The sequence below is a fragment of the Bradyrhizobium sp. USDA 376 genome (assembly GCF_054063675.1).
In genome coordinates this window covers 5321425-5552110 of sequence record NZ_JBSSGN010000001.1, presented here as the reverse complement: position 1 = coordinate 5552110, position 230686 = coordinate 5321425, and the positions used below count along the sequence as shown (strand labels likewise).

The window sequence follows — 230686 nt, the reverse complement described above, 5'->3', positions numbered from 1 at the left end:
GAGCTCTCGATGCCCTTGAATATCTCCGCAACATAGACATCGCGCGAGAAGCCGCCCGGAAGCGTGCGCGATTCCGAAACCGCGATGTTCGGGTCGACGCAGGCAAGATCGAAGCGCAGCGTCACCTTGCCGCTCTCCACGATCTCGTAGATCCGCAGCACCGCCGGCTCGTCCGGATGTGCCGCCATGGCCACTCCGGCCTGGCTCCGGCGCAAGGTCTTGCTGTCGGCGTCGACGAACACGGGGGCCAGAGCGAATGACGCGAGGATGCGCGGTCCCTGCCGTGCTTCGACAAGGATGTCGGCCGCGCCTTCCGCGGCGCCCTCCACGACGAAGCGCAGCGACTCCGCCCTCTGATCCCGCGGCAGGTCGATCTCGGCGCTGGTGTCTCCGACGACCCGGCAATTCTTGCGCGCGATGACCTCGACGACGATCGCGCGTCCCGTATCGACGTTGACCGGCGCATCCGATGCGGCCGAGGCCGGGCTCTCCGCGGCCTGGATATTCTGTCGGGAAACCGTGACGAACAGCGGGACCGGCTTCTTCGGCGGCGGATGAGACTCGATCTCCGCCGCAAAATAGCAGGCCGCGGTCCGTGAACCGGGCGACGTCGATGCCGCGGGCGGCGCGCGCTCTGCGGCAGGCGCCTCCTGTGGCGCGGGGGGCCTCGCCGAAGGAGCGGAGCGCGATCGTGTCCGTCGCATTGTGAGCGTGTCCGACATGGAGCCGGATCCGGGGCTTTCCCGTTCGCGCGCAGCCAGATTAGATTCAAGCGGACTTTCGACGATGGACGCCACGCCCCGTCTTGATCGCCGCGGCGGCGGCTGCTGCAGGTCGATTTGGACCGGGACTTTCTCGGGACGAGATGCACCAAGACCCAGCCACTCGCTCAATTTCGAAGGGACGATATCCGTCGCAAAATACGTGGTGTGAAACACGTCGTCCGTATCGCCGAAAGCAAACGTCGCATCCTTCGCAAGGCGCGGGCCCCGGGTCCCGAACGACGTCATCGACGCCGTGTCCACCACCAGATCATTGTCGAGCTGGAACAGGCGATTTGTCACGCGATCGGCAATGAACTCGGCGAACTCCTTCGTCACGCCCTTGTCGGGTGCGATCTGCGCGACGAAATTCGACGTGATCGCATGATAGGCTGCGAGCCCGTCGAGAGGACCGGCCGCTCCGTTCAACTCCGTGACGAGATCGCTCGTCGGCCGCATCGCGGCAAGTCCGGGCACCCGGCCCTCATCGATGGCGACTTCGGAAAACGCCTGGACGAAACGGCCGACGGTCTTGATCCCCTGCGACACGATGGGACTCAGCGCAGCGCCTCCTGCGAGGAACGAGACCGCGCGGACGCCGGCCATGATTCCGTTGGTGTAGAGGTCGATCATCGCCGCCCAGTTCTCGGGCTCGGCCAGATGCGTTCCGGCATTGGTGCAGCCGACGAAGATCGCCTTGCCGAGCCGGATGTCCGGCCGCTTGTCCGCAAGCAGATTTTCGACCACACGATAGACAAGCCCGCCGCGGCTGTGGATGACGGCGTCGATCGAGGAATTCTCGGGGATGCCGAGCGCCTGCAGCCCGGCAACAAGAGCGGCCGCATTCTCTCGAGGTGTTACGGTCAGCGTCTTGTGATCGAAGCCGAGCACGGCGTCGTAATACACGCTGGCCTTCGACAGGAACGTCTTTCCGCTGTCGGAGGAGGCAAGCTGCGCGAAGCCGCTCGCCGTCGACGAGAACGTGCCATGCACCATCAGCAGGATCTTCAGCGGACGGTCCTGCGGCAATCGAGACCGCGCCGATCGCGCCGGTGTCCATGCCGCCGGATCGAGCCCGGCCACCACCACGATGCCCTCTTCCCGGTCTTCCTCGATATAGTCGGTCGCCACGTCGATCGCCGTTCTGGCGGCAAACTTCAGCACGTAGGCACGGACCGGATCGATCAGCTTGTCGGACACCCAGTCGAGAACGGGACCGCGCTTGCCGCTTGCGGGGGCGACGCCGCGCGCCGAGCCCCTCGTCCCGGCCGTGAGCGGAAATACCAGAACCCGTGCACCTCGACGCTGCCCTGACGGCTGGCCCGCCGCTTGCGGATAGGTCCAGGCATAGACGCCACCTGCGCCCTCGATCAGGACCATCGCCCTTTCGGACGGGCCGACTTCGACCTCGATCTGCGTCGGCGTCGATGCATCCCGTCGCAGCGCGCGCGTTCCCGGGCGCGTCGGTACCATCTCGACTTCGGCCGCGATGGTGAAGTCGGAGGCCGACAACGCCGCCTTAAGCTGATCGGCGCCACTGATCTGGCTGGCAGTGCCCCGGCGAAATCCGCGGCGGACAGGACCGTCCTGAACGATCCTGATTTCGACGTCGTCGGGACTACGAACCACGATCCCGTTCGCTACTTCCAGTTCAGCCATGACTTCGCCCCTGTCCAGACGGTTTGCTTCGTCGCGTCCTCATGTGCCGCACGGCCCTTGCGGGCCCGGCGTGCAATCAAGACCTGAGCTGCGTGCTCGGCTGAGGCGCCGGCGCTGCCCATTCGAGCCGATTTCCATCAAGCGCCGACGATTTCCGGATCAGCTTGTTGGCCTCGATGTAGGCTTCCGCGGTCGACGGCACGAGATAACCCATGACGAAGCCGAGCACACCGAAAAGAGCGACGATGAACCCGTATTGCAGCCAGGAGATATACGGCATGCTCAGACCGAAATATCTGCTCACCGATGTGAAGCCGATGAGAAGGCAGAGCATGGCAGACGCCATGACCACCGCATGGGTCGCGCCGTCCCTCAGTCTTGCCTCGTGATAGTCCAGTCGGTCGGCCCTCAGCCGCACGTCGAGAAGAATGCTCAGGACCACCGTATTGACCAGGAAGATCAGGGACAGCAGCGAGCTCGCCGCAAGCGGATGACCGCTCGCCAGCCAGCCGGGCGCGATCGGGATCGCGCTGTAGGTGATCCAGAGCACGGCGTTGCCGAGCAAATAGGATAGCGCGCCGAAGACGATGTAGGAGCGCCAGGGCAAGGCATATAGCGAGGGACGCGCGAAATTCGTCGAGGCCTTCGGATAGATCGCAAAGAAGATCGAGATCGTGAGGGCCACCGCATGTGCGGCCGAGGAGAGGCCTCCGGTCAGCGAGTCGACCTCGTAATTCCTCGACAGGTTCATGGTGAACAGCGGTGCGACCGAGACAACGAAGTCGAGCACGAAGATGATCACCAGGGGCGCAAACGGCAACGGCTGGGGAAGAATGGTCTGGTACCCGAAGCTGGAGATCAGCTCCATCCGGGAATCGCGCCTGTCGACCACCGACAACGTCGCCTCGGCCAATCGGCGCTGGTACGCGACGCGCAGATCCTCGCATTCCTCGGAGATGAAGTCGGAAATCTCGTACACCAGCTCCTCCGCGTCCAGGGCCGATACCGTGATGTCGTCCGTCAGCAGGAGGGCACGGGCCGACCGTCGCAGCATGCGCCGATACTGCCTTTCCATCTCGTCGAAGGCGGCTTTCCGGGCGCGGAAGAATCTCTTGAACCGCTTGTTGTTGCGCAGCTCGACGAAACTGGTGTGGAGGGAAGCGACCTGCTTGATCATGGTCGCAGCGCCGGGTGCGAGCACCTGGTCGTCGTCATTGAGCGCTTTCTCGATCAGCCCGGCGGGAACGCCGTACCCTTCGAGCTCGCGCTGCAACTCCGGCCTTGCCCGCTCCGTCACCTTGATGGGTGACCGCGCGATGGCGACGATGACGGTCTCCACGGCCTGCGGGTAGCGCGCCAATGTCTGCATCATGCGCCGCAGGAAATCGATCACCCAGCCGAGCACCGGCAAATGGGGCGCCAGCACCATGAAGGCGAACGTCGCAGGTATCGCAACGAGCAGTCCGACGCCGCGCGACATCAGGATCGCGACGAAGAAATAGAACACCACCGCGACCGTGACGTAGGCGAAGACCGCGAAATAATAACGATCGCGCATCACGGCAAAGCGGATGTCCGCGGTATCGAAAGGAGCGTGGAAGTCGATCGCGCTGACGACGCAGATCGCCATCGCACCGAGGCCGAGAGCTACGATCGACGGGTCAAGGCCATGCATGGATGAAAACTCACTCCGATCCGGCCCGGTCCACGAAAATTTCCCCGTCGAGGCCGCGCATGTACAGGACCGGCGAAATCCATTCGGCGAATTGCCGCGCCTTCAATTCGGCCCGGGTATGCGCCAGCGCGGCCTGGATCGAAACGTTTTCCGCCAGATAGGTGTAGAACGTATCGGCGAAGGCGAGCCCCATATTGTCGCTGATCTCGAACTGCATGGCGATCACGGCGGGCACGCCGCCCTGAATGAGCTCGGCGGCGGTGCTCGAGAACAGAGAGCCCGGCTCGCCCTGCGCGCCGCTGCAGGAGTTCAGGACGACGAGACTCGGCGTTTGACCGGGCTGGGTCAGGAATTCTTTCAGCGAGTCGGCATAAAGCCTTCTCCCCTTCGGCCCGCCCTCCTCCTGGACCACGATAAAGCCCATCTGCCGCTCGGGATCATGGCCGCCGTGCCCGATGAAGTGAAACAAGTCCCACCGCTTGCCTTCGTCTCCCCTCAGGAAGCGGCGGTTGAGATCCCGAGCCTTCGCCGAGGGGATCCACGACAGTTTCAGCCTCTTGCCGTCGTTCAGCTCGCTCAACGCGTTCTTGATCGCGACCTGCTCGGCATCGACCTCGATCTCGTCCAGCGGCAATCCGTTCAGGACCTTGACCCGCGCCGCCATGCCCAACATCCGTATCGGCCTTGCCGCGGACACCCGGCGCTCTTCGCCATAGTCGTCAACGGCCCGCATGAATGGCGTGCTTTGCGACGTCGTCACATAGAAGCGGTTCTTCTTGTCGTACATCGTCTCCCACGGCACGTAGGCGAGCGTGGGATCGGTGACCCGCAGACGGATCAGGAACGGCTGATCGTCCTTTCGCGCCGCCTGGGAACATTCCTGATAGAGCTCGAGGATCTTGCGCTGAAAGATGAACTCGAAGAGTTGCGATCCGATCTCCTGCACGATCCGCTCGTCCGACCCCTTGGTCAGACCTCCGGCAGCGTCACGCAAAGCGGGTCTCGCTTCATCACCGCCACCTGTCGCGGACGCGTTCGCATTGCGCGCGGCAGCGCACTGGAGAATTGCTTCCTGCAACGGCCTCAGATTCTGGCGGAAGCTCGGCTTGAGCTTTTCGACTTCAATCTCGCGGCTCGATGAATTGTAGTCCGCGACGATGCGGCAATGACTTTCGCCACTATCTTCAATGGTCAAGTTGAAAACGACTTTCGCCACGACGCAACCCTCAGCCGCGCAACAGCCGGCGCAAAAAACTCACGCCTACTTCAAGTCTATACCGGACAGAAAAGCGCGCAACGGGCGAATCGAGCCGGCGCTGTTCTCCGCATCCCGCGGTGCCGGCATCCTGCCGGTCTGTTTTCCGTCCAGGACGCTCACCTTCCATGATGGGCGCCCGATTGTAATCCAATCGAATGATCGTCAAAACGACGCGGAACCGGCGTTCGGGCCTGCCGCTCGCGGCTTGCGCGCCAGCCGCGGCTGGCGCACCGCGTTGCGGCCATCGGCGCAGAGCGGAAGCTTGCCGGATCCTGAGCTTTTCTAGAGCCAATTCTCCGGGGCGAATGTGAGGCGCTTCACACCTCCCGGTTTATTGATCCCTTATGCCGCTGGAAGCTCTACGCCCGTCAGTTCGCCCAGCCTGGCGATGAGCGTGTCCTGGAATGTGGCGTCGGTCGCCTCACCGGCCGGCTGCTCCTGCCGGAGGTGATGCCAGTAGCGGCCGCTGACCATCGCGGCCGGCTCCTCGCTGACGGCGAGCCAGGACTGCGTACGCTGTCCGGTGTCGAGGTCAACGGGGGCACCCGCGCCGCCCATTCTGGTGCGCACCCAGCCGGGATCGACCGCATTGCAGAGGACGTGCGGCCAGCGCCGTCCCAGGGCGTAAGCCAGCGCGACCGCATGCAGCTTGCTCTCGGCATAGGCCTTCCCCGCATCCCAGCTTCGCTTGGTCCAGTCGATGTCGCGCAATGAGCCCTCGCCGCCGCGATGCAGGCCGCTGCTGAGATAGACCAGCCGCTTCGGCCGCGCGATCAGGGCCGTCAGCAGGTACGGCGCCAGCGTGTTGATCGCCAGCGTGCCGGCATGGCCCTCCGCGGTCGCGCCGCGGCTGCGCTCGGTGTAGACGCCGGCATTATGGATGATCGCGTCCATGCGTCCGATCGCGTTGACCTGGTCCGCGATGCCCTTGGTCTCGACGGCGCTCCTGAGGTCGCCGACCACGATCCCCGCGGCATGCGAGGCGAAGTCCGCAACCGCCGCGGCGCGCTCGGCCGATCGCGCGTGCAGCACCACGCGGTATCCCTGATCGAGCAGCGATTGCGCCGCCGCCCGGCCGAGACCATCCGTGCTGCCGGTGATGAAGACGATCGCCATGCACTGCTCCCTCGGTCTTCGCAGAACGCAAGTCCGATGTAGCGGCTCTGCGCGCTATCCCCTGCGATATTGTTCGTCGCCGACCTTCTCCATCCAGTCAACGGTTTTGCCGCCGAGGGACTCCTGGATGGCGATGTGGGTCATCGCCGTCGTCGGCGAGGCCCCGTGCCAGTGCTTCAGTCCGGGCGGAAACCACACGACGTCGCCGGGCCGGATCTCCTCGACCGGGCCGCCCTCCCGCTGCACCCAGCCGAGCCCGGCGGTGACGATCAGGGTCTGGCCGAGCGGGTGCGTATGCCAGGCGGTTCGGGCACCGGGCTCGAACGTAACCTGACCGGCGCCGACGCGCGCGGGATCGGGCGCCTGGAACAGCGGATCGATGCGCACCGTTCCGGTGAACCAGTCGGCCGGGCCCTTCTGTGAGGGGCGCGATCCGTTCCGTTTGATGTCGATGTCCATGTGGGCTTCCTTCTGTGCTTCGGCCGCAAGCGTCCGGCGAACTCCGATCGCAGCGGCGGCGGCGCCGATCAGCGCGCCCCTGCGTGTGACATGAGGCATGGCCCGGTTTTCCTTCAGTGCGGACGCTTCTCGATGACGTCCTTGACGACCGGCGCTGCTGAGAACGCATTTGGCCAGCCGGCATAGAAGGCGAGATGCCCGAGCACCTCGCCGGCCTCCTCACGCGTCAACCCGTTATCCATCGCCCGGTTCAAATGATATGTGATCTGCGCGACCTGGCCGGTTGCGATCAGTGCACTCACGGTGACGAGGCTGCGATCGCGCGGCGCCAGCGCCGGCCGCAGCCAGAGATCCCGGAACAGCACGTCGCTCGAATATTGCACGAGGCTCGGCGTAATCTGTCCGAACTGCTCGCCGACCCGGCTCGCGCGCTGCTTCTCCGCGGCTTCGTCGAGCGCAAGCTGCGGCCCCGACGCCGGCGGAAGCTGGTCGGCGCCGATGTTGCGGCTCCTGAACGCGTCCCTCGCCGCCGGGATCGCCCCCATCGCATTCGCCCAGCCGGTGTAGAAGGCCAGATGCGTGATGATCTCGGAGATCTCGGACGGCTTCACGCCGCTGTCGAGTGCGAGACCGAGATAGGTCGGCAGCTCGACTGTCTGGTTGCGGGCGATGAGAGCCGCGACGGTGACGATGCTGCGGTCCCGAACCGAGAGGCCCGGCCGCTTCCAGAGATCGTCCTTGAGAACCTTCTGCGCAAAGCTTTCGAGCGCGGGCGCGACGGCGCGGATGTCTTCGGGCTTCGACATGAGATTGGCTCCTTGTAGCTCGCTGGCGGCCACGTCGCCGGCAAACAGGCAGAACGAAAACAGCGTGACTGCGAGCAGCTTCATCGCGAGGATCCTTCCAATGTTGCGGGATGCACGATCAGCCACCAGGCGACGAGCGCGGCGCAGAGCACGGTCATGGCGCTGACGAGAAACACGGTGTTGAGCCGCGCGCCGGTCGCGATCAGTCCGAGCGCAGGGCTTGCGAGCCCTTGCGCAAGGTCCAGGAAGGCGGTGTAGGCGCCCATGGCGAGGCCGCGGCTCTGCGCTGGAACGCGGCGCACGGCTTCGACGCCGAAACCGGGATACACCAACGAGAAGCCGAAGCCGGTCAGTGCCGCGCCGGCGAGCGCCATTTCGGGCCGGGCAGCGAGCCAGATCAGCGCCTGCCCGACGGCTTCGATCAGCGCGCAGACCAGCGCGACCCTTGCGCCGCCGACTGCGTCGGCCACATGACTGAAGAACACCCGTGCCAGGATGAACGCGACAGCGTAGGCGCTGTAGGCGAGCCAGCCGTTCGCCCATCCACGGTTCGCAAACAGCAAGGCGACGAACGTCGTCACCGCACCGAAACCGACGCTGCCGAGGGCCGAGCCGAAACCCGGCACCCACACCGAGCCGACGACCTGAACGAACGAGAGGCGCACCTGGTGCATCGGCGCAACCGCGGGAAGCGGCGCGACGAGCAGCAGCGTCAGCAGCGGCGCCACCGCTGTCGCGATTGCGATCGCGGCAAATCCATAGGCAGCGTAGAGCGCCGAGCCCGCCGGCGCGCCGATCGCAAAGGCCGCGAACATCGCTGATCCCACCCAGGCGATGACCTTGCCCGTGCTGCGGCCGTCGGCAAGCGCAAGCCCCCAGCTCACGGCAGCGGTGATGACGAAGCTCTCGGCCGCGCCCAACAGCCCGCGTCCGAGCAGGAGTATCGCGACCGAGATCAGCGGCGCCTGGGTCACACCCAGCGAAGCCAGATACAGCAGTCCGGACACCGCGGCCGCAAACAGGCCGATAACCACACCGCGCTTCGCTCCGCGTTCATCCGAAAAGTGACCCGCCCATGGCCGCGACACCAGCGAGGCTGCGAACTGACTGCCGGCGACGAGGCCGACCACGAAGGTGCCGAGGCCCAGTCCATCATGGACGTGAAGCGGAAGCACGGGCATCGCAACGCCGATGACGAGAAAGGCCACGAAGACCACGCCCATGATCGGCAGCAAGGCTGCAGCCCCGCGAAGGCGCGCGACCTGCTCCTGCATCGTTGTTGCCGACATGCCTCTCGCGGCTCCTGCTTGGTTGGATGGCCAAGCCGAACCTAGAGCTTCCGCGCTCCCCTGATTAGGTGATAGATTTCGAATGCAGTCATTAGCTGGGCTAATTAATGAACCGGGACGACGCCGGCGATCTCCTCGCCTTCCTCGCGGTGGCGCGCGAACGCAGCTTCACGCGCGCAGCGGCAAGGCTCGGCATGACGCAGTCCGCGCTCAGCCAGATCATCCGGAATCTGGAGGAGCGCCTCGGCATGCGGCTGCTCAACCGGACGACGCGGAGCGTGACGCCGACGCAGGCCGGGGAGCGCCTGTTTGCAAGCATCGCTCCCAAGTTCAGCGAGATGGACGCCGACCTCGCCGCACTCGGCGAGCTCAGGGAGAAGCCGGCCGGAACGGTGCGGCTGACCGCGACCGAATATGCGGCATCCGAAATCGTGCTGCCCGCGCTGGCAAAGCTGCTTCCGAAATACCCCGATATCCATGTCGAGATCATCATCGACTACGGTCTCACCAACATCGTGGCACAGCAGGTCGACGCGGGCATTCGCCCCGGCGAGCTCGTCGCCAAGGACATGATCGCGGTGCGCGTCAGTCCCGACCTTCGCATGGCCGTGGTCGGCTCGCCCGCCTACTTTGCCGCGCGCAAGCGCCCCAGGGTTCCGCAGGATCTGACGCATCACAACTGCCTCAACCTGCGTTTGCCGACCCATGGCGGCAGCCTCTATGCGTGGGAGTTCGAGAAAGGCGGCCGCGAACTGAATGTACGCGTCGACGGACAGCTCGTCTTCAACAGCGCCGGCCTTCTGCTGGACGGAGCGCTCAAGGGCCTGGGCCTTGCCTACCTCACGGAGGGACATGTGCAGCCCTACCTGTCCAGCGGCAAGCTGGTCAGGGTACTATCGGACTGGTGCCCGCCGTTCTCGGGCTATCATCTGTACTATCCGAGCCGCCGCCAACCCTCGCCGGCCTTTTCGCTCCTGGTCGAGGCGCTCAGGTACCGCGGGAAATAGCAGGTGCTTGCATGCCCTTCGCCAAGAGGCCTTACGGGCCTCCTGCAACTGACCTCTCTAGCTCCGCCCCTCGAAATAGGCGCAAAGCAGGGCCGTGTCTTTCTGGGCGATGGCTTTCCGAAAGAACTGGCACCTGAAATGCCGGTCCTTCCCCTCTCCCCTCTCGATCAGGAACACGCATTCAGTACAAACGTCGGCATGATGGCGACGCTTGCCGACATCGAGCCCGGCCAAGGCGCGGCGAAGCGTATCGCGCAGCTGAGATCGATCGATGACATCAAGTGCCACAAGGCGATCTCGCAAAGCGTTCATCGGATCATGCTCGAGGAATCTCTCGCCAGCTCCCGTGAGACAGAGCGCAATCGAGCGCTTGTCCTCTGCAACTGGCTTGCGGACCATCAATCCCTTGCTCTGCAGCGCGGCGGCGATCTGCGATGCGGCGCTGCGGGTCGTGCCCAGAAAGCCGGCAAGAGCGCTCGGCGTCCGCGAAAACCTGTTGGCGCGGGCGAGATAGCGCAAGGCCATCCATTCCCGATCGCTCAGACCCGAAAGACTGCCGTCAAAAAGCCAACTGTCGGCCGATCGTACCAGGAGCTGTAAAATCTCAATTGCCATTGTCACTGATAAGTCCCCAGGCAACGGCCGTCTTGGCATCTCGATCCGGGATCGAGAGCCGCCGTATTCGATGAAGGTTGAATTCCCGTCGGGACTTGTTGGGTCCGGTAATACCGTCCCGTGAAGCCGGAACGGCGGTGATGATACCGCCGCGACTTCAGCCCGATTGCCGATTTCCGTTAGCCTGATCGTTCCACGAAAGGAACACCGAAAAAATACGTACCGCGCACGTCGAGATGGTGAGTATCAAGTCCCGCGCGCCCAAATAGCTTCGGAGCCCCTTTGGCGCCACACGAATTGAGAGCCATGCGTCTTCCGCAAGGAAGCTGACGGGTTGCGCTTGAAAGCCGTCGCAGTCTCCAAGTTGATTTGATGTGGCGCTTCCGAAATGCCGCTCTGAGTTGAGCCAGCTCTTCACTCGTCGCTTCCCGCTCCGCGTCGGTCCGATCTGTGAGCACGTCCACGTAAACGATCGGCTGATCGAACTGGCTCGCCGTGAAGTCGTATCGCTCGCCTTCGATCCGATTATAGAAATGGTCGCCGGCCGGCAGCGGCGTCTTCAGCAAGTCACCGCCAAAGAGCGCGTGGATCAGCAGTGACGTGACGTTGCATTGCCCCGCCGCCGGATTGTCCGCCGTCCATTGGCTGGCCGTCGACAGCGACCATGCCTTGCTCAGCGCGCGTTGAACCTCATCGGGATCGAAGCTCATCGTCGCTCCAAATGATCGACGTCGCGCGCCAATTCGGATTTTGCGATTATCGCTTTATGCCACTGTTTTGCCCGACGAGTCAAACGTGTACGGCTATGCCCAGCTCCGTCCACCCGTCATTGCGAGCGTAGCGAAGCAATCCAGAGTCCCTCCGCGGAGAGATTCTGGATTGCTTCGCTGCGCTCGCAATGACGATGGTCGAGGCAGATGCGCCATGATTGCTCTGTCCCGCTGATTTGCTCCGACCCGTCAAACTGTTGGCAGCATCCCCAGGGCAACGTGCCCTCACCCCGCCTCTACTGTGCATGGGGTTGTTTTCGACATTCTTTGTTTCGCACCCCAAATGCGCCGCAACAAAGAAAAAGCCCGGCCTCTGCTGGAGGCCGGGCTTTCCAGTCTTGCGACTCTTTCGAAAGATCAGCCGCGGGTGCGCGCGCGGATCATGAAGGTGTCGTAGGTGTATTCGGCGACCTGCCACCACAGATATTCGTCGGAGCGGTAGGCCTGCATGGCGTCGATCGACTTCTTGAAGTCGGCGTTCTTGCCCGAGATCTCCGCCCACAATTCATTGGTCGCCTTGAGGCAGGCTTCCAGCACCTCGTTGGTGAACGGACGCAGCTGGGTGCCGCCGGCAACCAGTCGCTTCAGCGCCGCCGGGTTCTGCATGTCGTAGCGCGCGGCCATCCAGCTGTTGGCGTTGGCCATCGCATTGGTGAGGATCGCCTGGTAGTTCTTCGGCAGCGCATTCCACTTGTCGAGGTTGGTGAAGGCGTGCACCATCGGGCCGCCTTCCCAGAAGCCCGGATAGTAGTAGTACTTGGCGACCTTGGCGAAGCCGAGCTTCTCGTCATCGTAGGGGCCGACCCATTCGGCGCCGTCGATGGTGCCCTTCTCCAGCGCCGGATAGATGTCGCCGCCGGCGAGCTGCTGCGGCACCACGCCGACCTTCTGCAGCACCTGGCCGGCGATGCCGCCGATACGCATCTTCAGGCCGGAGAGATCGGCAACGGTCTTGATCTCCTTGCGGAACCAGCCGCCCATCTGGGCGCCGGTGTTGCCACAGGCGAAGCCGATCACGTTCGACTTCTTGAAGAACTCGTTGCCGAGCTCCATGCCGCCGCCCTGGTACCACCAGGAGTTCTGCTGGCGCGCATTGAGGCCGAACGGCACCGAGGCGTAGATCGCAAAGGTCGGGTCCTTGCCGACATAGTAGTACGAGACGGTGTGGCACATCTCGACCGTGCCGTTCGAGGTCGCGTCGAGCGCCTGGAGGCCGGGCACGATTTCGCCGGCGGCGAACACCTGGATCTGGAACTTGTTGTCGGTCATTTCGGCGACGTACTTCGCCACCTGCTCGCCGGCGCCATAGATGGTGTCGAGCGACTTCGGGAAGCTCGACGTCAGGCGCCACTTGATCTCGGGCGAGGACTGCGCGATCGCCGGCGAGGCCACTGCGGTCGCCGCCGCGCCTGCTGCCGACACTTTGAGAAAATCACGACGCTTCATCTTCAGGTCTCTCCTTGCTGGGGCGTTTCCCCTTAACTTCTCTTTTGCCGCCGCTCATTCCGGCGACGCGTTCCGGCCGCGTCGAACCGAAGGGGCTTGACTGCCGTGGGCCTTTAACACGGAAGGGGCGCTTTCGGAACGCGACAATGGCATGACGGGGCTCTACGAAAGTCGCATGTCCCGACGGACTGGCCTCTCCGCGTCAGGCCACGGCGATGACGCCCTTGAGCTGGTCACGGACCTGTCCCGCAATGGCGCGGTAGATCGCCGCATGGTGACCGTCCGGCTCGCTGTCGACGACGGGATTGCCGGCGTCGGACGTGGCGCGAATCGCCATGTGCAAGGGGATCTCGCCGAGGAACGGTACTCCAAGCTTCTCGGCCTCGTGCCGCGCCCCGCCATGGCCGAAGATGTCGGATTTCGTGCCACAATGCGGGCACTGGAAATAGCTCATGTTCTCGACGATGCCGAGCACGGGCACGTTGACCTTCCTGAACATCGCAAGCCCCCGCCGGGCGTCGATCAGGGACAGGTCCTGCGGCGTCGAGACGATCACGGCGCCCTTCAGCGGCACGTTCTGCGCCAGCGTGAGCTGGGCATCGCCGGTGCCGGGCGGCATGTCGACCACGAGCACGTCGAGCTGGCCCCATGCAACGTCGCGCAGCATCTGCGTCACCGCCGACATCACCATCGGCCCGCGCCAGATCATCGCGGTCTCCTCTTCCACCAGGAAGCCGATGGACATGATGGCAAGGCCGAAGCGCCGGAGCGGAATCATCTTGCGCTCGCCATCCAGCTCCGGCTTGTCGCGCAAACCGGTCAGCCGCGGGACCGAGGGGCCGTAGATGTCGGCATCAAGCAGCCCGACCTTGAGGCCGAGGTCGCGCAACCCCAGCGCAAGGTTGAGCGCGGTGGTCGACTTGCCGACGCCGCCCTTGCCCGAGGCGACCGCGATGACGGCGGCGACGCCCGGAATCTCCGACTGCCGCGCCATGGGCGACCCGCCACCCTGCGGTGGCTTGTGGGCATGGATCGGCTGCACGCCCGGCGCGCCGCGGCTCGGCGTTGGTGGCGGAGGCGGCGCGGAGCCGGGCTTGCGTTCGGCGGTCAGCGCCACCATCACGGTGGTGACGCCCGGAAGGCTGCGCACCGCGGCCTCGGCCTCGGCCCGGATGGGCTCCCAGGCCCGCGCCTCGGCGGCATCGACATTGATCGAGAAGAACACCTTGCCGTCGGTGGCGCTGATCGGGCTCAGCACATTGGCATTGATGAGCGCAACCCCGCGCGGCGACTTGATCCGGGCGAGGCTGTCGAGAACCTGTTGCTGCGTCACGCTCAAAGCGCATCTCCCAAACGGGGCATGATCCGGTCAGATCATGCCCAAGGCTTCAGGATGCCCCATTAGAGCGGAAACGACCAAAAGGCTACTGCCTGCCGATATCGTCAGCCATCTCGGCAGGCGCGGCGCCCTGCTCCAGAGCCGCCTCGTAGTTCAGCTCGATCATGACCCCGTTGGGGTCGTGGACGAAGATCTGCCAGAGGTCGCCGCCGGGCACCTGGCGGGAGTCGAACGTCATCCCTTTGGACGTCAGCCGCTGCTTCATGCCGTCAAATCCGCGGCTGACGAAGGCGACATGGTGGACAACGCCGGAATCCGGCTTTTGTGGCTCCGAGGTCGAAGAAATATCGACGAGGTGCACCACCGGCTTGCCCTCGCTGTACATCCAGGCGCCCGGGAAGGCGAAATTCGGCCGGGGGCCTTTTTCCAGACCCAGCACGTCCTCGTAGAAGCGGACGGTCTCGGCCAGATTCCGGGTCCTTATATTGAAATGATCGAGGACGCCAACGCTCACGCCGCCCAAGCCCGATGCCATGTTTCGCTCCCTTGTTTTGAAGTTCTTGAGGTCCGCCATCCTAGCACAGGAGGGCGCCAAACGAAGCCGTTGCCCTCCGCCCTTAAGGGTTTATGGTGCGCCCGATCCGCTCCAGGGCGGAACCCCGAAGATGCCGCCTGGGCGTCCCCCGCCCGGCTACAACCGTAAAACCCAAACTACGGACAAGGTACCACACATGGCTAAAGTCGCTTTCCTCGGTCTCGGCGTGATGGGCTTCCCCATGGCCGGACACCTCGTGAAAAAAGGGGGCCATGAGGTCACCGTCTACAACCGCACCGCGGCCAAGGCGAAGGAATGGGCGGACAAGTTCGGCGGCAAGACGGCGGCGACCCCGAAGGCTGCCGCCGAGGGCCAGGATTTCGTGATGTGCTGCGTCGGCAACGACAATGACCTGCGCTCGGTCACGATCGGCGCCGATGGCGCGTTTGCCGGCATGAAGAAGGGCGCAACCTTCGTCGACCACACCACCGCCTCCGCCGAGGTCGCGCGCGAACTGGACGCGGCCGCCACCAAGGCCGGATTCAAGTTCATCGACGCGCCGGTTTCCGGCGGCCAGGCCGGCGCCGAGAACGGCGCGCTGACCGTGATGTGCGGCGGTGCGCAGGATGCCTATGCCGGCGCCGAGCCGATCATCACCGGCGCCTATGCGCGGATGTGCAAGCTGCTCGGACCCGCCGGAAGCGGCCAGCTGACCAAGATGGTCAACCAGATCTGCATCGCCGGCCTCGTGCAGGGCCTCTCCGAGGGTATTCACTTCGCTCAAAAGAGTGGCCTCGACGTCGCCGCCGTGATCGAGACCATCTCCAAGGGCGCCGCGCAGTCCTGGCAGATGGAGAACCGCTACAAGACCATGAACGACGGCAAGTACGATTTCGGCTTCGCGGTCGAATGGATGCGCAAGGACCTCTCGATCTCGCTCGCCGAAGCCCGCCGCAACGGCGCCAATCTACCTGTCACCGCGCTGGTCGATCAATTCTACGCCGAGGTCGAGAAGATGGGCGGCAAGCGCTGGGATACGTCGAGCCTGCTCGCCCGCCTCAATCGCTGATACCTGACGATCTGAAACGACCTTGCTGATCGCGATCGCCGCCATCTTCGTCCTTGCCTATGCGGCGATCGCGCTCGAGCACCCGCTTGGCGTCAACAAGAGCGCCACAGCGCTGCTCGGCGCGGGGCTGTTGTGGACCATCTACGCAGTCGCAACCGACGACCACGCGCTGATCGGCCGCCAGCTCGACGAGTCCGTCGCCTCCACCGCACAGATCGTCTTCTTCCTGATCGGCGCCATGACGATCGTCGAGGTGATCGACGCCCATGACGGCTTCGAGGTCATCACCTCCTTGATCCGCACCACGAACCAGGTCATCCTGATCTGGCTGATCGGCTTCGTCACGTTCTTCCTCAGCGCGATCCTGGACAATCTGACGACCACCATCGTCATGATCTCGCTGATCCAGAAGCTGATCGCCCGCCGCGACGACCGCCTGTTATTTGCCGCCCTCATCGTCATTGCCGCCAATGCCGGCGGCGCCTGGACCGTGATCGGCGACGTCACCACGACCATGCTGTGGATCGGCGGGCAGATCTCGCCGCTGAAGATCATGAGCGCGGTGTTCCTGCCCTCGCTGCTCAATCTGCTGGTGCCGCTCGCCTTCATCAGCTTCTCGCTCAGGGGCAAGATCATCGCACCGCCGCCGAAGGACAACGGGCTCCTCGCCGTCGATCGGTTCGAGCGCAACCTGATGTTCTTTCTCGGGCTCGGCACGCTGATCGCGGTGCCGGCGTTCAAGGCGGTCACGCATCTGGCGCCCTTCATGGGCATCCTGTTCGGGCTCGGCGTGCTCTGGCTGGTCGGCGAGATCGTGCATCGCCACAAGGAGGAGCACGTGCGCCAGCCTCTCACGCTGGTGCACGCGCTGACCCGGATCGACATGAGCTCGATCGTGTTCTTCGTCGGCATCCTGCTCGCGGTCGCCTGCCTCGAGCATGCCGGCCTGCTGTCGATGCTGGCCAAATGGCTCGATGCCACGATCGGCCGCCAGGACGTCATCGTCGTCGTGCTCGGACTGCTCAGCGCCGTCATCGACAACGTGCCGCTGGTCGCCGCGACCATGGGCATGTACGACCTCGCGCATTATCCGCCGGACAGCTTCATCTGGGAGTTCATCGCCTATTGCGCCGGCACCGGCGGCTCGATCCTGATCATCGGCTCGGCCGCGGGCGTTGCGGCCATGGGGCTCGAGCGGCTCGAGTTCCTCTGGTACGCCCGCCGCATCGCGCCTGCCGCGCTCGCGGGCTATCTGGCGGGGGCTGCGGTCTACGTCGCCCAGCAGGCGGCACTGCATTGACGGCGCGGACCGGGTCCAAAATTAACGCCGGGTTAACGTAATTCTTTAGCTCCTTAAGTCACCTCTTAAGGATTTCTTGCCAGAGATAGAGAATGCAGAAGGCCCGCGCCCGGCGCGGGCAGGAATCGTTGTTGTTCGATGAGTAACCCCGCTGAAAAGCCTGAGGTTGTGCAGCTTCCGGCCGAGCCGGTCAGCGCTCCATCGGCGAGCAGCCGAAGGGCTGCGGCGCAGCGGGTGCGCGAGGCCCGCGATAAGTTAACGTCGACCAGCGGAACCCGGCCGGCCTTCGACGCAGAGATGCTGCGCCAATATGCGCAGACGCGGTTATCGGCCTCCTACGTCGTGATGCTGCTGGTTGTCGCCACCGGCGTGCTGTTCGGGCTATGGATGCAGCCGATCCCGGCCGCGCTCTGGACCGCCGGCATGCTCTGCATCCACGGTGCGATGGTCCGCAGCTGCCGGCGTTTCCTGACTGAGCCCGCCTCACCCGCGGCGACGCGCGCCTGGCGGACCCGTTTCGTCGTGCTCGACCTGCTCTATGGCCTGTGCTGGATGGCGATCCTGATCCATCCCGTGCTCGACATGGTCACGGAAACGCTGATGATGTTCCTGATGCTGCTTGTGATCGCAGTATCGAGCATGCTGGCTGCGAACTTGCCGATCGCCGCGCTTGCCGCCACCGCGCCGGTCGCGGTCGCGATGGCGCTGAGCTTCGTGATGATCGGCTCGCTGGACAATTACATCCTGGCCGCGCTTGCGATTGCCGCAGAAGGCTATTTCGTGCTGCTGGCGCACCGCCTGCACTCCTCGACCTTCGCGACGCTCGAGGCGCGCGCCGAGAAGGACGCGCTGATCGGCGAGCTCGAACAGGCGAAGGCGATCTCGGACGAGGCGCGCCACCGCGCCGAATCCGCCAACGTCGCCAAGTCGCGCTTCCTCGCGCAGATGAGCCACGAGCTGCGCACGCCGCTGAACGCCATCCTCGGCTTCTCCGAGGTGATGAAGAGCGAGATCTTCGGCGCGCATGCGGTGCCGGTCTACAAGGAATATTCCGCCGACATCCATAATTCCGGCGTGCACCTGCTCAACCTCATCAACGAGATCCTCGATCTGTCGCGCATCGAGGCCGGCCGCTACGAGCTCAACGAGGAAGCGGTATCGCTGGTCGGCATCGTCGCCGACTGCCATCATTTGATGAAGCTGCGCGCCTCCAGCCGCGGCATCACCATCCACGAGGTGTTCGAGCAGGCGATGCCGCGGCTCTGGGCCGACGAGCGCGCGATCCGCCAGGTCGTGCTCAACCTGCTCTCCAACTCGATCAAGTTCACCCCGCAAGGCGGCGAGATCTGGCTCAAGGCCGGCTGGACCGCGTCGGGCGGACAATATCTGTCGGTGAAGGATACCGGCTCCGGCATCCCCGAGGACGAGATCCCGGTCGTGCTCGCCTCGTTCGGCCAGGGCTCCAATTCGATCAAGTCGGCCGAACAGGGCGCCGGCCTCGGCCTGCCGATCGCCAAGAACCTGATCGACCTGCATGGCGGCACGTTCACGTTGAAATCGAAGCTGCGCATCGGCACCGAGGTGATCGTCACCTTCCCGCCGGAGCGGGTGATGAGCGCGCTGGCGCCGCTGTCGGACGATTCTCCGCCGCTGCAGCCTGAAGGTTCCGCCCTACCCGACGAGAAGCGCCGGCCGCGCCACAAGCCGATCATGAGCGCGGGCACGGGCTCTTAACCAGATGCTTGCAGACATGCCCGACAATCCTCCACTATGTCCGAATGAGCAAAGAAACGCCGTGCGTCGCCGTCTGCATGATCGATCCCAAGACCAAGCTGTGCTTCGGCTGCGGCCGCACCTTGCCGGAGATCGCGCGCTGGCACGCCATGGAGAGCGCGGAACGGCTCTCGCTCATGGCGCTGTTGCCGGCCCGCATGGCGGACGCCGGTTTGCAGCCGATCGCGGGATCGCCGAAACGCACCTGATCGGCCTGCGCGGTTGCGGAGGTGCGCAATGATCCGCTTCCTCCTCGTGCTCGTCATGCTCGCCGGCACAGCGGGGGCCGTCGTCGCCTATGGCGACCCTGATCAGATCGCGCGCGCGAGCCATAAGGTCTCGCACATCTTCCGCGGACAGACCGCCGCCCCGCCCCCCGCCGTGCAGATCCCGCGCGGCCAGGGCGGCGAATTCGCGCTGCGCGCGAAGATCAACGGCGTCGCCGCGCCAATGGTGATCGACACCGGCGCGACCTCCGTGGTGTTGACCTGGGAAACGGCGAAAGCGATCGGGCTGCCGCTCGAAATGCTCGAACATAACGTCGATCTGGAGACCGCGGGCGGCCACACCAAGGCGGCCCGGCTCACGCTCGATCGTCTCGCCGTCGGTCACCTCGTCGAAAAATCGGTGCCGGCTCTCGTCGTGCAGCGCGGCCAGATGAAGACCAATCTGCTCGGCATGAGCTTCCTCGACCGCCTGGAGAGCTGGGGCGTTCGCGCCGACAAGCTGATGCTCACGGGCTATCCCGAGCTGCAGAGCAGCCACCGCCGCTCGCGCACGGCGGTCGACTAAATCCTTCCATCCCAACCACGATCTTGGGCGGCCCGCCCGAATGCGCAGAGGTGTGGCATTTCCGCTATTTACAAACCGTCCGGTCGGTTTATAATTATCGCATTCCCGGATCGGGGTTGGACAAGCGCTGCTTCCCGCCGGAAGCGGCCAAGTGGGAGATTTGAGTCATGACTGCCAGAGCCGCCTTGCGTCGCCTGATGCGCGCCCTGCCCTTTGCCGCGACGATCGCCGCAGGCAGTGCCGGCGCTGCCGACCTGTCGCCGCGCTATGCTGCCCCCTCCGCCGCCTACACAGCACCGCAGCCGGTCTATTCGTGGACGGGTCTCTATGCGGGCCTCAACGCCGGCTACGCCGAGAGCGGCGACGATGCCTTCAACAACCTCGTCGGCGTGAGCGGCGGCAAGGTCAAGGGCGCCTTCGGCGGCGTGCAGATCGGCTACAACTATCAGCTCTCGCCGATGTTCGTGGTCGGCATCGAGAACGACTTCGAGGGTGGCGACATCAAGAACCATGACGCCCTCAACAGCGCAGCCGTCAGCATCCCCTGGTACATGACCGGCCGCGCCCGCGCCGGCATCGCGACGATGGATTCACGGCTGTTGTTGTTCGGGACCGCGGGTCTCGCCGCGGGCGAATTGAAGGACGGCCCGATCAACAAGATGAAGATGGGCTGGACCGCGGGCGGCGGCGTCGAGTGGGCGTTCCTGCCGAAATGGTCGGCCAAGGCCGAGTATCTCTACACCGAGTTCAAGCACGACGATCTGCCGGATTGGAATTCCGCGAAATTCCACACGTTCCGCGTCGGCGTGAACTATCATTTCGACCTGTTCCGCTGATTGCGGATCGAGGGAGGGGGCCGGATCCTGCGATCGGCCCCTTCTTCATGATAGGCGCGGCTAGGCAGCTACCTCCGCCGGCACGCGCACACCGACGCGCGCGATCGCATCACGCAACACGTCGAGACCTGCGCCCGGCTTCACGCCCTGCTCGGCGAGATGCCGGCGGAACGCACGTGCGCCGGGAACGGCGTGGAAAGCGCCGACGAAATGCCGCGTGATGGCGTGCATCCGCGTGCCGCGCGCGAGCTGTGCCTCGATATAGGGTATCATCGCCTCGAATGCGTCCTGCATGGTCGCATGCGGCGCTGCCTCGCCGAAGATCTCGGCATCGACAGACAGTAGCCGCCACGGCTCCTGATAAGCGGCCCGACCGAGCATCACACCATCGACGTGTTCGAGATGAGCTTTCGCCTCGTCGATGCCCGGGATGCCGCCATTGATAATGACGGGCACATCAGGCATGGCGCGCTTGAGACGATAGACGCGATCGTAATCAAGCGGCGGAATATCGCGGTTCTCCTTCGGCGACAAACCGTTGAGCCAGGCCTTTCGCGCGTGCACGATCAACGCGTCGCAGCCCGCGGCTACCACCGCGCGCGCAAGCGTATCGAGTGCCACTTCCGGATCCTGATCATCGATGCCGATGCGGCATTTCACCGTGACGGGCACGGCAACCGCCCGCTTCATTGCATCGACGCACCGCGCCACGAGTTCCGGCTCTGCCATCAGGCAGGCGCCGAAGCGGCCATCCTTCACGCGGTCGGACGGACAACCGACATTGAGATTGATCTCGTCATAGCCGAAATCCTCGCCGATCCGCGCCGCCAGCGCGAGCTCGCGCGGATCCGAGCCGCCGAGCTGAAGCGCCACCGGGTGTTCGATCGCATCGAAGCCGAGCAACCGCTGCCGGTCGCCATGAATGATGGCGCCCGTTGTCAGCATCTCCGTATAGAGCAGCGCCCGTCGGGTGAGGTGACGGTGGAACACCCGGCAATGCCGGTCGGTCCAATCCATCATGGGTGCGACAGACATGGTCCAAGGCTCGAAATCGTTTGGCTTTTTGCCAATACCTGCGGGAATAGCGGCGCTCATACGTTGTAACCTGATATACCGAATTGTTGCATTTTGCAGCCATTTGCACTATCCAATACAACAATTGTTGTTATGGGAGGGGCATGTTGTAGATGGGGACCATTATCCAGCGAAAACGCAGGGACGGCAAACCATCTTACCTTTGCCAGATCGCCCGCAAGCATGGCGATAAGACTGTCCGTGAGAACCGGACCTTCAGGGATCATAAAACGGCGCAGGCGTGGATCCGACAACGCGAAGCGGAGCTCGATAACCCCAAGGCTTTTAAGGCTGCGACGCAGGGGGCCAAAACACTGGCTGATGCCATCGACCGCTATATCAAGGAACACGGCGGCGAGATCGGCGACACAAAGGCGGCCTGTCTCGCTGCGATCCGTCGCCACTCGATCTCGGCCATGGCGTGCCGTGAGGTTGAGAGCAAGGACGTCGTCGCATTTGCCGGCACGATCAGCACAGTCACCGGTCTCAAGAATCCAGGTCCGTCGACGATAAACAATTATCTATCCCATCTGGCTAGCGTCTTTGCCGTCGCCAAGAAGGGTTGGGGATGGCCGCTCGATCCGGAGGCAATGTCCGACGCGCTATTCGTCCTGCGCAAGCAAAAGATCATAGCGAAATCGAATAAGCGTGAGCGACGCCCCACCCTCGATGAGTTGGGAGGCCTTCTCGATCACTTCGAGGAGCGCCAGCAACGCGCGCCGCATTCGGCTCCTATGGTCGACATCGTCCTTTTCGCTCTGTTCTCGACCCGGCGGATGGAAGAGATCACGCGGATTCGATGGACTGACCACGAGGCGGCGACCGATAAGCACCCAGCCCGCGTTCTCGTCCGAGACATGAAGAATCCCGGCGCCAAGCTCGGAAACGATATCTGGTGCGAACTGCCACCGGAGGCCGAGGCGGTCATAAAGCGTCAACCGCGGAACAACGAGTGCATTTTCCCTTACAGCACCGACGCGATTGGCGCGGCCTTCACGCGGGCCTGTAAGCTGCTAGGGATCGACGATCTGCATTTCCACGACCTTCGGCATGAAGGCGTTTCCCGGCTCTTCGAGGCTGGTTGGAACATTCCGCACGTCGCCCTCGTCTCCGGACATCGGTCCTGGGCCTCGTTGCAGCGGTACGGACACATCCGGCAGCGCGACGACAAGTTCGCCGGCTGGAAGTGGAGGCCAGCGCCGTGACAATTGACCTTCATCCCGACGACGAAGACTTGCTTGGCAAGTTGCGGGCAATCCCGCCCGGCGATCGAGAAGCCGTGTTGGTGCACATTCTCAGCAGCACTGACTGGAAGCCCGATAGGATTTGGGAGACGGTGCATGAATGGCTGGTCCTGTCCATACGCCGCGAACATTCTCCGGGTGATCCGCAACTCGCCATGCAGTTGGGCGAAGTAACCGAGCGGTTAAGGTGGGTTGCGCATCGGGCACCAGTTACCGGCACGACACCAGAGACACTGGCGCTAGAGCGTCAAAAGGCACGGCGCGCATTGCTTGAAGACAGGGCCGGAAAGCGGAGCGATGACAATACGTATCGACGCGACACAGCAGAGGAGTGGCGGACGATTGCCCGCGAGCACGCATCCAAGCGGAAGAAACACAGCCATGCTGGCAAGCGCATCGAAGATTCCATCAACGATGAACTGGAGAAACGAGGCTTCGAACGCATGGCGGACTCGACAATCCGCAAGGCAATAAGGGGCGTGAAGCGTCCAAGCTAAGAAAGTTGTTCCGGCACGAACGGGCGGAACAAACGCACTCGCTAATACCCCTTGCAACGCGACGCATGGTGCGCGCTGGTTTAGCAAGGGGAAAGAAAACGTGCTTCTCACCTCAAACGAAGTCGCCGCGCGGCTCCGCAAGTCCGTCTCGTGGTTAAACCACGCAAGACAGACGGGCACCGGCCCGCGCTATCTGAAAATCGGTCATCAGGTCCGCTATCGCCCCGAGGACGTTGACGCCTGGCTCGATCAGCAGGCGCGCAGCAGGGTCTGGGAATTTGACGCGGAGGCCGTCGCCTAAATGACCTCCAAAAAGCAGAAGGCCGGCGCCGGGGCGGGCGTCGACCTTCCGGTAATTGATCAGGCGTCGGGCTCGATCGAACCGGAAAATATCACAGCCGCCCTTCAAGTCAATAAGATCGCCCGATCATACTTGATCGGCTACGCGCTCGCCTCCGCCATCGCGCAACTAGCGTTTGGGGTGGCGCGATGACCCTGAACTTAGAGAGCGATATCCGCGAACAGATGCGCATGGTCGACCCGGCGCAGTGGTCGACCCTGCAGACCGAGATCTGCGCGGCCATCGCGAGTGCGAAGTTCTACGCCTTCGTTGCGGAAGCCGAGCGCGTAGCCGAGTTGGTTCGGTTCGGTCTCATGTCGCGCGCCGCCGCCGCGGATCATCTGCACACTGCCGCGATCTACAATGAGCTCTATTTCGAGCACGGCATCGAAACGATTCAAACGGTGATGGTCGCCGCCATGGCCAGCGGGGGGCGCGACGATGCTTGATCCTGACCGAATATCGAATCCCGAGTTAGACGCGCTTGCCCTAGCTATCGATCGTAAACAGGTCTCGGCAATCAATTACGACGACTTCCTCCGCCGAGATTTTCCCCCGCGGGAAAACTTGCTCGCGCCATGGCTACCGAAGGCAGGGCTCGCGATGGTGCATGCACCGCGCGGCATCGGCAAAACCCATTTCGGACACAACGTCGCATGGGCTGTAGCGGCTGGCGGCGCGTTCCTACGGTGGACAACCCCGTCCGGCGCCCTCCGCGTGCTATTGCTTGATGGCGAGATGCCTGGAGCACTGTTGCAACAGAGATTGCGCAAGGTGATTGAGGCGAGCGGGCTCGAGCCTCCGATGCCTGACTATTTACGCATCGCCGCGGCCGATCTTCGACGGGATCCGAATCAGGAAAAAGACGAATGACCGTGGTTGCATCTCTCTCAAAACTCTTGCCGTCGTCGCTCATCTGCCCGGGCGTCGAATCGATCGTCGCCGCCGTCGCGAAGCCTATAGCCCTGCACGATGCCGAGCGCGCGTTGGCGGAACGTGTCGCGTTCGAAGCGTCACTGACCAAGCGGCTCGGTGAGATCGAGGAACGGCTCAATTTCAGGTCGCCGCTCCCCCGTATGGTCCTTTCGAAAACCGAACAGGATGAACTTGAGGCCGAGCGAATTGTTCTTAACCGGAAAGTCTTGAACGCGCGCACCGAGGCGGGCGAACTCCGTCGCCAAGTCGCAGGGCTTATGCAGGAGCACGCTCGGTCTGTAGCGGCTTCACTTGCTCCGTTCCGCCGTAGCGCGGCCGAGCAACTCCTGGACGCTGTCAGCCTAGCCGAGCAGGCACTCGCCGATATCGACAAATCAAACAAGGCGCTGACCTCGGTCGGAATTGCACCACCCGCAGCGTTCGCCCTGCCACTCGCGGCGGCGCTGAAAGCGTTGGCGGAAAAGGTGATCATGGAGTCCCGCAATGGTTCGTAAATATATCATCGACGGCGTGCCGATGACCGCGGAGGAGGTCGGCGCGATCAAGGATCCCACCGAGTCGCAAAAGCAACAATTCATCAAGCAATCCGGAATCTCGGATGAGAAGCTGTGGGAGATTGGCGCGATGATGGAGGCTATCGCCCCCGCGTTCAGGGACTACGTTGTCAGGGCGGTGACTCCTCTGGTCGATCGCCTCATTGAGGTTGAGAAAAAGACCCTCGAAATTCAAGAGCGACCGCTCGTGCCTTGGGCGGGCACTTGGACCGCTGATAAGGAATTCACGCGCCATTCGTTTTGTAGTGACCGCGGCTCAATGTGGTACGCCCTGATCGATTCCAAAGGCGTTCGCCCCGGATCTGGCGATGGCGTTTGGAGGCTTTGCGTGAAGGCCGGGCGAGACGGAAAGGACGCAACCCGGTGACCAAGATCAACAACATCGATGCGATCATGTCGAAAGCGCGTTCTGAAGTCTCCGGCATCATCGCTCAATCGGAGGAAAAGTTCATCGTCGATACGGTCGAAAGGGGCGCGCTGACGGTCGATGAAGCTCAGGCCGTTTTGCAGGATAATCGCGAGGCGGTGCAGGACGCTTTCGAGGAAATCATGACGAGGCTTCGCGAGTGGATCGATCGCGGCGCGACCGATCTACACTAAGTGGAACACTGAATGAACACGGTCGCTGAAGTGAATACAGAGCTCTGCCGATATCGCGATGCGGCGCTGACATCGAACAAGCGCACCGGCAGGCCTCTGGCGACTAGCGTGACGTTGGAAATCAGTTAGGCCCCGCATGGCAGAAGCTCGAAGTCCTGAGGCTATGGCATTCCGGCGGCTGTACTTCACTCCCCGTTGGCGCGCCATTCGTTTGGCACAACTGAAGGCCGAGCCTTGGTGCGCGTTCTGCCTTCAGGCCGGCGAGCGCACGAGAGCGACCATTTGCGACCACGTCGTTCGTCACCGCGGCGATGAAGTCCTGTTCTGGTCGGGGCCATTTCAGAGCTTGTGCAAACCTCATCATGATAGCGCGAAGCAGAAGGCGGAGCGCCGAGGCTTCAGCGGTGCTGTGGACGAATCTGGCTGGCCCGAAGATCCGTTGCACCCCGCGAATAGCGGGCGAATGGCCCCCGGGGCGGGGAGGGTATGAAACCAGGATAGCGGGACCAAAACACCGCACGGGGGCACTTGTACGCACAGTCGCGAAACTGAAAGGACTTTAGTTGGTGAAAGGTAGAAGGCCGACGCCGACACACTTAAAGCTTGTGAAGGGTAATCCCGGCAGGCGACCGGTCAACGGACGTGAACCGAAAGCCCCGCGATCCCGCCCTTCGGCACCGGCACATATGTCTGACCGTGCGCGCGAAACTTGGGGGTACGTGACCGGCCTTCTCGATCGAATGGGCGTCCTGACCGAGGTCGATGGCGTCGCGCTAGAAATGCTTTGCGAGGCCTACGCGGATTATCTAGCCGCACGCGCTGAGCTCAAAGCTTTCGGATCCGAATACTACGCCACTGAGACTGCAGCCGGGGACAAAATGCATCGCGTCCACCCCGCCGTTGCCCAACGGAATGACGCGGACCGGAGAATACGTGCCTGGTTGGCTGAATTCGGTATGACGCCAAGTGCCCGAGCAAGAGTGAAAACGGATGGACAAACCGAAGAAGATCCGGCGGCCTCCTACTTCGAGGCCTGACCCGGCAACGGCCTATGCAATGGCCGTCACCGCCGGCAAGATCGTGGCCGGGCCGCATGTTCGCGCAGCATGCAAGCGGCACCTGAACGATCTTGAGACCGGTCCGGAACGTGGCCTAGTTTGGGACGTCGCCGCAGTAAAGCGCGTTATCGGCTTCTTCCGCGACGTTCTCACGGTGGAGGTGGAGGAGACGGCGGACGATGGCGCCGTGACCAGCCGTGCTGTGCCGTTCATCCTGCAACCGTGGCAATGCTTCATCGTCGGCTCGCTTTTCGGATGGAAGAGCAAGGACGGTCTGCGCCGCTTCCGCCGCGCCTATATCGAGGCGGGCAAAGGGTCAGGCAAGTCGCCGCTCGCCGCGGGGATCGGACATTTCATGATGATGGCGCTGGGCAAGTTACGTGCCGAGGTCTATTCGGCGGCGACAGACCGGGACCAGGCTGCGATTCTCTTTCGCGACGCGGTCGCTATGTGGCAACGCTCGCCGCAGCTCAACAAACGCCTATTGCCGTCCGGCATCAACCCGGTGTGGCAGCTTACCGATACGGCCCGCTCGTCATTTTTCAAACCTATCAGCTCAGACAAGCGCGGCAAATCGGGCATTCGGCCTTTCTGCGCGCTCGTGGACGAGATCCACGAGCATCCCGATAACGAAGTCATTGAAATGCTGCGGGCCGGCACCAAAGGCAACAGGGATGCGCTGATCCTCGAGATCACCAACTCGGGCTTTGATCGCAAGTCGGTGTGCTTCAGCGAGCACGAATACTCAATCCGTGTGGCACACGGCGAAGCGGAGAATGACGCCTGGTTCGCCTATGTGTGCGCGTTGGACGAGGGTGACGATCCGTTTGAGGACGAGGAATGCTGGCCAAAGGCAAATCCGACCCTTGGCGTCACCATCCAGCCCCAGTTCATCCGCGAGCAGGTCAACGAAGCAAGAGGCATGCCGTCGAAAGAAAGCATTGTACGCAGGCTGCACTTCTGTCAGTGGACTGACAGTGCCACGGCAGCCTTTTCGCGCGCCGCGCTGGAGGTTGTCTTCGGCGAGGTCGACGCGGATGCACTCACGGAGCGAGGCTATCCCTGCTTCGGAGGCCTCGATCTCTCTCGGGCGAATGACCTGACAGCGTTCACCTTGACCTGGCTGCTCGACAAGACGGTGGACAAGTGGCGCTTCGCCTCTCGGACATGGTTTTGGACTCCGAAGGACACTCTGCACGAACGCGCCAAGGCCGATCGCGCGCCGTATCCGCTCTGGGTCGAGAAAGGATTCATGGAGGCGGTGCCTGGCCGACGCATTGGCTATGGCTGGGTCGCAGATGCGCTCGGCACGATCTGCGCGAAGTATCAGCCCGTCTCCATCGGTTGTGACCAGTATGGGCTCGAGAACCTACGCGAGCAAATGTCTGAGCGCGGACTTTCTCTTCCGTGTGTTGTTCATCCGCAGGGATTTCAAAAACGCGTCATCTCGGAGACCAAGGGAAAAATCGAGACGGGCGCCGAGGAGGTCTATCTGTGGATGCCTCACAGCATCAATCAGCTGGAGGCCGCGATCATCGAGGAGCGCATCGTCATCGACAAGAACCCCGCTATGACCATGTGCCTCGCAGGGGTCATCTATGAATCCAACCGGACCGGGCACCGCATGTTTGCCAAGGATAAGGCCACTAACCGCATTGACGGCGCCGTCAGTCTCGCCATGTCGATCGGCATCGCGACCTGCAGCGGTGGCGAGAAGAAGCCCAAAAAGTACCAAATGATTTTCATATAGGAGTTGCCGTGGAGCAGAAATTCGACATTGAAGAGACGATCAAAGCATACCAGCGAACGTATGCGCGGTGTCAGTTCGTCGATCCTGACTACGCACGACACTGCCTGACGATGATCGAGTTATTGAAGATGGATCAAATGGAAAGTCACCACTTTAGGAAGATCGCCGGGAGCTCATATCGGATGAGCTAGCTGCGTCACTTGATCCGGCTCTCCGCGTTCCCGACGGCAATGAGAGCTTGGCCGATCTTCTCCTGCACGGCTTCAAGTGCGACGCGCGCGGCCAACAACGATGTTTGAGCCTTCCAAAGCTCGTAGGGCGATGGATATGGAAATGGCGGTGGTAATTCTTCCGCAGGCGCGGTGTGCACTTCTGGCGAGCGCTGTCCCGTGTTGATTTCAGCCACCCGACCACTATTGACCAGAAAGCAAGCCGCAATGTCGCTCTGTTCGTCACCGCGAATCAACATCCCCTTGATCAGGGGTACCATCCAATCCTCCAAAGGCTTTGGCATCCTCTACTCTCCTGCCTGTCGGCCAGCAGGTCAACGCGATTAGCCGGGCGGTGGGTATGGGTCATCGCCATAGGTCCACTCGGTCCTAATTTTGTTGTCCTCTCCTTGAACCAGAACCTGAGCATCGCGTCCTACCTGCCCCTGTATGTGGGCTGCGTGGACTGCGACAAGGATTGCCTCTTTCTGAGTATCGTAGGGGCCGCCGAACTGCTCGCCATCGAGCACAACACTCCACAGGCCCTTATCTTTATGGAGGAGCGTGACGAAGTATTTGATACGAGCCATAGAGTTTCCCTCCGGCATCGCCACTATGATCGAGACGTTGAAGCGGCCCGAATCTTTGCAAACCTGACGCGGTGGCATCAACTACCGGATCTGGTGGCTTCCGCCGGTGGGGGCATCATCCGAGCGCCGGCGGGGGACGGCCTACGGCCCGCTTGCGATAGACGGGAAGGAATAAAGCTCCTCGAACTTGCCATCGACGATGATCCCAGCGGACCATTGAGAGAACTGCACACATTCGTATTCAGCTATTTGATCAATCGCGCCGTTCTCAACATTGAACGTGCTGTACTGGGATCGTTGCTCATAGCGGCCCCGAATGAATCGCTGAGTGCCAACGCAGATTAGCCCAGCGCCAGTGACCGCGGCCGTGAAGCTCGACAGCTTTAGCCGCAGAACGGCATCAGGAAAGTGGATGAATGTTTGATGCATCAAGCCGCCGACTTGGATCCAGGGGATGTCCCGGGTTCTGTTGAATTTCTGAAGAGGTCGGCGTTGCCCACCTTGAGCCGGTAGGCTCGGGGTGCTGATTCCACAAAGGAGAGCAACGCCATGACGAGAGATATCACACCGGCTGGTGCGCCGGCGACCGGGGCTGTGGACGAAGCGTTTGCAGAAGTGCGGGCGAGCTTCGATCGGTTCTGCCTTGCGGCAGGGATCGAGGCGCTCGGCACGATGATGGAGGCGGATGTCACGGCGGCCTGCGGGCCGCGCCACGGTCGCAACGCGGCGCGGCGGGCGCACCGTTGGGGCCGAACGCAGGGACGGATCGGCTTCCACGGCGGCAAGATCGAGGTCGAGCGCCCGCGGGTCCGGGGCGTGGACGGCCGCGAGGTCACGATCCCGAGCTGGGAAACGGCGGCGCAAGAGGACTGGCTCGGTCGCTGGGCGATGAACCTGATGCTGATCAATGTGTCGACGCGCCGGTTCGGCCGCGCTGTCCGGCTGCCCGAGGGTGACGTGCCGGCACCGCCCGGATCGGGGGTTTCGAAGTCGGCGGCCTCGCGGAGGTTTGTAGCACTGTCGGCGGCGCGGCTGGCGCCTTTGCGAGCTTTCCTCTGTAATCGTCACCATTTGGCACCACAAAGTGGAACGACCCGCTTTGAATGTCGCCGCCAACTAGCCTCCCGATTTAGGACACTAAGCGCCTGTTGCCTTCTGCTCGCCCTGAGCCGATAGTCCCTCGGACAGATTTGTTAAGCGCTCAATATTCTCGTCTGCTTTACAGGCAGCGAAGAGGACGTCCCAACTGTCGGGAGGATTCCCGTCATCCAACATCCTCTTAAAGACGGCATAGGCATCGCTTTTCGCCCCGCGCGTCCGCAAGGTTTGTTCGTCGTTGACCCACGAAAAAATAATTACCTTAAGCCCGTTCTTCTGCATGTAGCGGAAGAAGAGCCGAAATCTTCCGTTTCCGAATTTCGCCCGAAACCAATGCGTGTAAGTATCTCCAAGGGTTTTGCCTTGCCGATATACATCCCGCGTTGGGTCCTGGGGAATTTGCTCAAACGCAATGCGGGCCAGGGCCGCAAGTAATTTAGCGTTGGCCTTGGTTTTGTACGCCGCAGGATTCTTTTCCTTGTCGCGTTCAACGGCAGAAATCAGCCGCTGAAGTTGATCAAGAAAAAGAGGATGGGCATACAGTGCCCATCCATTGATGGTAAGGGGCGGCGTCAGAGGTCGACCTCGCCCTCGATTGCATCGTCAGGATCAATCTTGATATCACCAACGAGCGCTTCAATGTGCTTAGCCAAGTCTGGCGGGAGCCCACGGACGTGTCCGGGGTTCCGTTGAATATCGCGTGCCAAAAAGCCTAAGAAGGCGGTGATGGCAGGATCGTCCCCCGCATCGTCAGCCCGACGCAAGGTTACGCCGCTGTCCGCAACTTCATAAGCAATCTTGTCGCCTTCGCTCAGCCCCAGCGCTTGGCGTACAGGCTTTGGCACCGTTGTTTGCCCCTTGGACGTAAGGGAGCTGAATTCAACGAAGCCGACGATGTCTCCGTATCTCATGGCTACCTTTCCTTCCGGCACACTCAAAAGTAAGGATTTTTCCTTACTCCGTCAATGTCCTTAAGAAGGAAAGGTTTCAGAGGGATTAAGGTCTGTGCGCCTAATCACGCCCACCCACAAAGTTCCGCTTCACCTCGGGCCGGCTTGTTCGGTTCTGGCGGCAGCACCGCGTCAATCAGGCCACCGAGTCGCCCCCCTTGCGCACCGACGACTACAAAGAATTTGTCGGCTGTATCGCCATCGTCGAACTCGAAACCAGCCCAATGCAGGACTGATCCAGGTTCTATGGCGTCGTCGCTCATGCAATTCCTTTGAGAAGCTCCCTTCGATCTTCCAATTCATCCCGTGAAATAGTTGGGGAATCCTTTAGCAGAGCCTCTCCGTTCAAAATCAGATCGGGCGAAATTAGTTTCCCCGATCCTTGCCCCTTATCGCCATAGGTAGTTCGCCACGGCTCTCCTTTGCGGTGGGAAAACTCGCTCATATCTTCGGCTTTTAGATCACGAAAGAACTCGGCAACCGTCTCGATAATCTGTAGCTCTCGTTTTGAGAAATACTGCTTGTCGAATTTGCTCTTAGCCTTCAGGTCGCGGCGCAGCAGCGCATCATTTATATCGTCTTTGATCTTGTGAATCGCGACTGCCGATTTAAGGTCGGCATCTCCCCCACGTTTGATTTCATCAAACAGTTTCGTGGGTACAGGCCCTTTTGGAAGGGCTCGATAATCAAGATTGAAGATCGTTCTGCCAGTTTGGCGGAAGTGCTCAAAGTCAGCGAAATTCAGGAGCTTGAAAAGCTTTAGGGTGTGACAATGATTTGTCGCACCTAAAAAATAGATGATCGCATTGAGTAGCTTTTCCCGGTCTCGCGATACAAACATGGGTTCTGATCAGGCGGGAGGGAAGATAAGCGTGACTATCATTGCATTGGTCGGGCTCCCGCGCCTGTAATTTCGACGCAACACGTAAAAATTTGTTCCATGAACAAATGGTGAACAAATGATCTGCGTCAAGTTAGAGCGAGACGAGCAGGTGAGAATTTTCTCTCAAGTTGAGAGAAAATCGGTTGGACGGCCGGAAGGTGGGGTTCGCTCGGTTTACGCGGCTGCCTCTGGCCCCCAGGGCGGTCGGCCGGAAGGAGGTGTCTGCGCTGCATCGCGCGAGCTCGGAATTCGGGAGATAGGTCGAGCCAAATTGACGCGGTCACGTTTGTTCCCCTTTGCGGCCCGTTAATGTTTGACTAGTATTTTCCCGTTGAGGCGCGGTTGAGGCGCGGCAAAAAGCGTTCCTGGGGCATGGGAACGCCGGTTGGCCCCGGCTGTTACTCCACCCCCGGTTGACTTTTCCTTGCGAATAGCGGCTCTATATAGGGGTTGTTAATGCCTGCCACCGTCCATCACACTGAGATTGACATGACCATCCCCGCTTTTTGGGCGCGATTTCTCGTGTTCGTGAGCTTGGCAAAAGCTGCCATAGCTGGTGCAGGCGTGGCCGTTGCCGTCCTTGGTGCTCTCGACATTGCTTTCGCGGCGACCGCTCGGGAATTTCTGGATCAGGTAAGGCCCCATTTCCTCGATTTCGCGGCTATTGGCGGCGGCCTACTTGGGGTGGTGGTACGGACCGTGCTCGCCCGATGAGGTCGTGTGCTCGATATCGTCCTTGCAGTGGTATTGCTGCCGTCTAACTCAAGTGAATTGGCCGCTTACTACCTTTTCTGGATATCGCTTTATTTGATCGTCAACGTCATTTGGGACGTTAAGACGAAACGCACGCCTGCTTTTCACTTGGACCGCTTCAAGGAAAAGGGCGATGTTCTTTTCAGTGCATCTAGCTTTTGCTCAAGCCTCTTGATCCTAGTCGGGTTGTTGAGCCCGACGGTAAGACAGCTCGGCAAGGACACAATTGTTCCTCTCGCCCTTGCCGGGTTCTCTGGACTGATCAGAGCGGTGCCGGCGATTTGTCCGTACAAATCGACCGACCCGCTCAAAGAGGACTAGTTCTTCCCGCCCTGAATTACCGTGAACTTCCGTCCCCCCATGCCGAGGCGTTCATTCGCTTTCGGGCGGATCCGGCGCGATGTTGTCGTCCGCGCAAAAAAAGAGGCCCGGAAACAAACCTCCGAGCCCCTGAACATCAGTTAGCGATTTTCTCGCTATGATGCGAAAGCATCGCTTTGAGCATGTCGCTCAAGTAGCTCTGGCCATCAGGGAATTCCCAAAAGCCAATGCGGCGTTTGTATTCTGACCAAACCTCGCTGAACGATCCGAGGTCTCCCTCGTAACTTTCGGCGAAGGCGTCTAGTCGACGGTGGATTTCCGAGCCTTGTAGTGCACGGACTTCCCCCGCTAGCTTTTCCAGCAGTTCGGCGGCTTCAAGGTTGCGCCGATCGTCTGGATATTCTCTGGCCTTCTGTCTCCGCCATTCGGCGGAATACCCAAGGTCCTGCGCTTCTAGTTCTAGATCAAACATTAGAACGCTCCTGGCTGTTTTAATCACACAGTGGAGCGCCGCATGCTGTGTTTGGCCCTTGCGGGCAGATCAAGTCTGGCAGCGCAGGGCTAGGATTGTCACAACCAGCAGGCGGTCGCAAGAGGACGCGCGCGAAAGCCGCCCCAGAGGGGCTTGGCAAAATCTCCGATTGGGAAGTTGCCGGCCAGTTCGCTCATTTTTTCCCCTTCGGGCCGATCTTCTGCAGATCCTCAGCCATGTCATCCATAGCGCGAAGGGCCCTTTCCGGACTCGAGCCTGCGCCCTGTCGCCGCTGCGGCTTAGACAGGCCGATCTCGACCAACCGGCGGACGGCTTCGGAGCGAGTTGGCTTGTCGGGCTGTTGTGCCGCCCATGCATCAAGGTCTGCCATGAACTCATCGGAAAGCCGAAACGTGCGCGCAGGGTCCCTACCCGTTGCGGGGCGACCTGCGCCGGGTCTCTTTCCGCCGACAGTTTTTGGTATTGCCTTTTTCACAATTTGGTAATACCCTATTCAGGCTTGAAAAACAAGCGGCTCACCAGCGGTGTCGTTACCACCTCTGACGAGCCTGACCTCGATCACTGAAAGGGCTTTCAAAAATGACCGAAGCTGATCGCGTGTTTAACACGCCACACACAAACACGTCTGCAATTCGTAAGGAATTCGCAAGCCTTGCTGAAGCTGAAGCCTTCCTTCAGTCCGAGGGCTTCCACTTGGTCCCGGATTCCTGCAACTGGACCAACGCTGCGGGCGACGATGCCGGCGTGTACGCGGTCGACGGCCGCTATGGCGCGGTGAAGGCTTGGCGCGTTGAGATCAAGCGGAGTAGCGGCGGCGCTGTTGAATCCGAGGACGCGCCGTCGCGGCGCCGCTTCTTGTCCCAAGCCGCTGGCGTGGCCGCTGGTGGCGCCGTTATGGCACTGGCGGCAATTCCGGCCACGGTAGGCGAAGCGGCATCTGCCGCCTCTGTGGCCTCGCCTGGGGCCGACAGCGAGCTCCTGAGGCTCGAGGAGGAGATCTTGCAGGCCTGGGAGGCGTGCCACGCCAACGATGACGAGCTCTACGGGGCGTGCGGGCTCGATGAGCTTCGGAGGGCGGAATACGACCGGCTCCTGGCGCAAGAAAAGGAGCGCGGCAGCTACATCAGTGCCCGGGAGCGCTGGGACGTCGTTTACCAGAATCCTGAGGTCCGGCGGCTCGATCAGCTCGTGGTTTTAAGCGAACAGCACTTCGAAAGGATGGCTGGGCTTGTGGAGCAAATGTGGGGTATTCCGGCCAAGACGGAGGCCGGCCGCTCCGCGAAGGTTCAGGTTCTTCTGACCTGTGTCATGGATTGGCGCGACCCCGACGAGGCCATGGACTGGCGCCCCCTTATGGCGCGCCGCTTGCTGACTGATCTCGTGACGGGGGTGAGCCGATGACCCGCCCCATCGACACCTACGGCGTTCAGGAGGTCTTCTGCGAGGCGCTGGCGCGCGTTGAGCGCATTGGGCCGAACCGGCGGCTGGTGTTCGTGATCACCGTGCCCAATAGCGACGGCACCAAAGAGCAGGTTGCGGTGGTCAAACTCGCACTGTCGGCTAACGCAGCATTCCATGCCGCCCAAGCAATTCTCAACGATGGCGGAGAGCCGTTGGCTGCGCTTGAAAACGTATCGACTGCTTGGGCGAACTGACATTCAGTCGCCCCCAGATCATGCCCGTCGGCTTCCTTCGGCCGGCGGGCTTCTTTTTGGCACCGCGATTGGCACCCAACATGAAAGGCTTGGAGGCTTTAGGGACTATCGAGGACGGGACCGTGACAGTACAACTTTCCTTACAACACGCCCTTTCCCACCGGAAAAGTCAAGCGTTGTCCGTCCAGTCCATCATCGGGGCCGTGGCGACTCTTCGATCTAAGCCATTCATTTTTCTGAGATATTTCGCACCTGATCGATCCGATATGCAATTGGACCGATTGAGAAATCCGGTTTGACGAGGCTTCTGTTACCGAGCTCTTCTAAGGCCATATATGCCCGAATTGGAAGGGGAAACCACATATTCGGATTTTCAGTGCACACGTCACGGACGAGAGCAAGGCGTGCACAGGCTGGGGCCAGAAATTTCCCCCGCATTCGGATCCCAGGCCGAACGATTATACTCACTTTGCGACCTGAGTATAAGTTGCGCTCTTGCTACGGAATGGAAAGGCCTCGCACGACATCTCGTCACCGATCTCGTCGGAACGAGCATCCGTATCGAAGCCCATATCACTCGCTTGCTCCGTCTCACCAAACCTTCTTCCGCAGACTGCAGCGTGCAATTCGACGGTTGAAAAATTCATTCTTCGCCGCTATTCGCAGAAATGACGCAAGATCGGCATGTCGCCGCAATTTTTACAGCAACACGTGTGGATCGAGATACTTGATCAGAGTTCCGCCGGCACCATCTGCTCCAACTTCGAAAGCGCCCGCTGAGTACTGTCCCAGGAGAGCGATATGAGCTGTGTGCGTACCATCGCTTATGCTGAGCATTCCCCCGTCGCCCGCTGCATTTGCGGCATAACTGGCCGTCGTTCCTGCACCTGACAGAATATCGGCCAGGTCGAGTTGATCGTCCGCGTTTAGACCGGCGATGGCCCCCGTGAAATTGATGGAATGATCGAGCTTCAGGGTTCCGATCGCATCAAAGTCAAACTTTACGTCCGCTGATGCCATGCCGCCCAGTTCGAGTGTTGCTGTGCCACTAATCTGCGCCGCGCCTCCCATAACATCGTGGTTGGCAATGATGTTGCCGCCATTGGCCCAGAGCAGACCGAAGTTGGAAACCGCGCTGTCGATCACCAAACCGCCGAGGCCGGTCGCCTCCAAGGTACCGGAATTGATGACCGCGTTCGCTCCGGTATCGATCTCCAGCGAATTGATCCCAGTCGCGATGATGGTGCTTTGGTTGACCAGCGTCATGGTGCCCGCGCCGAGCTGACCGGCGCCGGAAATCGTATTGTCGACGTTGGTCAGCGTCACGTCGGAAACCGCACCGCTGATGACATTTCCGACGTTGTCGGACAACAGCACTTGACCGCCGCCCTCAAGCGATATGCCGTGTTCGATGAGCCGCAGGTCGGTCTCATTGCCGGTCGAACTCAGCGAAATTGTTCCTGTATTCTGGATGATGCCGGACAACGGCAGGATTGCGCCATCGCTGATGGTCATCGTGACGGCGTTGTCGACCACGGGTGTCTGATCGAATACGAAGTCGTCGGCCGAGAGCGAGCCGGCGTCGATGCCGTCCAATGTGATTGTTTGACCATCACCCAGCGTAATCACGGCATTTCCGACCGCGTCATTCGCCGCATGCGCCTGGATGTCGGTGAACGCCGTGAACCCGGCGTAGCCGATCAGGTCAATCTTGTCGTGGATCAGATCGAAACTGTAGACGACATCGTGTCCGATTGGCTGCGAGAACACGAGCAGATCGTTGCCGCTCGAGGCGGTGAGATTATCATCGCCGGAGATGGCAAAGATCGGATTGCCTGGTGCGTAGGCTTCGACGTTGTCGAGAACGGTCGCTCTTCCCGTGCTGCCGTCGGCATTCATCCAGGTCTCAACGACGTTAAGCACGAGTGCACCGGAATAAGACAGCGGCGTCGTCACAGTCAGCGAACCGACGTCATTGGTCACCAACGTCCACGAACCGTCGGAATTGTTTGTTCCTCCGCTGATGGTCCAATCGGACGGAACTCCAGCTATGGTGATCGACACCTCGCCATGGTTTCCGGTGGGATCAGTCAAGCCCAAGTTGATGGGCTCGCCCGCGATGCCTGCCGGCGCCTTGTGCGTCTGCGAGGAAGAATTCCCCGCAGTATCGGTTATCGTCACCGTTATGGAGTCGTTTTGAAGGTTCGCTCCATTGTCGATGCTGTTGAACGTCCAGGTGGTGCCATTCTTGGTGATCGAACTCCACGTCAGGTCCCGGTTTTGCGTGTTGTCAAAGATCCTGAAGGTGGCATTTGGATCGTCGACCCCCGTTACGACAATGCGCTTGTTCGAACCGCCCGATGTAACGTACGCCCAACTCGAGAATGTTGGTTCCTGCCGGTCGATGGAGACGGTGTCAGATCCCGCGCTGCCGAGATTTCCAGCCGCGTCGGTATAGCTCCCCGCAGTCACCGACACCGATCCCGTTGCAGCGACGCCGTCCGTTGCCGTGAAGGTGGCGTGATAGTGCGTGGCATCGTCCTGGGTCAGGCCGCTGATCGTGCCGTTGGTCGCCGCGATATCGGCGGCCGTGAAGCTCGCGCCCGGTGCCTCGCTGAAGGTGAAGGTCACGTTCGAGCTTGGCGTACCGTCGCTCAGCGACGTGGCCACGATATCGACCGCAACCGTCGGATTGAGCCGATCGATAGTGACCGTATCCGTTCCCGCGCCGCCGAGATTGCCGGCGGGGTCGGTATAGCCCCCCGCAGTCACCGACACCGATCCGGCCGCAGAGACGCCGTCCGTTGCCGTGAAGGTGGCATGATAGTGCGTGGCGTCGTCCTGCGTCAGGCCGCTGATCGTGCCGTTGGTCGCCGTGATGTCGGCGGCCGTGAAGCTGGCGCCCGGCGCCTCGCTGAAGGTGAAGGTCACGTTCGAGCTCGGCGTGCCATCGCTCAGCGACGTGGCCGCGATATCGACCGCAACGGTCGGGTTGAGCCGATCGATAATGACCGTATCCGTCGCCGCGCCGCCTGGATTGCCGGCGGCATCGGTATAGCCCCCCGCAGTCACCGACACCGATCCGGTCGCAGAGACGCCGTCCGTTGCCGTGAAGGTGGCATGATAGTGCGTGGCGTCGTCCTGCGTCAGGCCGCTGATCGTGCCGTTGGTCGCCGTGATGTCGGCGGCCGTGAAGCTGGCGCCTGGAGCCTCGCTGAAGATGAAGGTCACGTTCGAGCTCGGCGTGCCATCGCTCAACGATGTGGCGACGATATCGAGCGCAACGGTCGGCGGCGTAGCGTCGATGACTTGCGCAGTGGCCGACCCGGTGCCGACCACCAGATTCTCGAAGTTTCCACCTTCGGTCCCCGTGATCGTCGCGGTCAAACTCGACGAGTTGGGGGTGCTGACGATCAGTGTGCCCGTGGTCTGGCCGTTGGCGATCGTGATGTCGCCCTGGTCGGTATGGACCGTGGTGATGCCTTCCGAGGCGTTCGACAGCGTCGCCGTGAACGTGATGGTTGGATCGTGGTCGGTCACGTCCGATGTGGAGAGGTTCACCGTGGCATCGGTGATGGTGTCGTTGACCTGGGCCGTCGCCGTGCCGGTGCCGACCACCAGGCTCTCGAAGTTGCCGCCCGAGGTGCCCGTGATCGTCGCGGTCAGACTCGTGGCGTCGTTGTAGACGTCATCGCCATTGCCCGAGGCGATCACCAGCGTTCCGGTGGTCTGGCCGTCGGCAATCGTGATGTCGCCCTGGTCGGTATGGACGGTGGTGACGCCTTCCGAGGCGTTCGACAGCGTCGCGGTGAACGTATAGTTGGCGACGGCGCCTTCGAACACCGTCGAGGCACTGAGATTCACCGTGGCGTCGGTGATGGTGTCGTTGACCTGGGCCGTCGCCGACCCGGTGCCGACCACCAGGTTCTCGAAGTTGCCGCCCGAGGTGCCGGTGATCGTCGCGGTCAGCGATGATGCATCCTGATAGACGTCCTCGCTATTGCCCGAAGTGATCACCAGCGTCCCGGTGGTCTGGCCGTCGGCAATGGTGATGTCGCCCTGGTCGGTATGGACCGTGGTGACGCCTTCCGAGGCGTTCGACAGCGTCGCCGTGAACGTGTAGTTGGCGACCGCGCCTTCGAACACCGTCGAGGCACTGAGATTCACCGTGGCGTCGGTGATGGTGTCGTTGACCTGGGCCGTCGCCGACCCGGTGCCGACCACCAGGTTCTCGAAGTTGCCGCCTGAGGTGCCCGTGATGTTGGCTGTCAGACTCGTGGTGTCGTTGTAGACATCCTCGCCGTTGTTGGCGTTGATCGCCAGCGTCCCAGTGGTCTGGCCATCCGCGATCGTGATGTCGCCCTGGTCGGTATGCACCGTGGTGACGCCTTCCGAGGCGTTCGACAGCGTCGCGGTGAACACGTACTGCGCCGACGCCCCCTCGTCCTGGGTCGAGGCGCTGAGATTCACCGTCGCATCGGTGGTGGTGTCATTGACCTGGGCCGTCGCCGAGCCGGTGCCGACCACCAGGTTCTCGAAGTTGCCGCCTGACCTCCCCGTGATCGTAGCCGTCAGGCTGCTGGCGTCGTTGTAGACGTCCTCGCCGTTGCCTGAGGCGAGCACCAGCGTCCCAGTGGTCTGGCCGTCCGCAATCGTGATGTCGCCCTGGTCGGTATGGACCGTGGTGACGCCTTCCGAGGCGTTCGACAGCGTCGCCGTGAACACGTACTGCGCCGACGCCCCCTCGTCCTGGGTCGAGGCGCTGAGATTCACCGTGGCATCGGTGATGGTGTCGTTGACCTGGGCCGTCGCGGAGCCGGTGCCGACCACCAGGTTCTCGAAATTGCCGCCTGACGTCCCGGTGATCGTAGCCGTCAGGCTGCTGGCGTCGTTGTAGACGTCCTCGCCGTTGCCCGAGGCAATCACCAGCGTCCCGGTGGTCTGGCCGTTGGCAATCGTGATGTCGCCCTGGTCGGTATGGACCGTGGTGATGCCTTCCGAAGCGTTCGACAGCGTCGCCGTGAACACGTACTGCGCCGACGCCCCCTCGTCCTGCGTCGAGGCACTGAGATTGACCGTGGCGTCGGTGATGGTGTCGTTGACCTGCGCCGTCGCCGACCCGGTGCCGACCACCAGATTCTCGAAATTGCCGCCTGAGGTGCCCGTGATGTTGGCGGTCAGCGACGAAGCATCCTGATAGACGTCTTCGGCGTTGCCCGAAGCGAGCACCAGCGTTCCGGTGGTCTGGCCGTCGACAATCGTGATGTCGCCCTGGTCGGTGTGCACCGTGGTGATGCCTTCCGAAGCGTTCGACAGCGTCGCCGTGAACACGTACTGCGCCGACGCCCCCTCGTCCTGGGTCGAGGCGGTGAGGTTGACCGTCGCGTCGGTGATGGTGTCATTGACCTGCGCCGTCGCCGAGCCGGTGCCGACCACCAGGTTCTCGAAGTTGCCGCCCGACGTTCCCGTGATCGTCGCGGTCAGATTCGTGGCGTCGTTGTAGACGTCCTCAGCGTTGCCCGAAGCGATCACCAGCGTCCCGGTGGTCTGGCCGTTCGCGATCGTGATGTCGCCCTGGTCGGTATGGACCGTGGTGACGCCTTCCGAGGCGTTCGACAGCGTCGCCGTGAACACGTACTGCGCCGACGCCCCCTCATCCTGCGTCGAGGCGGTGAGGTTGACCGTCGCGTCGGTGATGGTGTCGTTGACCTGCGCCGTCGCCGAGCCGGTGCCGACCACCAGATTCTCGAAGTTGCCGCCTGAGGTACCGGTAATTGTCGCGGTCAGATTCGTGGCGTCGTTGTAGACGTCCTCAGCATTGCCCGAGGCGATCACCAGCGTTCCGGTGGCCTGGCCGTTCGCGATCGTGATGTCGCCCTGGTCGGTATGGACCGTCGTCACCCCCTCCGAGGCGTTCGACAGCGTTGCCGTGAACACGTAGTTTGCTGCCGCGCCCTCCAGCTGCGTCGACGCGCTCAGATTGACGGTGGCATCAGTGATGGTGTCGTTGACCTGGGCCGTCGCCGTGCTGGTGCCGACCACCAGGTTCTCGAAGTTGCCGCCCGAGGTACCCGTGATTGTCGCGGTCAGACTCGTGGCGTCGTTGTAGACGTCATCGCCGTTGTTGGCGTTGATCGCCAGCGTACCGACCGTCTGGCCGTTGGCGATCGTGATGTCGCCCTGGTCGGTGTGGACCGTGGTGATGCCTTCCGAAGCGTTCGACAGCGTCGCCGTGAACACGTACTGCGCCGACGCCCCCTCGTCCTGCGTCGAGGCGGTGAGGTTGACCGTGGCGTCGGTGATGGTGTCGTTGACCTGGGCCGTCGCCGAGCCGATGCCGACCACCAGATTCTCGAAATTGCCGCCTGAGGTGCCGGTAATTGTCGCGGTCAGATTCGTGGCGTCGTTGTAGACGTCCTCAGCATTGCCCGCAGCAATCGTCAGCGTGCCCGTGGTCTGGCCGTCGGCGATCGTGATCACGCCCTTGTCGGTCGTGATCGTCGTCGCGCCCTGCGAGGCATTCGATAGCGTCGCCGTGAACACGTAGTTCGCTGCCGCGCCCTCCAGCTGCGTCGACGCGCTCAGATTGACGGTGGCATCAGTGATGGTGTCGTCGACCTGCGCCGTCGCCGCCCCGGTGCCGACCACCAAATGCTCGAAGTTGCCGCCTGAGGTGCCCGTGATGTTGGCGGTCAGCGACGAAGCATCCTGATAGACGTCCTCGCCGTTGCCCGAGGCGAGCACCAGCGTCCCGGTGGTCTGGCCGTTCGCAATCGTGATTACGCCCTTGTCGGTCGTGATCGTGGTCGTCCCCTGGGAGGCATTCGACAGCGTCGCAGTGAACACGTAGTTGGCAGCAGCACCCTCCAGCTGCGTCAACGCGCTCAGATTGACCGTGGTATCGGTGATGGTGTCGTTGACATGCGCCATCGCTGTCGCCGTGCCGACCACCAGGTTCTCTAGACTGCCGGCCGACGTCCCGGTGATTGTCGCGGTCAGCGATGAAGCATCCTTGTAGACGTCCTCGCCGTTCCCCGCGGCAATCGTCAGCGTGCCAGTCGTCTGCCCGTCTGCAATCGTGATCACGCCCTTGTCGGTCGTGATCGTGGTCACTCCCTGGGACGCATGATCCAAGGTGGCTGTGAACACATAGCTCGACGTCGGCCCTTCAAGCTGGGTGGCCGCACTCAGATCGACCCTTGTCGTGCCTTCGGCATTAAGCACTACAATCTGCTCGATGCCTGTAATCTTGAGATCGAGCGTCTTGAAGGTATAGGTTGAGCTGTCGGCCTGTCGGGTTTGCGTGTTGATGTGCTGCGGAAGCCAGACATTCCTGACATACGCAATCTCTGCCGAGATGGCGGCGTCGTTCAACTGGGTTGGACTCAGCCATATCTGCAGAGTGTCAATATCCGGCGCAGACCCGACTTTGCCGAGCTGCACCGCGCCATTACCCCCGTCATAGGAGTCATAGCCTTGGAAAGCATTGCCTGCGACCACGGTCTGACTGGAAACCGTACCGAGGACCGTCTGATCTGTTCCTGACCAAACAGTCCCGCCGCTCAATGAAAAGCCAGCACTCGTGATGGAGTAGGTCCCGCCCAGGACGTACTGGTTCTCAAAACCCTTGTAGATCAGGGTATCTGTCCCCGATCCGCCAAGAACGGTGTCAAAGCCGCTGCCACCATTAAGGATGTCATCTCCGGAACCACCATTGAGACGATCATTGCCTGCGCCGCCGGAGAGCACGTCGTCGCCGGAGCCGCCGACTAAATTGTCGCTGCCGGAAGTGCCTGTAAGGATGGTGGTGCCACTGGCGCTTGCCATTGATGATGCTCCAAAATGTCGTGGTACAAAATTCGCGCGTGGGTATGAATTCAGATATTTTATGAACTAGATGCCGTAACGGTTTCGAACTTTGCAGGCCTCGATTGACAGGGTGGCAATGAGTACGCGCCGTCGCAGCGCACCTCAAATAAAGCCTGCCGTGCAATCACCGGCAGTGCTTCCGCCCCCGGCGCAATATTTGTCCAAGACGGACTCGAAACTGGCCGGCCGATCGGAAGCGATCGGCGGCCCTCCAGCTCGCCTCTAAAGAAACAAGAATTTGGGAATCCCAGAGGGCGCGATTCAAACTCGGCCTTCCGAATGAAGCTAACGCGACCCAATACACACTCCTCAAACTCTGCGGACACAGAGCAGGTGTGACTGCAGTCGAAAATCAATTCACCGTGCCATTAACGCTCGTTCAAGGAAATGAGGCGAGCGTCTTGGCGACAAGCAATCGCAGCTTCTGCGCTGTGCCAGTCTGCCTTGCTATGAAAGACTCCGAACGCACTAACCTGTCCACTTCCGGTGCGGCCCTGCATTCCGCACGCGTTGAAAACTCTCTTGCTCTTAAAGTCATTAGCTTTGTGGAAGTCTCTGCCTGCGGTCACGCGTAGGCCCGGCTGAACCTCCCAACGTAAAAATTGGTTTAAACATGCCGAAAATTTGCGCATCCGTCCAGAGCCGGGGAGGATGCGCGTTCTTAACTATTAATGCCCCAGCCTTAACTATTAATGCCACAACGCCAATGGGTTACCTTGGTCGCGTGAATAGCGCCGAATCCCGGGAAACTACGGTGGTCCTTTCTGACCTCTGTTTCCGCCAGAAGCAGCTTGAGAGATTTCGCCATCGCTCAACCTCTGGCACACGGCGTCGGTTCAAGACGGGATTCCATGCTGAATTGAACAACGCCTATTCGCAGGGCTTGAAGCGATCCAATTCACTCGAATGGCGTCTTGCAAGGCCGACCGCGGGCGGTCCGACCGGCGCCCAGTTGTTCGACGACCAGCGCAACGCCAACTTGAACGAGAATATGATGGCGGACGGCGAGATGATGAACTTGCAGATGCAGCGCTGACCGGGAGAGATCAAGACATAGCTGAAAGTTTGCGCGCAGCCGATATTGCTTCCCACGAGCGATCCGGACCGGCAGGGCGGTTCGATTCCGTGCCAAGTGGTCCGAGATGGCATGGGTTACGCAGATGGTCAACGGCAACGGGGGCGTCCACTGCGTCCTTGCAAAATCCCGCTGCCCTAATCACGCCCTCGTTAGAATTGGACGCCGCGCGTCAATGCGCCATCGACAACGAGGTTCGCCCCAGTGATGAAGCTTGCCGCGCGGCTCGCCAGGAACACCACCGCGTTGGCCATCTCCTGCGGCGTGCCCATCCGTCCCGTCGGATTGAGCGCCAGCGCGGTCTTGTAGAGTTCTGGGTTGTTGTCCTTAATCATGTTCCAGACGCCCCCCTCGAAATAGGTATTGCCCGGCGAGACCGAATTGGCGCGGATGCCCTTTCCCGCAAGCTGATTGGCGAGCCCTTGAGTGTAGTGGATGATCGCCGCCTTGAAGGTGCCGTAGGGACCGGCGGCGAAATCGACCTCGCGCCCGGAGACGCTGGAGATGGTGACGATCGCGCCGGCCTTGCTCTTCTCCAGATAAGGCATGGCTGCATTCACCAGCCGCACCGTGCCCATCATGTCGGTCGAGAACTCCTTCTGCCAGCTTTCGTCATCCTGTCCGATCGCGAGCGCGCTGACATTGGCGACGACGACGTCGACGCCGCCAAGCTTTGCCGCCATATCGCCAACCCAGGCGTTCAGGACGGCCGCGTCGGCGACGTCCACCGCACCGCCATAGGCTGCGACGCCCTTGGCCTTGAGCGCAGCGACCGTACTTTCGACCTCGGCCAGATTGCGCGAGCACACACCGACATCGGCGCCCTCGGCGGCAAATGTCTCGGCGATCGCGCGGCCGATTCCCTTGGTGCTTCCGGTGACGAGAACCTTGGCGCCCTTAAGTCCCAAATCCATGGTCGGCTTCCTTTTCTTGGTTCAGTAGTTCTTCGCAGCCACTTTGACCAATCCGCGATAGCTGTGCGGCATGCGCATCGACACCAGATCCTTTCGGCGCACCACATTGGTCGGATAGACGCTGTCGAGATTGGTGGTGTCGACCAAAGCGGTAGCAAGCCCTGTGCCGCCGGCCGCGATCGCCTCCCGTCGCGGAAACGCGAACGTGTCAGGCCCGAATACGCCGCTCAGCCCGGGATAGCCACGCTTGGGATCGACCACATTGGCGAAGGCGACGAACAGATTGTTTTCGCCCGCGCGAACGCGGAGATGATGCCAGTGATGCGGATCCGGGCCGGTCGGAATCGGCTTCGGCTGTTCGACCTCCGTGCCGGCATGCGACGAACTGAAGCGTCCCTTGATCGCGGCAGGACAGGCGATGAGATCGCAACCGCGCAGCGCGAGCACCCGGCCCGCCTCCGGAAACGAGGCGTCGTGACCGATCAACAGCCCGATGCGGCCGAGCGGCGTGTCGACGACGGTCCAGCCTTCTCCGGCCGTCGCCCAGCTTCGCTCGTCAGCGGTGAGATGCGTCTTGCGATAGACCGAGATGTCCCCATCCGGCGTGACAAGGCAGGCGCTGTTGTAGAGCGTGTCGCCGGCGCGCTCCGCAAGGCCGCAGACGAGATAGAGACCCAGCTCCTCGGCGAGTTCCTCGAGGCGATCGGTTGCCGGGCCAGGTATTGGCTGCGCCGTTCTTGCGGGATTGCCGAGACCGGTCACCGCGAGTTCCGGGAACACGACGAGATCAGCACCTTCCGCGCTGGCCTTGCGCGCGAATGCCGCGATCTCCGTGAGATTCTGGTCGACGTCATCGCGAGGTGAAAATTGCGCGACACTGACTTGCGATGTCTTTCCGGCCGGCCACGGCTCGTGACCATAAAGACCGAAGAAATCGTGCGGGTTCCAGCTGAACGTGTCGGTCAAGAGCTCCGGATAGAGCTCCGGCCGGCGCTGCGCGAAAACGGCTTCGCCAAGCACGCGGCGCGCCCGCGCGGCGTCGAGATCGATTTCCGAGAGCAGCACGCCGTCGCCCTTGTCGAGCACGGCGATCACCTGCCCGTCCGGCGCGATCACGCAGCTTCCGCCGCTGAACTGCACGGTGCGCTCGAGCCCCCATCGATTGCTCTCGATGACGTAGCAGCCGTTCTCGAAGGCGCGGCTGATCCAGTAAGGCGCCGGCGTGCGCTCCGCCAGCCAGTTCGAGATGTGGCAGATGATGTCGGCGCCGCCGAGCGCCATCAGCCGTGCCGTCTCCACGAAGTGGATGTCCATGCAGATCAGCATCGCGATGCGCCCGATCGGCGTCTCGAACACCTGGTTATGCAGGTCTCCCGCCGCCGCCCATTTCGGCTCGGAGATATAGGGATGCGTCTTGCGGTGACGGCCGACGATGCCGTCAGGCCCGATCAGGACGGCTGCGTTGAAATAGATGTTGTCCTCGTCGACCTCGGGCATGCCGACGACGATGTAGCAGCCATGTTTGCGCGCCAGCGCCGCGAAACGATTTGTTGTCGGTCCCGGGATGGTCTCGACGAACGGCGCGACCTCGGCGCGATCGAACCAGCAATAGCCCGTCGTTCCCATCTCCGGCGTGACGATGAGCTTTGCGCCCGCCACCGCCGCCTGCTCGCAGAGCTCGAGCAGGCGCGCGATGTTGCGCTCCTTCTCGAACATGGTCGGCTCGAACTGGACGGCGGCGACCTTGTGAAGGGTGGACATTCCGATCGGCCTCAAGCGAGATAGGACTTCTTGATGGAGGCGCCCAACGTGTATTTGGGATCGACCATGTTGCCGAGCCTGACACGGCCAGACTGGGTCAGCAGCATGTAGGCATCGATCTCGTCGAAACCGTAATCGGCCGCCATCCAGCGGCACAGCTCGCGATAGGCAATGCGGGCCGCATCCTCCATCGGCCGGGCCGAACCGATGGTCATGATGAAGTCCTTCGTTTCCAGCCGCGGCCAGGCGATGGTCCAGTTCTTGATGAGGTCGACCTGCACCGTGGTCACGGTCGGATGCTCGATGGCGACGCCGCAGAGCTCGCCATCGCCCTGCGCGGCGTGGCAGTCACCGAGATAGAGCAGCGCGCCCTTGGTGTTGACCGGCAGGTAGATGACGGCGCCGACGCCGATATCGGGCAGATCCATGTTGCCGCCGTAATAGTCGGGGACCAGCGAGGAGATCGCCTCGATCTCCGGCGAGGTGCCGATGGTGCCGATGAAGGGCTCATAAGGCAGCGTGATCTTGTCGTTCCATTTGGTGCCGGTCTTGGCGTCGATCTCGAGCTTCTTGACCCGCTCCGGCAGCGCCGGGTTGAGCAGCGCGGTCTGCCCGGTCGAGACCAGCCCGCCGAAGTCAGGCATCACCACGGTGGTGCCGCAGGGCTGCGGCCCTCGCGGCACGATACTCTCGATGTAGACCGCAAGTGTGTCGCCCTTCTCGGCGCCGTTGACGTGGATCGGCCCGTTCTGCGGATTGAGGAACGGGAAGTTGAGAATCTTCGATGGGCTGTCGGTCTCCTTCTTGATGGCGCCCTCGAACGCGTCATGGGTCTCGGCGGCGACCACCGCACCGGGATCGACGGTCAGCACCGGCTTCACATAGGGGCCGTAGACATAGTGGTACTTGCCCTGCTCGCTCTCCGTGATGGTGTATTTCGTGCCGCGCTCGCCTTTGGCGACACCCTTGCGGGCCATGATGGAGTCTTTCTGCCAGGACATTTGCTTTTCTCCTTCTGTCGTAGGCGTCAGTCTTCAAACCGCGAGATGTCGGCGCATCTCGGCCTCGTCGTCGAGCGCCGCGCGATCGAGATTGGCGACGATGCGGCCCTTGTCCATGACGTAGCAGCGCTGCGCCATGGCGCGGATCATGTCGAGATTCTGCTCGACCAGGATGATGGTCACCCCGGTCCTGCGATTGAGCTCGACCATGTTGCGCGCGATGTCCTGGACGATGTTGGGCTGGATGCCCTCCGAGGGCTCGTCGAGCAGGATCAGATTGGGATCGGCGATCAGCACGCGTCCGATCGCGAGCTGCTGCTGCTGGCCGCCGGACATGGTGCCGGCGCGCTGGCGCCAGCGCTCTTCGAGGATCGGAAAGGCTTCGACGATCTTGCGCCGGCCGGCTTCGGGAACGCCGCCGCCCTTGATCGCAGCGCCAACAGCGACGTTCTCGCCGACAGTCAGGCGCGGAAACACGTCACGCCCTTGCGGCACATAGCCCATGCCGAGGCGCGCCCGCTTGTGCGCGGGCAGCGATTCCACCGCCTCGCCGCGATAGACGATCGAGCCGCCCATCGCCGGCACGAGCCCGATCAGGCTCTTCATCAGCGTCGACTTGCCGACGCCGTTACGTCCGATCACGGCGACGATCTCGCCTTCCCGCACCTCGATCTCGAGGCCCTGGAGCACCGGCTTGCCGCCATAGCCGGCGCGCAAGCCCAGAGTCGAAAGGATCACTTCCTTGCGCGGCATATCAAGCATGAGCCTGCCCCAGATAGATCGCCGCCACACGCTCGTCGGCAACGATCTCGTCGATCGAGCCCTGCGCGAAGACCTGGCCGAGATGCAGCACGGTGACGCGGTGCGCGACCTGCCGGACGAACGCCATGTCGTGCTCGATCGCCAGCACCGTCATGCCGTCGGCATTGAGCCGCTGCACCATCTTGCCGGTCATGTGGGTTTCCTCCGGCGACATGCCGGCGGTGGGCTCGTCCAGCAGCAGAAGGCGCGGCTTCAGGCTGATCGCCATGCCGATCTCGAGCCATTGCTTCTGGCCATGGCTGAGATTGCCGGCGATCTGCGTCTGCTCGGATTCGAGGCCAAGGAAGGCCAGCAGCCGGCCGATCTCCGCGTCGAGCTCCGCGCCGCGATGCCGGCTCTGCAGGGCGATCTCCAGATTCTGGCGGACGGACAACCCCTTGAATACGCCAGGCACCTGGAACTTGACCGAGAGCCCGCGGTGAATCCGCGCGAAGGATTTCAGCGCCGTGATGTTTTCCCCGGCGAACAGGATGTCGCCGCTGCCCGGATGATGCTCGCCCAGGATCAGGCGGAACAGCGTGCTCTTGCCGGCACCGTTCGGCCCGATCAGGCAATGGATCTCACCGGCCCGCAGTGTGAGATCCACGGAATTGGTGACGTGCAGGCCACCGAAATGCTTGTTCAGCTTGCGCAGCTCGAGCAGCGACATTAGCCGGTCCTCTGCGTGAGGCGGGTGGCGATGCGACCGAGCCAGTTCATCACCCCGAGCACGAGACCGTTGGGCGCGATCAGGACTGTGAGCACGAGCAGCACGCCCATGAAGACCAGCGCGTACTGGCTGCCGTAGATCGTAAGCGCCTGGAACGCGGCGAGCACCACCAGCGTGCCGATCACCGTCGACGTGAGGTCACTGCGGCCGCCGACCGCGACCCAGATCAGCGGCAGCGCAGCCGCCGTCATGCCCATGCTGGACGGCGTGATGTACTGCCCCCACACCGTGTAGAGCACGCCGGAGAGTCCTGCGAGCGCGGCGCCGATGACGAAGGTGATGAGCTGGTACTTGCGCACGTCATAGCCCAGCATCTCGGCCCTTTCAGGGTTCTCGCGGATGGCGACGATGACGTTGCCGAACGACGAGTTCATCAGAATGCGCAAGGCCAGATAAACAAAGACCAGAAGGCCGAGCACGAGGTAGTAGAGGCCGACATCGGCGAACAGCACGATCGGCTCACCCGGCCACGGGATGGTGAGCGGCGGCATCGCACTCATACCGTTAAAGCCGTTGAGCCGTGCACTACCGATGTGCCATTCCGGCCCAGCAGTCTGCGCCATGAAGCGCTCCAGCATCAGCGTCACCGCGAGCGTGACGATGCCGAGGAAGACGCCGGCGATGCGGCCGAAGAACATAAAATAGCCGAGCAGCACCGCGAACAGCGCGGCGATCGCCACCGCGATCACCAATGCCAGCAACGTGAAGCCGTAGGCCGCGCCGAAATTGATGGTGAGGACGCCGTAGCCATAGCCTGCGATCCCGAAGAAGGCGGTCTGGCCAAAGGAGAGCGAGCCGCCATAGCCCCAGATCAGGCAGAGGCTGAGCGCGATGAAGACCCAGACGAAGAAGTACACCGTGTTGCCGACGGTGTACCCGTCGCTGAACAGCGGATAGGCCAGCGCGACGGCGAGCACGAGCGCGAACAGGCCCCAGAAGGCCGGACCGCGGCCGACGGTCTGCGGGCCTTCGAGACGGCGAAACAGCGAGAGGAAACCGGTCACGACGCCATCACTCCGTCAGGTGCGCTCGCGCAGCACGAAGCCGGAGATGCCTTTCGGCAGAACCCGGACCACGATGATGACGGCAACCAAGAGGCCGATCTGGCCGAACAGCTGCCCCTGCCACGACGTCATCACCGATTTCACCACCGCGAGCACGCCGCCCGCGGGCGCCGTGCCGAGGAAGACGTCGGCGCCGCCGATCACCACGGTGACGAAGGCCTCCATGATGAAGGTCGCGCCCATGGTCGGCACCAGCGTCATGGTCGGCGCATAGAGACCGCCAGCAAGGCCGGCTAGCCCTGCCCCGCAGGCGAAGGTGAGGCTGTAGATCAGGCGCGTGTCGACACCGAGCGCGGCCGCCATATGCGGGACCTGGATGGTGGCACGGGCCAGCACGCCGAAACGCGTCCAGTTGAACAGCGCGTAGAGCGCAGCGAGCACGCCGAGCGCGGCGCAGAACAGCACGATGCGATAGATGGAATAGGAGTAGTCACCGACCTGAAAGCTGCCGAAGGGCGTGCCGACACCGGCCATGGTCGAGCCGACCATGATCAGCGTGCCCTGCGTCGCGATCAGGCTGAGCCCCCAGGTGGCGACGATGGTGTCGAGCGGACGGTCGTAGAGATGGCGGATCACCGCAAGCTCCACGACGACACCGACCAGCGCCGACACGAGGGTGCCGGCCAGTATTCCTAGCGGCAGCGGCAGGCCGGCATGCACGGTCGCAGCGGTGACGTAGGCGCCGCACATGATGAATTCGCCATGGGCGAGATTGATCACGCCCATCATGCCGAAGATCACCGCGAGCCCGCAGGCCGAGAGCACCAGGAATGCGAAGGCGTCGCCGAATTGATAGAGCGCCGAGAAGACGTGGGTCGCGATGTCCATGAATCAACCAGGATGTAGGAGGATGCGGCAGCGCCGCCGCAGATGTCCGTGACCGCTCCGGCGGGCGGCAACGCCAGAGGCGTGCCGCAAGCGCCGGAGCGGTCAGCCGCCGGGTCAGGGTTTCGGCGGCGGATTCGACGGCGTGTACTGGGCCATCGGATCCTTCTTGGTGAGGTCGCAGCCGGCTTCACCGAGCCAGTAGGGCTTGATGTCCTCCCAGGTCTTCGGGAACGAGATCGAATGATCGGCGCCGACCTTGGCGAGATAGATCGTGTGCGACATGTGCTGGCTCTTCGGGTCGATGCAGACCTTGCCCTCCGGCGCGTCCATGCAGACGTCGCCCATCGCGATCACCTTGCGGATCTCCTCGCGCTTGGTCGATTTCGCGCGCTCCACCATTTGCTTGTAGAGGTAGACCGCGAGATAGGAATTCTCGGCCTCCTGATTCACATAAGGCTCGCTCGGGAATTTTGCCTTGAACTTGGCATAGAACTCCTTGCTCTTCGGCGAGTCGATCTCCTCGATGTAGTTGGTGGTGACGTACATGTCCTTCAGGCTCGGCGGCTTGAAGCGCTTGTGCTCGTAGCCCTGCCCGACGTTGACCGAAGAGGCCATCGGCAGGTTGACGTTGGCCGAGGCGGCCTGCTCGTAATAGGAGGCCTGCGCGGTGCCGACCAGCAGCGTGACCACGAAATCGGGCTTGGCCTTCTGGATGTTCTGGATGCTCTGGGAGAACTGCGAGACGCCGAGCGGGATGAACTCCTCGCCAGCCATCTTGCCGCCGTTCTCCTTGACGATCTTGCGGACCCATTCCGCCGAGATCTGGCCGAAATTGTAGTCGGCGGCGAGCGTGTAGACGTTCTTGCCGTACTTCTCCATCATGTAGGGAATGAGCGTGGAGAATTGCTGCTCGGGCACTGCGCCTGTCACGATCATGTGGCCGTCGCAGACGCCGCCTTCATACTGGTTGTTGTAGAAGGCGAAGCCATTGAACTGGTCGACGATCGGGCGGTATGCCTCGCGCGAGGCCGAGGAGAAGCCCGCGAACACGACGTCGACCTTGTCGCGCTGGAGCACGCGCCGCATGAATTCCTGGTAGCGCGTATTGTCGGACTGGGTGTCGTAGGCCACGAGCTCCAGCGGCCGGCCCATGATGCCGCCGGCCTTGTTGATCTCGTCGGCGGCGAGCTGGATGGCGTGGACCTTGCCGATCGTCGCCGCGGCGAAATCGCCGGACTGATCCTCCAGCACGCCGAGCTTGATCGGGTTTTCCGCTGCGAGCGCCTGATGTAATCCGAAGACAAGCGTCCCCGTGAGGGCTGCGGCGCGCAGCCCCCGCAATACAGACTTGGTCATTTGGCTTCTCCTAGATGGCCTGCTTGTTGCCGCCTTGCAGCATGATGCCGGTCGTGCGGCCGGACGTGTCGGGCGGCTTCGCCCGCCTGCTCAGAAACTCCTCACAATAGAGTTCCATGTTCTGCCGCGCGCGCATGCTGTCGCGGCGGAGCTGGGAATAGGCGCCCTCCTCGTCGAGACTGTCCTGCTGCATCAGCAGGATGACGGCCCGGATCACTGCGCGGCGGCCGCGGCGGCGTTCCTCGAGGCCCTGCAGGCGCTCGTACATCTCGGCGCGCAGCAGGAACTGGTTGATGCCCATGAACAGAGATGTGTAGACCGCGCCGCCATGCACCGGCTTGCGCAGGAACGAGGTCGCGCCGAGATTGACCAGCGCCTTGAGTCGGCTCGGCGCCTCGACGCCGACGAGGCCGATCACGGGTACCGGCGGCAACCGCGAGGCCGGGTTGATCTCGATCGCAACCGCGCCTTCGAGATCGCCGTCGACGAACAGGATGTCGCGATCGGCCTGGAGGCTCGCAGTGTCGATCTGGGCGCGACCGTCGATGATTTCAGGATATTCGGTCGAGACGCCGAGCTTGGCCAGCGTGGTTTCGAGCGCGCTCTCCCATCCCCCTCGCCGTGTGACGACGATGGCGCGGCCGCCCTTGAAGTTCTGCAGCAGTCGAGAGCTCATGATTGCACCACTTTCAAAAGCGGAGAGCGCATTGCGCTGGCAAAGCGCGGCGACGACTGGACGAGATAGGGATCGGGCGCGATCGGCTCGCGGGATTCCAGCAGCACCTCGAATTGCCCGTTGGCGGCCGAGCGACCGATGCGCGGGGTAAGCCAGGCATGAAAGGTCTGCCGGTCGATGCGCACCTCCCCTTGCGGCGCGCGCAGCCGCTGATCGGCCACGCCGGCGCGCACGGTGCGGGCGTCATCGGTGCCGGCCTGCGACAAGGCCGCGGCGAGCAGCTTGACGGCGATGTAAGAGGCTTCGGCATCGGCCGAGGACACCGGTCCATCCGGAAAGGAGCGCGTATAGGCGCCGATGAAGGCGGCATTTTCGGGCGAGTTCAGTGACGAGAAATAGACGCTCGAGGACAGGTGTCCATCGACCGCATCAGGACCGATCTCCGGCAGTTCCGGTTCCGACAGCGTGCAGCTCGCAACCGGGATTTCCACAGCCTGGTCGATGCCCCGCGCGCGGCAGGCTACGCGGAACGCGCGGAAGAACGCGTAGGCACTGGTGCCGATCAAATTGTTGAAGACGAAATCGGGACGCTGGTCGATGATCGCCGCGATGACCTGGTCGACCTCGGTGTCGCCGACCGAGAGATAGCGCTCGGCAAGCACGGTGCCGCCGCGCGCCGTCAACGCCTCGCGGAAGATGCGATTGTTCTCCCAGGCCCAGATGTAGTTGGAGCCGACGCAGAAGGCGCGGCCGCCGACGCGTGAGGCGAGATAGTCGACCAGCGGAAGGACGTGCTGATTGGGCGCGGCGCCGGTGTAGATGACGTTATCGGAGCTCTCGAACCCTTCGTAGTGCGAGGGATACCAGAGCAGGCCGTCGAACTTCTCAAAGCAGGGAATGACCTCCTTGCGGCTCGACGAGGTGTAGCAGCCGACAACCTGACGGATGCCCGAATTGAGCAGTTCAAGGCTGAGTGAGCGATAGCGCGCGAGGTCGCCGGACGGATTGACGACGACAGGCTCCAGCTCGATGTCGGAGCTGCTCGCATTGACCTCCTGGAACGCCAGCAATGCACCATTAAGGATCGAACGCGCGACGACGCTGTAGGATCCAGTCGTCGAGAACATCACTCCTATTCGATACAGCTTCCGCGTCATCACTCGATCCAAAAACAAAAAAAGCGCCCGCCGGCTGTCAAGCCGAGGGCGCCCTCGCCGCCAACCAAACACGCTGGGAAAGCGTGGCGTTGGAAATGATTGAACTCGTCGCGTTGATGGGCCGTGTTGCCCTACGCTCGCCCGATACGGTCGTTGAGATCGAATATGATGTCAAGCGCGTTGTTGCAGCGAGGATTGCCGCAATTCGTGCCGGCGTGTAGCAAAACTGTGCAAGGCGGTTCACGACCGCGGAACGGACCTACCAAGCCGGCCGGCACGGCTGCGGGTCAAAACACTGCCCGTACAGAGTGGTAGGCGCGGCCAAGATAGATCAGGTTCTCCGTCGAACCAGCCTGCAGCGCAACAACGCGACAAAACAACACATCATGCGTGCCGACGGTCGTGACATTAACGATCCGGCAGTCGAAGGCAACCGCGCAGCCGGCGAGAACGGGCGCCCCCGTTTCGAGCGTCGACCATGTCGCCGCCGCGAACCGCTCCGCGGCAGGCACCTTGCCGCCAAACAGCCGCGACAGCGGCTCCTGCTGAGCCGACAGCACATTGACGCAGACGACATTGTTGCCGGTCACGCTTGCAAACGCCGAGGACGCGCGGTTCATGCACACCAGAAGCGTCGGCGGATCGTCGGTGACGCTGCAGACGGCTGACGCAGTAAACCCCGCGCGACCTGCGGGCCCATCGGTGGTGACGATACTGACTGCGGCGCCGAGGCGCGCCATCGCATCGCGATAGTCCGGCGGGGCGACGTCGTGCATCAACTCCTCACGCCTCGATCGCCGGCGCTAAGGCGATGTCGCGCATCACCTGTGCCAGCACGGAGGCGCCGGCGGCAACATGATCGGGCTCGGCCCATTCGTGTTCGACATGGCTCACGCCGTCGCGGCACGGGATGAAGATCATCGCGGTGGGGCAGATTTTTGCGAGGTGACGGGCATCGTGACCGGCCGCGGAGAGGATCGCCATGGCGGAATGCCCCTGCTCTCGTGCCGCCTCCGCGATGCTTGCCCGCAGACGCGGATCGAAGGCGTTCGAAGGAGCATCAACGAGCGGCGTCACCGTGACCGTACACGGCGAGGCTTGCTCTTGGCAAAGAGCTGTGATGCGCGCGCCCGCGGCATCGAGCACCGCATTGTCAGGGTGGCGCAGATCGATGCTAAAACTGACGCGCGACGGGACCACCGAAGGCGCGTTGGGCACAACGGCGACCCGGGCAATCGTGAACTTGATGTCGGCATCGATGGCGCCGATCTCGGCATAGAGCCCCGACGCCATCCGGGCAAAGGCCGCGAGCGCATCCCGCCTCTCCTGCTGCGCGAGCGTACCGGCGTGACCTTCCGCGCCCTCGATCACCACCTGAAACGTCTTCTTGCCCTGAATTCCGGTAACGACGCCGATGGTGCAGGCGGCCGCTTCCAGCAATGGTCCCTGCTCGATGTGCAACTCGATATAGGCTTCGGCCGCAAAGCCGAGCGGCCTGCGCGGCATATCAGGAAAAGCCTGATGCAGGCGATCGAGCGCCTCGCCGACGCTGATGCCGTCTGCATCGCGTGCGGCGCGAATCGCGTCGATGTCGCGCTCGCCGGTAAAGGCCTCCGAGCCCATCATGCCGGGGGCGAAGCGCGAACCTTCCTCGTTCATCCAGGCGACGACGATGATGTCGCGCGCGGGCTTGTCGCCTTGCTCGGCCAGTGAGACCACCGCCTCCAACGCCGCCATGACACCGGCCGCGCCGTCGAACTTGCCGCCGGTCGGCTGGCTATCGAGATGACTGCCAACGAGAACCGGCGGCGCTGCGCGATCGCGGCCGGCCAGCGTCAGGAACAGGTTTCCCGCCGCATCCGTCGACGGCGTCAAGCCCGCTTCGTGCGCCCAGCCGATCACGCGTCGCCACGCCGCGATCTCGCCGTCGCTCAATGCCTGACGGTTGACCCCGCCGGCCGGCGTCGCGCCGATCTCGGCGAGCGACATCAAGCGGGTCCAGAGCCGGTCGGAGTTGATCAGAAGCAGGCTCGTCATCGACTACTTCGTTCGCATGATCTGGCCCGGCAGCGCGCGGGGATCGCGCGGCAGCCAGCGTCCCGCCTCCACCTGGGCGATGAACTCGGCGAGCTGCACATTGAACGCCGCCGGCTCTTCGAGATTGAGCGTGTGGCCGGTCTTGGGGAAGACCGAGAGGCCGCAGGCCGGAATGGTCTTCTTCAGGAAGATGCCGGGCTGGAGACAATGATCGTCCTCGTCGCCAACGATAACCAGCGTTGGCACCATCATCTTCTTCAGGCCGTCTTCGAGATCGTAGAAGGACGGTCGACGTGCCTGGACGCCGCGCATGGTGTTGGCGGCACCGCGATCGGAATGGGTGGCGAGGCGATCGGCGAATTCCTGCCAGCCGCGCGGATCCTTGTTCTGAAACTGGACGCGGCTCGCGCCGAGCGCGTAGATCTTCGAAAATTCCTTCGCGCCCTGCTTCTCGAAATTGTCGGCGACTTCGAGCGAGACTCCGCGGAAATACTCCTCGAACTCCTTCTCGCAGCCGTAACCGGCCCCCGCCACCGTGAGCGACAGCGCGCGCTCCGGAGTGCGCAGGCCGAAATGCACCGTGCAGAAGCCGCCCATGGAGAGGCCGACGATGTGCGCCTTTTCGATCTTCAGCGCATCGAGCACGGCGACCGCATCATCAGCGGCGATCGCCTGCGAATAGGCCTCCACGCTGTCGGGCACGTCCGACGGCGGATAGCCGCGCGCGGCGTAGCTGACGCAGCGGTGACGCCGGCTGAAATAGCGCAGTTGCGGCTCCCAGCTGTCGTGATTGCCGCCGAACTCGTGGATGAAGAGGATCGGCGTGCCCTCACCCGCCTCTTCCACATGAAGCTTCACGCCGTCCTTCGCTGTGATCATCGTCATCGGCATCGTCCCTAGAATTGCGGCGGCAGGTCGTTGAGCGTACGCGCCTGCGCAACCATGTCCGGCAGCAGCATGCAGAGTTTTTCGACCCACGCCTGCGGCACCGAGGTGCTGATCTTCACAAACCGGTCGCCGAAGCGCTGGGTGTGATAGGTGCCCTGGCGGATCATGATGCCCTGCCGGCGATAGCACTCGACCAGCGCTTCGGGACGGATCCCCGCCGCAATGGTCTCCAGCACCAGGAAGTTGCCGTGCGAGGGCATGATCGGCAGCGCCAATCCGTCGATCGCGGCCGACGCCTCCTGGATCATCGCCTTGTTGGCGCGGTCGGTGCTGCGGACCTTCTTCATCCATTCGGCCTTGACCGATAACCCCGCCTGCGCCGCGCGCTGGGCGATGACGCTGGCGCCGAGCACACTCGTGGACGTCTGCGCCAGCTCCTCGAACAGATCAGGCGCTGCGACGAGCGCACCGATCCGCAAGCCCGCAAGCCCGAGCCATTTCGAAAAGCTGGTCGAGACCACCGAGCCTTTCGGGGCCACGTGGAGCGCCGGCGTGTGGCCATCGGCAAAATCGCGGTAGGTGCAGTCATGCACCAGCAGCGCGCCGCAATCGCGCGCGATCGCAGCAAAGCTCTCGATTTCTTCTCGGGTGTAGCGAATGCCGAGCGGATTATTGGGATCGACGAGATAAATGATCGCCGTACGCTCATCGACATTCGCCTTCAACGCCTCGGGCGTCAGGCGGTAATTGCAGGCGGGATCGTAGATCGGAATCTCGATCACCTCGGCGCCCTGCTGGCGCGCGAACAGGCACGGCCACTTCCAGGTCGGGTCCGTCGTGACCAGCGTGGTGCCGGGCTTGCAGCGCGCGCGGCAGATCATCGCCAGCGCGTTGACGCCGCCCTCGGTCACCAGCGCCTCCGCGCCGGGCGTGCCGAGATCGGCGACAATCGCGGCGCGCAGCGCCTCGAAGCCAAGCGGCGGCGCATAGGCATTGAACTCGCCGGCCTCGATCGAGCGCAGCATCGCCTCACGCACGGCGGGATGGCTCTCGATATGGTTGGTGTTCTGGCCGAGCCAATAGAGCCCCGGCGTCGCCGAGAGCTCGTCGAAATAGCGGTTGCGGACCAGCGCTGCGGATTGAAACCCCGACATCGACGCCTCAGATCACGGAGCCGCGTGCGGCAATGCCGCCGTCGATCGTCACCACGGTGCCGGTGATGTAGCCGGACCGCGGCGAGGACAGGAAGGCGACGAGATCGGCGACCTCCTCCGACGTCGCGGGCCGCTTGCCCGGATATTTGTCGAACAGCTCCTCCCAGCGGCTCTCGTCGCCGAGCATGTCGATCGCCTTGCGCTTCATGATCTTGAGCATGCGGTCGGTGGCAACCGGACCCGGATTGACGGCGACGACGCGAACGCCGTGATCGAGGCTGCGGCCGCCGAGCGCCTTTGTGAAGGACATCAGCGCCGCATTGCCGGTCGAGCCTGCGATGTAGCTCGCGTCCCAGTTCTCGCCGGAATTGCCGATGATGTTGATGATGACGCCGTCCTTGCCCTTCATGTGCGGATAATAGAGACGCGACAGCGTGATGTAGCCGAACACCTTGAGATCGAAGCCGCGGCGCCACGCGGCATCGTCGAGAATTTCCAAAGAGCCTGCCGGGATGTCGCCGGCGTTGTTGATGAGGATGTCGACGTCGCCGACCTCGGCCGCGAGCTTTTCCATCGCAGCCGTGCTCGACAAATCGAGCGCATGGATGGTGATCTTCACGCCATGGCGGGCTTCGAGCTGCTTCTTGGCCTCGAGCATCGCCTCGCCGTTGCGGGCGGCGAGATGCAGATGACACCCCTCCGCGGCGAAGAGCTCGGCCACCGCAAGTCCAATTCCTTTCGACGCGCCGGTGATCAAGGCGGTCTTGTTCGTCAGCTTCAGGTCCACTCCGGGTCTCCAGGATGCAAGCTAGATATACAAGGTCTAGCAATTTGCATACCAAGAGGCCGGGGCGGTCATTCGAAGGCGGCGAGGAAGTCCAGCAGGTTGTCGCCGAGCAGGTTGACGTGGTCCCGCATGGCGCTGTGCGCCCGCTCGGGATCATGAGCCAGGATCGCCTGCATGATCGCCTCGTGCTCGCGGACGGTATCTGCGATCCGGTTCGGCATGCGCGTCACCCGACGGCGATAGGCGGCCACCTGATTGCGCAGCTTGCGGGTCTGGTCGGCGAGGAAAGTGTTGCGCGAGGCCTCGTAGATCGCTTCGTGGAATTCCTGGTTGATGTCATAGAAGACGTCGATGTCGCCGGTTTCGCCTGCTGCAACAAGCCTCTGGTGTATCTCGCCAATTTCCGCACCCCAGGCCTGAGACACGCGCCTTGCGGCAAGCCGCGCGCAGAGCCCTTCGAGCTCTGCCATAACCTGAAACATCTCGATCAGCGCCTGCGCCTTGATGCTGCGGACCGTCGCCCCCTGCCGGCCGCGCAGCTCGACCAGATTGTTGGCTGCCATCAAACGGAACGCCTCCCGCACTGGCGTGCGCGAGACGCCGAAACGCTGGGCGATCTCCTGCTCGTCGAGCCGGCTTCCCGGCTCCAAATGGCCGGCTGCGATCGCGCCCTCGAGCCTCTGGCGCAAGCTTTCGGCGAGCGTCATGCCTGGACTCGCGGTGAGGGTTTCGTGCCCATTTTTGACGCGCTTGCCTGCGCTATGTGCACCAATACTCGCCATTATGTTTCTCCAATCCCAATATACGTATACATATTGGCGCTCCTATTACGACGAATAGCCGGTTTTCTCCGGGAGATGCGGGTGTCGCCGAGATATTCGCCGTCGTTCTCGCAAGTCTTATGCCTGATTTGCCGGAAAATCGCACTGGCACACGAGTTGCTACGGGATTTTGACGCGGCTCCGCTTTCGTATGCGAATGGCCGCTGCCATTATACAAGGATATCCCGGTGCAGGCTGCCCGCCTCCCCCATCCCGGCCTGGTCACCGATGCCCCGCAGGCTCAGCCCAAGCCGCTGCTTGAACTTCGCGCGATCAGCAAGACATTCGGTGCTGTCGCGGCGCTATCAGGGCTTCAGGCGAGCATCGCCCCCGGCGAGTTCGTCACCGTTGTCGGCCCCAGCGGCTGCGGCAAGAGCACCCTCTTCAACATCGTCGCCGGGCTGGAAGAACCCGATGCCGGCGGCATCCTGCGCTTCGAGGACAAGAGCTGCCATGCTGCCGATCTGCTCGGCCGTGTCTCCTTCATGCCGCAGCGCGACCTGCTGTTTCCCTGGCGCAACGTCGTGGACAACGCCATCCTCGCGCTCGAGGTCGAGGGCATGCCGCGCGAGCACGCGCGCGCCAAGGCGCTGAAGATGCTGCCCGAGTTCGGCCTCGCCGGCTTCGAGAAGCAATATCCCAATCAATTGTCCGGCGGCATGCGCCAGCGCGTCGCCCTGATGCGGACCTTCCTGTTCGAGCGCGACCTGATGCTGCTGGACGAGCCGTTCGGCGCGCTCGACGCGCTGACGCGGGCGATGATGCAGCGCTGGCTGCTCGACGTCTGGCAGAAATACCGCCGCACCATTCTCTTCATCACCCATGACGTCGACGAGGCGATCTTCCTCGGCGATCGCGTGCTGGTCATGACCGCCCGTCCCGGCTCGGTGAAGCTCGAACAGGTCGTCGATCTCCCGCGCCCGCGCCGGCCGGAGATCGTCACCTCCCCCGAATTCGTCCGCCTCAAGCGTACCCTGCTCGATGCGATCGAGGAGGAAAGCATGAAATCGTTCCAATCCTCCATCGCGCAGGAGAAGCCGCAGTGAACGCGATGTCGGCGAGAGATGCGAACGGGATCGATCCGGCCGAGTGGGACGCCCGCGTCAAGCTCGCGGCCTGCTATCGCATGGTCGCCAAGCTCGGCATGGACGATCTGATCTACAATCACATCTCCCTGCGCGTGCCCGGCCACGAGGATCAGTTCCTGATCAATCCCTACGGGCTGCTGTTCGACGAGATCACGGCGTCGAGCCTCGTCAAGATCGACACCAGGGGAAACAAGCTCGACGACACGCCTCATGCGTTCAACGTCGCGGCCTTCGTCATCCATGCCGCGATCCACACCTCGAACCACGACGCGGCGTGCGTGCTGCACACCCATTCCGACGCGAGCGTCGCTGTGTCCGGGCAGGAAAAAGGCCTGCTGCCGCTCAGCCAGTTCGCGATGCGCTTCTACGACCGTCAGGCCTTCCACGATTACGAGGGCGTTGCGATCGACCTCGACGAGCAGGTCCGCCTGGTGCGCGATCTCGGTCCGCACAAGGTGGTGCTGATGCGCAATCACGGCATCCTCACCGTCGGCCGGACGCCGGGCGAAGCCTTCATGCTGCTCTATTATTTCGAACGCGCCGCGCGGATCCAGCTGCAGATGCAGGCGGCGGCCGCTGCCGGCGCCAGGCTGGTGATGCCCCCGCACGAAATCTGCGAGAAGGCCGCCCGACAGTTCTGGGAATTGCAGGGCGACATCCTCGTGCCCGGCGAACGCGAATGGCCGGCGCTGATGCGCCAGCTCGACCGCACCGATCCATCCTATCGCAATTGATTTTCACCGTCTGGAGTATGACCATGTTGAGCCGTCGTCACGCCTTCTCCGTCCTCTTCGCCATTGCACTGGCGACCGGCTCGCTTGTGACGGCTGCGCCCGCCGCCGAATTGCAGAAGGCGAGCCTGCGCCTGAAATGGCTGCCGCAGGCGCAGTTCGCCGGCTTCTACGTCGCAGCGGCCAAGGACTACTACAAGGCCGAGGGCATCGACCTCACCATCAATCCCGGTTGACCCAATCTGCTGACCGAGAACCTTGTCGCGACCGGCGCCGACACGTTCGGTCTGTCCGGCGGTACCGACAGCGTGTTCGCGGCCCGCGACAAGGGACTGCCGATCGTCTGCATCGGCGTGTCGCACCAGATCACGCCCTTCATCTTCGTCACCCGCAAGGACGGGCCGGTGAAAACAATCCAGGATTTCAAGGGCAAGACTGTCACCACCTGGTTCACAGGCGCCAACCATGTGCTGAACGGCATGCTCGCCAAGGAAGGCATCAAGCCGGATGAGTTGAAGATCCAGCCGCAGCAGGTTTCAGTGACGCCGTTCGTGGACGGCAGCGTCGATGTCATCACCGCGACCTATTACAACGAGTTCTACACCATTCAGTCCCGCATGCCGAAGGACAGCCTGAAGACCTTCGTCGCCGAGGATTACGGCATCACCTTCCCGCGCGACACGCTGATCGTGGCCGAGGCGACCGCCAAGGAGAAGCCGGAGCTGGTCAAGGCGTTCCTGCGCGCTTCGCTGAAGGGCTGGAAGGACGCGTTCTCCGATCCCAAGGGCGCCGTCGATACGGTGATGGCCGCGGCCCCGACGCTCGACCGCGCGCAGCAGGAATTCATGCTGACCGAAGTCAAACGCCTGATGACCGCTGGCGCTGCGGCGAAGAACGGCATGTTCTGGATTGATGCCGACGCGGTCAAGACCGCCCACGACTTCTTCCTGAAGTATGGCGTGATCTCCAAGCCGGTCGATCTCGCCGCGGCCTATGATGCCAGCTTTATCCAGAGCGTCCCGGCGGCGGACCGGCTGCCGTGAGCAGCCCTGCGGCGACATCGCTCGGTGACGGCCGCGCGGCTGCGCGGCCAGTCACGATGCCGGATTCGCTGCGCAAGCTGGTCCGGCTGCTGCTCGGCCTCGCCATCGCGGCGGTGATCTGGGAAGGCGCGGTGCTGCTATTCGGCATCCGTCCCTATTACCTGCCACGCCTCAGCACGATCCTGATGACGATGGCGGCGACACCGCGGGCTTATGTCGACGGCTTCCTGCGCACGCTCGCCGAGACGCTGATCGGCTTCGCCTCCGGCGGCGCGTTCGGCGTGCTCATGGGCGTCGTGTTCTTCCGCATCCGCGCGCTGCGCGAGATGATCTTTCCGATCTTCGTGGTGTCGCAGACCATTCCGGTGATCGCTTTCGGCGCGCTGGTCGTGCTGTGGTTCGGCAACACCCTGCTCGCCAAGGCGATGATCGCCTTCTACCTGACCTTCTTTCCGGTGACGGTGAACACGCTGCTGGGCCTCGAGACGGTCGATCCCAAGCAGGTCGCGTTGATGCGCAGCTTCGGCGCCTCCAACCGCCAGCTGCTGCTGCGCCTGCAGATGCCGACCGCGCTGCCGCAGATCTTCGTGGCGCTGCGGCTCGCCGCATCGTTGAGCCTCGTCGGTGCCATCGTCGGCGAATGGTTTGGCGACACCACCGGGCTCGGCGTGCTGCTGCTCCAGGCCATGTTCACCGAGAATGTGGTCGCGATCTGGGGTGCCCTGCTCGCCGCCGCCCTGCTCGGCACGGGCTTCTATGCCGTGGTTGCCGCGATCGAGCGACGCCTCGTGTTCTGGAGCGCCGAGCAATGAGCCGCGCGCTGGCCTCGCCCTCGCTCGCCGTCCAGCGCGGTATTCTCGGCGTTGTCCTGCTGATCGCGTGCTGGGAAGGCACTGCGCGCGGACTGCATCTGCCGGCCTATGTGCTCCCCGCCGTCAGCGAAATCCTCGTCGGCCTCTGGTCCAAGCGCACAATCCTCATTGACGCCGCCGGCTACACGTTGCTGGAAGCGCTGGCGGGCTATGGTCTCGGCTGCCTGATCGGCATCGGCCTTGCCATTGCGATCGCATTGGTGCCGCCGCTCCGCAGCGCGATCCTGCCGCTCGCAACTGCCATCAATTCGGTGCCCGTGGTCGGCTATTCGCCGCTGATCCTGCTCTGGTTCGGCATCGGCGTCAGCTCGAAGATCGTGATGGTGGCGATGGCGGTGAGCTTCACCATCCTGCTATCGATGCTGGCCGGGCTCGACCGTGTCGATCGCCGCGCCATCGACCTGATGCGAAGCTTCGGCGCAAGCCGCTTTAGCGTGCTGTGGCGCCTTCGCCTGCCGACCGCGCTGCCACTGTTGCTCGCCGGCATGCGCGTTTCCACGGTGCGCAGCGTCATCGTGGCGATCGTCACCGAAATGCTCGGCGCGCACGGCGGGCTCGGCTGGGTGATCTACCAGGCCGTGCTCCAGATCGACTTCGTCCAGGTCTGGTCGGCGATCTTCGTCGCCTCTGCCGCGAGCCTCGCCTTCTTCGGCCTGATCGGCTTCCTCGAGCGAAAAATCCTGTTCTGGACATGATGCCATGAAACGACAGATGCATCTCGGCCTGTTCATCCTCGGCACCGGCAGCCACGTCGCCGGCTGGCGCTATCCCGGCGCGGTCGACAGCTTCCAGGACTTCGCGGCGATCCAGGAGATCGGACGCACCGCCGAGCGCGGCAAGTTCGACCTGATCTTCATGGGCGACAATCTTTATGCTGATGCCGCCGCCCATCCCTCCTACACGCTGCGGCTGGAGCCGCTGACGATGCTGGCAGCGCTGTCGACGTCGACCAGCCATATCGGCCTCGGCGCCACCGTCTCCACCACCTACAGCGACCCGTTTTCGGTCGCGCGCGTCTTCGCCTCGCTCGATCACATCTCCGGGGGACGCGCGGCGTGGAACGCGGTGACGACCGCCAATCCGGCGACGGCGGCGAATTTCGGGACCACCCATCCCGACCACGCCCGCCGCTACGAGATGGCCGGCGAATTCCTCGATGTAGTCAAGGGCCTGTGGGACGGCTGGGCCGACGACGCCATCGTCGCGGACCGCGCCCGTGGCCTCTACATCGATCCGGCGAAACTTCGCCCGATCGACCATGACGGCGCATTCTTCAAGGTGAAGGGCCCGCTCAACATCGGCCGCACCCCGCAAGGCCAGCCCGTTGTGCTGCAGGCCGGCGGCTCCGAGGCCGGCCAGGCGCTCGCCGCGCGCACCGCCGACATCGTGTTCTCGGTGGTGCAGGACATCGAGGAAGCCAAGGCCGGCTACGCCTCGCTGAAGACGCGGCTGCCGGCATTCGGGCGCAGGCCGGAGGATGTCACCGTGCTGCCGGGCGTGATGCCCGTGGTCGGCCGCACCGACAAGGAGGCGTTCGAGAAGCTCAACACACTCCAGAGCTTTGTCAGCGGCAGCAACGCGCTCGCGATCCTCTCCGACCGTTTCGGCCGCGACATGTCGGCCTACGATCTCGACGGACCGATCCCCGACATCGCGCCGTCGGACAGCTATCACAGCTTCGCCAGCGTCATGCTCGCCAAGGGCCGCCGCGAGAACATGACGCTGCGCGACCTCTACAATCTCACCGCCGCCGCCCGCGGCCACTGGGTGCTGTGCGGCTCGGCCGAACGCATCGCCGACACGCTCCAGCTCTGGTTCGAGGGGCACGCCGCCGACGGATTCAATGTCATGCCGCCCTACTTTCACGAAGGCTTTGGGGATTTCGTCCAGCTCGTGGTCCCTCTTCTTCAGGAACGCGGTCTGTTCCGCTCTGAGTATGAAGGCACAACATTACGCGATCACCTCGGCCTGCACAGGCCCACGAATGCATTCTTCGAGGCCTAGAATTCGATGCAGATCGCAGACGTGGCGTACCAAGGTTGCGTAGAATCCATTACCGCGACCTGCTCGCGCTTTCCTTCTTGGGCCAGACGCGCAACTTCTGCGGAGTCAAATCAGTCCGAGACGTCGACCCACACTGGCCTTCAATGGATTTTTCTTGATCTCCCGGTGCACATGTTGTGCACACACCCGCCTCTAACCGATTGAAGAAATTAAACTCTTGCTCCAATCCATCATCGGGGCCACGGAGAACTTGAATCTTTGTAATTCAACAGCTTGATCTTGATCTTCAGCTCGCGCAGTCCACGGTACCGCTTCCGAGCTATCCCGCTCAGGTCATTGCCATACATTCATTGCCCAAGCATGCACCACTTTCAACAGAAAGAATTTCGCTTCTTGGCAGGGAGAGCAAGCTGACGCCTGAGGGCGCCGGGAAGAACCTTGGAGAGCCAGCATCGGCGAGAATGATCCGGCAGCTCAATAGGCCGTGAGCTATCGGCTCATATCATCTCCGAGACGCGCGCTATGCGTCTTGCGAGATCGGCCGGCAGTTCCCACCGCTTTTCCGCTGGATCGTCGTAGCGCCCCCTGACGGAGCCCTTTTGTCGATCGAGCGCATTTCGCCGAAGCGCTGGTCCATCTATGGGAGAGCGGCTGGACTTACTCAAAACGTGCGATCGCAAACGAAGTCAGATCGATATGGTTACGCCCACCGGTCAATCGTTCGGCAACCACAGCACCGATTCCGGCGGAGTGCTTGAAACCGTGGCCGGAACATGCCGAGACCACGAAAATGCGATCGTGACGCGGATGGTGATCAATTATGAACCCGCGATCGGGAGTGACGGTGTAGAGACAGGCGGCCGCTTGAGCCACGCGCGGCGTCGCACCTGCCAACCGCCTTTGGACGTGCCTGCGGTACATCTCGGCGGACTCTGCCGGATCGACCTCGCGGTTGATGGCATCAGCGGTGGTCGGCATCTCATACTGTTCGGTCGCGACCTTGATCCGGCGATCGCCCGGCAGCGGTGGAAAGCCATAGAGATAGTCGACGTCGGTCGCGCCATGCATCCAGATGAACGCCGGCGCGTCAGGTCGGTAGACCGCGAGATCGTCGAGTTCGTACCAGTGAAGAACCTGGCGATTGACGGTCAGCAGGCGATCGAACGGCGCTCCCAGCAAGGGCGCCGTCCAGCCACCGGCCGTCACCACAGCCTGCTGTGCCTCAATCGTTCCGCTCGAGGTCTCGACACGGACAATGCTGTGTTGGTCGACTGAAAGAACCTTAACGCCGGTACGGATTTGTGCGCCGAGTTGCGCGGCGCGGCTCAGTTGTGCCGAGATGCAGCGCTCCGGAAAAACATATCCGCCGCCAGGCTCATAGTAAGCCTTCTCGTTTCCTGCGAGGCCCAGGAATTGAGGGAACCTGCATGCAACTTCCGTACCGTCGAGAATTTCGTGCTCGATGCCGAAATCGCGTGCGACCTCGACCGAGCGTGCGACGAAGTCCGGTTTGCCATGGTGCGAGGTCGGTCCCGTGCCGGGCCCCATGACCAGAACGCCGCAATCATGCAGAAGCTTCTCGCCGGTATCCGCCTCGAGCTCACGCCAGATCCGGTGAGAGTTGAGGACGAGTGGAGCATAGACGCCACCCTCACCGACTGCCTGCCGCGTGATACGGGTTTCTCCGTGGCTCGACCCCATACGGTGTGGGGGCACGAAACGATCGACTCCGATCGCATGCACGCCACGCTTAGCCAACTGGTAAAGGATCGCACTGCCCATCGCGCCAAGACCTACGACAACGAAATCTGCTTGCTCGCTCATGGCGTGCTCTCCGGGTTCGAGTCTAAAGTTCTGACCGATGTAGGGGCGTCGCGATCCGCGATCGACGAGCACAAAAGGCTCAAATCAGGCGACCTTTTTCAACCGCTTGAATCGCTCGATCCGGAACGGAGCCGGATCGACGCAAGCCGTCGATCCGGTCACTAGGTCGGCCATCAACGCGCCGGCGCCCGGGCCGATACCAAAACCGTGACCGGAGAAACCTGTCGCGAGATAGAAGCCCGGAATGGCCCCCACCGGCGCTATGACTGGAACGGCATCCGGCGTAACGTCCATCAGGCCGGCCCACATCTTTGTGATCTTGGCATCGCCGAAAACCGGGAAAGCCTCGCGCAAATGGCGAACGCCGCCTCGAACGAACCGCCAGGATGGATCCGGATCGAGAATACGAATCTGTTCGAAAGGGGTAACTTCGTCGCTCCGCCAACTTCGCGCCATCGACAGCTCACGAAAAAACTGACCGCCGATGCGAAGTGTCAGCTCATTCCAGCTCTTGATGAGCGTCGGTGTATAATCGCAGAACAAACGGAAGCTGTCCGGCGTGATCGGCGCAATATTTGCGTTGCGCTGAGCGACAGTGAACCCGCCGTCCAAACGGCGACGGAAAGCGAAGTTGCCCGCACCAACTGCGAAATCCGGAACGCCGTCGACGGAGGACAGGCGGACGACGCTGCCGAGGATCTTCAGGACCGGAAGATCGATGCCCATGTTGCCAGCGAACAAGCGCGACCAGGCTCCCCCCGCCAGAACCACGGAGGAGCAGCGGATCTCACCGCGCTCGGTCACACAGCCGCTCACCCGACCGGCCGATCGCTCGATGGAGCGAACCGCGCAATTGGTGAGGATGTGCGCGCCTTTGGCGGCCGCGGCCCGCGCCATCGCCGGGACTGCGATAAAGGGCTCGGCCTTGCCGTCGCTCGGCGTGTGCAATGCGGCGCGGAACGGCTTCGTCGCTCCGGGAATGAGCGTCTTCAGCCCCTCGCCGCTGACGAGGCGGGAATCGAGACCAAGCGGGGCGGCATGCTTCAGCCACTCCTCATACATCGCAACGTCGGCATCGGTGTCGCAGAGGTAGGCGATGCCCGTCTGCCGAAAGCCCGTTTCGCCGGCGATGCGTGCGTTCATGCCGCGCCAAAGCCGGAGACTCTCGATGGCAAGTGGCAACTCGGCCGGATCGCGGCCCATCTGGCGCACCCAACCCCAGTTTCGCGACGACTGCTCCGCTCCGATCAATCCCTTGTCACACAAGGCCACGCTGACGCCGCGCTCAACCAGCGAAAGCGCGGTCGATACGCCGATGATGCCGCCGCCGATGACGACGACGTCCACCTTCGCCGGCAGTTCCTGCGGCGTGATGACGAGCTCGGGAATTATGCTGGACAAATTGCCCTCCTTCGCGGCGAACGCTTTGTGGGCCGCTCCAATTCAGCGTCCCGGACGATCGAGGAAATCGCGCAGGCGATACCAGCCGGCAAAGAGCGGCACGAACCAGGGCTTGCCCGAATAGAACGGCACGGCCGTGAACTCTTCGCGGTCAAAAGCCGACGGCAGGTTCTGCTCGCCGAGAATCTTGCGCGCCGTCTGGTAGCCGAGATAGGTCATCAGCGCGACGCCATTGCCGTTGCAGCCGGCCGCAAAATCAGTGCCGTCGCGAGCGCCGAGATGGGCGATCTTGTCGACGGTCATCGCCACACGGCCGCTCCAGGCATGGGTGATCTTCACACCCGCGAGCTGCGGCCAGACGGTGAGCATGCGCACATAGAGCCGCTTTGCGGCAAGCTTGTCCGGCATATCGAAGATGCCCGGGCGCGAGCCGAACAGCAGCCGCGTCCCGTCGGGTGACGGCCTTGCGTAGATCAGGTCACGGCGCGTGTCGGACACCATACGCGCCTGCGGAATGAGCTCCGCGAGCATATCTGCCGGCAGCGGTTCGGTGGCAATCTGATAGCTCTTCACCGGAACGATGCGGCTGGCGAGCCCCGGCGTCGCAACGGCATCGGTGTAGCCGTTGGTGGTCGCGACGACGTGGGTGGTCCGGATGCTGCCCCGCGCGGTTGGCACGATCTTCTCGCCACTCGCTCCGTCCAGCACCATCCCTGCACGCGCATGTGAGCGCAGCACGACGCCGGCGGCGCGCGCCCGGTCTCGCAACGCCTTGTGATACTTGCCCGGGTGCAGACCGCCATATTGGTCGATCACCATGCCGCCATGATAGTAATCCGAACCGATCGCAGATTGCTGCTGCGCGCGATCGACAAAACGCACGGTGACGCCGGTCTTTTCCGCCAGCAGCGCCCCGTGCCGTTTCAGCGTTTCGTAGTCGCCCATAGCGTGAGCGCCGAAAAAGCGGCCCGTGAGTGCGAGCCCGGCATCCAGCTTCTCGGTCTCGACCAGCATCTTCAGATAATCGAAGCTCTCGTTGCTTTCGCCGATCAGGCGCGAGAACAGCGCGGGATCGATCCCCTTGATCGCACCGCCAACCACCAGCTTCTGGCCGCTCGACACCATGCCGCCCGACCGCGTCGAGGCGCCCTCCCCGATCCGGTCACCGTCGATGACGACGACTGAGCGGCCGGCACGCGCCAGATGGGTCGCCGCATTCAGTCCGGCATAGCCCGAACCGATGACGACGACATCGGCTCGTTCCGGCAAGGGGTCGAGATCGGTTTCCGGTTCGGCGGCCTCCCACCAATAGGGCGCCTCCTTGAAGTCCTTGGCATAGATATCGTCAAAACGGGGCATGATGAATCGAGCCTTTCCGGCTTATCTTTCTTTGAACGGGGACGGCGTGATCAGAGAACCTGACCGAGGAATTCGCGCGTGCGAGGATCTTGCGGACTGTCGAAAAGTTCTCCAGGTGGCGCACTCTCCACGATCAGACCATGATCGGTGAAGCAGACTCGCTGCGAGACCTCCCGGGCGAACTTCATCTCATGCGTCACGAGGATGCAGGTGAGGCCCTCCTCCACCAGCTCGCGGATAGCGAACAGCACGTCCTTCACCGTCTCGGGATCAAGCGCCGCCGTCACCTCGTCGAACAGGATCACTTCCGGTTGCATCGCGAGCGCGCGGGCGATCGCCACGCGCTGCTGCTGTCCGCCGGAGAGCTGTCCCGGATAGCTGTCCGCCTTCTCGGAGAGCCGCACTTTCTTCAGCAGCTTGCGGGCGCGCTCCTCGACTTCGGCGCGATCGTGTCCGAGCACCTGGATGGGCGCCATCATGATGTTTTGCAGCGCGGTGCGATGCGGGAAGAGGTTGTATTGCTGGAACACCATCGCCACCTGATGGCGCAACGACCGCATCGCCTTATCCGACTTCAATTCGTGCACGCGATGCGTGCCGACGCGAATAAAGCCTTCGTCGATCGGAAACAGGCCGTTGATGCAGCGCAGGATGGTGGACTTTCCCGATCCGGAGGGGCCGATGATGCAGACGGCCTCGCCCTTCTGCACGAACAACGAAATGCCCTTGAGAACCTCGAAGTCGCCGAAGGACTTGCGGACGTTGTCGAGCTCGATCAGCGCTTCGATACGGCTCACAGGCTGTCTCCCTTCACGGCACGTTCCAGCCGGCGCGCGATGGCCGCGATCGGATAGCAATAGGCGATGAACAGGAACAGGATGGTCAGATAGAAATAGACGATCACCCGCTCGTTCTCCATGGCGAGCAGAGTGTTCAGGATCGTCAGGACGTCCTGGATTCCGGTGACCGTGGCGAGCGCGGTCGCGATCATCAAGAGCGCATAGAGATTCATCCAGCCAGGGATCATGCGCCGCATCGCCTGCTGCATGATCACGTGGCGATAGATCTGGAAAGTATTGTAGCCGAGTGAACGTGCCGCCTCCCATTGGCCGCTGTGAACAGATTGGACGGCGCCGCGGATCACCTCGGAAAAATTCGCCGCGGTCGGCAGCGCAAGGCCAATCACGGCTTTCACGAATGGTGGAAACGGAACGATCGTGCCGAAGATTCGCATCTCGAAGGGCAGGAAATAGAGCGTGGCAAAGAGCAGAACGAGCCAGGGTGAATTGCGCAGGAAATTCACCAACAGAAGAGACGGAACTCGGATCAATCCGACCCGCGCAAGCGTCCCAAGCCCCATGATCGTGCCGAGCGCGGTCGCCAGCGCTATGGAAGCGATCGAAAGGAGAATGTTGAGAACGAATCCGCCGGTGACCGGCCAACCGGTTGCTGAGCCGGTCAGAAGCAGGGGAAGCCGCACCAACACGCGGGTCCAGTAAGCCGAGCCGCCCGTCGCGGCATCAACAGCAATCCAGACCACTACGCCAAGGGTGATCAGCAACTGAACGGCGCGCTTCTTGTCATCGTAGTGGAGCACAAACCCCGCCATCAAACCCCCCTTCCGTATCCCGGGAAGGCCATAAAGGCCTCGAGCCTCGCCATCGCGAATGTGAGAATCGACACTAGCGCCACGTAGATGAGGAGCACGAGGATCATCACCTCCAGCGTGCGAAACGTGTCATTGTAGATCTGCCCGGCGTAGTACATCAGCTCCGGCACGGTGATGACGGACGCCTGCGACGTCGTCTTGAAGAGATTGGTCAGGATGTTCGTCAGCCCCGGCAGGCAGATGCGGGTCGCGATGGGTGCCTCGATGCGCCAGAAGCGGGCCCACCGGCCGTACCCGAGTGACCGCGCCGCATCGACGATCGACCGCGGCATGGTTTCGATACCTGAGCGAAACGCTTCGATGGCCAGTGCCCCGCCGAAGAGACTGAGCGAGATCGCAGCACAAGCAAAGGCGCTGAGCAGCGGCACTGATAGCCCGGTCGAAGGATCGGTCACCCTGAGACCGAGGGTCGAGAGCGTGAAATAGGCAAAGAGCATCTGTAGCAGCGGCGGCGTGTTGCGAAACACCTCGACGAACAGCTCGATCAGGGCATCAAGCCAGAATATCCGCAGGGTGAAGCCGAGAGCCCCGAGCATGCCGATGAGTATGGCGGCGCCCGACGAGAGCGCCGCCAGCTTCAGCGTGTTGACGACACCGATGAGCAGCCATCGCTGGTACGCTGGATCCGCGAGCCAGGAATAGTCGAGACCTAACAAGGGCTGCGGCTCCGTGTCCGTCAGTTCTTCTTCGCCGCCGCAGCCTTTGCCCGCGCGGCAATATAGTCGGAGTGCGGCATGCCGAACTCGGTCTCCCACGCGATCAGCTTGCCCTCGGCTTCGGCCTTGTCGATGGCCTTGTCGACGGCTTCGCGGAACTCGGCATCGTCCTTGCGCAGGCCGCCCGCCATCGGCTGGAATTCATAGGGTGCAACGGCAATCTTGTAGCTCGCCCAATCGGGCTCCTTGAGCTTCTGCTGAAGCGTCATATCGTCGAAGACGAAGCCGATGCAACGATTGTCCTTCAGCGCTCGATAGGCTTCCGGCTGCGTCTTGAAGGCGACGAGAGTGATCCCGAACTCCTCAGTCATCTTCTTGTTGTAGTAGGAGCCCTGAATGCCGCAGACCGACTTGCCTTTCAGCTCTTCCCACTTGGAGATCGTCGTCTCCTTGGCCATCAGCACCGATGGACCGGCGGCAGAAACATATTCCGTGGTGAAGTCGATGACCTTGGCGCGCTCGGCCGTCACGCCAAGTGTGGCGAAGATCGCATCGATACGGCCGGCAGTCAGGAAATCAATGCGATTGGCAGCGATGACCGGCACGAGTTCGATCTTGTCCTCGGAGCCGAGAAGCTCCTTGGCAACGTACTTGGCCAGCGAGACCTCAAAGCCGACGACTTCGCCCTTGTCGTTCAAATAGCCGTAGGGCACGTAGTCATTCTTCACGCCTACGATCAGCTTGCCGCGTGCCTTGACGTTATCGAGCGTCCCCGCCACCGCGGCGCCAGCCACGAAGAAGGTCGCGAGCGCGAGGGCAGAAGCGCCCATCATTCTCTTGAAGCCTGCCATCCTGTTCCCCTGGATAAATCAGGGCCTTCGGGCGCTGTTGCCGCAACGCCGCGTTAGCCGTCAACTTTGCTCGAATGCAGAAATCAGGCCGCTCGAAAAATGTGCACCTCTGTTAAGCGACCTAATTTTCATCATTGGAGGCTGATCTTTCTCATTAGACAAGTTGCCAACGGCAGTTTTTTCATAATATGAGATTTTATGTCACCGACCGCCCAGCCATCTTCTAGTGGAGCCCAGCTGCTCGACCGGACTGTCGTCCTGCTGGACCTCGTCGCCGATGGCGGCGTCGACGGCCTGTCGCTGAAGGAATTAGCGGCGCGCTCCGGGTTCAACACCGCCACCTGTCACCGCATCCTCAACACGCTGGTCGGCCGCAAGCTGCTCGCGCGCGACGACAAGAAACGGCGCTACCGGCTGGGTGCGCGCATGGCGATCTACGGCGTGCGCGCGGCCCGCGGCCCCGGAATGATCAGCCGCTGCGAGGTCGCACTGACCCGGCTCAGGCGGCGCACCGGCGACACGACCCATCTCATGGCCCGCTTCAACCACGATTCCGTCTGTCTCGACCGGCGCGACGGCGAATGCATCGTGCCGACGCTGACAGGATCGATCGGCGGCTTCGTGCCCCTCGGCGTCGGCCCCGGCTCGATCGCGATGCTCGCATTCCTCGACGAGGACGAGCAGGACTACATCATCCGCGCCAATCTCGGGCGCTATGCATCCTATCGCAACCTCACGAAGGACAAGGTTCGGCAGTTGATCGCCGACACCCGCCGGCGGGGCTACGCAGTGGATATGGGCGAGCTCATTCCAGGCATCGCCGGCGTGGGCATGCCAATCATGACGCCGGGAGAAAAGCCGGGCGCAGCGCTCAGCTTCACGCTGCTCTGCGCCAAGGTCGGGCCCGGCGTCATCGAACGCTATGGCGCCCTCCTCGAGGAAGAGATCAACGCCATCATTGGTCAGTAAGGCGGATTGGGTACACGCGGCAGCAACTCGGCGAGTCTCGTTCACATAGTGATGATGCGCGGCCGTGGCCCGGTGCTCAGTGTTAGCGAACGCCATGACGACGCCGAACCGTCTCATTTCGATAGCCGTTGCTTACTTCGTGTAAAGACAGGACCTGGGCTTTTGAACTGCAAACGGCCTGCGAAGTAAGCGACCGCCTCGCCGAGGCGCAAGCGGTTTATCCATTTCTGCGCGTGCCGGATCGCACCAGTTTCGCACCAGAAACCGTCTCACCAAGAGGGACGAACGTGGCCGAACATCAGGAAAAATGGTGATAAATCAACAACCTCATCTTTTTTCCTGCCGCTCATACGGTCTGGTTGCAGGTTCGAGTCCTGCCGGTGCGGGAGGCGCTTAGTTGCTTTCACTGCTGGGCAGCGGCTTCATATTTGTGCGGTCATGCCCTCAGGAGTTTATTCCGTGCCGCAAGCTATCTTATCCGCGCAGAGCCGACCTCTACGTTCGCCTGCCGAGTTAGCCTCCATCATCACAACCGCCTATGAGCGCATCGAACGGGACCAGCACCGCAACTGCTGGATCTATGTGCGGCCCATGGAAGAAGCGCTGGCCGAGGCTGATGCCCTTGTGCGGCGAGCTGAGGAAGGTGAAGTCCTGCCGCTCCTTGGCGTGCCATTCGGCGTCAAGGACAATATTGACGTCGAGGACATGCCAACGACGGCAGCCTGCCCGTCATTCGAATATGTGGCTGCGCGATCGGCCAGATGCGTCGAGAGATTAACGGCGGCAGGTGCGATCTGTCTTGGCAAAACCAACCTGGATCAATTCGCAACCGGACTGTCCGGCACCCGCTCCCCCTATGGCGCCTGTTCCAGCGCGGCTAACGATCTGTATGTCTCCGGCGGTTCGAGTTCCGGTTCGGCTGCTGCCGTAGCATCCGGCCATGTTGCCTTCGCTCTCGGCACAGATACCGGCGGCTCGGGCCGGATTCCCGCAGGCTTCAATGGGATCATTGGGGTCAAGCCAACCGTCGGCCTCGTCTCATCCCGGGGCCTTGTGCCGAACTGTCCGACGCTCGATTGTCCCTCGATCTTCTGCAATTCCATTGCCGAAGGTCGAATCCTGCTCGGGTTGATCGAAGGATTCGACGACAGTGATCCTTATAGCCGCCAACGGATTGCCTCGTCGTCCCCATCTCCTCGCAAATTCTGGTTCGGCCAGATCTCTGTCGGTCATCTGAATTCATTCGGCATGCCGGAATGCAATGACCTTTACAGGCAGGCTTGCACGAGGCTTTCGGGACTGGGAGGCCAAGCTAGGCAAATTGACTTCGCGCCTTTCGCCGAAGCCGGTGAAATGCTCTTTTCAGGGCCTTGGATCGCCGAACGTCATGCGGCGATCAGCAAGCTCCTGGACATCGATCATGGAGACCTGCTTGACGTCATCCGCAACGTGCTGGGCGCAGCTGCCCGGTTTTCCGCAATAGATACGTTCGCCGCGCAGCATCGACTCTTGAAGCTGCGACGCCAGATCCAGGCGCTCTTCGAGGAGATCGATGTCCTGGTGGTACCGACCGCGCCACGCCCCTTCACGATCTCGGAGATGATGGAAGATCCCATCACGCTCAACAGCCGCCTCGGTTACTACTCCTATTTTGCCAATCTCGTGGACTTGTGCGCGGTGGCAGTTCCCAACGCAATGCTCGGCAACGGCATGCCGATGGGCATCACTTTGCTGGCGCCTGCGTGGCGTGACCATGCTCTTCTCGACCTTGCCGAGCGATGGCTGCCCGATGCGAAGGCCGGACTGTTCGATCTAAAGGTATATCCGAGGGCCGCGTCCTAGACGACTTCGAGATCGAGAGCGCGCAGATTGAGGATCACAATCAGGCCCCGGTGATAACGGATGACGCCCCTTGCCTGCATGCGGGAAAGCTGCACCGTAACCCATTGGCGAGTTGAGCCGATCAGGTTGGCGAGATCACCATGCGTGAACGGGATCCCGATCACGATCTCACGGCCTTGCTGCGAGCCGTAGATCTTCGAGAGAAAGACCAACAGACGATGCAACCGCTCGGTCACCGAGCGCGTCCCCAGCATTTGCGCCATCGCCGAGTAGCACCGTGCCTTGAAGGCGAGTGCATCCAGCAGCGCGACCGCGATACTGGCCGATTCAAGCGCCAGCGCGCGCAGGGCCGGGCCGGGCAAGAACGTCACCTGGCTCCGCTCCACCGCAACCGAAGACCATACGTGGGCACCAGTACCGAACAGATCCGGGCCGCCGACGAAATTGCCGGCGAACCAGTACGCCAGCGTCACCTCGCGTCCGGAAGGAGCCGCGTAGTAGCTGCGAATACGCCCCTCTTCGATCAGATAAATGCCGTTCTGCAGATCGCCCTGCCGCCAGACATGCTTGCCTGCCGGCAGGACCTCCTCGCGGCCGATGGCGAGGACACGACGCCGGTCAGCCTCACACAGCGGATCCAACAAGCTGGGCAGCGACCCGATCAGAGCATCCGATCCCGCCAGCATGATGCCGGTCGGATTCCTGAGACTTGCCGCTGACATCTGCTCGCTCCCTTGCCGCCGCAAGGAGAACCATTCAAGAGCCATGCCAGACCCGTCGTCAGGCGCCTACGTCTTGATTTCCAATTGCTCGAAGGCCTTGCGGCCTTCCGAGCGGATCAGATCAAGGCAATCCCGCTTGAGGGCGAGATAGGCAGCCTCGGCAACGATGGCGCTGGAGCGCGGTCGCGGCAGGCTCACCTGAATATCCCTGAGGATGCGGCCTGGTCCCGCGCTCATGATCAGCACACGGTCAGAGAGAAGGATCGCTTCATCGATGTCGTGTGTGACGAAGACGATTGTTGCGTTGATCCGCTCGCGGAGCTCGAGCAGATTGTCCTGCATGACCGCCCGGGTCTGCGCATCCAGCGCTCCGAACGGCTCGTCCATCAACAGCACGCGCGGCTGATTGGCGAGGGCACGGGCAATCGCAACCCGCTGCTGCATACCTCCCGATAGCGTGTGCGGATATGCCGACGCAAATTTGGTCAGTCCGATCATCTCGATGAGGTGGTCGGCAATCCGCAGCGCTTCCGCTTTCGGCTTGCCGAGGGCGCGCGGCCCGTGCGCGATGTTCCGGCGCACCGATTTCCACGGAAACAGATGTGGCTGCTGGAAGACCATCCCGATCTCGGGCCGTGGCGCGCGCATTGCTTCGCCGGCTATGAGCACCTGGCCTTCGAACGGCCGCTCGAGGCCGGCCATCGCATTCAGGAGCGTGGACTTGCCGCAACCGGATGGACCGACGATCGAGACGAATTCCCCCTGCGCCACCGCCAGAGATACGCGGTCGACCGCGACGACCTGTCCGCTCGGCGCATCGAAGACGATGCTCAAATCCTCGACCCGGATGATCGCCTGACGCGCCGGGGAAGGCGAGTACGTACCCACGAGCCTGAGTGGCTGGTCTGGGCGAAGCAGGCTCGGGGTCATCGCCACCACACGGCACGTTCGGCAAGAATCGCGAAGGAACGGTCGGCGACGAAGGAAAGCAGTCCGAGAGCCGCCAACCCGCCCATGACCTGACCCGTTTGCAGGTTCTGTTGCGCAATTTCGATACGATAGACGATACCGGCGAACGCTCCCGCCAACTCGGCGGCGACCAGCGTGTAGAAAGAGATACTCACCGCGGTCCGAAGACCGACTGTGATGTAGGGCAGCGCGCCAAGAAGGACGATCTCCCACAGCATCTGCGGCTGCGGCGTGCCTAGCATCTGGGCGGCACGGATAAGTCCGCGGTCGACTTTCTGCACCCCGATGTGGGTCGCGAGCCATACCGTGAAGAACACGCCCCAAACGACCAGGAAAAGCTTGCCTGTCTCCGAGAGGCCAAACCAGAGGATGACGATAGGCACGAAGGCGACGGGAGGAATCGGACGAAGGATGTGAAACAAGGGTGAAAGCAGGCTGGACACCAGCCGGAACTGGCCAGTCAGGACGCCTAGCACGATCCCGCCCGCAGCCCCGATCGCAAATCCCGCGGCCACGCGCGAGAGGCTCGCCACCAGGTCGCCGAAAAACTGTCCGCTGCGGATCCATTCGAGAACGGCGACAGCGACGGTCGATGGCGGCGGAAACAGCACGGCGTTCACGATGCCGGAGCGCGCAACCAGTTCCCACACGCCTGTGAAGGCAGGCACGGAGAGGACGGCGACCAGTACGCTCAGCCGTGCGGTCGCGCTCGCACTGTTGCGTCCCCCGACGCTCACGGGCGCGCCTCCAGTGTGACGCGAGCCGGGTCGAGCGCCTTCAGCGGCGCCGTCACCAGGACTTTCGAGAAATCGGGCATGCTCGCGCCAGGGGGATGGTTGCCGGTCTCGAGCCGCCAGGCGGCATGGGTTTTCAGAGTCGTGAGAATCCTATCGTCGAGGCGCACATGGTAGACATAGTCCGGCCAGATCGCAGCCAATTCATCGCGTTTCATCCCGGTCGCTGCGGCGATGACGTCGATCGCTTCATCCGGATGCGCCTTGAGCCAGCCCTCGGCTTCGACGAGGGACGCCAGGAACTTGCTGACGATCACAGGGTTGGCCGCGAGGTAGGACTGGGTCACGACAATATTGAAGGTCTCCGAATAGAGACCTTTGGTCTCAAGCGGGATCGCGCCTTCGCCAAGAGCCTTCTTCGCATTCGCGACGTGCGGCTCCCAGGTATCGAACGCATCGATACTGCCAGCCGCCATGGCGGGAAGCATCTCCTGAGGTCGCAGGTTGACGAGCGTCACGTCCTTCGACGTCAGGCCCGCCGCTTTCAACAGAACCGAGGTGTAAACTTCGCTGCCGGTTCCGGCCGTAAAGGCAATTCGCTTTCCACGCAGATCAGCCTTCGTCTTGATCCCGGCAGAAGCCGCGGTCATGGTCTTGAGATCCGAATATTCCATCCCCGCCACGAAGGCGATCGGCTGTTGCGCCATCGCGGCCGCCGTGACCGGCGCCTCGGCGGTTGTCGCGATATCCGCTCCTCCCCCAAGCACCGTATCGAGGCACTGCTTCCCGCTGGTGAAATTGGAGACCGAGATGTCGAGCCCCTGCTTGGCGAAAATGCCCTTCGCATTGGCGACGATCGCCAGTCCCGAGATCGGCCCAAGATTCTGGGCGAGCCGCGCCTTCAGCAATTCTTCGGCTGTCGCGCGCTCGGGCGTCGCAAACAGGAAGGACGCAGATAGCACGAACACGGCAGAGCGAAGAGCGGTTGTTGATCGCATGCCAAACCCCTGTGATGCCGGCGACCGGAGTGATCGACCTTGACGATAGGATCGTCTGAAGATGGAAGACCATGAAGCAATTAATCGACAAGGCTCAACGCTGTCCATTTTTTGCGCAAGCAGACCAGCTTCCGACCGTGACTGGGCAATAAAGTCATCAGGCTGCTCACACCTTGGGCGCAGCGTAGCCTGCGGCAACGGCACTCTGCTGGCTTTCGCGAAGCCCTGATCCCGGCTCAATCGGAACCGATTGGACTTTCGATGCCGTTGCGTGCGCGGCGACACCAGGCCCACGTTTGCCGCGTCACTGCGATGTAGCCCGGACCCCGGTAGACGATCTGATCGGCGACGATCCGGTTCAGTTTCGGCAGCGCATGGAACGGAATCGAAGGATAGGCGTGGTGTTCGACATGATAGGGCATATTCCATGCAAACCAGCGCACGAACATGGCGGTATAGGTGGTGCGGGTATTCTGGAAGGCGCTGCGTGTGCGATCGCAACCGGTGTGTTCGGCAAGGAGATATGGACGCAGAAACAATTGACCGACGATCACGGGGACGACCCAGACCCACAACAGGATCATGGTGTGCAGCGCGACCGACGCCAGCAACAGCGCGACGTAGCCTGCCAGATGCAGGCGCGCTTCCATCACGACAATGTGGCGTTTGCTTTCTGGAATCCAGGGCGACGTGGCATTGCCGGTCAACGCATGGCGAAGCATCAGCCCCACCCGGAAGGCAACCTGCCGCAAGCCGCTGTAGACGATCAGCAGTTGCGCGTTCGAGGTCGGGATCGGGACCGACAGCAGTTCCGGATCCCTCTTTGGATCCTGCGTATAGCGATGATGATCCCAGTGGAACAGGCAGTAATATTCGTAAGGCAAGCCGACCGCGAACGAGGAGAGATGACCGAAGGCGAGATTAAGCACGCGGCTGCGAAACGCCGTCTTGTGGGCGGTCTCGTGCACCACCATGAACAGGAACGCGACAAAGTAACCTTGGACGACGACCAGCGGCAACGCCCATACGATTCCGTATCGCGACGAGAGCAGCCAGATCAGCGCGCCGACAACGACGATGACGCCGTAGTGGCTGGCCGCACGGACCAGACCTTGCCAATCGGACCGCACCGACAACTCGCGCAGCATGGCCGGAGTCAGCGGCTTCTCTCCGGTGGCAGTGATGGCATTGCTCATGATCGTAGTCGCCTCTTTCCGGGATCACACACTTGACCGTGCTCCTTCGGACGCTGGAATTTCGTCAAGCACAGACCGATCCTAGGGAGCGACGCAGTAATGCAGAAGCAATTAATTTCGCGGGCGTTGGCCGCCGGGCATCCCGAGATTTGCGGCCCTCGCTTCACCGCATCGGCCTGGCGACGGATCGTCGCCGGGCCGGTCGCAAGTGCGGTTAGGGGCAGTCAGGTCTAACTCCTATTCCGCGGGCTCTTCGTGCGGAATATCGACGTGCGCGGTGTAGGGTACGCTTACATAGGCCGTGATGAGAGTTTCCTGGTCTTCCCGGTGCGTGAATAGTTGAAAAGCTTGGAATCTCACTCCAATCAATCAGAAGCCAATTCTAGCTAGCTCGAACCAAACAGCTGCAACCTGATTAGCCTCGAACAAAGCAGATCCGCCACCAGTTTCAGATCAGCCCCCTGCCACACCCTTTTTGACTGCGATGCTACTTCGCGCGGACTGGACTGTCGAACTCAGATCTTGACCTACGATCCTGCTCGCGTCCTTTTCGCCGCGATCTGCTGGAGCGCCCAGCGCGCGTTCTTGCGCACGTCGGGATCGGGATCGTTGGCGACCAAGGCGAGGTAGGCCTCGCCCTCGGGATCGGCGATCTCGCCGAGCGCGGCGGCCGCCTCCTTTCGCAAATTGGCATGGTCGTGGTTGACGCAATTGCCGATCGGGCGCACCGCGCGCTCGATCTTCATCTTGCCGAGGCTGCGGATCGCCTTAAGCCGCACCTGCCAGAACTCGTCGGCAAGGCAGGTGACCAGTTGATCGGCGGCGAGCGAACCGTTGACGTTGAGGCCGAGCGTCTCCGCCGCCATCTCGCGGACCATCCAGTCGGAATCTTTCAGCGCGCGCGTGATGGTCTCGGCCGCCGGCTTCATCTGCGAGAACGCAAGCGCGCTCACGGCGGCGCGGCGGACATGGGCGTCGGGATCGCCAATCAGCGCGGTTAGCGCGGGGATGGATTCTTCCAGCTTGAGGAACCCGATCACGCCGATCGCCTGCACGCGCACGGCGGCATCGGAATCCTGCAGCGCTTCCAGCGCCGGCTTCAGCGTGTCCTTGCAGCGCAATTCCTTCAGCGCGCGCAGCGCGCCCATGCGGACGAAGGCGTGGGGATGCTTCACCAGCGGCAGGATGATCCCGGCGCAGGCGGGATCCTTGAACTCGGCCATGCTGTCGGCCGCCGCCGCCGCGACGATCCGCCCGGGGTCGACCAGCAGCTTGACCAGCGCGCTCGCCGCCTCCGGCCCGTCGAACTCGCCGAGCGCCATCGCGACCTGCTGGCGCACGCCGGCATCGGGATCGGCGACCATGTTGGCGAGATGCGCCACCGCCGCGGGATCGCCGGAATGGCCGAGCGCAATGATGGCGACGCGACGTTCGGCGGGATCCGCGGCCTGAAGCCGCTCGTCGGCGTCTTCGAGATCGTCGTAGGATTCGAACGGGCTCGACATAATCACCTCAACAGATAGGGAATGTTGACGGTGACGGCGCCGGTCGGGCAATCCGCCTCGCAAGGCATGCAGTACCAGCACTCGTCATAGGCCATGTAGGCCTTGTTCGTCATGTCGCTGATGCGGAGCACGTCGAGCGGGCAGACGTCGACGCAGACGGTGCACCCCTTGTCGGCGATGCATTTGGCGTCGTCGACGACCACCGGAACCGATGTCTGATAGGACGCGAGAGGCATTTGCTGTCTCCTGTTGCTGTGTTCTGGTGGATCAGGCGGAGGCGCGGATGCGCTGCTTGTCGTAGAGGTCCTTCTCGTCGTCCGCGATCGGCACGACGTAAGGTTCGACCGCGCGCTTCTCGCTGGCCATCTTGCCGTCGCGCTTGCACAGCAGCGTGTGGCAGAACCAGTTCTCGTTGTCCTTCTCCGGGAAATCGGTGCGCCAATGATAGAGGCCCCAGCGGCTCTCCTCGCGGTAGAGCGAGGCGTGCGCGGCCATGTCGGCGCAGTCCATGATCGACTGTACCTCGAGGGCGCGGAGCAGCTCGTGCGCGTTGCGCGCGATCATGCGCTCCTGCATGTCCTGGCGCGCCTCGGCCAAGCGCCGCATGCCGAGCTCGTATTTGCGCGTGACCTTCGGCGGCTGGAGATAGTCGTTGACGAGGCGCCGGGTCTTGTACTCGATCTGGTTCGGCGGGATGCCGTCCTCGCGCCTCGTCGGCGCCATCACGCGGTCGCGCTCGATGGCGACGTCGGCCGCGTCGTATTCCGCAAACTCGTGGCTGTCGGCGAACTCCATCGCGTCGATGCCGGCGACCGAGCCGTTGGTGAAGGCGCCGAGCATGTAGTTGTGCGGCACGCTCGCCATGTCGCCGGCCGCGTAGAGGCCGGGCACGGTGGTGCGCGCGTTGTCGTCGACGAACACGCCGGAAGCGCTGTGGCCGGAGCAGAATCCGATCTCGGAGATGTGCATCTCGATGGACTCGCTACGATAGTCGACGCCCCGCCCCTGCTGGAACAGGCCGCGCGTCGGACGCTCCACCTTGTGGAGCGTCGACTCGATCTCGGAGATGGTGTCGGGATGCAGATGCTTGAGCTGGAGGAACACCGGGCCCTTGCCGGACAGCAGCTCGTTGTAGAACTCCAGCATCATCTGGCCGGACCAGTAGTCGCATTCGATGAAGCGCGAGCCTTCGTTGTTCGCCGTATAGGCGCCGAAGGGACCTGCGACATAGGCGCAGGCCGGGCCATTATAGTCCTTGATCAGCGGGTTGATCTGGAAGCATTCGAGGTTCGCGAGCGCGGCACCGGCGTGATAGGCCATGGCGTAACCGTCGCCGGAATTGGCGGCGTTCTCATAGGTGCCGAACATGTAGCCGGAGGTCGGCAGGCCAAGGCGGCCGGCGGCGCCCATGCAGAGGATCACGGCCTTGGCCTTGATCACCAGCATCTCGGCCGTGCGGGTGTTGACGGAAATCGCGCCGGCGATGCGGCCATCGCTCGACTTCAGGAGACGCGTCGCCATGTAGCGGTTGGAGATCAGGACGCGGGCACGGCGGAGCTGGCGATAGAGCGCCTTCTTCACGGTCTCGCCGTTCGGCATCGGCAGCACATAGGTGCCAATGTGGTGCACCTTCTTGACGGCGTAGTCGCCGTTTTCGTTCTTCAGGAAGCGGATGCCGAAGCTGTCGAGCTCCTCGATGATCTCAAAGCAGTTCTGCGCGTATTTATAGACCGCCTTCTGGTCGACGATGCCGTCATTGGCGATGGTGATTTCCTTGGTGTACTGCTCCGGCGTCGCATAGCCGGGGATGACGGCGTTGTTGAGCCCGTCCATGCCCATCGAGATCGCGCCGGAGCGCTTGACATTGGCCTTTTCGAGCAGGACGACATTGGCCTTCGGGTTCTTCAGCTTCGCCTTCAGGGCCGCCATCGGGCCGGCCGTGCCGCCGCCGATCACCAGCACATCGCAGGAAACCTCCGAAAGTCCGTCGACGATCTGATCTAGTGCCATCACTTGCTCCTGGTTCGCCGATCCCCGGCGCCTTTGCATCAGATTTGTTCAGAGGGCGTCCCGGCGATAGCAATTAGTTGTCGCCGCGATGCGATTTGCGCCTCAGCGCTCGACGAAGGCCTTCTCGATGACGAAATGGCCGGGCTGGCTGTGATTGCCCTCAATGAAGCCGCGCGACGAGAACATCGCGTGCAGTTCCTCTAACATCGCCGGGCCGCCGCAGAGCATGATGCGGTCGGTCTCGATATCGAGGCCGTCCTGCCCGATATCGTCGAACAGCTGGTTGGAGGCGATCAGGTCGGTGATGCGGCCGCGGTTGCGGAACGGTTCGCGGGTGACGGTCGGGTAGTAGACGAGCTTGTCGCGGATCAGGGGGCCGAAGAACTCGTGATTGCGCAGGCCCTCGACAAGGTGCTCGCCATAGGCGAGTTCCGAGACCTGGCGGCAGCCATGGGCGAGCACGATGGTCTCGTAGTTCTCATAAACATCAGGGTCCTTGATCAGGCTGGCGAAGGGCGCAAGGCCCGTTCCGGTCGAGAGCAGCAGCAGGCATTTTCCGGGAATGAGGTTGCCGATGATCAGCGTACCTGTCGCCTTGCGACCGACCAGGATGATGTCGCCTTCCCTGATCTTCTGGAGGCGCGAAGTCAGCGGGCCGTCCTGCACCTTGATCGAGAAGAATTCGAGCGCCTCCTCGTGATTGGCGCTCGCCATGCTATAGGCCCGCATCAACGGCTTGCCTTCGACCTCCAGTCCGATCATCGCGAACTGACCGTTCTGGAAGCGGAAGCCGGGATCGCGCGTCGCGGTGAAGCTGAACAGGGATTCGGTCCAGTGGCGAACCGACAAAACCGTTTCCTTCTGAAATGCGCTCATGATCTCTCCTTCGCCATCGATGACGCACAAGGTCCCGGAGAGAGGAGAGTCCGGCAATTCGGAAGTGAAATTCCCGGTCGATTAGTTTCACATTTTGCGGGCGATGATCGAAGAGAAGGCACGCGACCACGGCTGCGCCGGCAATTAGTTGCTATTCGCGCGCGCCCGCGCCGACGTAGAGAGAAGTCGGAGGTTCGTCATGACCATGACCGCATTGGTGGCACCGACCGTCGCCGACTACGAAGCTAGCGCCGATCTGGCGTCGCTCCTCGTTCGCACCACGCAGGACGATGCGTTGAGCGTCCCTGCCGAAACACTCCGCCTCTCCTGCAAATGCGCCCACTGCACCCGCGCCCGTTTCGACGGCCGCTTCCCTGAAGGATTTCCGGGCATCGCCATCACCGAGATCGGCGATCTCGGCTACGGGCTGAACATCTCGTTTTCGGACGGCCATAACCGGGGGATTTATCCGAAGACGTATTTGCTGAGCCTGGCGGGGCGGTAACCTCAGGTGTCGTCCTGGCGAAAGCCAGGACCCATTACCCCAAGCGCCTGCCGTGAAAGCCGGCTGTTGCCAAAGCCTCGCTCAACCACACGGGCTGGTGGTTGATGGGGTGGACGGCCCCCTACGGCATCAGTGTGCCAGAATGAGGTTGTTGCAAATCTCAGACAAGGGAGCCGTCCGTGAGCGAGATTATCCGAATTGGGATCGATACGTCGAAGCATATTTTTCAACTGCATGGGGTGGACGCGGCGGAGCGGCCAGTGCTGCGCAAGCGGCTGACGCGCAAGCAGATGCTGGAGTTTTTTGCCAAGCTGCCGGCGACGCAGGTGGGGATGGAGGCCTGCGGCGCGGCGCATTACTGGGCGCGGGAGCTGGGCAAGCTGGGCCACGAAGTGAAGTTGATGGCGCCACAGCACGTGAAGCCCTATGTCAAGCGCAACAAGAACGACGGGCGCGACGCTGAGGCCCTGTGCGAGGCGATGAGCCGGCCGACGATGCGGTTCGTGCTGGTGAAGAGTGCCGAGCAGCAGGCCGCGTTGATGCTGACGGGCTTGCGCGAGCAGATGATCGCCCGGCGCACCCAGCTTAGCAACATGATCCGCGGCTATGCGGCTGAGTTCGGGATCACGGCGGCCAAGGGGCTCAGCCAGGTCGAGCCGCTGTTGGCGCAGATCGCGCAAGACGAAAGCGTGCCGGAACTGGCGCGCGATCTGTTGGCGCAGCAGGGCCGCCAGTACGCGCAGTTACAGGAGGAACTGAAGACAATCGAAGCCAGGCTGAAGGCCTGGCACCGTGCCAACCCGGACAGCCGGCGCCTTGCAGAGATTCAAGGGATCGGGCCGATCGGTGCGCCTGAGCTGATCATGAAGACGCCGGATCCGCACGCGTTCAGCTCCGCAAGGCATTATGCGGCCTGGATTGGGCTGACTCCGAAAGACCATTCCACTGCCGGCAAAACCCGTCTCGGCAAGATCACCCGTGCTGGAGACGAGCGGCTGCGCAGCGTCCTGGTGGCGGGAGCGACCGCCGTGATCAAGCAGGCCATGTGCGGCCGCGGTCATCCGTCACCTTGGCTGTTGGCCCTGCTCAAGCGCAAGCCGCCCAAGCTCGCAGCCGTGGCGCTCGCCAACAAGAATGCCCGCATCGCCTGGAAGCTGATGGTGACGGGGGAGAGATACGACGGCGCTCGGATGCGGGCTGCATCCGCGGCTGCCGCCTAAGGGAGATCAGCCGATCGGGTTCGCCCGACCGGCCGAGCCGGAGCTGCAAGAGGAGTAGATGGTAGGATCGATCGATCCGAGGTGCGAGACATCCCGTGGGACCCATCGGCCGAACCCAGGTCGCGTGGTTGATTGGAGCTCGCGTCGCGGAAACCATCTTGGCCAGCGGTTCAAATCAACCGCACCAACAGGCCGGACATATGGATGCAAGCGATCCGATCAGACCGCCAAGCCTCTTGTGCCACGGGGGCCGTCCACATATGGGTCCTGGATCAGCGCTCGCTCCGCTCGCTTGTCCAGGACGACGAGCGCCCCATCTGGCACGGACATTGCTCCTCTTTAGAACGATTTGAACGTTCCGGAGGCAGGTGATGTTGCAGGCGGCCAATGCGGTTCGCGGGACTGTTCCCGCAACGGTCCGGCCTGCCGGAAGCTCCTCGCTGCTGCTCACCGAGAACCAGCAGTGGATCGGCGGACCTCCGCCGCTGATGGACAAGCTCACGCCGCGCGAGCACGAATTGGTACTCAAGCAGGGGCGTCGCAAGGTGCTCAACCGCGGCCAGACGCTATTCAGCCAGGGCGGCAAGCATGACGGCATCTGGCTGATCGAGAGCGGCCGCATCCGCGTCTTCTACACCTCGCCGCTGGGCCGCGAGATCACACTCGCCTACTGGCATGTCGGCAATTTCGTCGGCGGGCCCGAAGTGTTCGAAGGCACCGTGCATCAATGGTCCGGCGTTGCATCCAGCAATTGCAGCGTCGTGCACCTGCCCGGAAAAGAACTGCGGTCCCTTGCGGCAGAGATCCCGAACCTCGCAATCGGCCTCATCGAAGGCCTCACCTTCAAGGGCAAATGCTACTCGGCGCTGGCCCAGATGCTGGGAACGCGCTCGATCACGCAGCGCCTCGCGCATCTGCTTTTGCATCTCGTCGAGCTCTACGGCGTCGAGGACGCCGACGGGCGTGTGATTGCAGCTGCCTTCACTCATGCCGACATCGCCCACATGGTCGGCGCCACCAGGCAGTGGGTCACGATCAGCCTGAAGCGCATGCAGGAGAAGGGAATCGTCGTCACCAAGCGCTCCCAGATCGTGGTTTGCCGAACCGACGTTCTGGAGGAGATGCGCGGTCACGCATCCGACTAGACAAATTTGCGGCCAGGGACGGTGCACAGGCAAGCGGCTTTATAGTGCACGACTGCTCAAGGAGTATGCAATCAGCTTTTCCCGGCAACTAATCGACTACGGCGGCCACTCCGGATTTGCCCTGCCGGTGCCCTCACTCAATCATGGCAACCACAGCACATCCAACCGAATGAGGATGAGAATGGTCCGCCATCTTCCCACGCTCTCGATCGCGATGTCGGTGACGTCGCTGGCGCTACTCGTCACGCAGCCGGCTTCGGCAGAGACCATCACGCTCGGCATTGGTACGCAGGACACCACGACCAACACGGTGACCGCGGGTGTCGTCATCCGCCAGTTGCATCTGCTCGAGAAATATCTGCCCAAAGACGGCAAATACGCCAATATCAAGTTCGAGCTGGAATGGCAGAACTTCACGTCCGGGCCGCCCGTCACCAATGCGATGATGGCGAACAAGCTGCAGATCGGCATGATGGGTGACTATCCGCTGATCGTGAACGGCTTCACCTTCGAGAGCAATCCGGAGAGCAAGAGCCGCCTGATCGGCGTCGCCGCCTACAGTCTCTCCGGCTCGGGCAACGGCCTCGTCGTCCACAAGGACTCGCCCTACTACGATCTCGCCGATCTCAAGGGCAAGCTGGTCAGCGTGCCCTTCGGCTCCGCCGCGCATGGCATGGTGCTGAAGGCGATGCAGGATCGTGGCTATGCGGCCGATTTCTTCCAGCTGGTCAGCCAGAGCCCTGAGGTCGGCTCGACCAATCTGCAGGAGAATAAGATCGACGCTCATGCCGACTTCGTGCCCTTCGCCGAACTTCTGCCGTTCCGCGGCTTTGCGCGAAAGATCTTCGACGGCGTCGAGACGAACTTGCCGACCTTCCATGGCATCGTCGTTCGCACCGATTTCGCCGAGAAATATCCGGAGGTCGTCGTCGCCTATTTCAAGGCGGTGATCGCTGCCAACCAGTGGCTGCGTGACGATCCGAAGCTGGCCGCGGAAAAGATCCAGGAATGGACCGGCATCAGCAAGGAAGTGGTCTACATCTTCCTCGGCCCCAGCGGCAACATGACGACTGACCCGACCATCAAGCCCGCGCTGATCGATGCGGCCGCAACCGACGTCAAGGTGCTGCAGAATCTCGGCCGCATGAAGGAGTTCGATCCGAAGAAATGGGTCGATGACAGCTACATCCGCAAGGCCTATGCCGAGATGAAGCTCGATTATGACGCGCAGCTTGCGAGCACCAAGAACTACGAAATCTCGGGCGAAGACGCTTTCTGCAAGAAGCCGATCGCCGATCCGCGCAAGGCCGGCGAGGTCTGGGTCGATGAGGCCGGCATCATGCCCTTCTCGTCCGCCAGCTGTACTCTCGGTGCCTATGCCGACTTCAAGGCCAAGGGCAGGAAGATCAACGTCGCCTACGTCTTCGACACCACGCGCGGCATCAAGCTGTTCGCCGATCAGGCCTTCTTCGCGGTCGGCAATGGCGAGGTCGCACCGTTCCTGCTGAAGAAGGACGCCGAAGCCTATGCCACCAAGATCGGCGGCAAGGTGCTCGGCTTCGAGGACGCGGTGAAGGCGGCCGTCGGCGGAGGCAAGACGTGAGTAGTCCAGCCCTCGTCAGACATCCCGAGGAGGCGGGCCCCGCGCCCGCCGTGACCCCGCCCGCAACACCGCCCTCCTTTGGCACGCTCGCACTGCGCTGGTATCGCCTCAACCAGGGGCGCTTACGTGCCACCGCGATCGGCATTGCCTCCCTGATCGCGTTCCTGCTGGTCTGGCACCTGCTCACGACCTATCGCGTCGTGTTCTTCGTGCGCTTCACCAACGTGCCCTCGCCGCTCGCAGTCTATGCCAGCTTCACCAAGGCGATGCACGATCCCAAATTCCTGATGCATATCCTCTTGAGCTGCCGGCGCATCTTCATCGGCTTCTCGCTGGCGGCGATCGTCGGCGTGCCGCTCGGTCTGATCATGGGCCGCTTCAAGCTGGTGCACGAGATCATCTTCCCGGTCGCGGAAGTGCTGCGGCCGATCCCGGCGATCGCCTGGGTCCCGATGGCGATCATGCTATGGCCGACCAACGAGCAGAGCATCGTCTTCATCACCTTCCTCGGCTCGTTCTTCCCGATCCTGGTCAATACGCTGCACGGCATGTCGCTGGTCGATCCCGTGCTGGTACGCGCCGCGCAATGCCTCGGCGCGCGCGAGCGCTCCATCTTCCGCGAGGTGTATTTCCCGGCGTCGCTGCCGCACATCTTCACCGGCCTTACCGTCGGGATGGGGGTCGCCTGGGTGTCGCTGATCGCCGCCGAGATGATCTCGGGCCAATACGGCATCGGCTATTTCACCTGGGAGGCCTATTCGCTGGTCCAGTATGCCGATATCGCGCTCGGCATGATCGCGATCGGCGTGCTCGGCCTCGGATCGAGCCTGTTGATCCGCGGCGCCGGACAATTGGTGATGCCGTGGAGGTCGACATGAGCGAGATGCTTGCGAACACGTCGAAGGGCCACATCGAGGTCAAGAACTTCTCGCTCGCCTACGAGACCATCGAGGGACCGGTTCAGGCCGTCACCGATACGCAGATCCATGTCAAGCCCGGCGAGTTCGTCTCTATCGTCGGCCCCTCCGGCTGCGGAAAATCGACGCTGCTCAATGCGGTCGCCGGCTTCCTCAAGCCGACCACGGGACTCGTCACCGTCGACGGCGAGCGTGTGAACGGCCCCAGCGCCGAGCGCGGCATGGTGTTCCAGCAATATTCGCTGTTCCCCTGGAAGACGGTGCGGGAGAACGTCGAGTTCGGCCTGAAGATGCGCGGCATGCCGCGCTCGCAGCGCGAGCGTGCCGCCCGCACCCTGCTCGGCCTTGCCGGGCTGGAAGCCTTCGAGAAGCACTACCCGGAAAAACTCTCCGGCGGCATGAAGCAGCGCGTCGGCATCGTCCGGGCGCTCGCGACGGGGCCGAAGGTGCTGCTGCTGGACGAGCCGTTCGGCGCGCTCGATGCACAGACGCGCGTCATCATGCAGCAGATCCTCACTAACATGTGGCAGCGACTGAAGATCTCGGTGCTGTTCGTCACCCACGACATCGACGAGGCGATCTTCCTGTCCGACCGCGTGTACTGCATGACGGCGCGTCCGGGCTCGATCAAGGCCGAGATCCCGATCCCGCTGGAGCGTCCGCGGCAGCAATCGATGATGATGTCCTCGGAGTTTCTGGCGCTGCGCCGCGGGCTGATGTCCCTGATCCGCGAGGAGAGTCTGAAGGCGATGGGCGGCGAGATCAACGATTTTGGCATGCAGGGATTGAACATCGAGCTGCACGGCCATTCGCTGGTCGAGGTACTTTAGGCGAGAACACCCTTAACGAGTCGCTCTTGCGAGGAGATAGAAGCGCATTACAGATGCGCCCAGGAAGGGGGTTCCTTGCGGCCTCACTCCACCTCGAGACTTCAGTCACGTCGGCTTTCATAACCGAATCCGAGGTAGCCGTACTCTGCCCTAGATCACCCTCACCTGGTTCGGGTTGCGGGCGGGGTCACCCCAGAACGCATCGTTCTCGTATTTGCGCCAGAGATCGCCCGGCAGCACGGTCTTGCGCCCCGGAGATTCCACGCGTTTACCAACCTTGTGCAGACCCGGCGTACCGATTCTGCGGTCGAACTCTTCGGCGTCGAACTCGATGTTCTGGAAATCATGCGCAAACGGCTTCTCGCCGATGAACTCGTAGACCGCGGCGATCGCCCGCTCCGGCTGGCTGGTCAGCGTCTCGTAGGTCAGCGCCAGCAGGCAGGCGGACTGCTCACCGCAAAACGCTTCGCGCAGCGCATTCCAGGCAAAGCCGACCATGCCGTTCGGGGCCGCCAAACCTTCCACGCGCGAATACACCGTGCTGCCCGGTTCGAAATTGAAGATGCCCGACGGCTGATACTTGTTCTTGCGAATAAGCCGCTCGACCGAATCCAGGATCCAGGGAATTTGGCGCACGCAGCAGATCACCTTGGCGCGCGGAAACAGCTCGGTGATTAGCGGCAACCGAGCGCACCAATTGCGGTTGGTGTCGAACACCACATGCCCTTTCGGCAGATCGGCGTAGTAGGTCGAGAAGATCGACTTGATGAGGTCCCGGCGCTGCTCGTCGGTGATGAAGATCGCAGTCTCGTTGCTCATGCTCATGCTGCGCAGCATGCCGTCGACCAGCGAGCCGACGGGGCCGGTCATCCCGGCGCGAAATCGCGGGTTCTGCCGCAATATGGCCGACAGCAGCGTCGAGCCCGCGCGCGGAAGTCCAGAGATGAAATGGATATCGCCTTGCATGATCCTGCAAACCTGACCGGAGATTCGTGACTAGACTACCAGAAAATCCCGCTGCTGCAGCAGGTTCGGGCTGATACCGTTCAGCGTGACCGAGTGAAGGGCATCGAGCGCGATGACGGTATCGGCCGGGTTGCCGGCGTTGTGGGGATCGGCCGTGATCGCAGCCAGCGCTGCCGCCGCGTCCGCATAGACGGACTGGCTGAGCTGCAGAACGTCATGCGCCACGTCGAAATTGCCGATGGTCGCCGCGGCTGCCGCCTGGGAATTGAACTGGAACACGTATGTATCGTTCGCACCCGAGGCCGTGAGTGTGGCGTTGGCCCCCTGCACCGTAACCGTGTGCGATCCGTCATTGTTGGTGACGTCCTGCGCGACCACTGCGCCATCGGCACCATAGCTGACAAGAGACTTGGCGTAAGGCGGATTGGCGCCGAGATTGAAGCTCGCGACCGTCTCATTGACCGTCGACGGCGTCAACAGCGTGTTCAGATGCGCATCATCTGTCTGCGTCGTGTTCTGGAATTCGATTTCCAGCGGGCCTGATCCGACGCCCTGCACCAGGATATGGGCTGTGCCGCCAGCGACGGTGACAGCGATGTCGGTGTCGTGGCCGCCATTGACTGATGTCACCGTCACCGCGTTGGGATCGACGCCTTCGTGATGGATGCGGTCGTGCTCGTTGCTACCGGTTGCCCAGGACAAGTCGGTAATCTTGTCGGTCACGCCTGCGGCGAGATCGGTGCCACGGAAGAAGAACACGTCGTCGCCGGTCCCGCCGGTGAGACTATGGGCGCCGGCACCGTAATGGATCACGTCGTTGCCCGAGCGATCCGGTCCCGCAGTGACGGTCGTGGTGTTGGCCGCAGAGTCGAAGACAAAATGGAAATCCGACAGCGTCGCGATATCCTCGCCGGTCACTGCAAGGCTGATCGATCCGGTGGCGCCGCTGAGCACCAGCACGCCGTTGCTGTAGCTCTCACTCGTGGCATGGAAGCCATCAACGACGATCTGGTCACGCGTGCCGAAATGCTCGATCGCGTTGACCGGCGCGTTGGCGGCGCTGAATTCCAGCGCGGCATGGCCCGCCGCCGAGAAGTCGATCGCGCCGGAGCCGGCCGCGCGGTTCGCGGTGAGGTCGAGCGTGCCGTTCTCGATCGTGACGCCGCCGGTGAAGGTGTTCGTTGCCCCCAGCACCAGCGTTCCCTCGCCATCGAGCAGCAGATGTCCCGCGCCGGTCTGGCCGCTGGCATCATGCGAGCCGGTCATGTCGGCGATCACGTCGCTGATCGTGATGGTATGCGTCGCGTCAGGTGCGAAAGTGATGGTCTGGTTGCCCTGCAGGAAGATGCCGCTGCCGAACGCCGAGCCTGCATGGGCGCCGGTCCAGGTCATGGCGGTACCGCCCGTCACGCCGCCGTTCTGCTCGCTGCCGGAGCCGGCGAAGATGAGCGTGCCGCCCTGCTGCACGAAGATCGCGCCGCCGGCGCCGAGACCACCGCCTCCATAGCCCCATGCGCCTCCGGCGCCGCCGCCAAAGCCGCCCGCACCGGCATAGCCGCCACCACCGCCGCCGCCGCCGAAACCACCGGCGCCGCCGCCATGCCGGCCGGCGCCGCCGCCGCCACCGAAGCCGCCGGCGCCGCCATATCCACCGATGAAGGACGGCCAGATAAAACCGCCGCCGCCGCCACCGCCGCCGAAGCCGCCCACACCGCCCGTGGCGATCGTGCTGCTGCCATTGACGGTGCCGACGCCGCCGCCGATGCCACCGCCGCTGCCGGGGCCGCCGTATCCAGGAAGGCCGAAATAGACCGCGCTGGTGTAGAAGCCGGCACCCTGGCCGCCGCCGCCGCCATTGGCTCCGCCGAGATAGGCCGGGTTCGTACCGATAGTCTGTCCACCTCCGGACGTCGCACCAAGTGCGATGCCCGCACCCGCAGGCGTGCCGCTGTAGGACGCCCGCGGAACGCTGGCGCCGGATGCATGAATGCCAATTCCGCCACCGCCCTGGAAACCGCCGGCACCGCCGAGTCCACCGCCGCCGCCGTAAAGCGCAATACCCATGTAACCGATCGCGCCGGTGCTGTTGCCGCCGATTGCCTTGTCGTTGGCGAAATTGACGTTGGACAGCGTCACCGTGCCTGCCGATGCGATGAACAGGCCGCCGCCGAGGCCGGCGCCGCCGCCGCCACCGAAATTGCTGTCGCCGCCCTTCGCGACCGCATTGACGATGCTGAGATCGTCGATCTCGACGCTGCCGGCGTAGACGAACAGACCCGGGAGGCCGTGAGCGTCGAGCACATGGCCATGGCCGGCGATGGTGAGCGAGGCGCCCGGCGGAAGATTGAAGGCCGGCAACTGATCAGCGAGCTGCAGATCACCAACGACGTCGAACGTGTAGTGCGCGCCGGCTTGCGCGCTCGCACCGGAGACGTCGATCGCCGCGATAGCCTTGGCCAGATCGGCCGCCGAGGTGATGGTCCAGGTGTTCGCAACTGGCGTGACCGTGACGTTCGAGCCCGCCGAAGCCGGTCCCGTGATGCCGTCGATGGTCGTCGCAGTCACCGTGATGCTGTGCGCGCCGCCGCTGACCGACTGGAAGTCGCTATAAATGTCGAAATGACCTGATACATCGACCGTGCCGGTGCCGATCACCGTGGTGCCATTGTCGGCATAGAGCTTGATGATGGTGCCGGCCTCGCCGCTGCCCTTCACCTCGACGCGCCCGACCGCGTCGGGCACCGAGAGCACCGACGCGACGACGGGCGCGGCGGGCGCCACGCTGGCGTCGAACGCAGCCGCGGGGCTGGCGTGACCGAGGCTGTCGGTCTGGATGACCGTGACGTGCTGGAGGCCGGGGCCGAGCAGCGCGCCCGCAGCCGGGTCGGTCGTCACATCGAAATGACCGGATGCGTCGACCGCGCCGGTGCCGATCACGGTGTTGCCGAGCATCAGCGTGATCGTGTCGCCCGGCTGACCCGAGCCCTGCAGCTCGATGACGCCGTGATCCGCGGCGACCCCGACCTGGCTGATGCCGGTGACCGGAGCCGGATCGACATACATCGCAAAGCCGGTCGACGGCGCGCTGACGTCGGCGCCGGCCGCATCGGTGGCCGTCAGCGTATGATTGCCGTTCGCGAGCGCCACCGTGGTCGTGATGGTGAAGGTGCCGTCGGCTGCCACGATACCTGTGCCGATCGGGGTTGTGCCGCCATCGGCATAGAGCGTGATGGTCTCGCCGACATGCTGGCCGGTGCCCTTGACGATGAAATCGTGGCTGGCATCGATCTGTGTCGCGACCAGCGGCGCCACCGAGGTGATGACGGGCGCCTTCGGCGTGACGTCGATCGCGACGCCCGCGGAGACGGGGCTCGTCAGATTGCTGCTATTGGTCTCGGTCGCGGTGATGACGTGGTGGCCGCCGGGCGCATCGACGCTGAAATCGAAATGCCCGGTCTGATCGACCACGCCCGAGCCCAGCAAGGTCGTGCCATCGGCATAGACCTTGACGGTCTCTCCCGCCTCGCCGGTGCCTTGAATTTCGATCGTCTGCGGCGACGTCGCGATGACGGCCGAGATCACCGGCGCGGTCGGCAGGACGGTGACGTTGAACGCGGTGGAGAGCGTGCTGGTCAGGCCGTCGGCGTCCGCTGCCGTCGCCCGCAAGGAATGGACGCCCTCGACGAACGTGGCTGTGGTGACGATGTCGAAAACGCCGGCGGCATTGGCGACGCCCGATCCGACCACCGTATTGCCCTCGTAGAGCGTGACGGTGCTCAACGCGAGCGCATTGCCCTTGATCTCGACGGTGCCCCCGTTGACGCTCTGCCCGACGATCGAGGTGATCACGGGCGCCTGCGGATCGACGTGGAACGTGAAGGGGATCGCCTGGTCGCTTATCAGGTTTGCGGAATCCTGCGCCAATGCGAGCAGCGTATAGTTGCCGTGGCCGATCGGCTGGCTCGCCGTGAAATCGAAGTGGCCTGTGGCATCGGACCTGCCGGAGCCGATGTACTGGTCGCCGGACTGGTTGCGGACCCAGATGTTGATCGTGATGTTGGGGTCGGCGCTGCCTGCCACCTCGATCCTGGCACCGTCGAGCGGCTGCCCGACCACCGCGATCACCGGGGCTTTCGGATGGACGTCGAAGGCGAGCACGCCCGACGACGGGCTGACCAGGCCTTGCGCGTTGGTCTCGGTCACACTGAGCGCGTAGTGGCCGTCAGGCAGGTTCGGTGTGACGAAGTCGTAATTGCCGCTGCCGTCGGTTGCCGTGGTGTATGTCAGGGAGCTGCCGCCGGGGCCGCTGAGATACAGCGTGATGGTCTGGTTCGGCTCGCCGCTGCCCTGCAGATGCACGCCGACATTGGTGGCCAGCGCTGTCTGTCCGGGCGCCAGCGCGACCGACGGTGCGCTCGGCAGCACGTCGACGACGAGCGAGGCCGTGATCGGGGCCTGGCCGGCGACCGTCTGCGTTGCCGTGACATGATACTCGCCATCGGCAAGCGCCGAGGTCGAGAACGTGAAACGTCCGGAGCCATCCGGCGTAGCGGTACCGACCTGATTGCCGTCGATGAAGATCTGGACGGTGCTGCCCGGCGCCCCGCTGCCGCTGAGCACGACCTGGTTGCCGTTCAGCGGCTGCCCGACGAGCGTGATCTTCGGCGCGATGATCCCGGTCAGCGCGATGCCGCCGTTATAGGCGGTCACGTTGAACTGGGTGGTCGAGTAATTGAAGCTCGGGTCGAGATGAAGCTGGGCGCTGTGCGTGCCGTCGCTGACCGTGAGTACATTGCCCGCGCCGAGCGTCGCAGTCGCGCCGGCGGCAAAGCCGGCCAGCTTGATCGTGTCGCCGGGAAGGAAGCCGTCGATCTCATTGGTGGGCGTCGCGCCCTGATCGATGATCAGGGTCGCCTGCGCACCCGACTGGAAGGTGATCGCGCCGCTCCCGGCCGCACCGGCTGCGGCCAGCTCGACCGTGCCGTGGTCGGCGAGTCGAACACCGCCGGTCACGGTCTCCGTAACGGCGATCGTGAGCACGCCATAGCCGGCCGCGCCGAAGTAGCCGGCGCCGCTGAAGCCACTCGAAGTGACGGTGTAGGTGGCCGAGCCCGACACGGTCAGGGAGTCGTTGATGAGCGAGGCAGGCAGCGTCAGCGCGCTGCTGCCGGTGATGTCGATGATCGTTGCTGCGATCGCGTCCAGCACGACCGTGCCGGCGCCGTCGATATGGAGCGTGCCGGTCATGTTGCCGGCGATCGAATCGGAAATATGGATCGTCTGCCCGAGCGAGGGAGCCAGCGTGACATTGCTCGATGCGGTGAAGAGGCCCGCGCCGATGCCAGCGCCGTTGGCGCCGGCGTTCCCACCCGCGCCGCCGAGGCCGCCCTGCACCGCGTTGCCGGCAACGGATGTGCTGCCGCCAATGGTCAGCGAGCCGCCGGAGGCGACGAAGATGCCGCCGCCAAGGCCGGCGCCGCCGCCACCGCCGCCGCCGTGCTCCCTGTTGTTGCTGTCAGATCCGGCTCTGCCGCCGGCGCCTGCGCCGTAGCCGCCGGAGCCGCCCGGATATTGAAACTGTAACTGCCAGGGACCATATCCGCCGCCGCCGCCGCCACCTAGGCCGCCGCCGCCGCCGAAGCCGCCGCCCGACGTGTTCCAGTTGCCGCCATCGCCGCCCGTCTTGATTCCGGTCAACCCACCATTGGTGGCGCCGCCACCGCCGCCCCGGGATCCGAAATTGGAGTAAAGCCCTTGGCCAGCGCCGCCATTGCCACCGACGGCCTGATTGCCTAGCACGTTGACGTTGGTCAGCGTCGCCGAGCCGCCACTGCCGATGTAGAACGCGCCGCCCGCGCCGAGGCCACCACCGCCGCCGCCACCAGCCGCCGCCGCGTGGCCGAGATTGGTGATGCCGGCAAATCCGTCCTGACCGCGCTCGACCAGGTGCTGCATGGTGAGGTTTTCAAAGGTGACGACGCCGGACTGAACAGTGAAGCCGCCATAGAGATTGCCGCCGTCGATGATGTGGCCGTTGCCTTCGAAGGTCAGCGTGTCTCCGGCCGCGATCGTCAGGAATGGCAGCACCGCACTCAGGTTCAGGTCCGCGGTGAGATTGATCACGTAGTTGACGGGCAGACCCGAGATCGGATTGCCGTCGATGGTCTGGATCGCGGTGACGAGCTCGGCCGCCGTCGAGACGTTGTAGACCGGCTTGATCGTCAGCGTGCCGGTGCCGGTGTGGGTGATGGCCTGCTGGCCGTGGAATTCGCCCTGCAACAGCACATTGCCCGCCCCCGACACGTTGATGGCGGTGGCCGTGATGTCGTTAAGCACGGTGACATTGCCGGAACCGGAAATGTTGAGGACGCCGGTTCCGATGCCCTGCGTCAGCACGACGATGCCGGACGCGTAGATGTTGAAGGTACCTTGCGTGCCTGCGACGAACTGATCGATCGTGAGAGTTTGTCCGGCGTTTGAGGTCAGGCCGATGGTGCCGCCGTAGTTGAAGAGATCGTTGCCGATGCCCTGGCCCGCGGTCCCGCTGGTGCCCCACAGGCTGCCGCCGGCTGCGCCGCCCGTTGCGCCATTGTTGGAGAAGGTCCAGTCGGTGATGTTCAGCGCACCGCCGGAAGCGACGAAGACCGCGCCACCGAGGCCTGCGCCGCCGCCACCACCGCCGCCGCCGCCTCCGCCACCAGAGGTTCCAGTGCCGCCCATGCCGGCGCCGTAGCCGCCGGCGCCGCCACCGCCGGGCGGAAAGGATGCGACCGGACTGCGTCCGCCGCCGCCACCGCCACCGCCACCGCCGAAACTGCCGCCGCCTCCGTTGGCGGTGAAATGACCACCCGCCCCGCCATAGCCGAATCCCAGCTGGCCCGGGCTCGATGCGCCTCCCGTTGTAACACCCTGGTCGCCATTCGGCACGCTCGGTGCGTAGATGCCGCCCTGACCGCCATTTCCGCCGAACACATGATTGTCGGTGAAAGCGACATCGGTCAGTGTCGCCGAGCTGCCGGCGCCTACGAACAGCGCGCCGCCCGCACCGAGTCCACCACCGCCGCCGCCATACTTCGACGCAGTTCCCGGTGACGACCCGTCACCGCCGTGCCGGACGAAGTCGGCGACGGTCAGGTGATCAATCGTCACGTCGCCGGATCGCAGGACGAAGCCGGAATAGGTGGCGGCGCCGTCGATCTCATGGCCGAGGCCATGGATCGTCAGCGTGTCGCCGCTGGCGAGATTGATGTCGGGCAGCGCGCCGTCCAGCGTGAAGCTCCCGACGATATCGATCTCGTAGTTCTGGTTGGTGGCGGAGAACACGCCGCCGACGCTGATCTCGTTGATCGCGCGGGCGAGCTGCGCCGCGGTCGAGACGTGGTAGATCGGCGCCTCGTTGAGGATGACGTCGGTTCCGCCGGCGCCATCGGACACCAGCAGGAAGCCGTGCGGCGCGAGATTCTGCTGGGCCGGATCGAAATGAATGGTTGCGACCGGCGTGCCGCCGGGCCCGGTCAGCGTCAGCACGTTGTTGACGAAGCTGCCGATGCCGGTTGCGTTGACCGTGGTCAGGTCGATGGTGTCGCCGGCGCCGAAGCCATGCACGACGGCGCCCGGCATCGCGCCCGCGACGGACAGCGTCTGAATCCCCGTGCCGAAATTGATCGATTGAACACCCGACAGCCCACCCTGGAAGGCGGCGACATTGTCGCCGTCGCCGAGATCCAGCGAGCCCGGCAGTGAGACCGACGCGGTGAAGGTGACGGTGATGATCTGGGCGCCGAATGCGAGATCACCGCTGCCGCTGAACGCATTGCCGAACGTGCCGGAATGGGCAATGACGAGGTCACCATTGTCGACGACGGCGCCGCTGCCGAGCGTCCCCTGGCCGCCCAGCGTAAGCTTCGCGCCCGCATCGATCGTGGTGCCGCCGACATAGGAATTGGCGCCGTCGAACTCGACCGTGCCCGGCCCCTTGATCTCGAACGAAACACTACCGCCATTGCCGCCCTGGTCGGCGATCCCATCAGCAATCGTGATCGCATTCCCCGCCGTCGGCGCGAGAACGATCAACTGATTGCCCTGGAAGAAGATGCCACTGCCGAGCCCCTGCCCGGCGCCAGGCATATCGTAGAGCTGATGGGCGGCCTGGATGGCACCCGCAGCGCCTCCGACCGCGGAGCCGCCGGACAGCGAGCCGCTCTCGAGGATCAGCGTACCGCCTTCCTGGACAAAGACGCCACCGCCAGCACCGAGCCCGCCGCCGCCGACATTGCCGATCCTCGACTGGAACGACCCGTCGGCACGATATGCGAGCGCGACGCCGCCATTGCCGGCGCCAAATCCGCCCAGGCCATCGTGACCGCGGAGCCCGCCGCCACCACCGCCGCCGCCGAAGCCGCCATTGCCCCCGGCACTGTTGGCGCCGCCGCCATAGGAGTTATCGCTGTTGTAGCCGCCACCGGCACCGCCGCCGCCGCCGAATCCGCCCTGCGCACCAGTGCTTCCGGCTTTCCAAGTGCCGAGGTAGCCGTTACCGCCGCCGCCGCCACCGCCAAAGCTGCCGGCGGCCGGGGACGATCCGCGATACGACGTCGCTCCTGCGCCGCCTCCGCCCGGAAGATTCGGCAGGCCGAGCCCACCGCCGGCGCCGCCCGCATAGCCCCAGCCGGAAAAGTCATGGTAGTGATTGAGATGGTACACCCCGGTCAAGGAGCCAGGGGCGCCATCGATGCCCATGCCGCCGCCGCCGGCACCGCCTTGAAAATTTCGGCCGGCCGGGTTCACGCCACCGCCGTCGCCGCCATGGGCCGCGTTGTCGATGAAGGTCACGTTGGCGATCGTCGCCGACGCGCCGGCCGCGACGAACAGGCCGCCGCCAAGTCCGGCGCCGCCGCCACCACCGCCGATGCCGCCGTCCCCGCCCTGCGCCAGCGTGTGCGCGATCGTGAGGTTCTGGATTCTCACATTGCCGGCATATTCGAAGAAGCCGCGATGGGCGCCGGCGCCGTCGAGCGTAAAGCCCGCGCCGTCGATCAGCAGCGAGCTGCCGGTGTCGAGGCTGATCGCTGCGAGCTGCGTGGAGGCCGCGAGCGAGGCCAGCGAAATGTCGCTGGCGAAGTGGATCGTATAGGCGACGTTCTTCGCGTAGGACGTGCCGCCCTGGCTGATCGCGGTGAGCGCTGCGCTGAGCTCTGCGGCGGAGCTGACGTTGAAGGTGGTCTGGATGGCGACGACCTTGGTGCCGCCCTGACCATCGCTCGTCACGCCGAACGCGCCAAGCGTCTGCGCCGGATCGAAATGCAGCGTCGCGACGACGGCGCTGCCGGCATCCTTCAATGTCACGACATTGCCGGCATCAACGGAAGCCATGGTCGCCACCACCGACCGGAGGTCGATGACGTCGCCATTGGCAAAGCCCGTGATGGTCTGGGTCGGCACGCCGTGCTCGAACACGGCCGTCCCGCCCGACGTCCCGAAGTTGATCGTGCCGCTGCCCGTGATCGATCCGGCGAAATCGGCGTTGGCGGCGTTGATGGTGACGGTGCCGTTGTTGACGACCGTGCCCTGGAAGATCGCGGACGCGTTGATGTTCAGCGCGCCGTTGTCGGTGACTCCGTTCGCAAAGGTCGTCGCCGCATTGACGTTCAGCGTTCCGCTGTCGGTGACCGTGCTCGCGAATGTCGTGACAGCATTGACGTTGAGCACGCCGCTGTCGGTGACCGCGCCGGCAAAGGTCGTTGCCGCGTTGACGTTGAGGACACCGCCGTCGCTGACCGTGCTGGCAAACGTCGTCGCGGCGTTGACGTTCAGGGTGCCGTTGTCGGTGACCGCGCCCGTTCCCAGCCCGCCGGCCGCCTCGATGTTGAGCGTGGCGCCGGCGTCGACGGTGGTCGTGCCGACATAGCTGTTCGCCGCGGCGAAATGTACGATTCCAGCACCCGAAATCTCGACATTGCCGGTGCCGCCATTGCCATGCTGATCGGCGATGACGTCGGAGATCGTGAGATCATCGCCGGAGGCCGGCGCGAAGGTGACCGTCTGGTTGCCATGGATGAAGATGCCGGAGCCGAGCGCCTGGCCGCCTTGCGCTGCCGTGCCGATCGCACCTGCGGCGCCGCCGGCGACGGTGCCTCCCGACAGCGAGCCACCGCCGACGATGAGATGCCCGCCTTCCTGGACGAAGATATCGCCGCCAGCACCGAGGCCACCGCCACCAACCCCAAGCAGACCGGAGCTGCCATGACCGCATCCGGCGCCGCCGCCATAGCCGCCGGCGCCGCCAAAATATCCGCCGCCGCCGCCACCGCCGAACCCGCCGGCGCCGCCGGTGGTGTGTAATCCGGCCGAGCCGCTCGCCCCGCCGCCACCGCCGCCGCCGAAGCCGCCATTGCCGCCATTCGTGCCCAGCCGCGAGATTTGGGACGTAGCGATGGAGTTCATGTAGCTGTAGAAGCCGCCACCGCCGCCACCGCCGAACCCGCCCGTTGCAGCCGGCGTGTAGTTGCTGAAGCTTCCGCCGGTCCACGCGCCGCCGGCGCCGCCATTCGCAAGCCCAGCTTGGCCGGGAATGTTGAGTCCGACGCCGCCGCCGGCCGTACCGTCGAACGCCGTTGCGACGTAGGTGGAATGGCCTTGCGGCCCTTGTGTCGTGTCGTGCCGGTATTGTCCGGTGTTGGCGCTGGCGGCCGATCCCATGCCGCCGCCGCCGGCGCCCCTGTTCGCGCCACCGTCAAGGCTGCCGCCGTTGCCGCCGACCGCCCTGTCGCCGCTGAAGCTGACGTCGCTGATCGACACCGTCGCGCCCGCCGCCACGAACAGGCCGCCGCCCAATCCGGCGCCACCGCCGCCCCCCTGTCTCCCTCCGGCGCCGCCCTGCGCCAGCGTGTGATTGATGGCGAGATTGTCGATCGCGACATTGCCGCCGTACACGAACAGGCCGCGATAGAGATTGCCGCCATCCAGCGTATGTCCGCCGCCGTGGATGACGAGCGAGCTGCCGCTGGCGAGATTGATCGCCGTCAGGTTGGTACCCAGTGAGGCAACCGAAATGTCGGCCGCGAGCTCGATCGAATAGCTGCTGTTGGCGGCGGCCGCCGAGCCGCCCTGACTGACGGCGAGCAGCGCCGCATTGAGCTCGGCCGCATTGTGGACGGTGTAGACGTTGGCCGGCCTGATCACCGTCCCGGTGCCGGCGCTATCGGTTGCAAACGCGAAGCCGAAGGTGGGGCCGCTGAAGTGCAGGTTGGCAGTGTTGGTGCCGTCGGTCACCGTCAGGATGCCGGTCGCCGCATTGAACGACTGCGAGAACTGCGCGGAGTTGTGGTTGATCCCGACCAGGTCGATGGCGTCGGTGGCGCCGCTGAAGCCGGTAATGGTGCCGGAGAAACTGGCGGGATGATCGATCTTCAGCGTTCCCGACGAACCGCTGAACGTGATCGTCTGCCCGGCGCCGACATTGCCGCCGAACTCGACCGTGCCGTTGTCGTCGACGATCACCGCGCCCGACCCGGTGACGTTGCCGGCCACCAGCAGCGTGCCGCCACCTTCCGCCTTCAGCGTGCCGGAATTGGTGACGCTGCCGGCGAGATCGAGCGTGCCGGCCTTGGCATCGATGATTCCGGTGTTGGTGAGCGCGGTCGAGATCGCCGTGGTGCCGCCGCCGGTCTTTTCATAGCTGCCGGCGACATTGACCGTACCGGTGCCCGCGCTGGAGGAAATGTTGAAAGCCGTGCCGCTGGCGGACGCATCGGTGAAGGTGACGCCGGCGTCGATCTTGAGCACCGCGCCGTTGTTGAGATGCAGCGTATCGCCGGAAAACGCCCCGCTCTGCGCGGAGCCGTGCAGCTCGAGCGTTCGGCCGTCGAGCGTGAACGTCTGGTTGTTGGCATTGAAGAACGTCGCAAGTCCATTGACGACCGTCGTGCCGCTGCCGCTCTCGGTGCCGCCGGTGAACGTCGCCCCGTTGGCGTCGGTCAGCGTGCCGGTGCCGGACAGCGTGCCGCCGGACTGGCTCAGGCTGTGGATGGTCTCAGAGACGCCGCCAAGATCGACATTGCTGGTGATGACGAAGTCGCTGCTGACGGCGACATTGACGGTGATCCCTGCCGTGGTCAGGCTCCCATCGGTCGCGGTGACCGTAAAACTTGCGGAGGAGTTCTGGGTCGCGTCGTTGACGAAGATCACAAGACCCGCCGCAAGCTGGGCCTGGGTGAAGCTTGCGATCGCAACGCCAGGCGCGCTCGACAGCGCCACATAACCGTGAACGGTGCTGCTGACATTGAACGTCAGCTGGCTTGCCGTATTGTCGACATCCGCGACGTTCAGATCGGCTGTGGTGATCGTCGTCGACAGCCCCTGCAGCAGCGCGGCCGAAGCATCGCCGGAGATGACCGGCGCATCGTCGGCGCCGGCAATCGTGACGGTGACGACCTGTGTGCCACCGCCTGACGTGGTGACGGTGAAGGTGTCGGTGAGCGTCGCGCCCGCATTGAGCGCCTGGACCGCGGCGTTGCTATTGTCGAGGGTGTAATTCCACACCCCGCCCGACGTCATGGTGTAGGTACCGAAGCCACCGGTTGTTCTCGTCGCCGTCGTGACCGCGATGAAATTGCCGGCAGCACTATCGACGTCGGAGATCGTGAGCGTGCCGGTCGCAGTCGGCGTTCCGGCCACGCCATTGTTGACGCCGCCCGCCTCGATCACCGAACCGGTCGTCGTTCCCGTCATTGTGGCCGGATCGTCAGTACCCAGGATGTTGATGGTGACAGACGAGGTCGCGCCGTCCGAACTCGCGACGGAGAAAACGTCGGTGTAGGTTTGCCCGCCCACGAACTCGTCATGCGCCGAGCTCGCCACATAGCTCCAGGTGCCATCGGTGGCGAGCGTGAAGGTGCCGTATTGTCCGGCGGTGCCGGCCTGCGCGACGAAGGATGGCGGACTGTCGGGGTCCTGGATCGTCAGCGTGCCGCCAGTCGACAACGGCGCGTTGGTTTCGATCAAGTTTTTCGTCACTGGCGACAGCACAGCGGCGTCGTCGGTGCCGTTGATCGTGATGGTGATGACCTGCGCGCTGCCATCACTTCCCCTCACGGAGAACGTGTCGGTCATCGTCGCGCCGGCGGCGAGCGCCTGCACCGTGGCATTGTTGTTGTCGAGCGTGTAGGTCCACACGCCCGCCGAGGTCACCGTATAGGTGCCGAAGCCGCCGGTGCCGGCGGTCGGCGCAGCGACCGCCACGATGGTCACGGAGGGCGTATCGACGTCGAACAGCGTCAGCGTGCCGGTCGCGGTCGGCGTCCCCGCCAGCGCGTTATTGACGCCGCCCGCCTCGATCACCGAACCGGTCGTCGTTCCCGTCATTGCGGCCGGGTCGTCAGTCCCGAGGATGTTGATGGTGACGGACGAGGTCGTGCCGTCCGAACTCGCGACGGAGAAAATGTCGGTGTAGGTGTGCCCGCCCACGAACTCGTCATGCGCCGAGCTCGCCACATAGCTCCAGGTGCCATCGGTGGCGAGCGTGAAGGTGCCGTACTGTCCGGCGGTGCCGGCCTGCGCGACGAAGGCTTGCGGACTGTCGGGATCCTGGATCGTCAGCGTGCCGCCGGTCGACAGCGGCGCGTCGGTTTCGACCAGGTTTTTCGTCACCGCCGATATGACGGCGGCATCGTCGGTGCCGTTGATAGTGATCGTGACGACCTGCGGCGTGCCGTCGATGGTCGTTACCGTGAACCTATCCGTCAGCGTGCCGCCGGCATTGAGCGCCTGAACCGCGGCATTGTTGTTGTCGAGCGTGTAGGTCCAGACCCCGGCCGACGTCACGGCAAAGGTGCCGTAATGGTGGTCGCTCACCGTGCCCGCGTTGACCGCCGTGAACGTGTCGGCGGGATTGTCGACGTCCGTGTCGGTCAGCGTGCCGGTCGCGCTCGGCGTCCCCGCCAGCGCGTTGTTGAGACCACCCGCTTCGGTCACCGAACCGGTGCTGGTGCCCGAGATCGAAGCCGCGTCATTGCTGCCAAGGATATTGATCGTGACAGACGAGGTCGTGCCGTCCGAGCTCACAACGGAGAAAGTGTCGGTGTAGGTCTGCCCGGCGACGAATTCATCATGGGCCGAACTCGCGACATAGGTCCACGCGCCGTTCGCACCAACCGTGAAGGTGCCGTAGTGCCCGGGCGTGCCCGCCTGCGCCACGAAGGTTTCGGGACTGTCGACGTCGTGGATCGTCAGCGTGCCGTTCGTCGACAGCACTGAATCGGTCTCGCTCAGGTTGACTGAATCGGCCGAGAGCACCGCGGCATCGTTGGCGCCGTTGATGGTGATCGTGACCACCTGCGCGGTGCCGTCGATGGTCGTCACCGTGAACGTGTCGGTCAGCGTCCCGCCGGCATTGAGCGCCTGAACCGCGCCGTTGCTGTTGTCGAGATTGTAGGTCCAGACGCCGCCCGGCGTCATGGTGAAGGTGCCGTAACCGTGGTCACTCGCCGTGGCCGTCCCGACCGCAGTGAAGGTGTTGGCGGGATTGTCGACGTCGGTGTCCGTCAGCGCGCCGGTCGCGCTTGGCGTCCCCGCAACCGCGTTGGCGACGCCGCCCGCTTCGGTCACCGAGCCGGTGCTGGTGCCCGAGACCACGGCCGGATCGTTGACCGGCTGCACGACGATATCGACGGTCGCCACGTTGGAGTCGGCGAGGCCGTCATTGACCTTGTAGGTGAAGCTGTCGGTGCCGTTGTAGTCGGCGACCGGCGCGTAGGTGAACGAGCCGTCGGCATTCAGTGTCAGCGTACCGTGGGCCGGACCGTTGACGAGAATCGAGTGAAGCGCATCGCCATCGAGGTCGCTCGCCCCGGCAAGCGCACCCGTGCCCGGCATCACCAGCGCACGGTCTTCGTCGGTCGTGTAGCTGTGCGCGACGGCCACCGGCGCGTCGTTGGTGCCGTTGATGGTGATCGTGACATATTGCGTGGCGCTGGCCGCGGTGCCGTCGCCGACCACGACCGCATAGGTCAGCGTGAGCGCCTGGCCCTGCTTCAGGAAATCGAGGTCTGCCACGGCCGGCTGGTAGGTCCAGCCGAACGTCGTGACGGAGCCGGTCGACAGGCGACCAGTGGAGTCGATCGCAAAGGCGGCATTGTCGGTGAGCGCCAGCGCGCCGGCCGGCAGATTGAAGGCGTACCCGTCGAGGCTCACCGCGGGCGCGCCGACCACCGAAGCTGTCAGCGTGTCGCCGACGTCGCGGTCGCTGGCCGAGATCGAGCCCGCCAGCGAAATGACCTGCGCATGGGCATCGGCCGCCTCGTTGAGCGCCGCGGTGTCGCCCGTCACTACGGGCACGTCGTTGGTGCCGGCGATGGTGATGGTCAGGCTCTGCTGGTTGCTGGTGATGAGCCCGTCGCTGACTTCGACCGTATAGGTCAGGACCAGGCTCTGCCCTTCCCGCAGGAAATCCAGGTTGGCCGCGGACGCATCATAGGTCCAGCCGATGCCGGCAGTGCCGCCGTTCGAGGTGCCCGCATTGAATGACAGTGCGTTGTTGATCAGCGACGCCGCCCCTGCCGGCAGGGCGAAGGCGTGGCCATCGAGAGTCACGACCGGCGAACCGGCGATCGAAGCCGTCAGCGTATCGCCGATGTCGGGATCGGTCACCGGCAGGGTGCCCGTCAGCGTGATGTGCTGCGCGGCGGCGTCAGCAGCTTCCGTAGTGCCCCCCGATGCAGCGGCCAGCACGGGCGCATCCTCGTCGCCAGTCATCGTGATGGTGACGTTCCGGCTCGCCAGCCCGCCATGACCATCGCTGACGGTCACGGCATAGGTCTCCGTGACGGCCTGCCCGGCTCGCAGGAACTGGACGTCCGCGTTGTCGACGAGATATTGCCACGTCGCCTGGCCGCCGAGACCGTTGACGGTGTCGGCGGCCAGATGCGCGCTCATGGTCCCCAGCGCCAGTCCGCCTGCGCGGGTCGAGCTGACGAAGGTGGCCGAGACGATGTGCGCGTCCGTCAGATCGACGTCCGTGAACGCGATCGTGCCGTCGGCATGAAGCCGCCCCTGGGCATCGAGCGTCGTATCCTCCTGCACCGCACCGGTTGTGTGCGCAGCGCCGATGACCGGCGCATCGTCGACCGCACTGACCGTCAGCTCGCGGGTGGCGACGGCCGTGTCGTGCCCGCCGTGAGCGGTGCCGTCGGGGTCCTGCACCGTCACCGTCAACGTGCGGGTCAACGGCGACGGGTTGTCGCTGGTGTCGGTGTAGAAGACCGCTCGCAACGCGGCCGCAAACTCCGCAACCGACGGCTGCTGGCCGGCCTTCGCCGTCAGCGTCAGCGTGCCGGTGGCCGCATCGAACCTGCCCTCGATCAGCGCGGTGTTCGTAAACGACAGGATGTCTTCGCCCGGCTGATAGTTGCCAGTGATCTGGACCGTCGCCTGCAGCAAAGTGTGGCTGTCCGGATCGGACAGCGTCAGCGCCGGCGCAATCGCGACTGGCGTTTGCTCGAGCGCAGCCAACGGCGCCGATCCGGAATTGAAAGATAGCGAGGGCGGATCATTGACCGGCGGCGCCGGGGTCGATGCATTTCCGGGACCGGCTCCGCCGTTTCCACCTCCGGGCATATGGGGGGCGACGTCCGCACCGGTGCCGACCGGCGGGCCGTGGCCGGAAGCTCCATCAGGCAGAGACGACGGCGCGCTCCCCCCCGTATTGTACGAGACAGGTGGAGGAGACGACGAACCGTGCGTACCGGCACCGCTCGGCGCGTCGCTGCTATGGCGGTCCGCAAGGTTCTTGATCTGCAGAATGTTGTTCAACGCATCCAGCTCGTCTGCCCTATCGGCGTCCGTCTTTACCTGCTCGCTGGTTGCTATCTGAGCTGGACCGGTCGGCTTCAGCTCCAGCTTGCCGCCTTCGCTGCTGATGGTTGCAATGGCATTGCCGTTCCGATCATAGGCGGTCGCCTGATGCTGCCCGTCGTTCTGATGAAAGATGGACAGCGTAACCGATCCATCGTCCGGGGAGATCTCGCCGCCACCGGCCGAGCCTGCAATCCTTGCCGAACCGATCGGCGTTCCAATCCGCATCTCGCCCGACTTGGCAATCTTGCCGGACGCGAAACTGAACGATCCCTGGATGAGATCGACGACTTCCAGATTGGCGCTGCCATGCGGGTCGAATCTGAACTCACTCAGTACGAGGCGCGAACCATGCCCGATCTGGAACGCGCTGCCGTCGTTGAAAACCAGGCCAGCCGCGCCCCCGCTGTCGGTCTGGACCACGTCTCCCTTGAGCAGCACATCGCCGTTGTTGAGCGCCACCACGACGCCGTTGCGCAGGACCGTCACCTGGCCTTCGACCCGTACCGCGTGTCCGATCACCTGCATCGCTGGCGACGGTGCATCCTTGGCAGCGTACTGTCCGGGAGTAACAGGCCCGGCCAACACAGCGACGATTTCGCCGCTTAGCCTGGCACCATCCAGCGACCGCAGCGTGTGCAGGTTTTCCGATTTGAAATAGCCGGCAACAACGTGGCTCTTTCCGTCCGAGCCCATCAGCATCAGGTCGTCGCCGGCGCGCTTCAATTCCGCGTTGAGGAGATGCGTCTCCTGAATCGCGGAGGCAGACGCGTCCGACGCGCCCTCGGCCGAAAGCTCTTGCGAAATAGATAGCGAAAAATGTCGATCACTGCCGACATGCAGCATCATTCATTCCATCTGAAAACGGGTACCGTAAACGAGGCGGAAGATGCCGCCGAAACACATCCGATCGACGCTGTTGCCGCGCTCTTCATCTACCGACCGATGAGAGCAATCCTCCTCACCAATGCCATTCTCATTCAGCGCAGCTCGGAAGCGACGACTCCTCAGCGGGCCCATTGGTACGGTGTCGAGCTGCCGAAGGCTGCGAACCAGCGTTCACACGCGCCAATTTTCACCAATTGTGCTTACCGGCCCTGCGCGCATAAAATCCGAAAATGCGTTTACCTAGATCGCGACATGCTCTCATTCCGCGCACGGAAATCTGCTGCGAAATCAATGTCCGCAGCGATATGAACCGCTGCGGAGTTTTCCGCAGCGGGCCCAACACCTGCGGTAAAGATCGAGACCGGCCGGAAAGGTCGACCACCAAAAATGGTCAGGCGACACCGGATTGATCAATGCTGCCGATCATCGGTCCAACGATGTCGTTGACTTCATCGATGCGACACGAAACAGGCGTCGAAGGCTGCGTCGATGATCGCGAGCTTGACGGCCTGCGCCTTGTGATATTCGCGGCGGAAGCCTTTCGAGACCCAGAGCCGGGACTTGCCGCGCGCTCCAACCCAGCCAACGCTTCCCATGGACTCCGCCTCGGCGAGCTTGCGGCCCAGTTGTGTCCGCGACAATTTCAGCCGCTGCGCCAGAGCGGAGACCGACGTCACGTCGGTCGTGATACGATCGAGGTTGGCGCCCTCTTCCTCACAGCCGACGATCAGGCGATCCATCAACACGCCCCCCTCGTCGACCCAGGTGAACAGCTTGAACGTCGGTTCGGGTTCGCGAACCATGTGAGACCCGAGCAAGCCGTCGGCAATCAGCGGCTGCATGCGCTGAACGACCTCTGGTCGGGCGGCCAATGTCGCCGAACGGCTTCCGCCATCAAGGCCATCCAGCGTTGCGAGATGCAGCAGATGCCATTGATACAGCGCATCAAGCGCTGCAGGTCCCGGCTCCACCGGGCGATGACGCTTGCCTTCGCTTCCCGCAACATGGCGCACGATGCCGTATTTCAACATCTCCTTGACGAACGCAGCCGCAGTGTTCCGGCTTGCGATCTGGTGATGCTCGACAAGATCGAGCACACGTGCGGTCAACACTCCGGAGCCAGGGCCGGCCACAGCAACATCTCGGAAGAACTGCGCTACCGCCGCGTGGGCCATCAGCCAGCGTTGCTGCGTTGCAAACAACGATCCCATCCGCGGATCGGCAGCGTTGAGAAGCAAGAGCGCCCAGGCTTGTCCGCGCACGCGAGATTCAAGCGCGGAGTTCAGAAAAATGTCGTCCGCATTCAATGCCATCGGGTCTCTCTAATCCAAAGTGTGCCGCTGAACGCCGCCGACCGCTCGCTTCACCGGCACCTTGAAGTCGCATCAGCCACCACCGCGTTCAGAATGCAAGGAAACAAGGCCCACGCATTAACTATCGCACCAGGATCAAGAATTCATCGGCGCCGGCCTCTCATCCGCCGGACGCCATAGCTCCGCACGCCGTAGACATGAACAATCGCTGCCGGTAGGGCATGAAGTATGTTGTCATTCCCAATGAGATTCCCCTGAAGGCGCCTGCAATGAATTTCGTGGCATCGACCACTGACGGAACGCGACGCAGGCTCCCGAAACACCTTGAGAGTCTGGAATCTCAATCGATTGAGATCATGCGCGAAGTCGTCGCCGAATTCAGACGCCCGGTCATGCTCTATTCGATTGGCAAGGACTCCAGCGTCATGCTGCATTTGGCGCTCAAGGCGTTCTACCCCGCCAAGCTCCCGTTTCCACTTTTGCACGTTGATACGACATGGAAGTTTCACGAGATGATCGCGTTTCGGGACGAGACCGCGCGGCGCCTCGGCATCGAACTGCTCATCTACATCAACCAGGATGGCCTAGGCCGCGGCATCTCGCCGATAACATCGGGCTCGTCGATTCACACTCAGGTGATGAAGACCCACGCGCTCAAACAGGCGCTCGACCTCTATGGCTTCGATGCGGCTTTTGGCGGCGCTCGCAGGGACGAAGAAAAGAGCCGGGCCAAGGAGCGGATCTTCTCCTTTCGCTCGCGCGGACATGTCTGGGACCCCCGCAACCAGCGCCCAGAATTGTGGAACCTGTACAACACCCGCGTTGGATCGGGCGAAACCGTACGCGTTTTCCCGCTATCGAACTGGACCGAACTGGATGTCTGGCACTACATCCATCTGGAAAACATTCCCGTGGTGCCGCTCTATTTCGCCAAACACCGCTCGGTCGTGGCGCGCGGCGGCTCCTGGATCATGGTCGATGACGAGAGACTGCCCCTCAATGCGGACGAGCAGCCGGAATCGCGACAAGTTCGATTTCGAACGCTGGGTTGCTATCCCCTGACCGGAGCGATTGATTCCAGTGCCACAACGCTGGAAGATATCATCTCGGAAATGAGATCGACGCGGCTCTCGGAGCGGCAGGGTCGCCTGATAGACAGCGACGAACCCGCATCAATGGAGCGAAAGAAGCGCGAAGGCTACTTTTGATGGACAGCCGCGAGTTTCCGGTCGAAGCGCAGAGCAAGGACCTGCTTCGTTTCCTCACCTGTGGATCGGTGGATGACGGAAAGTCCACGCTGATCGGCCGCCTCCTGCATGACTCCAAGCTGATCTTTGAAGATCAACTATCCTCGTTGGCGACGGAGTCGAAGCGCCACGGCACCACCGGAGACGACATCGACCTTGCACTTCTCATGGATGGGCTCGAAGCCGAACGGGAGCAAGGCATCACGATCGACGTTGCACATCGCTTATTCAGCACGTCCCGACGTTCTTTCATTGTCGCCGACACGCCCGGCCACGAGCAGTACACGCGGAATATGGCCACCGGCGCATCGACAGCCGATCTCGCCATTCTCCTGATCGATGCGCGCAAAGGTGTTTTGCCGCAGACCAGACGACACTCCCTGATTTGTTCGCTACTCGGCATACGTCATGTTGTCCTGGCCGTGAACAAGATTGATCTGATCTCCTATCAAAGCGACATTTTCGTTCGCATTGTCGATGAATACAGAACCTTTGCCGAGGAACTCGGCTTTTCCTCGATCGCACCGATTCCAATCTCGGCTCGACATGGCGACAACGTTACGAAGGTGTCGGACAACACGCCCTGGTTTCGCGGGCCAAGCCTGCTCGACTATATCGAAACCATCGATGTGAGTGGCGACACGATCGAAAGTCCGTTCCGCTTTCCGGTGCAATGGGTTAACCGCCCCCATCTTGATTTCAGAGGATACGCCGGCACGGTAGCATCCGGGACAATCAATGCCGGCGATCCCATCGTCGTCGCGAATTCCGGCAGACTCTCAAGGGTGAAGGAACTCTTGACCGCCGAAGGCGCTCAGACCTCCGCCCAGGCCGGTGACGCGATCACGATCACGCTCGCAGACGAACTGGACATCGCCCGCGGCGATCTCCTGATCAGTCCGGATTCTCCTCCCGAAGTATCGGACCAGTTTGCCGCACATGTCATCTGGATGAGCGACCAGCAACTCATGCCTGGCCGCTCCTATCTGGCCCGCATCGGCACCCGGACGACGCCTGTTACGATCACCGGGATCAAGTACAAGATCGACGTCAACACGCGCGAACATCTTGCCGCCCGCACCCTCGGCCTCAACGATATCGCGTTCTGCAACCTGTCGACGGGCACACCCGTCGCGTTCGACCCGTACGGGCAGAACCGCAAGACCGGATCATTTATCGTCATCGACCGCTTGACCAATCATACGCTCGGCGCGGGGATGATCGCGTTTGGCCTGCGGCGTGCCACCAATGTCCACTGGCAGGCCACACTGATAGGAAGGTCAGAGCGCGCTGCGCAGAAGCACCAGAAGCCAGCCATCATATGGTTCACCGGCCTGTCGGGTGCCGGCAAGTCGACGATTGCCAACATCGTTGAGCGCCGGCTTCACGCTGGCGGCCACCACACCATGATGCTGGACGGCGACAATCTGCGCCATGGCCTCAGCCGGGACCTCGGATTCACGGAGGCGGACCGCGTTGAGAATATCCGTCGCGCCGGAGAGACAGCAAAACTCCTGTTGGATGCAGGCCTGATCGTTCTCTGCTCGTTCATTTCTCCATACCGCGCTGAGCGTGACATGGTGCGTCGTCTGGTGCCCAATGGAGAGTTCATCGAGATATTCGTGGACACACCCATCGACGAATGTGCACGGCGTGATCCAAAGGGCCTCTATGCCAAAGCGAAAGCCGGCAAGATCAAGAATTTTACCGGCTTCGATGCCCCGTACGAACCACCGACGACTCCCGAAATACACTTGCAAACGATTGGTCAGCAGCCCGAGGAGCTGGCGGACCAGATCGTGAAGAAATTGGCCGCACTCGGAATTTTATGAGCGAAGCGTCGATGCGGCATCCGAACGGCAAGTTCAGATCACGACATTTGAGCCTTTGCCGATCGTCCAGTCTCAGCTTTCGCAAATGGCCGTTGTTAGATTTTTCTTGATCTCCCGGTGCACACGTCGTGCACACGCCACCCTCTAACTGACTGAAAACCTTGAACTCTCGCTCCAATCCATCATTGGAGCCACAGTGAACTTTCGACCCAAGCTATTCATTTTACTGATATTTTTCGGCTACAGCCGCCCCATCGCGCCGATGGATACCAAGGGCTATCGGCGCGCTCGAGCAGCCACAGCCAGTGCGCCGAATGGCCACCAGACAGGAACACCAGGCCCGCCAGCAAGGTGAGCAACGGCACTGTCCGTCATGATCACCAGATCGAGGTTCGCGACGACAGCTGCCGTATCTGCGAAATCATTCAACTCCGCTGCGAGATCGATGATCGGACGGCGCAGCTCAACGGCGAGCAGCTCCTTCTCAGGAGGCCCCTTCTGTAAACTGTAAAGTTGCACGCCCGGAAAATCTCCGGCACGGGCATCTGCTGCACCGCGAGACCATTTGCGCCGCAACATCCAAAAATGAGACTGGCTGTCAAGCCGGACGAGGCGTCCGCGCATGCACCGCATCCGACTTCGGCTAGCTTCCCCGTAAAGCCGCGGGCCGCTCGAGAGCCACGGGCGTCGCGCCGACACGGTGCGGCAATAAATCAACGACACAGGGAGGAGCACAATGTCGAAATGCAGTATGGGGCTGCTCGCGCTGAGCAGCCTGTTTCTTTCAGGCGCCGCGATCGCTCAGGAAAAGATCAAGGTGGGCGTGACCGCAACGCTCGAAGGCACCTACACGGTGCTCGGCGAGGACGGCATGCGCGGCCACCAGACGGCGCTCAATGTGCTCGGCAAGAAGGTCGGCGACAAGGAACTCGAATTCATCGTCGCTTCGACCGACGCGACGCCGGACTCAGCCGTGCGCGCGGTGCGCAAACTGATCGAGCAGGATAAGGTTCAGATCCTGCTGTCGCCCCTCTCCGGCGACGAAGGTATCGCGGTGAAGAACTTTGCAAAGACCCATCCCGAGCTGACCTTCATCAATGCGGCATCCGGCGCGCAGGAAACGACCTATGTCGACCCTGCCCCGAACTTCTTCCGTTACAACATGGACGGCGCCCAGTGGCAGGTCGGCCTCGGCAAATATGCCTATGACGAAAAGAAGTATCGCAAGATCGCGACCGTCGGCGAGGACTATTCCTTCATCTACACCCAGGTGTTCGGGCTGGTGCTCGAGTTCTGCGGCGCCGGCGGACAGGTCACCAACCGGCAATGGGTGCCGCTCGGCACCAAGGACTTCGCCTCCGTCATCGCCGCCCTGCCCGACGACGTCGATGCAATCTATCTCGGGCTTGGCGGCGCGGATGCCGTCAACTTCCTGAACCAGTATCAGCAGGCCGGCGGCAAGGCGCATCTTATGGGCGGTTCCATCATGATCGACCAGACCATCCTGTCGTCGAAGGGTAACGCCAAGAACGCCCTCATCGGCACCATCGCGGCGAGCGGCCAGGCCGACACCTGGGAAGATCCAGGCTGGCAGAAGTTCGTGAAGGCCTATCAGGACGCCTTCCCGCCCAACAAGCGCTTCCCGAGCCCCTCGCTGCTGGCGACCAACTACTATGATTCAACCATGGCGCTGATCCTCGCGTTACGCCAGGTCAACGGCGATCTCTCCAACAATCAGGCGAAGTTCAGGGAAGCATTGGCGAAGATCGAGCTCGACGCGCCGAACGGCAAGATCAAGCTCGACTCCAACCGCCAGGCGATCGGCACCAACTTCGTCACCGAAGTCGTCGATGACGGCAAGGGCGCGCTGTTCAGCAAGGTCGTGAAGGTGATCCCGAACGTGAACCAGACGCTCGGGTACGATCCGGCCGTGTTCTCGAAGATCGGCCTGCCGAGCCGCACCGTGCCGGAATGTAAGAAGTACTGACGCATCAAATCGGCAAGACGCAGTCGGGGAGCGACTCGCTGACGCGGTCGCTCTCGGCTCTTGCAATCTCGGCGGCGTTGTTGAACGCTGGCTGAAAAGAAGAATATTCGGGAGGGGAAGGCATGAGCCGTGCGCTCGCCGTCTTCCACGGCCGGTTCGGCCGGGCGACGGTTTATCAGTTGAACCGCCCTTTCAATATCCACGCCCATCGCGAAGGTCATCTGATCTTCCATGTCGGCGGCATGCCGGCATGCATCGATGTTTGCGACGGACACTACGATCTCAACGAGTCTTCCGTTGTCGCCGTCAATCCCTGGGAGCCGCACAACTTCCTGCCGACCGATCTCGATGGCGGCGCCATCTTCTTCGTGCTCTACGTCAATGCCGAATGGTTTGCGCCCGATGCCTCGGGCAGCGACCGCTTGCGTTTCGGCCGCACCCAGTTCAAGCGCACGCCGGCGCTCGACAAGCACATCAGGCGAACCGCTGCGCTCGTGTGCGGCGCACCATCACTCTCGAGTCTTGATTGCGAGCTGAGGCGGCTGATCGACATCTGCTACGACGAAAGCTGGCAGCAGGCCGAGATCGCGCGCGATCCGCGCGCAGGCGGCTCCGTCACCGATTTTCGCGTGCGCAAGTGTATCAAGATGATGTCGGAGAGCCCCGGCGCCGAGATCGAGCTCGATACCATTGCGCGCGAATCCGGCCTGTCGCGGCCGCATTTCTACCGACTGTTCCGCGTCCAGACCGGGGTTACGCCAAACCTCTATCTCAACACGCTGATCATGGAACAAGCGCTCGAAGCGCTGGTGGCCAGCGAGACGCCGATTGCCGACATCAGCTTCGATCTCGGCTTCTCTTCGCAGAGCGGTTTCACCCGCTTCTTCGCCGCCAATGTCGGGATGGCCCCGACCGATTATCGTCGCGCGGCCAAGGTTTTGCGCGCCTGACCGCTGCACGAAAAGATACTCACGATCAAACGTCGCCCTCGCCGCCCGGCTAGGATGCGGGCAACGCGACCCCCAGATGATCGCGACCGACGGGAGCGTACGTCCATGGCAAGGCCTGCAGCCGCTGCAAGGCTGTCCGACCTGCATTCAATGAACCATCGCCGCGTCGCCCGGACAAACGGACGGCGCACATGAGCCGTTTCATCGAACGCCATCCCGCCGGAGCGCTGATCACGATCATTGCCATTGCCGTCGTGCTCTGGCTGATCTTCGCGGTCTGGCCGCCGGGTCTCGAAGAGGCCATCGGCCGCAAGCGGGTCTTCCTCAACGCTGTCTTCAACGGCATCACGCTCGGGGGCCTCTACTTCCTTGTCGCCAGCGGTTTCACGCTGATCTTCGGCTTGATGCGCAACGTCAACCTCGCACACGGCTCGCTCTATCTGTTCGGCGGCTATGTTGGCTACGCCATCAGCACATCGACCGGCTCGTGGCTGCTCAGCTTCATCGTCGCCTTTATCCTGACTGCCCTGGTCGGCGTGCTGCTCCAGGTGATCGTGTTTCGGCGCATGGAGGGCCAGGACCTCAGGCAAACCATGGTGACGATCGGGCTGTCGATGGTGTTTGCCGATCTCATGCTGTGGGCCTGCGGCGGCGATTTCTACCAGATCCAGACACCTGCCTGGCTGGTCGGGCCCGTGGACCTGCCCCTGATCACGGCGGTGAAATCCTCGGGCGAGCCGGTCTATCTCAGATATCCGATGGTCCGGCTCGTGATCTTCGCCGCGTCCGTGGTCATCGGCGTCGCGATGTGGCTCGCGCTCAACCGCACCCGGATCGGCATGATCATCCGCGCCGGCGTCGACGATCGCGATATCCTTGCTGCGACCGGTGTGCGCATCCAGCTCGTCTTCGTGCTGGTGTTCGCCTTCGGCGCGGGGCTTGCCGGTATCGCCGGTGTGGTCGGCGGCACTTTCCAGTCATTGTCGCCGGGCGAAGACATCCGCTTCCTGCTGGCTTCCCTCGTCGTCGTGATTGTCGGCGGCATGGGCTCGATCCCAGGCGCAGCACTCGGCGCGCTGATCATCGGCCTCGCCGAGCAGCTCGGCTCGGTCTACATCCCGACCTATGCCATCGTCGTGACCTTCCTGATCATGGTGCTGGTGCTGGCGATCCGGCCGCAAGGCCTGTTGGCGAGGCGCTGAGATGTCGCTCGCCCACGACGCCCGCGTTGCCGTTCGTCCCGCTGCCGGAGCACACCGCCCCGTGCGGACATGGCCGGAAGTCAACAATCCCGCCGCCTGGGTCGTCGCGGCCATTCTCCTGATCATGCCGCTGATCGCCAACGGCTTCTTCCTGATCGAGATCTTCGCGACCACGATGATCCTCGGCATCATGGCGCTGAGCCTGATGTTCCTCGCCGGCTATGGCGGCATGGTCAGCCTGATGCAGCTCACCATCGCGGGGTTCTCGGCTTACATGGTCGCCGTGTTCGGCGTCAGCGCCAACGCCAATATCAGCCTGGGCTGGCCGTGGTGGCTCGCCGTCCCGATGGCGCTGGCACTGGCGACCGCCTTCGGCACGCTCGGCGGCGCGCTCGCGGTACGCACCGAAGGCATCTACACCATCATGATCACGCTCGCGATCGGCGCGGCCTTCTACTATTTCACTAACCAGAACTGGGCGATCTTCAACGGCCATACCGGCATCAACACCGTGGCGACGCCGCACTTCTGGGGCGTCAACTGGCGCGCCGACATTCCCTTCTATTATGTGGTGCTCGCGGTTGCCGCGCTCTGCTATTTCGCGGTCGAATATCTCTCGCGCGCCCCCTTCGGCCTCGCGCTCCAGGGCGTGCGCGACAATCCGCGGCGCATGGCCGCGCTGGGCTTCAACGTCAATGCCCATCGCGTCGCCGCCTATGCCTTCGCGTCCTTCGTGGCCGCGCTCGCCGGCGTCCTCCAGGTCTGGAACTACCGCCAGATCTCGCCGGGCTCGGTCAGCGTCGGGGCCTGCATCGACGTGCTGATCATCGCCGTGGTCGGCGGCATCACCCGCCCGATCGGCCCCTTCATCGGCGCGCTGATCTTCGTGCTGCTACGCACCTTCGCGCTCGACTTCCTGGTCAGGCTCGGGCTCGACGGCAACCGCTTCCGCCTGCTGATCGGGCTCGGTTTCCTTGCCATCGTGTTCTGGTCCTCGGACGGCGTCATCGGCCTGTGGCAGCGCTGGCGCCAGCACCAACGCCGCGACGTCAGCCGCTCCGGCGGAGGGCATCGCCATGGATAGCGTCGCCCAGCGCCTCTCCGCCGTCGGTGCCAGTGCCGCGCTCGAGCTACGCGGCGTGACGCGGCTGTTCGGCGCGCTGGCGGCGCTGACGGACGTCACCATCACGGTGAGGCCGGGCGAGCGGCGCGCTGTGCTCGGCTCGAACGGCGCCGGCAAGACCACGCTGTTCAACTGCATCACCGGCGATTTCCCGCCCTCCTCCGGTACCATCCGCTTCTTCGGCGAGGACGTCACGCACTTCCCGCCCTATGAACGCATCCGCCGCGGGCTGCGCCGGACCTACCAGATCTCGGCGCTGTTCCCCGGCCTCACCGTGCAGGACAACGTCTATCTCGCCTGCCGTGGCGTCTCGCGCGGACGCTTCTCGTTCCTGCGCCCGGGGTTGAACGACGCTCTGATGCATGCGGCGGACAATCTCGTGCAAGCCGTGCATCTGTCCGCCGTGAAGGACCAGCGTGTGGCCGAGCTCGCGCATGGCCAGCAGCGCCAGCTCGAGATCGCGCTCGCGCTGGCCGGCGCCCCGCGCTTCGTCCTGTTCGACGAGCCGGCCGCGGGCCTGTCGCCGACCGAACGGGCCGAGCTGATCGAGATCCTGACCTCACTGCCCGCGCATATCGGCTACATCATCATCGAGCACGACATGGACGTGGCGCTGCGCGTCGTCGAGAGCGTCACGATGATGCACAACGGGCGCGTCTTCAAGGAGGGCCTGCCTCAGGAGATCCAGTCCGATCCCGAGGTGCAGGAGCTCTATCTGGGAGGCGGCCATGAATGAGGCCCGCCGCTCTTCCCCTGCTCTCGAGGTCCGCGGCCTCGACGTCTACTACGGTCACTCGCACGCGCTGCAAGGCGTCGATCTCACGCTGGAGCGCGGCGTATTCTCCGTCGTCGGCCGCAACGGCATGGGCAAGACGACGCTGTGCAAGGCGATCATGGGGCTCGTCGGCGTGAGCGGCGGATCGATCCGCGTGCGCGGCGAGGATGTCACGCGGCGGCCGCCGGCCCAGATCGCGCGGCTCGGCGTCGGCTACGTGCCGCAAGGTCGCCGTCTCTGGCGCTCGCTCAGTGTCGACGAGCATCTGCAGCTTGCCGGCGGCATGCGGCAAGGGGCCTGGACCGTCGAGCGCATCTACGACACCTTCCCGCGCCTCGCCGAACGCAAGGGCCACGGCGGCGGCCAGCTGTCCGGCGGCGAGCAGCAGATGCTGGCGATCTCGCGCGCGCTGCTCACCAATCCGCATCTCCTGATCATGGACGAGCCGACCGAAGGCCTCGCGCCCGTCATCGTCGCGCAGGTCGAGGAGATGCTGCTGCAGCTCGGCGAGGACGGCGACATGTCCGTGCTCGTGATCGAGCAAAACATCGGCGTTGCCACCGCCATCTCGCGCAATGTCGCGATCATGGTCAACGGCCGCGTCAACCGCATCATCGACTCCGGCCGCCTCGCCGCCGACCGCGAGTTGCAGCAGCGCCTGCTCGGCGTCGGGCTTCATGCCGAGCTCGAACCGGATGTTGACATATCCGCCGCGGCTGCCGGCTCGAAACCCGCGCCGACGCCACGCCGCGACGGACCGGTCCGTATCTACATCTCCAATCCGGCGCCGCCGACGAGGTGGTCGCAGCCGGTGCCGATCGCCCGCATCGAGGCAGCAGCCCGCACGCGCTCGACAGACGTCACGCGGCTGGAGGAGGCGACGCGGCGCAGGCGCGAGCCGGTGGCGGCGCAGACCGCGGGCCCGCCTGTCGTGCTTGTCGTCGGCACGCTCGATACAAAGGGCCAGGAGTTGCGCTTCATTCGCGACATCATCGCAGCAACCGGCCTTCGCACGCGGCTGGTCGACGTTTCGACCAGTGGCAAGCATTCGAGCTGCGACGTCTCCGCGCAGGAGATCGCCCTGAACCACGGCCGCGGCGGATCCGCCGTATTCGGCACCGACCGCGGCGTCGCTGTGACCGCGATGGCCGATGCCTTTGCCAACTGGCTGCGGCGACAGGGCAACATCGCCGGCGTGATCTCCGCGGGCGGCTCGGGCGCGGCGTCTCTGGTTGCGCCGGGCATGCGCTCCCTGCCGGTTGGCGTGCCAAAACTGATCATCTCCTCCATCGCCTCCGGTGACGTCGGGCCCTATGTCGGCCCCGCCGACATCACCATGATGTACTCGGTCACCGACGTGCAGGGGCTGAACGCGATCTCGCGTACGGTGCTCACCAACGGCGCCAATGCGATCGCCGGGATGGTCAAGGCGCGGCTCGATGCGCGTGCCGCGACGGCGCGCGAGGCCAGCGGCCTGCCCTCAGTCGGCATCACCATGTTCGGCGTCACCACGCCAGCGGTGCAGAAGATCGCGGCCGGGCTGCGCGACGATTTCGAATGCCTGGTCTTCCACGCCACCGGCGTCGGCGGCCGTTCGATGGAGAAGCTCGTCGAGTCCGGCCAGCTCGCCGGCGTCATCGATCTCACCACGACCGAGATCTGCGACCTGCTGATGGGCGGCGTGTTTCCGGCAACGGAGGACCGCTTCGGCGCGATCATCCGAAGCCGGCTGCCTTATGTCGGCTCGGTCGGCGCGCTCGACATGGTCAATTTCGGCGCGCCCGACACCATTCCCGAGCGCTACCGTGGCCGCAAATGCCACGTCCACAATCCGCAGGTGACGCTGATGCGGACAACAATCGAAGAGAACGAGCGCATGGGCCGCTGGATCGCCGAGCGGCTCAACCAGATGGACGGCCCTGTGCGCTTCCTCCTGCCCGAGGGCGGCGTCTCCGCGCTCGATGCGCGAGGCCAGCCCTTCTGGGATCCGGACGCGGACGCCGCACTGTTCCGCGCGCTGGAGCGCGACGTGCGCCAGACCGGCAATCGCCAACTCATTCGCATCCCCAAGAACATCAACGATCCCGACTTCGCCGTCGCCATCGTCAATGCGTTCCGAACGCTGTTCGGCCGCACCGGCGCGCGGCGGAGACTAGCGAGGTGACCGATGGCCAGATTTGAACGCGCAGCCCTCCTGAAGAAGTTCCGCGACATGGCGAGGCGCGGCGAGCCAATCGTCGGCGGCGGCGCCGGCACCGGCCTGTCGGCAAAATGCGAGGAGGCCGGCGGCGTCGATCTCATCGTCATCTACAATTCCGGCCGCTACCGCATGGCCGGCCGCGGCTCGCTCGCGGGCCTGATGGCTTACGGCGATGCCAACGCCATCGTGCTGGAAATGGCCGGTGAAGTGCTGCCGGTGGTGGGCCAGACGCCCGTCCTTGCCGGCGTCAACGGCACCGATCCGTTCCGCGACATGGACGTCTTCCTCGACCAGCTGAAGGCACTTGGTTTCGCAGGCGTCCAGAATTTTCCGACGGTCGGCCTGATCGACGGTACGTTCCGCGCCAATCTCGAGGAGACCGGCATGTCCTATGCGCTCGAGATCGACATGATCGCCAGGGCGCACGACAAGGACATGCTGACCACGCCCTACGTGTTCAGCGAGAAGGAGGCCGCCGCGATGGCGATAGCCGGCGCCGACATCGTCGTCTGCCACATGGGTCTGACGACCGGCGGCACGATTGGCGCGCAAACCGCATTAAAGCTCAACGACTGCCCCGCGCGGATCGACACCTGGGCCGCAGCTGCGCTCAGCGTCAATCCGGACATCCTGGTGCTGGCCCATGGCGGCCCGATCGCGGATCCCGCCGATGCCGATTTCATCATGAAGAACACCCGTCATTGCCACGGCTTCTACGGCGCCTCCTCGATGGAGCGACTGCCCGTGGAACGGGCGCTGACGGAGCAGGTCCGTCAATTCAAGGCGATCGGCGCGCGGTAACGCCGAAGGTTCGAGGGAGGGAAAGATGTCAGGGATGCTGGTCGGTGAATTGATCCTCTGGCTGATCGTCGCGATCATCGTGATCGTGGTTGGCGTCTATATCGTGAACTGGCTCTACCATCGCTCCTCCAAGGAGACCTCGTTCGTCAGGACGGGCTTCCTCGGCGAGCGCGTGGTGATCAATGGCGGCGCCTTCGTGCTGCCGTTCATCCACGACTACACGCCCGTCAACATGAACGTGCTGCCGATGGGCATCGTGCGTTCGAGGCAGGATGCCGTGATCACCCGCGACCGCATGCGGGTCGACATCGAGGCCGACTTCTATGTCCGCGTGCAGCCGACCCGGGAGGCCGTCTCGATCGCGGCCGCAACGCTCGGCCGCCGCACCATGGAACCGGAGCAGTTGCACGCCCTCCTCGCCGGCAAGTTCATTTCCGCGATCCGCTCGGTCGCCTCCGAAATGACGATGGAGGAAATGCACGAGCGTCGCGGCGACTATGTCGCGCGGGTCAAGACCAATGCGGCGGAGGCCTTGGCGCAGAACGGCCTCGAGCTGGAATCGGTCGCGATCACCGATCTCGACCAGACCGACCTTGAATTCTTCAACCCCTCGAACCGGTTCGACGCCGAAGGCCTGACGCGACTGATGGAAGACATCGAGGCCAAGCGGAAGCTGCGCAACGACATCGAGCAGGACTCGATGATCAAGATCCGCTCCCGCAATCTGGAGGCCGAGCGGCAGGCGCTCGAGATCGAGCGCGAGAGCGAGACCGCACGCCTGGAACAAGAGCGCGACATCGAGATGCGCCGCGCGCTGCAACGCACGGAAGTCGCCCGCGAACGCGCGTTGCGCGAGACCGAGGCCGAACAGGCGCAGATTTCCGCCCGAGAGGCGATCGAGCGCGCCCGTATCTCCAACGACCAGGCGATTGCGGAAGCCCGCATCGCCTCCGAGCGCGAGACCCGCCAGAAGGAAATCGAGCGGACCCGGACTATCGAGGAGAAGGAGCTGCTGGCCCGCGAGGAGATCGAGAAGACCCGGATCGCCAACCAGCGCTCGATCGACACGACCCGCATCGCCTCCGAGCGCGAGGTGCGCCAGCGCGAGATCGAGCGGATGCGCACGGTCGAGGAAGCCGAAATTTCCGCGCGCGAAGCCATCGAGAAGGCCCGGATCCAGCAGGACCGCGTTGTCACCGACGCCCGTATCGCCAACGAAGAGGAGACGCGCCGCCGCGAGATCGAGCGCTCGCGTGCCGTGGACGAAGCCGAGATTGCCGCGCGCGAAGCCACCGAGAAGGCCCGCATCGCCCAGACGCTGATTGTCAATGTCGAGCGCATCTCCTCGGACGAGCGCACCCGCGCGCTGGAAATCCAGCAGGTGCGCACCATCCAGGAGGCCGAGATCGAGGCCCAGCGGGCGGTCGAGGCCGCCCGCATCGCCCGCGAGCGGACGCTGGCCGCAGAGCGCATCGCCGCCGAGCAGAACACCCGGCAGCTGGAGATCGAGCGCAATCAGGCGCTCGACGTCGCAGGCATCGCCGCGCGCGAGACCACGGAGGCCTCGCGCATCGCCCAGGAGGAGCGCGTGCGTTCGCTGGAGATCGCGCGCAACCGCGCCGTCGAGGAAGCCGACATCGCCTCGCGCGAGGCGATCGAAGCGGCCCGCATTGCCCAGGAGAAGGCGGTCGCGGCCGAGCGCATCCAGGCCGAGCGCGACACGCGTTCGCTCGAAATCGAGCGGACCGGCATCCTGGAGGCGGCCGAGCTGAAGCGGCGCGACGCCATCGAACGCCAGCGCATCACGGTCGATCTGGCGCTCGAGGCCGAACGCATCAACTCCTCCAAGAAGCGCGAGGTGCTCAACATCGAGCAGAAGAAGGCCGTCGAGATCGCGGACGAGGACCGCGTCATCGCCCTTTCGACCAAGCGTTCCGAGCGAATCGACGCCGATCGCCAGGTCAAGCAGGCCGAGATCGTCGCGCGCAAGGAAGTCGAGACCACCGACGTCTCGCGTGAGCAGGCGCTTGAGGCGGCCCGTCTCGAGCGACGGCGTGCGATCGAGCAGCTCGAGGTCGCCCGCGTCCAGTCGCTTCAGGAGGCCGAAATCGCGGCGCGGGAGGAGGTCGAGCGCGCCCGCATTGCCTCCGACCGCGGCCTCGACGAGGCCCGCATCGGCCGCGAACGCGAGCTGCGCAAGCTCGAGGTCAACCGCGAGAAGGACGTTGAGACTGTGTTGATGGAGAAGGCGATCGCAATCCATCAGAAGTCGCTGGAGGAGTCGGCCGCGCGTGCCGCCGCCGAGGAAGCCCGGATGCGCGCGACGGAAGCGGCTGAGCGGGTCGTCACCGCGCGCGAGAGCGAGATCGCAAAGCGGCGCAAGACCGTCGAGGTCCTGCTGGCCGAGAAGCAGGCCGAAGAAACCCGGATCGCAGCCGAAGCCGAGCGCGTACGCGCCGCGGTCGAGGCCGAGGCGCAGCGGATGCTCAACGAGGCCGAGAACGTGCTGACCGATCAGGCCCGCTACTCGCTGTTCCGCCGCAAGCTGCTCGACCGCATCGAGGGCATCGTGCGCGAGAGCGTCAAGCCGATGGAGAAGATCGAGGGCATCCGCATCCTCCAGGTCGACGGCCTCAACGGCAATGGACATGGCGGCCGCAGCGCCACCGACGAGGTAATCGACTCCGCCCTCCGCTACCGCGTCCAGGCACCGCTGATCGACTCGATCCTGTCCGACATCGGCGTCGAGGGCGGCAGCCTGGCAAAGATGCCCGGATTGATCCGTGAGGCCCGCGACATGCAGGGCATCAAGGATTCCACGCGCAAGAGCGGTGGTGGCGACAAGCCGGCGGCCTCCCCGCCCGCGGCTGAGGGAGGCGGTGAACCGCCGGCCGAGCGTGGTCCGCGGAAGAAGAGCTGAGGTCTAGATCATGGCCCGCGTCTACGTCTCCACCGTCGTCAACGCCCGCAACGATCGCGTCTGGGCGCGGGTGCGGGATTTCAACGGCCTGCCGAACTGGCACCCGGCCATCGCCGAAAGCCGGATCGAAGGCGGCGAACCCTCCGACAAGATCGGCTGCGTCAGGGACTTTCGCCTGCGCAACGGCGACCGCATCCGCGAGAAGCTGCTCGGCCTCTCCGACTACGACATGTTCTGCACCTACTCGATCCTGGAATCGCCGATGGGGGTCGAGAATTACGTCGCGACCCTGCGGCTCACGCCCGTCACCGACGGCGACCAGACCTTCATGGAGTGGACCGCGGAGTTCGACTGCGCGCCGGAGCGGGAGACCGAGCTCGTCAACAATATCGGCGGCGGCGTGTTCCAGGGCGGCTTCGACGCGCTGAAGCGCGTGTTTGGAGGCTAGCCGTGCCGCATGTCGTCAAGAGCACGATCCTGAACGCACCGACCGACGCGGTGTGGAACGTGCTGCGTGATTTCAACGGACACGATCGCTGGCATCCGGCGGTTGCGACCTCCGCGATCGAACGTGCGCAATCCGCTGACAAGATCGGCTGCGTCAGGCGCTTCAAGCTCAAGGACGGCTCCGAGCTGCGCGAGCAATTGCTGGCGCTGTCCGACCTCGAACAGACCTTCAGCTATTGCCTGCTCGATACGCCGATCCCGATGTTCAACTACGTCGCCCATGTCCGCCTGCTGCCCGTCACCGACGGCGACCGCACCTTCTGGCACTGGGAGTCGCGGTTCACGACCAAACCGGAAGACCGGGAGCGCATCACCCTCATGGTCGCCGAAGACATCTATCAGGCCGGGTTCGAAGCGATCCGCCGGCACATGAAGGAGGCCGCATAACATGGCCGTGACGGTAAAGACCTTCGCGAATGCGAGCGAGGCAGCCGGAGCGCTGTCCTCGGACCGCAGCGCGCGCTATCTCGCGGGCGGTACGCTGGTAATGCGGGCGCTGAACGAGGGTGATGTCTCGATCTCGACCATCGTTCGCGCGCAGGACCAGGCGCTGACCCGCATCGGCACTTCCGGCCCGCGGGTGACGCTGGGCGCCAGCGTCACCTTCGCGCGCGTCCTCGCCGAGCGCGAGCTCGCCTTTCTGCACGCCCCCGCCCGCTTGATCGGTGGTCCTGCCGTGCGCAACATGGGAACGGTCGGCGGCAATCTGTTTGCGCCAACTCCTTACGGCGATTTCACCGTGGCGCTGCTGGCGCTCGATGCCACTGTCGCGGTGCAAGGCGGCTTCGGCGCACGCGATATTCCGATCGAGGAGTTCTTGCAGGCGCGCGACCGACAGGCCGGCACATTGGTACTGTCGGTCTCCTGCACCCGGCCGGCGAGCGCGGAGGCCTTCCGCTATCGCAAGATCGCGCGCATCAAGCCGAAGGGCGGCTCGGTGATCACGCTTGCCGCGTATCTGCCGGTCAGCGGCGGACGGATCGCGGGAGCGCGGATCGCACTGGGCTCGATGGCGCCGACGCAAATCCGCGCCCGCGCCGCCGAGCGCGCGCTCGAGGGCCGCTCGCTGGATGCCGGAACCATCGCGGCTGCCGCATCCGCGGCGACCGAGGGAACATCACCATCCGACAACGCACTCGGCAGCGCCTGGTATCGCCGCGAGATCGTCGGCGTCCATCTGCGCCGTCTGCTGTCGGGACAGGAATAGAGCCCCATGTCTAAGATCCCCTTGCAATTTCGTCACAACGGCCGCGACGTCGCGATCTTCGTCGACGGCGGCACCAATCTGCTGCTAGCGCTACGCGAACTGATCGGCGACATGACGCCAAAATTCGGCTGCGGCCAGGGCGGCTGCGGCACCTGCAGCGTGCTGATCGACGGCGAATTGCACCTCTCCTGCCTGACGCTCGCCGAGACGGTCGCAGGCCGCTCAGTCGAGACGCTCGACGGCATGAAGCAGGGCCCGAACCTGCATCCGCTCCAGCGCGCCTTCGCCGACCATTTTGCGGCCCAGTGCGGCTATTGCACGCCGGGCATGCTGATGGCGGCCAAGGCCCTGCTCGACCGCAACCCCGCGCCGAGCCGCGACGAGGTCGTCGAGGCGATCTCCGGCAACATCTGCCGCTGCACCGGCTACGAGCCGATCATCAATGCCATCCTCGCCGCCGCCAGCGGCCGGGTCAGTGCGTAAGGGAACGCAACCATGCTGGAACTGCGCAAGGACATTTTCGCCGACGAGCGCGACGATAATCTGAAGGAAATCGGCAAGGGCACCCAGCGCCAGGACATGCTCGGTCATGTCACGGGCACGTCCAGCTATTTCAATGACCATAAACTTCAGGGCATGCTGCACCTGAAGGTCGTTCGCTCAACCCAGGCGCATGCAAGGCTGCGTCGTATCGACACCACGGAAGCGGAGCGATCGACCGGCGTCCGCCGCGTCATCCGCGGGGCCGACGTGCCCCGCAACCTCAACACGCTGCTGAGCCTGATCAACTTCGGCAAGGACGACGAGCCTTCGCTGGCGGTCGACAAAGTCCGCTACAAGGGGGAGCCGATTGTTGCCGTCGTCGCCGACAGCGAGCGCGAGGCCTTCGAGGCGATCGCAAAAGTCCGGATCGACTACGAGGCGCTGCCGGCCGTGTTCGACGTCGAGGATGCGCTGAAGCCGGGCGCGCCCGTGGTCAACGAGACCTACCCGAAGAACACGTTCACCTACCACGAGGTCTACGACCACCAGAAGCTGCGCTTCGGCGATGCCGATGCGGCGCTCGCCACCGCCGATCACGTGCTCGAGCAGCGCTACCAGATGTCGCCGATCGAGCACGCGCCGACGGAAACCAACGGCGCAATCGCGGCGCCCGACACCAACGGCCGTTACGTGGTCTACACCTCGACCCAGGCGCTGTTCTTCTCGGTCGACACCTGCGCCAAGATCCTGGACGTGCCCTCCAACACCTTCCACTTCATCGGCGGCACCGTGGGCGGCGGGTTCGGCGGCAAGGTGGACACTCTGACCGAGCCGCTCGCGATCCTCGGCGCCATGCTGACCGGGCGCCCCGTCCGCTACGTGTTTGGCCGCGAGGAGGAGATGCAATACGGCCCGCCCCGCGGCGCCGAACGCATCTACATCAAGGACGGCGTGATGCGCGACGGCCGCATCGTCGCGCGCAAGATCCGCGCCTATTTCGATAGTGGGGCCTATACGCGGCTGTCGAGCTACGCGGCGGTAAAATGCGCCGCGCATCTGCCGGGACCGTATACCATCCCGAACGTCTATGGCGACGTCTATTGCGTCTTCACTAACCGTACGCCCGCTACCGCCATGCGCGGCTTCGGCGTCACCGCCATGGACTTCGCCATCGAGTGCCAGATGGACAAGCTGGCGAACCTCGTCGGCATGGACCCGATGGAGTTCCGCATCCTCAACGCCTATCGCGACGGCGACATGAAGGCGCACCGGCGCGAGGCCAAGAACACCGCGCTGATCGAATGCGTTCAAGTCGCGGCCGAAAAGGCAAAGTGGCCGATCCGCGACGAGTTCAAGCGCGCCTCCTCGCGCAAGGACGGCGGCGGCAGCCGTGCCGTGATCCCGCCCACGCCGACGGATTCGCGCGCGCGGCCGGCGGTGCCGTCGCAGCAGCGCACGAGCTATGACCGGCTTCCGCCCACTGTCACCCGCGAACCGCCGCGCGAGCCGCCGCCACCGGCTCCGCCACCGCCCTCGCCACGGCCAACGGCGCCCTCGCATGGCGCGACCCGCTTCTCGTCCGTGTTCGGAACAAGGAGGCGCTAGATGACCCGGCATCGCGGACGCGGCATGGCGTCGATCAACTATCCCATCGGCATGAATCTCGGCGGCGATCCGAGCCAGGCGCTGGTGCATTCCAACCCCAGCGGCAAGTTCACCGTGGCACTGTCGTCGATCGACCTCGGCCAGGGCATGAAATCGGTGACGCGGCAAATCTGCGCGGAGACGCTGGGCGTGCCGGTCGAGGACGTCTATGTCGACACCGCCGATTCCGACACCGGCCCGCACTGCATGGGCTCGTTCGCCTCCCGCGGCACGCACCGCGTCGGCAACGCCGTGATGGCCGCCGCCCGCGAGGCGCGCGGCGTGATGATGGAAGCGGCGGCCGAGGAGCTCGAGGTCAACGCCGCCGATCTCGAAACCGACGGGCGCGGCAACATCCACGTCAAGGGCGCGCCGCACCGCTCGATCTCGACCAAGGACGTCGCGATCGCCGCGCAATTCAGGCAGGGCAAGACCATATCCGGCCGCGGCATCTTTCTCGTGCCGCTGTCCGACGTCGATCCCGAGACCGGCGAGATGTCGCCGGCAACCTGCTACGCGCACGCCTGCCTCGTCGCCGAGGTCGAGGTTGACGACGAGACCGGCGAGGTTGCGATGGTCCGCATGGACTCCGCCTATGAGCTCGGCCGCGCGCTCAACCCGCGCCTGGTCGAGCAGCAGCTCGTCGGCGGCGCCTGGATGGGCGTCAGCCACGCGCTGTACGAGACGCCCGAGCCTTACTACCCAGACCCGGCTCACGGGCCTCGCGACTTCGTCGAATATCTGATGCCCGGCCCCGGCGACATCTGCCCGCATGACATCGCGGTGCTGGAACGCCCTGCCCCTGATGGTCCGTTCGGGGCCAAGGGCCCCGGCGAGATGTGCGCCAACCCGGTGCTGCCGGCGGTCGCCAACGCGATCTTCAATGCCGTCGGCGTGCGCATCGACGATCTGCCGATCACGCCGGAAAAGGTGCTGCGGGCGATCAAAGCCCAGGGCGGCGCGCGGCCGCAGGCACGGCGCTGAGGGACATGCCGTGGCTGTACGCAGCAACATCGTCGGCATCGACAGCCCGGAGGCGCTGGAGAGGGCGCTGCGGGCGGCCTACTACCTCGCCGACGAAGGGCTTGCGACCGCCGCCTATCTCGGTCTTGCCCTCGGCAAGCCGCTGCTACTGGAAGGCGCGCCCGGCGTCGGAAAGACGGAAGCCGCGAAGGCCATCGCCGCGGTGCTCGGCCGCCAGTTGATCCGCCTGCAATGCTACGAGGGCATCGACTCCTCTGCCGCGCTCTACGAATGGAACTATCCGCGCCAGATGCTCGCGATCCGCCAGGCCGGCGACGACAGCATCGACATCTACGGCGAGACCTTCCTGATCGAACGCCCGATGCTGGCGGCGCTGCGCGCGCCCGATTCCACCGTGCTGCTGATCGACGAGATCGACCGCGCCGACCAGGAATTCGAGGCGTTCCTGCTCGAATTCCTCTCCGACTTCCAGATCTCCATTCCCGAGCGCGGTACGGTTCGCGCGGCCGAGCGGCCGGTCGTTGTGCTCACCTCGAACCGGACGCGCGATCTGCACGAAGCCCTGCGCCGCCGCTGCGTCTATCACTGGATCGACTATCCCACCGCCGAGCGGGAAGCGCGGATCATCATGATGCGCGCGTCCAGCGTCGCCGAAGCCACGGCCCGCGCCGTCGTCGCGGCCGTCGAGAAATTGCGGCGAGAACCGCTCAGCAAGGCGCCCGGCATCGCCGAGGCCGTCGATTGGGCCGAGGCCGCGACACTCCTGAACAAGGGCGGCGCGCGCTGGCCTGACGCCTTCAAGCGCTCGATCGGTGTGGCATTGAAGGACGAGGAGGATCTGCATTTCATCGCGCCTCGGCTCGACGCCATGCTCGCGGAGGCGACCGCATGAGCACCGAACTGCAGCTCCCGCGCGCTGCCCGCATCTTCATCTCGTTCGTCGCGCTGCTGCGCGCCAACGGTTTCGCCGTTGCGCCGGAGCAGACCACCGCCTTTCTCGCCGCGATCGCGTTGCTCGGTCCGCGCGACCTCGACGACATCAGGCAGTCTGCGCTCGCCACCCTCGCGCCGCCGCCCGAGCGCCGCGCCACCTTCAACCGGCTGTTCGACTTTCATTTTCGCGGCAGCGAGGCCATTGAGCGCGACGACGACGGCGAGGACGACGAGACCGTCCGCCTCCAGGAGGAGGGTCGCGGCGACGAAGAGCCCCTGCTCTCCGATGACGCCAACGAGTCCGGCCTGACCGCAACGCGTACCGAAGCGCTGGTCGAGCGCTACTTCGCCCAGCTCTCCATGACCGATGCGCTCCGGCGCCTGACACGCGAGGCCCCGCGGCGCCTGCCACGGCGGCGCGGGCACCGCCGCATGCGGGCACGCCGCGGTCTCTTCGCCGATCTCCGCCGCACTTTGCGCGATAGTGTCCGCAACGACGGCGAGATCCTGCGGCTCGGCCACCTGAAGCGGCGCCAGCGCCCGCGCAAACTCCTCTTGCTGATCGATGTCTCCGGCTCGATGAAGAGCCGCACCGAGGAGAACATGAAGCTTGCACATACACTGGTGCAGGCTGCGCCGAATGTCGAGGTCTTCACCTTCGGCACGCGGCTGACCCGTGTCACCCGCGCGTTGCGGCTGAAGCGGCGCGAGCAGGCACTGAATGCGGCGGCGCATCTGGTCAGCGACTGGGACGGCGGCACCCGCATCGGCGACGCGCTGCAAGCCTTTCTCGCAGTTCCACGGTTCGGCGGATACGCCCGCGGCGCCGCGGTGGTCATCGTGTCCGACGGGCTCGAGCGCGGTGAGCCCGACGCCCTTCGCGATGCGGTCGCGAAATTGTCGCGGCGGGCCTGGCGCCTGAGCTGGCTGACGCCGCTCGCGACAGGTCCCTCGTTCCGCCCGCAAACCGAAGCGCTCGTTGCGATCGAACGCTTCGTCGACGATCTCGTGGACGGCGGATCGAGCGCCTCGATCGTCGCCCATGTACTCGCACTGGGACGAAGGAGAGCTGCGTGAACGATATTGTCGACGGCCATCATCATATCTGGCGGCAGGCCGACCTGCCGTGGCTGACCGGCCCCATGCAGCCGCGCATCTTCGGACCGTACGAGCCGATCCGCCGTGATTATCCGATCGAGGAATATCTCGACGACCTCAAAGGCAGCGGCGTCACGCGCTCCGTCTATGTGCAGACCAATTGGGCACAAGAGCACTTCGAGGAGGAAGCAGCCTGGGTGCAGCGCACGGCTGACGAGCACGGCTGGCCGCACGCCATCGTCGCCTACGCCAATTTCGCGGTCGACGACGTGCGGCCGCAGCTCGACCGCCTCAAGCGTTATCCGCTGCTGCGCGGGGTGCGCATGCAGCTGCATTGGCACGAGAACCCGCTGTACCGCTTCGCGGCCCGTCCGGATCTCTGCGCCGATCCCGTGATCCGCCGCAACGTCGCGCATCTCGCTGATTACGGCTGGAGCTTCGACCTCCAGGTCTTCACGCCGCAGATGCCGGATGCCGCGCAGCTGGCCGAGTCCTGCCCCGACGTGACGTTCATCCTTCAGCATGCCGGCATGCTGGAGGATCTTTCGCCGGCGGGCCGCGCGGCCTGGCGCGCCGGGATGGCCCGGCTCGCGGCCTACCCGAACGTGGTCTCGAAGCTGTCCGGGCTCGGCACCTTCATCCATCGCAACGACCCCGCGCATATCGCCGCCGTGCTTACCGACACGGTCGCGATCTTCGGCGCCGAGCGCTGCCTGTTCGGCTCGAATTTCCCAATCGAGAAGTTGTGGACCAGCTATCGCGAGCTCGTCGACGCCTTTCGCACGGCGGTCGCGCCGTTCAACGCCGAGCAGAAGGACGCAATCTTCCGGACAACTGCGACGCGCGTCTATCGGCTTTGAGACAAGAAACGAGACAGGAGGGAAACGAATGGCGCTGGAGATCAAGATCCTGGACTATGGCGATATCGAACTGGAATCGAGCTTTCTGGTGCTCGGCCGCGACTGCGGCCGCACCCGCCGCGTCCTCACGCTCGGCTTCCTGATCCTCGGCGGCCCCTACCCGGTCGTGGTTGACACCGGCTACCGCTCGAACCAGATCATGGAGACGCTCGGCATGCGGGGGCTTCAATACCACGAGCACATGATCGAGAACCAGCTCGCCCGCCACGGCGTACGCATGGGCGACGTGCGCTTCGTCTGCCACACCCATCTGCATATCGATCACGCCGGCAAGGACGATCTGTTCCCGATGAACACGACCGTCGTCGTCAACCGCCGGGAGCTCGAATATTCCGTCTCCGGCCTGATGCACCCGCAATATCCGGCGCCTGACATCAAGCACCTGATCGACCGCCTGCACACCAAGAGCGCGCTGCGCTTCCTCGACCTCGAAATCACCGGCCCGATCGAACTGATGCCCGGCATCTATTGCGATGCCGCCAACGCCCACACCGAGGGATCGATGAACATCATCGTCCACACCGCCGACGGCATCGCCACCATCTGCGGCGACGTGATCTACGACTTCAACGACCAGATCGTCACGCCCTTCCACGAGATCCACGATTGGGAGCCGCGCACCACCGGCAACCACGGCACCAGCAAGCGCGCGGAGAAGGCCGCGATCAAGAAGCTGCTCAGCAATTCGCGCTATCTGCTCCCCGTCCATGACCGGCCCGCCAAGATCGAAGGAGGCAATGTCGTGGGGCGCCTGCACGACCAGGTTCCTGGCCCGATTGTTCAGTCCCTTCCCCAGCGCAACTGGTTCCCGGCGTGATGTTGTCGAGGATCAACCGATGACGCATGTCACCCTGCGAGGCGAGTTCGAGAACCTGATCGATCCCTATGCGCCGGTCGCACAGATCGGCACCGGCTTCGACTTCACGGAAGGACCGATCTGGCATCCCGTCGATCAATACCTGCTGTTCTCGGACATGCCGGGCGACGTGCGACGGCGCTGGGATGCACGGCGCGGCGTCGTCGAGGTCAAACGTCCGTCGAACAAGTGCAACGGCATGACCTATGACGCCGAGCTCAACCTGATCGTCTGCGAGCACGCGACGTCGTCGCTCGTCCGTGAGCGTCCGGACGGACGGCGTGAGGTGCTGGCTTCGCATTTCGGCGGCCAGGAGCTCAACAGCCCGAACGATGTCTGCGTGCACGCCTCCGGTGCAATCTATTTCTCGGACCCCTGGTATGGACGGATGCCTGTCTATGGCGTCGAGCGACCGCGCCAGCTCGGCTTCCAGGGCGTCTATCGCGTCGTGCCCGGCGGCGAACCGAAGCTCGTGGTCGAGCGCAATCTGTTCGATCAGCCGAACGGGCTGTGCTTCTCGCCAGACGAGAAGCTGCTTTATGTCAACGACACCGTGCAAGCCCTGATCCGCGTTTTCGACGTCAACGACGACGGTTCGCTGTCGAATGCACGCGTATTCGCGAGTGGCGTCAAATCCGAACTCGAGCCCGGCCTGCCCGACGGCATGAAGTGCGATCAGCACGGCAATGTCTGGGTCACTGCTCCCGGCGGCGTCTGGGTCCATTCGCCGCGCGGTGAGCTGCTCGGCAAAGTTCGCGTGCCGGAGCTGGTCGCCAACCTCGCCTGGGGAGGGCCGGATTTCCGCACGCTCTATCTCACTTCGACCCATTCGGTGTACGCAATCCCGACCCGGGTCGGCCCGCGTCATGAGCCCTATATGAGCGGCAGGCGCGCCGGCGGTGGAGCGGGCCCCAGCTCGTCACCGGCCTCGCCTGTTCTCGCCGAGGGCGAGATGCGGCTCGATCCGCAGCGCTGCGCCATGATCATCCAGGATCTTCAGAACGACGTCATCATGGACGGCGGCGCCTTCGCCGAGTCGGGCGCGCCGGGGCATGCGAAACAACAGCATGTCGTGGAGAACGTCCGGCGCCTCGCGGAGGCCGCCCGCGCCCGTGGCGTCGCCATCATCCATGTCTGGTTCGTCGTCGAGCCCGGCGCCCCCGGCGTCACGCTGAATGCACCCTTGTTCGAGGGCCTCGTCGACAGCAAGGCGATGGTGCGCGGAAGCTGGGGCGCGGCGCCTGTCTCCGGCCTCGAGCCACGGCCCGGCGATTTCGTCGTCGAGAAGATGCGGATGAGCGCCTGGGAAGGCACGCGCCTGGAGACGATCCTGAAAGCGACCGGCCGCGACATGATCATCAACACCGGCGCCTGGACCAACATGTCGGTCGAACACACGGCGCGGACCGGCGCCGACAAGGGCTATTTCATGATCGTGCCCGAGGACTGCTGCTCGACCATGAACGCCGACTGGCACAACGCCTCGATCAATTTTGCCATGCAGAACGTCGCGGTCGTAACCAGGGCCGATACCGTCATCAGAGCGCTGGGATGAGCCGTGGCGAAGCTCCTGCATCTTTCTTGCTCGCCACGCGCCGAGTCCGAATCGACCGCCGGCGCGCGCGTCTTCCTTGACCGCTTCCGCCAGGCCCGGCCGGATTGGGACGTCGATGTCGTGGACCTCTGGCGTGAGCGGATGCCGGAGTTCACGGGCCCCATCGTAGAGGCCAAATACGCACGCATGAAAGCTGAGGCATTCACCGAGGCGCAACGCGCAAGCTTCGCCGAGGCCGAGCGAATGGCACTGCGCTTTTCGCTCGCCGAGCGGGTGCTGATCTCAACCCCGATGTGGAACTTTGGGATCCCCTACAAGCTCAAGCAGTGGTTCGACATCATCGTCCAGCCCGGACTGACCTTTCGCTTCGATCCATCGCAGGGCTATTTGCCGCTGCTGACGGATCGGCCGACACTGGTGATCCTCGCCAGCGGCAGCGATTTTGCCACCGGCATGAACCGCGGCCGCATCGACATGGCGACGCCTTACCTGCGGGAAATCCTGCGCTTCATCGGAATCAACGATGTCCGCTTCCAGCTGATCGGTCCGACCACGGGACCGCAGCAGCCGATCGATGCTGCCCGTGAAAGGACCTATCAGCGCCTCGCTGCAATGGCCGCAGTCTTCTAAAGCGGGACTGCGTTGGTTTGGGAGTTCCAAGTCAGTGCGTTTCTGACCAACATGCACGTTGGGCAGACTCTCCAGCGAACCCAATGACAGGCTCAGCGAGGCGATCCGGCTTTTTTCGCGAACGAGCGGGGCCCCTGTGCGCGCGGTCGCGCATATACCATTGAAATAACTTTAGAATTCTGCGGGTGTCGCAGGTCACTGCCTCTTTCGGGTTTGAGGCTGCGCGCGCGACGACATATCGGTTCCACGCCCTGCCCGACCATTGAGAGCGACGAGAGACGCATCAAAATGACAATGCATCATACCGCGCAACCAGAGTAACGAAGTCCGCCATCACTTCATATCAAACTGTTGCAATTGTGTATTATTGCCTCGCTAGAGAGATAACGTGTCGCCGCGGCGAGGCGGTGCCTGGCCTCGATCGACATATTGGCCGAGAGACGCAAGCCGGCTGATAGCCCGCAGAAGAAGCTGTGCCGAGGCTTGTCGGTGCCGACGAACTCACGCTGGCATCGCCAACGAAGCAACCACAGGGATGTTCGCATACCCGCCGGATTGCCCGCCGAGGATGTTACCGACGATGGATATGCTGCCGCACCGAACGCGTATCGAATATAACGGTGAGCGAGACGAAGCGTCGAGTTCAGTGGCGGCCTTGATCGATCAGCTGACCGGACTGGTGCGGCGGCAATATCGAGTCTTTCTTGCCTTGCCCGCAGCGACGTTTGCCGTCGGCGTGCTTTACCTTCTTGTCACCGCCCCGCAATACACCGCCACAGCCACGTTGCTGATCGATAGCAGCACATTGCGGGTCCTGCAGAACCAGCAACAGCCGCAGGGAGACATCCCGCTCGATACGCTTCAGGTCGGATCCCAAGTCGAGATCCTGACGTCCCGAAAGCTCGCGCTTGCCGTCGTCAAGGACCTCAATCTCGCCGACGATCCGGAATTTTCCGGCAGAGGCGGATGGAACCCATTCTCGCACCTCGCCTCGGGTTCGGACGAACGCGAGCAAAGAGCGCTCGACGAGTTTCTCGCCCGTCGCACCATCACGCGCGGCGAGAAGACCTATGCCCTCAACATCTCGTTTACGTCGCGCAGCCCCGCGACGGCCGCGAAGATCGCCAACGCGATCGCCGAAGCCTATATCGACGACCAGCTCGGCGCCAAATACCAGACGATCGCCCGCGCAGGCGTGTGGCTGCAGGACCGGATCAACGAGCTCAAATCCAAGGCGACCTCGGCGGATCGTGCGGTCCTGGAGTTCAAGGAAAAGAACAACATCGTCGACCTCGGTGGCGCGAGTGTGGCCGGCGGCGCCTCGAGCCGGCTCATCGGCGAGCAGCAACTGTTCGAGCTGAACAGCCAGCTTGCAACCGCGCGTGGCGCAACCAGCGAGGCCAAAGCGCGCCTGGACCGGATCGAGCAAGTTCGGACGATGGACGTCAGCGAGGGCGCCGTTGCCGATACCCTGAAGAACGACGTCATCACGCGGCTGCGCAACCAATACCTTGACCTGTCGGCGCGCGAGGCCAACATCTCGGCAAAATATGGCTCGGATCACGCCGCCGCAGCCAATTTGCGCGACCAGATGGAGGAAACGCGCCGAAATATCCGCGCCGAGCTGGGACGGATCGCCGCCAGCTACAAGAGCGATTATGAAATCGCCAAGACGCGCGAGGAGAATCTCGAGCGGTCACTCGCCAATCTGGTCTCGGTGGGACAAACCACCAATCGCGACCGGCTTGGCCTTGCCGAGCTGGAAAGCTCTGCCAGAGTCTATCACACGCTCTTCAACAGCTTCCTGCAGCGTTACATGGAGGCGATCCAGCAGCAGTCGTTTCCAATCACGGATGCGCGTGTGATCAGCCCGGCCGTGGCGCCCTCGCAAAAAAGCAAGCCGGTCACATCATTCGTCCTGGCCATTGCACTCACCATGGGGCTGATCGGCAGCATCGGGATCGCGGCGCTGCGCGAGGCGATCGACGGCGTGTTCCGCACTGTGCGGCAGACCGAGCAGGAATTGGGCGTCCGCTGTCTTTCGGTGATCCCGCTCGTAGCGGGCCACGTCCGCCCTGCACCGGGGCCACGGCCTTCGATCGCCGCAAGTCCTGAACCCGCCGAGGCCAGTCAACCGGGCGCAACGCCTGAACGGCCGCCAGAGAGCCTGACCGTAGATCGTCACTACACGTTCACAGATCCATTGAAGCAACGCGCAGTCGACGATCCCATCTCGGTCTTCACCGAGGCGTTTCGGGCCGTCAAGGTGTCCGCCTGGCTGCAGGCCACCATGCGAGACAGCAAGGTCATCGGCATTACCTCCACGATGCCCAACGAAGGCAAGTCGACGATCGCTTCGAACCTTGCAGTACTGATGGCAGATGCCGGCAGGCGTGTGGTGTTGATCGACGCCGATCTTCGCAACCCGACCCTGGCCCGCTCGCTGACCCCGCGACCGCCAGCCGGATGGCTGGACGTCCTCAGCGGGAAGGTCGAGCTGGCACAAGCCATTGGCCGGGAGCCTACGACCGGATTGGCGCTGCTACCCTTGCTGTTGACGGAGGCCCCCGTGCATTCCGACGAAGTCCTGGCGTCGCAGGGATTTCGGGATCTGCTCGGGAGGCTCCGCCAAAGCTACGACTACGTCATCATCGACCTTCCGCCGATCGCGCCGGTCGTCGACGTCCGGGCCGTCGTCACGGCGATCGATTCATTCGTGTTCGTTGTGGGATGGGGAAGCACCAAGATCAAGGCGGTGCGGCATCATCTACTGGCAGACCCCGAGCTTCACGATCGCCTGCTCGGCGTGGTCCTGAACAAGGCGGACCTGAGAGTTCTGGAAAGGTTTGAGCAGCCAGGCGTTTATCAGAACGGATATTACATGACTGGCGGCTTCAGGAGGTCGTAACGTCCGGGTTAGGCGCCATCCGGATGTCCCCGCCGTGCCTCACGGCGTGAACGCAACTCCTCTTCGTATTTCAGCTTCTCCAGGAGCATGTCAGTCACAAGACGCCGCAACTGGGCGTTCTCGAGCTCGAGCTGCTTGATCTTGTCCGCGGAGCCGGCATCCCCGGGCGCGCTTGAGCGGCCTTCAATCGCCTCGCGTGGAGCCTCAGCCGACGACCTGGAGGACTTGAGCATGTTCTTCCAGCGGTGGTAGGTCATGACGCTGACACCGAGCGCCTTGGAAATCTCGCGCTGGGTCTTGCCCTTGGCCGCAAGTTCGTTGGCTTGAGCCAGCTTGGCCGAAATCTCCTCCGAGGCATGCCTCTTGCCAACCATATGTGTCGTCTCCGGCCCGAATCTTGCCACCTCAGACTTAGTAAGCTTGAATCGTGAACCTTTTCAATAGGCCGGCCGGAAATCCACCCCCCGATACCCTCGTCGGACGAGCTACGCTCGGCAGCGCGTTCATGTTACGGAACGATACAAAATAACAATTCCCGGCGAGCGATTTCAGAACTGCACGAATGTTAATCCAGCTCTGCCGTTCCAAGACACAGAAGCCCCGGGGCGGACGACCGCGTCAATACGCGTTGCGCGAGCGCATCAGCTCGAATGAGGTCCTGAATATGATGGAGATATCGAGCGCCAGGCTCCAATTGTCGATATACCACAGATCGAGCGCGACCCTCCGCTCCATGAGCTCGAGTTGCGGCGTTCCCCCGCGATAGCCGTGAACCTGGGCCCAACCCGTGATCCCCGGCTTCACGTGATGGCGAAATGCGTAGTTCGCGATCATGCTGCCATATTCGTAGTCGTGGACCAGGGCATGCGGACGCGGCCCGACCATCGACATATGGCCCTGCAACACATTGAGCAATTGCGGCAATTCATCAATGCTGGTCTGACGCAGCAGGCGCCCGACGCGGGTCACGCGCGGATCCGCCTTGGTCGCCTGCACCACGGTGCCGCCGTCCTCCTGCACCCGCATGGTGCGCAGCTTGTAGATCACGAAGGGCTTGCCGTTGAAGCCGTGGCGGCGCTGCCGGAAGATCACCGGCCCTTTCGACTCCAGCTTGATCGCGATCGCGGCGACGATCAGCGGAGGCGTCAGGAGCACCAGTGACGTCCCCGCAACGACGATGTCCAGCAGCCGCTTGGTCAGGCGATCGATCGCGGATAGCGGCGCCGGCTGGACCTCCACCATATAGAGCCGCTGCGGCATCGAGGTGTGGTGACGCAGCACCGTCGACACTGCGCGATCGGGTAGCAACCGCACCGGAAGCGGGATTACACGTAACCGCTGGAGCAAGACTTCGATATCCTGCGGACCGGCCCAGGACAACGCCAGCACGATCTCTTCCGCCGAAGCCTCTCTGATGCGCTTCATCAGTGCATCCTCGTGCTGCATCAAACCGGGCGCGCCGGGCTTTGCACCTTCCCCCCTCGGCAAGGTGATGCGATCGACCTCGTCGAGGCCAAACCTGGAGAGCAGATCGGTCTTGGCGAACTGGGCGAGTTCGCCCGGCGTGCCGATCATCACCGCACGCCGGCCGCGGATCGTACCTGCAACGAGCGCCGAGCGAAGGATCCGCTTACCCAGGCGTCGCGCCACCAGAAGGCCGGCGCCGCCGATGGCGAAGAAGCAAACGACCGAGCCGCGCGAGGTATCGCTGCCCGATTTGAACAGGAACAGCACGACCGCGAGGACCAGCACGGCGAGACACCAGCCGGCCCAGACCCGTCCGCCGTCGGGCTCGTCGTCCAGGAGCTGGTTCAGCCGGTAGAGACCGAGGAAATGCGCACCCAGCACATAGGCGAGGCTCGCCACCAGCCCGAGCCCGGCATAGAAGGACGCATCCTCCACCGTTCCGCCAGCCGCGCGCTGATAGACCATGCCGCCGACGGCGCCCGCGGCGACGATGATCGCACAGTCAGCGGCTGCGAACAGGGGCTCAATGACGCTGAATGGGATCGCCAGACGGACGCGCGGTCGGCTTTCGAATGCCGATGTCGATTCACCCGCATTGGTCAGGTCGGTCACAATTCGCTCCCGGGATCAATGTCGGGATCGATATCACTCGCATTGTACCATAATTATGATACTTTTACGGGTAGTTAACCAATGCATCATCGATGCATGACGGCTCATGAACTCTGTCATGCAAACGTCATATGTCCACCGCCTTCAGCGCGACGGTGCCTCCGGCTTCACGTCGGATTTGGCTTCGAGCAATTTCGAGAGCGCGATCTCGTTGACCACAGGCGGCGTCTGTTTCAGCAACTCCGCGACGTAAGCGCGGCGATTGGCTTCGACGCGCTCGGCCCTGATCCGCTGCACCAGGGTATCCCTTACTTCCGCGAGCGGCCGGGTGTGCGCCGCCTCGGTGTCCAGAAGCTTCAGGATGTGCCAGCCGTCCTCGAGCCGGATCGGATCGGCGACGCCGGATTTCGGCAGCCCCGTCACCTGGCTCCGAATTTCGGTCCGCAGGTCCGGCTCGGCCAGCCAGCCGATCTCGCCCTCGCGCTCCGCGGTCGTCACATCATCGGACGAGGCGCGGGCAAGCGCACCGAAATCCGCGCCGGGCTGCTTGACCTTCTTCACGACGTCATCGAGCTTCTTGCGCACCGATTCTTCCGCTGCCTTGTCCGCGTCCTTCGCGAGCGTGACGACGATCTGGGCCACGCGGAACCGCCGGGGAACGAGAAACGCGCTCGCATTGGCCTCGTACACGCTCTTGATGTCGGCCTCGCCCGGATAGTTGTCGGGCGGTATTGTCACTGACTGGAGATAGCTGTCGACGATCAGGCTGTCGCGTGTTCGCGCCAATTGCGCAACGACCGCCGGCTGCTGGTCCCACTTCTTCGCCATCGCCTCCTTGAGCACGAGGCGGTTGGCGAGGATCGCCCGCACAGTCTGGCTGAGCAGGGCCGGATCGCGTGCCATTGCCGCCTGCTGGCGTGCGTCGAGGAGCGCAATCGTCGCGCGGACCTCGTCCGCCGTGACATCGCTGCCGCCGACGCGGGCCACGATCTCCGCGCCCCTCACGGCCGCATTTTCCTCGACAGCCGGAGCCGCCTGAGCCGGCGCCGCGGGAGCGGCCGGTGCAGCGGGGCGCGCGGGAGTTGCCGGGTTGCGGGATTGGGCCATTGCCGCAGTGATCGTGCCGACATGCACCGCCGCAGCGAGGATCGCGACCCCAAGAGCTTTTCCGGTCATGGCTCTGTTCATGGCTTGGCCTTCTGTTCGATGATCTTGTCGCGGAAATCCTGCGCGGCGTTCTGATGTTCGACCCGCTTCAGTCCAAAGACCGGGTCGTGGTCGAGGATCTTCTCGAACGGGCTCATCGCCTCGTACTGGGCAACGACATCGTCGGCGATCTTCACGAGACGGACGTTCTTGGCTTCGCAGGCCTTGCTGCTCGCCTTGAAGGTCGCCGCTTCGCTCTCGAACTTGGTGCGCTCGGCATCCTTGGTCCGCGCAACGCTGGCGGCTTCGCCGTAGGCCGCCTTCCACTTCTCGAGCGAGTCGTCGCGTTCGGCGATGCGCTCGTTGAAATCCTTGACCGCCTGGCGATAGGCCTGCTCCGCTTCCTTGACCTGGGCACGGTAGGCTTCGTTCTGCTTGCGCAGACGCTCGCGTTCCTGCTCGGTCGCCGTGAGCTTGGCCTGCAGCGCGGCGCGCTGGTCCTCGGCGGCGCGCGCCTGCGCTGTGGCGCTGCGAAGCGCCTCGCGCAAGCGGTCGGATTCCTGGTCCGCATGCGCGGGCGCGGACGCCAGCAGCGCCAGTGCGACGAGGGATGAGAGACGCAAGGACCGCATGGTCAGAACCTCGCATTGAGATCGAGCTGGACGATATCGACCGCGTAAGGCAGGCCGCCGATGTTGTTTGCGCTCATCCAGCGCACCGAAGCCCAGATGTTTTCGCCGAGGCCGACATTGCCGCCGATGAAATAGCCCTTGAGATTGGTGCCGCCGAGACCGAAGTCGGAATCGACGAACGCATCCACCATCGCGTCGGACTCGAGATATTTGTAGCCGACGTGTGCGTTCCAGTCCCAGAGATGCTTGATCTCCTTGTTGCCGACGGTCATGCGCGCAAGCCAGCCCTGGTTGCCGCCCTGATAAGGACCAGGCGCACCCGACGCTGTCGGGCCGAGATTGTTGACCGCAGTGGCGGCCACCGCGGCCCGGTTGAAGGCCGTGTTCCAGATGTACTCGCCATCTAGGATGACGTGAATCGGATTGAACTGCGCAAAGTCGAGCTGCGCGCTCGCGACCACCGGCTTGAAGTCGCTCGCCAGGCCGTAATACTGATAGTTCAAGGTGGTGACGGGCGAGGTGAGCGTCGGAATATCGCGCAGCCTCATGTAGGTATTGCCCTTCTGCGCAAACGGCGGCCGCAGCAGATCCGTGTTGCAGGAGTCGCTCGCAGTGGCCACCAGGCATGGGCTGGACAGCTTGCCTTGCACGTTGGTGAAGTCGTAGTAGGCGACCGCCATCGTCAGGCGTGTCTCGGGATCGAATCTCGCAGCGACGCCGCCCTGCGCGCCGAACAGCCACTTGTCCCGGCTCGCCGACTTGATCGGTCCCGACAGATCGGCGGTGTTGAGGCCCGCATTGAGATCGGTGTTGAAGACAGGGAATGCGCCGCCGACGAAGAATGGGGTAACGCCTTCGGTGACTTCGTGCCTCGCCTGGACGGCGAAACCATCGAAGCCGAGATCCTTGTACCAGGCGAGATCGGTGGGCGACCAGAACGGGTTGTCGAACCGTCCCACGGAGGCAACGACGTCCTGAACCGGCTGATACTTCAAGAAGGCGCGGTCGAGCCAGAGCGCGTATTTCGAGAAGTTTCCGCCGTTGGTGCCAAAGGTCTGATTTGTGGACACCGGAGAGCTACTCTCGCCGGTCGCGATCCTCAGACCTGCAGTAAATCCTTCGAACAGATCGACGTCGGCGCCAAGCCGGGCCCGGAAGCGGAAGCGGTTGCGGTCCTGGGTGGTGTTGTAGGTCGGCGGAAAATACGGATTGATCGCGTTGGCATTGTCCTCGAGGAACGGACTGCCCGTGTTGATCGCGTTGAAATTCTGCAACGGGCCATTTCCGGGGGGATAGAAATCTCCCTCATATCGCGCGCGGATGTCGCCGTAGAACCTGATCCGCTGTGCCCATTCCGGATACTTGCCCGGCGAGGCCCAGCCCTCCTTGTGCGCACGATCCATCACCTCGGCCCTGATCTCTTCGCGGAGCTGCTTCCGGACGATCTCCGGCACATAGGTGACGCGCTTGGTGCCGGGGGGCGATGCCGCATCGGCGGCGGTGGTCGCCTTCTTCTCGGCACCTTCCGCCTTGGCCGCGGCATCGCGCGTGGCCTGGCGTGCGACATAGGCCTCGTCATCGGCCTGCTTGACCAGCGTGGCCGCCTGCTCTTCGGTCAGCGTTCCCTGCTTCACGAGAAGATTGATGAGGTTGACCGTCGCATTCGACGATGGCGGCGCGTCGCGCGACACGGTCGGACGCTTGCCCTGCGGCATGCCGTCGTCCTGTGCCGCGGCGGGGGCCGCGCACGCGATCAGCATCAAAGCCGTCGCGGTCAGCTCTCGCGTCTTCATTTCACGCCACATGACGTCACCTCTTCTGCTCTCAACTCACTTACAGTCATCCGATCTCACCCCGCCCGGCTTCGCGCCGTGATGCGGGTGATGATCGGCATCGGCATGTCCCTGGGTGGCGGCTCACGCATGCGCATGCCGCCGATCACCTGATCGCGAATGGTCGCATCGAGTGCGCCGTCGCCGGTTGACGGCGACAGCTGCACGCGGCTGACCTTGCCCGAACTGTCGAGCCACACCCGGATCACCGCCTGCATCGAGGCGTAGCGGGTCTTCTCGTTGGCCTGAAGCGCGGCTTCCATCTGCGACTGCACGATGCTCGCGTACCAGCCGAACCGGCTGTTGCCGCCGCCTCCGCCACCACCGCGGCCCTTGCCCTGCGCCAGACCGCCGCTGCCCGGCCCGTTGCCGAGACCGAGATCCGGCGGCCCCGGCGTCGGATCCGGACCAGAATCCGGCGGCGCGTCCTTGGGAATGTCGACCGGCTTCTCCTCGACGACATCCTTGACCGGCGTCTGCTCCATCACCTTCTGCTCGGGCTGCTCCGGCTGCTGCTCGGGCGGAGGCGGCGGAGGTGGTGGGGGCGGCGGCGGTGGAAGCACCATCGTCACCTGGAGCTCGTTCACCTTGCGCGGTGGATCCTTGTCGCCGCTCATCACCATGACGACGACGCCGACCGTCAATGCAATCACGACCAGCGCCGAGCCGCCGAGCAGCAGATAGCGCCGCCATGCCGGCGTGCCGTCCTCGTCGTTGTCGTCGGGAAGCGCCATCGCCGCGTCTCATCGCGCTGACGGCTTGGTCGCCATGCCGACCTGGGTGAAGTTGAGGCGGCCGAGCAGGTCGAGCACGTCGACAACGTTCTGGTATGGCGTCTGGCTATCGCCGCGCACGACGATCGGAAACTCCGGCGTCAGCGCGCGCTGCTGTACCAGGCGCTGCTCGAGCTCGGGCAGCGTCACGGGAATCGTGTCCAGGAACAGCTTGCCGTCATTGGCAACGGTGATCGCCTTGGTGGTCTGCTGCGCGAGGCTCGGCGCCGCGCTCGCCTTTGGCAGGTTCACCTTCATGCCCTGCACGGTCGCCGTGGTCATGATGATGAAGATCACCAGCAGCACATAAGCGAGATCGAGCATCGGGGTGATGTTGATGTCGTCGTAAGGCTTGCTTTCGGACTGGACTTGCATCGGTTCACTCCGCCGCCTGCTTCACCGGCTCGTCCGGAAGCTCGTAGGATTCCGCGATCCGGGTGATGAACTCGTCGACGAAGACCTGCATCTCGCTCGAGACGTCCTTGATGCGGATCGTGAGGTAGTTGTAGGCAAACAGCGAGGGGATCGCGACGCCGAGGCCCGCGACGGTTGCGACCAGAGCGGCCGCGATGCCGGGCGCGATGGCATTGACGTTGACGTCGCCGCTGGCCGCGATCGCCGCGAAGGTGATCATGACGCCGACGACCGTGCCGAGCAGGCCGAGGAACGGACCGCCGGAGATCGCGATGGTCAGCATCACCATCAACCGGTTGAGACGCTGGCTCTCCCGCACGAAGCCGCTGTCGAGCACGGCGCGGATCGACTGGATTGCCTGCGGCGACAGCCGGCGATAACCGCCGCCCGCGAAACGCCGCCGGATCTCCTGCGCGCCGGCCGCGAACAGGCGGTAGACCGGCGCGGCATGGACCGCCTTGCGCTGCTTCTTGCCGAGCTCGCCGCCGAAGCTCGGATCGTTCTCCTGGCTGTCGAGCTGAAGCAGCCCGCCGATGTCGGTCGAGGTCTCGCGGAAATGCTTGAGGAAGATCGTGCTGCCGGCCGAGACGCGGTTCAGATAGGAGACGCGATCGACCATCACGTACCAGCTGATGAAAGCCATGATCGCGAGCAGGCCGATGACGACCCAGCCGTCGAGCGTCACCGAGCGCAGGATCACGCCGAAATAGCCGCCGCTGAACCAGCCCGCGTTCTCCTCATCGACGCTGAACGCGATCAGCTTGGCCTGGTCGGGCCCCTGCCCGATCGCGCCGAGCTTGATGAAGCCGGCGGGGCGCGCAACCTTGGCGATCTGGAATTCGTCGACGTCACCGGCAAAGCCGGCGGCAGCACCAGCCGGCGCGGCCGGGGCCGGAGCCGCATCGGCGGCAGGGGCGGCCGCATCCGCAGGGGGGGCAACTGCAGATGCGGCACGACCGAGCTGCGCCGTGCCCGTCATGGTGGGCAGGCCGGCGGCGAGCGTCGCGGCCTGATTGCCGTCGACGTAAAGCGTGATCTGGGCGCTCTTCGCCGTGAAGGCGATCTGGTGCCAGGTGCCGGCAGCGACCGCTGCGCCGCCGGCGCTGCGCTGCGCGTTGCCACCATTGGCGACTTCCACGAAGGCAACGCCGTTGTCCAATCCGACCGTGAGTCCGTTCGTGCCTTCGCTGCGCGAATACAGCACGGCGCCCGCTTGCGGTGCGGTCATCTTGACCCAGAGCGACCAGGTGAGCTCACCGTTCTCGGCGACCACCAGCGACGGAGAGCCCGGCAGCAAGAGCGCGGTCTGCCCGTCGAGACGCGCACCCTGGCCGATGATGGCGCCGTCAGCGGCTGGCACCGCGTTTTGCGCGGTGTTCGCCCAGGCCGTGACATCCTGCGCCGGCGTCGAGCGATCGTTGAAATGATAGACCAGCAGCGTATCGGGATCGTAGATGCCCTTGGCATCGACCGCAGCCGGCGCCTTCTGGTTTCCGTAGTAGAGCCAGATGTCGTTCTTGACGCCCGGCTTGAGATCAGGAACGCCGACCCAGACCAGCGCCTCGCCGAGCAGCGAGTCGTATTTCTCGACATGGTGCTTGAGCGGCGTCTTGTCGTCGCCGGCGACGAAGCGAAGATCGCCGCCATCCTCCTTGGCCGCGCCGAAGCGAAAATTGCCGACATGGAGGCGGACCAGCACCGGGCTTGCGCCGATCGCATCGCTGATGCCAGCACCCGACGGGCCGGTATCGATGGTGATCTTCTTGCGCAGCGTCCACTGCTCGTTCCACCACGCCGAGGCCGGGCTCGGCCACAACGCCGCGAGGAACAGCAGAGCGAGCATCACCGGCGCGCTCAGGCGAAACCGGGGATGTGATCCAAAGCGAAGGAGCGACATCTAGAATTCTCCCCAGAGCCGAAAGCCGAACCGTGGATGATTGGCGACCGTCACCTGCTGGTTGGTCAGCGGCACGCCGACGAATACGATGCTGTTGAAGTAGCGGAGTGTCTTCATCCGCATCCCGACGCCGTAGCTCGCGAGGTCGAAATGCGATTGCTGATCGACGAGGGGTTCGTGGATTCGCGCGTGGCCGCCATCGGCGAATGCAAAGAACCGCCAGTCGTCGAACGCGTTGTACTTGATGGGTTCGCCGGTCGGGTTCGGCAGGTTCTGCGCCATGTAGGGCGCAAGGTTCGGGCTTCGCAGCTCGAGCGTCCCTGCCACGCCATAATCGCCGAGCACCTCGGATTCCAGATATCCGCGCACAGAATCCTGCCCGCCAAGGCTGAGCTGTTCGCTGGACACCAGCGGTTGATCGGCGACCTGTCCCTGCAGCTTGGCGTAAAGCTGAAAGCCTTCGGCCAGTTCCTGGGTGTGCGATATGTCGGCATGGAGGTGGGCGAAGCTGGCCGTGGCCTTGTAGCGCTTCACGTCGAACTCTGACGGACTGCTGCCGATGCCGCGCAAACCCGTCGTGATGGCGGCGTTGAGCTGCGTCAGCCGTCCCTCGGCCTGCCAGCTCGCGCCATAGCTCGCGACGAGCGGCGCGTAGGTCACCGGAGAGTCGAACGCATCAGTGCCGAGCCGCAGCGTCTGCTTGAAATCCTTGTAGTCGATGCCAACAGACAGGGTATGGAAGAGCTCGCCCTTGCCAGGCAAGGTCAACACCGCGCGCCCGCCGATCACCTGACCGGGACCGACGACGTTCGCACCACCGACGGTCGCAACCGAGCTGTCCGACTTCAGGCCGTAGACGAGCACGCTGAGCCAGTCGATGTCCGTCCGGGCGAGATACGAGCCGGAGATCACCATCGCGTCCTTCGGATTGAGCGGCGCCCACTGGAAGCTCCACGTCATCGAGTGACCGAGCTGCCATAGATTGTCGTAACGCAGCGACACGCTGGATCGCAGCGCCGTGGTGCTGGGGCTCTGCCGGTTGTTGAGCTCGGCACTGCCGTGAAGCGGCAACGTATCCTCGACGTTCAGATCGACGTCGACGGTCCCGGGCGTGACGCCGGCCCGCAGCGCCGGCGTCACGCGACGGTCCGGCCAGCGGTTGAGCGCAACGATATCCTTCGTCACCGCCTGGAAGTTCGGCAGGCCTCCTTCCTTGAGCGAGGGCGCGCTGCTCTTGATGGTCGCGAGATCGAAATAGCGTGAGCCCTTGACGCGGAGGCGTCCGACGCGATTTTCGGCAACCTTGAGCACGACAAAGCCGCGTTGCGCGTCCTGCTGCGGGACCGAGACACCGACGGTCTGAAGGCCCTTGTCGTGATAGGCCTTCTCGACGGCGGCGCGTGCCTTCTCGACATCCTGCGCGGTCCTGTTGGGGCCGAGAAAGGGGTAGACCGCGGCTTCGATCTCGATCTGCGGCAAACTGTCCGCCCCCTCGACGCGATACTCGTCGATATCGAAGCGCGCCTCGGGGGCCGCCGGCTTGGCGGGCCCCGCATCCTTCGCGACTTCACCCTTCTCCGACGCACCTTTGGCCGGCTTCGCGCTTGCAGGCGCAGCGGCAGCGGGCTTTGCGTTCGGCTTGGCAGTATCGGCCTCGGATTTCGCTGCGGCCGGTTTCGTCGTGGAGATCGCGCAGATGATCAGGCCGCAAAAAGCGAGGCGCGACCGGCAGGCGACATCGGCCCTGCCGTCGCACAACGCGCGCAGCAGCCACGGCGCACGGCGGCGCGCACCGTTATGATACAGACCACGCGAATTCACCTCGGCCTCGATATCATTCTCTCATTGCGCGCCGCTCGCACACGGCTCGCAGTATCCTTCGGACAACCCGAACCGACCGAAACGCACGGTCTGGCGGGCCTTATCCGCTAGACGTTGCACGCAACGTCGCAGCGAAAACTTTTTTCGCGATGCGCTCGCCACCAAATTGATGATTCCGCGCAACATAACTCGACTAACGTGAGGCGACTGTTATTCACGAACAATTCGTCACATTATCGTTGTGCGGCCTAACTACCGTCCCGCCGTCAAATGGGGACTGAGTGAAGTGGGGCGTAGCATGACCATCGACAGCATCAGCAGCTTGCGGACTCTTCTGCTGGCCGAGTATGTCGACTTCGATCGACGGCTAACGCGCCGCCTCGGCTCGCCGGACCTCGCTTCGGAAGCTCTCAACGAAACCTATCTTCGTCTGGAAGGCATGCGCGAGCTCGGCGAGGTGCGCAGCCCGAAGGCCTATCTGTTCCGCATCGCGCTCAACATCGCCGCCGACCGCCGTCGCGCCGAGAAGCGCCGCCTCACCTCCGACGAGGTCGATGCCCTGCTCGACATTCCCGACGACCGGCCGGACGCCGCGCGCGTGATCGAGGATCGATCGGAGGTCAATCTCCTCAGGCACGCGATCGCCGAGCTTCCGGAACGCCGGCGGCGCGTTCTGATGCTCTCGCGCATCGACGGCGTGCCGAACCGCGAGATCGCGGCTCTTCTGGGCGTCACGGTTCGTACCGTCGAGACGGATCTCAAGCAGGCCATCGAACATTGTGCCGAGCGGCTCAAGCGCCCGGCACGCGGCAAATTCGGTTTTCAGCGACCCGCATCGTCTTACGTACACAGATATGTCGATCGGAGCTCCTCGCTCACGACCGGCGTGTGCGGGAAAGCGCTGGACCGTGACGAAGCGAAGCCATCAGATCGATCACTTAGATCCCTTAACCCGTGACGCGCTGTCGTGGGTGATGCACCTCAAGTCGGGCGAGGCCACTCTCGCCGACGCGGAGCAATTGATGGACTGGCGCGCCAGAAGCTCCGCCCACGAAGAAGCGTTTCGTGATGCGGTGAGATGCTGGCGCGCGATCGGCGCCGCACTCGCGGGCAGCCGGTCGGCCCCGGCGCTCCGCCAGCGGCGCAAGTCCAAGAGCAAGCCGCGCGCGTGACGGGCAGGCACGGATGCGAACCTCAACGTGAATCGGGCAGAACCTTCCGCTCGCTCAGGGTTCGCAGGCGCGTATTGAGCGCAGCGAAATTGATGGCGTTACCGACGGACAGACCCCGGTTTTGTCCGCGCGGGCCGCCTGCGGGCCTCCCAAAGACGGGTTGCGGGACCGAGCCGGTAACCGGCACGCCATTCGCCGACAGATGCGCGCGAACACGCATGCAATAATCAACCGACAGGAACGAGAACCGGGTTTCGCCGTGGCCGGCGCGATATTTCATCGTGGCGGTGCATAGATCGCCGCCGGCGCGGCGCCAGGCACCTGCAAGATATTGAGCACCGTAATGAACGTTGACGGCGGGCGCCGCCAGCTCCGCGGGAGTGCCCGTGAAGCCGAGCATCCGCGCGGTCGGCAGCATCACCTGCATCAGCCCGACTTCGCCATCCAATCCGACCGCTGCCGAATTGTACCGGCTCTCCACGGCCATCACTGCATCGAGCAAGGCCGGCGGCAGCCCGACTGCGAGGGCCTCCCGCTCGACAAGACCCCGATATTCCGCGCGGCCGGCGCGCCAGTCCCGACCGAACGTGGCGCTTGTGTGCGGAGCGTAGCTTCCGGAGAGGAAGTTTGCGGGCGGAAGATCGGCGGCCGTCAGCGGCCTTGGCGCGAACGGCTCCAGCTGCAAGGGTTGCGGTCCATCCGGATCGGCCTCGTCGGGCGAAGGGACGGCACTGGCTTCGACCTTGCCAACCTCGTCATCCGATTGCGCGGCGACGCCGCTGCCCGGCAGGATCAGCAGGCACAACGCAGCTGAAAATGCCAGCTGTCGCGCAACGGAGCGGGCATGGCCCGACGGATTTGGCGACACGGACATCAGCGGCGCGGCAGGACGTAGGCGGGCACCGGCGGCCGATAAGGAATCGCCGAACGACCGTAGTTGGAGCCATATTGCTGCCGCACGGCGGCCTCGTTGACGTTGCCAACGCGGATGTCGGGCGATCGCGCATCGATCGGCGGCAGGTTGAGTGAGGGATTGACCTTGTCAACCTCGCGCCTGAGCTTCTGGTTGAGACAGCCAAATGCGCCCTCGCTTCCGATCTGCACGTCGACGCAACGTTCGAAACTGGTGGTCTGTTGGCCGCCACCAATGATCGTCCCCTGGCGCTCCGCGGGCGGCGAGAGGATCGGGCCGGGACCGGGAGATTGGGCTGCGGCAGGCGCTACGATCGTAAGCAGCCCAAGCGCCCCGCCAACATATCCGAACCAAGGCAAAGCGCGGCTCATGGCCTGTTCCCCTGCTCGCCGGCGCGCTCCGGCGACAGATCCGGAGCATATGTTAACATAATTCGATACGGCCGGACTCGAACCCCGATGATGAGTAACATCTGCGGGCGAGCCGTCAAGCCAGGATGCGACCGCCTTCACCACCGCGGCACCTCGCACGCTCACGGCCCGCTGGTGGTGATGGTGGTCGTCGAGGTCGTCGATCCCGGGAAGCGGATGCTGTTGACGAGGGTCGTGCCGCTCTGGGCAGTAACGAGCGTCGTGTTGATGAAGTTCAGGACCTTGGTGACATCGACCTGGGGCGCGTTGGAAGCGTAGAGCACGTCGAACGGGCGCATCGACATCTTGGTGGCGATGAAATATCCGGCCGGATCCTGGAAGTTGACGTTGAACACGATCGGCACGGAATCGCCGTCGAATTTCGAGCAGTCGACGCCGAGCCGCTGCGCCACATCGCGCGGCTCGCGGCGATAGAGGAAGACGGAGGCAGGATCAGCCTGGAGATCGAGCAGGCCTCGCGCCTTCGCGACGGCTTGCGTCAGATTGATACGCCAGGCGTCGAAGTTGAATTCGCCCTGCTGGCCGGTGGCGCCGAACGCGATGAATTTCATCGGATCGCGGTAAAGATAGATGCGGTCACCGGGCTGCACGAAGACGTTGCTATCGGGAAAATAGACGAGGTTGCCGAACGGCACCGTCGCGCGCTTGCCGGCGCGCTCCAGCACGACCCAGGTCTCCCAGCCGGCGCCGCTGATGCCCCCTGCCCGCGTAATCGCATCGGTGATGCGATCCTGAGCGCCGGCCGACGGCATCGGGAAGCGCACCGGCGTGCGGACTTCGCCGAACACGCTGACGAGCGAGGAGCGCTGCTGGCTGGACGTGACCACGACCTGCGGATCGATCGCGCGCTTCCTGATCTGCGCGAGAATGTCGTCCTGGACCTGCACGTTGGTGCGGCCCGCGGCGCGGATCCGACCCGCATAGGGCACCGTGATGTTGCCGTCATTGTCGACGGCCTGATCCGGCAGGTTGACGAAATTGCCGGGACGCACGCCCGCCTCCAGCGGCACGTAGAGTCCGCCGGCGGAGGCCTCGAAGATGGTGACGCTGATGATGTCACCGATGCCGAACTTGATGCTCGAGGGCGGACGCGTGTCGGTGAGGAATCCCGGCAAACCATTGGGCTCGAATTTCTCGAGCATCTGGACCACTTCGGGGTTGAGCTTGACGACCGCGAACGGCAACGCCGTCGTATTCTCGTTCCTGATGTCGAGGCTCGCCGGTCCCGACATCGGAATGAAGCCGCAGCCGCCCAGAAGCGCAGAACCGATCAGACAGCATGCGATCTTCAGAAAACTTCTCAACCGCATGACCGCTCATTCGCACCAAGTTCAGACATGTCTCAACAGGCAACGCGCGAGCGCGCCGGCACGCCTCTCACGCGACGGCGCGGGCTGACGTGCAATTCTTGCTGAATAGACGTCGCTGATGCGGCGGCAGCGAAATCGCGACTTGCGATCCGATGAAGGATGTCGAAGGAGCCAGCCCGAATGGCGGCGACGGGCCGCAAAGGCGGCACACGATGCCATCCGCTGGCGCCTCGTCGGGTCAATTGGCTTAGTTGAGTTCGCCTGCTTGCCGGCCGTCACGGCTCATGGCTGCATGCCGCGCGAACCCGTGGAACGCTCGCGCAAACGCCTGAGGGATGGCGGATCGGTTAGTTCGATGCCAGAAGCTCGCGCAGGCGCGCGATCTCGATCTGCGTCTCTGTCACCATGCGCATCAAGAGCGCGTTCTCGTGTTCGAGATGCCAGATACGACGAAGCCGGCTGCTTTCGTCCTGCTTCAGACCCAAATCGTACACGTTCACGTTCGCCTTTGGCAACGCGGACTCAAGACACTCGAGCTCGGTTGGATTCATCGCACGCATTTCCAAATCCCCAAAAGCGCATTTCAAGAAATAGGCGACCTCCTGCCGTCGCACAACATTGGCCCCCGCCAATAATATTCTTGTAGGTTTGTTTCTTATCGTTGCTGTGACCGATCCTAAACAAAACGTCAGAATTGCGGACTGAAGGTGAATATTAAGTGGCCGGAACGTACTGATGAGACCCAGATCCGGTCGACATACCCGGAATTGGCGAAGCTACTCGGCTGCGATACGGCGATTGCCCGTGCCACAGCCATCTGCAGCGGTCCATGGAGCCGGAATCCGCGACTTTGGCCGGCAAGCTGCGGGCAATGCACGAACGCATGGCCGCGTGCGTCCTCGCTGCGAGACCTCATCCCGTCATTACAAGCTGACATTTTGTCGCTCGCTTCGCGCGGGTCTTGCAGCAGATATCATTGCTTACCGTCGCCGGACGATTGCTTGTCGTCCGAAGAGTTTCCCTGGCCATCGCCGCCATAGCCGATCACTTCGACGATGAAGATCGAAGCCGGCTTGGAGTTGCCTGATGCGGTGGGCGCATCGGCCGATTTGGCCGCCGCGCCCGCGGCGTTCGACCCGGCCGTCAGCGCGCCGATGCTCGGGACGGAAATCGCGGGAATTCCGATGGTGCCTCCCTGCGCCTGGATGTTGCCGGCATTGGCGATCACGGGCGCGATGACGACCACGACGCCCGACCCGCCGATGCCCGCCGTTCCGGCATCGATCACGCCGCGGGGCGCCACCAGGTAGATATTCGCCGCCGTGGCCACCCGCGATGCCCGCAAGGTCTGGATGCCCGAGCCGGTCACGAAGCCGCTGAGGTCGATCGACTGGTAGTCGTTCTGGTCGAACAGCACCTGCAGCGAGGGCGCCGACGAAATGGTCTTGGAGCCGCGACCTGCATCGAGGTCACCATTCGAGCTCCACATCAGGATTTCGCCGCCCTGGCTGGTGAGCACGCGGCTCGCATTCACGCGCACGCTTTGATCGGTGAAGGTGTTGATGGCCCCGCCGCCCAGCGTGAGAATGCCAAGATCAGGCAGTTTCAGGGCGGTATTCGGCTCGGTGGCCAGCGAGCCGACGATGATGTTGCCGCCCGGGCCGAAGATCGAGACGTCGCCGCCGAGCTTGGTCTGTATCGTGCCGTGCAGCAGGTTGAGATCGCCGGTCTTGACGAGCTGGCTCGCGCCGCCCGGACCGCCGTCGAGCGCGTTCTGGGTGTAGCCGAAGCTCGCCGGGAACATGGCGTTCACCATTTGGTATCCGCGCTGCGATTTCGTCTCACCGCTCAGCTGACCGACGCCGGCGGCCTTCAGCTCGGCGAAGAAGACCTGGTCGACGAAGACATGCTGGAGATCGGCCGGCAGCTTCTGGAATGCCGCGAAGATGTCTTCAGGATTGTTCGAGCTCGCAGGCTTGCCGACCCGGGCGAGGAAGCCTTGCAGCTCGCTGATATAGTTGTGGGCGACATTCGCCGCGTTAGCGGGATCGACATAGGAATTGACCACCGCCTGGTAGTCGACGCCGAACTTGGTGCCGAACATCGTGATGATGTCGGCGCCGCGGCTGGTACCGGCGGCTTCCGTCAGCAGCGCGTTGCGGCGCGGGTTGCTCTTGGTACCGAGCAGTGCCTGATTGTAGATGCCGATCGAACCGCCGCCGGTGCTGTTGTCGACGTAGAAATTGCCGACGGCGGTCGGACTGGAGTTTCCGACCGATATGATGCCTTCCTGCACCTTGGCTTCGTCGGCGTTGTTGTGGGCCGCGGGAAGGAACGGACCGATGTCGCCGCCGGCCTGCACCACCAGGAAGCCGGGTCCGGCGACCTGCAGCCCGCCGCCATTGCTGTAACCGGTGTAGGTGATGTTCCGGCCCGCGGCGATCGTGCTGACATCGCTGGTGTGGATGTTCTGCACGATGATGTTGAGATCGATGAGGTCGCGGCCCGCATAGACCTTTGCCGGACGGTTGATCTCAATGCGCTGGTAGACGTTTTCGGTGGAGCTGGAGGTTCTTCTGCCGTAACCGCCCGTTGCGGTAATGTCGCCGGTCGCGGCGTAGATCCGGGCGGTCGTATCGAGCCCCACGGCCACATCGTTCTCATGCGCCAGGATCGCGCGGCTGGAGGGATCGTTATTACCACTGTTCGGGCGGAACGGATCGAACGCAACATCGATCAAAGACGGCCCGGCGGAGATGAACGGACGTGGCGTGCCCGGGAGGAGTGTCGTTGAGGTCGTCGGGTAACCAAAAGTGAGGTCGATGCTGCCCTGCGCCAGCAGATTGAACGTCCCATTCTCGGAAGGGCTCAACACGACGCCTGGCATCGGAACGTTTGAACCGGTCAGTTGGGTCGCCGGATCGCTCCTGATGATCTTGGCAATGCCGGTCGTGATCAAATTGCCATCGAGCGCACGCGCATCGAAGCTTGCAGGATACGCCGATGACGCAGCGCCGAGCACCTTGCTGGTGCCGAGACTGGAGTCGCTAATCGTCGGAGGTGCAACGGTGATGGTCAGATCGCCTGCCTGCGCCACCAGCGAGACTTTGCTGTCTGGACCGTAAGTGTCCATGTAGAGCGGTGTCGCAGGGGGGCTAAGCGTATCGAGGGGATTTGCCCTGCTCGGTTGCTGGGCATGTAGCGCAGCTGGGTTGACCACCCCGGCGATCGTGATTGCGCCATTCGCCGTCATCGCGATCTTTCCGGTATCGACAGCGAGCACCGGAACGTCAGGGAGCAGGAGCTCGCTCGTCTTGTACCGGGAAACCGTACCATTCTGACCGATATCGCCGCCTGCCGTGATGGTGGCAGAACCGGAGCCCTCATAGAACGAGCCGCCCCTGATGTCACCGCCGGCACGCACGACCATGTTGCCGCTGCCGTAGAGATGCGCGACAGGCGTGCTGCCCGCGGCCAGACCACCGCTGACCCGGCCGGTCGTCGGCAACGACACCGAAACATCGATGAGGTCGCGCCCGGCGATCACGCTCGCATTGCCACCGGCGCTGAGGAAGCCCTGCTGGAAGCTGCCGTACTGGATCCACCACGCGCTTTGCGAGGCGATTTGAGTTCCCGCAGGCGCGAAGATACCAGCGCCCAAGGGCGTGAGGTTGGCGTCGGGCGTCACTTCGGCAAGCGACAGCAGCCAGGGTTGATAGTATTGCAGCACCTTGTTGTCGGTGGCGCTATGACCTTTGATGTCCCGCTGCGCGTTGATGACAACATCGCCGCCCATTTCCGGGAACGCTGCCGCGGTCGGCGGACCGTAATAGAGGCCCTCGTTGAGGAAAGTGCTGCTAGCGCTATAGCCCAGGACCCGAGGCTCGAAGAAGCCGTTCACCTTGTCGGTGTCAGGCACGACGCTTCCGTTGGCCAGGTGATAGTTCGGATCCGTCAGCCTAGCCGTGTTGACGCCGGCCGCGTAGATTACGCCGGGCGCGGCCGTATCCTTCAGGATGACGTCTTGCGCCGCCGAGATATCGATGTTGCCCGTACCGGTCCGCACCATGGTCGGAAGGTTGACGGACACCGATGTCCCATTCGTAGCGATCAACGATTGCTTGTAGGTGGCGTGCTTGTCGACGATCACGTCCGCCGCCTTCGTCGGCAGCACGGCTGAGGGGTTGGCGCTTGCGAAGTCGGCACCGGCGGTGAGCCGATAGGACCAGGACGATGGCGAGGTCACCAGCCTGATGACCGGACTGGATGTATTGCAGTCGGCAACGCAGACGCGCAAGGCATGCGGGAACAGATCCGCGTTGGCGAGATCCTCCGTGGTCGGGCTGACGCTATTGGCCGCATCCTTGTAGGGTGCGATCGGGCCGCCCGTATAGTCGCTCAGATAGTAAGTGTAGGGGGCGCCGCCCTTTGCATCGATCGTGCGGGCGGTGGCGCCGAGCTTGCTGATATAGGACGGATCCTGATAGTCGCCGAACTGGAAGAAGCCGTCCGAAATCGAGGCGTTGACGTTGATGTTTCCGGCCGCACGCAAGGTCAGCGCGCCCGCATCGACGCCGCCCCAGGGTGTCGCCAGACGATAGTTGAAGCTGATGTAGCTGGAATTCGGATCGTAATAGGATTTGCCGGCGTAGGAGACCAGCCCGCCGGCCGTTCCCGCCGCCAGATTCCAGTTGCTGCTGACCGTGATGTCGCCCTTGGAATTCACGAGCTCGACGCCTGGCTGCACGTGCACGACGCCTGCCCCGAGGCTCTGCACGAGCGGGTCGAGCCGCGTGAAGAGATTGCTAAAGCCGTAGCTCTGCCCGTTATTGGTCCACCTGCCCTGAGTGATCTGGGAGATCGTATCCCCGAAGAACGCATGGCCCGTGCCGGCACCGCCGGTGAAGCTCGCGACGCCATCCTTACCCTGGTTTGCCGGATCGAATGCGAAGACACCGCTCGAGGTCGCCGGAATGTAGTCCGCCGTATCAGGCACGAACTGGGGCGTGCCATTGATCAGCTTCGTCGTCCCCGACAGGTCCGTCAGTTTCTCGAAATTGACGGTGGCGGTGCCGGAAGAAACAGAGACGAGCGAGGTGCCGTCGAAACCGGTGCTACCGGACGGAAGGGACAGCTGGGCCGAAATGATCTTCAGGGTCGATCGCGGAATGATGTTGAACTGGAGAGCATACGGCACGTCAACTTCATTACCCTGACTCATGACGCCTGCAATTTTTACCGTCGCCACCCTAGTCGTGTAGCCGGTACCAGGATTGGTGATTGTGATCGAAACGGTCCCGCTTGCATCGACTGACGCGAAGCCCTGAGCCCTGACGCCTCCCGGTGTCTGCGGGTCCGGGAAGGTGACCGGAATGTTCGTCTGACCGGGCGTGAGCTGATTAAACTCCGTGATTTGCTTCGGGACGAAGGTTTCAATCCCCATCACGAAATTGACCGTCGCAGCGATGGCGCCGGAGGTGTTGGTCACGAACGCCGGGCTCGGGGCGCTGGCGAACCCGCCGGTGGCCCCGGTAATGCTCGAAATCTTCCAGCCTGAGACGTTCGTCCACGTCCCTTCAGTCGCCGGGATGAGATTCCCGTTCTGGTCAACGCCCTTGTACCAGCCGGCGGTGTCGATCGTTCCGAACCAGCCGAGGCTCGATCCGTCGATGCCGTGCGTGCCCGCCTGGGTGTCGAACGCGACGAAGCCGTTTACCGCGACGGCGCGCGCTCCGACGATGCTGGTCCTGGACCGGTCGTTGACGTTGTTGGTCGCATCGAGGACGGGAAGTTCGTTGTAGGTCTTGTCTCCGTCGGCGTAATAGTTGAGGCCGTTGGGGCCATTGGGGTTCGTGGTATTGCTGAGGGCGACGATCTTGACGTCGTTGTTGCCGTCAAGCGGTGCGCGGAACGTCACCGTGCCGCCGCTCAAGCCACCTTTGGTGCCGCCCGACACGTTGATCTGCGTGCCCAGCTGAAGGAAAATCTTCGACTTGGCAGCCCAGCTGATTCCAACGGTGACGTCGCCACCGCGTTCGTCGGCGTGAGCGGTCGAGGCGTCGATCACGCCGCTGCTCGCGAGCAGGACCGCGTTGGCGCCATAGAGCGAAACCTTGCCGCCGGCCTGACCATTGCCGTCGAGCGAGTAGCCGCCATAGCCGGTGGCGTCGATCCGGCCGCGAATCTTGATCTGGCCGGATTGCCGGCTGGGATCGCTGCTCCAGGACGGATCGTCGGCCGTCAACGTGATGTCGTGAGCCTTGAGCGTGTGGTCTTGCAGCAGCTCGAGGTTTCCGGTGCGGGTGTGAATGTCGATGGCCCCGGTCACCCCGCCGTCAAGCAGCCGGTCGGCCAGCGCGGTCAGATCGGCTTTCCCCTTGATGTCGAGCTTGAACCTGCCGCCGAGGCCCGGGCCGCCGGCACCGCGCAAGGCGCCATTGAGCGTCGCATTGCCGCCGAACGTGGATGCGGGATCGCCGAGCGCGGTCACCTCGATCGTGCCGCCATAGCCGAGCCCGCCCGCCGGCTGCGCGACGTCGATGACGCTGAGTGCATCGGTGTAGACGTTGCCCTTGTCGGATTTGAGCACGACCTTGCCGCCCGACAGATAGGTGTCGACGTCGACCAGGGTCTTCTTGTATCCGCCCGCTGCAAGATAGGCGCGGGGCGCCAGCCACACATCGCCCGCGGTGGCCTCAAGCGCGATGGTGCCGGCCTGCGCCTGGATCATGCTGCCGATCACGACGTCCGCCCCGGTGAGCGACAGCTTGCCGCCGGTCTCGGCACTGTCGGCCGGCCGCGCCAGCGGCGGATCGCGCTGCAGGATATCCGACAGAACGATATGACCACGCGTCGTCACGGCGAACGAGCCGCTGCCCTTCGAGGTCGCGCCTGCGACGAGAACATTCCGTGTCGCGAGGTTGAGGTCGACGGCGTCGTTGCTGCCGCCAAGCGTCAGGCTGCCGGACGCGGCGACGAATACGCGATTGGCTGCGGTCATGAAGACCTCGCCGTAGCCCAGCATGGTCTGCGCGCCGCCGCCGAGGACGATCTCGGACGCATCGAAGCCCAGCTTGTATCCGCCAGTTGCGGGCGCGACGGTCGAACCGCCCGCGGCACCCGTATTGACCAGCGTGATCGAGCTGTCGCTCCCGTTCGCGGAGATTTTGGCGCTGCCTCCGTTGTCGGCCCGCACGATCCTTGCCGCGTCGAGAGTCAACTTGGAAACTGCGCCCGGATTGTAGTCGCCATAGAGCGTGATGTCGCCCGAAAGCGCCTTCAGCGACAATTCCTTCACGTCGGCGAATTGTTGGTTGTACAGAGCAACGCTCTTGTCACCGACGAGCGTGGGTGAGCCGAGGGCGATGGTCCGCGCCGTCACGTTGAGCTGTTGCAGATGAATGTCGCTGCTGTTGCCCACGATCGCATTGGTCGACGCGGTCGCCTGCATGGTCGCGGACTTGGCGGTGACGCTGGCACCGGACTCGATCACCAGGCGCCCGGCATCGGCGGGCAGCAGAAGCGAGCCGTTCACGGCACCGGGCACTTTCGGATCGGTGCTGGACGCGAACTGGATCGAGAGCGACGGCGGAGCCACTCCGCTCGGGCCTGAGACCTTCAGGCTCGAATCGTTGGTAGCGACGAAGAGCGCGCCGAGGCCCTTGGTCTGGTTGGCATAATTGCGCAGCAAATCGCCGACGGTGCCGATGTTGCGATAGACGCTGCCGTCCGGATTGAGCACGAAGCTGCCGTCGGCGTTCTTGACGAAATAGTCGAACTTCGAGATGTCCACCCCGGTGATGACGGTGCCGCTCGGATCGAGCGTTCCGCCCAGCGCTGCTGCGATTTGCTGGGCCGTGGTGGGCGTGCCGTTCGCGGGATCGGCGAAATAATAGCTGCGGCCGGCGCCGGCATGGACGATGCCGGTGGTCTTGATGACGCTGCCGGTCGCGATCCTGACCGTGCCGCTGTCCGGGCCCGGCGCATCGATCTGGTTTTCCACGACGACGGTCTGGCCGTTCACCGTCAGGGTCTGGGGGATCGTCTGAGGCTGCGAGGACGTCGGGACCCCGGCGACGAGTAGGATTTCCGGCGCGCTCAGCGTCTCGCCGTTCGTATCGACCAGCACGGAGCTGGCGGTCGGCGTGATCAGCGTGCCCTTGGTCGTATCGCTGCGCAAGCCACCGATCAGGATGCTCTCGAAGCCGTTGAGCTCGGAGGCATCAAGTCCGACATAGCTGGCAGGCGTCTCGTTGTTGAGATATCCGGCATGGCCGAGAACGGCGAGCTTGGGCGCGCTGATGTCGAGCTCGCCACCGCGTCCGAGATTGCCCTTGTCGTCCTGACCTGGCTGGGTCAGGGCGATGCCCTTGAGCAGGATCGTCTGCTGGGCAAGGACGGCGAGACGGCCGGCGTCCATCGGCAGCCGCGGCACGGTCGTGCCGTTCTTCGCCGCGAGGCTGGTGAAATAGCTGTTGGCGCGGTTGAAGCTGTACTCGCTATATTGCCGCCAGACCGAATTGGTCTGCACCGCGAACATGCTCTGGCCCGACGATTGCTTTCCGGGCATGGTCGACTGCGTGTAGTGACCCCTGACCAGCACGGTGCCATCAGGCAGGGTCGTCGTCGGCCGGTTCACGCCGGTGTTGTCGCCATAATAGACCACGCGCATCGCGCCCGGCAGGGTCGCATAATGCGCGGGATAGAGCGTATAGGTCCCGGCCGGAATGCCGTTGCCGCCGTCAATCGTGATCTGGGTGCCGGCAAGCGGATAAGTATCGCCTGCGGTGACGGTCTTGCCGAGATCGGCGCTGGTCGCAGCCGTCATGTGAATGTCGAACGCCGCCACCGCATCTCCTGACGGCAGCAGAGCGTAGACCGTCTGGCCCAACGGCGTCGTGGTCAGCGTATCGCGCGAACCGCCCTTGCCCTGGATCCATTCCATCGCCTGCAGGTCGCCACCGCCGCGCAGATCGATGGTCGAGCCGTCCTGCCGTTCCACGTTCTTTCCGGCGAGCACGATGCCCTTCGACGACGGCTGCGCCAGCGGATTGGTGCTGGAATTGTAGTACCAGCCGCTGCCGTCCAGCGTGGCGCCATACGGCACGGTCGTATCGGCGAGTGTCACCGAGGTCAGGCTGCCGGGCAGAAGGCTCACCGACTGGGTCACGATCGGCGAGACAGCCGTATCGGTGTTGCCGAGCGCGATCTTGCCGAGCGGCGCGAACAGATTGCCGCCCTGCTCGATCGTCGTCGCATGGACGTTGAGGCCGCCGCCGGCGGACAGCGGCGTGCGCGTCTTGCTTCCGGCCGGCGCCGCGAAGGTCACCTTGCCCGGCGTCTGGATGGTGAAGTTGACGGCGGAGACCGGATAGATCCGCTGCGCGGACAGCAGGAGATCGCCGAACGACGACATCTTGCCCGTGAATGTCGCGGGATCGGAGGGTTGCGTTGCGCCGGCCGGGACGATGCCATTCACGACCTTGGGGGTGCTGAGGCGGATGTCGCCGCCGCTGAGCAGGCTCACCTTGCTGAAGCCCGAGAAGGTGGCGCCCTCGACGTCGATCGTCTTGCCGCCGACGGTCAGCGTGCTGCCGCCCGTTGCGGTCGGAAGACCGCCGCCCGTCAACAGCACATAGGACGCCGAGATATTGGCATCGACCGAACTCGTCGGGGCCTGGATCACGCCGGCGGCGATCTCCAGGCGGTTGGTGACGGTCCAGTCGAGCGGGCCGGTAATACTCAGGAAACTATATGACGGCGCCGAGTAGGCGTTGCCGTAAATCGTGCCGGGCACGTCGTTGAAGAACCGCGCCGCACCGCCCGTTCCGGACGCCGCGTAGAGGTAGACGTTATCGAACTGCGAGAGCTGGTCAGCCGCAACGAGCAGCGACGACGGCGCAGCCCCGGCGCCCTGCTTGAAGGCCGCCACGGCGGCGTTGACGTCCGTCGTGTCCTGCCGCAGCTGGATCACGCCGCCGCCGAGCCGGAGGGTGCCGCCATTGGCGCGCGCATCGACCTGCGTGGTGCCGTCGGCTGCGACATATCGGCCGCCGGCGGCAGCAAAACTGCCGCCCCAGGCAAAGCGCGACACATCCACGTTCACCGTGCCGGCATCGCTCCACGACCACAGCGACGACGTGGCGCCGCGCGCGCCTGCCACCTGGACGAAGCCGGCGGCGCCGGAAATGTCGACCTTGGCGCCGGCATCGGACACGAGATAGTTCAGACTGCTCGGCGCGCCGTAAGCGTAGTTACCGCCGCCGGTTTCGACTGCCGATCCTGCTTCGACCGCGAAGGTGCCTCCGGCGACATAGGTACCGCTGATCGCTGCTTTATTGGTCAGGCCGAACATCGAATTGGCAACGAAGGCGCCGGAGAGGTCGACGACCGCCTTCGCGCCGAGATGCGTCTTGAGCGCATTGATGAAGACGGTGCCGCCGTGATCGACGATGCTGCCGAGCAACTCGACGTTCTGCGCCTGAACCGTTCGCAGCGGATCGGTCGCAGCGAGGTTCCGGTTGGCTTCACTGACCGCGGCGAAGGTGATCTTCGCCTTCGGATCGGTGACGATGCTCGCGCCGGTATCGAGCTTGATGTTGTCGGCCTTCAGCGTGAGATCGACCGGCTTGCGCTGGTCATCCGGAAGCAGCGCCAGCGGCGCGCCCTGCTGGCCAAGCCTGGTGCCGGTCGCGGTGCTTCCGTAATAGGCGAGGCTCGACAGGTTCTGCTGTTGCAGCGACAGGCTGGTCCCGGACGAAACAATGATGTTGGCAGCCGCGCCGGACCAGTTGTCCGAGAGGGACTCGATCGCATAGCTGCCGAAGCCGCCGCCGGTGAGCAGCGATGTGGGAAGCGTGCTCGGCACGCCGCCGATGCGGATCGACGATGTCTCGCCGGACTTCAGCGCGCCGCCGATCCGGATAGTATCGACACCGGCCAGCCTCAGGCTGCCGTTACTCTCGAAGCCGTAGCCGAGCAGTTTGCCGTCAAGCTGCAGCACGGCGGCCGAGCCTTGAGTTGGCGCGTGCGGACCGAGTTGAGGGTCCCACGTAGGCCCCTGATAGAGCGCGAGAGCGATGCTGCCCGCTTTGCCCGCCATCAATCCGGTGGATACGGTCTTGGCCTTGCCTTGCGGCGAGATGTATCCACCGCTCGATACGTCGAGCACGCTGCCCTTGGCCAGCAGGATGCTTCCCGTCGCATCTGCGTAATTGTTGTTTCCTGCCGGCGTACTGTCCTTGTTCGTCGTGATCGAGATTGTGCCGCCGTCGATGAAGGCGGGGCCCGACATGTCGGTGGTCGTGCGACCGGTATCGTTGACGAAGCGACCGCTGACGTCGAGCGTGCCCGCGACGAACACGTTGGCAGCAATCACCGCGCCGGATTGATCGTTCGGCGCTTTGAACAAAGGCACATTGACAAACTTCGTCCGATCCGTCTTGAGATCGATCGATCCCCCTGCCGCGGCCACCGATCCGGCGATGTCGATCGCGCCGCCGGCAAGGACCGAGAAGGTGCCGCCGGCCGCAAGATTGAGCGCGCTGCCGCTCGACACCACGACGTCGTTGGCGGTGATGGCGAGCTGGCTGAGCCCGTAGCCGGACAGCGCATCGGCCGACAAATTCGTCGTGACGGCGCTTTGCGAGGTGTAGTTGGCCGATGCCGCGCCGCCAATCTGGACGCTCGACGGCGTCGTCAGGTCCAGCGTCCCCTGCAGGGGGAGCTGGCCGCTGTTGATCTGGCGTTCGCCCGCCACCGATCCGAAATACATCGTGCCGGTGAGAAGAGGATTGACGGTGCTGACGATGACGCTGCCGGCATCGTACCCCTCGCTATAGCCGGGCGAATAGATCTGCGTTCCCGTCGACCAGGTTTCGGTCACGCCCCAGCGCGAGTGATTGCGCGTGAACTGGCCCGCGATTCCGAGATAGGTCATGTTTGGATCGGCGTTGGCCATGCTGTAGATGCGGCCATCGGCGCCGATCAGGCGGGTGGCGTTCACCATGCCGCTTTCGAACTTGACGCCGCCACCGGCCACGTTGACGATCGAGCCGGCGGTCTGGACGCCGGCTTTGGCGTCGATCAGATCCGTCTTCAGGGTCACGCTGCCGCCGACCGTCATCAATTGATAGATGCTGCGGCCGACATTGCTCAAATAGCCGCTGGCATCCGCCAGCGGCGTGCCCACCCATTTCGTGCCGTCGGCGCGCGTGCCTGAGGCACGGATGTCGATATAGAACGTGCTGCCGTACAGCGTGGCCTCGTAGGGCGAACGCTGCAGCGGCATGTCCGCGTATTCCGCAAGCGGCTTGAAAGCAATGTAGTTGTAGCTCGCAGGCAGCGAGACGTTGGCAAGACCAGCAACATCGACGACCGCGCCGGGCGCAAGGAGAACCGTCTGCGGCGCGCCGGGAGTATTCGTGCCAACGTTCCTTTGCCCCGAGTCGACCGCATCGGCGCCTTGGTTGAACAGGCGCACCAGCGGATTCTGGTAGACACCAGAAGAAGTCTGACCAAGATTGATGGCGCGAAGCGTCACCTGCGCCGACGGCGCAGAGATGAGGCCGCTGGCGCCGACCGCGACCGTGCTCTGGGCGCTCAGCTCGATATAGGCTGGCGTGAATTTCGCCACCGTGCTGCTGCTGCTCGGCCCGCTCGCCAGCGGCTGGCTTCCATCATCGACCGGAAGACTTGAGATCACGCCATTCATGGCGACGCTGGTCGCGCCGCGCAGCAGCACCATGCTGTTGCGGCCGATGCTGGTATCGACCGAGATCACGCCCTGCACGAGATTGCCGGCTGCGTCCTTCAAGGCGCCGCCAGTCGCGTCGGTCGGATTATCGACCGAGATCCTGTCGCCGGTCATGACGACGATGCCTTGCGAAGCATCGATCAGGCCGTCGTGTCGCACGGCGCCGGTCCCGGCCAGATACCTGCCTGTCTGCCCGTAACCGTTGGTGTCTGGATCGGTTGAGTCGTAGTTGGAGTCGAAGTGAGAGACCCGGAACTCGGCACCGCGGAACTTGACGAGAGCGCCAGAAGAATCCTTGCCGAGCACGTTCTCCGGCAGACTCGAGAAGCCGTAGGGAACGAGGTCGATCGAGCGCGCCGCCACCATGGCGACCTCGCCGGTCGGCACGGTGATGGAGCCGGAATTGCTGACATTGGCACCGAACAAATACACCGAGCCTGGCGAGCCCAGCGGGACCTGGTCGGTTGCAATGCCGGCCTTGATCGAGGCGCCACGCTCGACCGTGATGTCACCCGCGACGATTTTGGTCGTCTTGCCGCCGGCCGCATCGTAGATCGAGAACGAATTGAGCTCGGCGATACCGGTGTTGAGGAAGAAGCGGTCGCGCTCGGCCTGGTCGGTGCCGAGCTTTCCGATATCGAGGCTGGAGGCGATCAGCGTGTGCACGTTGACCTGCGAGCCGGCGCCGAAAATGATGCCGTTGCGATTGATGAGGTAGACCGCACCCGGCGCGTTAACCTGGCCGAGAATCCGGGTCGGCGAGCCCGAGGCGGGATCGACCCGGTTCAGCGCGATCCAGTCGGATGCACCTTGCTTGAAGTTGACCGTCGTGTCGGCGCCGACGTTGAACGTCTTCCAGTTGAGGATCGCCTTGGACTGGGTCTGCTGGATATCGACCGTGACCTTCGGGCTGTTGGATTGAACGGTCTCGACCGGCCCATTGGCACCGGTCCAGCTCGAGTCGGTCTGCCAGGTCGTGGTCGTGCGTGTGCAGGATACCCCGCAAGACACGGTGCTCGTCGAGGAGCCGGCGGGATTGAGCTGCATCAGTCCGCCCGCCGTCACCCCGTTGGGAACCGACGACTGAGCCGCCCTCGCCGCCGCGGCTGCGTCCAGCTGCAGATTGCGCGCGGCGTTCAACGCCGCCGCGGCGCGGGCGAGCGATTCCTGGGCTTGCGCCGCGGCGCCGGCGGCCTGCTGCGCGGCGGCGAGGCCTGCCTGCACCGCAGCCGCGGTCGGCGCGACCGTGTTGGCGCCGGGCGTGAGGCTGCGCGCCTCTCCGAGATCGCTGACGGCCATCAGCGCGAGCAGGCTGACGCTCCCGAGCAGGATGTTGTTGAGCGCGCGGCGCATCAGGACGGGGCGAACAAGGGTTTCGCGAGGGGCCACGCTGCACTTCCCAACTGTCAGGATCGTCCTGGCCGGACGATCAAAGCCGCCCGACGGGGGCGGCCAGAAACTCGCGTGGCATTTACCGATCGTTTACTAACATTCTTGTGTCAAACATGTATCAAACACGGATGATATGATGCCGCACGCCGGATTTCGTTGGGTCTGCCGCGCCAGAGGGTCTGCCCACAAAGGGACGGCGATAATTCGCTATGTTATAGAGCGATATAGCGGCCCGCGGCGCGGTTGCGTCCGGCACAATCTCTCGTGACCTGGTGCCGGAGACGCACGGCCGGCAGCCGCGCCTGGCCCTTCGGTCGGGCCTACTGCATCCTGGTCGGGAATGGTCCAGCCTGCTGGAACGGGTTGCCGGCCGCGGGCTGCTGCTGGAATGAGGGCGGTCGCACCACGATCGTCGCGCCGGATGGAGGCGGTCCCATCGGGGCCGCGATAGGCGGGGCTTGGCCGGTCAGGCTCGTCTGGAGCGGCGGAGGATTGCCCGAGGCCGCTGGCATGGTTGCAGCGGCCGGCATCGCAAGCGGCGGCGCGCCGCCGGCTTTCATGTCAGGGGACGGCATTGACAGCACGGCGGTGTCGAGACCGCGCGCAAGCTCTACTTCGCGCGGATTGACGTCCCGCAGAACCCAGCCCTTGTGATTTTCCCCGGCCTTCAGCCGCACCACGCTCTTGGTCGCGGAATCGAGAAAGAGACCCATCTTTTCGCGGCTCCCCGCGACGGTGCCGAGCAACGAGAGCTGCGGCTTCTCGGGCTCGACCGGCTTCGGCGGCGGAAGCGGTGCGGCGACGGGCTGCGGCGCGAGTGCCACCGCCGGCGGACGCCTGGTCGGCGCGAACAACGGCCGCTCGCGCGTCGCCGTCAGCCGGTTGAGCGGCTTGCCCCATAGCGGGTTGCCGGTCGGCTGCGGGTCCGCCGGTGCGGTTGCAGCCGCCGGCGGCGGCATCGTCGTGACCGGGTTTGGCGCCGGAGTGGCCGCAGCTGGCCGCGTGGCGAACAAATCCTCCTGCGGCTCCGCACCGCGCGACTCGACCGCAGATGGCGCATTGACCGCTAGCGCCCCGCCATTGGCGATCACCAGCACAGCAATCAGCGTCAACCCCTGCATCGACATAGCCGCAACCGCCCTCTCCGTACGTCAGCCACCGTGTGATCATGTAACGATCGCATGTCGCACCTGAACGCCGTCCTTGCCAAGGTTCGGGCTAGCGCTAGTAACGTCCATTGTTATTGATTATGTGACTTCAACATGACGATGCGGCGTTTGCCTTCGTCGAAAGCGATCGCCGAACAAGATAAAAATGCACCCGGCAATGCCGGGTGCACAGATCTTGTCGGATCTTTAGCTCAGGCCGAAGCCCGAACGTCAGATCAGTAGGCGCCGACCTTGCCGGTGCAGCCGCCACTGCCGGTGAACTTCGGACCGTAGGTGGCGTCGGTCAGCAGCGCGTAAGCCTCCTGGTTCCATGCGGCCGGGAGCTCGGCAAAGCCGTTCTCGTGCAGGATCGCGAAGGCGTTCGGGCTGCCGTAGACGTAGTTGAGCCAGGTCATCACCCAATTGTAGCCGTTGATGCCGTTCGCGTGCTGCTGGTAGCACTGGTACATCAGCAGCCAGGTGAAGCCGGAGATCGGGTAGGAATCCGGCAGGACCGGGTTCGACACGACGCCCTGGAGGCTCCAGGCCAGCGGGTTGGCGCGGTCAGCAGCGGTGGCAAAGCGAGGAACGGCCGAGCTCATCGCAGTCTTGGCATTCTGATAGCTCGGAGCGTGGAACTGGCCGGTGCCGACGGTGAGATCCCACTCGTGCAGGTTCGCCGTCTTCATGCCGCCGACGCGGACGGGCAGCCAGTAGTCCGACGAGGCATAACCCATGGCGCCGTTGGTCGAGCCCACGAGCGCGACGAGGTTACCGCTGCCCGAAGCGTTGGCGAAGGTGCCGCCGCCGGGATTGGCAACCGTGCCGGAGCACTGGTCGGTCGGGAACTGATCCGGCCAGTTCAGCAGGTTCGCACCAGCCGGCAGCAGCGGCTGCGAGCATGAGCCGGCACGATCCGTCCACGGGAACGCGTAGGAGACGACCGTCGAATTGGTCTCGTTCATCGGGCCGAACTGGTAACGGCACTGATCGACCAGGGCGTTGGAGAACAGGAATGTGGTGCCGCTGCCGTCAGTGCGGTGCACGAAGGTGATGTTGCCGGTGCCGAGCGTGCCGCCGTTGAGCGCGGTGAGGATCGGGTTGTTCCACTTGGTGATGTGGCCCGACACGATGCCGCACAGAGCCTGACGCGACAGGTTGAGACCGCTGCTGCCGCCCGCCGGGGTGGCCGGGAGGATGTTCAGGTTGGCACCGGTGCCGTCCTTGCCGTTGAACCCGATCGCGACGGGGCCGACGAGCGTGGGGATCTGGACGATGTTGCCGAAGGTCGCCTGATTGCCGGCGTTGTTCCAGGCGGTCACGTCAGCAGCGTTGATCACGTCGTCGCTGCCGGCGAACTGCACGCCGTCCCAGTCGGAGACGTTGTTGATGCCGAAGGTGCTGTCGGTATAGGGAACCGTAGTGCCGGGGGGGTTGGTGACGCTGGCCTTGTTGTTGGTGCGGAGCACCGTCTTGCCGTTGCCCGAACCTGTGCCGGCATAGAGGATCACGCCGCCGAAGCCGCTGCCGTTGAAGGCGGCGCAGTTCGCGGCCTTCGCATACGGACCAGGCTTGCCCGAGCTGCCCTGCGCCTGGTTGTACATGCAGTCCATCAGCTGCCGATAGGCAATCTGAGGGAACGTCGCGCCGGCGCCGAACGCCAGTTGTGCTTGCGCGCCATGGGAAGCGATGCCCGCGCAGGCAAACGCAACCGAGCCCACCAAGATATTCTTCAAGTTCCGCATATCGAAAGACCTCCTGATTATTCTACGAACTTCGCGCGTGCCCCAGGGCTGCGCATCGAAGTCGCGCGCAAGCTAGTCGCGATATGTGAGGCTTTCGTTGTCCTTTTGTGACTTATGTTATTTCATCTCACATAGATAACACATCGAGCGCGACGCGCGACGCAATATCCCGCGTGAAATCAGCGCCGTCCGATCAATCGCACGCTCTGCAGATTTATTGTTATCCACATGAGTCACGTGAGATCGGCGCGCCCATCTCATATTAAACGGGTGCGCACGCACTCAATACGATGCTGATGCGGGGGCGCCCCAAGGCGATTTCAGGTGCGCCTCAACCGCGATCAGACGAAGACAAGGGCGGTGGCGTATTGCTGCGCCTCGGCGCGTCACCGACTTGTCTTTTTGATATCATACGGTCGTTACGATCACTTCGTTAAGAAGCTGGCGTCTTAACAAAGGGTGCACCCGCGGCCGCAATGAGCGTCGTCGACAGCGTGTTTCATTCTGCGGCCGCGTCACCCGATCAAGCCAACTCAGTAAGATAAAGGACCTTACGTGATGAAGGTTGTGTCCGCTTCTCGCGCGTCGAATCCGCTCGCCATGGCACGAGCCGCTACGGCTGCCATCCTGCTTGCTGCTGTCCTCGGCACGACGGGACCGACCTTCGCCCAGTCTCCGGCCGCCGACCGCGTCGTCGCCGTCGTCAACGGAACGCAGATCCACGAGAGCGACATCAAGGTCACCGACGAGATGGTCGGCCGCAACCTGAACAGCCAGGACCCGGTCGAAAGACACGATGTCATCCTGAAGATGTACATCGACACGATCCTGCTCTCGAAAGCGGCGAACGATCGAAAAGTCGTCGATGAGGCGGACCTTCAGCGCCGGGTGACCTTTGCGCGCAATCAGGGCCTGATGAACAATCTTCTGTCCATTGTCGGAGAGCAGGCTGTAACGGACGAATCGATCCGCAAAGCCTACGAGGAGGTCGTGGTGAAGGCGGCAAACAACGAGCCGGAGCTGCACCTGCGTCACATCTTCTTCCTGTTCAAGGACGCAAAGGACGACGCTGCGGTAAAGGAAGCCGAGGGAAAGGCCAAGGCGGCCCTCAAGCGAATCAAGGCAGGCGAAGACTTCGCGGCCGTCGCCGCCGACGTGTCCGAAGATCCGATCACCAAGGTCAAGGGCGGCGATTTCGAATGGCGCGGACGGGCCGAAATGGGCGAGGAATACGCCAAGATCGCCTTCACGATGAAGAAGGGAGAGGTGTCGGAGCCGATCAAGACGGCGGTCGGCTGGCACATCATCAAGGTCGAGGATCAGCGCGCGCGCACGCCGATCGCGCTCGACAAGATTCGCGGAAGGGTCGCAGCGATGGTCGCGGCCAACGCCCAGTTCGAATTCGTCGACAAGCTGCGCGCAGAAGCCAAGATCGAACGCTTCGACGTGCAGCAGGCTTCGGACAAAGCGGCGCCGAAGCAAAATTGAGCGGCCGGATGATGTGCCCACATCAACCGCGTCATCGGGCATCATGATGATGGCAGGCATCGAGACATGAGCCTTGCCGTCATCATCCTGACCCACAACGAAGAGTGCCACATCGCGCGCGCCCTCGCCTCGGTTGCCGGAATCGCAACCGAGGTCTTCGTCGTCGACAGCTTCTCGACCGACCGGACCGTCGAGCTGGCGCGGGCACGGGGCGCGACCGTGTTGCAGAACAAGTTCATCAACTACGCCCGGCAATTCCAGTGGGCGCTCGACAATGCGCCGATTTCAGCGGCTTGGGTGATGCGTCTCGATGCGGACGAGGTGATCGAGCCTGATCTCGCCGTCCGGCTTCGCGACGAACTGCCGCGTCTCGGCGACGACATCGTCGGGATCAATCTCAAGCGCAAGCACATCTTCCTCGGTCGCTGGATTCGCCACGGCGGACGTTATCCGCTGTTGCTGCTGCGGATATGGCGGCGCGGTCACGGCCGCATCGAGAACCGCTGGATGGACGAACACATGATCCTGTGGGGCGGCGGAACCATCACGCTCGACGGCGGCTTTTCCGATCACAATCTCAAGGACCTGACTTTCTTCACGGACAAGCACAACAAATATGCGACACGCGAGGCGATCGACATCATCAACCAGCGCCGTCGCTTGTTCCAGCGGGACGTCGACCTCGCGACTGAAGAAGGCTCGCGCCAAGCCGCGATCAAGCGCTGGATCAAGGAAAAGATCTACAACCGCATTCCGTATCAGATCAGCACACCGGCCTACTTCCTTTGGCGCATGACCTTGCAGCTCGGCTTTCTCGACGGCAAAGAGGGGCTCGTCTATCACGCGCTGCAGGGGCTCTGGTACCGGTTCCTGGTGGGCGCCAAAGTGGCTGAATTGGAGGCGGCGATCGCACATATCGAAGATCCCGAGCAGACGCGCGCCGAACTGCGTCGTCTGACCGGGCTCGCGATCGAGGCTTGATCGTCGCGGCCCCTCGCAATCCCAACAACGGCGGCAGACATGACCTGGAAGCGCGCAAAACTCGTCGCCCTGTTTCAACTTTTCTGGTTCGCGAACGCGAGTGCACAGCCGGCGATATTCTGGTTCAACGATCCCGTCGATCCCGACGAGACCGTACTCGTCACCGGCGCAGATCTCAATGAAGTCACATCGGCAACCATTGCCCGCGTCGATGAGCAGGGATCGAGCTCCAAAGCGGAGCGGGAGACGTCCGTCGAAATTCTCCAGGCGAACCCGCTCTCCCTGAAGTTCATCATCCCCAGGGATTTCACACCCGGCATTTACCGATTCACCCTCAATCACGCCGGAGGATCGCTGACCGGCCGGGTCAATCTTCCGACGATCTACTGGACGCAAGGAGACCTGGGTGACGCCGTGTCCCCCGGAGGCACGATCCAACTGTTCGGCCGCAACATCGTCCGGCAGTCGAACCACGCGCAGCTCGAGCTGCGACCCGATGGTGGCGGCGCGCCGGCCAGGGCTATTCTGGCCAAGGGCAATCTGTGGCGCGGCGGGTTTCGGCTTCCTGATCGGTTGGCGTCCGGCCGTTACAAACTGCGCTTGTTCAACGGAAACGGCGGCAGCGGTGAATGGGTCGACGCCGGCAGCATCACCGTCCGGAAGCCCGATCCCGAGCCGACGCAATCATTCGATGTCCGGGCCTATGGCGCGATCGGAGACGGCAAGTTCGACAATACGCGCGCGGTCAGGGCCGCAATCGACGCCGCAAGCCAGGGCGGCGGCGGGACCGTCTACTTTCCGCAAGGCCGCTATTTGATCTCGGACATGCTGGTCATTCCGCCGCATGTCAGCATCCGTGGTGAGCGAACCGACCTCGTCAATCTTCTCTGGCCGGATCTTGCCAGTCCTCCGGTCGCCCTTTTGCAGGGAACGTCCCACTTCTCGATTGAAGACGTGACGATCTATGCCTCCAATCACCTGCATGTCATCTCGGGCGGCTTCGTGTTTCGCGACACGCAAGCACCCGATGCGGGCGACATCGCCATCCGGCGCGTCCGCATCCGCGCCTCCGCCTTCCGCGTGCTGCTGGACGTCGAGACCGCCGTCAAGCGCATGAAGGAATTCCACCAGCTCTTCTCAGAGGGCGCTCCGGATACCATCCGCCTGACTGGAAGCAGGATCGATGTGTCGGATTGCGATGTCCTCGGCTCCGGCAATTCCCTCCGGCTGTTCAAGGCAAGCGACGCCGTTGTTTTCGGCAATATTCTAAACAGCGGGCGGGACGGCAGCTATTACGTTCTCGGGTCGCGCCGGGTCATCTTTGAGAATAACGTCGTGACGGGCGCCGATCTCCAGGCAACGGGCGGGGGCATCACCACCCTGTCAAGAATGGTGACATCGTCGGAAAACATTTTCGCAGGAGGCAATTCGTTCAAGGGAATTTACGGCCTGGATCGCGAAGGACTGACCAGCGACGGCCCGAGCGGCTATTATTTCGGCCATGTCGTGAGCAACTCCCCCGACAATCTGGTTCTGACCGCCCCCTACACCCCTCCCCCGTTCCAGGACTGGATCGGCGCCATGGTGATGGTGGTGAACGGCCGCGGCGCGGGTCAATATGGCCGCATCGTATCGACGGCAGGCTCGGCGCCCGGAATGTCGATTACACTCGACCGGCAATTGCAGGTCGCGCTCGACCGGACGTCGGAAGTCACGATCGTTCAGGCTCATGAGAACTACCTGATCATCGACAATTTCTTCGAAGATACCGGCGTGGCGGCGCAGAGTTTCGGCACCGCGCTCGGTCATGTCATCGCCGAGAATCGCTCGAACAGAACGAGCGGATTCGCCGCGATCGGACAGTTTTACGGCCACTTTCAACCGTGCTGGCGCGTCCAGATACTCAACAACCATATCCTCGAAGGAAACGTCTACCGGGCGGGCCCGGACAGAAATGTCATTTCGAATGAGGCCCTGATCTTCGTCCGCGCCAACCAGGTACCCGCCGCGGCCGGGCGGCCGCCGCTCGTCCAAGCGATTATCGTTCGCGGAAATCGCCTCGACCAGGACGCCCATATCCAGGTCGAAGGCCTCGCCGGCGCTTCGTTCGGCGTTCGTGATGTGATCATCGAGGCGAATACGACAGGCCCGTCTCGCATGGGAATCGTCGTCGATCGCGGCGTCGCCTCATGGCTTGGTCGCCGCAACGTCGAGGGACGGCGCATCGCGCGATAGGCCGCTTCCCGCCTGCCGGCGATCAGCGAGGCGACAACTTTGTCCGCCTTCCGGAGCTGGTTGAGGGAAACAGCGCGAGGCTATCGATCCACCGGCGAGCAGGCGTCTCGATGAAAAGGTACGAGATGCAGGAGACCGCAAAGACGCTCGCATAGCACACGACGCCGATGACGAGCATCAGGCCGGCGCCCGCATGCAGCACCTTGTCGCCGATCCCGTTGATGAGGACCGTGATCAGGATCGAATGCCACATATATATTGAGTATGTGAGCTGCCCGAACGGTGCGAGCCACCTGACCGCCGATCCGACCGAACCTTGCACGTCGGCCGCAATCGCTGATCCCGCCACAACATAGACAAGCACGAGACTCACGATATCGGGCATTCCCGTCGTCATCACAGCCACGGCGATCGGCAGAGATGCGGCCAGGAAGAGCCCAGGCCTGGGGATGCAGCGCAAGTTATCCCGCCAATAGAACAACGATATCCCGATCAGGAACGAGGGCAGCGCCCTGGGAACGGGCGCGAGCAGCTCCCACGCGCCGCCCTCGACCCGATGAACCACCGCGACCACAAGAAGCGCGGCTATGGTCGCGCCAAGAAGGCCCGTCTTCGTCCTGTACCCGACCCACGCAAGCAGCGGGAACAGCATGTACATGACCATTTCGGCGCCGATCGACCATGAAACACCATTGAACGATATGCCGTTGCCACAGCTTACGATCGCATGGAGAAAGACGGCCGTCTGCGCAATGCAGCGCAGGTCGAACGAGGGCATGCGATTGACCGTTTGCCCCAGCGCGGCCGCCGTGCCGATGATCGTGATCGACACGATCAGCGTAAGGAGGTGAAGCGGCACCAGTCGCCCCACTCTTCGCTGCATGAAATTGCCAAAATCGGCGAAACTTCCGATCTTGCCGCAATACACATAGGCAATCACAAAACCAGAGATGACGAAGAACAAATCGACGAAGAGCGACAGGCCCCTCGTCTGCTCGTTCAGCGCATCGCGAAACGCCTTGGGCACAAAATATTCTATCGAATGATACGCTACGATGCCTGCGGAGGCGACGAAACGCAGAAAGTCCAGATTGAGCAGCTCGCCGGACGCCGGGCGCAGCCTGGAAAAGAGTTGCATTCCGGGGCCCCACATTTGCCGCTTCGCCTCAGCCTACGGCCGCTGGGAGCAAGAGATCCTCCTGCTTCCGCAGAAAAGCCTCGTAGGCAAGCCGCAGGCCCTCGCGCAGAGAAGTCCTGGCGCGCCACCCGAGCTGCATCAGGCGGCTGACGTCGAGTAGCTTGCGCGGGGTGCCATCGGGACGGGTCGTATCGAATTCGATCGCGCCATCATATCCGACGGTGATCGCGACCTCGGCGGCGAACTCGGCAATGGTGATGTCTTCGCCGGTCCCGACATTGATCGGCTTGTCGCTCGAATAGCCCTTGATCAGGAAGACGCAGGCGTCGGCGAGGTCGTCGACATACAGAAACTCACGCCGCGGGGCGCCGGTCCCCCACACGACGACGCTCTGCGCCTTCGCCAGCTTGGCTTCATGGAATCGCCGTATCAAGGCGGCGACGACATGACTGTGCTCCGGGTGATAATTGTCTCCGGGACCATACAGATTGGTCGGCATCACGCTGATGAAGTCGACGTTGTATTGTCGGCGATATCCCTCCGCCAGCTTGATCCCCGCGATCTTCGCGATCGCATAAGGCTCGTTGGTCGGCTCCAGCGGCGCCGTGAGCAGCGCTTCTTCGGTGATCGGCTGCGCGGCCAGTCGCGGATAGATGCAGGACGATCCCAGGAACATCAGCTTGTCCGCCCGGTTCACATAGGCTGCGTGCATGACGTTGGTCGCGATGACGAGGTTGTCGTAGATGAACTCACCGCGCAGCGCATTGTTGGCGGCAATGCCGCCGACCTTTGCCGCCGCCACGAACACCACCTGCGGGCGGTGAGCGGCGAACCATCGGTTTACGGCCTCCTGGTTACGCAGATCGAGCTCGGCGCGTCCGGCAGTCAGCAGCCTGACATTCTCCCGAGTGAGCCGCCGCTGCAGCGCGCCGCCGACCATCCCCCGGTGTCCGGCGATAAAGACGCTCTTCCCGTCCAATTCAATGGGCATAGCTGGCAACGGCGGCCTCCCTCTTGGCGATTGCCAGATCGCTTGCAACCATCTCCTTCACGAGCTGGGCAAAGCTCGTCTTCGGCTTCCACCCGAGCTGCTCGCGCGCCTTGCTGGCATCGCCGATGAGCAAGTCGACCTCGGTCGGCCGGAAATAGGCGGGATCGACTCGAACAAGGGTCCTGCCTGATCGCCGGTCGACGCCCGTCTCTTCGATCCCCTCGCCCTTCCACTCGATCTTGCGATCGACTTCAGCGAAGGCCGCCTCGACGAATGTGCGGACTGCATAGGTTTCGCCGGTCGCCAGGACGAAATCGTCGGGCGAGTCGGCCTGCAAGATCATGTGCATTCCGGCGACGTAGTCGCGCGCGTGACCCCAGTCGCGCTTGGCGTCGAGATTTCCGAGATAGAGACATTGTTCGAGGCCGGTCTCGATCCGCGAGACGGCGCGCGTTATCTTTCGGGAAACGAACGTCTCGCCGCGGATCGGGCTTTCATGATTGAACAGAATCCCGTTCGAGGCGAACATGCCATAGGCCTCGCGGTAATTGACCGTGATCCAGTAGCCGTAAAGCTTGGCGACACCATAGGGTGAGCGGGGATAGAACGGCGTGCTCTCCCGCTGCGGCACCTCCTGAACCAACCCGTAGAGCTCGGAGGTCGACGCCTGGTAGAAGCGCGTGTCTCGCTCCATGCCGAGGATGCGGATCGCCTCGAGCAGTCGCAGTACGCCAATGGCATCCGAGTTCGCGGTATATTCGGGCGTCTCGAAACTCACCGCGACATGGCTCTGCGCCGCAAGGTTGTAGATTTCGGTCGGCCTGATTTGCTGAACCAGGCGAATCAAACCGGCCGAGTCGGTCATGTCGCCGTAGTGCATCAGGAAGGGCACGTCGCCCGAGTGAGGATCCTGGTACAGATGGTCGATCCGCGCCGTGTTGAAGGACGACGAGCGTCGCTTGATCCCGTGGACGGTGTAGCCGAGGCCGAGGAGATATTCGGCGAGGTAGGCACCGTCCTGCCCTGTGATGCCGGTCAGAAGCGCAACGCGGCCCTTGGATACTCTATTCAACATGAGGTCAGCCCTAAAACTGGAAGTAGATGAACTCTATCCGGCCCATCACACCGAAAAGCAAAACGTAGTAGCAGAGCCCGACGCCGGCGGCGGTCGGCAGCCTGGGCAACGACGCGAGCGCGACGAGCCGGTCCGGCCGATAGGCGATATGCCAGTCGATGATGAAGAGGACACAGAGCGACACGCACAGCGTGGCGAGTTCGAAACTCGGCAAGCCCAGAACCTTGAACGTGCCGTACGACAGAGGTCCGAAGCTTCCGAAGCTCTGGAACATCGCGACAGCATGGCCAAAGGTCGGCGCGCGAAAGATGATCTCGCCCATGGTGAAGATCGAAACCGCCCAGAAACAGCCGAGCACGGTCGACAATCTCGGTCCGAGCCACTTTTCCGGTTGGATCGCTCGCGACACGTAGCGTTCGACCAGCAGCCAGACGCCGTAATAGAAGCCCCAGGCGATATAGGTCCACGCTGCGCCGTGCCACAGGCCACTCGCCAGCCAGACGATCATGATGTTGCGCGCCGCCTTGACCTCGCCGCCCTTGCTGCCGCCGAGCGGGAAATACAGATAGTCGCGGAACCACGAGATCAGCGAGATATTCCAGCGCCGCCAGAGCTCGCTGATGCTGGTCGAGAAGAACGGCTGACGGAAGTTGATCATCAGATCGAAGCCCATGATCCGGGCGACTCCGCGCGCGATGTCGGAATATCCCGAAAAGTCTCCATAGACCTGGAGAATGAAGGCCAGCGCGGCGATCAGATTGTACGTGCCGGAATAGGCCTGCGGCTCGGCGAATATGCCGTTGACGATCGGCGCCAGGGCGTCCGCGATGCACATCTTTTTGAACAGTCCATAGCCGATCAGCCAGAGCCCGGGCGGAATGTTCTCGAATCGCAGGCTCTGCGCGCGGTGGAATTGCGGCAGCATGTGCGGCGCGCGCTCGATCGGCCCCGCCACGAGCTGGGGGAAGAATGCGACATATTGCGCGTAGGCGATGAAATTTCGCTCGGCCTCGATACGGCGGTTGTAGACGTCGAGCGTGTAGCCGATCGACTGGAACGTGTAGAAGGAAATGCCGACCGGCAGGATGATGCCAAGCGCGTAGTCGGGCAGATGGTGGCCGAGCAGGCCGGACAGTCCGATCACGTTCGCGATCATGAAGTCGAGATACTTTACCGTGCCGAGCACGCCGAGATTGATCGTCAGCGCCGTGATCATCGCGGCCTTGCGCCCGGACTCCGTCCGCGCATTCGCCATCGCCAGCGCGGTCGTGTAGTCGACGATCGTGGTGAGCGCGAGCAACAGCGCGAAGGACGGTCGCCAGCCCATGTAGAACATGTAGCTGCCGATGATCATGATGAACGGCTGCATGCGCGCCGGCAGCGAGAAATACACCGCCAGGAAGGCGGCGAAGAATGCGAAGAACTCGAAGGAATTGAACAGCATCAGTCGACCACTCCGGTGCTCTTCAGGAGCCTCGCGAGATCAGCCGTGTAGGCCAGCGCGCCCTGCAGATTCATGTGGACGGGATCGGCAAACAGCGCGGGCGGATAGTTGTAATAGTCCGGTCCCATGATGCGGATGCGCGGGTGATCCGACAGGGTCGTCAGCCGGGCGTTGTCCGCGGCAGGTGCAGGCGCGAACTCGCCGATCCGGTGCGGCACCGGAATGAAGACGACTTCGAAGCCGTATTTCGTCGCAAGCTGATCGAGACGCGAGCGCACATAGGATTTTTCCGGGAACTTGCGCTGATCGATGCGGTTTGGACGATCCGACGGCAGCGCGTAGTCATCCGGCAGGCGATCATTGGCGTAGTGGCTCTGCGACTTGATGAAGTAGTAGCCGCGCTCTTCGAGCATGTTGTCGTGCTGCTCGCCGACGTCATGAACCGCCTCTGCGAGCCTGTTCCTGTTCATGAATAGGAACATGACGGCATCGCGCGGAAAGGTGCGGAACGGCATCACCGACTTGGCGATCTCGAGATCGTTGCGCAGGAACTCCATGAGGCCCGGCTTGTCGAGCTTCTTATCCCAGGGCAGCGTCAGGAAGACATGCGTCGGAACGTTGCCGGCCTCCAGCGCAGCCTCCAGAATGGGAAGAAACTGCTCTTCGCCGGGAAGGCCGAGATTATAGGACCGGAATTCAGCGCCCATCGCCGCATCGAGCTCGCGCGGCCGCACGGACGTTAGCGCCTTGCTGTGACCGAATACCATGACGCGGTAGCGGTGCTCAGAATCGAACATGTGCCCCCGTACCAGGGTGTCGAACTTCGCATCCGCGATCACGACGGAACCAGGCCGCATGAACGGCAGCAGGATGTAAGCCGTATAGAGCGACAGCCATACCGCCACGAACAGGAGAACGAAGCCGACGACCGGTTTCCACCACTGACCCGCATCGAGTGCGGACCGCTCTCGCTCAACGGTCGGCAGCACCGCGGATGACGATGGGGAGGTATAAGACATAGCGACGCCTCGTTCCTGAACTACCTCGAAAGCAGGGAAGATCAGAACTTCGGCGTCGACGCAGCCCTCACGCATCCGGCAATTCGCTGACCGGCGAATTCGAAACAGCCTGCGCACGATCTCCGAGCGCCGCGATGCGGCCTCGACTTCCGCGTCAGGATCAACTGCGTGTGCAGTCGGGCGGGATTGCGTATGCCTCAGCAAGCCGGGCGTATCGCTTCACCAGCCAAGCCCCCGACTGGATCGGCGGCCCGACACACCTTCGTCCAATCCCTCGAAATTTCAGCCCCGCCATCACCATGTTATACTTGATGTGACGACTAACAGAGCAACATTACAGTTTGACGATGCGCGTGCCAGCAGCTTGGTCGTTCGAGCCACAATCGCCGCCACCCGGTGAATTTCGCATCATTATTATGATACTGTCACACATGAAATGATATCACGCTTCAGCGCAACGGCTCAGAGCTGTGCTGGAGCGTCGATCTTGTAGTTTGCCTGCGCTGGGGCTGTGGGGCTGTTGCAGTCGATCCTACCAGGCAGTGGGAAATGCCGCATGACGTTTCAGTCGGGTCCGCCACGCGGACGCTGAACGGCTTCGCTTGGCCAAGTGGGGACGATCATGCGGATCATGATGATTGGGATAAACTACGCCCCCGATCTTATCGGTGTTGCAAAGTATAATACTGAGTTGTGTGAGAGCCTGGCTGCCGCGGGTCATGACGTCCGCGTGGTGACAGCGCCTCCTTATTATCCCGATTGGAAGATCCCCCCGGGATATCGTTCGGGATGGTACAACCGTCAACGCATCAACGACGTGACCGTCATTCGAGCCCCCATCTACGTGCCGGGCCAACCATCGGGGGCGAAACGACTGCTCCACCACGCATCATTCCTGGTATCGGCCGCAATTCCGGTCGTCTCGACCGCTCTGCGATGGCGTCCGGACGTCGTGTTCGCAGTCGCACCGTCGTTGCTTTCCGCTCCGATCGGGGCAATCGTCGCGAGAATGACGGGTGCGGCGTCCTGGCTCCATGTCCAGGATCTCGAGCTGGATGCCGCGCTCGAGCTCGGGATGCTCGGAAAGACCGGCATGGCACGCAAACTCATGCTCGTCGCAGAGCGGTCGATCCTCGGCATGTTCGATCGCATTTCGACGATCTCGCCGCAAATGATGGACTGTCTGCAGCGCAAAGGGATCGCGCCGGAAAGGCTGGGGAAATTCCGGAACTGGATCGATACGCGCGTCATCGTGCCCGGCTCCAACCAGACCAGGCTTCGCACGGATCTGCGCCTGAAGCCGACCGATATCGTGGCTCTGTACTCCGGTGCGATGTCGAACAAGCAGGGGCTGGAGCTGATCATCGACGCCGCCACCGCGACCGCCAGCAGCCATCCATCACTGCAATACGTCCTTTGCGGAAACGGTCCGGTCAAGCCGGCGCTGACCCGGATGGCGGAGGGCCTGAACAACGTCCACTTCCTCGACCTCCAGCCCAGCGAGCGCTTCTCGGAGCTGCTTAACACCGCAGACATTCATCTGCTGCCGCAAAAGGTTCAGGTCTCAGACCTGATGCTGCCGTCCAAGCTTGCAGGCATGCTGGCGTCGGGACGACCGGTCGTTGCCATGGCGGCTCCAGAGACAGGCATCGCGTTGGAAACGGAGGGCGCCGGTCTCGTCGTCCCCCCCGGCGACGCGCAGGCACTGGCATCCGCAATCGTTGCGCTGGCGACCAATGAGGCCCTGCGGGCTCACCTTGGCGCTGTCGCGCGTGCCCGCGCCGAACAGCGATGGGATCGCGCATCAATCGTGAGTTCGCTCGAGCGCGAGTTCCTCGCATTTCAGCGTCAGCCAACGGTCGGAGGCCCTCGCCCTGCCCAGCCCGCTATACCGGTTCGATCGATCGAACAGGTGACGACCGGCAGCCGCCGCAGGCCGGAGTTCGTCAATCGCATCACTGCAGGTCGCGCGCGCCGTCACACGGGCAGCGTCAGCTTGAGCAAAGAGTAACATTGCAGACGATAGGGAATGATGCCGCAATCGACCGTCACATCCTCCGGATATAGAACTGCTCTCGGAGGGCGCGATTGTCCGGCGTCATCCTGCCCGGCCGACGTCGAAGTGAATAGCTCGCTTCTTTTTCTCCGGACGTACGACGCAGCCAAGAGGTATCCATGACGGAAGCAGCGACCTACAACGCGGGTTTCTACCAGGACCTGCAGGATACCTCTTACGCGTCGGCCGTCAGGGTTCTCTCCGTCGTATTCGACATCCTCGAGATCAAGTCCGTGGTCGATTTCGGCTGCGGCACGGGTGCCTGGCTGCGTGCGGCCCGGGAGCTCGGAAATGTCAGAGCGCTGGGGATCGACGGAGATTGGGTCAAGCCCGACATGTTGGTGTGCCGCGACATGGAGTTCAGAGCCATGGAGCTCGAGCAACCCATCCGGCTGTCCGAAACGTTCGATCTGGCCATGTCATGTGAAGTCGGAGAGCATCTCTCCGAGGCACGGGCAGACGGTTTTGTTGCCGATCTCTGCGCCGCGGCGCCGCGGGTGCTGTTCGGAGCGGCCATCCCCGAACAAGGGGGCTCGTCCCACATCAACGAGCAATGGCAAAGCTATTGGGCAGGGAAATTCATCGCAAACGGCTACACGCCGATCGACGTCGTTCGTCCCCAAGTCGCCGAACACGACGATGTGCTGGGCTGGTACAAGAACAACATCCTCTTATACGTCAGAAACGCCGAGGCCGCGGAGCTTTACGGCAAGCTGCTGCGCGAGAACAAGTACAAGCTGTTTGTGACCGATCTGGTTGTCCCGGACATGTATCGATCCCCGGGGCTGCGAAAGAGCATCGCGGTCGCGGGCGAGATTCCGCGCAAGGTCATCCATTCAGTGAAGTGGCGGCTCAAGATCGGCCGGATGTAGTTGGGCGACCGCGCCAGCCTGGCCTCCAGCCAGTCGCGCCCGCCCCACTCTCCTTGACATAGAGCGTCGATCCGGCACCGCCGTCCGTCCGGGAGAAGAGCGATCCGACCGGCGCAACCACGCTGCCTTCGGGCGTTCCGGTTCCGGAGACCCAGAATGGCCCGGCGGCGCCGCCGATGCGAACGCCACCAGGGACATGAGGATATCTGCTATCCGGATTCCCGTTAAACAAGGGCTTCGTCAGCCATGGGATTCCATCAATATCCTTGAAGATCATCTCCAGCAAAGCTGTAAGCTCGATGCTGGACGAGAATGGCGTCGTTCCGATGATCGTCGGCCTGAACTTCGCGCCGGCGCCTGCACCCGTGATTGGCGATACAGAGGCGTCTGAAGGCGGTGGCGCATCGTACAGACCCGGCACTGCGACCGATACCGCGGTCACAGCGCCACCGGTACCGACGCTGCCCACTCTCAGTTGCGCCTGCGTGCCGCCCGAATGCAGGGTGCCGCCGTTCACCGCCAGCAGATCGTTGGGTTGGTAGCCGGAGCCGCCGCTGGAGACCGTTGCGCCCCCTATCGCCATCGGCGTCACCGATGCCGATAGAATAAGGCGAGCGCCATATCCGGGCGTTTCGGCCTTGACGGCAAGTTCAGCGTCGTGAGTCGTCGCCGCCATCGCGGGCGTCTGATCTTCGGTCGATCCATCATAACGCGCCGAGAACACTCCTGAGGGCACTCCGCCGCCGATGTGAAGGGCCCCGGCGCGCATCAACGATGCGTTGGCCAAGGCGGAATTGACGGCCTTCTTGCGGGCCCAGACAGAGCGGTATTTGAGACTGTTGTTGAACAATTGGACAAACATGAACGGCCCGATCACCGCGGCCATGTTGGGTTCGTCGATGGTGCAGTAACCAATTAACGTGCCGGCGGCATCGAATAGGAAACCATGCGCGCGGGGTGGATCCATGAACACGCGGTAGGTATAGATTTCGTTCGGCGAAAGGCTGTAGAGGTTGCTGATATTCCAGGCTGGAATGTTCGAGGCAACGCCGTTCTTCCAGAACGTAAAGCCGAATTGAGTTGGACCGACCTGGAAATGAAAGTTGTTTTGCGAGAAGCCACCAAGAGCGGGATAGCATGACAAGGTCGGCGTAGGCGCCACCGAGTCATATTGGAACGTGCAACCGATCTCGCCGGGAATCTCGCTCAGCGCCATCTGCGCGTAGGCGGTATCAAGACCGCCTCCAGGTCCGAAATAGAGATACCCGCCCCCCGACAGGGTACGATCTGGATTTCCGGCGACGCTCCACGTGCCGGAGCCTACGACCGGCGGCTTCCCGTTCAAAATCGAAGAGGTCCCGGGAAAGTTGTCGAACACCAGGAAATCGGCCGCGTCGCAGAACGGAGACGTTGGGGGCAGATGCTGTTGCAGCACATGATACTCCATTCGTGGCGCTAGCGCGCTTCGGCGGCTCTCCTGTTACGCGACCTGCTTGACAGCCTCGTGAACGCTACGATTGCCGCAGGCTCACCTCACGATTTGAAGACGTTGTGATTTGCACCGAAGTGCGACCTAAAGCATGATCCGGAAAAGTGCGAAGCGGTTTTCCGGAAAGATCATGCGTAAACAACAAACTAAAGCGCGATGACGATTCATCCAAATCTCATCGCGCTTAGGCTCGGAGCGCAGCGTAAACACTGAGCTGGGCATCGGCATGCGCCGAGAAGGAATAGAGCTTCGCAACCGTCAACGCGTTCGCTTGCATCTCTCGGTATTGCGCCAATGCCAGCTTCGAACATCCGGCGAACGCGCTGGCGAGCGATTCCACCTCTCCCTCGACCACGAATCCCGCCCGCATCGCGCGCACGTCGTCCGCGATGCCGACCCGCTCGCTTACGATCACCGGTATCCCGCGTATCAACGCCTCCGCCGCAGCCATTCCGAAGCACTCGTATTCGGAAGCGAGGACGAGAACATCGATGCTTCGAAAGAACTCCTCTCTCCGGCTCTTCTGCACGAACCCGAGCCACTTCACGCGGTCCTCGGATCCCGACAATGCTCGGATGGACTCCTCATAGTCCTTTGGTCCGCTTCCCGCGACCAGCAGCCCGACATCTGCAGTCCGAACGGCCGCGGACACGATGGTCTCGATCTTCTTCTTGAAATGAAACCGGCCAAGATAGCCGAGCTGTATCCGGCCGGCCGACGCAAATCCCTCGCGGATCGCGGCAGGACTTGCCCCGTTGGTGTCATCGAACACGGGATGCTGAACGACGACGGCGTTGGGATGCCTGAGTGAATCCCGCTGCTCGAGCGCCGACGAAAACACGATACTGTCGATCACCGCGCGATAGTACAATCTCAGCAATCGCTTGATCGCGAGTCGAAGGGTGGATTTCGTCCGTTGCAGCTCCTCGTCTGTGAGAGTCTCGTGCGGCGTGACAACTATCGCGCGCCCCGCCACCTTGGCGATCGAGATCGCGAGAACGCACAGCGGATCCCAGCAGCCATCGACATGCACGATGTCGAACGACGTTATCGAACGAGCGAGGAACGGGATCGCCTCAGAGACGTTCCGGAACGCATGCACCTTGACGCCGCGCTCGATCATACGCTCGTAGTCGGGGAATTTGCTGATGTCCTTGCCGGGCGTCAGCAGCGTCAGGCATTCGATATCGGCTCCTGCGGCGGCGACGGATATCACCGCTGCGCTGAATACGCTGACGGGGCCGCCGGCCTCCGGATTGAGAGTTGAGACGATCCTGAGAATTTTCATCGGAGTTTTGCCGCGTCAGCGCTACCGGCGGGCTGAAACCGCGTCGGCCAGGACATCCTTTCGGTAACGGGATTCCGCCGGCGCGCCGTCGGCGCCCGCCTTGACGAACAGGAAATCCGCCTGGATGGGACCGACGTCCGGCTCGACCGAGGGATTGAACACCCCGCGAAGCGCAAACCCGTGCTCTGCCAGAAAGCCGATGATCTCCCCGGCCAGAGGTTGATGCTCGTACAGGCTTACGAATGAGGCTTCGGTGTAGATGGTGTCGACGAAGGGCAGCACGTCGGCCGCCCCTTTTAGCACGTCCAGTTCGCCGCCCTGAACGTCGAGCTTCATCAGAACGGGGCCAGCCAGGGTCCTGACATCAATGACGTCCTTTAGACGCACGACCGGGACAGTCTGTGACGAAGCCACCGTGACGCCGGCGACACGCTCATGGTCCTTGCTGGGCTTGAAGAGCGAGGACGAGTCGGGCCGCGACGCGACGTAGAAGCTGGCCGTTGCCGGCTCTGCGCCAAGCGCCACCGCGTAATGTTTCACCGGCCCCGCTACGACCGACTTGAAGATCTCAAACTCGGTTTCCAGCGGCTCGAATGCGTGAATTTCGGCCTCGGGGAATCGGGACCTGACCACGAGGGAAAACTGTCCCTTGTTGGCTCCTACGTCGATCACGCTCCGGACATCGATGCATGCGAGGGCCTCGGTATGCTCGATGCCCGGCATGACGCCCTTCGCCAGCGCCGGCCAGAAATCGGGCGTGGATGCCGCACGCAGGTATTTGCCGAGATGGAAGTGTTTGACGCGGTGAATAATGTTACGCCCCTATCATATCTCGATCATTGGTAACTCGCCGGCATGTCGTCCGGGTGACATGAGCGATGTCCGCACGGAACGGACCACGAATCTCCTGGCGCAGCACGGGATCGACCCCGTCCTGCGCGGGCGCAGGGCGCATCACATGCGTTCGAACCGCGATCCCGCAAGGCGACTGAATCGCGAGATATCAATATGCATCAGCACGAATCCCAGACCATGCGATACCAATTCCCCGAGCAGAATGGCATAGAGACCTAGAGGTCCGACGAGAAGGCAACTTGCAGCGATCCCGGCCGCGGCCCCTATGGTCGTTATTCGTGCCACCGCGGCGTATGCGCCGAGCGCGACCATTCCCTGCGCCATCATGGCCGAGAATGCGGTGGTCAATATCGTGGGAGAGAACATCAAGAGGGCGTGGGCCGCGGCGGCAAAGCGGCTCTGCGGCACGATGTAAGACAGCGAGGAGACCAGGATTGCGCCAACCGTGAAGGCAACGGCGCAGGCGAGCGTCGTCTTCTGAGCTTCAGCGATCGTTCGAAAGCTCGGCTCTGTCGTACGGGAGACCTTCTGGACCAGGCCGGGAAAGTCGACGCGGACCACCATCATGACGATCATCGTCACCGCGTTGACGATCTGCTTGACGTAAGTGAGCACAGCCGTCGTCTCGGAGCCGAGATAAACCGCGCTCAACGCGAGTTGGGCACGCCAGCCGATCTGACCCGGCACCAGTTGGAACGACATCGCCGCGCCGTTCTTGAACGTCAGGATCAGACCGGCCGACGTCACTTGCTTGATCCGAGGGGTCCAGCCAAATCGGCTCAGGATCATCCACTGCGCCAGCACCGTCAGGACGTACCCGCCGGAAAAGGCTCCTCCCAGGATCAAACCGGCCGTCTCGGGAGATGCGTTCGGAGCGAGAGCGAGAGCGACCGCGGAGGCGACGTAGGCACACGAGCCTGTCACTCCGCTGATGCCCGACAATTTGAGGCCATCGAGCAAGCCTGTCGCGTTGCCGGCCCATAGCAACAATCCGGGCAGGATGCACAACAGGTAGGATCGGGAAAATCCGTCGGTTGCCACCGTGACGATGTAGGCGGCAGCCACGAGGCCCAGCAGCATCACGACCGACAGTCTGAACACGACAATCTCGCAAAACGACCGCCAGAATTCGTCTGACGACTCCTGGCTGCTCGACAAGCGAGCCATGTCGCGGGCAAGGATCGTGCTCGTGCCGCCGTCGGTGAGAATGATGCCGAAGATCGCAAAGGAATAGTGGGTGCCGAACCAGGAGAGTAGCTCGAACCGCCCGTTCGCCAGCAGCCAGGTCTGAACGGCGAATATCGCGCCCTGACCGGCCGCCATGCCGACGATCAACAGTCCCAGATTCGCGATATGCGGCAAATGGACAATAGCGCGGCGGTTTTGCCCGGTATCCGCAGCACGGAACGGCGCAGCCGCAATCTGCGCGGCCTCCGATCGACCGGTTGCTCTAAGTTCCTCCACCTGCACCAATTCTGATCCGACACCGTCGACAGATGAACTATCGCAGGAATATCATCAACGGATGACAGGATATGATCATTCCGCTATATCAGAGTCACATTCATTGATATCGCACTGGACGTTGTCACAGTTCTGTTCAAATCCGCCCCTAGAAGGGCGTGATTGGACGGACGGCGATGCGTGACGACGGGCAAATTCTGGATCGAGCGCTGTCCTTCAACAAAGGAGACATCGCGGGCGCCGCCAAGCTCGACCGCCGTGTCATCAAGGCCAACCCCGGAAATCTCTTCGTCGAAGCCAAACCGCTCGGCGAAGACCAGATCGCGGACATGATCAGGGATCTTGAGGTCGACATCCTGGTCGACCATATTCGCGTGCCGTCGCGAGCGACCGCTCAGACGGCGGCAGGGCTGGAGACGTCCGCATGAAGCGCTCCTTCGCCCGCAGCTCCGGAATTGCGGCATCGGTCGCATTCTGGGCATGGTGCGCGCTTCTGAGCTATCCGCTGATCGGCGAGAATGTCAATTTCGCCGAGGCCGCAGCTGCATATGCGACCAGCGCCACCCAGATCGTCTATCAGGTGATCGGATTGGCCGCATTTCTCTCGACGATATCCATTGCCTTTCATTCCCGGTTCGTCCCGACCGTCGGCCGGATGAACTATCCGCAGCTCGCCATCCTCCTTGTGATCTGCCTCTCCTTCGGCCTTCAGCTCCACGACAGCGAGCTGGCCACGCTTGCCGGAATCTTCTACACTGCTCTGCTCCTGGTCACGATATTGACGCTGTCCGTTCTCTGGACACTCGATCCCGCTGATTTCGAGCGATGCATGGGTGTCGCGGCCGTGATCCTGTGCTCGTTCGGCATTTTGGCAATCGCAATCCTGGGCTGGCCGAAGGACCGCACTGTCGGAGCCATCCAGCCAAATCTCTTCGCTGCGCCCCTGCTTGCAGCATTCATTTTCTCCCAGTTTCGACCGGGCACCCTTGGCCTTGTCGTGCGGATGCTGTGCCTGGCCATGATCGCATTGGTCAGCTCTCGATTTGCTCTGATCGGGTGCATGACCGCCCTTGTCCTGCACGAGATGACGTTCGACCCGCTGAGCCCGGGGAAACTCCCGGCGCTGATCATTGCCGTCGTTGCCGGCATCGTGTTCTGGCCGCAGATCGTCGAAGTCCTGGCACTCGATGAACCCACCCGAGGTCTTTCCTCGGGCTTCTCGGGACGAGACGAACGCTGGAATCTTGCAATGGCTGCGATTTCCAGCAATCCGCTCGGCATCGGCTTCAAGCGGGCGCTGGGGGACGAGGCGGGTCATAATGGCTATCTGAAACTCCTGCTCGAATTCGGCATCACCGGCGGCGGGCTGATCATCTTCTTTCTCGCATGCAGCCTCGCCGCCGCGGGGATCGAAGCGAGCAAATCCGCAGGCAAAACCCGGCAGCAGCGCCGCTTCGACAGCGCCCGGTTCGGTGGACTCGCCGGCCTGTCGTTCGGCGCGTTTTTCCAACCGCAACTCCTCAGCCTCGGCGACACCTTTGCGATGGCGTTGCTGTTACTGCTGTTCAGGCCCAAGGCGCCTCTGCCCTCCGTTCTCGCGTCGGCCCCAGACCTGGCGCGAAGGCCGATGAGCTATCTTCGCGGTTGATGCCGACGGCAACTGCCATCGATCTTGCGGTTCACTTTGCGCCTTGCCGTTGCGCGGAAACGCCAAGGACCACCCGCAGCTTGCCGTTATCCGCTGCACCGGTGGTAGGTGCCTGGATCACGAGCTCGTCGACGAACAGGATGGGCATGCCGGCCTCGAGGTCATAGAGCAGCATCTGCAGCGAATTGGCCGTGACTTCGAGGTTGAACGTCGCCGCGACGAAGCCGGATTTCGATAGCGGCCCCTGCGTGTCGACCTGCGACGACAACGTGTTGCCGTTGACCCGTTTGGTGGCGCTGAGCACCCGCTGCAGCAGCGTCGCTCCTGCAACTGACACAGTCGGACCTTCCAGGAAGGGCGATCCCATCGGCACGCTGATGTCCGATTTGGCAGCCAATGGCCGAGCCGAATTTCGGGACTCCAGGGCCTGCAGGATATCGGCTGCCGCAGCCGCATCGGTGCGGCTCTGCAGCACCTCGAGCACAGTCTGGATCGTCATGAAGGTAAACAAAGCCACCAGAACGACATAGGCGGCAACCGCGCCGCGCGGGTGCCGGGTGAGCATAGCCTCGAACTTCTGCATGTTGATCATATGCCCGAACCGGATTGCGGCTTGATCCTCACCTCGATGTGGAAGCGCTCGCGCGGCTCATTGGCTGCCCGTGTCGTCGGAGCGAAGAACCCCGCGCTGACGAACTGCCGCGACTGCTCCAGGATCTGGATCAGCGACGGCGCGTCCTGGGTCAGCCCCGTGATCTGAAGCTTATCGCCCTCGATTCGCATCTCGGTCGTGTAAGTGTGGTCGGGCAATATCGCCGACAGTTCCTCCATCACGAGGACGGCCGACGGCACCGTCTGCTTCCGGCGCACCAGCAGGTCGAGAGGCGAACGGCCCGATCCGTCCTGGTTACCTCTTGCGATCGCACGGCGCTCTGCGATGCGGCGCTGGGTTTGCTGCAGCTCCGAATCGTAGGAATCCGTGATGAACCCACCGATGCCTGTCGACAGCATGGCCGACACGCCAGTGGTCGCCAGCACCGCGACCAGCGCGATCCGCAGGCGGCCGGATTTGGCAAGTCCCGCGACACGCCGGTCGTAGACGACGACCCGTTCGGAACTGGAGGCAGGCGAAATCTCGATGCCCGCGGCTCCCAGATCCAAGAAGATCTGCGCAAGCGAAGTCGCGGCGGTGCGGGCCGTTGCAACCACGGTCAGGGCGATATGATCATCAGCGACGCCCTGCGGTGGTGTCCAATGAAACACGACATCGGCTGCATTCCACGGTGTCAGCCGATCGATCTGCGACCGAATGATCCCGTCGAGGAATTCTGCCGCCTTGCCCGGCAGCTCGAGCGGCCGGAAAACGAACCGCGACGGCTGCAGGATGAGGTCGACACTCGCGCCTCGCATCGCCGCGGCCCATTCCGACGGCAACGGCCCGTTCAAACCGCCTTCCGCGAGCTTGATCCGGCAGGGTGGCAGGTCACTATCCTTCCTCGCTTTTGATGCAAGGCGAAGCGTGAAGACATCCGCTTCATCCTCCGAGACCGCAATCCGCCGCGCACCTTGTGCACTCTCGAGCCACGCGCTCACCGTCCGCACAACGGTTTCGATCCAGAGCGAGAGCGCCGCTGTGATTTGAGTGGGAAGGCTCATCGGTTCGCCGACGGCGCTGGCCGTCCTCCCCGGTATGGATCGATCTCATCCTGCCAGGCAAGCACGCGAAACGCCTCCTTCTCTCCAGGACCCGAAATCAGGATGACCGCCTCCGGTGTCCGTTGTCGGCCGTCGGGAAGCGAGATCCGCATCCGGACACGATAAGCCTCGCTTCCGGCCGTTGTCGCTCCAGGTTGCTTCCCGCCGAGGGCGCCGATAACGAACGCGGGATCGTCCCGCGGAAGATCATCGCGCTGCCCCAGGAACGCATCGAGTCTTGCCTGAGTCATGCCCGGCAATGCCGCGAGGACTTCCGGAGGCGCATCCAGGACGTTGACCTCCGCAATGCCGCTATAGACGGTGAGGAAGGGCATCGCACGCTCGACCAGCTCGACGGGCAAGCCAAGCACCAGCCAGAGCTCGTCGGTGCTGTTGAACGGTCCTCGTCGAGGCAGCGTGTTCAATCCGGCGAGGCGATAGAGCTCCTGCTCGTCATCCTGGGTGCCTGGCCTTGGCGCGCTCCTCCACGCGATGACGCGATCGGCGTATTGGTCGGCAGACTCGGCCGGCGCGCCCAGCGAGGCCAACAGGCTCACGATCATGGCGCGCGGCGCCATGTTGAGGTTGATCCGGGCAGCTTCCGACATGTACTCGACCCGTACGAGCGAATTCGCCAGCCTGAAACCAAATCCGCCATGCGTCGGACGACGAACCGTCACGGGCGCCGACAATTGATAAGCTGCAAGCTCGAGACCCGCCGAGCTCAGCAGCTCCCACTGTGTCGCCGCATCGAGCGAAGAGAGAGCAGCGGCAGACCGTGCCATGTAGAGAGAAGCAACTGCGGCAAGGCCTGCAAGCCCCGCGAGCATCCACAATACGGCAACGACGATGAACCCATCGCACGATCCAAATCCGCCCTTGCCGGTCGATGCCGCGCCGCTCATCGCGTTGATCCATTCCCTGGCTGTACCTGAGCGGTTTCAGGCTGGTTGGATGGATCTGGCCGCGGAGCACTCATGTCCACGTGGATCCTTGCCGCCGTGGACGTCACCGTCCCGCGTTCGACGTCCCTGACCTCGAAGCGAACCGACGCAGGGAGCTCACCGATAGGCCATTTGCTCTCCCATTTGCCATCGGGGCCGGCATAACTGAAGGCAACCCGAAACGGCGCGCGCAGCAGCACGACCGGATCGGCGAAGGGAATGGAGTCCAGCAATGGATCGCCGTTCGGAAGCACCGCAAAGGGCGCGCGTGTGCGGACCAGCAGCGGGCCGCGGCTGTCGGTCAGCTCCGCGATCCGCACGATCTCGAGGCCCGGCCGGCCGTTCGGGCCGACCACGGAGCGAACGAACATGACGCCCTTCGCCTCCCCCCGAAACAGCGGGCCCATCAATCGGCCGGACGCCACATAATCGGCCGCCGACAGGTCGGCCACCAGGCGATCGAGCGCGATCGCCACCTGCTCGTTACGCTGCGCCCGGAGGATTCCGCGATTCCAGCTCGGAAGCCACTGCGCGGTCACCGAGGCCAGCGAGCCGATGATCAGTCCCATCAAGGCAAGGCCAACCAGGGCTTCAAACAATGTGAAGCCGCGCTGGGCACGTCGCGTGTGGACATCGGACCGGATCATCCGCCACCGCTCCTCAATTGCAGGCGTACCGTCTCAAGCGACAAGATGGCGCCACTCGGCGACCGCACGCGGAGCTCGACACGCTGCGGAATAAAGCGCGATTCCGGGATCTCCGGAATTTCGCCGACGAACGGCGTCACCCGCATCTGCCAGCGATGACTGGCGACGTTTCCCGCGAGATCCTCCGGCATCGCGACGCCCGCGCGCGGGATCGTTGAGGCGACCAGCCGCGCCGCGTCGGCCAACGCCGCCCGCTGCTCGAGCTTCCATGCGCCGCGTGAATTGGTCGCGGCCAGCGTCCCGATTGCCGCCAACCCGATCATGACGAGTGCGAGTGCCACGAGGGCTTCGATCATCGTGAAGCCGCGCTCACCCTTGCGCTTAGATGACATCTTGCGGGACAATCTCCACGCCTCCCGTCAACCAGTTCACGCGCACCTCGATCGCGCTACCGAACCGCGTCAGCCGGATCGTGCCGCCGCAGGACATCCCGCTCGCAAAAAAGCTGATGGTCGAGAGTGCTGGCCTGCCATTGCAGCGCTGGGGCAGCAATGCATCGAACACCACATCCTGCGGGACCTGCACGATCCATGCGCTTGAACCCGACCTCACGGTCCGCGCCCGTGCGTCGACCACGGCGCTCACCGCACCATAGCGCGACACGGCGGCGTTGCGGTCAGCCTTGAGCAAGGCCGCAACTTCAACCGCGTAGGCCTCGAGTCGTGGTCGCGACGTCGCGGTCGGCATGCGCGGAAGCAGGATGGCCGCAAGCATGGCCACGATCGCCAGCACGCACACCATTTCGAGCAGCGTGAAACCCGCTTCGGCCGCGTCAATTCTGCCCCGACGAGAGATCGGCTGACGTCCCGGTTCCGCCTTCCTGACCATCGGAGCCGAGCGAGCGGATCTCGTAGGGCGTGCGTTCTGCAGGCTGCTTGTAGACATAGGGGTTGCCCCATGGATCGTTGGGAACGGAGCCGCCCTTCAGGTAGGGACCATTCCAGGACGTCACGCCGCTGACTGGACGAACCAGTGCCGCCAACCCTTCCGAGCCGGTCGGAAAACGACCGGCATCCAGGTAAAAGAGGTCGAGCGCGCTACTGAAGCTCTGGAGCTGTATCTTGGCGGCTTTCACGCGCGATTCACTGAGATAGTTGAGCACCCGCGGACCGACCAGCGCCATGATCATGCCGATGATGGTGATGACGACCAGCATCTCGACGAGCGTGAAGCCGTCCTCACCCTGGCGCCGACGACGCCTCGGTCGAGGAACTGGCGCCTTCCCCGAAAAGCCGACCATAACGAACCCTCCCCTTCTCAACCGACGACTTGCGTCACTGACAGCAGTGCCGTCATAACCGACACGATCAGACCGCCAACCACGACACTGATCAGGATGATCGCCGCGGGCCCGATGATGGCAACGACGCGATCGAGCTGCCGCTGCAGCTTCTCCTCGTAAAACTCCGCGACCCGGCCCGATAGCGTCGGCAATTGCCCGGTCTCTTCGCCCAGCCGCAGCATCCGCACTGCGACCGGTGGCAGCACGGCGGAAGCGGCCAGCGCGTCTGCAAGCCTGCCGCCATGGCGGACGCGGTCGGCCATCGCGGCCCAGGCCGAGACATTGCCGGTCGCAGTCATGATGTCGATCAGGATACGAAGCGTTGCCGTCAGCGTCACGCCGCTGCCGAGCAAGATGCCGAGGTTGCGCGAGAACAGCGCGGCGCGATGGAATTCGATCACGGTCGAGATCACGGGCGCCCGCGCGAACTGTGTCACGATGCTGGCGCGAACGGTAGGCCTGCGCCAGGCCAGCCAGCCGCCGATCACAACGACCGCGACGACGGCGCCGACCCCGAAGCCGTGGCCGCGCAGTATGTCAGACAGGGTGAGGAACACCTCGATGACAGGATCTGTCTTCGCGTTGAAGTCGCGCAGCACTGCCGAGAATTGTGGCAACACGAATGTCACGAAGAAGATCAGCACGCCGCCGGCCGCGAGCAGCACGAACGCGGGATATTGCAGGGCGCCGGTGACCTTGCGACGCAAGGCTTCGGCACGCGTGCGCTCGATCCCGATCGTCTCCAGGATGTGGTCCAGCCCGCCCGACATCTCGCCGACCCTGACCAGCGCGATGTACATGGGCGGAAACAATGCCGGCTCGCGCGCGAGCGCCTCGGCGAAGCTTTCCCCGGAGAGGATCGCGGTCTTTATGTTGCTGATCACGGGCCGCAGCCGGCCGACATCCATGTCGTTGGCGAGCAATTCCAGCGCGTCGTTGAGGCGTGCGCCCGCCTTCAGCAGCAGCGCAAGATCGCGGGTGAAGATGGTGACGTCCGCGGGTCCGGGCTTCGACAGCGTCAGCGAGGCCAGCGAGAGCGACCACCCCTTGGCTTCCTCCTCAGGACCGGCATCGATCGCGACCAGCCCGAGATATTCAATGCGCTGGGCCACCTCAGCGAGATTGGCTGCAGTGATCGAACCGGAGACCACCTCTCCCTTCTGCGTCAGTGCGCGATAGCGGAAGTTCGGCATCTCGTCACCGCACGGTGGTCACGCGCAGGATCTCCGCCGCCGAGGTCATACCCGAAAGACATTTGGCGAGGCCATCCTCAATCATCGTCGTCATTCCGTTGCGGATGGCGACCTTGTCGATGGACTCCCAGTCCGACTGCTCCTCGACCAGCGCGCGAACTTCCTCGTTCATCTCCAGCACCTCGAACACGCCGATACGGCCGCGATAACCGACATTGCCGCAGCGTTCGCAGCCGACGGGTTCGAAGATGACATTGCCGACGGACAAGCCGACCGCCGTGTAGCGCGGATCGGCCTCAACGTCGGCGTGGGTCAGCGACCGGCTGCTCTTGCAGCGCTCGCAGAGCTGACGGACCAGGCGCTGCGCGATCACCGCACGCAAGGTCGAGCGCAGCAGGAACGCCTCGACGCCGAGATCGAGCAGGCGCGGCACGGCGGCGGCCGCGGTTTCGGTATGCAGCGTGGTCAGCACAAGGTGGCCGGTGAGCGCGGCGTGCACGGCGACGTGCGCGGTCTCGGAGTCGCGGACCTCGCCGACCATGATGACGTCGGGGTCCTGACGCACGAAGGAGCGCAGTGCCGTCGCGAACGTCAAACCGATCGAGGGTTTGGCCTGGGACTGCGAGACCCCGGGGATCTCGTATTCGACGGGATCCTCGATGGTCAGGATCTTCCGGGTCGGCTCATTGAGCAGCGACAGCACGGTCGCAAGCGTCGTGGTCTTGCCACTGCCGGTCGGGCCGGTGACGATGATCATGCCGTGCGGCAGCGCCAGCATGCGACGGAGCTTGGCCTGATCGCCGGCCAGGAAACCCAGTTTGTCGATGGACAACAGGGCACGGTCGCGCGGTAACAGGCGGATGACGGCGGACTCGCCATATTGCGTCGGCATGATCGCGACGCGCACGTCGATCTCCGACCGTGCAGCCCGCACCCGCGCACCACCGTCCTGCGGCAGCCGGCGCTCGGCGATGTTCAGGCCTGCCAGAATCTTGATGCGCGAGATCACCGCGGCCGGAGGAACGCCGTTCGGCGTCCCGACAGCGCGCAAGAGACCATCGACGCGCATCCGGATCACCAACGCGTTGCGGCCCGGCTCGATGTGGATATCACTGGCGCGCAACTCGACGGCCGTTTCAAACATGTCATTGACGGCGCGGACCACGGGCGCACCGCTGGCGAGGTCGCGCAGATTGTCGATGTCGTCGTCATGCACCGTCGCACTGGTGGCGGCCTCGGTGGTTGCGCTCTCCTCCTCACCGAGACGCTGGTCGAGCACGGTGGCGATATCCTCGAATGACGCGACCCTGATGGCGGGTGTCGCCCCGAGCACGATGGCGGCCGCCTGTATGGACGCGCGGTCGGTTGGGTCGGCGAGAACGAGGACCGGACCAGCCTCGGGCAGCTGACAGGGGAAGACCGCCATCTCGCGCAGGAAGCGCCGCGAGAACTGCTGCACCCTGGATTCCGCAGCGATCATCTCCTGAAACGTCGTCCGCCGCAGCCCGAAGAAGCGCGCGACTTCATCGGCAAACTCGCTGGCCGACAATTCGCTGATTTCCCAGAGCCTGCGTAGGCTGCCTTCACCACCGGCGCCGTTCGGCGCGCCGGGCTTGTGGGACTCCGCCTTCAGCCCGGCTTTCTGACAGAACTGAGCAGCAAACTCGTGCGCACTCGGAAGGGCCATGAACGTGTACCGGGGTCACTCTTGAAGCCGCATCACGGCGAGCGCGCCGTTTACCTTACTTTTTCCATTGGAAATGTGACGATGTGGTCGTCACATCATTGCCCTGGACAAGTAATGATACGCCAAGAGAAACGACATATCACTTGAAATGCTGCAAATTTCGCCGCTTCGCGAACAACGAGGTCCCGATGGATAACAAACGTTCGCAACGCCGTTGCCATACATAAGATTCATAACACACTGCTGTCACACACCACGATTAAGCAAACGTTATCCCCTGAAGCTCGCCCGCTCATCAAGCGGAACGGCAGGCGGCGCGTAAGTGAGGCAGAAAGTGAGCCGAACAGCATTCCGGATCGGCTTGTTCGTCCCGTGCGCATTGATCTGCATGCTGCTCGGATCCTGCAACACCGTGAGCGGCATTGCCGATGCCGACACCAAGGATCCTGATGTCTTCGAGAAGGTTCGCTCGGTCGATCTGCTGCCGCGCTATCCCAACCAGCTGCCGCAGCGCGAGCTCAGCACCGGCCCTCGCGCCAAAACCGCGATCTACGCTGCGGAGCCCAGTGATGATGCCGCGCCGGCCACCTCGTCCCAACAGGCAACGGTGAGCGGCGATCGTTTCGAGCTCAATTTCGACAATTCGCCGATCGCCTCCGTCGCCAAGATCGTACTCGGAGACATCCTCGGCGTCGGCTACGTGATCGACCCCCGTGTCCAGGGCAACATCAGCCTGTCATCGGGCCGGCCAATCCCGAAATCCGATGTCGCCTTCGCACTGGAAAACGCGCTTCGGATCGGCGGTGTCGCATTGGTGCGCGACGATACCGGTTATCGCCTGATGCCGCAGGCCGATGCCGTCGGAACTGGGGCTGCGGACGTCGCCGACCGCATGACGCCGGGCTACGGAATTTCACTCGTGCCGCTGCAATACGCTTCGGCCCAAACCATCCTGAAGCTCGTCGACAGCTTCGCGGTGAAGCCGGGGATGATCCGCGCCGACACAAATCGCAATGTGATCCTGATTCAGGGCAGCGGCAGCGAACGTCGAAATGCGGTCGACCTCGTGCTCAGCTTTGACGCAGACTGGATGAAGGGGCAATCGGCCGGCATCTTCCCGGTGCAGAACAGCAATCCCGGCCCAATCATCGCCGAGCTCGAAAAGATCCTGGACTCCGGCGAAGGCGGCATGTCGCAGAACCTCGTCAAGTTCCAGGCGATCGCCAGAATGAACGCCGTGCTCGCGGTGACGCGAAAGCCGGAGATCCTGCAACGCGTCGGCACCTGGATACGCCGCCTCGATACCACCAATACGGGTCGTTCCGCCGTGCACGTGTACCGCGTGAAGTTCGGCGACGCCCGCCAGATCGCAAAGGTGCTCAACGACGTCTTCGGCGGCGGCAGCACGTCCGGATCGACATCCTCGCCGCTCGATAGCCCGAGCGGACAGGTCGCGCCCGGATCCGGCCTCGCATCGAGCTCGAGCGGCGGCAGCGCGCTCAACCGCCTCTCGGCCGGCCCGAACAATCAATCATCCAGTGGCTTTGGATCAAGTAGCCGAACGGCAAGCGCAGCGACAGCCGATGCCGCTTCCGGAAATCAGTCCGGGTATGGCTCGGCCTCCAATACGCAAGGTGGCGGTCCTTTCGACAATGCGGCAGGTGGCCAGGGCGCAGGACGATCGGGCAGTGGTGGCCCCGGCAACGTGCTGGACGGGGTGCGCATCACTGCCGACAGCGTCAACAACACGCTGCTGATCTACGCCAGTCAGGAGCAATACCGCCTGATCGAGCAGACCATCAAGGAGATCGACCAGCCGCAGTTGCAGGTCTCCATCGACGCGACGATCGCCGAGGTGACGCTGACCGACGACCTGCAATACGGAATCCAGTCATACATCATGAGCCGCGACCTCGGCCTCAAGCCCAATACCGGGTCGTTCGGCTATAACGGCGCGAGCGCGGTCGCTGCCGTGGCCAGCGACGTCGTGCTCAATCGCGCAATTCCGGGCTTCAACTTCCTGGTGGGCTCCGCATCCACGCCGAGGGCGGTTCTCAACGCATTGCATGCGATCACCGATGTGAAGGTGCTGTCGAACCCCTCGGTCGTCGTGATCGACAATCAGATCGCGACCCTGCAGGTCGGCGACGAGATTCCGATCCAGACGGGCAGCGCCACGGTCCTGACCGGAAACAACACAGTTGCCAATACCACCGACTATCGCAGCACCGGCATCATCCTGCGCGTCGTGCCTCGCATCAACGCCAATGGAAATGTCCGGCTCGACATCGAACAGGAGATCAGCAATCCCGTCGGCAGTTCGACGTCAACGTCATCCTCGTCGACCGCGACCAACTCGCTCACGCCGACCGTGTCGACCCGCAAGGTCCGCAGCTCGGTGGCGGTTGCCAGCGGACAAACGGTGCTGCTGGCGGGCCTGATCAGCGACACCCAGAACAAGAACCGGTCGGCGATTCCCGGCCTCGATCAGATTCCCGTCATTGGCGACGTCGTTTTCGGACAGACCGAGAAGACGATCAAGCGTACCGAGCTGATCATGTTTATTCGTCCGCAGATCATCCGCGACGGCGCCGACGCACATTTCGTGGCGGAGGAGTTACGTACGAAGCTGCGCGGCTCGATCAGCGCAGCTGGCCCCAGGCAGTCTGGGCCGGCCAGCTACCGATGAACCGGACGCAACACGATTGCGCGACGTGCGAGTCGGGATTGGAACGGTGACATGATCAAGTCCACGAGCTTCATTGTTGTCGCTGCCGTTCTCGCAGTCGTTGCGGCCACCCCTGCCCGCGCGGACACGCACGCGACGGCAGGGACCGCATTCGCCCGCGGCGACTTCAACGCTGCCGCGCGGCGGCTGCTGCCGCTGGCCGAGCGGGGAAACGCCCGTGCCCAAGCCATGGTCGGCTTCATGTACGCGACGGGGCAAGGCCTTCCACAGGCCTATGATGCAGCGAGCTACTGGTACCGGCGCTCGGCCGAACAGGGCGACACCACGGCGCAATATCTGCTTGGCCTCGCCTATGACAAGGGCCAGGGCGTTCCCCAGGACGAGGTCGCGGCCTACAAGTGGCTGAATCTGGCCGCGGCACGGGCGCCAAAAGGCGTGCGCGAAAACTATGCGCGCCTGCGCAACGCGGTAGCCTCGAAAATGAGCCGGGGCCAGATCGCAGCCGGTCAATGGTATGCACTGCGATGGCCCGAGGACTCCCCGTTCTGACAGCCTCCACTTCGCGCTCACACCGCAAGACACCACTCGGTTACGAGACATAAACCATTTCCGGTCGCGCACGCCGCCTGTGATCGAATGGATCAGTTCAATTTGACCCAATTGCTTAGCAGGATCGCGAGCAGTTTCTGCCACCTTCCCCGCCGTGATCGTGTTGGGGGCAGGCATGACGAAATTCTGCTGGGAGGGGTGGACGGCAACCGCGCGCGTGCGAGCGTGGAACATCGCCGTAACCGGCTTGGCCGCCGTCTGGTTATTGGGCGCCTATCCTGCCCACGCCTTCCTCGCCCGTCCCGCGCTGTTCGCGGCGCTCGGCAGCGCAACAAGAGCGCCGACCGGCTGGATGAAATTCTGTGCGGCGAACGCGGAAGAGTGCCGGCCGGCGCCGGATCAGGGGCGCGACCTCACGCTGACACCTGCCCTGCTCAAGCAATTGTACGAGATCAACAAGTTCGCCAACGATCGCGTGACGTGGACAAGTGACGCCGATCTCTACGGTACAACCGAACGCTGGGCCTATCCGCTCGATCGGGGCGATTGCGAGGACATTGTCCTGCTCAAGCGTCGGCTCCTGGCCAAGGCCGGGTGGCCGGCGGGCGCGCTGCTGATCACGACAGTCGAGGAGCGCGGCGCGGGCAAGGGCCGCCACGCGGTGCTGACTGTCCGTTCCGACCGCGGCGAGATGATACTCGACAACCAGACCCCGGAAATCCTGTTCTGGTACGAAACGAGTTATCGATATATCGCGCGACAGAGCACGACCGATCCCAACATCTGGGTGTCCTTCAGCACCGAACAGGCAAAGCCGCCCGCCGAGCTCCCCGCTCGCTGATCGGGCAAGGCATCGTCCCACAGGATCGAACCTCCAAGGCGGCACACGACCAGGACGGGCCGCCGTTATCGGTCACGCGCCATCCCCGACCCGTCCCGGCACCGCGCACCGGGTGCACGGTTACGCCTACTCACAGTAACATAATTATCATTCACGCCACGACTCTATGTGATATGTAGGAAAATATATCGCATATGCGACGGAATGATTCGTTACCTGCGCTGTCAGACACATTGCGATGCACCCAACTCCTTTTGAGGAAATAATGAGCACTGAAATCGTATCCGGCGGGACTACGACGTTCTCCGCCTCCAGCAGCACCACTTACATTGTTATCACCCGGGGCACGCTCGACATTGCGAGCGGCGGCGCGGTGTCCGGCGCAACCGCCATCGGTCCCGGCAGCGTCATCTGGGTCGAAGCGGGTGGAACGACCACCAATTCTTCGATCGTCGGCGGCACCCAGTACACGATCGGCAACTCCACCGGCACGGTCATCTCCAGCGGCGGCATCGAGCACGTCTATTGGGGCGGTACCGCCACGGGTTCGGTCATCTCGCAGGGCGCTTACCAGGACGTCTGGAACGGCACCGTCAACAATGCGACGCTGATCGGCAATCAGCAGGTCCTCGCCGGCGGCGTGGCCAACGGCACGCTGATCATCCTCGGCGGCCACCAATATGTCGGCAGCGGCGGCACCACCAACGGCACGATCATCACCGCCAACGGTCTGCAATATGTCGATGCCGGCGCTGCTGCGAACGGCACCGCGATCAACAGCGGCGGCTTCCAATATGTGGCGGGCACCGCAACCGATACCACCGTTAACGGCGGCGGCACCCAGGCGGTCGAGGGGACCGCGCAGAACTCGACCGTCGCCAGCGGCGGGACCCAGAACGTGCTGCTCGGCGGCACCGCCAGCGGCACCATCGTCGAGGCGGACGGCTACCAGTCGGTCGCCGGCACGATCGACGGCACCACGTTGACCGGTTACCTGCAGATCCTGGCTGGCGGCTCGTCGACCAACACCGTGATCGCGTCCGGCGGCGCCGCGTTTGTCGGCTCCAACGGTTCGGCGACCAGCACGACGGTCGTTGCGGGCGGTCTGCTTTATGTCGGTGCAGGCGGCCTGGTCACCGACACTGCCATTAACGGCGGCTTCCAGTTTGTCGTCGGAACAGCCAACGGCACCACGGTCAACAGCGGCGAGATGGACGTTGCCGGCGCTGCCAACGACACGAACCTCTCCGGCGGGATCGCGCACGTACTGACCGGCGGCACGCAGAACGGTGTCAATTTTGACGGATCGGCGGCAACACTCCTTCTCGACAATCCCGCTGGCCTGACCGGCACGGTGTCCAACTTCGAGCTCGGCGACACCATCGACTTCCTGAATCTCTCGGTCAATTCCTTCACATTCGACGGCTCGACATTGACGCTGGTGACGAACGGCGGAAATCACAGCTATCAGTTCGCGGGGACCGAAGCCGGCACCACCATGAACGTGGTCAGCGACGGACATGGTGGTACCTCCGTGTCGTTGTCGCTGCTCTCGCAGTTCTCGGCGAGCCTGGTGCCGGATGCCGGCCAAGACGCGATCACGCCCCAGGGCTCCGATCCCCAGAGCACCCCGCTCGTTCACGCCCAGAGCTGAGCTCGCACGACATCGCCGTACCGGGTCACGTCCCGGTACGGCCTCCTGGCTGTCAGAGCCACGCTCCGGCCAGGCCATCGGGCAAAGCCCGCCAGTTTTCATCAGATTACGAACGCAGCAGATCGCGCGGCAACGCGAGTGGCCGGCTTGCCAGGGACGACGATACCTTCATTGCGCATGCCGACACTGAAGACACGTCCGGCGCACGATTGCACAACATCGCCAACACTCGCCTCGGCTGCATTCGGCAGAAACATATCATATCATAATGATAACATTATTTCGGGCAAAATGTCGCACATTGCGCAAGAATATATCATAAAATATCATAAATAGATCGTTTAGAGCCCATGCGGGTTCCGCGCATGCCTCCGCAAAACGAGCTGGCAGCGCGAAAATCCGGTCTTCAGCGCTCACTTCAGCATCACTCGAGGTTATGTTATGACCACCGTCGTAAAAATAGGAACCGAATTCCAGGTCAATAGCCAGACGGCTGGCAGCCAGTGGTATCCCTCCGTCACCGGCCTTTCCAATGGCGGCTTCGTCGTCACCTGGCAGGACGGCCTCGCCGGCTCCACCAGCGGCAGCAGCACGCTCGGCGATGCCAGCGGCTCCGCTGTCCACGCTCAGGTCTATGCGGCCGACGGCAGCAAGGTCGGCGGCGAATTCCTCGTCAACACCCAGGTCACCGGCTCGCAGGCGACCGCGGTCGTGACGGGCCTGTCCAACGGCGGCTTCGTCATCTCCTGGCAGGACCAGAACTCCACCAGCGGCGACATCAAGGCGCAGATCTACGGCGCCAACGGCGCGCCGGTCGGCGGCGAGTTCGTGATCAACTCCGTCACCGCCAACAACCAGAACACCCCGGCCATCACCGGCCTGCCCAATGGCGGCTTCGTCGTCGCCTGGACCAACCAGGGCTCGTCGGCCGCCGACGTCAAGGCGCAGGTCTATGACGCGAACGGCGCCAAGGTCGGCTCCGAATTCCTCGTCAACTCGACCAACCCGAGCTTCGACCAGGAGCGCGCCTCGATCGCCACGCTCAGCAACGGCGACTTCGTCGTCACCTGGAACGACTTCCGCACCGGCAATTGGGAGGTCCGCGGCCAGGTGTTCCACCCGGGCGCTGCCGGCGCGACCAAGGTCGGCGCTGAATTCACCGTCGACCAAGCCTACTACAACAGCCGCATGGTTGCCGGCGTGACCGGTCTTGCCAACGGCAATTTCGTCATCAGCTTCGAAGACACCAGCGGCGAAGTCCGCGCGCAGGTCTTCACCGCTGGCGGCGTCAAGGTTGGCGCGGAATTCCAGGTCAACACCCAGACCAGCGGCAACCAGGGATTTTCGAGCATCACCGCACTGAAGGGCGGCGGCTTCGTCGTGACCTGGTCGGACGAGGGCACCGGCGACGGCAATGGTCCCGCGATCAAGGCGCAGGTCTATGATGCGGCCGGCAGCAAGATCGGCGGCGAGTACGTCGTCAACACGCAGATCGGCAGCAACCAGCTCTATCCGAACGTCGCGGCGCTCGCCAACGGCGGCTTCGTGATCAGCTGGACCGATTTCAGCCAGGCGCTCGGCGACAACTCGGGTTACGGCATCACCGCGCAGATCTTCAACCTGTCGAACGCGCCGACTGCGCCGACCATCGTCTCGGTCACCGATGACGTCTCGCCCAACACGGGCGCGCTCGCCAATGGTGCCAGCACCAACGACACCAACCTGACGGTCCGCATCGCCACCGGCAGCAACTTCGCCGGCGATGTCGTGCAGCTGTTCGACGGCCAGACCGCGATCGGCACTGCCGTGACGCTCTCGCTCGCCGATATCGCGCGCGGCTACGTCGACATTCAGACCGGCGTGCTCGGCAACGCGGCCCACGCCATCACGGCGAAGGTCACCGACACGACCGGCGCCGTTAGCGGTGCTGCCACCGCGATTAACGTGACCGTCGACACGGTTGCGCCAGCTGTCGCGGTGACCGGCGCGGTCGTCGACGGCGGCAACCTGCCCACCTTCACGGTAAGCGGCACCACCGAGGCCGGTCTTCTGGTCTCGGTCTATGACGGCGCGAACCTGATTGGCACCACGACGGCTGGCGCCAACGGCGCCTGGACCCTCGCCGGTGTGACGCTGGTGGAAGGCCCCAACAACCTGACCGCCAAGACTACCGATGCGGCCGGCAATGCCGGCACCTCGACCGTGTTCGCAGCGCCGACCCTCGTCTCGACCGGCACCACCGCGGTCGATGCATCGACGACGACCTCGATGGGCTTCGTCGTCCGCGGTAGTGGCACGCTCGACGTCCTCGCGGGCAGCAACGTCTCCGGCCAGATCACGGTCGGCAACGGCGGTCAGCTGACGGTCGAGTCCGGCGCGACCGTTCAGCACGCCAACATCGGCAACGGCGGCGTTCAGCTGGACTACGGCTCCGCGGTCAATACGACCGTGCAGGCGGGCGGCACGCAGCGCGTCTACTTCGGCGGCACCGCGACCGGCACGACGGTTGCGGCTGGCGGGTACCAGGGCGTGTTGTACGCGACCGTAACCGGCACCCACCTGAGCGGCGATCAGCAGGTGATCCACGGAACGGCCACCGACACCACGATCGAGAACGGCGGCCGGCAGTATATCGGCACGGACGGAATCGCGGACGGAACGCTGATCAAGACCGATGGCTTCCAGTATGTCGACGCCGGTGGCAAGGCCACTGACTCCGTCATCGCCGGCGGCTTCCAGTATGTCGGCCAGAATGGCACGGCCAACAACGCGATCGTGAATGCCGGCGGCACCCAGGACGTGGGCGCCGGTGGCATCGCGACCGGCACCACGTTGAACGGCGGCGTCCAGTTTGTCGCGGGGACCGCCAACGACACCACCGTCGATGCTGGCGGTCAGCTCTTCGTCGGTGCTGGCGGCGTCACGAACGACTCCCACCTTGTCAACGGCTTCGAGTATGTCACCGCCGGCGGCACCGCCGACGGCGTCGACTTTGCCGGCAGCGCGGCGACCCTCCTGCTCGACCAGGCCTCCGGCCTGACCGGCACGGTGTCGAACTTCGAAATCGGCGACACGATCGACCTGCTCAATACGTCGGTCTCCTCGTTCACCTTCGACGGCACGACGCTGACGCTCGCCACGAACTCGGGCACGGTTGCCTATCAGTTCGCGGGCGTGCAGTCCGGCACCGAGCTCAAGGTCGCTGACGACGGACATGGTGGCACCGCGATCTCGCTGTCGCTGCTGGTCCAGCAGTCGGCCAGCATCGTGCCGGACGCCGGCACAGAGACCAGCCTCGTGTCCTCCGACACGACGCAGCAGCAGCCACAGCTCGCCAGCCACGGCTGATCGGCCAACACCATCCGCGCATCGGGGGCAGCCCCGATGCGCCTTGCGACCGCGGCGGGAGGCACCTCCCGCCGCTTTCGCATTCCGCCTCCGCCGTTCACCAAATTCACGAGTTATGTGAGCGGCCTGACATAGTTATCAAACCGTAACATAGCCACGTTAGCTATCGCCCGGCCGGCGGGACGGCTGTCCGTGGGATCGTCCGGACCCGAGATCTTGCGGAAATGTGCTGCCGATGAGCCTGAACGAGACCAATTCACGGGATCCGGCCGCCAAGGAGCTGCCGAAGGAGCCGCCGGTCGTCCAGGCCGTCCCGAAGCCGCCAGCTGATCCCGGCCTGACCGCTCTCGTCATGATGCTCCAGTTCCTCGGCGTACCCGCCGATCCCGAGCAGATCCGCCACCAGTTCGGCGGCGTCGAGATCGGCACCACCGAGATGCTGCGCTGTACCAAGCAATTCAACATCAAGGCGCGCCTGGTCAGGACGAGCTGGGACCGGCTCGACAAGACGCCGCTGCCGACCATCGCCCCCCTTCGCGACGGCGGCTTCCTGATCCTGGGCAAGGCCGGCGACGGCAAGGCGATCGTGCAATATCCGGGCTCACCACGCCCGCAGATGCTGACCAAGGCCCAGTTCGAGGTGATCTGGGACGGCCGCATCGTGCTGATGACCAAGCGCGCCGGTCTTGTCGACCTGTCGCGGCGCTTCGACATCACCTGGTTCATGGGCGCGATCAACCGCTATCGCGGCCTGCTCGGCGAGGTGCTGCTCGCCTCGTTCTTCCTGCAGATCTTCGCGCTGGTCTCGCCGCTGTTCTTCCAGGTGGTGATCGACAAGGTGCTGGTGCATCGCAGCCTCGGCACACTTGATGTGCTGGTCGCCGGCATCGTCGCGATCTCGATCTTCGAGGTCGCGCTCGGCGCGCTGCGCACCTATCTCTTCTCCCACACCACGAACCGCATCGACGTCGAGCTCGGCGCGCGGCTGTTCCACCATCTGCTGGCGCTGCCGCTGTCCTACTTCCAGGCGCGGCGGGTCGGCGACACCGTGGCGCGGGTGCGTGAGCTGGAAAATCTGCGCAATTTCATCACCGGCTCGGCGCTGACGCTGGTGATCGATCTGTTCTTCACCTTCGTCTTCCTCGGTCTGATGGCGTTCTACTCGCCGCTGCTGACCGCGATCGTGCTGGCGTCATTCCCGCTCTATATCGTGATCTCGGCCGGCGCCTCGCCGCTGTTCCGCTATCGTCTCGACGAGAAGTTCAAGCGCGGCGCAGAGAACCAGTCGTTCCTGGTCGAGAGCGTCACCGGCGTCGAAGCCCTCAAGGCGATGGCGGTCGAGCCGCAGATGCAGAAGCGCTGGGAGGAACAGCTCGCCGGCTACGTTGCCTCCAGCTTCCGCGTCGTCAATCTCGGCAATGTCGCAAGCCAGGCGGTGCAGTTCGTCAGCAAGATCAACATGGCGCTGCTACTCTATTTCGGCGCCAAGCTCGTGATCGACGGCAACCTCACCGTCGGCGAGCTCGTCGCCTTCAACATGCTGTCGGGCCGCGTCACCGCGCCGGTGCTGCGCCTCGCCCAGCTCTGGCAGGATTTTCACCAGGCGCGGCTCTCGGTCGAGCGGCTCGGCGACATCCTCAACACAGTGCCCGAGCCGACCTACCGCACGGGACGCGCCGCCCTGCCCGCCATTCGCGGCGACATCGCCTTCGAGCATGTCGGCTTCCGCTACCGCGCCGACGGCCCGCAGATCCTGAGCGACATCAACCTGAAGATCCCGGCCGGCCAGATCGTCGGCATCGTCGGTACCTCCGGTTCCGGCAAGAGCACGCTCGGCAAGCTGATCCAGCGGCTCTATCTGCCCGAGGCCGGCCGCGTGCTGGTCGACGGCAACGATCTCGCCGCGGTCGACCCGACCTGGCTGCGCCGGCAGGTCGGCGTCGTGCTCCAGGAGAACATGCTGTTCAACCGCTCGGTGCGCGACAACATCGCGCTGGCCGATCCCGCGCTGCCGATGGAGCGCATCGTCGCCGCGGCAAAGCTCGCCGGTGCGCACGATTTCATCCTCGAGCTCCAGGACGGCTACGACACGGTGATCGGCGAGCGCGGCAGCACGCTCTCCGGCGGCCAGCGGCAGCGCATCGCGATCGCGCGCGCGCTGACCACCAATCCGCGCGTCCTCATTTTCGACGAAGCCACCTCCGCGCTCGACTATGAGAGCGAGCGCATCATCCAGCAGAACATGCGCGAGATCACCGCGGGCCGCACCGTGCTGATCATCGCCCATCGCCTCTCGACTGTGCGCACCGCCGATCGCATCATCACCATCGAGCGCGGCCGCATCGTCGAGGACGGCTCGCACGACCAGCTCATCCGCAGCGGCGGCCGCTACGCTACGCTGCACCGTGTCCAGGCAGGCATCCATGAAGTCGGCTAAGGCCATGTTGGCGTCGCTGCGCAGGCCGACGCGCACGCGCGACGAGCTGGCGTTCCTGCCCGCGGCGCTCGAGATCGTGGAGACCCCGCCCTCGCCGATCGGCCGCGCCATCTCCGCGTCGATCTCGGCGGTGTTCCTGATCGCGCTGGTGTGGGCGAGCATCGGCACCGTCGACATCATCGCGACAGCGACCGGCAAGATCGTGCCCGACGGCCGCACCAAGGTGATCCAGCCGTTCGAGACCGCCGTCGTGCGCTCGATCCACGTGCAGGATGGCCAGCGCGTCAAGGCCGGCGATCTCCTGATCGAGCTCGATCCCACCATGAGCCAGGCCGAGCTCGGCCATCTCCAGAGCGATCTGCTCGCCAGCGAACTCGACATCGCGCGCCTGCATGCGGCGCTCGCCGGCGGCGATCCCGAAAAATTCATCCCGCCCGCCCGCGCGACGCCCGAGCAGATCCGCACCGCAAGGCGCTTCCTGGCGTCGCAGGCCGCCGAGCAGGCCGCCAAGATCACCACGCTCGAATGGCAGGGCACGCAGAAGAAGGCGGAGCGTTCGACCATCGAGGCGACGATCGGCAAGATCAGCGCGCTGATCCCGATCATGCAGCAGCGCGTCGACGTGCGAAAATATCTGGTCGATCGCGAATTCGGCTCGAAGCTGCAATACCTGACGGAGACGCAGGACCTGGTCGCGCAGCAGCAGGAATTGCTGGTTCAGAAGAGCCACTTTGCCGAGGCCGATGCGGCCGTCGGCGGCATCGAGGAGACGCTGCGGCGCACGGAGGCCGAGTACAATCGCGCCCTGCTCGACGACCTTGCCAAGGCCGAGCAGAAGGCGGCCGGCCTGCGCCAGGACATCATCAAGGCCGAGCAGCGCACCAGCCTCTTGCGCCTCACCGCGCAGGAAGACGGCATCGTCCAGCAGCTCTCCGTGCATTCGGTCGGCGGCGTGGTGACGCCGGCGCAGACGCTGATGGTGGTGGTGCCGACCTCAGGCGGCCTCGAGATCGAGGCGATGATCTCGAACAAGGACATCGGCTTCGTCACCCCCGGCGAGGAAGCCGCGATCAAGGTCGACACCTTCAGCTTCACCCGCTACGGCCTCCGCCAGGGCAAAGTGCTCAGCGTCTCCCAGGACGCCATCGTCAGACAGAAGCCGCCGGAAAAGCCCGGCGACACCCCCGCCGGTACCGACACCGCCTCCAGCGAGCCCAAGGGCCAGGAGCTGGTCTACTCCGCCCGCGTCTCGCTCGACCGCGCCCAAATGGACGTCGACGGACGGATGGTCAACCTCGCGCCCGGCATGGCGGTGACGGTGGAAATCAAGACCGGCTCCCGCCGCATCATTTCCTACGTACTCTCGCCGCTGCTGCGCTACAGCCAGGAGAGCTTACGCGAGCGGTGAGAACGCCCGACGACGACTTGCCGTCGCCACATCCGCGTGCGCTGCTGGACCGAAATCACCGTCCAAGCGCTTTCTTGATGCCGGCCAAACCGATCCGCAGGAATGGGTCCGAATGGATGTAGAAATATTTGACGCCCCGCTCGAGCCAGAACGGTAGTTCGTCAGATGTCACGAGCGTCCCAGCGATCTTGCCCGCGGCGCGGACCTTCTTGACCGCAAGATCGACCTGCTCGGTGACGGCCTGCGGCCGCGGCTGCCCGAAGGGCGGCGCCGGCGGATAGCCCAAGTTCTGCGAGAGGTCGCCGGGCCCGATGAAGAAAACATCGATGCCTTCGACCGCGAGCAGCGCGTCGATATCGTCGATCGCCTTCGGCGTCTCGATCATGGCGATGACAAGCCGCTTCTCGTAGTCGGCGGGACAGGCGTAGCGCACCGCATCGACGATGGCCCGCGCCTGCTCCGCGGTATCGACCATCGGCACCATCAGGCCGTCGGCGCCGGCGTTGAGATAGCGGATCAGCACCGGCCGCTCATGGGAGTGCGGACGAACGATCGCGGCGCCGCCGGCACCTCGGATGGCCTGCGCCGTCACGCGCACGTCCTCGAAGCTCCAGGTGCCGTGCTCGCAGTCGACGAAGATGGCGTCCGCGCCGAGCTCGACCAGCCGGACCGCCAGTCCCGATGAGGCGTGATGCGGCGTGAACATGGTGACCGTCTCGCCCCTGGCAAGACGCTCGCGCAACTTGGCTCCGTTCATGGAATCCTCTTCTCTAGCTTTTCGGCTTGTCGGCAAGACCCGCTGGCGCGCCGACCCAGCGGGCCGTCTCGATATCCGAGGACGTATCGCGCATGAAAGTCGGGCAGATGTGCAGCTCGGGGATCATCGCGCCCTTCTGCAGGCTGGCGCAGAGCAGCACCGCGCGCGCGACGTCGTGCGGATTCAGCATCACGGCACGTTCGCTGTCCAAAGGCGGTCTTGCACGATGGTCCATGATCGGCGTGTCGGTCTCGCCCGGCAGGATCGTCGTCGCTCGGATGCCCTGATTGCGGAACGTGTTGTGCAGGAAGGTCATGAAGTTCTTCACGCCGGCCTTGGCTGCGCCGTAGGCGGCGCCACCGAGCAGGTTCGGATTGACGACCGCGAGCGAAGACACCGTGATGATCGTGCCGTCCTTCCTGGCGATCATGTCGTCGAGCACGGCCTGGGTCAGATTGAACACCGCCGTGAGATTGACGTTGACCGTGGCGTTCCACTCGGCCTCGCTGATGAACCGCGCGTTCAACACCTTGCTGGCACTGCCGGCATTGTTGACGAGAATGTCGATCGATCCGATATGGCCCTTGACCCAGGCAACCGTCTCCAGGATCGCCTCGCGCGAGGCCACGTCGAGCGCGCGTGCGACGGCTTTACCGCCCGCTTTCTCGATCGCTGAGACGACCTCCTGAAGCGGCGCGATCCGGCGCCCCGTCAAGACAACGGTTGCACCTTCCTGGGCCAGCAGGATCGCGGTCTCACGCCCGATCCCCGTGCCTGCCCCCGTGACCAGCGCGATCTTTCCGTCGAGCAGCGCCATGTTTCTCCTATTCGGCGGCGGTCGCCGCCAGGCTCGAGTGTTGATAACCGTAAAACTGCCGCGCAGCCTGCGGTGTAATCAACCCCTCCGCAAGATCGAGCTCGATCGATGCAGCGGAGCGTTCCGACGTCTTGCCCCAGCCGCCACCACCGGGCGTCTCGACTTCCAGGCGGTCCCCGGTCTTCAAGACGACCTTGCCCTTTGGAAATTGCGGTTCGCCGTTCTTATACACCTTGCCCGCGCTGCCGGACTGACCGCCGACCACACCGAAGCAGGGATGACGCACCCGCTCGGAGGCAAGGTAGATGTTCATCGGATTGCGGCCGAGGTTGCGCAGCACGAGGTGCTGGCCGAGACCACCCCGACTCTTACCCGCGCCGCCGGAGTCGGGAATCAGCTCCTTGCATTCGACCAGCGCCGGCACGGCGATCTCGAACATCTCGATGGCGGTGACCCTGCAATTGGACGGGAAGCTCAGCGTGTCGAGGCCGTCGAACTCGGCGCGCGCACCCTGCCCGCCGTGGAAGTTCTGCACCGAACCATATTGCGAGCCGTCATCCCGTCGGCCGACGCAATTGGCGGCCCAGATGGGCGCACCGCCGCTGTCGCCCATGACCTTGTCGGGCACAACGCTCTCCAGCGCCTTGAAGATCAGCGAGGGAATGACGTGCCCGATCAGGTTTCGCGAATTGCCCGCCGTCCATTGCTGCGGATTGAGAATGGAGCCAAGCGGCGCCTCGTCGGTGATCGGGGTGATGCAACCCTCGTTGTTCGGCGTGTCCGGATCGAGCAGACACTTCAGCGCATAGACCGAATGGGCGTAGCGGTAATTGGTGCGGCAATTGATCGAGTGAAGGATCTGGTCGGACGTCCCGGCGTAGTCGACGTGGATGGAATCGTCGCGCACGATGACGGATGCCTTGAGCCTCACGTCGGTGTCATAGCCGTCGAGCAGGACCTCGGCAGAATAGGTGCCGTTCGGCCACTGCCGGATGGCCTTTCGCGTTTGGGCCTCGGAGCGAGTATGGATGGCGTCCGCGAGTTCGTCGATGCTGTCGAGATCGTACTCATCGAGGAATTTCAGGAGCTCGCGGCCCATAACGTTGTTGGCCGCAACCATGGATTCGAGATCGCCCATCACCTCGGTCGGAAGGCGGACGGAGGCCGCGATGATGTCGAGCACATCCTGGTTGGGAACGCCAGCCTTGTGCAGCTTCACGATCGGAAAGCGAATGCCCTCCTCGAAGATGTCGCTGGCTTCCGAATGCAAGGGAGCGCCGCCGATATCCGGCAGATGCGCGATCGAGCCGGCATAGGCCACGACCTTGCCCTTCTTGAAGATCGGCGTGATCATCGTCACGTCGGGAAGATGGCCGGTGCCGATCTCCGGGTCGTTGGTGGCAAGGACGTCGCCCTCCTGCAACGTCTCCGCGGGAAATTTCGGCAGGAAGTATTTCTGCGCGGCGACCGGCAGCGAGGTGATGAAGACCGGGATCGACCAGGTGCACTGCGCGAGCGCGCGGCCGCGGCTGTCGAGCAGCACGGTCACATAGTCGTGGTTCTCGCGCACGATCGGCGAGAACGCGGTCCGGCCGAGCACGATGTCGGCCTGGTCGGCTATGAAGATCAACCTGTTCCACATCACCTGGAGGTTGATCGGATCATTGAAATCGGCGGCGTTCACAGACATCGGCGCGTCCTTAGGCGATATTGATCACGAGATTGCCGTTGATGTCGACGTGAGCGATGCCGCTCGGTCCGACCACTGCAGTGGACTCGCGCTGCTCGACGATGGCCGGCCCCCTGATCTCCTCACCGACTGGCAGCTTGTAGTGATCGTAGACCGGCGTTTCGACGAAGTCGCCGCGCTCGCTGAAATAGACCGAACGGGTCCCCTTCTTTGCCTCGGCAGCATGGCGCGCGTGCGGCTGCGTCACCTGATCCTTCTGACCGCTGGCGCGCAGGCGCCAGGTGATCACCTCGACCGATGAGCCTGCCACGGTCCGGCCGAACAGCTCGCGGTAGAGCTTGAAGAAATTGGCGAGCAGCTGTTCGTGGAACTGCTCGGGCGGCAAACCTCGATCCGGCAGGGCAACGGTAATCTCGTGGCCTTGGCCGACGTGACGCATGTCGACGGTGTAAGTGTTGGTGATGGTCTCCGGTGCGACGCCTGCGGCACGGACGACTTCAGCGCCCTGGGCGGCGAGATCTCCCAGCAGGCGATCCATCGCGGCGAAATCCCAATTGTCGACCTGCATCGGAAAGCTCGCCGACAGATCGACTGCGACCGGCGCGATCAGCAGGCCGATCGCCGAGGTGACGCCGGCGCCGGTCGGGCAGATGATGCGCTTGATGCCGAGCTTGCGCGCGATGCCATAGGCGTGCACCGGACCCGCGCCGCCAAAGGCGACCATCGGCAGGCTGCGCGGATCGACGCCGAGATCGGTCGCATGCACGGCCGCGGCCTTGCTCATGGATTCGTTGACGAGATCGTGGATGCCGAAGGCGCAGCGGGGAACGCTGACGTCGAGCGAGGATGCGAGCTTCGTCATCGCCGCGAGCGCAGCATCCTTCGACACCTTGAACGAGCCTCCGACGAAGGACTCGGTACCCATATAGCCGAGCAGGATATCGGCATCGGTGACGGTCGGCTCGGTGCCGCCGCGCTGATAGGCGGCAGGTCCCGGCATCGCGCCCGCCGAACGCGGACCGACATCGAGCAAGCCGAGCGGGTTCTTCGCCGCGATCGAGCCGCCGCCGGCGCCAATCTCGATCATGCGGATCGACTGGATCTTGAGCGGGAAGCCCGAGCCCTTGCGGAAGCGGTGATAATGCGCGACTTCGAGATCGGTGCCGACCGTCGGTTCACCATTCGGGATCAGGCAAAGCTTTGCCGTGGTGCCCCCCATGTCGAAGGACAGCACACTGCCCTCTCCGGCGATGCGACCGAACTCGGCGGCGGCCACCGCGCCTGCGGCTGGCCCCGACTCGATCAGGCGCACCGGCAGCTCGGCGGCGCGGCTGCTTGGCACGAGGCCGCCGGACGAGGTCATCCAAAGCACCTGGCGGTCGATACCTTTGACGGCGAATTCGCGCTCGAGGTGAGCGACGTGTCCCGACATCTGCGGCCGCGTATAGGCGTTGACGACAGTGGTCGAGGCGCGATCGAACTCGCGCACCTCCGGGCAGACCTCGGAAGACAGCGACACGAAGACATCCGGATCCTCCTCGCGCAGCAGGGCTGCGATGCGCTGCTCGTGGGTCGGATATTTGTAGGCGTGCAGCAGGCAAACGGCGACAGACTTGATTCCCTCCTCGCGCAGCCGGCCAGCGATCCCGCGGACCGTCTCCTCCTCCAGCGCAGTGATGACCTCGCCGTCGGCGGAGATGCGCTCGACCGCGCCGAAGCTGTTCGCGCGCGTCACCAGCGGATCCGGATATTTCAGATTGAGGTCGTAGAGATCGTAGCGCCCTTCATTGCGGATGCGCAGCATGTCCTGGAAGCCAGCGGTCGAGATGAAGCCGGTCTTGACACCCTTGCGCTCCAGCACGGCATTCGTGACCACCGTGGTCGCGCCGAGCACCTGGAGCTTGTCGAGATCGACGACGTCACCGAACTGCGCGAGCAGTTCGGACACACCGCGGACCACGGCTTCGGCGGGATTGTTGGGCGTGCTCAGCACCTTGTGGAGATGCAATTCACCTTTGTCGTCGAGCAGTGCGAAATCGGTGAAAGTTCCCCCGGTATCGAATGCGAGCTTGGCCATCTTTTTCCTCGAAGCGATCGCCGTGCAGGACGAAGGATGTTCGAGCTGCCTGCTGAACCGTGCGATCAAGGCTTGAATCGTGAACGCCGGGTTCGACGATGTCTTCGACCGTAGGAAATGCACCCGCCGCTGGCCAACACAACTCCGGTCTGCCGCCATAGGTTTTGCTTATGGAGCGCTGGACGCGCTCCGCCCTCGATGGCGCGGCAACGAGAGGCGGTGTCTAGACCGCCCGGATGCCTTGCGGATGGCCGCGCATCAGCTTCTCTACGACCGTGAGAAGTACCGATCGTGTCGCCAGTGCCGGCTCCGAGAGCGGCAGATGGTCCGACACGCACAGCGAAACGGTCGCCTCGATCGCGGGACGAACGAGCCGCCGAACCTCGACGCCCTCGAAGCTGGATGCGCTTGCGGCCACCGAAGCCGGCAGGATGGTCGAGCCGAGCCCTTCCGTGACCGCCGCTCCGAGCGCCGAGACGGATTCGATCTCCGAGACGACGTTCGGCGTCACCCGCGCCCGCGCCAGCGATTCATCGATCAATCGCCGCAGGAAATGGCCCTGGCTTGGCAAGAGCAGCTTGACGTCGGCGAGCGCCGACAACGCGAGCGGCTCATCGACCTGCTTCTTGGCTCCCTGCTCCGCCCGGGAGACCAGGTACAATTCCTCCCGAAACAGCGGCTGCAGCTTGACGCCCTTGATCGGACCGGAGCCGTAGATCATGGCCATGTCCATCTTGCCGGTCATGATGAGCTCGCTCAGCACGTGGCCGAAACTGTCGTTGATATGGACGATGATCTGGGGATGCAGCGTGGACATCTCCTTCAGGATCGGCAGCGACAACGTGCTCGATGCCGAATAGGTCGCCAGCCCGATCGACACGCGCCCAGCCAGCGCCCTGGTCGATTGATCGATGTCGATCTGCGCCTGCTCGATCTGCTTCAGCAGCAATTGGGCGTGGCGGTAAAGAATGAGCCCGGCTTCGGTCGGGACGATGCCGTGATTGCTGCGCAGAAGCAGCTTGTGCTTGAAATGACTCTCGAGTGCAGCGATCTGCTGCGACAGCGCGGGCTGAGCCGTCCGCAACAGACCGGCCGCGCGCGACACGCTGCCGGCGTCGACGACTTTGACAAAGCTCTTCAGCTTCCTGAAATCGACGCTCATCTCAGTCGAATGCCAGCCCTGAAAACACAATCTGGATCAGCACTATCCTTTATCTAGCACATTGATTTCAATGAGATTCTTGCTCAATTCGCCGGTTTTCAGAGGCCACCTCAGCGCAGTGCTTTGCAGGCCCTCTCGATGCGGTGGCAGGCTTCCTTGATCGCGTCCATCGAGGTCGCGATCGAGAGGCGGAAATACGGCGAGAGCCCATAGGCGGCACCCTGCACGGCCGCCACGCCGACGCCGTCGAGCAGATAGAGCACGAAATCGAGATCGTTCTCGATCACCTTGCCATCGGGCGTGGTCTTGCCGATCACGCCGGCACAGCCGGGGTAGAGATAGAACGCGCCATCCGGCACCAGACATGACAGGCCCGGAATCGCATTCAGCCGCGCGCAGGCATAGTCGCGCCGCTCCTTGTAGAGCTTGACGCTGTCCCGCACGAATGCCTGCTCGCTCGTCAGTGCATGGGCGGCTGCGGCCTGGCTGATCGACGAGGGGCACGAGGAGATCTGGGATTGCAGCTTGTTGATCGCAGCGATCAGCGGCGCCGGACCCGCCGCGTAGCCGATCCGCCAGCCCGTCATCGCGTAGGTCTTTGACACACCGTTGGCGAGCAGAACGCGCTCCTTCAGCGCGGGTACGGCCGCCGCCAGCGTGGTGGCCGGCTCGTCCCGATACCAGATCTGGTCATAGATGTCGTCGGACAGCACCAGCACGTTGGGATGGCGCAGCAGGACCTCGCCGAGCGCCTGGAGGTCCGCTCGCGAATACGCCGCGCCCGTCGGGTTGGAGGGCGCATTGAGGATCAGCCAGCGGGTTCTGGGCGTGATGGCGGCCTCGAGCGCGTCCGCCGTCAGCTTGAAGCCCTGGTTCTCGGAGCAGCGGACGATGACCGGCTTGCCGTCATTGGCGATGACCATGTCGGGATAGGAGACCCAATAGGGCGCGGGGATAATGACCTCCGCCCCCTCCTCCACGCTCGCCATCAGCGCCAGGAACAGGATCTGCTTGGCGCCGCCGCCGACGCAGATCTCGTTGTCGGCATAGTCGAGGCCGAGGCGGCGCTTGTAATCGGCTATGATCCCTTTGCGCAGGGCGACGGTGCCATTGACCGCGGTGTATTTCGTCTCGCCGCGATCGATCGCCTCATGCGCCGCCGACTTGACGTGATCGGGCGTGTCGAAATCCGGCTCGCCGATCGCCATGTCGATGATGTCGCGTCCCGCCGCCTTGAGCTCGCGAACGCGGGCGGACGCCGCCGTGGTCGGAGAGATCTTGATGCGCGAGACGCGCGCAGCCGGCACGAAAATCGTCACTTTTGGTGGTCCTTCAGGTTTCGAATATGTGGGTGCTCGTTCGCAGCGAACGCCGTGATGGCTAGTGCTCGACCTCGGTTTCGCCGCGCATGCGGCCCGTGAGGAACAATTCGCCCAGCTCGTCGTGGGTGATATCCGCCGGCCTGCCGTCCCAGATCACCTTGCCGAGGCGCAGGATGACCGCGCGCTGCGCGACCTGCATGGCCTTCTTGGTGTTCTGCTCGACGAGCAAGATCGTCTGACCGGTCGCGTTGATACGGAGCAGCTCGTCGAAGACGATGCCGATCGCAGTCGGCGAAAGTCCGACTGACGGCTCATCGACCAGAAGGATCTTCGGCCGCTGCAGGACGGCCATCGCCACTTCCAGCAATTGCTGCTCGCCGCCGGACATGTTTCCGGCGAGTGTATTGCGTCGTGTCTTCAGGATCGGGAACAGGTCGTAGACATAGTCCCGCTCCGCTTTCACCTGACTGTCACGCAACGTATAAGCGGCCATCTGGAGATTTTCGTCGACCGTCATCACAGGAAAGTTGCAGCGCCCCTGCGGCACCCATGAAATGCCTTCGGCCAGGATCGCACGCGACTTGAAGGATGTGATCTCCTTGCCCTGCCAGTTGATGCTGCCGCCCTTGATGGTTGTCATGCCGTAGAGCGTCTTCAGCAGCGTCGACTTGCCGGCGCCGTTCGGTCCCATCAGCGCGACGAACTGCCCCTGCGGGACGTCGAGATCGACGCCGTTGAGGATATCGAGCGAGCCGTAGCCGGCGCGCAATCCCTTGATCGAGAGAGAGGGTTCAGCCACCGAGATAGGCCTCCCGCACCGCCTGGTTCTGGACGATATCGTCGGGCGTGCCTTCAGCAAGCTTGCGGCCCTGGTCGAGCACGACCACGCGCTTGCAGAGGCTCGTCACCACGTCGATGTTATGCTCGATGATGAGGAAGCTGACCCCGAAGGAGGTGTTGGCGAGGCGGATGCTCTCGACCACGCGCTCGATCAGCTTGGGATTGATACCGGCCATCGGCTCGTCGAGCAGGATGAGCTTCGGCTCCGGCATCAGCATCGAGGCGAACTGGATCAGCTTCTGCTGGCCGCCGGACAGCTTGCCCGCCGGCTGGAACCGCACGTCCCAGAGGCCGGCGATCTTGATCAACTCGCGCGCCCGCTCTCGCAGCGCCGCGACGCGGTTGCGGGCCGCAGATCCAATCCCGAACGTCGACAAGATACCGGCAAAGGTGAACATCTGGCCGGCGATGACGAGGTTCTCCTCGATGTCGAGCGCGGAGAACACCACGGTCTTCTGGAACGACCTGAGCATGCGGCCCTCACGGGCGATGTCGTTCAACGACCAGCCCGTGATGTCCTGACCGTCGAGCTTCACCGCGCCGGCACTGGGCTTAGCGAGCCCCGTCACGCAATCGAAGAAGGTCGACTTGCCCGAACCGTTGGGACCGATGAGCCCGCAGATCTCGCCGCGGTCCACGTGCAGATCGACACCATCGACGGCGCGCACGGCACCATAGGACTTGCAGAGGCCGGAGATGTCGAGGATCGGAAGGCCGGTCATTTGCGCCTCTCCAGGAAAGACCAGAAGCGGCCGATGAGCGGTGCGAACCCGCTGGGGAACCAGAACACGAGCCCGAGCAGGAAGAAGCCGTAGGCGATCATGCGCAGCTCCGGCGCGACGCGCAGCGCCTCGGTGAGACCGACGAACAGCAGGCTGCCGAAGATGACGCCCGAAATCGTCCCGGCACCGCCGCCGAGCACGATGATCAGCATCGTGGTCGAGTAGTACATCTGGAAGGTCAGCGGGCTGACGACGGTGAGGTAGTGCGCATAGAGGCTGCCGCCGAGGCCGGCGAAGGCGGCGCTGATCATGAACACCACCAGCTTGTAATACCAGGTGGGGATGCCGACGGACTCAGCCAGCGTCTCATTCTCGCGGATCGCGATCATGTTCCGGCCCGCCGGCGAGCGGACGATGAGGTAGGCGACCAGCGTGGCGATCGCGGCGATGGCGAGGACCAGATAGTAGAAGCCGACCGTCCCGGAGACGGTGAACGAGGCTGGCCCCAGCGCGAAGTAAGGCTTGGGAATCGCCGCCAGCCCCATGTCGCCGCGCGTCAGGCTGATCCAGTTCTTCGCGATGGCCTGCCCGATGATGACGAAGCCCAGCGTGCACATCACGAACGAGGTCGCACGCAGCCTCAGCGCCGGAATGCCGAGCGGCAGCGCGATGGCGCCGGCCATGAGACCCGCCGCCAGGAAGTTCACATAGAAGGGCGTTCCGAAATGCACCGCGAGTAGCGCCGACGTGTAGGCGCCGATGCCGAAAAACGCCGCCTGCGCCAGCGACAGCAGCCCGGTATAGCCGAGCAGCAGGTTGAGACCGTGCGCCGGCAGGAGAAAGATCAGCGCGATGATGATCGCGTGCAGGGGATAATTGCCGAGGAACAGCGGCGCGACACATGCCAGCGCCACGAGCGCGATACCGAAGGGAACGCGGAGGTCGCGTCCCGTCGTCTCGACCGTGAGTTCAGCGGGCGTCATATTCGGCTCTCGGGCGATCTCGCTCACCTGTCATCACCCCCGCATCTAGAAGCGCGCCTGCGCGGAAAAGAGCCCGTGCGGGCGCCACATCAAAACCAGCATCAGGGTCGCAAACCCGACCGTGTCGCGGAATTGCAGACCGACATAAGTGGCGACCAGGCTCTCGGCGATACCGAGGATCATGGCGGCGACAAACGTGCCGCGCACGTTGCCGAGCCCGCCCATGATGATGATCGGCAGCGTCTTGAAGGTGATCAGCTCGCCCATGCCGCCGTAGACGCTCACGTTCACCGGCGCCGTCAGCACGCCCGAGAGCGCGGCAAGGCAGGCACCGACAATGAAGGTCCAGAGTGCGATGTGGCGAACGTCGATGCCGACCACTGCGCAGCACTCGATGTTCTGGGAGACCGCGCGCATGGCCTTGCCCATCCGGCTGTAGGTCACCATCAGTTCGAGCCCGACGAAGGTGACGAGGCCGACGATGATGATCAGGATGCGCTGTTCGGCCAGGGTGAAGCCAAACACGCTCACCGGCTCGATATAGCCGCCGGAGAAGAACTTGTAGCTGCCGCCGAACAGCAGAATGACCGTGTTCTGCAGGATCAGCGCAACACCGAGCGTGGCGAGAACGCCAGCCTCGGCCGGCGCTCCCACGATCCGCTGCATCACGAAGTTACCGACTACGACGGCGATGACCGCCGTCGCAACCACGCCGATCACGACCGCGACCGGATAGGGCAGATCGAAATAGTCGATCGCGAACCAGGCCCCGAAGGTGCCGAGCATGTAGTATTCGCCGTGGGCGAAGTTGATCGCCCGCAAGACGCCGAAGATCATCGTCATGCCGACGGCAACGATCGCGTAGACCGATCCGGAAACGATGCCGTTAACGACCTGCTCGGTGATCGTGTAGAACATGGGGCCACCGTCCGCGGGCTTACTTGGGATAGTCGATCTCGGCCTTGTAGGCGCCCTTGATCACGGGCTTGCCGCCCTCGATCTCGAGGAGGATCATCGGCAGGCGCGCCTGGTTGTGGTCATCGAAGGTGACCTCGCCGACCGCGCTATCATAGTGGATGCCCGAGAGCGCGGCGCGGACTTTCTCGCGATCGATGCTCTTGGCTTGCTCGATCGCCTTGGCGAGCAGATGCACCGTCTCCCAATGCACGTAAGCGTGATTGTTGGGAGCTTCGCGGTATTCGGCGGTGAACTTGTCGACGAAGGCCTTGCTCTTCGGAGAGTCGTACGCCGGAAGCCAGGCCGCAGCCTCGATCGCCCCCTCCATCGCCTTCGGCGCCGCCTTGATGGTGCTCGCCGTATTGAACTCGGCATTGCCGATCAGCGGGATCTTGCCTGCGATCCCGACCTCCATCATCTGGCGCCCCACGATGGGCGAGGAATCGGCATTGCCGTACATGATGATGGCCTGGGCGCCGGAATCGCGGATCTTGGAGAGCACGCTGCGGAAATCCACCTCGCCCTCCTTGTAGTAGTCTTCCGTCAGGATCGCGCTCTTGAAGCGCGGCAGGTATTTCTTGGTGAACTGAATGGCGGCGCGGCCGTAGTCGCTGTCGACCGAGAGCACGGCGTATTTGGTAAAGCCCTTCTTCTCGGCAGCATATTGCAGCACGAGGAGGGCGCGGTTCTCGTCGGTCGGATAGTTGCGGAAGGACCATTTGAAGCCGCCGGCACCCGCCTTGTAGGTGATCATCGGGTTCGACGAGGCAGCATTCAGCAGAAGCACGCCGGCGTCCTCGACGACCGGCTGCATGGCGAGCGTGACCGAGCTCGAGACGTCGCCGATGATGAAGTCGACCTGGTCCTGATCGATCAGACGGCGGGTCGCAGAAACGCCCTCGACCGGCGTACCCTGGCTGTCCCCGGGCATGACGTTGATCTTGCGTCCGCCGACGCCGCCGGCATCATTGATCTCCTTCGCGGCCATCTGGGCGCCGCGCATCGAGAAGGCGCCATACCGGGCGTTCGGGCCGCTCATCGGCGCGACGAGACCGAGCCTCACCGTCCCGTCTTCACTTCGGGCCGCGAAAGCGTTGGACGACATGGTCTGGAGTCCAACCAGAGCGGTTCCGATGCAAAATCCCCGTCGGCTCAACTCGATCGTCATTAGCCCGCTCCGTTGCTGCCACAAAATGATGCGTCCGCGAACTCTGCCACTTCAGTGGTCTTGCCCTTGGAATTTTTTGCTGCGGCCGACGGTAAAAAATAGATTTACGTTTGATGACAGGGGAAGCACGACTGTCCTCTGCCGCCATAGCGAATTCTTATGGCGGCAGCGGTTAGCAGAACTGATGGTTGAGGACGCGCGTCGGGAAAACTCGCGGCAATCGATCCAGGCAATGCGGTTGCCGGGCAGAGACTGCTCCGATTGGGTCAGCGGATTTCATTCACATAGCGATGCTGCGCGGTCGTCGCGCGGTGCTCGCTCAGAAGCGCCAATGCGCCGGTCTGATCGTATGCCTCTTCGTGAATGGCCAGGACGGCGCTCGGTGATCGCAGGCCGAGCAGACGCCGGTCTTTCGCGTCCGCGAGCTCTGCCGACAATTTTTCGCGGACCGCAGCAACGCGGATGCCGTAGACGTCGAGCAGATGAAGGTAGAGAAGCGCCGGCACACGTGCCGCCTCGCGCGGAAAATCGGGCACGCGACGCGCAAGAAGCTTGATCTGCGAATGCATGACCGGAACACCGCCGACTCTCCGGATGCGATCGAGACATAGCAGCGGCTCACCGGCCGGCTCGGAAAAGAGCGCAGCTTCCTCGGCGCCTGCCGGCCGGCTTGCCACGGACAAGACCTCAGGGACGGAGCGCTGCAGGCCACCGTCCTCGCCGTGCAAGCGGAAGTATTGAAAGAAGAAGCGCAGGCTGTGCTGCGGAGCGCGGCCGGTGACGACAGTCCCGGTCTTGCGACGGCGCACCAGCATGCCGTCGGCAGTCAGATCCGCGAGCGCCCGGCGGATGGTGCCAACCGCAACTCCGTACCGTGTTGCAAGCGCAACCTCGCCGGGCAGCACCGTACCCGGAGCTAGGTCTCCAACCAGGATCGCCTCCGCGATCTGCCGCTTGACGTGCTCGTACAGAGGAACCGGCAGGCTCGACGAGCCCGTCACCGCCGCTTTTGCCTGTTTACCGGTCACGTCTGCCTCATTCTTTGGAATTGACAGCAATCGGTTCTCATCGTGTATTTCTTTATAGAATATAGAAATGAGCCGCCGCAAATGGTTTCTCCGCCCACCTGTCCAGGGCAGTCCGGGCTAAGCCTGGGTTTCGCCGAAATCGAACGCGCTGCCGAAGGCGCGATCGACGAGCTTGCGCGGATGGTGGCGGTCGACACCACCTTCCCGCCCGGTGCGGGATATCGAGCGTTTGCCGGATTGATGGAGAGCTTCGTCGCGCCGCTTGGCCTCGAGTGCCAGCGCATCGATGTGCCCGAGCATCTGTGGCGTGTCGCTGGCGGTCCTGCGCAAGGCGCGCGCACCAATCTCATCGCGCGCCGCCGTTCCGGCAGGCCGGTGCTTGGCCTGTATTTTCATGTCGATACCGTGCCGGCTGCGCCGGGCTGGGCCACCGATCCGCTGCACTTGACGCGCGATGGCGACCGTCTGATCGGCCTTGGCGCCGCCGATATGAAGGGCACCATCGCGGCCGTGCTGCTGGCGCTGCGCGCCGCCGACCGAACCGGCCTGCCGCTCGGCTATGATCCGATGCTGCTGTTCTGCACCGACGAGGAAGGCGGGCTCTATCCCGGTGTCCGCTATCTCGCGGACCAGGGCTTGCTCGAAAGTCACATCCTCAACTTCAACGGCGCGGCGGCGCCTCGCATCTGGGCCGGCTGCTTCGGGCTGTTCACGCTTCTGCTGCGGGTCCATGGCCGGACGCTTCATGCGAGCGAAGCGGCAAATGCCGGAAGCGGCGCCAATGCCATCGAGGCCGCGCTGCCGATCCTCAATGCGCTCGTCGCCTTGAAGCCGGACATCGCAAAGCGCATCTCCGCACTGCCCGCCCCGCCCGGCGCGACACGCCCGCTTGCAGCACAGCTCGACATATCGGCCGCTCATGGCGGCCAGTGCGGCGGTCAGATTCCTTCGCAGTTCGATATCCTGATCTGCCGCCGCTACGCGCCGGAGGAGGACTTCCTCGCCGCGCGTCGCGAGATCGAGGATGCGATCCGCAAGGCCGCGCCGCATGCCGAGATCGAGATCGTCCTCACCGGTCACCTGATGCCGACGTCGGATCCGACCGGCCCGCACTGGCCGCGTTGGCAGGGCGCGCTGTCGGCCGGGTTCGGCTACGCACCCGACGAATTCGCCAAATGGGGCGCGACGAGCTGTTCCGACTTCGGCTGGGTGCAAGCGGCCGGCATGCAGGAGATCCTTCTGACGGGCCTTGGCCGGCCGGACAGCCGCATCCACGCACCCGGCGAATTCACCACGCTCACCGACATCGTCGCGCTCGCGAAGTCGGTCCTCGCCTATCTGTCCGCCGAATTCCGTCCCGATCTTTCGCCTGAAGCAACCGCCATTCGCTAACTCGAGGAGCCCATTCCATGCTGTCCGTCACCCGCCGCCTGTTTCTTGCCGGCACGGCCATCAGCCTCGTCACCCTCCCCAGGACCGCCATCGCCGATACCCCCAAGCGCGGCGGCGTGCTGCGGATGTCACTCGACCAGGCGGCGTCGGTGATTCATCCGATGCTGGCGCGGGTCAATCCGGAATATCTCGTCACCGAATTGCTCTACTCCAACCTGACCCGGCTAAAGCCGGACATGACGGTGGAGCCGGACCTCGCCCTTTCCTGGGAGCCGAACGAGACGCGCACGGAGTGGACCTTCAAGCTGCGCCCGGGCGTGACGTTCCATGACGGCTCGCCGCTGACGTCGGAAGATGTCGTCGCCAGCATCAACGCCATCCTCGACCCGAAGACCGCCTCCCCCGGCCGAACCAATGTCGGTCCGATCAAGGAGGTCGCGGCGATCGATCCCTTGACGGTCAAGTTCACGCTGACCGGCGCCTACGCCGACCTGCCGGTGGCCCTGACCTACATCAACGCGCGGATCGTTCCGGCGAAGGTCATCGCGTCCGACCTCGCCAGCCTTTCCACGACCGCAAACGGCACCGGGCCGTTCAAGCTGGTGTCCTACGAGCCCGATCGGAAGATCGTGGTCGAGCGCAACGCGGCCTATTACGACCCGACCCGACCTTACCTCGACCGCGTGGAATTGCTCGTCTATCCCGACCGCACGGCCGAAGCGTCGGCGATGATGTCCGGCGAGATCGACCTGCTTCTGACGACGACGCCCGGCGAATACGAGCGGCTCGTGAAGGCGAGCGGCGTCAAGGCGCTGCGTACGCCCTCCGGCCAATTCCTCAACATCAACCTCGGATGCGACCAGAAGCCGTTCAATGACGTCAGGGTCCGCCAGGCGCTGGCGCTGGCGGTCGATCGCGAGGCGACCGTCGGCTTCGTCGCCGGCGGCTACGGAACGCCGGGCAACGACACGCCGCTCAATTCCGCCTATCACTTCTACAAGAACATCCAGCTGAAGAAGCCTGATGTCGCCAAGGCGAAGCAGCTTCTGGCCGAGGCCGGCTATCCCAACGGCATCGACCTCACGCTGATCGCATCCGACAGGCCCGCGACCCGCAGCCAGCTCGGCGTCGCGGTTCGCGAGATGGCCGCAGCGGCCGGTTTCCGCATCAACGTGCAGACGATGCCGCACGCGACCTATCTCGACCAGGTCTGGAAGAAGGGCAATTTCTACGTCGGCTTCTACAACATGCAGCCGACGGCGGACGCAATCTTCAACCTGCTCTACACGTCCAATGCGACCTGGAACGAGACGCGCTGGAATAACAGCGCGTTCGATGCCGTCATCAATGCAGCCCGCGTCGAGACCGACGAGGCGAAGCGCACCGCGCTCTATGCCAAGGCCCAGGAGATGATGAACGCGGAGGTCCCCACCGTGATCTCGGCGTTCTTCGATCTTCTTGCCGCACAGCGCTCCTATGTCGAGGGCTACACGCTCCATCCGCGCGGTTCGGTATTCCGTCTCGATCTGGTTTCGCTCGGCGCCGGCGCGCCGAAGCGTGGCTGACGCGGAGACGTCGGGTGTCGCTCGCCTGGTTCGCGCGCCGTCTGCTGCTGATGGTCTACACCGTCATCGTGGTCTCGATGCTGGTGTTCGCCATTACGCAGGTCCTGCCGGCCGACGCGGCCCAGTCGCTGCTCGGCGAGAATGCGAGGCCGGAAATGCTGGCTGCGCTCAGGGCAAAGCTTGGGCTTGGCGCTCCGGCCTGGCAGCAATATCTGCGCTGGGCCGGCCACGTCTTCACCGGCGATTTCGGCATCTCGATGCGGACCAGCCAGCCCGTCGGCCCGGAAATGCTAAGCGCATTGTCGCGCTCGCTGCTGCTCGCGGCATCGTCCATCCTGGTCACGCTGGTCGTCGCCGTACCGCTCGGCGTGGTGGCGGCGCTGCGGCAAGGCAGGCTCGCCGACACCGGCGTCAGTCTGATCGCATATCTCGGGGTCTCGTTGCCCGAATTCGTCACCGCAACGCTGCTTGCGCTGCTGCTGGCCGACACGTTGCATTGGCTGCCGGCGACGGGCTACGTCTCGCCGCTGGAAAATTTCGCCGACGGCATCTCTCATTTGGCGCTGCCGGTGCTGACGATCTCGGTGATCCTCATCGCGCATGTCATGCGCATGATGCGCTCCGAGACGCTGGACGTGCTGAAATCGGACTATATCCGCGCAGCGCGCCTGAAGGGCTTGCCGGAACGCAGCGTGCTGTTCCGTCACGCGCTGCGCAACGCGCTGCTGCCGGTGGTGACGATCATCGCGCTCGATGTCGGCTACCTGCTCGGCGGCATCATCGTGATTGAGGAGATCTTCGCCATTCCCGGCATCGGACGGGCCTTGATGGTCGCCATCACCGCGCGCGACCTGCCGTCGATCCAGGCGGGCGCGTTGATCATGGCAGCGACCTACGCCGTCACCAACACGCTTGCCGACATGGCCTATGCCCTTCTCGACCCGCGGATCCGCTATGATTGAGCTGTTCGTCCGCCTGATCCGAAGACCGCAGGGGCTCGTCGGCGTCACACTCCTGGCGCTCATTGCCATTGCATGCCTGTTCGGGCCAGCGCTTGCCCCGTACGCGCCGGAGAAGATCGATTTTCTCGGCCGGTTTCGTCCGCCGGGCTGGCAGAACTGGCTTGGCGCGGACCAATTCGGCCGCGACATCCTGAGCCGCCTGATGGTCGGCGCCCGGTCGACCGTGCCAATGGCCCTCATCGCGACCTTCGTCGGCAGCGCGGCCGGCGCCATCATCGGCGTCGGCTCGGCCTATCTCGGCGGCCGAACCGACGAGACCATCATGCGCACCAACGACGCGGTGATGGCGATCCCCGGCCTTCTGCTGGCGCTGTTGCTGGTCTCGACGCTCGGCAATGGCGCCGGCAATGCCGTCATCGCCATTGCGGTGGCTTTTGCCCCCGGCATGGCACGCGTCACCCGCTCCGTCGCGCTCAACGTGCGCAATCAGGACTACGTCAGGGCGGCCATCGCGCGTGGTGAGGGCGCAGCCTGGATCATCTTCCGCGAAATGCTGCCCAACG

Annotated in this window: 187 protein-coding genes and 2 pseudogenes (2 of these 189 running past the window's edge); 84 read left to right on the top strand and 105 right to left on the bottom strand. The window is 63.5% G+C overall.

Going from position 1 to position 230686, the window contains the following annotated elements; all coding sequences use genetic code 11:
- The 3 genes from ACVJ19_RS25490 to ACVJ19_RS25480 form a co-directional block, all read right to left on the bottom strand.
- Positions 1-2420: the 5' portion of a DUF7379 domain-containing protein gene (locus ACVJ19_RS25490; protein WP_453951862.1), read on the bottom strand. Its footprint begins 937 nt before the window's first position; 2420 of the gene's 3357 nt are visible here — the first part of the coding sequence; the start codon lies at positions 2418-2420; its stop codon lies off the left edge, out of view.
- Positions 2421-2496: 76 nt separating this feature from the next.
- Complete coding sequence (locus ACVJ19_RS25485; protein WP_453951861.1) at positions 2497-4095, bottom strand: hypothetical protein; 1599 nt, start codon at positions 4093-4095, stop codon at positions 2497-2499.
- Between the two features lie 10 nt (positions 4096-4105).
- Positions 4106-5041 carry a CHAT domain-containing protein gene (locus ACVJ19_RS25480; RefSeq protein ID WP_453955204.1) on the bottom strand — a complete coding sequence of 312 codons (936 nt, stop codon included), beginning with the start codon at positions 5039-5041 and terminating at the stop codon, positions 4106-4108.
- A gap of 250 nt (positions 5042-5291) precedes the next feature.
- Here ACVJ19_RS25480 and ACVJ19_RS25475 point away from each other — a divergent pair, with 250 nt between their 5' ends.
- Entirely contained in the window at positions 5292-5639 is a 348-nt protein-coding gene (locus tag ACVJ19_RS25475; RefSeq protein WP_456739536.1) for a hypothetical protein, read from the top strand.
- A 56-nt stretch (positions 5640-5695) separates the two neighbouring features.
- Here the strand turns inward: ACVJ19_RS25475 and ACVJ19_RS25470 are convergent, their stop codons facing one another.
- The 4 genes from ACVJ19_RS25470 to ACVJ19_RS25455 form a co-directional block, all read right to left on the bottom strand.
- On the bottom strand, positions 5696-6469 hold the full coding sequence (locus ACVJ19_RS25470) for an SDR family NAD(P)-dependent oxidoreductase (protein ID WP_453951860.1): 774 nt from the start codon (positions 6467-6469) through the stop codon (positions 5696-5698).
- Positions 6470-6523: 54 nt separating this feature from the next.
- A complete protein-coding gene (locus ACVJ19_RS25465) occupies positions 6524-6922 on the bottom strand; it encodes a (R)-mandelonitrile lyase (protein WP_453955203.1) in 399 nt (132 codons plus the stop codon).
- A gap of 119 nt (positions 6923-7041) precedes the next feature.
- On the bottom strand, positions 7042-7818 hold the full coding sequence (locus ACVJ19_RS25460) for a carboxymuconolactone decarboxylase family protein (protein ID WP_453951859.1): 777 nt from the start codon (positions 7816-7818) through the stop codon (positions 7042-7044).
- A complete protein-coding gene (locus tag ACVJ19_RS25455) occupies positions 7815-9023 on the bottom strand; it encodes an arabinose transporter (protein ID WP_453951858.1) in 1209 nt (402 codons plus the stop codon). Before ACVJ19_RS25455 ends, ACVJ19_RS25460 begins: the two co-directional genes overlap by 4 nt.
- 107 nt (positions 9024-9130) lie before the next feature.
- Here ACVJ19_RS25455 and ACVJ19_RS25450 point away from each other — a divergent pair, with 107 nt between their 5' ends.
- Positions 9131-10030, top strand: a complete 900-nt coding sequence (locus ACVJ19_RS25450; protein ID WP_453951857.1) for a LysR family transcriptional regulator — start codon at positions 9131-9133, stop codon at positions 10028-10030.
- A gap of 57 nt (positions 10031-10087) precedes the next feature.
- Here the strand turns inward: ACVJ19_RS25450 and ACVJ19_RS25445 are convergent, their stop codons facing one another.
- The 5 genes from ACVJ19_RS25445 to ACVJ19_RS25425 form a co-directional block, all read right to left on the bottom strand.
- Complete coding sequence (locus ACVJ19_RS25445) at positions 10088-10645, bottom strand: MarR family winged helix-turn-helix transcriptional regulator (protein ID WP_453951855.1); 558 nt, start codon at positions 10643-10645, stop codon at positions 10088-10090.
- A 179-nt stretch (positions 10646-10824) separates the two neighbouring features.
- Positions 10825-11355 (bottom strand): YunG family protein, encoded by a 531-nt coding sequence (locus ACVJ19_RS25440; protein ID WP_453951854.1) that lies wholly within the window; start codon positions 11353-11355, stop codon positions 10825-10827.
- Between the two features lie 417 nt (positions 11356-11772).
- On the bottom strand, positions 11773-12861 hold the full coding sequence (locus tag ACVJ19_RS25435) for a TRAP transporter substrate-binding protein (RefSeq protein ID WP_453951853.1): 1089 nt from the start codon (positions 12859-12861) through the stop codon (positions 11773-11775).
- 202 nt (positions 12862-13063) lie between these two features.
- Positions 13064-14200, bottom strand: a complete 1137-nt coding sequence (locus ACVJ19_RS25430) for an Mrp/NBP35 family ATP-binding protein (RefSeq protein WP_453951852.1) — start codon at positions 14198-14200, stop codon at positions 13064-13066.
- An 85-nt stretch (positions 14201-14285) separates the two neighbouring features.
- Positions 14286-14735: a VOC family protein gene (locus ACVJ19_RS25425; RefSeq protein WP_453951851.1), complete on the bottom strand. Its 450-nt coding sequence runs from the start codon at positions 14733-14735 to the stop codon at positions 14286-14288.
- Positions 14736-14931: 196 nt separating this feature from the next.
- Here ACVJ19_RS25425 and ACVJ19_RS25420 point away from each other — a divergent pair, with 196 nt between their 5' ends.
- The 6 genes from ACVJ19_RS25420 (at position 14932) to ACVJ19_RS25395 (ending at position 20505) form a co-directional block, all read left to right on the top strand.
- The gene (locus ACVJ19_RS25420) at positions 14932-15804 is read left to right on the top strand and encodes an NAD(P)-dependent oxidoreductase (protein WP_453951850.1); all 873 of its coding nucleotides are present in this window, start codon (positions 14932-14934) and stop codon (positions 15802-15804) included.
- Positions 15805-15826: 22 nt separating this feature from the next.
- Positions 15827-17104: a sodium:proton antiporter NhaD gene (gene nhaD / locus ACVJ19_RS25415; RefSeq protein WP_453951849.1), complete on the top strand. Its 1278-nt coding sequence runs from the start codon at positions 15827-15829 to the stop codon at positions 17102-17104.
- 138 nt (positions 17105-17242) lie between these two features.
- On the top strand, positions 17243-18838 hold the full coding sequence (locus ACVJ19_RS25410; RefSeq protein ID WP_453951848.1) for a sensor histidine kinase: 1596 nt from the start codon (positions 17243-17245) through the stop codon (positions 18836-18838).
- A 44-nt stretch (positions 18839-18882) separates the two neighbouring features.
- Complete coding sequence (locus tag ACVJ19_RS25405; RefSeq protein ID WP_453951847.1) at positions 18883-19086, top strand: DUF1289 domain-containing protein; 204 nt, start codon at positions 18883-18885, stop codon at positions 19084-19086.
- A 28-nt stretch (positions 19087-19114) separates the two neighbouring features.
- Entirely contained in the window at positions 19115-19669 is a 555-nt protein-coding gene (locus ACVJ19_RS25400) for a TIGR02281 family clan AA aspartic protease (RefSeq protein WP_453951846.1), read from the top strand.
- A 167-nt stretch (positions 19670-19836) separates the two neighbouring features.
- Entirely contained in the window at positions 19837-20505 is a 669-nt protein-coding gene (locus ACVJ19_RS25395) for an outer membrane protein (RefSeq protein WP_453951845.1), read from the top strand.
- A gap of 60 nt (positions 20506-20565) precedes the next feature.
- On the opposite strand, the gene dusA is transcribed toward ACVJ19_RS25395, so the two are convergent.
- Positions 20566-21600, bottom strand: a complete 1035-nt coding sequence (gene dusA, locus ACVJ19_RS25390) for a tRNA dihydrouridine(20/20a) synthase DusA (protein ID WP_453951844.1) — start codon at positions 21598-21600, stop codon at positions 20566-20568.
- Between the two features lie 92 nt (positions 21601-21692).
- On the opposite strand from dusA, the gene ACVJ19_RS25385 reads away from it, so the two are divergent.
- The 11 genes from ACVJ19_RS25385 to ACVJ19_RS25335 all read left to right on the top strand — a co-directional run bounded on the left by ACVJ19_RS25385 (position 21693) and on the right by ACVJ19_RS25335 (position 28558).
- On the top strand, positions 21693-22784 hold the full coding sequence (locus ACVJ19_RS25385; RefSeq protein WP_453951843.1) for a tyrosine-type recombinase/integrase: 1092 nt from the start codon (positions 21693-21695) through the stop codon (positions 22782-22784).
- Positions 22781-23320: a hypothetical protein gene (locus ACVJ19_RS25380; RefSeq protein ID WP_453951842.1), complete on the top strand. Its 540-nt coding sequence runs from the start codon at positions 22781-22783 to the stop codon at positions 23318-23320. The genes ACVJ19_RS25385 and ACVJ19_RS25380 overlap by 4 nt, the downstream gene beginning before the upstream one ends.
- A gap of 100 nt (positions 23321-23420) precedes the next feature.
- Positions 23421-23621 (top strand): helix-turn-helix transcriptional regulator, encoded by a 201-nt coding sequence (locus ACVJ19_RS25375; RefSeq protein WP_453951841.1) that lies wholly within the window; start codon positions 23421-23423, stop codon positions 23619-23621.
- A complete protein-coding gene (locus ACVJ19_RS25370; protein ID WP_453951840.1) occupies positions 23622-23813 on the top strand; it encodes a hypothetical protein in 192 nt (63 codons plus the stop codon).
- Positions 23810-24109 (top strand): hypothetical protein, encoded by a 300-nt coding sequence (locus tag ACVJ19_RS25365; protein ID WP_453951839.1) that lies wholly within the window; start codon positions 23810-23812, stop codon positions 24107-24109. The genes ACVJ19_RS25370 and ACVJ19_RS25365 overlap by 4 nt, the downstream gene beginning before the upstream one ends.
- Positions 24102-24533, top strand: a complete 432-nt coding sequence (locus tag ACVJ19_RS25360; RefSeq protein ID WP_453951838.1) for an AAA family ATPase — start codon at positions 24102-24104, stop codon at positions 24531-24533. Before ACVJ19_RS25365 ends, ACVJ19_RS25360 begins: the two co-directional genes overlap by 8 nt.
- Positions 24530-25090 carry a hypothetical protein gene (locus tag ACVJ19_RS25355; RefSeq protein WP_453951837.1) on the top strand — a complete coding sequence of 187 codons (561 nt, stop codon included), beginning with the start codon at positions 24530-24532 and terminating at the stop codon, positions 25088-25090. The genes ACVJ19_RS25360 and ACVJ19_RS25355 overlap by 4 nt, the downstream gene beginning before the upstream one ends.
- Positions 25080-25517 carry a hypothetical protein gene (locus ACVJ19_RS25350; RefSeq protein WP_453951836.1) on the top strand — a complete coding sequence of 146 codons (438 nt, stop codon included), beginning with the start codon at positions 25080-25082 and terminating at the stop codon, positions 25515-25517. Before ACVJ19_RS25355 ends, ACVJ19_RS25350 begins: the two co-directional genes overlap by 11 nt.
- Positions 25514-25750 carry a hypothetical protein gene (locus tag ACVJ19_RS25345; RefSeq protein WP_453951835.1) on the top strand — a complete coding sequence of 79 codons (237 nt, stop codon included), beginning with the start codon at positions 25514-25516 and terminating at the stop codon, positions 25748-25750. Before ACVJ19_RS25350 ends, ACVJ19_RS25345 begins: the two co-directional genes overlap by 4 nt.
- A gap of 686 nt (positions 25751-26436) precedes the next feature.
- Positions 26437-26787 carry a phage terminase small subunit P27 family gene (locus tag ACVJ19_RS25340; RefSeq protein ID WP_453951834.1) on the top strand — a complete coding sequence of 117 codons (351 nt, stop codon included), beginning with the start codon at positions 26437-26439 and terminating at the stop codon, positions 26785-26787.
- Positions 26741-28558 carry a terminase large subunit gene (locus tag ACVJ19_RS25335; RefSeq protein ID WP_456739453.1) on the top strand — a complete coding sequence of 606 codons (1818 nt, stop codon included), beginning with the start codon at positions 26741-26743 and terminating at the stop codon, positions 28556-28558. Before ACVJ19_RS25340 ends, ACVJ19_RS25335 begins: the two co-directional genes overlap by 47 nt.
- Before the next feature lie 196 nt (positions 28559-28754).
- Here the strand turns inward: ACVJ19_RS25335 and ACVJ19_RS25330 are convergent, their stop codons facing one another.
- From ACVJ19_RS25330 to ACVJ19_RS25320, 3 genes are all read right to left on the bottom strand, one after another.
- Positions 28755-29048, bottom strand: coding sequence for a hypothetical protein (locus ACVJ19_RS25330; RefSeq protein WP_453951832.1), 294 nt, complete (start codon positions 29046-29048; stop codon positions 28755-28757).
- A 63-nt stretch (positions 29049-29111) separates the two neighbouring features.
- On the bottom strand, positions 29112-29357 hold the full coding sequence (locus ACVJ19_RS25325; protein WP_453951831.1) for a DUF2188 domain-containing protein: 246 nt from the start codon (positions 29355-29357) through the stop codon (positions 29112-29114).
- A 141-nt stretch (positions 29358-29498) separates the two neighbouring features.
- The gene (locus tag ACVJ19_RS25320) at positions 29499-29786 is read right to left on the bottom strand and encodes a hypothetical protein (RefSeq protein ID WP_453951830.1); all 288 of its coding nucleotides are present in this window, start codon (positions 29784-29786) and stop codon (positions 29499-29501) included.
- A gap of 120 nt (positions 29787-29906) precedes the next feature.
- Here ACVJ19_RS25320 and ACVJ19_RS25315 point away from each other — a divergent pair.
- Positions 29907-30407: pseudogene (locus ACVJ19_RS25315) on the top strand (IS256 family transposase); the annotation flags it as partial.
- Between the two features lie 87 nt (positions 30408-30494).
- Here the strand turns inward: ACVJ19_RS25315 and ACVJ19_RS25310 are convergent.
- The 4 genes from ACVJ19_RS25310 to ACVJ19_RS25295 form a co-directional block, all read right to left on the bottom strand.
- A complete protein-coding gene (locus tag ACVJ19_RS25310) occupies positions 30495-30998 on the bottom strand; it encodes a type II toxin-antitoxin system YhaV family toxin (RefSeq protein WP_453955202.1) in 504 nt (167 codons plus the stop codon).
- A 29-nt stretch (positions 30999-31027) separates the two neighbouring features.
- Positions 31028-31366 carry a type II toxin-antitoxin system PrlF family antitoxin gene (locus ACVJ19_RS25305; RefSeq protein WP_453951829.1) on the bottom strand — a complete coding sequence of 113 codons (339 nt, stop codon included), beginning with the start codon at positions 31364-31366 and terminating at the stop codon, positions 31028-31030.
- Between the two features lie 104 nt (positions 31367-31470).
- Positions 31471-31668 (bottom strand): hypothetical protein, encoded by a 198-nt coding sequence (locus ACVJ19_RS25300; RefSeq protein ID WP_453951827.1) that lies wholly within the window; start codon positions 31666-31668, stop codon positions 31471-31473.
- Entirely contained in the window at positions 31665-32246 is a 582-nt protein-coding gene (locus tag ACVJ19_RS25295; RefSeq protein ID WP_453951826.1) for a Panacea domain-containing protein, read from the bottom strand. The genes ACVJ19_RS25300 and ACVJ19_RS25295 overlap by 4 nt, the downstream gene beginning before the upstream one ends.
- 531 nt (positions 32247-32777) lie before the next feature.
- Here ACVJ19_RS25295 and ACVJ19_RS25290 point away from each other — a divergent pair.
- A complete protein-coding gene (locus ACVJ19_RS25290; protein WP_453951825.1) occupies positions 32778-33002 on the top strand; it encodes a hypothetical protein in 225 nt (74 codons plus the stop codon).
- A 6-nt stretch (positions 33003-33008) separates the two neighbouring features.
- Complete coding sequence (locus tag ACVJ19_RS25285) at positions 33009-33362, top strand: hypothetical protein (protein ID WP_453951824.1); 354 nt, start codon at positions 33009-33011, stop codon at positions 33360-33362.
- A 136-nt stretch (positions 33363-33498) separates the two neighbouring features.
- Here ACVJ19_RS25285 and ACVJ19_RS25280 read toward each other — a convergent pair whose 3' ends face one another.
- Together ACVJ19_RS25280 and ACVJ19_RS25275 are read right to left on the bottom strand one after the other, a co-directional pair.
- Positions 33499-33834: a hypothetical protein gene (locus ACVJ19_RS25280; RefSeq protein WP_453951823.1), complete on the bottom strand. Its 336-nt coding sequence runs from the start codon at positions 33832-33834 to the stop codon at positions 33499-33501.
- Positions 33835-34027: 193 nt separating this feature from the next.
- Positions 34028-34225, bottom strand: coding sequence for a hypothetical protein (locus ACVJ19_RS25275; protein WP_453951822.1), 198 nt, complete (start codon positions 34223-34225; stop codon positions 34028-34030).
- A 209-nt stretch (positions 34226-34434) separates the two neighbouring features.
- Between ACVJ19_RS25275 and ACVJ19_RS25270 the strand changes: the two genes are divergently transcribed.
- Complete coding sequence (locus ACVJ19_RS25270; protein WP_453951821.1) at positions 34435-35256, top strand: hypothetical protein; 822 nt, start codon at positions 34435-34437, stop codon at positions 35254-35256.
- Entirely contained in the window at positions 35253-35510 is a 258-nt protein-coding gene (locus tag ACVJ19_RS25265; RefSeq protein ID WP_453951820.1) for a hypothetical protein, read from the top strand. The genes ACVJ19_RS25270 and ACVJ19_RS25265 overlap by 4 nt, the downstream gene beginning before the upstream one ends.
- A gap of 699 nt (positions 35511-36209) precedes the next feature.
- On the opposite strand, the gene ACVJ19_RS25260 is transcribed toward ACVJ19_RS25265, so the two are convergent.
- Positions 36210-43337, bottom strand: coding sequence for an immunoglobulin-like domain-containing protein (locus ACVJ19_RS25260; protein ID WP_456739452.1), 7128 nt, complete (start codon positions 43335-43337; stop codon positions 36210-36212).
- A 796-nt stretch (positions 43338-44133) separates the two neighbouring features.
- On the opposite strand from ACVJ19_RS25260, the gene ACVJ19_RS25255 reads away from it, so the two are divergent.
- On the top strand, positions 44134-44415 hold the full coding sequence (locus tag ACVJ19_RS25255; RefSeq protein ID WP_453951818.1) for a hypothetical protein: 282 nt from the start codon (positions 44134-44136) through the stop codon (positions 44413-44415).
- A gap of 191 nt (positions 44416-44606) precedes the next feature.
- Here the strand turns inward: ACVJ19_RS25255 and ACVJ19_RS25250 are convergent, their stop codons facing one another.
- The 10 genes from ACVJ19_RS25250 to ACVJ19_RS25205 all read right to left on the bottom strand — a co-directional run bounded on the left by ACVJ19_RS25250 (position 44607) and on the right by ACVJ19_RS25205 (position 54742).
- Complete coding sequence (locus ACVJ19_RS25250) at positions 44607-45368, bottom strand: SDR family NAD(P)-dependent oxidoreductase (protein ID WP_453951817.1); 762 nt, start codon at positions 45366-45368, stop codon at positions 44607-44609.
- 21 nt (positions 45369-45389) lie between these two features.
- A complete protein-coding gene (locus tag ACVJ19_RS25245; protein ID WP_453951816.1) occupies positions 45390-47129 on the bottom strand; it encodes a nitrilase-related carbon-nitrogen hydrolase in 1740 nt (579 codons plus the stop codon).
- An 11-nt stretch (positions 47130-47140) separates the two neighbouring features.
- Entirely contained in the window at positions 47141-48130 is a 990-nt protein-coding gene (locus ACVJ19_RS25240; RefSeq protein ID WP_453951815.1) for an acetamidase/formamidase family protein, read from the bottom strand.
- Between the two features lie 33 nt (positions 48131-48163).
- Positions 48164-48883, bottom strand: coding sequence for an ABC transporter ATP-binding protein (locus ACVJ19_RS25235; protein WP_456739529.1), 720 nt, complete (start codon positions 48881-48883; stop codon positions 48164-48166).
- Between the two features lies 1 nt (position 48884).
- Positions 48885-49601, bottom strand: coding sequence for an ABC transporter ATP-binding protein (locus ACVJ19_RS25230; RefSeq protein ID WP_453951814.1), 717 nt, complete (start codon positions 49599-49601; stop codon positions 48885-48887).
- Entirely contained in the window at positions 49601-50665 is a 1065-nt protein-coding gene (locus ACVJ19_RS25225) for a branched-chain amino acid ABC transporter permease (protein ID WP_453951813.1), read from the bottom strand. The genes ACVJ19_RS25230 and ACVJ19_RS25225 overlap by 1 nt, the downstream gene beginning before the upstream one ends.
- 15 nt (positions 50666-50680) lie before the next feature.
- The gene (locus ACVJ19_RS25220) at positions 50681-51553 is read right to left on the bottom strand and encodes an ABC transporter permease subunit (RefSeq protein ID WP_025035503.1); all 873 of its coding nucleotides are present in this window, start codon (positions 51551-51553) and stop codon (positions 50681-50683) included.
- 114 nt (positions 51554-51667) lie between these two features.
- Entirely contained in the window at positions 51668-52909 is a 1242-nt protein-coding gene (locus ACVJ19_RS25215) for an urea ABC transporter substrate-binding protein (RefSeq protein WP_453951812.1), read from the bottom strand.
- Between the two features lie 10 nt (positions 52910-52919).
- Positions 52920-53585: an ANTAR domain-containing response regulator gene (locus tag ACVJ19_RS25210; RefSeq protein ID WP_453951811.1), complete on the bottom strand. Its 666-nt coding sequence runs from the start codon at positions 53583-53585 to the stop codon at positions 52920-52922.
- Positions 53582-54742, bottom strand: a complete 1161-nt coding sequence (locus ACVJ19_RS25205) for a transporter substrate-binding domain-containing protein (RefSeq protein ID WP_453951810.1) — start codon at positions 54740-54742, stop codon at positions 53582-53584. Before ACVJ19_RS25205 ends, ACVJ19_RS25210 begins: the two co-directional genes overlap by 4 nt.
- Before the next feature lie 95 nt (positions 54743-54837).
- On the opposite strand from ACVJ19_RS25205, the gene ACVJ19_RS25200 reads away from it, so the two are divergent.
- Positions 54838-54963 carry a hypothetical protein gene (locus tag ACVJ19_RS25200; RefSeq protein ID WP_453951809.1) on the top strand — a complete coding sequence of 42 codons (126 nt, stop codon included), beginning with the start codon at positions 54838-54840 and terminating at the stop codon, positions 54961-54963.
- Positions 54964-55029: 66 nt separating this feature from the next.
- Here ACVJ19_RS25200 and ACVJ19_RS25195 read toward each other — a convergent pair whose 3' ends face one another.
- From ACVJ19_RS25195 to ACVJ19_RS25170, 6 genes are all read right to left on the bottom strand, one after another.
- Complete coding sequence (locus tag ACVJ19_RS25195) at positions 55030-55518, bottom strand: flavin reductase (RefSeq protein WP_453951808.1); 489 nt, start codon at positions 55516-55518, stop codon at positions 55030-55032.
- A 7-nt stretch (positions 55519-55525) separates the two neighbouring features.
- Entirely contained in the window at positions 55526-56779 is a 1254-nt protein-coding gene (locus ACVJ19_RS25190; RefSeq protein ID WP_453951807.1) for a Zn-dependent hydrolase, read from the bottom strand.
- Between the two features lie 3 nt (positions 56780-56782).
- Entirely contained in the window at positions 56783-57664 is an 882-nt protein-coding gene (locus ACVJ19_RS25185) for an alpha/beta fold hydrolase (protein WP_453951806.1), read from the bottom strand.
- 11 nt (positions 57665-57675) lie between these two features.
- Positions 57676-58821, bottom strand: a complete 1146-nt coding sequence (locus ACVJ19_RS25180; RefSeq protein WP_453951805.1) for a pyridoxal phosphate-dependent aminotransferase — start codon at positions 58819-58821, stop codon at positions 57676-57678.
- A gap of 7 nt (positions 58822-58828) precedes the next feature.
- A complete protein-coding gene (locus tag ACVJ19_RS25175; protein ID WP_453951804.1) occupies positions 58829-59608 on the bottom strand; it encodes an SDR family oxidoreductase in 780 nt (259 codons plus the stop codon).
- 68 nt (positions 59609-59676) lie between these two features.
- Positions 59677-60315: a GntR family transcriptional regulator gene (locus tag ACVJ19_RS25170; protein WP_453951802.1), complete on the bottom strand. Its 639-nt coding sequence runs from the start codon at positions 60313-60315 to the stop codon at positions 59677-59679.
- Positions 60316-60617: 302 nt separating this feature from the next.
- On the opposite strand from ACVJ19_RS25170, the gene ACVJ19_RS25165 reads away from it, so the two are divergent.
- The 6 genes and pseudogenes from ACVJ19_RS25165 to ACVJ19_RS25140 all read left to right on the top strand — a co-directional run bounded on the left by ACVJ19_RS25165 (position 60618) and on the right by ACVJ19_RS25140 (position 66167).
- Positions 60618-61475 (top strand): ABC transporter ATP-binding protein, encoded by an 858-nt coding sequence (locus ACVJ19_RS25165; protein WP_453951801.1) that lies wholly within the window; start codon positions 60618-60620, stop codon positions 61473-61475.
- A complete protein-coding gene (locus ACVJ19_RS25160; protein WP_453951800.1) occupies positions 61472-62251 on the top strand; it encodes a class II aldolase/adducin family protein in 780 nt (259 codons plus the stop codon). The genes ACVJ19_RS25165 and ACVJ19_RS25160 overlap by 4 nt, the downstream gene beginning before the upstream one ends.
- Positions 62197-63291: pseudogene (locus ACVJ19_RS25155) on the top strand (ABC transporter substrate-binding protein). The gene ACVJ19_RS25160 and the pseudogene ACVJ19_RS25155 overlap by 55 nt, the downstream one beginning before the upstream one ends.
- The gene (locus ACVJ19_RS25150; RefSeq protein WP_453951799.1) at positions 63288-64103 is read left to right on the top strand and encodes an ABC transporter permease; all 816 of its coding nucleotides are present in this window, start codon (positions 63288-63290) and stop codon (positions 64101-64103) included. The pseudogene ACVJ19_RS25155 and the gene ACVJ19_RS25150 overlap by 4 nt, the downstream one beginning before the upstream one ends.
- Entirely contained in the window at positions 64100-64858 is a 759-nt protein-coding gene (locus ACVJ19_RS25145; protein ID WP_453951798.1) for an ABC transporter permease, read from the top strand. The genes ACVJ19_RS25150 and ACVJ19_RS25145 overlap by 4 nt, the downstream gene beginning before the upstream one ends.
- 4 nt (positions 64859-64862) lie before the next feature.
- A complete protein-coding gene (locus ACVJ19_RS25140; RefSeq protein WP_453951797.1) occupies positions 64863-66167 on the top strand; it encodes an LLM class flavin-dependent oxidoreductase in 1305 nt (434 codons plus the stop codon).
- Positions 66168-66824: 657 nt separating this feature from the next.
- Here the strand turns inward: ACVJ19_RS25140 and solA are convergent.
- The 7 genes from solA to ACVJ19_RS25105 form a co-directional block, all read right to left on the bottom strand.
- Positions 66825-67991 (bottom strand): N-methyl-L-tryptophan oxidase, encoded by a 1167-nt coding sequence (gene solA / locus ACVJ19_RS25135; protein WP_453951796.1) that lies wholly within the window; start codon positions 67989-67991, stop codon positions 66825-66827.
- A gap of 84 nt (positions 67992-68075) precedes the next feature.
- Positions 68076-69392 carry an NAD(P)/FAD-dependent oxidoreductase gene (locus ACVJ19_RS25130; RefSeq protein ID WP_453951794.1) on the bottom strand — a complete coding sequence of 439 codons (1317 nt, stop codon included), beginning with the start codon at positions 69390-69392 and terminating at the stop codon, positions 68076-68078.
- A 42-nt stretch (positions 69393-69434) separates the two neighbouring features.
- The gene (locus ACVJ19_RS25125) at positions 69435-70751 is read right to left on the bottom strand and encodes an NAD(P)/FAD-dependent oxidoreductase (RefSeq protein WP_453951793.1); all 1317 of its coding nucleotides are present in this window, start codon (positions 70749-70751) and stop codon (positions 69435-69437) included.
- 50 nt (positions 70752-70801) lie between these two features.
- Positions 70802-71548 carry an amino acid ABC transporter ATP-binding protein gene (locus tag ACVJ19_RS25120; protein WP_453951792.1) on the bottom strand — a complete coding sequence of 249 codons (747 nt, stop codon included), beginning with the start codon at positions 71546-71548 and terminating at the stop codon, positions 70802-70804.
- A complete protein-coding gene (locus tag ACVJ19_RS25115) occupies positions 71545-72360 on the bottom strand; it encodes an amino acid ABC transporter permease (protein ID WP_453951791.1) in 816 nt (271 codons plus the stop codon). Before ACVJ19_RS25115 ends, ACVJ19_RS25120 begins: the two co-directional genes overlap by 4 nt.
- Complete coding sequence (locus tag ACVJ19_RS25110; RefSeq protein ID WP_453951789.1) at positions 72360-73076, bottom strand: amino acid ABC transporter permease; 717 nt, start codon at positions 73074-73076, stop codon at positions 72360-72362. The genes ACVJ19_RS25115 and ACVJ19_RS25110 overlap by 1 nt, the downstream gene beginning before the upstream one ends.
- 20 nt (positions 73077-73096) lie before the next feature.
- Positions 73097-73927: a transporter substrate-binding domain-containing protein gene (locus ACVJ19_RS25105; protein ID WP_453951788.1), complete on the bottom strand. Its 831-nt coding sequence runs from the start codon at positions 73925-73927 to the stop codon at positions 73097-73099.
- 198 nt (positions 73928-74125) lie between these two features.
- On the opposite strand from ACVJ19_RS25105, the gene ACVJ19_RS25100 reads away from it, so the two are divergent.
- Both ACVJ19_RS25100 and atzF read left to right on the top strand, forming a co-directional pair.
- On the top strand, positions 74126-74896 hold the full coding sequence (locus ACVJ19_RS25100; protein WP_453951787.1) for an IclR family transcriptional regulator: 771 nt from the start codon (positions 74126-74128) through the stop codon (positions 74894-74896).
- A 459-nt stretch (positions 74897-75355) separates the two neighbouring features.
- Entirely contained in the window at positions 75356-76738 is a 1383-nt protein-coding gene (gene atzF / locus ACVJ19_RS25095) for an allophanate hydrolase (protein ID WP_453951786.1), read from the top strand.
- Here atzF and ACVJ19_RS25090 read toward each other — a convergent pair.
- The 9 genes from ACVJ19_RS25090 to ACVJ19_RS25050 all read right to left on the bottom strand — a co-directional run bounded on the left by ACVJ19_RS25090 (position 76735) and on the right by ACVJ19_RS25050 (position 85748).
- On the bottom strand, positions 76735-77460 hold the full coding sequence (locus ACVJ19_RS25090) for a Crp/Fnr family transcriptional regulator (RefSeq protein WP_453951785.1): 726 nt from the start codon (positions 77458-77460) through the stop codon (positions 76735-76737). The genes atzF and ACVJ19_RS25090 overlap by 4 nt on opposite strands.
- Before the next feature lie 66 nt (positions 77461-77526).
- Entirely contained in the window at positions 77527-78390 is an 864-nt protein-coding gene (locus ACVJ19_RS25085; RefSeq protein WP_453951784.1) for an ABC transporter ATP-binding protein, read from the bottom strand.
- Positions 78387-79166 carry an ABC transporter permease gene (locus ACVJ19_RS25080; protein ID WP_456739451.1) on the bottom strand — a complete coding sequence of 260 codons (780 nt, stop codon included), beginning with the start codon at positions 79164-79166 and terminating at the stop codon, positions 78387-78389. Before ACVJ19_RS25080 ends, ACVJ19_RS25085 begins: the two co-directional genes overlap by 4 nt.
- The gene (locus tag ACVJ19_RS25075; protein ID WP_453951782.1) at positions 79163-80359 is read right to left on the bottom strand and encodes an ABC transporter substrate-binding protein; all 1197 of its coding nucleotides are present in this window, start codon (positions 80357-80359) and stop codon (positions 79163-79165) included. The genes ACVJ19_RS25080 and ACVJ19_RS25075 overlap by 4 nt, the downstream gene beginning before the upstream one ends.
- Before the next feature lie 38 nt (positions 80360-80397).
- Complete coding sequence (locus ACVJ19_RS25070; RefSeq protein ID WP_453951780.1) at positions 80398-81357, bottom strand: fatty acid desaturase; 960 nt, start codon at positions 81355-81357, stop codon at positions 80398-80400.
- A 527-nt stretch (positions 81358-81884) separates the two neighbouring features.
- The gene (locus tag ACVJ19_RS25065; RefSeq protein WP_453951778.1) at positions 81885-82862 is read right to left on the bottom strand and encodes a HEAT repeat domain-containing protein; all 978 of its coding nucleotides are present in this window, start codon (positions 82860-82862) and stop codon (positions 81885-81887) included.
- A 2-nt stretch (positions 82863-82864) separates the two neighbouring features.
- The gene (locus ACVJ19_RS25060) at positions 82865-83098 is read right to left on the bottom strand and encodes a 4Fe-4S dicluster domain-containing protein (protein WP_007593252.1); all 234 of its coding nucleotides are present in this window, start codon (positions 83096-83098) and stop codon (positions 82865-82867) included.
- A 31-nt stretch (positions 83099-83129) separates the two neighbouring features.
- A complete protein-coding gene (locus ACVJ19_RS25055; RefSeq protein ID WP_453951777.1) occupies positions 83130-84872 on the bottom strand; it encodes a fumarate reductase/succinate dehydrogenase flavoprotein subunit in 1743 nt (580 codons plus the stop codon).
- Between the two features lie 102 nt (positions 84873-84974).
- Complete coding sequence (locus ACVJ19_RS25050) at positions 84975-85748, bottom strand: ferredoxin--NADP reductase (RefSeq protein ID WP_453951776.1); 774 nt, start codon at positions 85746-85748, stop codon at positions 84975-84977.
- 199 nt (positions 85749-85947) lie between these two features.
- Between ACVJ19_RS25050 and ACVJ19_RS25045 the strand changes: the two genes are divergently transcribed.
- From ACVJ19_RS25045 to ACVJ19_RS25020, 6 genes are all read left to right on the top strand, one after another.
- The gene (locus ACVJ19_RS25045) at positions 85948-86253 is read left to right on the top strand and encodes a gamma-butyrobetaine hydroxylase-like domain-containing protein (RefSeq protein ID WP_453951775.1); all 306 of its coding nucleotides are present in this window, start codon (positions 85948-85950) and stop codon (positions 86251-86253) included.
- A gap of 179 nt (positions 86254-86432) precedes the next feature.
- Positions 86433-87473: an IS110 family RNA-guided transposase gene (locus ACVJ19_RS25040; RefSeq protein WP_453948226.1), complete on the top strand. Its 1041-nt coding sequence runs from the start codon at positions 86433-86435 to the stop codon at positions 87471-87473.
- Positions 87474-87844: 371 nt separating this feature from the next.
- A complete protein-coding gene (locus tag ACVJ19_RS25035; protein ID WP_453951773.1) occupies positions 87845-88618 on the top strand; it encodes a Crp/Fnr family transcriptional regulator in 774 nt (257 codons plus the stop codon).
- Positions 88619-88799: 181 nt separating this feature from the next.
- The gene (locus ACVJ19_RS25030) at positions 88800-90221 is read left to right on the top strand and encodes an ABC transporter substrate-binding protein (protein WP_453951772.1); all 1422 of its coding nucleotides are present in this window, start codon (positions 88800-88802) and stop codon (positions 90219-90221) included.
- Positions 90218-91099, top strand: a complete 882-nt coding sequence (locus ACVJ19_RS25025; RefSeq protein ID WP_453951771.1) for an ABC transporter permease — start codon at positions 90218-90220, stop codon at positions 91097-91099. The genes ACVJ19_RS25030 and ACVJ19_RS25025 overlap by 4 nt, the downstream gene beginning before the upstream one ends.
- Positions 91096-91968: an ABC transporter ATP-binding protein gene (locus ACVJ19_RS25020; RefSeq protein WP_453951770.1), complete on the top strand. Its 873-nt coding sequence runs from the start codon at positions 91096-91098 to the stop codon at positions 91966-91968. The genes ACVJ19_RS25025 and ACVJ19_RS25020 overlap by 4 nt, the downstream gene beginning before the upstream one ends.
- Before the next feature lie 150 nt (positions 91969-92118).
- On the opposite strand, the gene ACVJ19_RS25015 is transcribed toward ACVJ19_RS25020, so the two are convergent.
- Together ACVJ19_RS25015 and ACVJ19_RS25010 are read right to left on the bottom strand one after the other, a co-directional pair.
- Positions 92119-92934: a sulfotransferase family protein gene (locus tag ACVJ19_RS25015; RefSeq protein ID WP_453951769.1), complete on the bottom strand. Its 816-nt coding sequence runs from the start codon at positions 92932-92934 to the stop codon at positions 92119-92121.
- 30 nt (positions 92935-92964) lie between these two features.
- Entirely contained in the window at positions 92965-110631 is a 17667-nt protein-coding gene (locus ACVJ19_RS25010; RefSeq protein ID WP_453951768.1) for a VCBS domain-containing protein, read from the bottom strand.
- On the opposite strand from ACVJ19_RS25010, the gene ACVJ19_RS25005 reads away from it, so the two are divergent.
- On the top strand, positions 110602-110979 hold the full coding sequence (locus ACVJ19_RS25005) for a hypothetical protein (protein ID WP_453951767.1): 378 nt from the start codon (positions 110602-110604) through the stop codon (positions 110977-110979). The genes ACVJ19_RS25010 and ACVJ19_RS25005 overlap by 30 nt on opposite strands.
- Positions 110980-111119: 140 nt before the next feature.
- Here ACVJ19_RS25005 and ACVJ19_RS25000 read toward each other — a convergent pair whose 3' ends face one another.
- Positions 111120-111983 (bottom strand): hypothetical protein, encoded by an 864-nt coding sequence (locus ACVJ19_RS25000; protein WP_453951766.1) that lies wholly within the window; start codon positions 111981-111983, stop codon positions 111120-111122.
- A 269-nt stretch (positions 111984-112252) separates the two neighbouring features.
- Here ACVJ19_RS25000 and cysD point away from each other — a divergent pair, with 269 nt between their 5' ends.
- Together cysD and cysN are read left to right on the top strand one after the other, a co-directional pair.
- Positions 112253-113191 (top strand): sulfate adenylyltransferase subunit CysD, encoded by a 939-nt coding sequence (gene cysD / locus ACVJ19_RS24995; protein WP_453955200.1) that lies wholly within the window; start codon positions 112253-112255, stop codon positions 113189-113191.
- Entirely contained in the window at positions 113191-115062 is a 1872-nt protein-coding gene (cysN, locus tag ACVJ19_RS24990) for a sulfate adenylyltransferase subunit CysN (protein WP_453951765.1), read from the top strand. The genes cysD and cysN overlap by 1 nt, the downstream gene beginning before the upstream one ends.
- Positions 115063-115338: 276 nt before the next feature.
- Here the strand turns inward: cysN and ACVJ19_RS24985 are convergent, their stop codons facing one another.
- Positions 115339-115686, bottom strand: a complete 348-nt coding sequence (locus ACVJ19_RS24985) for a hypothetical protein (protein WP_453951764.1) — start codon at positions 115684-115686, stop codon at positions 115339-115341.
- A 112-nt stretch (positions 115687-115798) separates the two neighbouring features.
- Between ACVJ19_RS24985 and ACVJ19_RS24980 the strand changes: the two genes are divergently transcribed.
- The 21 genes from ACVJ19_RS24980 to ACVJ19_RS24880 all read left to right on the top strand — a co-directional run bounded on the left by ACVJ19_RS24980 (position 115799) and on the right by ACVJ19_RS24880 (position 140745).
- Positions 115799-117049: an ABC transporter substrate-binding protein gene (locus ACVJ19_RS24980; protein WP_453951763.1), complete on the top strand. Its 1251-nt coding sequence runs from the start codon at positions 115799-115801 to the stop codon at positions 117047-117049.
- 122 nt (positions 117050-117171) lie between these two features.
- Positions 117172-117999 carry an AraC family transcriptional regulator gene (locus ACVJ19_RS24975; RefSeq protein WP_453951762.1) on the top strand — a complete coding sequence of 276 codons (828 nt, stop codon included), beginning with the start codon at positions 117172-117174 and terminating at the stop codon, positions 117997-117999.
- A gap of 191 nt (positions 118000-118190) precedes the next feature.
- Entirely contained in the window at positions 118191-119201 is a 1011-nt protein-coding gene (locus ACVJ19_RS24970; RefSeq protein WP_453951761.1) for a branched-chain amino acid ABC transporter permease, read from the top strand.
- Between the two features lies 1 nt (position 119202).
- Positions 119203-120285: a branched-chain amino acid ABC transporter permease gene (locus tag ACVJ19_RS24965; protein ID WP_453951760.1), complete on the top strand. Its 1083-nt coding sequence runs from the start codon at positions 119203-119205 to the stop codon at positions 120283-120285.
- A complete protein-coding gene (locus ACVJ19_RS24960) occupies positions 120278-121060 on the top strand; it encodes an ABC transporter ATP-binding protein (RefSeq protein WP_453951759.1) in 783 nt (260 codons plus the stop codon). Before ACVJ19_RS24965 ends, ACVJ19_RS24960 begins: the two co-directional genes overlap by 8 nt.
- Complete coding sequence (locus ACVJ19_RS24955; protein WP_453951758.1) at positions 121053-123263, top strand: Tm-1-like ATP-binding domain-containing protein; 2211 nt, start codon at positions 121053-121055, stop codon at positions 123261-123263. The genes ACVJ19_RS24960 and ACVJ19_RS24955 overlap by 8 nt, the downstream gene beginning before the upstream one ends.
- Positions 123264-123266: 3 nt before the next feature.
- A complete protein-coding gene (locus ACVJ19_RS24950) occupies positions 123267-124100 on the top strand; it encodes a phosphoenolpyruvate hydrolase family protein (protein WP_453951757.1) in 834 nt (277 codons plus the stop codon).
- A 25-nt stretch (positions 124101-124125) separates the two neighbouring features.
- Entirely contained in the window at positions 124126-127020 is a 2895-nt protein-coding gene (locus tag ACVJ19_RS24945) for a flotillin domain-containing protein (RefSeq protein WP_453951756.1), read from the top strand.
- A 10-nt stretch (positions 127021-127030) separates the two neighbouring features.
- Positions 127031-127468, top strand: coding sequence for an SRPBCC family protein (locus ACVJ19_RS24940; RefSeq protein ID WP_011086163.1), 438 nt, complete (start codon positions 127031-127033; stop codon positions 127466-127468).
- Between the two features lie 2 nt (positions 127469-127470).
- On the top strand, positions 127471-127914 hold the full coding sequence (locus ACVJ19_RS24935; protein WP_453951754.1) for an SRPBCC family protein: 444 nt from the start codon (positions 127471-127473) through the stop codon (positions 127912-127914).
- A 1-nt stretch (position 127915) separates the two neighbouring features.
- On the top strand, positions 127916-128734 hold the full coding sequence (locus tag ACVJ19_RS24930) for an FAD binding domain-containing protein (RefSeq protein WP_453951753.1): 819 nt from the start codon (positions 127916-127918) through the stop codon (positions 128732-128734).
- A gap of 6 nt (positions 128735-128740) precedes the next feature.
- Entirely contained in the window at positions 128741-129217 is a 477-nt protein-coding gene (locus ACVJ19_RS24925; protein ID WP_453951752.1) for a (2Fe-2S)-binding protein, read from the top strand.
- Between the two features lie 12 nt (positions 129218-129229).
- The gene (locus tag ACVJ19_RS24920) at positions 129230-130822 is read left to right on the top strand and encodes a xanthine dehydrogenase family protein molybdopterin-binding subunit (protein WP_453951751.1); all 1593 of its coding nucleotides are present in this window, start codon (positions 129230-129232) and stop codon (positions 130820-130822) included.
- Positions 130823-131845 (top strand): xanthine dehydrogenase family protein molybdopterin-binding subunit, encoded by a 1023-nt coding sequence (locus ACVJ19_RS24915; RefSeq protein WP_453951750.1) that lies wholly within the window; start codon positions 130823-130825, stop codon positions 131843-131845. It abuts the gene before it with no gap.
- Between the two features lie 10 nt (positions 131846-131855).
- Entirely contained in the window at positions 131856-132737 is an 882-nt protein-coding gene (locus tag ACVJ19_RS24910; RefSeq protein WP_453951749.1) for an AAA family ATPase, read from the top strand.
- Positions 132734-133855: a vWA domain-containing protein gene (locus ACVJ19_RS24905; RefSeq protein WP_453951748.1), complete on the top strand. Its 1122-nt coding sequence runs from the start codon at positions 132734-132736 to the stop codon at positions 133853-133855. Before ACVJ19_RS24910 ends, ACVJ19_RS24905 begins: the two co-directional genes overlap by 4 nt.
- Complete coding sequence (locus ACVJ19_RS24900; protein WP_453951747.1) at positions 133852-134736, top strand: amidohydrolase family protein; 885 nt, start codon at positions 133852-133854, stop codon at positions 134734-134736. The genes ACVJ19_RS24905 and ACVJ19_RS24900 overlap by 4 nt, the downstream gene beginning before the upstream one ends.
- A 28-nt stretch (positions 134737-134764) precedes the next feature.
- Positions 134765-135613, top strand: a complete 849-nt coding sequence (locus ACVJ19_RS24895) for an MBL fold metallo-hydrolase (RefSeq protein ID WP_453951746.1) — start codon at positions 134765-134767, stop codon at positions 135611-135613.
- 19 nt (positions 135614-135632) lie between these two features.
- Positions 135633-137207 (top strand): isochorismatase family protein, encoded by a 1575-nt coding sequence (locus ACVJ19_RS24890; RefSeq protein WP_453951745.1) that lies wholly within the window; start codon positions 135633-135635, stop codon positions 137205-137207.
- A gap of 3 nt (positions 137208-137210) precedes the next feature.
- On the top strand, positions 137211-137837 hold the full coding sequence (locus ACVJ19_RS24885; RefSeq protein ID WP_453951744.1) for an FMN-dependent NADH-azoreductase: 627 nt from the start codon (positions 137211-137213) through the stop codon (positions 137835-137837).
- Positions 137838-138417: 580 nt separating this feature from the next.
- Complete coding sequence (locus ACVJ19_RS24880) at positions 138418-140745, top strand: polysaccharide biosynthesis tyrosine autokinase (protein WP_453951743.1); 2328 nt, start codon at positions 138418-138420, stop codon at positions 140743-140745.
- 8 nt (positions 140746-140753) lie between these two features.
- Here ACVJ19_RS24880 and ACVJ19_RS24875 read toward each other — a convergent pair whose 3' ends face one another.
- From ACVJ19_RS24875 to ACVJ19_RS24835, 9 genes are all read right to left on the bottom strand, one after another.
- On the bottom strand, positions 140754-141119 hold the full coding sequence (locus tag ACVJ19_RS24875) for a helix-turn-helix domain-containing protein (RefSeq protein WP_453951741.1): 366 nt from the start codon (positions 141117-141119) through the stop codon (positions 140754-140756).
- 244 nt (positions 141120-141363) lie between these two features.
- The gene (locus ACVJ19_RS24870) at positions 141364-142824 is read right to left on the bottom strand and encodes an undecaprenyl-phosphate glucose phosphotransferase (RefSeq protein ID WP_453951739.1); all 1461 of its coding nucleotides are present in this window, start codon (positions 142822-142824) and stop codon (positions 141364-141366) included.
- A gap of 144 nt (positions 142825-142968) precedes the next feature.
- Positions 142969-144000: a peptidylprolyl isomerase gene (locus tag ACVJ19_RS24865; RefSeq protein ID WP_453951738.1), complete on the bottom strand. Its 1032-nt coding sequence runs from the start codon at positions 143998-144000 to the stop codon at positions 142969-142971.
- Positions 144001-144008: 8 nt separating this feature from the next.
- Entirely contained in the window at positions 144009-144602 is a 594-nt protein-coding gene (locus ACVJ19_RS24860; protein WP_453951737.1) for a hypothetical protein, read from the bottom strand.
- 2 nt (positions 144603-144604) lie between these two features.
- Positions 144605-146407, bottom strand: a complete 1803-nt coding sequence (locus ACVJ19_RS24855) for a putative porin (protein WP_453951736.1) — start codon at positions 146405-146407, stop codon at positions 144605-144607.
- A 44-nt stretch (positions 146408-146451) separates the two neighbouring features.
- Entirely contained in the window at positions 146452-147168 is a 717-nt protein-coding gene (locus ACVJ19_RS24850; RefSeq protein ID WP_453951735.1) for an energy transducer TonB family protein, read from the bottom strand.
- Between the two features lie 9 nt (positions 147169-147177).
- Positions 147178-147582 (bottom strand): ExbD/TolR family protein, encoded by a 405-nt coding sequence (locus ACVJ19_RS24845; RefSeq protein ID WP_129274617.1) that lies wholly within the window; start codon positions 147580-147582, stop codon positions 147178-147180.
- 4 nt (positions 147583-147586) lie between these two features.
- Positions 147587-149518, bottom strand: a complete 1932-nt coding sequence (locus tag ACVJ19_RS24840) for a DUF2341 domain-containing protein (protein WP_453951734.1) — start codon at positions 149516-149518, stop codon at positions 147587-147589.
- Positions 149519-151339 carry a ShlB/FhaC/HecB family hemolysin secretion/activation protein gene (locus ACVJ19_RS24835; protein WP_453951733.1) on the bottom strand — a complete coding sequence of 607 codons (1821 nt, stop codon included), beginning with the start codon at positions 151337-151339 and terminating at the stop codon, positions 149519-149521. It abuts the gene before it with no gap.
- A gap of 298 nt (positions 151340-151637) precedes the next feature.
- Between ACVJ19_RS24835 and ACVJ19_RS24830 the strand changes: the two genes are divergently transcribed.
- Both ACVJ19_RS24830 and ACVJ19_RS24825 read left to right on the top strand, forming a co-directional pair.
- Positions 151638-152297: an RNA polymerase sigma factor gene (locus tag ACVJ19_RS24830; RefSeq protein ID WP_453951732.1), complete on the top strand. Its 660-nt coding sequence runs from the start codon at positions 151638-151640 to the stop codon at positions 152295-152297.
- Positions 152194-152511 (top strand): FecR/PupR family sigma factor regulator, encoded by a 318-nt coding sequence (locus tag ACVJ19_RS24825; protein ID WP_453951731.1) that lies wholly within the window; start codon positions 152194-152196, stop codon positions 152509-152511. The genes ACVJ19_RS24830 and ACVJ19_RS24825 overlap by 104 nt, the downstream gene beginning before the upstream one ends.
- Before the next feature lie 22 nt (positions 152512-152533).
- Here the strand turns inward: ACVJ19_RS24825 and ACVJ19_RS24820 are convergent, their stop codons facing one another.
- The 7 genes from ACVJ19_RS24820 to ACVJ19_RS24790 all read right to left on the bottom strand — a co-directional run bounded on the left by ACVJ19_RS24820 (position 152534) and on the right by ACVJ19_RS24790 (position 172204).
- A complete protein-coding gene (locus tag ACVJ19_RS24820; RefSeq protein WP_453951730.1) occupies positions 152534-153385 on the bottom strand; it encodes a lytic transglycosylase domain-containing protein in 852 nt (283 codons plus the stop codon).
- The gene (locus ACVJ19_RS24815; RefSeq protein WP_453951729.1) at positions 153385-153795 is read right to left on the bottom strand and encodes a hypothetical protein; all 411 of its coding nucleotides are present in this window, start codon (positions 153793-153795) and stop codon (positions 153385-153387) included. Before ACVJ19_RS24815 ends, ACVJ19_RS24820 begins: the two co-directional genes overlap by 1 nt.
- Positions 153796-153956: 161 nt before the next feature.
- The gene (locus ACVJ19_RS24810; RefSeq protein WP_453951728.1) at positions 153957-155165 is read right to left on the bottom strand and encodes a polysaccharide biosynthesis/export family protein; all 1209 of its coding nucleotides are present in this window, start codon (positions 155163-155165) and stop codon (positions 153957-153959) included.
- Positions 155166-155512: 347 nt separating this feature from the next.
- The gene (locus tag ACVJ19_RS24805) at positions 155513-155725 is read right to left on the bottom strand and encodes a hypothetical protein (RefSeq protein WP_453951727.1); all 213 of its coding nucleotides are present in this window, start codon (positions 155723-155725) and stop codon (positions 155513-155515) included.
- Positions 155726-156138: 413 nt separating this feature from the next.
- Positions 156139-169308, bottom strand: a complete 13170-nt coding sequence (locus tag ACVJ19_RS24800; protein WP_453951725.1) for a filamentous haemagglutinin family protein — start codon at positions 169306-169308, stop codon at positions 156139-156141.
- A gap of 323 nt (positions 169309-169631) precedes the next feature.
- Positions 169632-170423 carry a hypothetical protein gene (locus ACVJ19_RS24795; RefSeq protein ID WP_453951724.1) on the bottom strand — a complete coding sequence of 264 codons (792 nt, stop codon included), beginning with the start codon at positions 170421-170423 and terminating at the stop codon, positions 169632-169634.
- A 272-nt stretch (positions 170424-170695) separates the two neighbouring features.
- Positions 170696-172204, bottom strand: coding sequence for a substrate-binding domain-containing protein (locus ACVJ19_RS24790; RefSeq protein WP_453951723.1), 1509 nt, complete (start codon positions 172202-172204; stop codon positions 170696-170698).
- 600 nt (positions 172205-172804) lie between these two features.
- Here ACVJ19_RS24790 and ACVJ19_RS24785 point away from each other — a divergent pair.
- From ACVJ19_RS24785 to ACVJ19_RS24775, 3 genes are all read left to right on the top strand, one after another.
- A complete protein-coding gene (locus ACVJ19_RS24785) occupies positions 172805-173692 on the top strand; it encodes a peptidylprolyl isomerase (protein ID WP_453951722.1) in 888 nt (295 codons plus the stop codon).
- Between the two features lie 66 nt (positions 173693-173758).
- A complete protein-coding gene (locus ACVJ19_RS24780) occupies positions 173759-174673 on the top strand; it encodes a glycosyltransferase family 2 protein (RefSeq protein WP_453951720.1) in 915 nt (304 codons plus the stop codon).
- A 39-nt stretch (positions 174674-174712) separates the two neighbouring features.
- Positions 174713-176908 carry a glycosyl hydrolase family 28-related protein gene (locus ACVJ19_RS24775; RefSeq protein WP_453951719.1) on the top strand — a complete coding sequence of 732 codons (2196 nt, stop codon included), beginning with the start codon at positions 174713-174715 and terminating at the stop codon, positions 176906-176908.
- Positions 176909-176930: 22 nt separating this feature from the next.
- Here the strand turns inward: ACVJ19_RS24775 and ACVJ19_RS24770 are convergent, their stop codons facing one another.
- The 5 genes from ACVJ19_RS24770 to ACVJ19_RS24750 are packed head-to-tail and all read right to left on the bottom strand — an operon-like array spanning position 176931 to position 182575.
- Positions 176931-178046 carry an acyltransferase family protein gene (locus ACVJ19_RS24770; RefSeq protein WP_453951718.1) on the bottom strand — a complete coding sequence of 372 codons (1116 nt, stop codon included), beginning with the start codon at positions 178044-178046 and terminating at the stop codon, positions 176931-176933.
- Positions 178047-178074: 28 nt separating this feature from the next.
- Positions 178075-179037 carry a GDP-L-fucose synthase family protein gene (locus ACVJ19_RS24765; protein WP_453951717.1) on the bottom strand — a complete coding sequence of 321 codons (963 nt, stop codon included), beginning with the start codon at positions 179035-179037 and terminating at the stop codon, positions 178075-178077.
- Positions 179027-180112 (bottom strand): GDP-mannose 4,6-dehydratase, encoded by a 1086-nt coding sequence (gene gmd / locus ACVJ19_RS24760; RefSeq protein WP_453951716.1) that lies wholly within the window; start codon positions 180110-180112, stop codon positions 179027-179029. Before gmd ends, ACVJ19_RS24765 begins: the two co-directional genes overlap by 11 nt.
- 10 nt (positions 180113-180122) lie before the next feature.
- A complete protein-coding gene (locus ACVJ19_RS24755; RefSeq protein ID WP_453951715.1) occupies positions 180123-181556 on the bottom strand; it encodes an MBOAT family O-acyltransferase in 1434 nt (477 codons plus the stop codon).
- Positions 181556-182575: a hypothetical protein gene (locus ACVJ19_RS24750; RefSeq protein ID WP_453951714.1), complete on the bottom strand. Its 1020-nt coding sequence runs from the start codon at positions 182573-182575 to the stop codon at positions 181556-181558. The genes ACVJ19_RS24755 and ACVJ19_RS24750 overlap by 1 nt, the downstream gene beginning before the upstream one ends.
- Before the next feature lie 622 nt (positions 182576-183197).
- Between ACVJ19_RS24750 and ACVJ19_RS24745 the strand changes: the two genes are divergently transcribed.
- Positions 183198-184586: a WcaI family glycosyltransferase gene (locus tag ACVJ19_RS24745; RefSeq protein WP_453951713.1), complete on the top strand. Its 1389-nt coding sequence runs from the start codon at positions 183198-183200 to the stop codon at positions 184584-184586.
- 164 nt (positions 184587-184750) lie between these two features.
- Positions 184751-185503, top strand: coding sequence for a class I SAM-dependent methyltransferase (locus ACVJ19_RS24740; RefSeq protein ID WP_453951712.1), 753 nt, complete (start codon positions 184751-184753; stop codon positions 185501-185503).
- Here ACVJ19_RS24740 and ACVJ19_RS24735 read toward each other — a convergent pair.
- The 4 genes from ACVJ19_RS24735 to ACVJ19_RS24720 form a co-directional block, all read right to left on the bottom strand.
- Positions 185484-186938 carry a hypothetical protein gene (locus ACVJ19_RS24735; RefSeq protein ID WP_453951711.1) on the bottom strand — a complete coding sequence of 485 codons (1455 nt, stop codon included), beginning with the start codon at positions 186936-186938 and terminating at the stop codon, positions 185484-185486. The genes ACVJ19_RS24740 and ACVJ19_RS24735 overlap by 20 nt on opposite strands.
- A 238-nt stretch (positions 186939-187176) precedes the next feature.
- Complete coding sequence (locus ACVJ19_RS24730) at positions 187177-188280, bottom strand: glycosyltransferase family 4 protein (RefSeq protein WP_453951710.1); 1104 nt, start codon at positions 188278-188280, stop codon at positions 187177-187179.
- A 21-nt stretch (positions 188281-188301) separates the two neighbouring features.
- The gene (locus tag ACVJ19_RS24725; RefSeq protein WP_453951709.1) at positions 188302-189003 is read right to left on the bottom strand and encodes an FkbM family methyltransferase; all 702 of its coding nucleotides are present in this window, start codon (positions 189001-189003) and stop codon (positions 188302-188304) included.
- Positions 189004-189234: 231 nt separating this feature from the next.
- On the bottom strand, positions 189235-190605 hold the full coding sequence (locus tag ACVJ19_RS24720) for a hypothetical protein (RefSeq protein ID WP_456739450.1): 1371 nt from the start codon (positions 190603-190605) through the stop codon (positions 189235-189237).
- Between the two features lie 170 nt (positions 190606-190775).
- On the opposite strand from ACVJ19_RS24720, the gene ACVJ19_RS24715 reads away from it, so the two are divergent.
- A complete protein-coding gene (locus tag ACVJ19_RS24715) occupies positions 190776-191027 on the top strand; it encodes a hypothetical protein (protein WP_453951706.1) in 252 nt (83 codons plus the stop codon).
- Positions 191024-192247, top strand: coding sequence for an O-antigen ligase family protein (locus tag ACVJ19_RS24710; protein WP_453951705.1), 1224 nt, complete (start codon positions 191024-191026; stop codon positions 192245-192247). Before ACVJ19_RS24715 ends, ACVJ19_RS24710 begins: the two co-directional genes overlap by 4 nt.
- A 31-nt stretch (positions 192248-192278) precedes the next feature.
- Here ACVJ19_RS24710 and gspM read toward each other — a convergent pair whose 3' ends face one another.
- The 9 genes from gspM to ACVJ19_RS24665 all read right to left on the bottom strand — a co-directional run bounded on the left by gspM (position 192279) and on the right by ACVJ19_RS24665 (position 199755).
- Positions 192279-192839 (bottom strand): type II secretion system protein GspM, encoded by a 561-nt coding sequence (gspM, locus tag ACVJ19_RS24705; protein WP_453951704.1) that lies wholly within the window; start codon positions 192837-192839, stop codon positions 192279-192281.
- Positions 192836-193693 carry a PilN domain-containing protein gene (locus tag ACVJ19_RS24700; RefSeq protein WP_456739449.1) on the bottom strand — a complete coding sequence of 286 codons (858 nt, stop codon included), beginning with the start codon at positions 193691-193693 and terminating at the stop codon, positions 192836-192838. Before ACVJ19_RS24700 ends, gspM begins: the two co-directional genes overlap by 4 nt.
- 206 nt (positions 193694-193899) lie before the next feature.
- A complete protein-coding gene (locus ACVJ19_RS24695) occupies positions 193900-194847 on the bottom strand; it encodes a general secretion pathway protein GspK (protein WP_453951701.1) in 948 nt (315 codons plus the stop codon).
- Positions 194844-195533, bottom strand: a complete 690-nt coding sequence (locus ACVJ19_RS24690; protein WP_453951699.1) for a PulJ/GspJ family protein — start codon at positions 195531-195533, stop codon at positions 194844-194846. The genes ACVJ19_RS24695 and ACVJ19_RS24690 overlap by 4 nt, the downstream gene beginning before the upstream one ends.
- Positions 195530-195925, bottom strand: a complete 396-nt coding sequence (locus ACVJ19_RS24685; protein WP_453951698.1) for a type IV pilus modification PilV family protein — start codon at positions 195923-195925, stop codon at positions 195530-195532. The genes ACVJ19_RS24690 and ACVJ19_RS24685 overlap by 4 nt, the downstream gene beginning before the upstream one ends.
- The gene (locus ACVJ19_RS24680; protein ID WP_453951697.1) at positions 195915-196421 is read right to left on the bottom strand and encodes a pilus assembly FimT family protein; all 507 of its coding nucleotides are present in this window, start codon (positions 196419-196421) and stop codon (positions 195915-195917) included. Before ACVJ19_RS24680 ends, ACVJ19_RS24685 begins: the two co-directional genes overlap by 11 nt.
- Positions 196366-196833, bottom strand: a complete 468-nt coding sequence (gene gspG, locus ACVJ19_RS24675) for a type II secretion system major pseudopilin GspG (protein WP_453951696.1) — start codon at positions 196831-196833, stop codon at positions 196366-196368. Before gspG ends, ACVJ19_RS24680 begins: the two co-directional genes overlap by 56 nt.
- Before the next feature lie 17 nt (positions 196834-196850).
- A complete protein-coding gene (locus ACVJ19_RS24670; protein WP_453951695.1) occupies positions 196851-198068 on the bottom strand; it encodes a type II secretion system F family protein in 1218 nt (405 codons plus the stop codon).
- 4 nt (positions 198069-198072) lie between these two features.
- Positions 198073-199755 (bottom strand): GspE/PulE family protein, encoded by a 1683-nt coding sequence (locus ACVJ19_RS24665; RefSeq protein WP_453951694.1) that lies wholly within the window; start codon positions 199753-199755, stop codon positions 198073-198075.
- 334 nt (positions 199756-200089) lie between these two features.
- Between ACVJ19_RS24665 and gspD the strand changes: the two genes are divergently transcribed.
- The 7 genes from gspD (at position 200090) to ACVJ19_RS24630 (ending at position 212681) form a co-directional block, all read left to right on the top strand.
- Positions 200090-202444, top strand: coding sequence for a type II secretion system secretin GspD (gspD, locus tag ACVJ19_RS24660; RefSeq protein ID WP_456739448.1), 2355 nt, complete (start codon positions 200090-200092; stop codon positions 202442-202444).
- A gap of 51 nt (positions 202445-202495) precedes the next feature.
- Positions 202496-202993: a tetratricopeptide repeat protein gene (locus ACVJ19_RS24655; protein ID WP_453951692.1), complete on the top strand. Its 498-nt coding sequence runs from the start codon at positions 202496-202498 to the stop codon at positions 202991-202993.
- A gap of 175 nt (positions 202994-203168) precedes the next feature.
- The gene (locus ACVJ19_RS24650) at positions 203169-203834 is read left to right on the top strand and encodes a transglutaminase-like cysteine peptidase (RefSeq protein WP_453951691.1); all 666 of its coding nucleotides are present in this window, start codon (positions 203169-203171) and stop codon (positions 203832-203834) included.
- Between the two features lie 265 nt (positions 203835-204099).
- Entirely contained in the window at positions 204100-205488 is a 1389-nt protein-coding gene (locus ACVJ19_RS24645) for a hypothetical protein (protein ID WP_453951690.1), read from the top strand.
- 441 nt (positions 205489-205929) lie between these two features.
- Positions 205930-208836, top strand: coding sequence for a beta strand repeat-containing protein (locus ACVJ19_RS24640; RefSeq protein ID WP_453951689.1), 2907 nt, complete (start codon positions 205930-205932; stop codon positions 208834-208836).
- Between the two features lie 235 nt (positions 208837-209071).
- Complete coding sequence (locus ACVJ19_RS24635; RefSeq protein WP_453951688.1) at positions 209072-211273, top strand: type I secretion system permease/ATPase; 2202 nt, start codon at positions 209072-209074, stop codon at positions 211271-211273.
- The gene (locus tag ACVJ19_RS24630; protein ID WP_453951687.1) at positions 211260-212681 is read left to right on the top strand and encodes an HlyD family type I secretion periplasmic adaptor subunit; all 1422 of its coding nucleotides are present in this window, start codon (positions 211260-211262) and stop codon (positions 212679-212681) included. The genes ACVJ19_RS24635 and ACVJ19_RS24630 overlap by 14 nt, the downstream gene beginning before the upstream one ends.
- Positions 212682-212736: 55 nt before the next feature.
- Here ACVJ19_RS24630 and ACVJ19_RS24625 read toward each other — a convergent pair whose 3' ends face one another.
- The 12 genes from ACVJ19_RS24625 to ACVJ19_RS24570 form a co-directional block, all read right to left on the bottom strand.
- Positions 212737-213438, bottom strand: a complete 702-nt coding sequence (locus ACVJ19_RS24625; protein ID WP_453951686.1) for an HpcH/HpaI aldolase family protein — start codon at positions 213436-213438, stop codon at positions 212737-212739.
- Positions 213439-213451: 13 nt separating this feature from the next.
- On the bottom strand, positions 213452-214255 hold the full coding sequence (locus ACVJ19_RS24620) for an SDR family NAD(P)-dependent oxidoreductase (RefSeq protein ID WP_453951685.1): 804 nt from the start codon (positions 214253-214255) through the stop codon (positions 213452-213454).
- A 7-nt stretch (positions 214256-214262) separates the two neighbouring features.
- Complete coding sequence (locus tag ACVJ19_RS24615) at positions 214263-215945, bottom strand: hydantoinase B/oxoprolinase family protein (protein WP_453951684.1); 1683 nt, start codon at positions 215943-215945, stop codon at positions 214263-214265.
- A 10-nt stretch (positions 215946-215955) separates the two neighbouring features.
- Positions 215956-218022, bottom strand: a complete 2067-nt coding sequence (locus ACVJ19_RS24610; RefSeq protein WP_453951683.1) for a hydantoinase/oxoprolinase family protein — start codon at positions 218020-218022, stop codon at positions 215956-215958.
- 223 nt (positions 218023-218245) lie between these two features.
- On the bottom strand, positions 218246-219184 hold the full coding sequence (nac, locus tag ACVJ19_RS24605; protein WP_453951682.1) for a nitrogen assimilation transcriptional regulator NAC: 939 nt from the start codon (positions 219182-219184) through the stop codon (positions 218246-218248).
- A 110-nt stretch (positions 219185-219294) separates the two neighbouring features.
- Positions 219295-220503, bottom strand: coding sequence for an aspartate transaminase (locus ACVJ19_RS24600; RefSeq protein ID WP_453951681.1), 1209 nt, complete (start codon positions 220501-220503; stop codon positions 219295-219297).
- A gap of 61 nt (positions 220504-220564) precedes the next feature.
- Complete coding sequence (locus ACVJ19_RS24595; RefSeq protein ID WP_453951679.1) at positions 220565-221305, bottom strand: branched-chain amino acid ABC transporter ATP-binding protein; 741 nt, start codon at positions 221303-221305, stop codon at positions 220565-220567.
- Complete coding sequence (locus ACVJ19_RS24590; RefSeq protein ID WP_453951678.1) at positions 221298-222068, bottom strand: ABC transporter ATP-binding protein; 771 nt, start codon at positions 222066-222068, stop codon at positions 221298-221300. The genes ACVJ19_RS24595 and ACVJ19_RS24590 overlap by 8 nt, the downstream gene beginning before the upstream one ends.
- Positions 222065-223051, bottom strand: coding sequence for a branched-chain amino acid ABC transporter permease (locus ACVJ19_RS24585; protein ID WP_453951677.1), 987 nt, complete (start codon positions 223049-223051; stop codon positions 222065-222067). Before ACVJ19_RS24585 ends, ACVJ19_RS24590 begins: the two co-directional genes overlap by 4 nt.
- A gap of 45 nt (positions 223052-223096) precedes the next feature.
- Positions 223097-223969 carry a branched-chain amino acid ABC transporter permease gene (locus ACVJ19_RS24580; protein ID WP_453951676.1) on the bottom strand — a complete coding sequence of 291 codons (873 nt, stop codon included), beginning with the start codon at positions 223967-223969 and terminating at the stop codon, positions 223097-223099.
- 19 nt (positions 223970-223988) lie between these two features.
- A complete protein-coding gene (locus ACVJ19_RS24575) occupies positions 223989-225176 on the bottom strand; it encodes an ABC transporter substrate-binding protein (protein ID WP_453951675.1) in 1188 nt (395 codons plus the stop codon).
- A 266-nt stretch (positions 225177-225442) separates the two neighbouring features.
- Positions 225443-226204, bottom strand: coding sequence for a GntR family transcriptional regulator (locus ACVJ19_RS24570; RefSeq protein ID WP_453955199.1), 762 nt, complete (start codon positions 226202-226204; stop codon positions 225443-225445).
- Positions 226205-226285: 81 nt separating this feature from the next.
- Between ACVJ19_RS24570 and ACVJ19_RS24565 the strand changes: the two genes are divergently transcribed.
- The 4 genes in view from ACVJ19_RS24565 to ACVJ19_RS24550 are tightly spaced (at most 17 nt apart) and all read left to right on the top strand, a layout consistent with a single transcriptional unit that may run on beyond the window.
- Positions 226286-227596 (top strand): M20 family metallopeptidase, encoded by a 1311-nt coding sequence (locus tag ACVJ19_RS24565; protein ID WP_453951674.1) that lies wholly within the window; start codon positions 226286-226288, stop codon positions 227594-227596.
- A 17-nt stretch (positions 227597-227613) separates the two neighbouring features.
- On the top strand, positions 227614-229161 hold the full coding sequence (locus ACVJ19_RS24560) for an ABC transporter substrate-binding protein (protein WP_453951673.1): 1548 nt from the start codon (positions 227614-227616) through the stop codon (positions 229159-229161).
- A 14-nt stretch (positions 229162-229175) separates the two neighbouring features.
- On the top strand, positions 229176-230123 hold the full coding sequence (locus tag ACVJ19_RS24555; RefSeq protein ID WP_453951672.1) for an ABC transporter permease: 948 nt from the start codon (positions 229176-229178) through the stop codon (positions 230121-230123).
- Positions 230116-230686, top strand: partial view of an ABC transporter permease gene (locus ACVJ19_RS24550; protein WP_453951671.1) — the 5' portion only. Its footprint extends 260 nt past the window's final position; only the first 571 of its 831 coding nucleotides appear in the window; its start codon is at positions 230116-230118; its stop codon lies beyond the right edge, outside the window. The genes ACVJ19_RS24555 and ACVJ19_RS24550 overlap by 8 nt, the downstream gene beginning before the upstream one ends.

Bases quoted from the DNA above. Each gene is read 5' to 3' on its own strand.
- solA (WP_453951796.1), bottom strand. From the start codon at position 67,991: ATGAGCGAGCAAGCAGATTTCGTTGTCGTAGGTCTTGGCGCGATGGGC.
- ACVJ19_RS24845 (WP_129274617.1), bottom strand. From the start codon at position 147,582: ATGCAAGTCCAGTCCGAAAGCAAGCCTTACGACGACATCAACATCACC.
- ACVJ19_RS25295 (WP_453951826.1), bottom strand. From the start codon at position 32,246: ATGTTTGTATCGCGAGACCGGGAAAAGCTACTCAATGCGATCATCTAT.
- ACVJ19_RS25205 (WP_453951810.1), bottom strand. From the start codon at position 54,742: ATGACGCGGAAGCTGTATCGAATAGGAGTGATGTTCTCGACGACTGGA.
- ACVJ19_RS24860 (WP_453951737.1), bottom strand. From the start codon at position 144,602: ATGCGGTCCTTGCGTCTCTCATCCCTCGTCGCACTGGCGCTGCTGGCG.
- ACVJ19_RS24630 (WP_453951687.1), top strand. From the start codon at position 211,260: ATGAAGTCGGCTAAGGCCATGTTGGCGTCGCTGCGCAGGCCGACGCGC.
- ACVJ19_RS25435 (WP_453951853.1), bottom strand. From the start codon at position 12,861: ATGAAGCGTCGTGATTTTCTCAAAGTGTCGGCAGCAGGCGCGGCGGCG.
- ACVJ19_RS24710 (WP_453951705.1), top strand. From the start codon at position 191,024: ATGAAGCGCTCCTTCGCCCGCAGCTCCGGAATTGCGGCATCGGTCGCA.
- ACVJ19_RS25030 (WP_453951772.1), top strand. From the start codon at position 88,800: ATGGTCCGCCATCTTCCCACGCTCTCGATCGCGATGTCGGTGACGTCG.
- ACVJ19_RS25200 (WP_453951809.1), top strand. From the start codon at position 54,838: ATGATTGAACTCGTCGCGTTGATGGGCCGTGTTGCCCTACGCTCGCCC.
- ACVJ19_RS25235 (WP_456739529.1), bottom strand. From the start codon at position 48,883: ATGCCGCGCAAGGAAGTGATCCTTTCGACTCTGGGCTTGCGCGCCGGC.
- ACVJ19_RS25070 (WP_453951780.1), bottom strand. From the start codon at position 81,357: ATGAGCAATGCCATCACTGCCACCGGAGAGAAGCCGCTGACTCCGGCC.
- ACVJ19_RS24725 (WP_453951709.1), bottom strand. From the start codon at position 189,003: ATGCCGGGCATCGAGCATACCGAGGCCCTCGCATGCATCGATGTCCGG.
- ACVJ19_RS25180 (WP_453951805.1), bottom strand. From the start codon at position 58,821: ATGTCGGGGTTTCAATCCGCAGCGCTGGTCCGCAACCGCTATTTCGAC.
- ACVJ19_RS24925 (WP_453951752.1), top strand. From the start codon at position 128,741: ATGTCTAAGATCCCCTTGCAATTTCGTCACAACGGCCGCGACGTCGCG.
- ACVJ19_RS25100 (WP_453951787.1), top strand. From the start codon at position 74,126: ATGTCACCGACCGCCCAGCCATCTTCTAGTGGAGCCCAGCTGCTCGAC.
- ACVJ19_RS25340 (WP_453951834.1), top strand. From the start codon at position 26,437: ATGTCTGACCGTGCGCGCGAAACTTGGGGGTACGTGACCGGCCTTCTC.
- ACVJ19_RS25220 (WP_025035503.1), bottom strand. From the start codon at position 51,553: ATGGACATCGCGACCCACGTCTTCTCGGCGCTCTATCAATTCGGCGAC.
- ACVJ19_RS24880 (WP_453951743.1), top strand. From the start codon at position 138,418: ATGGATATGCTGCCGCACCGAACGCGTATCGAATATAACGGTGAGCGA.
- ACVJ19_RS25385 (WP_453951843.1), top strand. From the start codon at position 21,693: ATGGGGACCATTATCCAGCGAAAACGCAGGGACGGCAAACCATCTTAC.
- ACVJ19_RS24805 (WP_453951727.1), bottom strand. From the start codon at position 155,725: ATGCGTGCGATGAATCCAACCGAGCTCGAGTGTCTTGAGTCCGCGTTG.
- ACVJ19_RS25320 (WP_453951830.1), bottom strand. From the start codon at position 29,786: ATGCATCAAACATTCATCCACTTTCCTGATGCCGTTCTGCGGCTAAAG.
- ACVJ19_RS24840 (WP_453951734.1), bottom strand. From the start codon at position 149,518: ATGTCGCTCCTTCGCTTTGGATCACATCCCCGGTTTCGCCTGAGCGCG.
- ACVJ19_RS24810 (WP_453951728.1), bottom strand. From the start codon at position 155,165: ATGCGGTTGAGAAGTTTTCTGAAGATCGCATGCTGTCTGATCGGTTCT.
- ACVJ19_RS24905 (WP_453951748.1), top strand. From the start codon at position 132,734: ATGAGCACCGAACTGCAGCTCCCGCGCGCTGCCCGCATCTTCATCTCG.
- ACVJ19_RS25090 (WP_453951785.1), bottom strand. From the start codon at position 77,460: ATGTCAGCGGCAAGTCTCAGGAATCCGACCGGCATCATGCTGGCGGGA.
- ACVJ19_RS24895 (WP_453951746.1), top strand. From the start codon at position 134,765: ATGGCGCTGGAGATCAAGATCCTGGACTATGGCGATATCGAACTGGAA.
- ACVJ19_RS24960 (WP_453951759.1), top strand. From the start codon at position 120,278: ATGGATAGCGTCGCCCAGCGCCTCTCCGCCGTCGGTGCCAGTGCCGCG.
- ACVJ19_RS25325 (WP_453951831.1), bottom strand. From the start codon at position 29,357: ATGGCTCGTATCAAATACTTCGTCACGCTCCTCCATAAAGATAAGGGC.
- ACVJ19_RS25035 (WP_453951773.1), top strand. From the start codon at position 87,845: ATGTTGCAGGCGGCCAATGCGGTTCGCGGGACTGTTCCCGCAACGGTC.
- ACVJ19_RS25485 (WP_453951861.1), bottom strand. From the start codon at position 4,095: ATGCATGGCCTTGACCCGTCGATCGTAGCTCTCGGCCTCGGTGCGATG.
- ACVJ19_RS25425 (WP_453951851.1), bottom strand. From the start codon at position 14,735: ATGGCATCGGGCTTGGGCGGCGTGAGCGTTGGCGTCCTCGATCATTTC.
- ACVJ19_RS25445 (WP_453951855.1), bottom strand. From the start codon at position 10,645: ATGGCAATTGAGATTTTACAGCTCCTGGTACGATCGGCCGACAGTTGG.
- ACVJ19_RS25470 (WP_453951860.1), bottom strand. From the start codon at position 6,469: ATGGCGATCGTCTTCATCACCGGCAGCACGGATGGTCTCGGCCGGGCG.
- ACVJ19_RS24890 (WP_453951745.1), top strand. From the start codon at position 135,633: ATGACGCATGTCACCCTGCGAGGCGAGTTCGAGAACCTGATCGATCCC.
- ACVJ19_RS25060 (WP_007593252.1), bottom strand. From the start codon at position 83,098: ATGCCTCTCGCGTCCTATCAGACATCGGTTCCGGTGGTCGTCGACGAC.
- ACVJ19_RS24975 (WP_453951762.1), top strand. From the start codon at position 117,172: ATGAGCCGTGCGCTCGCCGTCTTCCACGGCCGGTTCGGCCGGGCGACG.
- ACVJ19_RS25365 (WP_453951839.1), top strand. From the start codon at position 23,810: ATGACCCTGAACTTAGAGAGCGATATCCGCGAACAGATGCGCATGGTC.
- ACVJ19_RS25410 (WP_453951848.1), top strand. From the start codon at position 17,243: ATGAGTAACCCCGCTGAAAAGCCTGAGGTTGTGCAGCTTCCGGCCGAG.
- ACVJ19_RS24585 (WP_453951677.1), bottom strand. From the start codon at position 223,051: ATGACGCCCGCTGAACTCACGGTCGAGACGACGGGACGCGACCTCCGC.
- ACVJ19_RS24680 (WP_453951697.1), bottom strand. From the start codon at position 196,421: ATGGTCAGGAAGGCGGAACCGGGACGTCAGCCGATCTCTCGTCGGGGC.
- ACVJ19_RS24950 (WP_453951757.1), top strand. From the start codon at position 123,267: ATGGCCAGATTTGAACGCGCAGCCCTCCTGAAGAAGTTCCGCGACATG.
- ACVJ19_RS24565 (WP_453951674.1), top strand. From the start codon at position 226,286: ATGGTTTCTCCGCCCACCTGTCCAGGGCAGTCCGGGCTAAGCCTGGGT.
- ACVJ19_RS25420 (WP_453951850.1), top strand. From the start codon at position 14,932: ATGGCTAAAGTCGCTTTCCTCGGTCTCGGCGTGATGGGCTTCCCCATG.
- ACVJ19_RS25250 (WP_453951817.1), bottom strand. From the start codon at position 45,368: ATGGATTTGGGACTTAAGGGCGCCAAGGTTCTCGTCACCGGAAGCACC.
- ACVJ19_RS24980 (WP_453951763.1), top strand. From the start codon at position 115,799: ATGTCGAAATGCAGTATGGGGCTGCTCGCGCTGAGCAGCCTGTTTCTT.
- ACVJ19_RS24930 (WP_453951753.1), top strand. From the start codon at position 127,916: ATGGCCGTGACGGTAAAGACCTTCGCGAATGCGAGCGAGGCAGCCGGA.
- ACVJ19_RS24685 (WP_453951698.1), bottom strand. From the start codon at position 195,925: ATGTCATCTAAGCGCAAGGGTGAGCGCGGCTTCACGATGATCGAAGCC.
- ACVJ19_RS25360 (WP_453951838.1), top strand. From the start codon at position 24,102: ATGCTTGATCCTGACCGAATATCGAATCCCGAGTTAGACGCGCTTGCC.
- ACVJ19_RS24825 (WP_453951731.1), top strand. From the start codon at position 152,194: ATGTCGATCGGAGCTCCTCGCTCACGACCGGCGTGTGCGGGAAAGCGC.
- gmd (WP_453951716.1), bottom strand. From the start codon at position 180,112: ATGTTGAATAGAGTATCCAAGGGCCGCGTTGCGCTTCTGACCGGCATC.
- ACVJ19_RS24780 (WP_453951720.1), top strand. From the start codon at position 173,759: ATGAGCCTTGCCGTCATCATCCTGACCCACAACGAAGAGTGCCACATC.
- ACVJ19_RS24695 (WP_453951701.1), bottom strand. From the start codon at position 194,847: ATGAGCGGCGCGGCATCGACCGGCAAGGGCGGATTTGGATCGTGCGAT.
- ACVJ19_RS24765 (WP_453951717.1), bottom strand. From the start codon at position 179,037: ATGCCCATTGAATTGGACGGGAAGAGCGTCTTTATCGCCGGACACCGG.
- ACVJ19_RS25045 (WP_453951775.1), top strand. From the start codon at position 85,948: ATGACCATGACCGCATTGGTGGCACCGACCGTCGCCGACTACGAAGCT.
- ACVJ19_RS25355 (WP_453951837.1), top strand. From the start codon at position 24,530: ATGACCGTGGTTGCATCTCTCTCAAAACTCTTGCCGTCGTCGCTCATC.
- ACVJ19_RS25450 (WP_453951857.1), top strand. From the start codon at position 9,131: ATGAACCGGGACGACGCCGGCGATCTCCTCGCCTTCCTCGCGGTGGCG.
- ACVJ19_RS25300 (WP_453951827.1), bottom strand. From the start codon at position 31,668: ATGAGCGACGACGCCATAGAACCTGGATCAGTCCTGCATTGGGCTGGT.
- ACVJ19_RS25455 (WP_453951858.1), bottom strand. From the start codon at position 9,023: ATGTCGGCAACAACGATGCAGGAGCAGGTCGCGCGCCTTCGCGGGGCT.
- ACVJ19_RS25115 (WP_453951791.1), bottom strand. From the start codon at position 72,360: ATGGCGGGGTTTGTGCTCCACTACGATGACAAGAAGCGCGCCGTTCAG.
- ACVJ19_RS24740 (WP_453951712.1), top strand. From the start codon at position 184,751: ATGACGGAAGCAGCGACCTACAACGCGGGTTTCTACCAGGACCTGCAG.
- gspG (WP_453951696.1), bottom strand. From the start codon at position 196,833: ATGGTCGGCTTTTCGGGGAAGGCGCCAGTTCCTCGACCGAGGCGTCGT.
- ACVJ19_RS24915 (WP_453951750.1), top strand. From the start codon at position 130,823: ATGACCCGGCATCGCGGACGCGGCATGGCGTCGATCAACTATCCCATC.
- ACVJ19_RS24970 (WP_453951761.1), top strand. From the start codon at position 118,191: ATGAGCCGTTTCATCGAACGCCATCCCGCCGGAGCGCTGATCACGATC.
- ACVJ19_RS24645 (WP_453951690.1), top strand. From the start codon at position 204,100: ATGAGCACTGAAATCGTATCCGGCGGGACTACGACGTTCTCCGCCTCC.
- ACVJ19_RS24985 (WP_453951764.1), bottom strand. From the start codon at position 115,686: ATGCGCGGACGCCTCGTCCGGCTTGACAGCCAGTCTCATTTTTGGATG.
- ACVJ19_RS25055 (WP_453951777.1), bottom strand. From the start codon at position 84,872: ATGGCACTAGATCAGATCGTCGACGGACTTTCGGAGGTTTCCTGCGAT.
- ACVJ19_RS25260 (WP_456739452.1), bottom strand. From the start codon at position 43,337: ATGGCAAGCGCCAGTGGCACCACCATCCTTACAGGCACTTCCGGCAGC.
- ACVJ19_RS24655 (WP_453951692.1), top strand. From the start codon at position 202,496: ATGATCAAGTCCACGAGCTTCATTGTTGTCGCTGCCGTTCTCGCAGTC.
- ACVJ19_RS24945 (WP_453951756.1), top strand. From the start codon at position 124,126: ATGTCAGGGATGCTGGTCGGTGAATTGATCCTCTGGCTGATCGTCGCG.
- ACVJ19_RS24965 (WP_453951760.1), top strand. From the start codon at position 119,203: ATGTCGCTCGCCCACGACGCCCGCGTTGCCGTTCGTCCCGCTGCCGGA.
- ACVJ19_RS25230 (WP_453951814.1), bottom strand. From the start codon at position 49,601: ATGTCGCTGCTCGAGCTGCGCAAGCTGAACAAGCATTTCGGTGGCCTG.
- nac (WP_453951682.1), bottom strand. From the start codon at position 219,184: ATGAGCGTCGATTTCAGGAAGCTGAAGAGCTTTGTCAAAGTCGTCGAC.
- ACVJ19_RS25335 (WP_456739453.1), top strand. From the start codon at position 26,741: ATGGACAAACCGAAGAAGATCCGGCGGCCTCCTACTTCGAGGCCTGAC.
- ACVJ19_RS24940 (WP_011086163.1), top strand. From the start codon at position 127,031: ATGGCCCGCGTCTACGTCTCCACCGTCGTCAACGCCCGCAACGATCGC.
- ACVJ19_RS24815 (WP_453951729.1), bottom strand. From the start codon at position 153,795: ATGAGCCGCGCTTTGCCTTGGTTCGGATATGTTGGCGGGGCGCTTGGG.
- ACVJ19_RS24920 (WP_453951751.1), top strand. From the start codon at position 129,230: ATGCTGGAACTGCGCAAGGACATTTTCGCCGACGAGCGCGACGATAAT.
- ACVJ19_RS25185 (WP_453951806.1), bottom strand. From the start codon at position 57,664: ATGACGATGATCACAGCGAAGGACGGCGTGAAGCTTCATGTGGAAGAG.
- ACVJ19_RS24730 (WP_453951710.1), bottom strand. From the start codon at position 188,280: ATGAAAATTCTCAGGATCGTCTCAACTCTCAATCCGGAGGCCGGCGGC.
- ACVJ19_RS24635 (WP_453951688.1), top strand. From the start codon at position 209,072: ATGAGCCTGAACGAGACCAATTCACGGGATCCGGCCGCCAAGGAGCTG.
- ACVJ19_RS25125 (WP_453951793.1), bottom strand. From the start codon at position 70,751: ATGCCCCGTTTTGACGATATCTATGCCAAGGACTTCAAGGAGGCGCCC.
- ACVJ19_RS24875 (WP_453951741.1), bottom strand. From the start codon at position 141,119: ATGGTTGGCAAGAGGCATGCCTCGGAGGAGATTTCGGCCAAGCTGGCT.
- ACVJ19_RS25350 (WP_453951836.1), top strand. From the start codon at position 25,080: ATGGTTCGTAAATATATCATCGACGGCGTGCCGATGACCGCGGAGGAG.
- ACVJ19_RS24580 (WP_453951676.1), bottom strand. From the start codon at position 223,969: ATGTTCTACACGATCACCGAGCAGGTCGTTAACGGCATCGTTTCCGGA.
- ACVJ19_RS25170 (WP_453951802.1), bottom strand. From the start codon at position 60,315: ATGACGCTCGCCGAAAGCTTGCGCCAGAGGCTCGAGGGCGCGATCGCA.
- ACVJ19_RS24650 (WP_453951691.1), top strand. From the start codon at position 203,169: ATGACGAAATTCTGCTGGGAGGGGTGGACGGCAACCGCGCGCGTGCGA.
- ACVJ19_RS24560 (WP_453951673.1), top strand. From the start codon at position 227,614: ATGCTGTCCGTCACCCGCCGCCTGTTTCTTGCCGGCACGGCCATCAGC.
- ACVJ19_RS24855 (WP_453951736.1), bottom strand. From the start codon at position 146,407: ATGTGGCGTGAAATGAAGACGCGAGAGCTGACCGCGACGGCTTTGATG.
- ACVJ19_RS24640 (WP_453951689.1), top strand. From the start codon at position 205,930: ATGACCACCGTCGTAAAAATAGGAACCGAATTCCAGGTCAATAGCCAG.
- ACVJ19_RS25140 (WP_453951797.1), top strand. From the start codon at position 64,863: ATGAAACGACAGATGCATCTCGGCCTGTTCATCCTCGGCACCGGCAGC.
- gspM (WP_453951704.1), bottom strand. From the start codon at position 192,839: ATGATCAACATGCAGAAGTTCGAGGCTATGCTCACCCGGCACCCGCGC.
- ACVJ19_RS25000 (WP_453951766.1), bottom strand. From the start codon at position 111,983: ATGGCATTGAATGCGGACGACATTTTTCTGAACTCCGCGCTTGAATCT.
- ACVJ19_RS25400 (WP_453951846.1), top strand. From the start codon at position 19,115: ATGATCCGCTTCCTCCTCGTGCTCGTCATGCTCGCCGGCACAGCGGGG.
- ACVJ19_RS24690 (WP_453951699.1), bottom strand. From the start codon at position 195,533: ATGATCCGGTCCGATGTCCACACGCGACGTGCCCAGCGCGGCTTCACA.
- ACVJ19_RS24865 (WP_453951738.1), bottom strand. From the start codon at position 144,000: ATGACCGGAAAAGCTCTTGGGGTCGCGATCCTCGCTGCGGCGGTGCAT.
- ACVJ19_RS25460 (WP_453951859.1), bottom strand. From the start codon at position 7,818: ATGAAGCTGCTCGCAGTCACGCTGTTTTCGTTCTGCCTGTTTGCCGGC.
- ACVJ19_RS25190 (WP_453951807.1), bottom strand. From the start codon at position 56,779: ATGACGAGCCTGCTTCTGATCAACTCCGACCGGCTCTGGACCCGCTTG.
- ACVJ19_RS25245 (WP_453951816.1), bottom strand. From the start codon at position 47,129: ATGTCCACCCTTCACAAGGTCGCCGCCGTCCAGTTCGAGCCGACCATG.
- ACVJ19_RS25010 (WP_453951768.1), bottom strand. From the start codon at position 110,631: ATGATGCTGCATGTCGGCAGTGATCGACATTTTTCGCTATCTATTTCG.
- ACVJ19_RS25440 (WP_453951854.1), bottom strand. From the start codon at position 11,355: ATGAGCTTCGATCCCGATGAGGTTCAACGCGCGCTGAGCAAGGCATGG.
- ACVJ19_RS24785 (WP_453951722.1), top strand. From the start codon at position 172,805: ATGGCACGAGCCGCTACGGCTGCCATCCTGCTTGCTGCTGTCCTCGGC.
- ACVJ19_RS25275 (WP_453951822.1), bottom strand. From the start codon at position 34,225: ATGGCAGACCTTGATGCATGGGCGGCACAACAGCCCGACAAGCCAACT.
- ACVJ19_RS24770 (WP_453951718.1), bottom strand. From the start codon at position 178,046: ATGCAACTCTTTTCCAGGCTGCGCCCGGCGTCCGGCGAGCTGCTCAAT.
- ACVJ19_RS24790 (WP_453951723.1), bottom strand. From the start codon at position 172,204: ATGCGGAACTTGAAGAATATCTTGGTGGGCTCGGTTGCGTTTGCCTGC.
- cysD (WP_453955200.1), top strand. From the start codon at position 112,253: ATGAATTTCGTGGCATCGACCACTGACGGAACGCGACGCAGGCTCCCG.
- ACVJ19_RS25265 (WP_453951820.1), top strand. From the start codon at position 35,253: ATGACCCGCCCCATCGACACCTACGGCGTTCAGGAGGTCTTCTGCGAG.
- ACVJ19_RS24575 (WP_453951675.1), bottom strand. From the start codon at position 225,176: ATGACGATCGAGTTGAGCCGACGGGGATTTTGCATCGGAACCGCTCTG.
- ACVJ19_RS25395 (WP_453951845.1), top strand. From the start codon at position 19,837: ATGACTGCCAGAGCCGCCTTGCGTCGCCTGATGCGCGCCCTGCCCTTT.
- ACVJ19_RS25050 (WP_453951776.1), bottom strand. From the start codon at position 85,748: ATGAGCGCATTTCAGAAGGAAACGGTTTTGTCGGTTCGCCACTGGACC.
- cysN (WP_453951765.1), top strand. From the start codon at position 113,191: ATGGACAGCCGCGAGTTTCCGGTCGAAGCGCAGAGCAAGGACCTGCTT.
- ACVJ19_RS25065 (WP_453951778.1), bottom strand. From the start codon at position 82,862: ATGTCGAGCCCGTTCGAATCCTACGACGATCTCGAAGACGCCGACGAG.
- ACVJ19_RS25280 (WP_453951823.1), bottom strand. From the start codon at position 33,834: ATGTTTGATCTAGAACTAGAAGCGCAGGACCTTGGGTATTCCGCCGAA.
- ACVJ19_RS25020 (WP_453951770.1), top strand. From the start codon at position 91,096: ATGAGCGAGATGCTTGCGAACACGTCGAAGGGCCACATCGAGGTCAAG.
- ACVJ19_RS25270 (WP_453951821.1), top strand. From the start codon at position 34,435: ATGACCGAAGCTGATCGCGTGTTTAACACGCCACACACAAACACGTCT.
- ACVJ19_RS24610 (WP_453951683.1), bottom strand. From the start codon at position 218,022: ATGGCCAAGCTCGCATTCGATACCGGGGGAACTTTCACCGATTTCGCA.
- ACVJ19_RS24955 (WP_453951758.1), top strand. From the start codon at position 121,053: ATGAATGAGGCCCGCCGCTCTTCCCCTGCTCTCGAGGTCCGCGGCCTC.
- ACVJ19_RS24625 (WP_453951686.1), bottom strand. From the start codon at position 213,438: ATGAACGGAGCCAAGTTGCGCGAGCGTCTTGCCAGGGGCGAGACGGTC.
- ACVJ19_RS25240 (WP_453951815.1), bottom strand. From the start codon at position 48,130: ATGTCCTGGCAGAAAGACTCCATCATGGCCCGCAAGGGTGTCGCCAAA.
- ACVJ19_RS24715 (WP_453951706.1), top strand. From the start codon at position 190,776: ATGCGTGACGACGGGCAAATTCTGGATCGAGCGCTGTCCTTCAACAAA.
- ACVJ19_RS25195 (WP_453951808.1), bottom strand. From the start codon at position 55,518: ATGCACGACGTCGCCCCGCCGGACTATCGCGATGCGATGGCGCGCCTC.
- dusA (WP_453951844.1), bottom strand. From the start codon at position 21,600: ATGAGCGCCGCTATTCCCGCAGGTATTGGCAAAAAGCCAAACGATTTC.
- ACVJ19_RS25105 (WP_453951788.1), bottom strand. From the start codon at position 73,927: ATGGCAGGCTTCAAGAGAATGATGGGCGCTTCTGCCCTCGCGCTCGCG.
- ACVJ19_RS24670 (WP_453951695.1), bottom strand. From the start codon at position 198,068: ATGCCGAACTTCCGCTATCGCGCACTGACGCAGAAGGGAGAGGTGGTC.
- ACVJ19_RS24820 (WP_453951730.1), bottom strand. From the start codon at position 153,385: ATGTCCGTGTCGCCAAATCCGTCGGGCCATGCCCGCTCCGTTGCGCGA.
- ACVJ19_RS24590 (WP_453951678.1), bottom strand. From the start codon at position 222,068: ATGACCGGCCTTCCGATCCTCGACATCTCCGGCCTCTGCAAGTCCTAT.
- ACVJ19_RS25015 (WP_453951769.1), bottom strand. From the start codon at position 92,934: ATGCAAGGCGATATCCATTTCATCTCTGGACTTCCGCGCGCGGGCTCG.
- ACVJ19_RS25085 (WP_453951784.1), bottom strand. From the start codon at position 78,390: ATGACCCCGAGCCTGCTTCGCCCAGACCAGCCACTCAGGCTCGTGGGT.
- ACVJ19_RS25145 (WP_453951798.1), top strand. From the start codon at position 64,100: ATGAGCCGCGCGCTGGCCTCGCCCTCGCTCGCCGTCCAGCGCGGTATT.
- ACVJ19_RS25210 (WP_453951811.1), bottom strand. From the start codon at position 53,585: ATGAGCTCTCGACTGCTGCAGAACTTCAAGGGCGGCCGCGCCATCGTC.
- ACVJ19_RS24615 (WP_453951684.1), bottom strand. From the start codon at position 215,945: ATGTCTGTGAACGCCGCCGATTTCAATGATCCGATCAACCTCCAGGTG.
- ACVJ19_RS24830 (WP_453951732.1), top strand. From the start codon at position 151,638: ATGACCATCGACAGCATCAGCAGCTTGCGGACTCTTCTGCTGGCCGAG.
- ACVJ19_RS25370 (WP_453951840.1), top strand. From the start codon at position 23,622: ATGACCTCCAAAAAGCAGAAGGCCGGCGCCGGGGCGGGCGTCGACCTT.
- ACVJ19_RS24755 (WP_453951715.1), bottom strand. From the start codon at position 181,556: ATGCTGTTCAATTCCTTCGAGTTCTTCGCATTCTTCGCCGCCTTCCTG.
- ACVJ19_RS24620 (WP_453951685.1), bottom strand. From the start codon at position 214,255: ATGGCGCTGCTCGACGGAAAGATCGCGCTGGTCACGGGGGCAGGCACG.
- ACVJ19_RS25005 (WP_453951767.1), top strand. From the start codon at position 110,602: ATGTCGATCACTGCCGACATGCAGCATCATTCATTCCATCTGAAAACG.
- ACVJ19_RS25330 (WP_453951832.1), bottom strand. From the start codon at position 29,048: ATGGTACCCCTGATCAAGGGGATGTTGATTCGCGGTGACGAACAGAGC.
- ACVJ19_RS24745 (WP_453951713.1), top strand. From the start codon at position 183,198: ATGCGGATCATGATGATTGGGATAAACTACGCCCCCGATCTTATCGGT.
- ACVJ19_RS25290 (WP_453951825.1), top strand. From the start codon at position 32,778: ATGACCATCCCCGCTTTTTGGGCGCGATTTCTCGTGTTCGTGAGCTTG.
- ACVJ19_RS24665 (WP_453951694.1), bottom strand. From the start codon at position 199,755: ATGGCCCTTCCGAGTGCGCACGAGTTTGCTGCTCAGTTCTGTCAGAAA.
- ACVJ19_RS25305 (WP_453951829.1), bottom strand. From the start codon at position 31,366: ATGAGATACGGAGACATCGTCGGCTTCGTTGAATTCAGCTCCCTTACG.
- ACVJ19_RS24775 (WP_453951719.1), top strand. From the start codon at position 174,713: ATGACCTGGAAGCGCGCAAAACTCGTCGCCCTGTTTCAACTTTTCTGG.
- ACVJ19_RS24850 (WP_453951735.1), bottom strand. From the start codon at position 147,168: ATGGCGCTTCCCGACGACAACGACGAGGACGGCACGCCGGCATGGCGG.
- ACVJ19_RS25405 (WP_453951847.1), top strand. From the start codon at position 18,883: ATGAGCAAAGAAACGCCGTGCGTCGCCGTCTGCATGATCGATCCCAAG.
- ACVJ19_RS25215 (WP_453951812.1), bottom strand. From the start codon at position 52,909: ATGACCAAGTCTGTATTGCGGGGGCTGCGCGCCGCAGCCCTCACGGGG.
- ACVJ19_RS24750 (WP_453951714.1), bottom strand. From the start codon at position 182,575: ATGTCTTATACCTCCCCATCGTCATCCGCGGTGCTGCCGACCGTTGAG.